General features: G+C 67.9%; 182 protein-coding genes, 1 tRNA gene and 1 riboswitch (2 of these 184 only partly in view). Of the genes, 115 read left to right on the forward strand and 68 right to left on the reverse strand.

Annotated elements, in window-relative coordinates; all coding sequences use genetic code 11:
• The 15 genes from ACQPYS_RS03640 to ACQPYS_RS03710 all read left to right on the forward strand — a co-directional run.
• Positions 1–559, forward strand: the end of a protein-coding gene (locus ACQPYS_RS03640; protein WP_433491691.1) for a hypothetical protein. Its footprint begins 1,046 nt before the window's first position; only the last 559 of its 1,605 coding nucleotides appear in the window; its start codon lies beyond the left edge, outside the window; the stop codon is at positions 557–559.
• A gap of 152 nt (positions 560–711) precedes the next feature.
• Positions 712–1,065 carry a hypothetical protein gene (locus ACQPYS_RS03645; RefSeq protein WP_433491692.1) on the forward strand — a complete coding sequence of 118 codons (354 nt, stop codon included), beginning with the start codon at positions 712–714 and terminating at the stop codon, positions 1,063–1,065.
• A 56-nt stretch (positions 1,066–1,121) separates the two neighbouring features.
• Positions 1,122–1,631: a YbaB/EbfC family nucleoid-associated protein gene (locus ACQPYS_RS03650; protein ID WP_433491693.1), complete on the forward strand. Its 510-nt coding sequence runs from the start codon at positions 1,122–1,124 to the stop codon at positions 1,629–1,631.
• Between the two features lie 24 nt (positions 1,632–1,655).
• The gene (locus tag ACQPYS_RS03655; protein WP_433491694.1) at positions 1,656–43,043 is read left to right on the forward strand and encodes an MFS transporter; all 41,388 of its coding nucleotides are present in this window, start codon (positions 1,656–1,658) and stop codon (positions 43,041–43,043) included.
• Between the two features lie 360 nt (positions 43,044–43,403).
• Complete coding sequence (locus tag ACQPYS_RS03660; protein ID WP_433491695.1) at positions 43,404–45,254, forward strand: hypothetical protein; 1,851 nt, start codon at positions 43,404–43,406, stop codon at positions 45,252–45,254.
• A complete protein-coding gene (locus ACQPYS_RS03665; protein ID WP_431940694.1) occupies positions 45,251–46,057 on the forward strand; it encodes an ESX secretion-associated protein EspG in 807 nt (268 codons plus the stop codon). The genes ACQPYS_RS03660 and ACQPYS_RS03665 overlap by 4 nt, the downstream gene beginning before the upstream one ends.
• 137 nt (positions 46,058–46,194) lie before the next feature.
• A complete protein-coding gene (locus ACQPYS_RS03670) occupies positions 46,195–46,509 on the forward strand; it encodes a hypothetical protein (RefSeq protein WP_063035625.1) in 315 nt (104 codons plus the stop codon).
• A complete protein-coding gene (locus ACQPYS_RS03675) occupies positions 46,506–46,805 on the forward strand; it encodes a YbaB/EbfC family nucleoid-associated protein (protein ID WP_063035626.1) in 300 nt (99 codons plus the stop codon). The genes ACQPYS_RS03670 and ACQPYS_RS03675 overlap by 4 nt, the downstream gene beginning before the upstream one ends.
• 125 nt (positions 46,806–46,930) lie before the next feature.
• Positions 46,931–47,248 carry a hypothetical protein gene (locus ACQPYS_RS03680; protein WP_063035627.1) on the forward strand — a complete coding sequence of 106 codons (318 nt, stop codon included), beginning with the start codon at positions 46,931–46,933 and terminating at the stop codon, positions 47,246–47,248.
• Complete coding sequence (locus ACQPYS_RS03685; RefSeq protein WP_431940693.1) at positions 47,245–48,522, forward strand: hypothetical protein; 1,278 nt, start codon at positions 47,245–47,247, stop codon at positions 48,520–48,522. The genes ACQPYS_RS03680 and ACQPYS_RS03685 overlap by 4 nt, the downstream gene beginning before the upstream one ends.
• 12 nt (positions 48,523–48,534) lie before the next feature.
• The gene (locus ACQPYS_RS03690; RefSeq protein ID WP_063035629.1) at positions 48,535–48,831 is read left to right on the forward strand and encodes a PE family protein; all 297 of its coding nucleotides are present in this window, start codon (positions 48,535–48,537) and stop codon (positions 48,829–48,831) included.
• A gap of 15 nt (positions 48,832–48,846) precedes the next feature.
• On the forward strand, positions 48,847–49,821 hold the full coding sequence (locus tag ACQPYS_RS03695) for a PPE domain-containing protein (protein WP_433491696.1): 975 nt from the start codon (positions 48,847–48,849) through the stop codon (positions 49,819–49,821).
• A gap of 25 nt (positions 49,822–49,846) precedes the next feature.
• Positions 49,847–50,638 (forward strand): ESX secretion-associated protein EspG, encoded by a 792-nt coding sequence (locus ACQPYS_RS03700; protein ID WP_433491697.1) that lies wholly within the window; start codon positions 49,847–49,849, stop codon positions 50,636–50,638.
• An 89-nt stretch (positions 50,639–50,727) separates the two neighbouring features.
• Positions 50,728–51,033 (forward strand): WXG100 family type VII secretion target, encoded by a 306-nt coding sequence (locus ACQPYS_RS03705; RefSeq protein WP_063035632.1) that lies wholly within the window; start codon positions 50,728–50,730, stop codon positions 51,031–51,033.
• Between the two features lie 32 nt (positions 51,034–51,065).
• On the forward strand, positions 51,066–51,356 hold the full coding sequence (locus tag ACQPYS_RS03710; protein WP_063035633.1) for a hypothetical protein: 291 nt from the start codon (positions 51,066–51,068) through the stop codon (positions 51,354–51,356).
• A gap of 66 nt (positions 51,357–51,422) precedes the next feature.
• Here ACQPYS_RS03710 and eccE (ACQPYS_RS03715) read toward each other — a convergent pair whose 3' ends face one another.
• Positions 51,423–53,150 carry a type VII secretion protein EccE gene (gene eccE, locus ACQPYS_RS03715; RefSeq protein WP_433491698.1) on the reverse strand — a complete coding sequence of 576 codons (1,728 nt, stop codon included), beginning with the start codon at positions 53,148–53,150 and terminating at the stop codon, positions 51,423–51,425.
• A 60-nt stretch (positions 53,151–53,210) separates the two neighbouring features.
• On the opposite strand from eccE (ACQPYS_RS03715), the gene eccB (ACQPYS_RS03720) reads away from it, so the two are divergent.
• Positions 53,211–54,722 (forward strand): type VII secretion protein EccB, encoded by a 1,512-nt coding sequence (gene eccB / locus ACQPYS_RS03720; RefSeq protein ID WP_433492963.1) that lies wholly within the window; start codon positions 53,211–53,213, stop codon positions 54,720–54,722.
• A gap of 42 nt (positions 54,723–54,764) precedes the next feature.
• Here the strand turns inward: eccB (ACQPYS_RS03720) and eccA are convergent, their stop codons facing one another.
• Positions 54,765–56,582: a type VII secretion AAA-ATPase EccA gene (gene eccA, locus ACQPYS_RS03725; RefSeq protein ID WP_063035635.1), complete on the reverse strand. Its 1,818-nt coding sequence runs from the start codon at positions 56,580–56,582 to the stop codon at positions 54,765–54,767.
• Between the two features lie 123 nt (positions 56,583–56,705).
• On the opposite strand from eccA, the gene eccD (ACQPYS_RS03730) reads away from it, so the two are divergent.
• From eccD (ACQPYS_RS03730) to eccCa (ACQPYS_RS03740), 3 genes are read left to right on the forward strand one after another with little or no spacing between them, the layout of a single operon-like run.
• On the forward strand, positions 56,706–58,181 hold the full coding sequence (eccD, locus tag ACQPYS_RS03730) for a type VII secretion integral membrane protein EccD (protein ID WP_433491699.1): 1,476 nt from the start codon (positions 56,706–56,708) through the stop codon (positions 58,179–58,181).
• Between the two features lie 13 nt (positions 58,182–58,194).
• Positions 58,195–59,604 carry a type VII secretion-associated serine protease mycosin gene (mycP, locus tag ACQPYS_RS03735; protein ID WP_433491700.1) on the forward strand — a complete coding sequence of 470 codons (1,410 nt, stop codon included), beginning with the start codon at positions 58,195–58,197 and terminating at the stop codon, positions 59,602–59,604.
• A 3-nt stretch (positions 59,605–59,607) separates the two neighbouring features.
• Positions 59,608–63,693 carry a type VII secretion protein EccCa gene (eccCa, locus tag ACQPYS_RS03740; RefSeq protein ID WP_433491701.1) on the forward strand — a complete coding sequence of 1,362 codons (4,086 nt, stop codon included), beginning with the start codon at positions 59,608–59,610 and terminating at the stop codon, positions 63,691–63,693.
• A 40-nt stretch (positions 63,694–63,733) separates the two neighbouring features.
• Here the strand turns inward: eccCa (ACQPYS_RS03740) and ACQPYS_RS03745 are convergent, their stop codons facing one another.
• Together ACQPYS_RS03745 and ACQPYS_RS03750 are read right to left on the reverse strand one after the other, a co-directional pair.
• Positions 63,734–64,348 (reverse strand): GNAT family N-acetyltransferase, encoded by a 615-nt coding sequence (locus ACQPYS_RS03745; RefSeq protein ID WP_433491702.1) that lies wholly within the window; start codon positions 64,346–64,348, stop codon positions 63,734–63,736.
• 3 nt (positions 64,349–64,351) lie between these two features.
• Positions 64,352–65,158: a GntR family transcriptional regulator gene (locus ACQPYS_RS03750; RefSeq protein ID WP_063035638.1), complete on the reverse strand. Its 807-nt coding sequence runs from the start codon at positions 65,156–65,158 to the stop codon at positions 64,352–64,354.
• 171 nt (positions 65,159–65,329) lie between these two features.
• Between ACQPYS_RS03750 and ACQPYS_RS03755 the strand changes: the two genes are divergently transcribed.
• Positions 65,330–65,827 carry a DUF4254 domain-containing protein gene (locus tag ACQPYS_RS03755; protein ID WP_063035639.1) on the forward strand — a complete coding sequence of 166 codons (498 nt, stop codon included), beginning with the start codon at positions 65,330–65,332 and terminating at the stop codon, positions 65,825–65,827.
• Between the two features lie 69 nt (positions 65,828–65,896).
• On the opposite strand, the gene ACQPYS_RS03760 is transcribed toward ACQPYS_RS03755, so the two are convergent.
• A complete protein-coding gene (locus ACQPYS_RS03760) occupies positions 65,897–67,552 on the reverse strand; it encodes an AAA family ATPase (RefSeq protein WP_433492964.1) in 1,656 nt (551 codons plus the stop codon).
• A gap of 1,199 nt (positions 67,553–68,751) precedes the next feature.
• Between ACQPYS_RS03760 and infA the strand changes: the two genes are divergently transcribed.
• From infA to ACQPYS_RS03805, 9 genes are all read left to right on the forward strand, one after another.
• Entirely contained in the window at positions 68,752–68,973 is a 222-nt protein-coding gene (gene infA / locus ACQPYS_RS03765) for a translation initiation factor IF-1 (protein WP_003418601.1), read from the forward strand.
• 106 nt (positions 68,974–69,079) lie between these two features.
• Positions 69,080–69,193: a 50S ribosomal protein L36 gene (gene rpmJ, locus ACQPYS_RS03770; RefSeq protein WP_025347279.1), complete on the forward strand. Its 114-nt coding sequence runs from the start codon at positions 69,080–69,082 to the stop codon at positions 69,191–69,193.
• Between the two features lie 191 nt (positions 69,194–69,384).
• Positions 69,385–69,756 (forward strand): 30S ribosomal protein S13, encoded by a 372-nt coding sequence (rpsM, locus tag ACQPYS_RS03775; protein ID WP_030522614.1) that lies wholly within the window; start codon positions 69,385–69,387, stop codon positions 69,754–69,756.
• Between the two features lie 10 nt (positions 69,757–69,766).
• On the forward strand, positions 69,767–70,180 hold the full coding sequence (rpsK, locus tag ACQPYS_RS03780) for a 30S ribosomal protein S11 (RefSeq protein WP_030522613.1): 414 nt from the start codon (positions 69,767–69,769) through the stop codon (positions 70,178–70,180).
• Between the two features lie 22 nt (positions 70,181–70,202).
• Complete coding sequence (rpsD, locus tag ACQPYS_RS03785) at positions 70,203–70,808, forward strand: 30S ribosomal protein S4 (protein WP_039822512.1); 606 nt, start codon at positions 70,203–70,205, stop codon at positions 70,806–70,808.
• A 179-nt stretch (positions 70,809–70,987) separates the two neighbouring features.
• A complete protein-coding gene (locus ACQPYS_RS03790) occupies positions 70,988–72,046 on the forward strand; it encodes a DNA-directed RNA polymerase subunit alpha (RefSeq protein WP_030522611.1) in 1,059 nt (352 codons plus the stop codon).
• A gap of 122 nt (positions 72,047–72,168) precedes the next feature.
• Positions 72,169–72,675: a 50S ribosomal protein L17 gene (rplQ, locus tag ACQPYS_RS03795; RefSeq protein WP_433491703.1), complete on the forward strand. Its 507-nt coding sequence runs from the start codon at positions 72,169–72,171 to the stop codon at positions 72,673–72,675.
• A gap of 267 nt (positions 72,676–72,942) precedes the next feature.
• Complete coding sequence (gene truA / locus ACQPYS_RS03800) at positions 72,943–73,737, forward strand: tRNA pseudouridine(38-40) synthase TruA (protein WP_433492965.1); 795 nt, start codon at positions 72,943–72,945, stop codon at positions 73,735–73,737.
• A 144-nt stretch (positions 73,738–73,881) separates the two neighbouring features.
• Positions 73,882–74,709, forward strand: a complete 828-nt coding sequence (locus ACQPYS_RS03805) for an LLM class F420-dependent oxidoreductase (RefSeq protein ID WP_433491704.1) — start codon at positions 73,882–73,884, stop codon at positions 74,707–74,709.
• A 50-nt stretch (positions 74,710–74,759) separates the two neighbouring features.
• On the opposite strand, the gene ACQPYS_RS03810 is transcribed toward ACQPYS_RS03805, so the two are convergent.
• The gene (locus ACQPYS_RS03810; protein ID WP_063035713.1) at positions 74,760–75,059 is read right to left on the reverse strand and encodes a metal-sensitive transcriptional regulator; all 300 of its coding nucleotides are present in this window, start codon (positions 75,057–75,059) and stop codon (positions 74,760–74,762) included.
• A gap of 181 nt (positions 75,060–75,240) precedes the next feature.
• Between ACQPYS_RS03810 and ACQPYS_RS03815 the strand changes: the two genes are divergently transcribed.
• Both ACQPYS_RS03815 and ACQPYS_RS03820 read left to right on the forward strand, forming a co-directional pair.
• On the forward strand, positions 75,241–76,050 hold the full coding sequence (locus tag ACQPYS_RS03815; RefSeq protein ID WP_431940682.1) for an S-methyl-5'-thioadenosine phosphorylase: 810 nt from the start codon (positions 75,241–75,243) through the stop codon (positions 76,048–76,050).
• A gap of 42 nt (positions 76,051–76,092) precedes the next feature.
• Positions 76,093–76,653 carry an NADPH-dependent FMN reductase gene (locus tag ACQPYS_RS03820; RefSeq protein WP_433491705.1) on the forward strand — a complete coding sequence of 187 codons (561 nt, stop codon included), beginning with the start codon at positions 76,093–76,095 and terminating at the stop codon, positions 76,651–76,653.
• A gap of 121 nt (positions 76,654–76,774) precedes the next feature.
• Here ACQPYS_RS03820 and eccE (ACQPYS_RS03825) read toward each other — a convergent pair whose 3' ends face one another.
• Positions 76,775–78,442 (reverse strand): type VII secretion protein EccE, encoded by a 1,668-nt coding sequence (gene eccE, locus ACQPYS_RS03825; protein ID WP_433491706.1) that lies wholly within the window; start codon positions 78,440–78,442, stop codon positions 76,775–76,777.
• A 110-nt stretch (positions 78,443–78,552) separates the two neighbouring features.
• Here eccE (ACQPYS_RS03825) and eccB (ACQPYS_RS03830) point away from each other — a divergent pair, with 110 nt between their 5' ends.
• Entirely contained in the window at positions 78,553–80,022 is a 1,470-nt protein-coding gene (gene eccB / locus ACQPYS_RS03830) for a type VII secretion protein EccB (RefSeq protein WP_431940679.1), read from the forward strand.
• A gap of 269 nt (positions 80,023–80,291) precedes the next feature.
• On the opposite strand, the gene mycP (ACQPYS_RS03835) is transcribed toward eccB (ACQPYS_RS03830), so the two are convergent.
• Together mycP (ACQPYS_RS03835) and eccD (ACQPYS_RS03840) are read right to left on the reverse strand one after the other, a co-directional pair.
• Positions 80,292–81,656 (reverse strand): type VII secretion-associated serine protease mycosin, encoded by a 1,365-nt coding sequence (mycP, locus tag ACQPYS_RS03835; RefSeq protein WP_433491707.1) that lies wholly within the window; start codon positions 81,654–81,656, stop codon positions 80,292–80,294.
• 41 nt (positions 81,657–81,697) lie between these two features.
• Complete coding sequence (eccD, locus tag ACQPYS_RS03840; protein WP_431940677.1) at positions 81,698–83,164, reverse strand: type VII secretion integral membrane protein EccD; 1,467 nt, start codon at positions 83,162–83,164, stop codon at positions 81,698–81,700.
• 172 nt (positions 83,165–83,336) lie between these two features.
• Here eccD (ACQPYS_RS03840) and eccCa (ACQPYS_RS03845) point away from each other — a divergent pair, with 172 nt between their 5' ends.
• From eccCa (ACQPYS_RS03845) to ACQPYS_RS03860, 4 genes are all read left to right on the forward strand, one after another.
• Complete coding sequence (gene eccCa / locus ACQPYS_RS03845) at positions 83,337–87,368, forward strand: type VII secretion protein EccCa (RefSeq protein WP_063035647.1); 4,032 nt, start codon at positions 83,337–83,339, stop codon at positions 87,366–87,368.
• Positions 87,350–88,801: a type VII secretion-associated protein gene (locus tag ACQPYS_RS03850; protein WP_433491708.1), complete on the forward strand. Its 1,452-nt coding sequence runs from the start codon at positions 87,350–87,352 to the stop codon at positions 88,799–88,801. The genes eccCa (ACQPYS_RS03845) and ACQPYS_RS03850 overlap by 19 nt, the downstream gene beginning before the upstream one ends.
• Positions 88,802–88,933: 132 nt before the next feature.
• Positions 88,934–89,269 carry a WXG100 family type VII secretion target gene (locus tag ACQPYS_RS03855; RefSeq protein WP_157120326.1) on the forward strand — a complete coding sequence of 112 codons (336 nt, stop codon included), beginning with the start codon at positions 88,934–88,936 and terminating at the stop codon, positions 89,267–89,269.
• Between the two features lie 37 nt (positions 89,270–89,306).
• Positions 89,307–89,594, forward strand: a complete 288-nt coding sequence (locus tag ACQPYS_RS03860; protein WP_433491709.1) for a WXG100 family type VII secretion target — start codon at positions 89,307–89,309, stop codon at positions 89,592–89,594.
• 82 nt (positions 89,595–89,676) lie between these two features.
• Here ACQPYS_RS03860 and ACQPYS_RS03865 read toward each other — a convergent pair whose 3' ends face one another.
• From ACQPYS_RS03865 to ACQPYS_RS03880, 4 genes are all read right to left on the reverse strand, one after another.
• Entirely contained in the window at positions 89,677–90,828 is a 1,152-nt protein-coding gene (locus tag ACQPYS_RS03865; RefSeq protein WP_433491710.1) for a DUF7373 family lipoprotein, read from the reverse strand.
• Positions 90,829–90,846: 18 nt separating this feature from the next.
• A complete protein-coding gene (locus ACQPYS_RS03870; RefSeq protein WP_433491711.1) occupies positions 90,847–92,418 on the reverse strand; it encodes a serine/threonine-protein kinase in 1,572 nt (523 codons plus the stop codon).
• Between the two features lie 123 nt (positions 92,419–92,541).
• Positions 92,542–93,717 (reverse strand): DUF7373 family lipoprotein, encoded by a 1,176-nt coding sequence (locus ACQPYS_RS03875; protein WP_433491712.1) that lies wholly within the window; start codon positions 93,715–93,717, stop codon positions 92,542–92,544.
• 57 nt (positions 93,718–93,774) lie between these two features.
• On the reverse strand, positions 93,775–94,977 hold the full coding sequence (locus tag ACQPYS_RS03880) for a DUF7373 family lipoprotein (RefSeq protein ID WP_433491713.1): 1,203 nt from the start codon (positions 94,975–94,977) through the stop codon (positions 93,775–93,777).
• Positions 94,978–95,204: 227 nt separating this feature from the next.
• On the opposite strand from ACQPYS_RS03880, the gene ACQPYS_RS03885 reads away from it, so the two are divergent.
• The 10 genes from ACQPYS_RS03885 (at position 95,205) to ACQPYS_RS03930 (ending at position 104,414) form a co-directional block, all read left to right on the forward strand.
• Complete coding sequence (locus ACQPYS_RS03885) at positions 95,205–95,939, forward strand: lytic transglycosylase domain-containing protein (RefSeq protein WP_433491714.1); 735 nt, start codon at positions 95,205–95,207, stop codon at positions 95,937–95,939.
• A gap of 130 nt (positions 95,940–96,069) precedes the next feature.
• A complete protein-coding gene (gene eno / locus ACQPYS_RS03890) occupies positions 96,070–97,353 on the forward strand; it encodes a phosphopyruvate hydratase (protein WP_039822538.1) in 1,284 nt (427 codons plus the stop codon).
• 5 nt (positions 97,354–97,358) lie between these two features.
• Positions 97,359–97,946, forward strand: a complete 588-nt coding sequence (locus tag ACQPYS_RS03895; protein ID WP_433491715.1) for an FtsB family cell division protein — start codon at positions 97,359–97,361, stop codon at positions 97,944–97,946.
• Positions 97,943–98,461 (forward strand): DUF501 domain-containing protein, encoded by a 519-nt coding sequence (locus ACQPYS_RS03900; RefSeq protein ID WP_063035656.1) that lies wholly within the window; start codon positions 97,943–97,945, stop codon positions 98,459–98,461. Before ACQPYS_RS03895 ends, ACQPYS_RS03900 begins: the two co-directional genes overlap by 4 nt.
• Positions 98,462–98,525: 64 nt before the next feature.
• On the forward strand, positions 98,526–99,473 hold the full coding sequence (locus tag ACQPYS_RS03905) for a Ppx/GppA phosphatase family protein (RefSeq protein WP_063035657.1): 948 nt from the start codon (positions 98,526–98,528) through the stop codon (positions 99,471–99,473).
• A 103-nt stretch (positions 99,474–99,576) separates the two neighbouring features.
• Positions 99,577–101,031 (forward strand): peptide MFS transporter, encoded by a 1,455-nt coding sequence (locus tag ACQPYS_RS03910; protein WP_433491716.1) that lies wholly within the window; start codon positions 99,577–99,579, stop codon positions 101,029–101,031.
• Positions 101,032–101,070: 39 nt separating this feature from the next.
• Positions 101,071–102,549, forward strand: coding sequence for an amino acid permease (locus ACQPYS_RS03915; protein ID WP_433491717.1), 1,479 nt, complete (start codon positions 101,071–101,073; stop codon positions 102,547–102,549).
• A gap of 5 nt (positions 102,550–102,554) precedes the next feature.
• A complete protein-coding gene (locus tag ACQPYS_RS03920; RefSeq protein ID WP_063035660.1) occupies positions 102,555–103,109 on the forward strand; it encodes a hypothetical protein in 555 nt (184 codons plus the stop codon).
• Between the two features lie 57 nt (positions 103,110–103,166).
• A tRNA-Leu gene (locus ACQPYS_RS03925) sits at positions 103,167–103,240 on the forward strand.
• Positions 103,241–103,793: 553 nt separating this feature from the next.
• Complete coding sequence (locus ACQPYS_RS03930) at positions 103,794–104,414, forward strand: DUF6069 family protein (RefSeq protein ID WP_063035662.1); 621 nt, start codon at positions 103,794–103,796, stop codon at positions 104,412–104,414.
• A 99-nt stretch (positions 104,415–104,513) separates the two neighbouring features.
• Here the strand turns inward: ACQPYS_RS03930 and ACQPYS_RS03935 are convergent, their stop codons facing one another.
• The gene (locus tag ACQPYS_RS03935; RefSeq protein ID WP_433491718.1) at positions 104,514–105,533 is read right to left on the reverse strand and encodes an NADP-dependent oxidoreductase; all 1,020 of its coding nucleotides are present in this window, start codon (positions 105,531–105,533) and stop codon (positions 104,514–104,516) included.
• A gap of 182 nt (positions 105,534–105,715) precedes the next feature.
• On the opposite strand from ACQPYS_RS03935, the gene ACQPYS_RS03940 reads away from it, so the two are divergent.
• From ACQPYS_RS03940 to ACQPYS_RS03950, 3 genes are all read left to right on the forward strand, one after another.
• Complete coding sequence (locus ACQPYS_RS03940; protein WP_431940669.1) at positions 105,716–106,705, forward strand: sulfite exporter TauE/SafE family protein; 990 nt, start codon at positions 105,716–105,718, stop codon at positions 106,703–106,705.
• Positions 106,706–107,120: 415 nt separating this feature from the next.
• Positions 107,121–107,840, forward strand: coding sequence for a hydrogenase assembly protein HupF (locus ACQPYS_RS03945; protein WP_433491719.1), 720 nt, complete (start codon positions 107,121–107,123; stop codon positions 107,838–107,840).
• Positions 107,837–108,448 carry a D-sedoheptulose-7-phosphate isomerase gene (locus tag ACQPYS_RS03950; protein ID WP_431940667.1) on the forward strand — a complete coding sequence of 204 codons (612 nt, stop codon included), beginning with the start codon at positions 107,837–107,839 and terminating at the stop codon, positions 108,446–108,448. Before ACQPYS_RS03945 ends, ACQPYS_RS03950 begins: the two co-directional genes overlap by 4 nt.
• Positions 108,449–108,478: 30 nt before the next feature.
• On the opposite strand, the gene ACQPYS_RS03955 is transcribed toward ACQPYS_RS03950, so the two are convergent.
• Together ACQPYS_RS03955 and ACQPYS_RS03960 are read right to left on the reverse strand one after the other, a co-directional pair.
• Positions 108,479–108,784, reverse strand: a complete 306-nt coding sequence (locus tag ACQPYS_RS03955) for a hypothetical protein (RefSeq protein WP_433491720.1) — start codon at positions 108,782–108,784, stop codon at positions 108,479–108,481.
• 139 nt (positions 108,785–108,923) lie between these two features.
• Positions 108,924–109,274 carry a hypothetical protein gene (locus ACQPYS_RS03960; RefSeq protein ID WP_433491721.1) on the reverse strand — a complete coding sequence of 117 codons (351 nt, stop codon included), beginning with the start codon at positions 109,272–109,274 and terminating at the stop codon, positions 108,924–108,926.
• 138 nt (positions 109,275–109,412) lie between these two features.
• On the opposite strand from ACQPYS_RS03960, the gene ACQPYS_RS03965 reads away from it, so the two are divergent.
• On the forward strand, positions 109,413–110,669 hold the full coding sequence (locus ACQPYS_RS03965) for a serine hydrolase domain-containing protein (protein ID WP_433491722.1): 1,257 nt from the start codon (positions 109,413–109,415) through the stop codon (positions 110,667–110,669).
• Between the two features lie 10 nt (positions 110,670–110,679).
• On the opposite strand, the gene ACQPYS_RS03970 is transcribed toward ACQPYS_RS03965, so the two are convergent.
• Both ACQPYS_RS03970 and ACQPYS_RS03975 read right to left on the reverse strand, forming a co-directional pair.
• Positions 110,680–111,243, reverse strand: coding sequence for a TetR family transcriptional regulator C-terminal domain-containing protein (locus ACQPYS_RS03970; protein ID WP_433491723.1), 564 nt, complete (start codon positions 111,241–111,243; stop codon positions 110,680–110,682).
• A gap of 39 nt (positions 111,244–111,282) precedes the next feature.
• Positions 111,283–112,302: an SDR family NAD(P)-dependent oxidoreductase gene (locus tag ACQPYS_RS03975; RefSeq protein ID WP_433491724.1), complete on the reverse strand. Its 1,020-nt coding sequence runs from the start codon at positions 112,300–112,302 to the stop codon at positions 111,283–111,285.
• 134 nt (positions 112,303–112,436) lie between these two features.
• On the opposite strand from ACQPYS_RS03975, the gene ACQPYS_RS03980 reads away from it, so the two are divergent.
• Both ACQPYS_RS03980 and ACQPYS_RS03985 read left to right on the forward strand, forming a co-directional pair.
• Complete coding sequence (locus tag ACQPYS_RS03980; RefSeq protein WP_431940662.1) at positions 112,437–112,889, forward strand: hypothetical protein; 453 nt, start codon at positions 112,437–112,439, stop codon at positions 112,887–112,889.
• 6 nt (positions 112,890–112,895) lie between these two features.
• Positions 112,896–116,210 carry an error-prone DNA polymerase gene (locus ACQPYS_RS03985; protein WP_433491725.1) on the forward strand — a complete coding sequence of 1,105 codons (3,315 nt, stop codon included), beginning with the start codon at positions 112,896–112,898 and terminating at the stop codon, positions 116,208–116,210.
• Between the two features lie 751 nt (positions 116,211–116,961).
• On the opposite strand, the gene ACQPYS_RS03990 is transcribed toward ACQPYS_RS03985, so the two are convergent.
• Positions 116,962–117,399, reverse strand: coding sequence for an Hsp20/alpha crystallin family protein (locus ACQPYS_RS03990; protein ID WP_433492966.1), 438 nt, complete (start codon positions 117,397–117,399; stop codon positions 116,962–116,964).
• A 104-nt stretch (positions 117,400–117,503) separates the two neighbouring features.
• On the opposite strand from ACQPYS_RS03990, the gene ACQPYS_RS03995 reads away from it, so the two are divergent.
• From ACQPYS_RS03995 to ACQPYS_RS04005, 3 genes are all read left to right on the forward strand, one after another.
• Entirely contained in the window at positions 117,504–117,869 is a 366-nt protein-coding gene (locus tag ACQPYS_RS03995; RefSeq protein ID WP_063035723.1) for a MerR family transcriptional regulator, read from the forward strand.
• A 131-nt stretch (positions 117,870–118,000) separates the two neighbouring features.
• Positions 118,001–119,161 carry a DUF4349 domain-containing protein gene (locus ACQPYS_RS04000; RefSeq protein WP_433491726.1) on the forward strand — a complete coding sequence of 387 codons (1,161 nt, stop codon included), beginning with the start codon at positions 118,001–118,003 and terminating at the stop codon, positions 119,159–119,161.
• Positions 119,162–119,164: 3 nt separating this feature from the next.
• Positions 119,165–119,395, forward strand: coding sequence for a DUF167 domain-containing protein (locus tag ACQPYS_RS04005; protein ID WP_433491727.1), 231 nt, complete (start codon positions 119,165–119,167; stop codon positions 119,393–119,395).
• A gap of 16 nt (positions 119,396–119,411) precedes the next feature.
• On the opposite strand, the gene ACQPYS_RS04010 is transcribed toward ACQPYS_RS04005, so the two are convergent.
• Positions 119,412–119,876 carry a tRNA (cytidine(34)-2'-O)-methyltransferase gene (locus ACQPYS_RS04010; protein ID WP_431940658.1) on the reverse strand — a complete coding sequence of 155 codons (465 nt, stop codon included), beginning with the start codon at positions 119,874–119,876 and terminating at the stop codon, positions 119,412–119,414.
• A gap of 262 nt (positions 119,877–120,138) precedes the next feature.
• Between ACQPYS_RS04010 and cycA the strand changes: the two genes are divergently transcribed.
• On the forward strand, positions 120,139–121,620 hold the full coding sequence (gene cycA / locus ACQPYS_RS04015) for a D-serine/D-alanine/glycine transporter (RefSeq protein WP_431940657.1): 1,482 nt from the start codon (positions 120,139–120,141) through the stop codon (positions 121,618–121,620).
• Positions 121,621–121,818: 198 nt separating this feature from the next.
• Complete coding sequence (locus tag ACQPYS_RS04020) at positions 121,819–122,064, forward strand: DUF3017 domain-containing protein (RefSeq protein WP_084480570.1); 246 nt, start codon at positions 121,819–121,821, stop codon at positions 122,062–122,064.
• Positions 122,065–122,083: 19 nt separating this feature from the next.
• On the opposite strand, the gene metX is transcribed toward ACQPYS_RS04020, so the two are convergent.
• Positions 122,084–123,229, reverse strand: coding sequence for a homoserine O-acetyltransferase MetX (metX, locus tag ACQPYS_RS04025; RefSeq protein WP_431940655.1), 1,146 nt, complete (start codon positions 123,227–123,229; stop codon positions 122,084–122,086).
• 251 nt (positions 123,230–123,480) lie between these two features.
• Positions 123,481–123,591: riboswitch (SAM riboswitch) on the reverse strand.
• A 275-nt stretch (positions 123,592–123,866) separates the two neighbouring features.
• Between metX and ACQPYS_RS04030 the strand changes: the two genes are divergently transcribed.
• Both ACQPYS_RS04030 and ACQPYS_RS04035 read left to right on the forward strand, forming a co-directional pair.
• Positions 123,867–125,084 (forward strand): NADP-dependent isocitrate dehydrogenase, encoded by a 1,218-nt coding sequence (locus ACQPYS_RS04030; RefSeq protein WP_063035728.1) that lies wholly within the window; start codon positions 123,867–123,869, stop codon positions 125,082–125,084.
• A gap of 180 nt (positions 125,085–125,264) precedes the next feature.
• Positions 125,265–126,512, forward strand: coding sequence for an acyl-CoA dehydrogenase family protein (locus ACQPYS_RS04035; RefSeq protein ID WP_063035729.1), 1,248 nt, complete (start codon positions 125,265–125,267; stop codon positions 126,510–126,512).
• 126 nt (positions 126,513–126,638) lie between these two features.
• Here ACQPYS_RS04035 and ACQPYS_RS04040 read toward each other — a convergent pair whose 3' ends face one another.
• Positions 126,639–127,487, reverse strand: coding sequence for an alpha/beta fold hydrolase (locus ACQPYS_RS04040; RefSeq protein WP_433491728.1), 849 nt, complete (start codon positions 127,485–127,487; stop codon positions 126,639–126,641).
• A 57-nt stretch (positions 127,488–127,544) separates the two neighbouring features.
• Between ACQPYS_RS04040 and ACQPYS_RS04045 the strand changes: the two genes are divergently transcribed.
• The 3 genes from ACQPYS_RS04045 to ACQPYS_RS04055 are packed head-to-tail and all read left to right on the forward strand — an operon-like array spanning position 127,545 to position 129,308.
• Entirely contained in the window at positions 127,545–128,327 is a 783-nt protein-coding gene (locus ACQPYS_RS04045) for an exodeoxyribonuclease III (protein WP_063035731.1), read from the forward strand.
• Positions 128,328–128,337: 10 nt separating this feature from the next.
• Positions 128,338–128,829, forward strand: coding sequence for a ribonuclease domain-containing protein (locus ACQPYS_RS04050; protein ID WP_433491729.1), 492 nt, complete (start codon positions 128,338–128,340; stop codon positions 128,827–128,829).
• Entirely contained in the window at positions 128,829–129,308 is a 480-nt protein-coding gene (locus tag ACQPYS_RS04055; RefSeq protein WP_431940652.1) for a barstar family protein, read from the forward strand. The genes ACQPYS_RS04050 and ACQPYS_RS04055 overlap by 1 nt, the downstream gene beginning before the upstream one ends.
• Positions 129,309–129,327: 19 nt before the next feature.
• Here ACQPYS_RS04055 and ACQPYS_RS04060 read toward each other — a convergent pair whose 3' ends face one another.
• Positions 129,328–129,963, reverse strand: coding sequence for a TetR/AcrR family transcriptional regulator (locus tag ACQPYS_RS04060; RefSeq protein WP_431940651.1), 636 nt, complete (start codon positions 129,961–129,963; stop codon positions 129,328–129,330).
• Between the two features lie 141 nt (positions 129,964–130,104).
• Here ACQPYS_RS04060 and ACQPYS_RS04065 point away from each other — a divergent pair, with 141 nt between their 5' ends.
• The 4 genes from ACQPYS_RS04065 to ACQPYS_RS04080 all read left to right on the forward strand — a co-directional run bounded on the left by ACQPYS_RS04065 (position 130,105) and on the right by ACQPYS_RS04080 (position 134,829).
• Positions 130,105–131,058 (forward strand): oxygenase MpaB family protein, encoded by a 954-nt coding sequence (locus ACQPYS_RS04065; RefSeq protein WP_433491730.1) that lies wholly within the window; start codon positions 130,105–130,107, stop codon positions 131,056–131,058.
• 156 nt (positions 131,059–131,214) lie between these two features.
• The gene (gene trpS / locus ACQPYS_RS04070) at positions 131,215–132,249 is read left to right on the forward strand and encodes a tryptophan--tRNA ligase (RefSeq protein ID WP_063035739.1); all 1,035 of its coding nucleotides are present in this window, start codon (positions 131,215–131,217) and stop codon (positions 132,247–132,249) included.
• Positions 132,250–132,292: 43 nt separating this feature from the next.
• The gene (gene yhjD / locus ACQPYS_RS04075; RefSeq protein WP_245664502.1) at positions 132,293–133,321 is read left to right on the forward strand and encodes an inner membrane protein YhjD; all 1,029 of its coding nucleotides are present in this window, start codon (positions 132,293–132,295) and stop codon (positions 133,319–133,321) included.
• Between the two features lie 731 nt (positions 133,322–134,052).
• Positions 134,053–134,829 carry a hypothetical protein gene (locus ACQPYS_RS04080; RefSeq protein WP_433491731.1) on the forward strand — a complete coding sequence of 259 codons (777 nt, stop codon included), beginning with the start codon at positions 134,053–134,055 and terminating at the stop codon, positions 134,827–134,829.
• Positions 134,830–134,895: 66 nt separating this feature from the next.
• Here ACQPYS_RS04080 and ACQPYS_RS04085 read toward each other — a convergent pair whose 3' ends face one another.
• The 5 genes from ACQPYS_RS04085 to ACQPYS_RS04105 form a co-directional block, all read right to left on the reverse strand.
• Positions 134,896–136,197 carry a D-alanyl-D-alanine carboxypeptidase family protein gene (locus ACQPYS_RS04085; RefSeq protein WP_431940646.1) on the reverse strand — a complete coding sequence of 434 codons (1,302 nt, stop codon included), beginning with the start codon at positions 136,195–136,197 and terminating at the stop codon, positions 134,896–134,898.
• Between the two features lie 87 nt (positions 136,198–136,284).
• Complete coding sequence (locus ACQPYS_RS04090; protein ID WP_063035742.1) at positions 136,285–137,382, reverse strand: adenosine deaminase; 1,098 nt, start codon at positions 137,380–137,382, stop codon at positions 136,285–136,287.
• A 95-nt stretch (positions 137,383–137,477) separates the two neighbouring features.
• Positions 137,478–138,830 (reverse strand): thymidine phosphorylase, encoded by a 1,353-nt coding sequence (locus ACQPYS_RS04095; protein WP_431940645.1) that lies wholly within the window; start codon positions 138,828–138,830, stop codon positions 137,478–137,480.
• A 129-nt stretch (positions 138,831–138,959) separates the two neighbouring features.
• Positions 138,960–139,961: an LLM class flavin-dependent oxidoreductase gene (locus ACQPYS_RS04100; RefSeq protein ID WP_433491732.1), complete on the reverse strand. Its 1,002-nt coding sequence runs from the start codon at positions 139,959–139,961 to the stop codon at positions 138,960–138,962.
• A gap of 215 nt (positions 139,962–140,176) precedes the next feature.
• Positions 140,177–140,587, reverse strand: a complete 411-nt coding sequence (locus tag ACQPYS_RS04105; RefSeq protein ID WP_433491733.1) for a cytidine deaminase — start codon at positions 140,585–140,587, stop codon at positions 140,177–140,179.
• A 180-nt stretch (positions 140,588–140,767) separates the two neighbouring features.
• On the opposite strand from ACQPYS_RS04105, the gene ACQPYS_RS04110 reads away from it, so the two are divergent.
• From ACQPYS_RS04110 to ACQPYS_RS04145, 8 genes are all read left to right on the forward strand, one after another.
• Positions 140,768–141,028 carry a hypothetical protein gene (locus tag ACQPYS_RS04110; RefSeq protein WP_433491734.1) on the forward strand — a complete coding sequence of 87 codons (261 nt, stop codon included), beginning with the start codon at positions 140,768–140,770 and terminating at the stop codon, positions 141,026–141,028.
• A gap of 680 nt (positions 141,029–141,708) precedes the next feature.
• Entirely contained in the window at positions 141,709–142,107 is a 399-nt protein-coding gene (sdhC, locus tag ACQPYS_RS04115; protein WP_084480572.1) for a succinate dehydrogenase, cytochrome b556 subunit, read from the forward strand.
• Positions 142,108–142,110: 3 nt separating this feature from the next.
• Entirely contained in the window at positions 142,111–142,542 is a 432-nt protein-coding gene (locus ACQPYS_RS04120) for a succinate dehydrogenase hydrophobic membrane anchor subunit (protein WP_433491735.1), read from the forward strand.
• Between the two features lie 16 nt (positions 142,543–142,558).
• Positions 142,559–144,388 carry a succinate dehydrogenase flavoprotein subunit gene (gene sdhA / locus ACQPYS_RS04125; RefSeq protein ID WP_433491736.1) on the forward strand — a complete coding sequence of 610 codons (1,830 nt, stop codon included), beginning with the start codon at positions 142,559–142,561 and terminating at the stop codon, positions 144,386–144,388.
• Complete coding sequence (locus ACQPYS_RS04130) at positions 144,388–145,161, forward strand: succinate dehydrogenase iron-sulfur subunit (protein ID WP_433491737.1); 774 nt, start codon at positions 144,388–144,390, stop codon at positions 145,159–145,161. The genes sdhA and ACQPYS_RS04130 overlap by 1 nt, the downstream gene beginning before the upstream one ends.
• A gap of 138 nt (positions 145,162–145,299) precedes the next feature.
• On the forward strand, positions 145,300–146,217 hold the full coding sequence (locus ACQPYS_RS04135; RefSeq protein WP_433491738.1) for a metal ABC transporter substrate-binding protein: 918 nt from the start codon (positions 145,300–145,302) through the stop codon (positions 146,215–146,217).
• Positions 146,214–146,948, forward strand: a complete 735-nt coding sequence (locus ACQPYS_RS04140; protein WP_433491739.1) for a metal ABC transporter ATP-binding protein — start codon at positions 146,214–146,216, stop codon at positions 146,946–146,948. Before ACQPYS_RS04135 ends, ACQPYS_RS04140 begins: the two co-directional genes overlap by 4 nt.
• Positions 146,949–146,953: 5 nt before the next feature.
• Positions 146,954–147,862, forward strand: a complete 909-nt coding sequence (locus ACQPYS_RS04145; protein ID WP_433491740.1) for a metal ABC transporter permease — start codon at positions 146,954–146,956, stop codon at positions 147,860–147,862.
• A 291-nt stretch (positions 147,863–148,153) separates the two neighbouring features.
• Here ACQPYS_RS04145 and ACQPYS_RS04150 read toward each other — a convergent pair whose 3' ends face one another.
• The 7 genes from ACQPYS_RS04150 to ACQPYS_RS04180 all read right to left on the reverse strand — a co-directional run bounded on the left by ACQPYS_RS04150 (position 148,154) and on the right by ACQPYS_RS04180 (position 152,904).
• Entirely contained in the window at positions 148,154–148,837 is a 684-nt protein-coding gene (locus ACQPYS_RS04150) for a JAB domain-containing protein (RefSeq protein WP_431940636.1), read from the reverse strand.
• 91 nt (positions 148,838–148,928) lie between these two features.
• Entirely contained in the window at positions 148,929–149,126 is a 198-nt protein-coding gene (locus ACQPYS_RS04155; RefSeq protein WP_063035759.1) for a type II toxin-antitoxin system VapB family antitoxin, read from the reverse strand.
• 175 nt (positions 149,127–149,301) lie between these two features.
• On the reverse strand, positions 149,302–150,549 hold the full coding sequence (locus tag ACQPYS_RS04160) for a primosomal protein (RefSeq protein ID WP_433491741.1): 1,248 nt from the start codon (positions 150,547–150,549) through the stop codon (positions 149,302–149,304).
• 129 nt (positions 150,550–150,678) lie between these two features.
• Complete coding sequence (locus ACQPYS_RS04165) at positions 150,679–151,026, reverse strand: hypothetical protein (RefSeq protein ID WP_063035761.1); 348 nt, start codon at positions 151,024–151,026, stop codon at positions 150,679–150,681.
• 58 nt (positions 151,027–151,084) lie between these two features.
• On the reverse strand, positions 151,085–151,435 hold the full coding sequence (locus ACQPYS_RS04170; RefSeq protein WP_431940634.1) for a hypothetical protein: 351 nt from the start codon (positions 151,433–151,435) through the stop codon (positions 151,085–151,087).
• 61 nt (positions 151,436–151,496) lie between these two features.
• Positions 151,497–152,585, reverse strand: a complete 1,089-nt coding sequence (locus ACQPYS_RS04175; RefSeq protein ID WP_431940633.1) for a C40 family peptidase — start codon at positions 152,583–152,585, stop codon at positions 151,497–151,499.
• Positions 152,586–152,589: 4 nt separating this feature from the next.
• A complete protein-coding gene (locus ACQPYS_RS04180) occupies positions 152,590–152,904 on the reverse strand; it encodes a type VII secretion target (RefSeq protein ID WP_431940632.1) in 315 nt (104 codons plus the stop codon).
• A gap of 152 nt (positions 152,905–153,056) precedes the next feature.
• Here ACQPYS_RS04180 and upp point away from each other — a divergent pair, with 152 nt between their 5' ends.
• The gene (upp, locus tag ACQPYS_RS04185) at positions 153,057–153,680 is read left to right on the forward strand and encodes a uracil phosphoribosyltransferase (RefSeq protein WP_063035763.1); all 624 of its coding nucleotides are present in this window, start codon (positions 153,057–153,059) and stop codon (positions 153,678–153,680) included.
• A 7-nt stretch (positions 153,681–153,687) separates the two neighbouring features.
• Here upp and ACQPYS_RS04190 read toward each other — a convergent pair whose 3' ends face one another.
• A complete protein-coding gene (locus ACQPYS_RS04190; RefSeq protein ID WP_433491742.1) occupies positions 153,688–155,187 on the reverse strand; it encodes a phospho-sugar mutase in 1,500 nt (499 codons plus the stop codon).
• Complete coding sequence (locus tag ACQPYS_RS04195) at positions 155,188–155,967, reverse strand: purine-nucleoside phosphorylase (RefSeq protein ID WP_063035765.1); 780 nt, start codon at positions 155,965–155,967, stop codon at positions 155,188–155,190.
• Between the two features lie 92 nt (positions 155,968–156,059).
• Here ACQPYS_RS04195 and ACQPYS_RS04200 point away from each other — a divergent pair, with 92 nt between their 5' ends.
• A complete protein-coding gene (locus tag ACQPYS_RS04200) occupies positions 156,060–156,764 on the forward strand; it encodes an enoyl-CoA hydratase-related protein (RefSeq protein ID WP_063035766.1) in 705 nt (234 codons plus the stop codon).
• Between the two features lie 247 nt (positions 156,765–157,011).
• A complete protein-coding gene (locus ACQPYS_RS04205) occupies positions 157,012–158,208 on the forward strand; it encodes a M20 family metallopeptidase (RefSeq protein ID WP_431940629.1) in 1,197 nt (398 codons plus the stop codon).
• Positions 158,209–158,394: 186 nt separating this feature from the next.
• Here the strand turns inward: ACQPYS_RS04205 and ACQPYS_RS04210 are convergent, their stop codons facing one another.
• Entirely contained in the window at positions 158,395–158,874 is a 480-nt protein-coding gene (locus ACQPYS_RS04210) for a gamma-glutamylcyclotransferase (RefSeq protein WP_030522513.1), read from the reverse strand.
• A gap of 265 nt (positions 158,875–159,139) precedes the next feature.
• On the opposite strand from ACQPYS_RS04210, the gene ACQPYS_RS04215 reads away from it, so the two are divergent.
• From ACQPYS_RS04215 to ACQPYS_RS04230, 4 genes are all read left to right on the forward strand, one after another.
• Positions 159,140–160,543 (forward strand): NAD(P)H-quinone dehydrogenase, encoded by a 1,404-nt coding sequence (locus ACQPYS_RS04215; RefSeq protein WP_433491743.1) that lies wholly within the window; start codon positions 159,140–159,142, stop codon positions 160,541–160,543.
• 456 nt (positions 160,544–160,999) lie between these two features.
• Positions 161,000–161,971, forward strand: a complete 972-nt coding sequence (locus ACQPYS_RS04220) for a hypothetical protein (RefSeq protein WP_433491744.1) — start codon at positions 161,000–161,002, stop codon at positions 161,969–161,971.
• A gap of 73 nt (positions 161,972–162,044) precedes the next feature.
• Positions 162,045–163,145, forward strand: coding sequence for a hypothetical protein (locus ACQPYS_RS04225; protein WP_433491745.1), 1,101 nt, complete (start codon positions 162,045–162,047; stop codon positions 163,143–163,145).
• Between the two features lie 84 nt (positions 163,146–163,229).
• On the forward strand, positions 163,230–164,435 hold the full coding sequence (locus ACQPYS_RS04230) for a PLP-dependent aminotransferase family protein (protein WP_433491746.1): 1,206 nt from the start codon (positions 163,230–163,232) through the stop codon (positions 164,433–164,435).
• On the opposite strand, the gene glpK is transcribed toward ACQPYS_RS04230, so the two are convergent.
• Positions 164,417–165,913: a glycerol kinase GlpK gene (glpK, locus tag ACQPYS_RS04235; RefSeq protein WP_433491747.1), complete on the reverse strand. Its 1,497-nt coding sequence runs from the start codon at positions 165,911–165,913 to the stop codon at positions 164,417–164,419. The genes ACQPYS_RS04230 and glpK overlap by 19 nt on opposite strands.
• A gap of 211 nt (positions 165,914–166,124) precedes the next feature.
• Here glpK and glpD point away from each other — a divergent pair, with 211 nt between their 5' ends.
• Positions 166,125–167,855, forward strand: coding sequence for a glycerol-3-phosphate dehydrogenase (glpD, locus tag ACQPYS_RS04240; RefSeq protein ID WP_433492967.1), 1,731 nt, complete (start codon positions 166,125–166,127; stop codon positions 167,853–167,855).
• Between the two features lie 28 nt (positions 167,856–167,883).
• Here glpD and ACQPYS_RS04245 read toward each other — a convergent pair whose 3' ends face one another.
• From ACQPYS_RS04245 to vapB, 4 genes are all read right to left on the reverse strand, one after another.
• On the reverse strand, positions 167,884–168,072 hold the full coding sequence (locus ACQPYS_RS04245) for a hypothetical protein (protein ID WP_433491748.1): 189 nt from the start codon (positions 168,070–168,072) through the stop codon (positions 167,884–167,886).
• A 113-nt stretch (positions 168,073–168,185) separates the two neighbouring features.
• Complete coding sequence (locus tag ACQPYS_RS04250; RefSeq protein WP_433491749.1) at positions 168,186–168,965, reverse strand: DNA-formamidopyrimidine glycosylase family protein; 780 nt, start codon at positions 168,963–168,965, stop codon at positions 168,186–168,188.
• Between the two features lie 149 nt (positions 168,966–169,114).
• The gene (locus ACQPYS_RS04255) at positions 169,115–173,653 is read right to left on the reverse strand and encodes an ATP-dependent helicase (protein WP_433491750.1); all 4,539 of its coding nucleotides are present in this window, start codon (positions 173,651–173,653) and stop codon (positions 169,115–169,117) included.
• Positions 173,654–173,732: 79 nt separating this feature from the next.
• Entirely contained in the window at positions 173,733–174,011 is a 279-nt protein-coding gene (vapB, locus tag ACQPYS_RS04260; RefSeq protein ID WP_063035776.1) for a type II toxin-antitoxin system VapB family antitoxin, read from the reverse strand.
• A gap of 107 nt (positions 174,012–174,118) precedes the next feature.
• Between vapB and ACQPYS_RS04265 the strand changes: the two genes are divergently transcribed.
• Entirely contained in the window at positions 174,119–174,670 is a 552-nt protein-coding gene (locus ACQPYS_RS04265) for a histidine phosphatase family protein (protein WP_433491751.1), read from the forward strand.
• A gap of 10 nt (positions 174,671–174,680) precedes the next feature.
• Here ACQPYS_RS04265 and ACQPYS_RS04270 read toward each other — a convergent pair whose 3' ends face one another.
• A complete protein-coding gene (locus tag ACQPYS_RS04270; RefSeq protein ID WP_433491752.1) occupies positions 174,681–176,519 on the reverse strand; it encodes a protein kinase domain-containing protein in 1,839 nt (612 codons plus the stop codon).
• Positions 176,520–176,716: 197 nt separating this feature from the next.
• Between ACQPYS_RS04270 and ACQPYS_RS04275 the strand changes: the two genes are divergently transcribed.
• Entirely contained in the window at positions 176,717–177,061 is a 345-nt protein-coding gene (locus ACQPYS_RS04275) for a hypothetical protein (protein ID WP_063035779.1), read from the forward strand.
• 18 nt (positions 177,062–177,079) lie between these two features.
• Here ACQPYS_RS04275 and lat read toward each other — a convergent pair whose 3' ends face one another.
• Entirely contained in the window at positions 177,080–178,438 is a 1,359-nt protein-coding gene (gene lat, locus ACQPYS_RS04280) for an L-lysine 6-transaminase (RefSeq protein ID WP_433491753.1), read from the reverse strand.
• Between the two features lie 85 nt (positions 178,439–178,523).
• Positions 178,524–178,976, reverse strand: a complete 453-nt coding sequence (locus ACQPYS_RS04285) for an Lrp/AsnC family transcriptional regulator (protein ID WP_030522498.1) — start codon at positions 178,974–178,976, stop codon at positions 178,524–178,526.
• Between the two features lie 112 nt (positions 178,977–179,088).
• Here ACQPYS_RS04285 and amaB point away from each other — a divergent pair, with 112 nt between their 5' ends.
• Positions 179,089–180,624 (forward strand): L-piperidine-6-carboxylate dehydrogenase, encoded by a 1,536-nt coding sequence (amaB, locus tag ACQPYS_RS04290; protein ID WP_433491754.1) that lies wholly within the window; start codon positions 179,089–179,091, stop codon positions 180,622–180,624.
• On the opposite strand, the gene ACQPYS_RS04295 is transcribed toward amaB, so the two are convergent.
• From ACQPYS_RS04295 to ACQPYS_RS04305, 3 genes are all read right to left on the reverse strand, one after another.
• Positions 180,592–181,581 carry a patatin-like phospholipase family protein gene (locus tag ACQPYS_RS04295; RefSeq protein WP_245664504.1) on the reverse strand — a complete coding sequence of 330 codons (990 nt, stop codon included), beginning with the start codon at positions 181,579–181,581 and terminating at the stop codon, positions 180,592–180,594. The two genes, amaB and ACQPYS_RS04295, sit on opposite strands and share 33 nt — an antisense overlap.
• A 127-nt stretch (positions 181,582–181,708) precedes the next feature.
• A complete protein-coding gene (locus ACQPYS_RS04300) occupies positions 181,709–183,496 on the reverse strand; it encodes an acetyl/propionyl/methylcrotonyl-CoA carboxylase subunit alpha (protein ID WP_433491755.1) in 1,788 nt (595 codons plus the stop codon).
• A 624-nt stretch (positions 183,497–184,120) separates the two neighbouring features.
• A complete protein-coding gene (locus tag ACQPYS_RS04305; protein ID WP_433491756.1) occupies positions 184,121–184,978 on the reverse strand; it encodes a sulfurtransferase in 858 nt (285 codons plus the stop codon).
• A gap of 166 nt (positions 184,979–185,144) precedes the next feature.
• Between ACQPYS_RS04305 and ACQPYS_RS04310 the strand changes: the two genes are divergently transcribed.
• Positions 185,145–186,125 carry a helix-turn-helix transcriptional regulator gene (locus ACQPYS_RS04310; protein WP_433491757.1) on the forward strand — a complete coding sequence of 327 codons (981 nt, stop codon included), beginning with the start codon at positions 185,145–185,147 and terminating at the stop codon, positions 186,123–186,125.
• Here the strand turns inward: ACQPYS_RS04310 and ACQPYS_RS04315 are convergent.
• From ACQPYS_RS04315 to ACQPYS_RS04325, 3 genes are all read right to left on the reverse strand, one after another.
• Entirely contained in the window at positions 186,054–186,692 is a 639-nt protein-coding gene (locus ACQPYS_RS04315; protein ID WP_433491758.1) for a Maf family protein, read from the reverse strand. The genes ACQPYS_RS04310 and ACQPYS_RS04315 overlap by 72 nt on opposite strands.
• Positions 186,693–186,717: 25 nt before the next feature.
• Entirely contained in the window at positions 186,718–187,047 is a 330-nt protein-coding gene (locus ACQPYS_RS04320) for an acyl-CoA carboxylase subunit epsilon (RefSeq protein WP_431941080.1), read from the reverse strand.
• Positions 187,048–187,167: 120 nt separating this feature from the next.
• Positions 187,168–188,808: an acyl-CoA carboxylase subunit beta gene (locus ACQPYS_RS04325; protein ID WP_063035786.1), complete on the reverse strand. Its 1,641-nt coding sequence runs from the start codon at positions 188,806–188,808 to the stop codon at positions 187,168–187,170.
• Positions 188,809–189,335: 527 nt separating this feature from the next.
• Here ACQPYS_RS04325 and ACQPYS_RS04330 point away from each other — a divergent pair.
• The 4 genes from ACQPYS_RS04330 to ACQPYS_RS04345 all read left to right on the forward strand — a co-directional run bounded on the left by ACQPYS_RS04330 (position 189,336) and on the right by ACQPYS_RS04345 (position 192,962).
• Positions 189,336–190,136, forward strand: coding sequence for a biotin--[acetyl-CoA-carboxylase] ligase (locus tag ACQPYS_RS04330; RefSeq protein ID WP_431941079.1), 801 nt, complete (start codon positions 189,336–189,338; stop codon positions 190,134–190,136).
• 252 nt (positions 190,137–190,388) lie between these two features.
• Positions 190,389–190,901 carry a PH domain-containing protein gene (locus tag ACQPYS_RS04335; RefSeq protein WP_063035787.1) on the forward strand — a complete coding sequence of 171 codons (513 nt, stop codon included), beginning with the start codon at positions 190,389–190,391 and terminating at the stop codon, positions 190,899–190,901.
• 71 nt (positions 190,902–190,972) lie between these two features.
• A complete protein-coding gene (locus ACQPYS_RS04340) occupies positions 190,973–191,650 on the forward strand; it encodes a response regulator transcription factor (protein WP_030522487.1) in 678 nt (225 codons plus the stop codon).
• Between the two features lies 1 nt (position 191,651).
• A complete protein-coding gene (locus ACQPYS_RS04345; protein WP_063035788.1) occupies positions 191,652–192,962 on the forward strand; it encodes a sensor histidine kinase in 1,311 nt (436 codons plus the stop codon).
• A 14-nt stretch (positions 192,963–192,976) separates the two neighbouring features.
• On the opposite strand, the gene ACQPYS_RS04350 is transcribed toward ACQPYS_RS04345, so the two are convergent.
• Positions 192,977–193,528, reverse strand: coding sequence for a GtrA family protein (locus tag ACQPYS_RS04350; protein ID WP_063035789.1), 552 nt, complete (start codon positions 193,526–193,528; stop codon positions 192,977–192,979).
• Positions 193,529–193,615: 87 nt separating this feature from the next.
• Here ACQPYS_RS04350 and ACQPYS_RS04355 point away from each other — a divergent pair, with 87 nt between their 5' ends.
• The 5 genes from ACQPYS_RS04355 (at position 193,616) to ACQPYS_RS04375 (ending at position 197,894) form a co-directional block, all read left to right on the forward strand.
• Positions 193,616–194,788 carry a 5-(carboxyamino)imidazole ribonucleotide synthase gene (locus tag ACQPYS_RS04355; protein ID WP_431941101.1) on the forward strand — a complete coding sequence of 391 codons (1,173 nt, stop codon included), beginning with the start codon at positions 193,616–193,618 and terminating at the stop codon, positions 194,786–194,788.
• Positions 194,781–195,308 (forward strand): 5-(carboxyamino)imidazole ribonucleotide mutase, encoded by a 528-nt coding sequence (gene purE, locus ACQPYS_RS04360; RefSeq protein WP_433491759.1) that lies wholly within the window; start codon positions 194,781–194,783, stop codon positions 195,306–195,308. The genes ACQPYS_RS04355 and purE overlap by 8 nt, the downstream gene beginning before the upstream one ends.
• Before the next feature lie 162 nt (positions 195,309–195,470).
• Entirely contained in the window at positions 195,471–196,175 is a 705-nt protein-coding gene (locus ACQPYS_RS04365) for a TetR family transcriptional regulator (protein WP_433491760.1), read from the forward strand.
• A gap of 118 nt (positions 196,176–196,293) precedes the next feature.
• A complete protein-coding gene (locus ACQPYS_RS04370) occupies positions 196,294–197,454 on the forward strand; it encodes an acyl-CoA dehydrogenase (protein WP_063035792.1) in 1,161 nt (386 codons plus the stop codon).
• Positions 197,455–197,636: 182 nt separating this feature from the next.
• The gene (locus ACQPYS_RS04375; protein ID WP_433492968.1) at positions 197,637–197,894 is read left to right on the forward strand and encodes a hypothetical protein; all 258 of its coding nucleotides are present in this window, start codon (positions 197,637–197,639) and stop codon (positions 197,892–197,894) included.
• Between the two features lie 89 nt (positions 197,895–197,983).
• On the opposite strand, the gene ACQPYS_RS04380 is transcribed toward ACQPYS_RS04375, so the two are convergent.
• The gene (locus ACQPYS_RS04380; RefSeq protein WP_433491761.1) at positions 197,984–198,811 is read right to left on the reverse strand and encodes an SDR family NAD(P)-dependent oxidoreductase; all 828 of its coding nucleotides are present in this window, start codon (positions 198,809–198,811) and stop codon (positions 197,984–197,986) included.
• 71 nt (positions 198,812–198,882) lie between these two features.
• Here ACQPYS_RS04380 and ACQPYS_RS04385 point away from each other — a divergent pair, with 71 nt between their 5' ends.
• The gene (locus tag ACQPYS_RS04385; protein WP_063035793.1) at positions 198,883–199,317 is read left to right on the forward strand and encodes a winged helix-turn-helix transcriptional regulator; all 435 of its coding nucleotides are present in this window, start codon (positions 198,883–198,885) and stop codon (positions 199,315–199,317) included.
• Positions 199,318–199,368: 51 nt separating this feature from the next.
• Here ACQPYS_RS04385 and ACQPYS_RS04390 read toward each other — a convergent pair whose 3' ends face one another.
• Complete coding sequence (locus ACQPYS_RS04390) at positions 199,369–200,598, reverse strand: MFS transporter (RefSeq protein WP_433491762.1); 1,230 nt, start codon at positions 200,596–200,598, stop codon at positions 199,369–199,371.
• Positions 200,599–200,658: 60 nt separating this feature from the next.
• Between ACQPYS_RS04390 and ACQPYS_RS04395 the strand changes: the two genes are divergently transcribed.
• Positions 200,659–201,135 (forward strand): winged helix-turn-helix transcriptional regulator, encoded by a 477-nt coding sequence (locus tag ACQPYS_RS04395; RefSeq protein ID WP_433491763.1) that lies wholly within the window; start codon positions 200,659–200,661, stop codon positions 201,133–201,135.
• 693 nt (positions 201,136–201,828) lie between these two features.
• On the opposite strand, the gene ACQPYS_RS04400 is transcribed toward ACQPYS_RS04395, so the two are convergent.
• Complete coding sequence (locus ACQPYS_RS04400; protein WP_063035796.1) at positions 201,829–202,428, reverse strand: TetR/AcrR family transcriptional regulator; 600 nt, start codon at positions 202,426–202,428, stop codon at positions 201,829–201,831.
• 90 nt (positions 202,429–202,518) lie between these two features.
• On the opposite strand from ACQPYS_RS04400, the gene ACQPYS_RS04405 reads away from it, so the two are divergent.
• Positions 202,519–202,950: a VOC family protein gene (locus ACQPYS_RS04405; RefSeq protein WP_063035797.1), complete on the forward strand. Its 432-nt coding sequence runs from the start codon at positions 202,519–202,521 to the stop codon at positions 202,948–202,950.
• Between the two features lie 2 nt (positions 202,951–202,952).
• Here ACQPYS_RS04405 and ACQPYS_RS04410 read toward each other — a convergent pair whose 3' ends face one another.
• On the reverse strand, positions 202,953–203,387 hold the full coding sequence (locus tag ACQPYS_RS04410) for a hypothetical protein (protein WP_431941072.1): 435 nt from the start codon (positions 203,385–203,387) through the stop codon (positions 202,953–202,955).
• A gap of 111 nt (positions 203,388–203,498) precedes the next feature.
• On the opposite strand from ACQPYS_RS04410, the gene ACQPYS_RS04415 reads away from it, so the two are divergent.
• Both ACQPYS_RS04415 and cutA read left to right on the forward strand, forming a co-directional pair.
• Positions 203,499–204,152 carry a hypothetical protein gene (locus tag ACQPYS_RS04415; RefSeq protein WP_433491764.1) on the forward strand — a complete coding sequence of 218 codons (654 nt, stop codon included), beginning with the start codon at positions 203,499–203,501 and terminating at the stop codon, positions 204,150–204,152.
• A 279-nt stretch (positions 204,153–204,431) separates the two neighbouring features.
• Positions 204,432–204,758: a divalent-cation tolerance protein CutA gene (cutA, locus tag ACQPYS_RS04420; protein WP_433491765.1), complete on the forward strand. Its 327-nt coding sequence runs from the start codon at positions 204,432–204,434 to the stop codon at positions 204,756–204,758.
• A 52-nt stretch (positions 204,759–204,810) separates the two neighbouring features.
• Here the strand turns inward: cutA and ACQPYS_RS04425 are convergent, their stop codons facing one another.
• From ACQPYS_RS04425 to ACQPYS_RS04435, 3 genes are all read right to left on the reverse strand, one after another.
• Positions 204,811–205,098 (reverse strand): GNAT family N-acetyltransferase, encoded by a 288-nt coding sequence (locus ACQPYS_RS04425; RefSeq protein WP_063035813.1) that lies wholly within the window; start codon positions 205,096–205,098, stop codon positions 204,811–204,813.
• Positions 205,099–205,139: 41 nt separating this feature from the next.
• On the reverse strand, positions 205,140–206,498 hold the full coding sequence (locus ACQPYS_RS04430; RefSeq protein WP_431941069.1) for an FAD-binding oxidoreductase: 1,359 nt from the start codon (positions 206,496–206,498) through the stop codon (positions 205,140–205,142).
• A 63-nt stretch (positions 206,499–206,561) separates the two neighbouring features.
• Positions 206,562–207,581, reverse strand: coding sequence for an NAD(P)/FAD-dependent oxidoreductase (locus tag ACQPYS_RS04435; protein WP_433491766.1), 1,020 nt, complete (start codon positions 207,579–207,581; stop codon positions 206,562–206,564).
• A gap of 205 nt (positions 207,582–207,786) precedes the next feature.
• On the opposite strand from ACQPYS_RS04435, the gene ACQPYS_RS04440 reads away from it, so the two are divergent.
• Positions 207,787–208,299, forward strand: a complete 513-nt coding sequence (locus ACQPYS_RS04440) for a GtrA family protein (protein WP_433492969.1) — start codon at positions 207,787–207,789, stop codon at positions 208,297–208,299.
• Here ACQPYS_RS04440 and ACQPYS_RS04445 read toward each other — a convergent pair.
• From ACQPYS_RS04445 to ACQPYS_RS04455, 3 genes are all read right to left on the reverse strand, one after another.
• Entirely contained in the window at positions 208,241–208,882 is a 642-nt protein-coding gene (locus ACQPYS_RS04445; RefSeq protein WP_433491767.1) for a Type 1 glutamine amidotransferase-like domain-containing protein, read from the reverse strand. The two genes, ACQPYS_RS04440 and ACQPYS_RS04445, sit on opposite strands and share 59 nt — an antisense overlap.
• Position 208,883: 1 nt before the next feature.
• Positions 208,884–209,720, reverse strand: coding sequence for a maleylpyruvate isomerase family mycothiol-dependent enzyme (locus tag ACQPYS_RS04450; RefSeq protein ID WP_433491768.1), 837 nt, complete (start codon positions 209,718–209,720; stop codon positions 208,884–208,886).
• 145 nt (positions 209,721–209,865) lie between these two features.
• Positions 209,866–210,321 (reverse strand): HIT family protein, encoded by a 456-nt coding sequence (locus ACQPYS_RS04455; RefSeq protein ID WP_433491769.1) that lies wholly within the window; start codon positions 210,319–210,321, stop codon positions 209,866–209,868.
• A 279-nt stretch (positions 210,322–210,600) separates the two neighbouring features.
• Here ACQPYS_RS04455 and ACQPYS_RS04460 point away from each other — a divergent pair, with 279 nt between their 5' ends.
• The 8 genes from ACQPYS_RS04460 (at position 210,601) to ACQPYS_RS04495 (ending at position 217,982) form a co-directional block, all read left to right on the forward strand.
• Positions 210,601–211,734 (forward strand): Re/Si-specific NAD(P)(+) transhydrogenase subunit alpha, encoded by a 1,134-nt coding sequence (locus ACQPYS_RS04460; RefSeq protein WP_063035818.1) that lies wholly within the window; start codon positions 210,601–210,603, stop codon positions 211,732–211,734.
• Positions 211,734–212,054, forward strand: coding sequence for an NAD(P) transhydrogenase subunit alpha (locus ACQPYS_RS04465; protein WP_030522455.1), 321 nt, complete (start codon positions 211,734–211,736; stop codon positions 212,052–212,054). The genes ACQPYS_RS04460 and ACQPYS_RS04465 overlap by 1 nt, the downstream gene beginning before the upstream one ends.
• Before the next feature lie 3 nt (positions 212,055–212,057).
• Complete coding sequence (locus ACQPYS_RS04470; RefSeq protein ID WP_063035819.1) at positions 212,058–213,476, forward strand: NAD(P)(+) transhydrogenase (Re/Si-specific) subunit beta; 1,419 nt, start codon at positions 212,058–212,060, stop codon at positions 213,474–213,476.
• A 74-nt stretch (positions 213,477–213,550) separates the two neighbouring features.
• Positions 213,551–214,027 (forward strand): nitroreductase family deazaflavin-dependent oxidoreductase, encoded by a 477-nt coding sequence (locus ACQPYS_RS04475; RefSeq protein ID WP_433491770.1) that lies wholly within the window; start codon positions 213,551–213,553, stop codon positions 214,025–214,027.
• Between the two features lie 60 nt (positions 214,028–214,087).
• Positions 214,088–215,227, forward strand: coding sequence for a DUF5925 domain-containing protein (locus tag ACQPYS_RS04480; protein ID WP_431941064.1), 1,140 nt, complete (start codon positions 214,088–214,090; stop codon positions 215,225–215,227).
• Between the two features lie 186 nt (positions 215,228–215,413).
• Entirely contained in the window at positions 215,414–216,367 is a 954-nt protein-coding gene (locus tag ACQPYS_RS04485) for an AraC family transcriptional regulator (protein ID WP_063035821.1), read from the forward strand.
• Positions 216,368–216,525: 158 nt separating this feature from the next.
• Positions 216,526–217,482, forward strand: coding sequence for an RNA-guided endonuclease InsQ/TnpB family protein (locus ACQPYS_RS04490; protein WP_433491771.1), 957 nt, complete (start codon positions 216,526–216,528; stop codon positions 217,480–217,482).
• A gap of 38 nt (positions 217,483–217,520) precedes the next feature.
• Complete coding sequence (locus ACQPYS_RS04495; RefSeq protein ID WP_433492970.1) at positions 217,521–217,982, forward strand: acyl-CoA thioesterase; 462 nt, start codon at positions 217,521–217,523, stop codon at positions 217,980–217,982.
• 414 nt (positions 217,983–218,396) lie between these two features.
• Here the strand turns inward: ACQPYS_RS04495 and ACQPYS_RS04500 are convergent, their stop codons facing one another.
• Together ACQPYS_RS04500 and ACQPYS_RS04505 are read right to left on the reverse strand one after the other, a co-directional pair.
• Positions 218,397–219,242, reverse strand: coding sequence for an SDR family oxidoreductase (locus ACQPYS_RS04500; protein WP_431941062.1), 846 nt, complete (start codon positions 219,240–219,242; stop codon positions 218,397–218,399).
• 46 nt (positions 219,243–219,288) lie between these two features.
• Positions 219,289–219,810, reverse strand: a complete 522-nt coding sequence (locus ACQPYS_RS04505) for an Lrp/AsnC family transcriptional regulator (protein WP_063035876.1) — start codon at positions 219,808–219,810, stop codon at positions 219,289–219,291.
• A 144-nt stretch (positions 219,811–219,954) separates the two neighbouring features.
• On the opposite strand from ACQPYS_RS04505, the gene pdhA reads away from it, so the two are divergent.
• The 4 genes from pdhA (at position 219,955) to ACQPYS_RS04525 (ending at position 224,453) form a co-directional block, all read left to right on the forward strand.
• Positions 219,955–221,085, forward strand: a complete 1,131-nt coding sequence (gene pdhA, locus ACQPYS_RS04510; protein WP_431941060.1) for a pyruvate dehydrogenase (acetyl-transferring) E1 component subunit alpha — start codon at positions 219,955–219,957, stop codon at positions 221,083–221,085.
• A complete protein-coding gene (locus tag ACQPYS_RS04515) occupies positions 221,082–222,056 on the forward strand; it encodes an alpha-ketoacid dehydrogenase subunit beta (protein WP_433491772.1) in 975 nt (324 codons plus the stop codon). The genes pdhA and ACQPYS_RS04515 overlap by 4 nt, the downstream gene beginning before the upstream one ends.
• A gap of 94 nt (positions 222,057–222,150) precedes the next feature.
• A complete protein-coding gene (locus ACQPYS_RS04520; protein WP_431941098.1) occupies positions 222,151–223,542 on the forward strand; it encodes a dihydrolipoamide acetyltransferase family protein in 1,392 nt (463 codons plus the stop codon).
• 95 nt (positions 223,543–223,637) lie between these two features.
• Positions 223,638–224,453 (forward strand): sulfurtransferase, encoded by an 816-nt coding sequence (locus ACQPYS_RS04525; protein ID WP_063035826.1) that lies wholly within the window; start codon positions 223,638–223,640, stop codon positions 224,451–224,453.
• 9 nt (positions 224,454–224,462) lie between these two features.
• On the opposite strand, the gene ACQPYS_RS04530 is transcribed toward ACQPYS_RS04525, so the two are convergent.
• Positions 224,463–225,173 (reverse strand): HNH endonuclease family protein, encoded by a 711-nt coding sequence (locus tag ACQPYS_RS04530; protein WP_084480596.1) that lies wholly within the window; start codon positions 225,171–225,173, stop codon positions 224,463–224,465.
• Positions 225,174–225,223: 50 nt separating this feature from the next.
• Positions 225,224–225,586: a hypothetical protein gene (locus ACQPYS_RS04535; protein ID WP_063035827.1), complete on the reverse strand. Its 363-nt coding sequence runs from the start codon at positions 225,584–225,586 to the stop codon at positions 225,224–225,226.
• A gap of 318 nt (positions 225,587–225,904) precedes the next feature.
• Between ACQPYS_RS04535 and ACQPYS_RS04540 the strand changes: the two genes are divergently transcribed.
• Positions 225,905–228,712: a DEAD/DEAH box helicase gene (locus ACQPYS_RS04540; RefSeq protein WP_433491773.1), complete on the forward strand. Its 2,808-nt coding sequence runs from the start codon at positions 225,905–225,907 to the stop codon at positions 228,710–228,712.
• Positions 228,712–229,476: an SWIM zinc finger family protein gene (locus ACQPYS_RS04545; RefSeq protein WP_433491774.1), complete on the forward strand. Its 765-nt coding sequence runs from the start codon at positions 228,712–228,714 to the stop codon at positions 229,474–229,476. Before ACQPYS_RS04540 ends, ACQPYS_RS04545 begins: the two co-directional genes overlap by 1 nt.
• A 160-nt stretch (positions 229,477–229,636) precedes the next feature.
• Here the strand turns inward: ACQPYS_RS04545 and ACQPYS_RS04550 are convergent, their stop codons facing one another.
• Positions 229,637–230,686, reverse strand: the 3' portion of a protein-coding gene (locus ACQPYS_RS04550; RefSeq protein ID WP_431941056.1) for an amidohydrolase family protein. 9 nt of this gene lie beyond the right edge of the window; only the last 1,050 of its 1,059 coding nucleotides appear in the window; its start codon lies off the right edge, out of view; the stop codon is at positions 229,637–229,639.

The following is a 230,686-nucleotide window of genomic DNA, read 5'->3' on the forward strand; positions in this document are numbered from 1 at the left end:
CTGGTACCGGGGTGAGTCGCCCGCGGCGGAGCATTGCGCCACCGCGGTGCCCGGTGTGTGGACCGGGGAAACGGTCGCCGGCATTGTCGCCGGTATGGCGGCCGAACAGCCGAGTGCGGCGCTGCAGGCCGCGGCGGCCGCACTCGTGTCGGCGGCCGAAATCGGTTTGGTCACGCGGGAAACCGTGATCGATGTCTTCGGCGACGACGGTCGTTATGATGTCGACGGCGCCATGTACCAGCTCGGCCTGGCGGGTGTGGTGATGCGGCTTCCGGAGCAGATGCCCGAAGGGGAAGCCATCTTCCGGGTGCGGAACTACATCATCGGCCGCGAGCTCGACACCACGGGCTATCCGCTCGATGATCTGGTGGCGGACCGGTTCAGTGTCGGCTGGATGGTGTACGTTCCCGTACCACGCGGCGAGATCGCGATCGGGCGGGCCATCTTCTATATAGCCGATGACGGCGTACTGGAACATTCTTCCTCGTCGATCGCGCCGACGACCTTTGTGGAGGGATTCGAGCAGCGCTATCAGGAACGGCAGGGTTCCCGAATTTGACGGTCGCTGTGCCCCGACGCTCGGGTACGGTCGCTGATTCCCCGGGCTGGGAAATCGGCGATCTCAGGGCACTGTCAAGATAGATTGCGGCTATGGCAGGTCAGGGTGCTGACCGATAGCCGGTTCCACGGTGCGAGAGGCGAGGGGACGAGATGTCCGATGAGAAGCTGGATTTCACGGCCGATCAGGCTGAGCGTGTCGCGAACAAGGTGGACGCCGTCGCCGATCGGATCAAGGCGGTCCTGGAGACCATGAAGACCGAGCACTCGGCTCGCTACGGTTGCTGGGGCGCCGACAAAACCGGGAATAAGTTCGCTCACGGCGACAACAAGAACGGATACGTCGAGGGGATGGCGAACCAGCAAAAGGTCATCGACTCCTACCCGGAGTTTCTCAGTGGAAGCAAAGGGTACTCGCCCGAATTCCGGAAGGCCGCGAGACTTCTCACCGCGGTGGAGAACGGCAACCGGCTCGGCATCGAGCGCACGGTCAGGTTCAAGGCGTGACCACTGGGCGGCCGAACTCGCGGATTTGAATCCGGAGTGCGTGGAGAAGAATCGGGATGACGGACGACGAGATGTCGATGGGCCGCCTGACGGATCTGTTCGATTCTGTGCAGGCCGGCATGAAATCGATCGAACATATGCAGCAGAAGTGGGCGCTACTGACGGCGACGGGAAGCGCTGCCCATAAGCGCGTCTCGGTATCGGTCAATGCGGAAGGCGAGGTCATCGAGACCCGGTTCTCCGGAGAGATCGGTGATCTGAGCTACGAGGAGATCGCCAAGGCTGTCACCGAAGCAGCGCAGGCCGCTATGCGGGAATTGCGCCGGCAGACATCCGCCCTGATGGCCCCCGTGCAGGATCAAGAATCTCGTATGCCCAAGCTGTCCGAGCTGGCCTCCGGCGTCCCGGATATCCTGAGCCTTGTGCCCGAACCGCCGCGCGTGTCCACGGCGGCGCCGGGCTCGCCGGAACGGCTTCTGGCGGAATCCGAGGCCATGGAATTCGCCGACACCGAACAGCTCGACGGCGATTCGTCGCAGTCCGGGGTGACCGGTCCCTCTTGGTGATGCGGTCCGGGGCAAGGCCGCGTCGTGGCCTATAACGTAGAGATTCCAGGGTGGCTACAGGGCATCGCCGAGATCCTGAATTTCGGGATGGAGTACCCGGAAGCCCGTGCGGGGGATATGTCGGAACTCGCGCAGCATGCCCTACTCGATCCTGCGGCCGAGATGCGCGCGATCACTCCGTTCGTCGAGGAGACGATGGCGGATATCGCGGATATCTATACGGGTGTCGCTACCGATGCCTTGATAAAACAATTGGGTCAGCTGACGCAGGGTAAATATTCGCTGGACACGCTGGCGGACGCGATGGAGGAATTCGGGCGGGCCGTCGACGCCAGCGCAGACGGTATTACCAAGACGCAGTTGATGCTCTTGGGATTCGCGGCATACACACTGTACTTGTTGTGGTCGGCGCGGGCCCTTCTGTCGACGACACCGTGGGGGCGGCTCGCGTTGCCGGCCGCCGAGGCGATGATTATCGCGACAGGGAAAGAGCTCGTTGCTGTCACGGCCGGCAACGGGATGCGGCGGGTGGGTGCCGAATTGGCGTTGGCGACGATGAAAGATTCACTGGCGCCGTTGCTGACGAGGTTCGGGGCCTTGGTCCCGCTGGGGAAAGTGTTCGGCAACGAGATAGTGAAGGGGGCGCTCAAGGCGGGGGCCGTGGGTGTGGCGGTGGACGCCGGCGCCAGCCTGGCCGCGGGGGCGGAGATCAAGCCGGAATCGTTGTTGATATCGGGCACGTCGTGGGCCTTCGCACCATTGGCCGGTGGTCCGGCGGCATGGGCGATGTCGAAAGTGCTGGCGTCCTGGACAGCGCCGATGCTGGCGAAACGGGTGCTGATCGGGGCCGTCGCGGGGCAGGCCGGTATGGGCGGCATGTGGGCCGGCGGAGTTCTAGCGCAGCTGGCGATCGGGGGCAAGGTAGATTACTCGTTCGATCCGCATATGTTGGTGGCGGGAGCCGGACTGGGAGCGCTGAGTGCCGCCCGTCCGGTACCCGGCGGTGTGGGTGAGGGAGTTTCGGGGGCGGGGATGTCTCGCGCGCCGGACCTCGGGCAGCTGACGCCGCAGTCCCGTAGTGAGGGCCGCGCGCTCTATCTCGAGCTGTCGAAGCAGTTGCATCCGGACAAGCTTCCGGAAGGGGCCGCTCCGGCACGAACGAGTGGTCTCTATGACCGGGTCAACGAGATCGGCAACCAAGCCAACGGGCCCGGGCGGAACAACGCCTATTACGAAGGGCATGTCAAAGAGCTCAAAAACATTCAGCACGAATGGAATACGTATCGTGAAGGGCTGCGGGGCAACGCGGCGCCCGAAGGTTCGGTCCGTGCCCCGGCCGACGGCTCCGCGCCGCACCCGAACAGTGGCGGAAGGTCCGGCGCGGGCGATGGTGGCCTTCGTGCTGGATCGGCCCCCGAAACCGGCGGGCGACCGGCCGAAGGCGGAGTCCGCTCGGCGCCCGGTTCCGAAGCGGGTGCGCGGCCGGGCGCTGCGGACAGCGGTCACGGGAAATCGCCTGCAGTGCGCGGTGAGACGGGTAAGACGGTCGAAGGCCGATCGAGTGTCCCTCCGGTAGCCAGACCGGCGGCGGGTGGTGCCGGGGTGGGTGGCACCGTGGTCGCGGGCCAGCAGGCCGGCGCCGCCGCGCAGACAGGTCAGGGTACCTCGACCGGGGGGAATGCGGGCTCGACCGTCGACGGGTTGATGCAGGCGGTGGAACAACGGGGCAGTACGGCGGCGGGATTGCCGGTAGGCGTCGACCCGATGCCTGCCCGCAATCCCGCCGCGGTCCGGGACGGTATCGACCCCACGGCTGTGCTGAACCGATGGTCGGACGGTGCCGGCGCGGTGCCGCAGTGGCGCGGCACCGAGCGTGGCCTGGTGTATTTCCCCGGTGCCGCACGAGATCCGATATTCGAACAGGGCGCGGTGCCCGGCGAATCGGGTGTGGTCATCGGCTTCACTTCGATGGAGCAGGCGCGGGAATTCGGCTCCGAGGTGGTGTACGTGTTCGACGCGCCGGGCGGCTTCGCGCAGAACCTGCCGTCCGGTGGCCAAGCCGTTGTCCTGCTTGGTGGGGTGGGGTCGCAGTTCGTGGTCGGGAGACACGAATCCACTGCCGCGGGAACGATCTATGTGGCGAACCCGGGCTTCGATCCGAGTCGTCCGCCCGGAGAACGCCCCGACACCGGAGTCGCCGATCGGTCGAGTACATCGACACCTGCGCGCGAGCCCATGCCTGCGAAGAACGAGCCGGGGAGCAGGCTCGATTCGGCGGGATCTCCGAGGCCGGAGCCGGAGCCGCCGGCCAGGGGACGGCCGGGGCCCGGATCGGGCGCGCGGGAAGCGACGATGACGCCGACGCGGCCGAGGGAGGGCACGTCCGCCGCCGATCAGTTGCTCGCGGCGGCCCTGCGCGGACAGACGACGCAGCAGGCTGTCGAGGCGGGTATGGCGGCGACGAAATTCCCTGCCACAGCCGAGCCCATGCCGGCGGCCCCACCAGGTGCGAAAGAGCACGTCGATATGCCCGGGCTCTTCATCGGGTGGGGCAAGGCCGGGGGACAGGCCGCTGTCTGGCAGGGTACGAGCGGCGCGGGTGCGGTGTACGTCCCGGTACCGGAGGCAGGTGGCGCCGGACCCCCGTTCACCCAGGGGATCAGGCCTGAGCCCGGTATGAGCGTGGTCATCGGATACGACTCGCTGGATGCCGCGCGGCAGTTCGCCGGTGTGGGGCGGGTCTATGTGATCGACGCACCGGGTGGCTTCGCGCAGCGGACGCCGGACGGCGGCCGCGTAGTGATGTTCCCGGGTGGGGTGCGGTCGGAGTTCGTGGTCGGCCGTCACCAAACCGAACTGGATTCGCCCGGCGAGTGGGGCTATGTCGAGAATCCCAGTTTCGGTATCCCGTACACCGAACCCGCTGTGGGAACCGATTCCGTCCGCACCCGGCCCACATCGAAACCCGAGCCCGCGACGCGGCCCGGAGAACCGGCCGCGCACACCGGTCGAACCGCGGAACCGACCCGCGGTGGTCCGCCCGCGGCACCCACCCATCCGGAAGTGGTCCCACCGGCCGCGAATGCCCCTGTCGCGGGCGCTGCCGCGCCACCCGGGCCGCTGACCGTGCCGGGGCACGAACCACCCGCGGCGGTCCCGGAAGCGACGGCCACACCGAAGTCTGCCTCCGTGCCGGAGTCGGCGTCGGCACCGGAAACAACCTCGGCACCGGACACGACACCACGGTCGGATCCTGGAACGAAGGACAACACCCCCGGCTCGGCTCCGCGGAAGGACTCGGCAGCGACCTCCGCGGCGGCCACCACCCCGGAAGCGGGAACCGGCCCGCTACCCGCGGCGACAGCGGCCCGGTCGGCCGAGTACGACGGCACCGCGCAAAAAAGGCCGACCACCGCCGGCCACCGGGAAGAACCGCTGCTGGCGGGGCAATGCGCGACCCTGGCGTCCTACAAGTTCGAGCACGCGAACTGGATCGCGCGCGGCAGGGTGGGGTCCGAACCGGTCAAACCCCCGCCGGGAAACCCGCTGCGCGGCGACAACGCGGTCGATATCGCGAAGCACGTGCGCGGGGACTGGCACCGGGACCGCGAACACCACCGGACACTGTCCGAGCTGATCCACAAGGTGATGACCACGCCCGGGTTGGCGGCCCTGCTGGTGATCGAATACTCCGACGGCTTCGGGCACAGTGCTTTCGCGCGCCACGACCCCGTTCACGGCATCGTGGTCGAACACAGCTACAACGGTGGAGTCGAATACACCCATACGGGTCTCGACGAGGTCCGCGAGTTCGTCCGGGTCTTCGCGAACGAGACGCACCGGGTGACGTCCATCCAATCTCGGGACGGCGTACTCGAAACCCCACTCGCCGTCGGCGAAGAGCCCACCGCGTTGCCCGGCCTGCATATGCCTTCCGCCGATACCCGGATATTCGGGTCCCCTCAGGAGCCACAACGATTCAGCGGTAACGAGTCCTACCTACTCGATGTGGGTCCGGTCGCCGGGATCAGCCATATCGGCAGGCCGGAAATTCACCACCACAGCAACCAGGACGCGATGCGGCTCGGTGTATTCGATCACGGCGGTGAACCGATCGAGGTCGTGGTGGTGTGCGACGGCGTATCGACCTCGGCGGGTGGCGCCGTTCTCGCGGATGCGGCGGCGGAGGCCGCGATCGGGTATGTCGGGCGAGCTGTCGAGGCCGCCGTCGGCGGCGCATTCGACGCGAGTGCGGTGTCGGAAGCGGCGGTCGACGTTGTTCAGGACATAGCAAAAGGATTGGCCGAAGGGCAGTATCGGGACCTCGCAGAGCCTCCGGCCACTACGATCGTCATCGCGATCGTCCAGCAGGGAAAGGCGACGGTCACCTGGGTCGGTGACAGTCGAGCACGGGTCGGTTCACAACTGGTGACCCGGGACCACTCGGTATTCAACTGGTTCATGGATATGACGGCGATGTCCGATACCGACGTGGTCGCGCGCCTCGCCGAGTACGGGATGCGACCCGCCATGCTCGAGTTGATCAGGGAACTGGACGGCCTGACCGAAGCTCAGGCGCTGGCGCACCTCAAAAGATGGGGCGTGAAGACCGGGGCGCTGCAGCACGCCATCACGACGAAGGTGGGCCCGCCGAAGGGAAAGGCGACGTACACCGAGGTCATCGAGCTCTCCGGCGATGTCACCGTCACGGTCTACAGCGACGGTTTGAACAGCGTGGATCCGGTCGTTGTCGATCGCCTGCTGCAGGAGCACTCGCAGGATCCGGGGCAACTCGTCACCGCGTTGATCGATCAGGCCCTGATCACCAGCAAGGACAACATTACGGTCGCGGCCCTGCAACACCCGCCACGCCCGGCAGCCCACTACCATAAAGACGTCCTCTCGGCGGGGACAACGCAGGCCGAGACCGGGCCGGCCATAGCCGCGCAGCCACGTCCGACGCCGCCGCTGACTGCTTCGCAGACAGTGCAGATCCGGCAGATCCTGACGCAGGTCGGCTCGGCGCGTAAGCGTCTCAGCGTTATGGCCCGTTACGGTCGAATCGATTTGGACGGCTTAGGTGTGCCCACCGAGTGGGCCCCTGCCTTACAGCACAGGGCGCGCGACCCGCGCCTTACTGTCGATATGCGACGACATCTCGAAGCGATGTCTGCTGCCGCAGCTGAATACAGCGAGCGACGCGACCGTCTCGATGAACTGGCGCGGGACACACTGCCCTATATTCGGCCGCGCACTTCGTGGTCGGATCTACCCAACCAGTGTCTGCCCCATATGGTTTACGATCTGCGGCGCGATTCCGCGCAGGCGAATGATCCGGTGCGCGGCGCCGACCCGCTATGCGGTATCTCGGGCGACGAGGTCGCGGTTGAGCTTGCCGAAGGACATGACGTCGAGCCGGTGCCCGCACAGTGGCGGACGAACTTCGGTGTCGCGGTCGACGAATTACGAGCCGGCACCGGCGGTGCGGCACAGATGCTGGTGGCCTACCCGAAGGTCGCGGCATCCAGTGCGCATGGACCGATGTACCACGTCGTCCGGCTGATCCGGCATTCCGATCGGATCGAATACCGCGACCCGGTCAACTTCGATTTCGATCCCGACTTCACTCCGCCCCGGGGCGGAGCGCCGGTGCTGGTGTGGCACCTGGACGAGCAGAACAAGCCGATCGTGGTCGGCAACCCGAACCCGGTCGATCCGCGCACTGTGCCGTATGAGGTGCGTATCGGAGCCTCGACCGCCGGCGAAGGTGAGTCGAGCCTGCCTCGTGGTGAGCTTCCGGACCCGGACCCGGTGGACGAGCTCACGCAGGAGGTGTTGCGGCGCAACGGTGTCGAAACATTGGCTGCGCTGCTGAATCCGGTACGGGGCAGTGACAGCCTTGTCGCCGCGTCGCGGCTGCGTGCGCGGGTGGCTGCCGAGCTGGTCGACACGGCGGCGCGGGGCGGGCTGAGTGCGGAATTGCCGGCCCGGCATCCGGGTCTGACAGCGGTGATCGGGGCGTTGCCGGCCCACGACGCGGAGAAAGCCAATTGGGCTGCTCTCGAGTCCGGCCGGGCCGGACTCGGTCACCGAGCGGCGGCAATCCTGAAGGATATCCGCGGTACTGCCGAGAGCGTGGCGGGCGATACGCCGGTGCGGTTGTTGTCGGCGGTCGAGGTGCCCGATCCCGGACCACAGGACGCGCGGGGCGGCGTGCTCCGAGTCCATCTCGGGCTCGGTCCGGTCGACGATTCGGACACCCTGATCTGGCATATGGCCGACAGTGCTCCCGACGGGCCCGCGCTGATGGAGGGTATAGGTGGTGCCCTCGCCGACTTCGCGGGCCGCCGGAATTCACCGGGGACCGTGGCAATGATCGCGGTTGTCACCTTCGACCTTCGCCCGCCCCCGGAGGACTGGGCGGGCACGCTCGACCGTCGGATCGCCGCAGCCGCCGAGTCCCTGGTCGAATGGGTCTCCGGGGTCAACGCGATCCGCGAATTCCGCGAGGGCGGGCTCAAACCGACGGTCCAGCTCGTCGGCCGCGGTGCCCAGAGTGAGGCCGTGCGGATAGCGAGCCGGGCCGCGGGTATGGCCGCCGAATACGACGGGGAGATCGACGTCGATCCGCCGCTGGACGTGCTGACCGACGTGCCCGGTGCTGCGGAGATCACTCCGGAGCGGCAGCAGAGGGCCGCACGAGCGCTTCGAGAGTTGGAGGCGCTCGGGCCCGAGCCCACCGCCGCGCAGATCGCGGAATTCCTGACCGGCCTGGGTGCCGGGTTGAATGACCTTATCGACGCCGCACCGGAGAAGATCTCCGAACTTCCCGGTGCACCCGGGCTTTCCCGTCACATCACGTCGTTGACGTCACTGGCTGCTGCCAGGCGGAGCGCCGAGGCCCGCGTGCGCGACGAAGAGCAGCGGGACGGCGGCCCCTCGCTCGCCGCGACCGAGAAACTGCAGGATATCGAGGCTCGGTTGGCGATGCTGAATCGAACCCTGCGCTCGGTTCGCCATCTGCCCGGCCGCCCCGCGATGACGATCCTTTCGCTCGAGGAACCGTTCGTGGAAATCGGTCGTGGGGACCGGGCCGGCATGATCGACTTCCATATCGCCGTCGGCGAGGCGAACCCGGTCACACTGGATACGATCCTGCAGCACGCTGTCGACGCGCATCAGGCTCGGACCGCTCAGAATGCCGGGCTGGCTACATACGTGTGGCGGGGCGGCGACCCGCGGCGAATGGTCCGCGAGCTCGACGCGCTGTTGCAGCTGCGTATCCGTGCCGGCGAACAACTCGAATTGCCACCGATGCGGACCTTCACCCGCACCTACGGTGCCGATGTCAGCGACGGCGATCAGCTGGACTCCTGGCTGCTGGCGTTACTGGTAGACAGGGTCGCGCGCCGGGCACATACGACCGTGACTCTGGCGAGCCGCCTCTCCCGCCCCGCGGCCGAAGTGGAGCCCCTGCTGGATCCGGGCTCGCCGGAACGGGCGGATTGGGTCGAACAGTACGACTACGTTCGCGGCCAGGTCATGTTGCCGGTGCTGTCCGAAGACGCTCAGGCGATCGAACAGGAAGTCGCGAACCTGCGCGCGAGACCCGGAAAAACCGCGGTGGAGAAGAATTTCGTCGCCCTGCACGACACCTTGGCACAGCTCGATGACCTCGAACAGTTCCGCCGGCACACCGAGCAGATCCTGTTGTTGCATGAGACACTGCGCGACGCCCGGAAACGGTACGAACAGCAGTTGGATACCCGCGATTCGTTCGACTGGTTCGCTCAGCAGGCGCGTAACCTCGCCGATGCGGCGACAGCAGTTCTCCGGGAAGCCCCGGCCGCGGTTCTCGGGACAGTGCGCGCGGGGGGCCGGGTCGTGGAGAACATGCACGGTCTGCAGCCCGGCGCGCGGTTTCAGCCCCAGGCCGCCGTACAGCAGTTGCGGGCGAGCGAGGCGGAGATCCGGCTCTGGGCGGATGCCCTCGTCGAGTCGGGTGCCGAGCCGGAGAATCTGACCGCCGCGCAATGGGCCGCGCTCTCGCCCGATATCGCGGTGCTCGTGCGGGAGCTGCTGGAGATCCGGGCACTACTGATCGAGACCGAGCGTGTCGAGGCGCACGCTACGGCGCTCGACGAACAGCGGGAGCTGCTGGACCTCGGGCTGACGGAGGCGACCGAAGCCGCGCAGGGTCGCGCGCCCGCGCCGCGTGTCGGACTGGGGCACAATCTGACGCAGCTCCGGTCCGACTACCGGGCGGTCGGGCGGAAGCTGGACTCGACGACGGAGGAGCGCGATACCGCGCGCAAGCTCGGCGACCTCATCGACTCCGCCGAACTCTCCTTGTCGAACGCGCATAAATACAGGTACAGCGCTCTCATCCGGTTCGCCGATTTGAAACGCGAGCTGGGCGTGCGGGTGCGGGGGCCGGAAGCGATACAGGAGCTGCGGGAGCAGCGTGCGGATGTGGCGGGTACCGATCCCGGCCGGGCCGCCGGATTGGCGGAGCTCATCGCGATCGCCGAGACCCATGAACGGCGACAGCGAGCTTTCGGGTGGCTGGATCTGCACGTCCTCGGTCTCGAAGAGCCGGCAGCCGAGCTTCGTGCCGCGCGGAACGAGCTCGCGCATTACCGCGGCCGTCTCGAAGAACTGTCCGCCGACGCCGGAGTCCGGCGCCCGGCGCAGGATCTCGATCCTCAGCTGCCGTCCGCGGCCCGGCAACTGCCGGACCGGACACCGGGCCCGGGGAAAGGCGAGTCGGCCGCGCGAGCCGAGCGAATAGCTGTCGCCGCCGCGGCGGTCGGCGCTTTATCCGGCCGAGTCCGCGAGCTCGAACAACGACTGAGCGACGGATTGGCGCAGACGTCCGGGATCGAGCGGACCGGCGCCGAGCGGTTCAGCGCAGCCGCAGGTCGCACCGACGGTGTCCAGGCGGCACCCGTCGTTCCGCGTCGGCGGGAGATCGCGATCGCGGATGCCGAGGGTATGGGCGGGTACGAGCGTCCGCACAAGCTGCGGGACCTCGACGACCAGTGTGGGCGCGCGATGATGGCCGCCAATGCCGCCCGCACCGGACGAGACCCTGCGGCCGTCGAGCCCGCTGTTCCGGGCCAAGGCACGCTGACCAGCTATGTCGAGGCGAACAAAGCTCGCCCCGGACAACGGGTCAGAGCGCATCGGCTGCGCAATATGCGTGCGGCCTACGAGGGGCTGCTCACCTGGGCGTCCGAAACGGAGAGCCGGCAAGCCGGGAGCGGTAACGGCCTGTCGATGTTCGTGTTCATGGCGGCGACCGAGGGGCTCGGGCACGCTGTCGAATTGGTGGCGGTCGTGGCGAACGGCTCGATCCGAGTCGATCTCTGGGACGCGGGTCGCGACCGTATCATCCGGGATTTCGTACCCACCGACGAACCGGCCGCGCAGAAGATGACCGGTCTGTGGATGGACGCGCAGGGCTTCGCGGTCGCGGAGCCGGCGGGTGTGCGGCCGCGCCCGGAGCGCGACACCGATATCGCCGTCGCCACCTCCGATCCCGCGGCAGCGGCGCGCCGGGAGCTGGTGGCGCTGGCGCTGGACCGCGCGGGAATCGACGACGTCGAACACATGGTGCACCGCGACGGCGAGGTGCTGTCCCTGGAAGCCGCACGAGACCTGGGCGCCCGGAACGCACGGCTGTGGTACGGGGCCAACACCGACGAGCGTGCCGCGCTGGAGCAGGAGCATCCCGCGATCCTCGGCGAAGCCCCGGGCATCCCGCGCGCCACCCGGCACCAGCTGAACGAACTCGAATGGCAGCGCGAAGTCGATGAGCTGGAAAGCCGGGAAGGCACCCTCTCCGAGACCGACCACCAGCGGCTGCTGGAGCTGGAGAAGGTCGGTGACCTGCGAGACGAGGGCAGGAAACGCGCAGAGCAGATGGGCGTCCCGTTCCATCTGCTCTCGTTCCCCCGCGGCACGGGACTCGGCGGGGCCGCGGGCCGCCTGCTGTTCGAATACGGCGACGAGACCGCGCCCGAGAGCGAGATCTGGTACCCGGTGGTGCGCAGCAGCGTTCCCGCCGAGTTCGCCGAGGTGGTACGCGACGGTGCGAACTTCGCCGCGCTCGAACACCGCCCCAGCCGGCCGGTGACCGTACTCGTCATGCACTCCTACGGGGATGCCGAGACACGCAATGCCCGTGAGGCACTCGCCGGTGAAGATCTTGCGGCGCGTATCGCCGCGAATGCCGGGGCGCGTGAAGTGTGGTCTCCCCACGGCGGACAGCCACGTATCGAACTGGTCAGTCGTAGCAATACCAACCGTGGAACACAGATCTGGCAGGACGTGGCCGAACGCCTGCGCGGCAACGGACTGGACCTGATCCGGGTAACACGCGACGAGTCCACCGAAGACGTCATCGGCCGGGCCCGGGATTGGGTGGCGGATCTGCCCGGCGCGCCCAGGCTGCACACCCGCTCGCTCACGCCCACGAAGTACTTCGGGATCGGCGCCGACCCGCACACGGCGCAACGGGTGGTCATGCTCGTGCGAGCGGAAGGGACAACTGATTCCCTACGCATCGGTCTGCGCGACGCGGTGGAGAAATACGCCGCCGAACACAGCGACACTCGATCGACCGCGGTGCTCTTGTGGCAGGGCGGCGACGCCCGGCAGTTGGCCGCGGCTCTTACGGAACTGGCCGCGAATCGCGAGGACGCCACCGCCGCGGCACGTAAGATCCCGGTCCTCGGCGATCGACCCGGCGACCGGATCCTGCGAGCCGCTGTGCAAGAAGGCCGACTCGAGCAAATTCGCGGCGCTTTCACGAACCTACCGCGCCGACCGTCCGAACCACCCGGCCAGTTGTCCACATTCGTAGGGCGCTTGAAGGATCCGCTGATCGCGAAGGCCGGCGCCCCCGCGCTGATCAGAAAGGCCGGAGCATGGTTGTACGGAAACCCGATGCAGACTCCGGCCGCTGTCTCCGAGACCGCTGTCGATCTTCGGGTAGTCGAACCCCGGTTGGGCGAGTTGGATACGTTGCGGCGGTTGTCTCGTGAGCAGCTGGCCGACACCCTCGCCGAACTGGAGTGGCGCTTCGCCGACCAGGACACGACCGCCGCCGAGCTCGTGGCCGAAGATTCGGACAGCAGACGCGCGGTCGTCGAAGAGTTGATTCGGGCGAGGGAGCGCCTGGTCGAGGCGATCCGAGCCGACGACGAGCGATTTCGCCCCGATGACAATAGTTCGCTGCGGAGACACGCCCAGGAATTGGCGAGGGAGGCCGATGTTCCGGCGAACCGCCGCGATGCGGCGGAGCTGTTCGTCTGGCTCTTCGACACCGTCATGTTCATCGACAGTGCAGTCCTGCTCGAATCCCGGATCCAGCAGATCGATGTGGTGGAAGCCGCCGCTTTCTACGCCCGAGCGCTGGCCGCGCACGGGGAATTGTCGGCCGGGGCATACCAGCGATTGCGCGACCGGCTATCGGAACTCGAGACCAGCGCTGAGGCGATATACCTCAACGACGCCGAAAGGAGGCAGCGTCAGAACGGAAAAGACTCTGTTGCCGAGATACTGGCCGATCCCGGGAAACAATCGGTCGAGGAGGTTTTCGACGAACAGCTGAAGCGCGCGCGGGAGATCATCGCCGAGTTCGGTATCCTCGCCGGAGCGAATGTACCGGTGTTCGGTGGCGGGGCGCTGTATGAGCTGGGCGACGCCGACGCGGTGCGACGCAGGGAATTGCACGGAATGCCGGCCCTACGAGGTAGCGCGGCCGAACCGGACGAGCGCACCGCCCAGGCTCTGCGACTGCTTCGCGACCGGCGTGCCCTGCTGACGAAGAAGATGTCGTCCCTCTTCGGAGTTGCCCCGGCCCTACTCGACCAGGCTCGGGTGCGCGGGATCGACGAGGTGTTGACGCGTCGAGGTGTCCGTGACGATGAGCAGAGCCGGGCCGCATCGAGATGCCGCATGCTGGACATCGATATCGCCAGGGCGGAAGAGACGATTCGGGTCTCCACGCGCATGCGCGGTATCGACCGTCTGCGCGCGGCGCTGTATGAAGCGCAAACACACCTCCCCGTGGTGGAACGCCGCCTGGTCGGCCTACAGGCGGAGCACCGGGAACTACTCGAGGACAACGGGTTCGGGTACGGAACGGGTATCGCCGAGCCCGAGGAAGTTCGGCGACAACTCCAGCGCGCGGAGCAGCGTAACGTGCATCGATACGAACAGCTGGCGTCGCGGCGTATCGAGAACGCGTTGCGTGAGCTGCTCGATCTCGCCGGTCAGCGGAAGCTGTGGCAATGGCGGATACAACGCTTGCGGGAGCTCGAGCATCGGCTCGACACGCTCGCTGCGGAGCGGGTGCGGGTGCTGGATGAACGTGAAGCCGTCGATGTGCGCGTCGACGAATTGGCCGCCCCGGACATCGACTGGTTGGGCACCGGTGCGCAGCGCTCCCCGCGGCTCCGACGCTTCCACGCCGCCGAGCGGGCCGCACTGGCATCGAGGATCGGCGCGGAAGCGCTTGCCGACTACGGCGCCACCGCGACGGATCTGACCGCTGCGCAGATCACATTGCTCACCGGGGCGCGACCGGATCTCGTCGCCGATGTGTGGTTCCACGAAAGGGTCGCCCGCTTCCGGCGTCTGGAACAATTGATCGGCTTTGCCGCCGAGTCCAGCCGTCTCACAACACAACTCACGCGTATCGATGACGCCCTGGCGAAGGGCCTCGCCACCGGCGTCGAAGCCGTCATCACCGAAAAAGCCGCTCTGCCGAGTCGCGCCGATCTCAGCGAGATCACCACCGGCACCGACGAGCATCTCTGGGGCGCACAGCAGAACAACTGCCTGGTGCAGGCGGGGACCGCAGTCTACGAGGCGGTGGGTGGCGCCGCATCGGAGAAGCTGCGCGGCCACGCGACAGGGGCCCAAGGGGTCCGCGCCCCGGAGGCGCCCGAACTGCTCGACGCGGACTTCCGCGAAGGCGGATACCGCGATATCCACGAGGCCGCCCGCCATGTGGAGGAGACCGGCGACGCAGTGGTGCTGGTGGTGTCCTACCGGGGCTTCACCGACGCCGCCCGGCCGGGATCACACGCAGTAGGCCTGGTTTGGGAAGGCCGAACCGAGCCCCGGGCGGATGGTGGGACGGTTCCCGTGAAGGGTGCTGGTGAGGTGGTCGCGCTGGATGGGGGCAAACGAATCCCGTTCCCGACGTGGGCACTCGGGCAGAGAGGAATTCGCAGCGCGTCCGGGTTCGAGATCGAGCAGGGCGGCACGGCCCGACGCGCACTCGTCGACGGCAGGTCCCAGGCCATCGCCGGACTCGATTACGACAATGTCGCCATCGCAGGCCGACCGGCAGAGCCGGCCGCGGCGGTGGGGACGCCCCGGAGCGTCCCAGCGGCGCATACCGGCGTACCGGCGAAGGCTGCCGACCCGGCGGACGGTACTGCCTCGGCGTCGACCGTAGCGACACCGCGCACGCCGCAGCGTCGGAGCCGTGTTCGACGGGACGACCCGTCGAAGTTCTATCTGGTCGATCCGCGGCTGGGTCCGGAGGCGTGGGCGGTGCGGGGTACCGCCGCGCGGCCGGGGGATCCGGCGGGAGTCGCGGATGTACTGGACACTCTCGGCGGCAGCCGCAACGGATTCGCCGGCTATGCCCGGCCGGTGCAGGGAGCCCTGCCCTTCGTCGATTTCACACGTCCACTCAAGGACGGACGGCGGCCATTGCCCGACGACGGGGTGTTGTTCGCCTCCGGCGGCGGCCCGCCTCGGAAGAAGAAGCCCGCATCCGGGGAGCCCGACGAGCCCTCGAAATCTTTCCTGCGGTGGATCCGCCGGAAGAACCGGCCCAAGAAATCGCCGCTCTTCAAGCGGTGGGCCGGTAGCACCACGGCGACGATCAGCGGTGAATCCTTGGCCGCTGTCATCCCGGTGTCGATGCTGCAGATGGGCGCATCGATCGATCTGGTCGGCGCGACATCGGCGGGAGTCTTCACGGCTGCGGCGGCAGGTTATTTCGTGGGTGGACCGGTCGCGGACAGGTTCGAGCCCCGCCGGATTCTGATGTCCACGTCGACAGGCACGGTCGCCGTTGGACTCAGCACCGGCATCTGGGTCGCGTCCGGTCAGCCCGGGACCGTGGAAGCCATGATGGCAGCGGCTGTGATCATCCCGTTCTTCAATTCCATAAGCAAGACGGTCAATGTCAAGTATTACAAGGCGTTGGATCCCCGGCCAGATTTCAAGGATGCGAATAGGTACATTCTGCTCGAGCGCTCGATGGCCGCCTCGACAGGTAAATCTGCCGGACCCATGCTCGGACGGGCATCAATCGCTCTCCCGTTCGTGAATCTCGTTGCATCCCATCTCGTGAATCTGGGAATACTGCACAAACTTCCCTCTGTGCCGATCGAGAAGAAGAATACGCCCAAGTGGTATGAGGGGGCGATTGAACTATACCGAGACAAGTTCATGCGCACCTTTACTTTCGCGAGTTTCTTCGCAGTTGCCGTCGATGCGGCAGGCCGCCTGCAACTCAATAAGATCGCGAGCGAGGTGCCCTCGCCGATCGCGGCAGGATTGATGCTATCCGGGATGAGCCTCGGGATCGTGGCTTCGACATGGCCACCGGAATGGGCCAACAGAATTCCGCTGAAAGTCACCTACCCTGCTTCGTTTATGTCGATGGCGGGCCTCATGTCGGTGTACGCGAATACTTCGGACCCGGTGCTGGTCGGGTCGGCTGCTTTTGGAGCCGGCATCGTTCAGAATATGAACAACAAGAGGTTCGGTGAATATTGGAACAAGGTCATTTCCCGCAGGGTGGAGGGCGGCGCGACATCGGTCTTCGAGCTCACCGGCGCGGCAGGTGGTGCGGTCGGCGCCCTGGGCGGTGCCGCTCTGCTGGGAGGCCTTGGTGACGCGGCAGGGCTGGTGAACGCCGCCGGATTCGGAGCACTCGCGGTCACCGGTTCGATACTCGGGTATCTATATCTGCATCGCAAGAATCGACAACCGACCGTAGGTGACGGTTCGACCGAAACTGCCGAAACCGGAATCCCCGATCTCGAACCCGCGATTGTGAAGAATTGCGCCATCCAACTCGCCCGCACGTTCCGTTCTCTCGGCCACCACAGTTCTCCGGAACCAGATGAAACCGATCCGCGCTGGGATGCCGAGGACAACTGGAAAATTCTCGAATCCTATCTCGGCGCCCGGCTTCGGCCGTACCCGGCGAAGGGTGATGATGCCCTCGCCGCCATCGTCGAAACCGTCCGGAATCCGAAGAGCGGGGTCGATACCGCCGCTATCGTCGTGCAGAAGGGCGACCGGGCCCACGGGTTCCTGATCAGAAATGTGACCAAACAGCCCGGCAAGCGACCCGAAGGCCAACCCGAAGAACAAGTAGTCCTGATATACGACACTCTCATCGAAGTCGATCCCGATAACCCCCTCCCCAGGGTGCGCAACTACGACGGCGACGAAAACGGTGAGAACAAATGGGAACCGGTCTATAAGGACCCCGACCGAGTTTTCTACGCCTACTACACCAGCAACAAGGGCGACCCCGTCTCGACCGAGCGTGGACGGCGTGCCCGCGCGCACACCCAGCACCCGCCGAAGATCCAGGGCCCACCCGCCGAGCAGGTCCCGGCGCACGACTACCGGAAACCCACTACTGGGGTATCCGGCGAATCCACGGCAGCGCCCGCCGCGCCGGCTCCGGCCGTGCGGGTGCCCGCCGGCCCGGTGGAGCCGGCCGCACCGAAGAGCGATCCGGGAAAACTGGACGAGGTGCTGGACACACCCGGCGGGAAGCTGGGCCGCTCAGAAGGTATCGCGCCCCAGTCGAATACGTCTCGCCTCAGTCCCGAGTTGGCCTTCCATACCCCGCCCGGTGGCAATCCGAGCCCGAGACGGCTCCATGCCGTACCGAACGTAGTAGCCGAGACGAACGGCGACCGGCCGAGTTTCGGTTCCGACCTGAGCAGGATACGGGACGCGGCCGTGCAGCGGCGGGGCGAGCTCGCGGCGAGGCTGAAAGCGTCGGATATTCTGCACGCCGGTGGCCGCGCCCGGTGGGAGCAGCGGCGCCTCGAATTCGCGGAAACCGCCGCCGAAGAACTGGGCCTGCCGGTGGAGTACCTGACCCCGGAGTGGGTCGTCCGGCAGGACCGGAGATCGGATCTCGTAGTCGCTTCGGTGGCGATGATCGACCGGATGCTCTCCGGCGAGAACAGCTTCCGCCGGCTGGATTCCCAGGTCGAAGGCATCGAGGCGCTGGAGCGTGAACAGCGCGACGCGTACCGGCGGCGTGCGGAGGCCACCCGGCGTTACGCGGAACTGCGCGAGGCGCATCTGGAGCGATTCGAGGGGGACCGCGAACCGCTGCCGGCCGAACCGAGGGCGTTGAACGCGGTAGCTGCCCTGCGCGAGAAGGCATACCGGCCGGGAGCAGGTATCCAGACGCCCCGTTACCTCGGATTGCATGATCTGGTCACCGCTGCCCAGGACTTCCGGCGGGCCGGCGACCAGGCGCGGATGCTCGACGCTATCGCGGCCCGGCTCGATGTCCGCGCGCGAGAGCATCACGCTATCCGTGCCGATATCGAGCAGACCAGGCAGGAGCTCGATCGGCTGGCCGCTCAGTGCGAAGTGGACCTGTCGGACGTGGGAATCACAGGTCGTTTCCGGGAAGGGCCCGGCAGTCTGCGCAACAGACTCGATCGCCTGAAGGACAGCGGTCCGGTCTCGACGGATCGATTGGGGCGATTCGAGAAGATGATCGACGCCGCCATAAAGTTCAAGAACCTGATGCTGGCGGACGAACACGCTGATTTCGCCTGGGATCGCGTACGCGCGGAAGTCTCGGTCGCGGTCCGTGAATCGCTACCCTTCGCGCCGCCGCCCGGCGCCAGGGAACGGGCGGCCGGGCTCTGGGAAGGCCGGCACGAATTTGCGCACACCGCAGCATTTTTCGCTTCCAAGACCTCCGCCGAGCGGTGGGAGCTGGCAGAGGGGGGCCGTCCGGCCGCGGAGATCGATCTCGCCGGCATCCCTGCCCGGTGGCTCAACCGCATGAACCGCTACGAGATCGTGCACCGGTTGGCCGCGCTGGAGCGGGGCGGCGATGCCGGGCGCACCGTCGCGCAGAAACGGCAGTGGCGGGAGCTGTGGGAGCTCCGGGACGTATTGGTGCAGGCAGAGCGGGCGGCGGCCACAGTTCCCGGCGACCCGGTGCCCGTGCACCTACTGGACATCGACGGGCCCGTGGTCGCCTTCGAGGACTTGGATACCTCCGCCGTGTGGAAGGTACACGTCCTGGACCGGGACGAATCGGCCTCGGCGCTTGGGATCACCGCCGTCACGCAGGGCCTCATCGCCGGGCCGGGAGACCAGAGCACGCGCGAAGCGCAAATGATGTGGGTCAGTACCGCACACAGCCACCAGCAGGCCGCGAATCACCTGGTCGACGCCGTCAACGCCCGGGTCTCGACCCGGGACCACCTGCCGCGGGGCGGCTCGTTGCCGGCGGTGCAGTTCATCCAGCACGGCGACACCACCGATATCGTGAATGCCGCGACCGCACCCGGTACAGCACTGCGGCGCGAACGAGTCGCCGCCGATGATCCGGACCGAGTACCAGCCCGCGACGGGACCGGATACCGGCCCCCGAGCTTGTCCCGGGCACCTTCGCCGTTGGCCGAGCACGACCTCGAGGGACTTCTGCCGCCGGACTGCACGAAGTACGTCATCGCCGAGTGGACCGACCAGGACCCGCGCTTGCTGGCCGGTATCAGCCGCACACCCGATCAACTCAGCGAGGCGCTGCAGGCGAGCTGGGGTGGCCCGGTCGCCGATGGCACGCCCAGGAGTTACCGTCCGGACGACGAACTCTCTTCGTTCCTGGAGGTAAGGCCGAAGACAGCGACCGACAGAATCGCTCACGACCTGATGGAAATGGGCCGGGGCGCGCACGCGGCGGTGGTGGTGGAGTACGAGTCGGGCGGGCACGTCGACGAGTTGATCTACGTCGGCGGACTGAACTCGCGCGGTCGGCCGCGGCTCATCGAGCGCCGTTGGGTCCCGGGTGAGAGCACCGCGGCGACGCTCGAACGTCCCACCACACGGATGGTCGAGACCGAATACGAATGGGGGCAGCAGAAGCCGGGTGTGCTGCGCACTTACGCGATCCTCCGCAACCGCTTCCGGGCTCCGCTGGTGGAATACACGCCAGGCAACGGCACACCGGGCGATACGAAACCTCCGGTAGACCTCGAGATCGGCCGCGAGCAGCCCGGGAACGAATCGGTCGAGGGCGCCGCCGGACCACGTGGGGAGCTGGATCCGGTTCGGGGTGGTGGGGAGGTGGAGATCGGTGGGTCCGAGGTTGTTCCCCGCCCGGATCCGGTCGCCAGTGCCGTGCAGCGCGCGCTGGACGAGGAGCTTGCCCGCGACCCGGAAGGCGAGCAGCTCACCGGTGAGGTCGCCTGGTTCCCGGAGCGGAACCTGCTGTTCGTGGTGGCGCGTCGTGACCAGCATGTGGCAGCACTGAATGAATTGCTCACCGAGCACGAGGAGTTCGCCGATGCACTCTGGCGGCCCGGGTTGGCGATTCGGTATGTGCGGGTCACTCCATGGCCGAACGGCGGCGTGGAGCTGAACCCCATCACCCGAGACGAGGCTGAGGGGCCGTACCGCCGCGCGACGCCCGAGGAGGCCTTCGCGGCGTTGATCGGCGGGTATGTGGAGGCCCGGAAGAAGGGGACCACCGCGGATCCCCTGGACGAATGGTTGCTGCTGTTCGGTAACGATGCCTTCTACCAGAAGAAGGACATTGCGACCCGTTTCCGTAAAGGGGCGTACGACGCGCGTAAGCCGGAATTCGAAGCACTCCGCCACGATCCGAACGCGATCAATCATCGCAATGACGAGTCGGAGACCGACCTTCCGGATCAGGACGACCTCGTCGTCGGCCGGCTTCGCAACAACATCATGGAAATCGGTTACCGGATGGCGGAGGCGAACCCGATGGTGGGGCCGGGGCATCCCGCGGAGATCATGCAGCGTCTCTATCTGCGGCAGATACCACTGCCCGAGGTGACATCGCCGAGGTTCCGGCACGACAAGGAGTACTCGCTCGACGTACCTGCCCTCGGTAGACCTACGGTCGCGATCAGTCGCGCCTTCGGCGGCTACAACCTGCGTATTTCCAGAAGACATAATGCTTTGTCTGCGTTCCTGTCCCGTGAACTCGATATCGCCGACGACTGGCCCTTCGAGGTGATAGACAGGATCAGGGCGGCGCTTCGGGGCGGTACCAAGGACCTACCTGCGCGCCTCCGGGCGACCGAACCGCCACCGCGCGAGGTGCCCGCGCTGCCCGCCGCAGCGAGGCCGTCGCCGCTCGCCCCGACCGAATCGATCGGGAAAAACGCCTGTAGTCAGGTGATCGACCAGGAGATGAGGCGTTACCGCGACGGGTGGAATCAAGGCCGCAAGCTCAGTCACCATGTCGCTTCCTACTCCGGTATGGGGCATCTGCTGATCGTCGCCGCCGAGAAGGGCAAGCATCTGGCGGCACTCACCGAGCTGGCCCTGGACAGCGATTATTACCGTGACATGTTGTGGCGCAACGGGACCCACATCCGGTATCTGGAAGTGACCGTGCACCCGGACGGCACGACGGCTATCCGGTCGATCACCCGGGACGAGGCGGAGGGCCCGTATCGCCGGCCGACCTCGGACGAGGCCGTCGCCATGCTCAGAACGCAGTACCTGACGCTGAGCTGGACAGCACTGCAGAACGATGAGCCGCTGCCGCTCGAGTGGAAGAAGTGGCTGGGTCTGCTCGGTCCGGACGCGTTCTACACCCGAGCGGACGAGGTGAAGCGCAAGCAGAGCAGTGAGACGGAGTTCAACGAGAAGAAAGAGCGGCAGGAGGCGCTTCGCCAGGATCGGTGGGCGCTCAACCATCAGAACGCATCCTACGAGTCCGACCTGCCCTATTGGGACCAGGTCGTCGCGGGCGGGCTACGCGCCGATGTCCTCGAAATCGGGTACCGGATGGCACACGACAACCCCGAGCTGCGGCGGCCCGACCATCCCGCGGGCGTGCTCTACAGCATGGCGATTCGAGAACAGCCGTTGCCGTCGTGGTGGAACCGCTCGATCCCGCCGGAGGGGGTGGACGAGGGCGCAGGCCACGGAGCTCTGGGATATCTGGTCCCCGGCCTGGGTGCGGTGATCAAGATGGAGTTCGACACCGACCAGGAGTTGTTCCGGGTGGCGCGTCATCAGCCGTGGTCGCCACGGGGTGCCGCGGTGTCCAGCGCGGTGGCGCCGTGGTTCTCGGGCATGTACGACCCGAGCCCGGAGCATTTGGCGTACAGGATCGGGAAGGCACTGAAGAAGCCGCGAAAACGTGATCTGTCCTATGAGGGGTTCGGCGACATCGGTGCCGCGGAGGCGGCCGCGCGTCTGGTCGGCGTACCCATCACGTTCGACTATGCCGCGCTGGAGGAACGTCGCGACGTCACCGACCAGGAGTACGGGGAGCTGGTCGAGTGGTCGAACAGCGAATTCTCCGGTGTCGAGCGAGGCATCGAAAGTCTGCGGACATTACTGGGACGAGCCGCGATCGAGCTGGACGCGCACCGTTCCGGCGTGGCCTTCCCGGTCGCGGAAATGGTTCACACCGGACGGCAGCTCAACGCCATTGTGTGGCGGACGACCCATGAACTGTGGCATCAGTACGCGACCGGTTCGGATCCCCAGGACCCGCGGAAGCGGCCGCTGTTGGAGCTCGTGCCGGAGCTGCCCGCGGCGGCGAACTCCGTCCTGGAGCTCCTCGAAGCGCTGTCGGCGTATGTACCGGGAGCGAACCCGCCTGAGTGGCCGGAAAGCGAGCGACAGAGTTTCGTCACCGATCTCCAGCAGGTCGCCGAGCCGGTGGCCGAGATCTTTGCCCTGCCTGATCCCGTCGAGGTGGACCTCGCGTGGCGGGACCGCGCGCGTCCATGGGGGGAGGCGTTGTTCACGACGTTCGGCGGGCAGGGCGTCACGGGTCGGACCTGGGCGCGGGATGCGGATGCACAGTTTGTCGCCTACTGGAAACGCTCCACCGGGACCGATGAGATCGGCACGCTGCGTATGGAAGCGCGAGACTGCTTGGCGCGGGCGAGCAGCACAATCGGCCACCTGTCCCGAAACGGGACTCCGTCGCCGACGGATCCCAGATGGGCAATGCTGGCCGATGCCGTCACCGAACAGCCACCCTCCACGTGGAAAAAGGTGGTCGAAGACCTGCGCTTCTCCGATACCGCCGACGCCGCACTGGTTTTGATCCAAGGGGCGAGTCGCCGCCATGCGATCCAACTCACCCGCGTCGACCGTGCTTCCGCGGGCGCCGTGATCGTCGTGTCCGACAGTCGAGTGCACGGCGTCTACGAGTTGGGTGCCTGGGAAGACTTGAAACTGGAGGACGGCGCACATCGGCGCGCACCCGCGCGCGCCGTGCTGTTCGATCTGAACGCCGAAGATCCGATGGCTCCACACTTCGACGGGCTCACTCCATCGGATTCGCCGGGTGAGGCCAATCCTGTCGAAGGCCCGCTGACCGACGATCCGGGCGACCCACCGGACGATGCGCAGGCCGGCGATCCGCCGAGTGCGGCACCGGACGCCCCCGGCCACGGACCGGCCCAGGGCTCCACCGGGCCACGCGAGGAGCTCGATCCGGCACGCCCCGGGGTGAATGTTCACGAGTCTCCGGAAATTGCATCGATCGGGCAGGCCGGTGCGTTCCGCCGGCCCGGACGGATGCTGCCCGCGTTCGGATTCGACGACGGCGCCCCCCACAAGCCGGCGCGGACGGTGCCGTTGGCCGGTGCGAGGTTTGTCGCCGATATCGCCCGTCGGCGGATGCATGACGAGCGTGCGGAGCTGTTCGCCACGAACCAGACGGTGGAGGCGCAAGGCCGACCTCGGGAGATCGACTCTGTCGAACAATTCTTCGAAGAGTTGGCCGCCGCGAGCCGGGAACATACCGCCGCGTTGCTGTGGTTCGGGTACTGGGACACACAGACCATGGACCTGAGCGGGTGGCGGGACCGCGATACCGCGGACAACGACCCATTCGCTCTTTCCCACCGGCGGCCCGATCCCGCGACCCAGGCGCAGCAGCGGGAATCGGCCCGGCGGTACCGGGAGGCGCGGGACCGATTGGCCGATGCCGACCGCGAGCTGACGCGTCTGCTGGAGGCAGGAGGAATCGACCCGCGGCAGAGCGATCTCGGCTGGCACGCGGACCTGGTCGGGGCACTGGAAACCTTGGCGGACCTGGTCGGTCCGGAATGGGTGCACAGACCCGACCGCCCGGACCTGGGCGCCGCCCCCGACGACCTGGCCGGCAGTGTGGGTGCACCGGTGCTGCGTTACCCGGGGCAAGCGTATCTGGCGTGGGAGTTGCGTCACCTCGGCCCGGGCGCGAGCGCACTGGTGTCGGAATCGTGGCGCGGGGGTGCGCAACGGTTTGTGTTGTCCAATATCGACGGCACGATCATGGAGATCGAAGGCAGCACGGGCAGGCTGCGACAATTCGATCCGGAAGACGATTCCCGGTCGAAGGTGGAGGCTGTCTTCTTCGGGCCGGACAAACGTCCGGCGCATCCGATCGACGGGCAGGCGGAACGGGTCCCGCAATTCGATGCGGACGCAGCGCGGCAGCGCGGCGAGGAGTTCGCTCGGCTCTTCACCACTGCCGCCGCGCTGCGGCAGGAGGGACTGCCCGGCCTGGCCGCGCGTCGGTCGGCGGTGGTACTGGAGCAGTTCGCCGTCACCGCCGAATACCGGAAAGTGGCAGCAAAACTCGGTTTGGAGCCGGAAACGCTGAGCCGGCAGCAGCTGGACCGGATGGCACAGACCCCGCTGCCGCCCCCGGAAGAGCCGGATAGGTTCTACCTGCCGCGGCCGCCGGCTCGCGCCGAGGGGCTACCGGAGTTGTGCCGACTCGCCGTTGACCTCGACCGGCTCGGCGGTCAGGTGCGGGAACTGGATGAGCAGATCGCGACCGGGTTCGCGGGATCGCCACAGTCCGACCGCGGCCACACCGACCCGGCCCGGTACCGCGGCCCGGCCGTGGTGGCGCTCGCCACCGCACTGACCGGCAATGCGGATATCCGTCCGCTCGAGATGGACAGTGGCGAACAGCCCAGCCCAGATTTCGCGGTCGCGGCCGCGCTCGGTTCCTTCCCGCGCACATTCACCGGCGGTACCGAGCAGATAACCCGGGTACTGAAGGCGTCTGGTGACGGTGCGGTGGTCGTGCTGTCCGGCGCCGAGCGCGAGCTGGGTGCCCTGGTCAATTTCCGTGGCCGGATAGTGGCAGTTGATTGCAACGGCGTCGTGCTGAAAGAGATATTGCCTGCTATACCAGGCGATACCTCGGACGTAGCAGGTTTCGTCTTCACCGGGGCCGAAACCCCGCTGCACCCGATGGACGTGGACGTTCGTGCGCAGCTGGCGGACCTGACCACCGACTATGCCGCGGCACTGCGGGCGAACGATTCAACCTCGGTGGAGCGGGTCCGCCGCATCGCGAGCGCGTTGTGTTACGGCCCTGACCGCGTCGAGCCCGTGCAGTATTCCACCGGCTATCACCGGACCGACCACTCGCCGTTCGGGAACCTCGATATCACTGTGCTGCCGGAAGCGCTGGGGCGGCTGTCGGAACTGCTGCGAATCGTCGAGGTCGATGGGTTCCGCAAAGTCTCCTTGGACGTCGACGGTATGCCCTGGGGGCGGATCGACGAGGTGCGTGAGCAGTTGCGGGCACTCGATCCGGCCCTGGCGCGGGTCGGCTGGAGTGGCTGGCGCCGATCCGAGCTCGACGAGCTCGACCGGGCTGCGGGCGAGGCCGTACTGGTCCACGCCGATCTCGAAGTCGTGCGACGGACTGTGCGATGGACCGCCCAGGGCTGGGCGGAAGTCGACGACAGGGCGGGCGCCGTGACCGGTGATGTCGAGGCGGGCGATGACCCGGACCCGATCGGCAGGCTGGAGCGCGAACGCGATGAACTGATGAAACGACACGAGCTGACGCGCGCGGGATCACGGACGGGCCCGGAGAGCGGCACCGATTCGCGGCAGCTGCTCGAACAGCTCACGCGTCGAGCAGAATTGATCGACGGACGCCTGGACAGGCTGATCGTCGCCGTGGGGACCGACGCGGCACACCTGGACCAAGTGACATTGCCAGAGGGCGCCGCACAGAAACGTTTCGAACTCCGGCGTCATCAGGCCGAGCTGGCGCGGCTGGCGGAGGTGCTGCGGCAACTGCGGACGCTACGGCACGAACCGGAGCCGGAACCGGTCGAACCGCCGCGGCCGCTGGGCGCTGACGGGCCGTCCGTCCTGGACTTCGGGCTCATGGAGAAGCGGATCTCGCTGTTGCGCACGCAGGCCCGCGAGCTGGCCGAAGAAGGGATGGACTACTACCGGCTGCGCCCGGATTCGGTGGAGCTGCGGGATGCGCGCCGGGAAGTGAATGAGCATTGGCGTGCCCTGGCCACGGGGTCAGAGCTGGATCCGGCGCAGTTGGCGGACGTGCCACTGTCCGTCCTCGACGACCCCGCGGGGCTCTCGGCCGACGACCCGAGGAAGCCGCTGGTCGACCGGTTGGGTCCCGCGGACCGGGAGCGCGCGGTGTCGATCCGGAAGCGGGCGGCCGCGATCGTCCGGCTCACCGCGGCGGTTACCGAAATCGATGACGCGTTACGGGTTCTCGATGACGAGGCGACCCGCCGTCACCAGCAGCACCGGTATCGCAGGCATGAACAGGGAACCTGGCTCACTGAACACGCCAAGCTCGTGCCCGGCCGGTCCGGCGAAAAGTCCACGCTGCTGATCGTGGCCACCGCCGGCCGGCACGAGCGGGCGCGACGTGAACTGATCGCCGAGCATCCGGAATTCCGCGGCGCCTTGGCGCGTTCGTCGCCCTACAAGGTCGGATACATCACTCTCCGTCCGCGCTCGAACGGAGAGGTCGACTTCGAGTTCGAAAGCCGGGAGTATCGGCCGCGCAACGCCGAGATAGGCGCTCGGTTGTTGATGGCGTATCCACAGGCTCTATCCGCGAGCCGGTCGAGTGGGCCGGTCGGTTTCGACACCTGGATGGAGTCGCTCGGCGGGTTCGACTCATCGACCGAGATCGAGCATCTGGAAGCGCGGATCGATATCACCGAGGACGTGGACGAGACCAGCGCGCGCGCCGTCGTGATCCGGATGCTCACCGAAGAGCACCATCCCCGGCCTCGATGGTGGGACAAGCCGCCGAATATCGGGGGCGCTACCACCTCGCACGAGATCGAAGTCGCGGGCGTCGTGATAGCGGTCCAGATGCGGGAGAATTACGAGGCCAACTGGCTGAACCGGTTCGAACTGGCCCATACCCACGGCGACGCGGATACCGGTAACGCGGTGTCGTGGCTGTTCCCCGGAGGTCTGCGGGCCCGTTCGAAGGAGGCGCTGGCCAAGAAGGTCGCCCGAGCACTGACGGGCGGTCGGATCGACCCGGCCGATGCTCCTACGGGGCCGGGCACGCAGTCACGCGGGGCTGTGGGCGGAGGATCGGTGAATCCGCTACCACCCGGGATCGAACTGTTCTACCGGATCGACCCGAATCCGCTCGATCCTCACTTCCCTTACCGCCGGGGTGCGAGAGGGCGTGTCGGGCCGTCGCACCTGCAGTTCCACCACCATGATTCGGGTCGGCTGTGGGATGACCCCGCAGCGCAGTCGGCAGGGTCTACCGGGGTGCCGGCGGTGGAAACGGCCTCGTCGCCCACGCGGCCGTCGAGTAACGCGAACCGGGATTCGGCAGCGGACCCGGTGGTGGTGGTCGCGCTCGATCCGAGCCGCCCGCTCACCGAGCGCATCGCCGAAGCCCGAGACGGGGTTCGCGGTGTGCTCGAGGGCTGGCCCGTCGCCGGCCACCCGGGCGCCGCGGAAAACATGGTCGAGGCGATGCTGCGTACGGCCCAGGGGCCCGCGGTCGTCGAGTCGACGCAGGGCGGCGTCGGTGACCAGCGCTGGATCTCGATCGCGGTGGTGGACGAGAGCCGGGTCCTGCCTGCTCGGTACGAGCCCGGCGAAACCGGCCGGGTCACCGCCACCGATGCGGGCCGGATTGTCGAACTGTGGGACGATACCCCGCTGTCGAAGGGCGATTTCGAGCTGCTGAAGAGTGGCCGGCGCACCAGGCGGACCACTTTCTTCGCCGCCGAACAGCCCGGCGATCCTCCGCCGTCGGCGGACCGGCCCGAGTTCGAGTTCCCCTTCGCTCCGGGTGATATCGAGGCCACCGACGGCGTCGATACGGTCCGTAATGCCACGCGCGTACTGTTGACCGGCGCCGGATGGGATCCGGATCAGATCGCCGATCTCTTGTGGCCGGTGTCGGAGGTGGTCACCAACGCAGGTCTGCACACTGACGGAGAGGTCGTCGTCCGCGGCTACCTCGCGGAGGACCAGTTCGTACTGTCGGTGGAAGATCGATCACGCGGGCTGCCCACGTGGCGGCTGGAAAGCAACGTGGACCCCGAAGAGGACGCGCCGCGTACAGCGGTCGACCCGGCCGGGGTAGATCGCTGGCTGGCGACTTTCCAGGGGCAGGGTTCGGTTGAGAACGACGATTCGATGCGCCACCGCGAGACCGGGGAGCATGGCCGCGGTGCGGTCATAATCGCCGAATATGTGACCGCTCTGCGCATCGCGTTCGCCCGCGACGCAGCGCCGGGCAAAACCGTCTCCATCATGGTCCAGCGTGAGACTTCCGAGGCTGTGCCGGTGCCCGTCCAGCGCTCCGGAGGGGAGCCGCACGACCCGGATCCGACGAGTAATAGCAGTGCGGTACCGGCGGCGGAGCGGCGAGCGCGGCTCGAGCGTGACCGTGAACAGGCGCGGCAATTCCGTGATGAATTCGCCGAGGCCCGAGGAGTGCGCCCCGCCGAGCTGGAGACCGATCCCGCTCGGCCTGAGCTCCGTGTGCTGCGGCTGGAGGAATTGCGGCAAGAGCGAAACGCGGCGCGCGAACTTCTGGCGGGCCCGGCGAGGGATCCGGAGAGTCTTGACGCGGATCAGCTGGATGCTCTGGCCTTCGGGGCGGATTCCGATACGGCCGATCTCGCCGCCGATGTCCTGGAGCTCGACACGCTGGTGCGCTACGCCGACGAGGTCAACCGGTTGAATGCCGAGCTCGGGAAGATCGACGTGCCGGCTCCGGTCCTGGAGGGCCGGATCGTGACCGATCAGGCGGCGGATGTCGTCCCGGTGGTGGCGCAGGATACGAACCAGGGTGGCACGCTCGCCGACCGGATGCCCGACAGCGAGTTCGATGCCCTCCCGGTCGAACGCAAGCACGAAGTCGCTCTCGCCGAATTGGCCGGTTCGGCAGTGATGTTCGAAACCCGTGAGGAGGCTGTCGACTTCGCTCGGCAGTATTGGAGCGAGCCTTTCCCGGAACCGGTACGTAGATCCCTGGCCTGGATCAAGGGCGAAGTCTCGGCGAGCCCGCTGGGGTATGTGGCGGCCGATGCCTACCTGACGGGCGCCGAAGAGCCGGGAGACGCGCCGACCGAAGTGGCAGAGCATGTTCGCCGGGCCGATGAGACGATGCACCACCACCGCTCCGATCGTGCTTTCTTCGTGACGATCCCGTACTTGGCGGACGGCAGCGACAGAACGGGAACGATCTTCAACCCGGGCTACTCGACCGCCGATATCGGCCATATACCTTCGCATCGGTTCGATTTCGTCGACCTGGGTGTCTTCCTGTCGCCCCCCCGAACCCGGATGTTGTGGGTCGAATCGGTCACCGGAATCCCCGAGCTCGCGCTCGGCCGGGCATTCGGCCGCGTGGTCACTCGTACCTTCACCGACGAAGACGGAGACCAGACCTTCGAGTACGGCTACCTACTCCCACAGACAGCGGAGATCGAACGGCCGGAGGGACTGCCGGCCCCGGGCTCGCGGCCCCGATTGGACGGCGGCCATGAGGCAGGACGCGGACAGGACGTAGCTACGCGCTCCGATGGTGTAATTCTCGGATCGGTGGATCACGGAACGGCGACAGCGCAGCAGCAGAGCGCGCACGACGGCGGAACATTCGATGACGAGGTGATGGCCGCGTTGTCCTCGCTTTCCCGTGACGGTGATCCCGTGCAGGTAATCGACGTCGCCAGCGGAAACAACAATATAAATATCACGATCCGCCGTTCGACCGGATTGCAAGTCGCGCGTTTCCCGATTCCGGGTGCCGATGTGATGGATCTGCGAATCATGCCCGAGCCGGGGCTGGTTCGCTGGGTGGCACCGTTTGTGTCCGTACCGCGGCTGCTGTCGGAACATCGGGAGCCCGACTTCGCTGTGTACGAACATATTCCCGGCGATGTTCTCGACAATATCGCTCCTCGAGGGCACCCGGTGCCGACTCACGTTCCCGGCGATATCGCCGAATTCTTCGCCGGTCTGCGTCGTGTGCCCCAACCGCCCTGGCTTCCATTCGAATGGTCCGACGATCCAGCGGAACTGGCCCGGCGGCTGAGCGATATCACGTGGCGGGCGTACACCAGGAACGCGGAACAGTTCAAATACATGTACCGGCAACTGGGAGTTTCCGCCGAGTGGTTGCGGGCGGTCGTCGAGAATCTGACCGCTATGGAGTACCGCCCCCCTCGAATACTTCACGCCGATGTCCATCGGAAAAACTTGATCATCCCCGACCGGAATGCGAACGGAGAACTAATTCTCCCCGAGAACCGGTCGACCGTGGTGATCGATTGGGAACTAGCGCTTTACGGTGATCCGGTCTACGACGTCGCGCTGCATTTGCACAAGATGGGCTATCTAGCCGGCGAGCAAGCAGATTTCTTGGCTCGCTGGACCGCTGCCGAACCGGAGGCCAAGGCCGGAAACTGGCGTACGGATCTGAGAATCTACCGCAACCACGAGCGGGCAAAATCCTTGGTCGTCGAATCCGTCCGATACGCGAAGCAAATTGCTTCCGGCGATCTCTCTCCCGAACAGGAAAGAGTGCTTATAGACAAGCTCGTCGACAAGGTGCGTGATGCTGAACAGTATATTTCGCGCAACGAAACGGAGGTCGACCCGAATCTGATCGAACACGCGCTTCGAGCCGGACCGGGTCTTACCCGCGGCGGTGTACCGCACCGGGCGGCGTCGGCGTCGGCGTCGCGAGGTGAGAACCACACACCCGCGACCGAATCCGGGGTGACTCCGCCTGCGTCTGCTGCTCGCCCGGAAGAGGATCAGGCCCCGCCCGTCACCGGCGACGGCACTACCCCGCGCCGAGATTCCGGTCCCGCGCCGGACGGGAACCACCCGGAGATGTTTTACGCCTTCGGTCCGGGCATGCCCAGAACTGTCCAGGCATTCACCGCAGGCGGGGTCGTCGCAGGACTACCGGGCACCGAGGGTTGGAACGCGCGAGACGCGTTTGCCCGGGCTATGTTCGATCTTCCGGCGCGGACTCCGAGAAGATCTCGGCAGCCGGACGCTTTCCGCGCCCGACCCATCGATGTAATGGCCTCGGCGGCCGACAACCACCCCGCTCCGATCGTGCCGACGGCGGGTGACGGGGCTGCCCCGTACCGGAATGAACTACGGACCCGGGGCGGTCGCGCGTCGTGGAACCCGATGCGCCCGGATTCGTTCGACGGTGGTGCCGCTCGAGCAGCGCAGGCTTTCGGGACGCAGGGACCGGCGCAAGACGCCATCGACGCCCCGGCCCCGCAGGGGGAACGTGCCGTTCGCGATCGGAATGCCCCCGCCCCGGGGCCGACCCGGCCGGCGGCAGATGAGAACGGAACGGCGCAACCGGTCGCCGCACGTGACCCTGGGACCGAGCCGGCGCGTGTGCGCGACGACGGATATCCCTCGGCCGATACCGCAGTGCGCCGGGCTCCGGAATGGTCCCGGTCGGCTCCGGGCCGCATGGTCGATCTCGAGGAGGCCCTTGATCAGCCTCGGCGTAACCTCCACGATCCGCTGGCCCGGGTCCTCTACACGGGCCGGAACGTTCCGGATCAGGCACAGGCACTCCACCACGGCGACGATCCTCGACACGATGAGCAGGGCGGTTCTCGTGGCCACGACGGACGCAAAAAAGCGGGCAGGAACCGGATACCGGGGGCCCTTCCGAGGCCGGGCTTCCTATCCCGTGCTGCTGGGAAGTCCGAGCGCCCGCCGCGAGGAGGCGAGGCAGTGGCGTCGCCCCGCGGTGACGAGGCAGCGCCGGTATCCGAAGCCGGAGCGGCCGGGCAGCCGCGGCCGTCCGAGCCGCAAATCGTGTCCACCCGGGAGTTGTTCAGCTCCAACAAGCCTTACCGGCGTTTGTTCATTTCGAACGGCGTCACCGGGCTCGGTGACAGCATCCAGCAGTCCGCGCTGCCATTGCTGATTCTCCAGGAGACCGGTTCGCCGATGGCCGCCGGTGCCACCACCTTCGCGACCTTCCTCCCGAGAATTCTCTTCGAAGTCCCCGCGGGCTACCTCGCCGATTTCACCGACCGGCTGAAGATGATGCAGTGGGCGCAGGCCGTCGGTGCGGGCGGCGCGTTCCTCGCTATGGGCGGTGTCATCTCCGGCGCAGTGGATCTGGCCCCGCTGCTCACGGCGACGACTTTGGTCGAGGGCACCGCCACGGTCTTCTATCTGCGCGCGCTCGGCGGTTCCGTGCTGGATCTCGTCACGCCCGAGCAGCGCCCCCGGGCGAACCGGATGTCCTCGGTGGAGGGGTACTTGGCCGGGACCGGTGGACGGGCGTTGGGTCCGGGGCTGTTGAGCATCGACAAATCGGTGCCCGTGGGCGCGAACCTGTTGTCCTACCTGTTGAATATCGGGGCCCTCACCGGAATGCGGGAGCACTTCCCCGTGCACACGCCGAAGAAGCACAAGCCGAGTGAGGTCGCCCGCGAACTCAAAGCCGGCGGGCAGGCGGTGTGGCGGGATTCCTTCCTCCGCCCGTATACAGGCACGATCGTGTTCACCAACGCGGCCGTCGCGGCACTCAATCTGCGGGCCGCCACGGTCGTCGACGCGGCGGAGCTGCCCGGCTGGGCTGCCGGGCCGGTGCTCGCCGCGGGCGCAGTGGGCGCGGTGGCCGGCGGGCTCCTACCGTCCCGGCTGATCGACAAGACCAAGGTGGACAACCTGTTCCTGGCCGGCCTCGCCGGATTCACCACAGCCGCCGGGATACAGGCAGCCACCACCAACCCGTTCGTGGTGGCCGTCGGTACCTTTGGTTTCGGCATGGTCGGTGTGGCGATGAACGCCAGGGTGGTCGGTCATCAGCAGGAGTTCCTCCCGCGGGAATTGTATGGCCGCGCGGTCAGCGTGGGTAACGCGCTCACCGGCGCCGGTTCCGCCGGTGGTGCGCTGATCGGCGGTGCGGTGCTGGACGCGCACGGCATCGATATCGCCGGCTGGATGCCCGCCGCCGTGGTGGGCGCGGCCGCCGGCGGTATGGCGGTGCGTGCCCTGGTCAAACGCTGGCGCACCATGTTCGGATTCGGCTGGCTACGAGCGCTTGCCCGCGACGCCCTGGTGATCGAGCCGCCGTCGACCACGACCGACCAGGTCGTGCCCACCACCCGTCCCGCCGTCGCCTGGCCCGCGCCCGACCGCGTCGGTGAGGTACTCTTCCGCACGGTCCGTCTCGGCCGGGTGACCGGTAGCGATGATCTGGTCCTGCGCGCCGGCCGCGCCGAAAGCGAGCTGCTCGGACGAATCGGCACAGAGACCGCGGTCCCGTTGCCGCTGCGCAGCGTCCAGCACACGATGTGGGCGTCCACCGATGGTCTCGCGTACCGGCTCTACTGGGGTGGCGGCCGGTACTCTCCGCTCGCCGGCAGTTCTCCCACGGAAAAGAACAGCGCGCGGCGATCCGAGGATGCCGACGCTGCCATCGAGGCGGGCCCGCGGGCGGGTACCGCATCCGGCCCGGTGGCAGATCCTGTTCGTGAGTGGAGAGAGCGGACCGATGCCGACGGCCCGAACGACGGCGACCGGGTGCTGGCCGTGGGCCGGATCGTGCCCGAACTCGGCGAGGAAGTCTGCGACCTGGTAGCGAAATCGGCTACCCTCACCACCCGTATCACCGGCCTGCGTGCGGCCGGGTGGACGTTCGAATACGCCACGGCCGGAGCGGGCAGCTACGCGGACCGCGATGAGCGGAAGATCACCGTGGACGGAAAGTACCGGAACGCGTACTTCGCCGAGAAGACGACCGCCACGATCGCCGAAGAGGTAGCCCTGGCGACCGCCGCCAGTCCGTTCCGGGACGCGGGATACCAGGGTGGTCCCGTGGAGGACTGGGTCGGGGGGCTCGTCGTCGAGCGTTTGCGGGCCGAGTGCGAGGCGAAACTGTTCGCTGTGGAATGCATGTGGGAAGTCGAGCGCAGCGGCGGTCCCTACATTCCGGCCGGCGGTAATTACTTCTCTAGGTACGAGGCGATCTACGAGGAGTACGCGGCGGGCAGCATCACCCGAGACGAGGCGCGCAACAAAGTCGCCCTCATGCGTGACTGGACTGATATCGGGCAGGGGACGACACAGTCCTACGAGGACTACTGGCGGACCCATTACACACAGAGCCACCCCGAGACAGCTCCGTCGCCGGCGCAGTTGATCGAGATCGCCCGGCAGATTCTCGTCGAGAACAACAAGGCGTTCGAGCACGGCGCACGGCGAGCCGATACTCCTACGGGCGAGCTATCGGAAAACGAGGGCTCTTCCGTGGGAGGTCTGTTCGCTCCCGACGGTGGGTCCCGGCATGCGTCTACAGCCCCTACCGGATCTGGTGTGGGAAATGGGCCGGTCGAACCGCTGCCTCCTGGCATAGAACTGTTCCACCACGTCGACTCGAACCCGCTCGACCCGCACTTCCGCTACCGGCGTGGAGGCCGCCGTATCCAACCGCCGCACCGACAGTTCCACCATCACGGTGAGCGGGCGGACGAAAGCCAATTGTGGGACGCCCCCCGGCAGCAGGCCACCGGCACGGCGCAGAGTCGACCTCCGGCGAGCGGAAGCGCTGATTCGAGGGGCGACGGCCCGAAGGACGACAAGCACCCGCCGGAAGCGGCGAACGGGCCGCAGTCCGGAGTCGAGGCCGGGGTCGGCGCGAGCGATGCTGCGGGCAGCGGAGGAATCGCCGACCGCCGTCGGCCCCCGCCGGAGCCGCATTCTGCCGGCCCGGCTCCCGCGCCGCCCCTGGGTACCGAAACCGATCGGGGCGCCCCGACGCCGGAGCGCCGTCCGAAATTGACCGGCAACGAAAACGGGGGCGATCCGTATATATGGCTGGAGGAAGTCGAAGGCGCGCGCCAATCGGCCTGGGTCCGCGAGCACAGCGACCGAACGGTCGCCGAGTTTGCGTCCGGTCGTGACTTCGCCGAATTGGAGCAAAGAATCCTCGATGTGGTGAGCGAGGGCAATGTCAATTCCAGGCCGGACCGTGGTGGTCAGGATTTCTGGCCGGAACGCCGCGGTGATCGGATCTACAAGTTCCATGCCGATGCCGATTTTCCGAAGGGGCAGTGGCGACGTACCCGTTTCGCGGACTACATAGGCGGTGCCGCGACTTGGGAGGTGCTGCTCGATGTGGCCACGCTCGGCCAGGACGAGAACGGAGCACCGGCTACTCCGGGTTCTCCGGGCTACCGTCCCAGTGAAGTGAATTGGGTCTGGGGTCGCTCCAAGGTGCAGGACCTCGATCTTTCCGAGGAGCAGCGCGAGGGGCAGGAGCAGGGGCCGAGTCGAGCATTGATCGCGCTGTCGATCGGCGGTGGCGACAGCCATGAGTTGCACGAGTTCGATCTCGTCACGAAACAATTCGTTCGCCCGGAGGAAGGCGGCTTCCGCCTCCCGAACGCGAAGACCCGGTTCGAATGGTTCGGCCCCGACTGCATCGATGTAGCGACGGATTTCGGCCCGGGGACCATGAGCGGGACCGGGAATCCAATCGTCGTGAAACGCTGGCGGCGAGGCACCGCGCTACACGAAGCGAATACTCTGGTCGAAGGTGCCCCGAGCGATGTGATCCTGAATGCGGCGGACAATATCCCCCGGGGTACGAATCCGCGTCAGGTGCAGCGGTTCGTCGGGTTCTTCGATCGTGAAACCTATGTGGTGCACTCGGATGGAGCGACACAACGGCTCGATGTTCCTGTCGATGCGGTTGTCAAATGGTTCGATAATCAGATGCTGGTGGAACTCACCAGTGACTGGTCTGTCGGTGGCCGCGAGTATCCGGCGGGGTCACTGCTGGCGACTGCTCTGGACGACTTCTTGGCCGGCGGGCGAGAGTTCGAGCCGTTGTTCACCCCCGAGGACACCGCACTGCTCGAATACGGCTGGACAGCCGGACACCTGCTGGTGACCTCGCTGTCCAATGTCCAGACCAAAATCGAGATACTCACCCTCGGCTCGGACGGCCGCTGGACTCGCCGACCGGTGGAGAACCTTCCCGAGAATGCCACTTCCAAGGTGATCGGATTGGACCCGCAGTCCGGTGACGATAATTTTTTGGTGTGGTCCACCGGTTTCACCACACCTCCTGTTGTGCACAGCGGATCGGCCGACGGAGTGCTGCGACCGGTCGAACAGGAGCCGCCGGCTTTCCATGCCTCCGGTATCGTCACCGAACAGTTCTTCGCCGTGTCGGACGACGGGACTCGTGTTCCGTACTTCGTGGTCCGAAAAGAGGGGGCGACCGGTCCTGCGATCATGCGCGTCTACGGCGGGTTCCAGATCTCACAGCTTCCCGCATACGACCCCGTTATGGGCAGGGCGTGGCTCGAGGAAGGGAAGGTCCTCGTGCTGGCCAATATTCGCGGTGGCAACGAGCTCGGCCCGAAATACCACAGCAGTTCCATCAAGGAAAATCGAGTAAAGGTCTATCAAGATGTTGCGGCGGTAGCAGACGACCTTGTGCGGAACGGCATCACCACATACAAACAATTGGGCGCTATCGGAAACAGTAACGGTGGCTTGGTCGTCTCTATGATGCTCGCGCGATATCCAGAGAAGTTCGGCGCTTTGGTGGCCCAGATGCCGCTGGCGGATATGCTGCGATACATTGTGCTGGGCTCAGGCCTGAGTTGGATCTCCGAGTACGGTGACCCCAGAGACCCCGTTGAACTGGCGAGCATCATATCCGCCTATCACGAGATCGTGTTCGGCCCATGGCGTCCACCGATCTTGATCCGGTCCTCTGCCAAGGATCTTCGCACTCACCCCGGCCATGGCCGCAAACTGGCTGCCCGCCTCGAGGAACTGGGTTATGCGGTGTGGTTCTACGAGAGCGAGGAAGGCGGGCACGAATTCGCGGGTGACACCAGGCAGACCGCATTCGAGATGGCGCTTACGATCCGATTCCTCAAAATGATGTTGGACCCCGGGAACTCCGGCGATACATCGCCTTTCCGGCGGTTCGAACCCGGCCGTGACGACGACACCGAGGAGGATGACAACCCGGGCGGCGGTACCGCGCCCCGACCTGATGTCGGACCCCGCACAGACGGCCCCACCGGCGCAGCGAAGGCCGACAGGCCCGATGCCGACCCTCCCCCGCCCGCGAACGAACCCCCGGCCCCGACGGAGTCCTCCACATCCGTCGAGGAGCGACCAGCGCGGGAAGTGCTCGACGCCGGGGTGCAGAAGCAGCGTGGACTGTCCGGTCGGCTCGGGGCGCTGGAACGCGGTGCCCGCACTCGACCGTGGGGGCAACGTACGGGGAACCCGCAGCAGCTCGACCAGGCAGTTGCGCAGCTGTCGTCGCTTCTGGGGATCACGCCGGAGACCCTGGACAGGGAGCACCTGGAACAGGCCCTGTCGTTGGTGCGGCAGGAAACCGATCGCCTCGACGACGCCGGCTGGAGCCGTGTGGCGGCCGGACGGGCACCAGGGCTGTTGCCGGGTGTGCTCGGCCGATTCCTGACCGCTCTCCACGTCATGAAGACAACTGTTTCCGATGAGGCGCGCCGGCAGTTCGAAACGCGTTTGCTGATCGAAGATTTCGAAGATCAGGTAGCCGGTATCCTCGGCCGACCCGACGGCTCCCCGATGTCGTGGCCCGCACCGGAGCAGCAGGCAGGCTTGATGCGGCTGGCGCAGCAGTCGGCGGATCCGACTCTCGGTGGACTGGTCGAGGCGACCGCTTTGTATCGGGATCTCGCGGACGGTCGGCCGGTATCCACGGGAGATCAGCTGCTGCGGCGGCACGGAACCGTCGTCGAAGGCTCCGGCAAGCTGACCGAATCGGCCGGCCGGGCGATGGTGGAGACGGTTCACGACCTGCTGATGCGATTCCCGATCCCGGTGGACGAACTCGTCGTCGCACATCACGACGACGAGAATTCACCGGACCCGGAATCCGTGTCGGCTGTCGCGAACGCGAATGTTTTCGGTTCCGCGATCACCGGGACGCGGCTGATGCTGACAGTACCCGCCCAGCGGGGTGTGTCCGATGACGAGATTCGCCGAGCCGCCGTCGCCGGAATCGGCAAGGCACTGGTCATCGCCGGTCGCTGGCGCGCCGAGCGGCAGGCCCTGCCCGCATTGCGAGAGCACTACCGGAACGAGCACGGTAACCCGGATAGTGCGGAGTTCACGACCTGGTTGCACCGGCAGTTTCCCGAGCCGTGCTTCTACAAGGGTGTGTTCCTGCCGAATCCGGCCCTCGTCCGGTCGTTCGTCGGTGCGCACAACGAAACGGCCGAACAGGGGATCGAATCCGGCGATCAGGCGACCGAGGGGAAGTCGGTTCTCTACGAGCTTCTGGTGAGACTGGCCGAGGAAACGAGCTCGGCCGACGGCAACACCGATCGGGCCCCGGCGAGCGAGCAGGAGCGGGCAGACCGTCGGTCGAAGCTCGAGGCGCTGCACCGGCTGGAAGCGCGAATCGGGCATCCGCTCCGTTTCGAGAGCCTCTTGATGGTCGAGGTCGATCTCGAGACCGTGCTGGAACTCGTCGACGAGGTCGTAGACCATTACGAAGAGATCGGCGGTACCGACCTCGTCGAACTGCGAGTGGCGCCGTACCGAGATCCGGCCTACGCGCTCGTATCCCCCGCGCGGGACGGGTTGGTAATGACACTCGGCGAGCAGTGGGCGATCAACAGGGAGTATCTCGAAATATCGTATCGAATCGCGGTCGACGACGGCTTCCATCCCCCGCTGCGCGGTTCGGCCTGGCGCGCCATCTTCGCCCATGAACTGGCCCATGCGGCACAGCGGTACTCGGCGAGAGCGCAGACACCGGACACCACCGCGCCGGTCGGCATCGAGGGCCTGGGGCGGTACCAGGAGAAAGAGTGGCAGGAGGTAGCCCCTCTGCTGGCCGAACTCTTCACCGGTACCGGCCCTCCCTGCGACGTTTCCCAGGTTCTGAAGCGGTTGCGGACGGTGCTGTGCGGGTACTGCTTCAACGCGGACGGCACGCTGAACTTCGGTGAAACGTTCGCCGAAGCCCGCGCGGCGGTACGGCACAGTCCGCACCCCCATCAAGCCGAGCGGATCATCCATGCACAACAGGTGAAATCGGCGCTCGCGGAGACAGACCGCCGATATCGGCTCGCCGAGCGGAAGCCGACGATCACCCCGAGCCGGCGAGCCGTGGAACCACGGGAGGCCTTGTCCTCGCCGCAGCATGTCGAACGCCGGCGTATCGCCGAATCCCGCGAGAAACTGCGATCGGCACCCTCCGATGCGGTTCGCGCGGCAATCGACGGCGAAGTCGACGAGGGACCGAGCCGGGCTACGCCACGAGACGAGTCCCTAGGCGGACCGGCGAACGGCGGCGCACCGGGGCCTGAAGTGCGGTTCGCCGGTGCCGTCGATTCAGCCGAACTTCTCGACGCGGGCCGACCACGCCGAGTTCGATCACTGACACACATCCCCTCGGACGCTCCGTTCGAGGTTCTGGCGTTCAACACGAATCCCTGGAACGGCCGGGGCTGGGGTTACCCGGAAGATTCGAATCGGCCACGCGATACGAGCGATTCGAGCGGACTCGACCCGACTTCCCGGCCACCGGCTGAGCAGCGGGCACGGTTGTCGTCCGGTTCGGCGGACGCCGACGATGCCGGCGCCACGCGTGAGGATGACCTCGCGGAGCAGTACGAATACCAGGGACCGCCCGCTGGGGATGGGGCGGCGGCATACGTGGAACCGGATACCGGACACTCCGACTCCGTGGCGCCGGGGGCAGGATCACGGCCGGTCGACGCGCGCGTGACACCGCGAGCCGAGGGCCATCCGCTGCCGGGCGGGTCCGAGTACTGGGCGCCGGTGGATGCCGCGATCGATGAACTCATCGCGATCGATCCCGTGGCATTCGCCTATATGAAGAAGGTGAAGAAGCTTCGCAGACCCGAGCCAGGGGAACGCTTCGGCGCCGATTGGGTCAGCGCCCGGGGCGTATGGTTCGAAAGCCTGCGTAAGGCGGCGGCCGAGAGAATCGAAGCGTTGGAGATCCCGGACAGGGACTTCCGCAAGATGAGCCGGCGCCAGTTCGCCACGATCGTCTCCGAGCTTTACTCCGTAATTGTCGACAAGGTACGCGAATCGGATTTCCGGGAGGAATTCACCGAGAAGGACTTTCTCGAGTTGGGTCGGGTTGTCAAACGGGCGCCGATCTACTCGGCATTCGCACTGTTCGCCGTGACCGGATTGGCGGTCGACCAGCTGGTACACAACGGGAAGGTCAGCTGGCGCTCGCTGTTCTTCCGACAGCAGAAGTTGGCGGCCGACGGGACGACCGTCACCGTCTGGAAATTGCGAACGCTGCCGGAGAACGAGCCGCAGCGATCCACCGATCGCGAGGACATCAAGCGGCGGGCTTCGCGCTGGGCGAACATGCTGCGTGCGACATCGATGGACGAGATGCCACAGCTGCTGCTGATCCTGCTCGGTAGAATGCAGTACTTCTCGGGTCGTCCGCTGCTCGACGACGACTACGCCGAAATGCGCAACGTGCTGTCCGGCGAGGAGTACGCATTCTGGGCCGAGCACGTGAAGGACGATCTGTGGTCGGCGCTCCATTTCCCCGGATGCCGGGCCCTGTCGGGTTACGAGTATCTGCGGGCGCGGTACCTGGCCGCCTTCATCTGGTCGCGGATGGGCAGCCGGACGGTCGAGAAGTACATGATGAGGGTGGTCGACCGCTACATGTTCGCCACGTTCCTGCGGGCGGGCACGGAACTGGTATTGGGTACCGGCGTCGATACCGCAGACTGGGTCGCCCGCCTCCTTCCCGCCGGCATCGAAGCGCGGGTGCGCGATATCGCCTCCCCGATTCTCGGGCCGGCGGCGGGCCGCCTGGGGAGGCTGGTGCGCGGCTCTGCCGATCGGGTAGCGGAGTTCGTGTATCCGTCGGCCGGACAGAAACCCCAGGCCGGGGGGAGCGGGCGGCAGCATGCTGCGGAGATCGGCCGGGAACAGCCGGCTCAGGAGGGGGATGCCGCGTATATGCCGCCGGCGGCGGGGTGGTCCGAGCATCCGGATAGCCAGTCCTGGCCACGAGCAGTCCGGTGGGTGGCCAGGTATCACCGTCGCAGTGATATCCAGCTGCGGGTCACCGCCGGTTCGGGCGACGTATCGGTCGGTGCGGTCGCGGAGGGGCTGGGGGGCCGGGCGCAGCAGATCGAGGGGCTGGCGGATGCGGTGGCGCGGTTGCGGGCGCACGGGCAAGCAGCCGACGCCGAGAGCTGGAGGCGGGGTGACCGCATTGCGGCGGTGGTGTTCGGGCCGGTGGATCCAGGGGCGCCCGCGGGTCCGGTTCGTGCCCGGCTGCTGGTTCGCTGGGTGCATCACGGGGAAAGGGTCGAGCTGCGAGATCTGGACGAAGGTCGCTACCTTCCGGATTTCGTCCCGTCGGAGGATGCCGAATGTGCCGGCATGTATGCGGTGTTCCTGGACAATCGCGGGTACCCGGTCGAAGGAGGGGTGCCGGATTCCGTCGGCCGGATAGCGTGGCAGCAAGAAGAGGCCCACGATCCGCCGGTCGGCTGCCTCCCCGGCGCGACCCCCCTGCGCGCCTGGCCCCGAATCGGCGCCGATTCCGGACAGCCACGAGGTGATCTCGCGTCGGAACCCGGTGGGGCGGTCCGTCCCGAGGAACCCGATGACTCGGATGAGGAGTCCGAGTTCTATATCGCCGGCGACGCACCACTGCGCGCACATCCGCTGCTCGCGAATCTGCTGCCCGCGGGCGAGTATCGGATCCGCGGGGGTGATAGCGGTGTCGAGTTGCCGCGTGCGCAGGCGCTGGCGCTGCGGGAGGTCGTGACCCGGTTCGGTGAGGTCTTCGAGGGTGCCGGTAACAGGGTGCATGTACTCGGTGAATTCGCGTTGCGTGAGCCGAAACGCAACTCGACCTCCGCGGCGACCTCCGGCCTGAACTACCGGCTGTGGCCCCAGGAGCACCGAACTGTCCAGGCGATCACCGAAACGGCTATCCGGCTCGGCCGAAATGATCTGTTGCCCATGTTGCCGCAGATCTTGTATGTCGAATCAGCCGAGGACGATACTGTGCTGTTCGAGATCCACCAGAGCATACCGGGTGGTACGGTATCCGCCTTGTCCGGCGACCCCGCTGCCATGGTCGATGAATTGCGTGCCGTTCTGGCCGAGGTCCCGATCACTCGAACTCTGTTCCCCCTGCCGGAACAGTATCCCGAGTCGGGCGACTCGGCGGGCTTCTTCCGTATGCTCGTCGAGCATACGGAAGAGAAGTACCAGGAGCTCCGGCGGAATCCGTTGTACCGGAGGGTGTTCGATCACCTGGAGTTCCCGGCTTCGTTGACGGCCGCTCTCGCGGGCTCGGAATCAATGCTGATAGCTCAGCGATTCCAGCTTCTGCACGGTGACATCACCACCGGAAACGTCATCCGTCGCGACGGCGGCACGGTTGTCCTCATCGATTACGGTCTCGCTCTCTACGGCCCGCCGGACTACGAAGTGGCCGTCGCGCTGCAGCGCAACGCGGGAACCGACCCCGACACGCAACTGATCCCCACGCGACTGCGACCGTATGTGGACTTGCTCCAATTGCAACGAGTCATGGGCGATACGGTCCGCCTGGTGGATCTCCTCGCCTCGGATGCACCCGACTCGGGCCAGGCACGGACACTTGCGGCCTTCGTTCAGCGCGCGCTTCCCACGGCTGCTGTTTCCTGGTACCCGGATGATCCGGCCCGATGGGTAGCGCGCTTCCTCAGCAAACTCTCAGCGCTGATAGACGACAGGTTTGCCCCACCTCTCGGTGGCCCGCTCCCCGGTCGCACTATCGGCTCGGACGATTCCGCCGCCGGACCGGCATGATCGCCGGCGCGATACCTCGGGCGTCGTGGGTGGCGACCCAGGGCAGGACGCCCCGCCGCGATGAGTTGGTACGCGTACACGAGCATGACAAATGGGGAAGGGGTCGAACCTGATCGCATGCCTGCCCTCGCCGTCGAGACCCCGTCGGTGCAATCGGATCCCGTTCGCCCCGGGCGCCCGAACGGGATGCTCCGGCCGATCCTGATCACGCCCTGGTCGGCGGCTGCGAAGACAGGTCGAGTTCCTCCGTCGTCGGCTTCCTACCACTGGTTTGCCCGGGGCCGAACGCATGAGTGACGATGAACAGGGCAACCTGTCCGGTTTTCCGATGTTGCCGAGATAGTCGAGGAGTCAGGACGTATGGAAGACAACACCCCTTCCGGGCCGCCGACACCGGACCCACTGCCCATGCCCGGTAACCCTTGGCCGGAGCTCAAACGGCGGGCCACCCGGTCGAAGGACCCGTTGATGTTCGAGCAGCAGGCTGCCTACGAACTGGCGAAAGCAGCGGCGGAGACCATCACACAGCTGCGAACGCTGCAGTGGGGAACCCGTAGTCTCATGAATCTGTCCCCGTTCTCCGATCTTCCCTCGGGTGAGGCTCTCGCCGCCAAGCTGTCCGACCGTGGTACGGAGATGTATCGAATAATTGATGCGCATCTGAGCATCCTGCAGGACATGATGGACACCTTCATCGCCGCCGGGAAGCATTACGACGCGGGCGAGCAGGAGAACGAGGCGCTATTCGACAAGGTCGAGGCACGTTTCATCAAAACCGATTATCCGACCCTCGATACCAAAGTGCCCGAGATAAAGGTAGAAAAAGACAAGCTATTCGGGGACGTGGGGGACGTGTCGAAGCGGCTGCGGGAGAGTAACGATTTTCTACCATCGACTGTCTGGGGGGAGAGCAAGAGGCAGGAATGGAATCGGCTGTATCGGCTCGGGGATTATCTGAAGAGAAATTATTCCGCCAAGCTGGCTGCCGAAGCTTCCGGCATATGGAAGTGGATGGGGGATCGTATTCAGCCGACGTTCACCGAACTGCTCAACCGGGTGGATTCGGTGACCGCGGACCAGTGGTCGGGGCCCGGAGCGGAAACTGCTGTCGCAGCGATCAAGCAGTACGCGGACGGAATCAAACCACTTCGTAAAAGTATGTATCTGGTCCAGGACAATTTGATCTATACAGCTGGCTGGCTGGGTAAAACCGCGGAGAACACGCCGCCGCAAGCGAAAAATCCGGCCGATAGCGACCCGAAACAGACGGATTGGCTTCCGCTCTACCAGGACCTTTTCGGAAACTACTACACCAAAGGTGTCGAGCGGTCGGCCGCTCGGGTACCACCTCTTGTCTATCCGGATGCGTCGTTCAAAGCTCTACCGCCGCTGGGGAAAGTCACGAAGAAGGGAAAAAAGGTCGACCATACGTCCACCACGGATCGGAATACGCCCCAATTGGCGACCGGCGCTCCCGATTCCGGGGGTGCCGGTCCGGATCTCGCTTCCAGCTCGGCCCCCTATTCCGGTGGGGGTGCGCCGGGACAGCCGGGCCCCATGCCGGGCTATCCGGGACCGGATCAAGCCGCGTCGCAGCGTGCCATAGATGCCGCCGCCGGCCGGCGGGATGCGGACTTGGCGGCCTACCAGCGAGACCAGCAGGCGGCAATGCGGCAACAGGCGGCACTGCAGCGGCAAGCCGCCGACCGAGCCGAACAACAGGCCCTGCAGCAGGCCGCGCAACAGCAGGCCGCACAGGCCGCACAGGCCGCTCAGCAGGCATTGCAGGCCGGGCAGCAGGCTGCGCAACAGCAGGCGGCCGCCGAGCGCCTCGCGGGTTTGCCCGGTGTGCCGTCGGTGCCCGGCGCCGGCCTGGATCCGAAAAGTGGCGCGCCGAAACTCGGTGGCGGAATCTCCGGTTCGGGAGCTCCTGGTACTCCGCTGAACAGGGATCTGTCTCAAGCGGCGAAGCTGTTTCCACGCGCGAGTAGCCCCGTCACCGCGGCCGGGGCGCCGATGGCGATGGGCAGGGCGGGGATGGCGCCGATGGCCGGAGCCCCTGGATCACCGGGCGCGGCGGGTGCGGCCGGTAGAGGCGCCGGCGACGGCAACAATCAGCAGAAACGGCCGGCCTATCTCGAATCGGCCGATCACCTCGAGGAAGCGCTCGGTGAAGCGCCGCGTGTTGTCCGGCCGGTGGTCGAGAAATGAACCGTACGTGGAGTTTCACCGCCCTCGAGTTCGAGGCCCTGTGGTCTCGGTCGGGGCTGGACATTCCGCGTCCGTTCGTATTGGTCACCGACATCCCATACGAGGAGGACTACCAGCGCGAACTGCGGAGTATCCGGCAACGGTGGCGGTCGAACGACGATCCGGCGTTCGACCGGATCTGCCGGGATGTGAACGAGCCGGACCTCAGCCTCGTGGTACGGGGAATCGACGGCCGGGATCCGCGGAACGCACGCGGCACCATTCGCATGCTGGGGGTCCGCCGGGAGGACCGCGGGTATTTGGTGGCCCAGTTGCCGGGTGAAACCGTCCACCACCCCGCCGGCTTCACCGTGACCGAATGCGATCCGCCTGCCCTGGCCGGTGCCGTAGTCGAACGTCTACCGAAAGTCGAGGCAGGGCGGCAGTCGCGGATCACCCTGCCGATGCCGCAGAGCGTCGATGAAATGGACCACAGCTACAGCGACTCGGGCGTGTGGGACTCTTTCGACGATGCAGGCCATGCCGCCGACCGGTTTCAGCGCGCGGTCCCTTCGATGCTCGGGGCTATAGAGGTCTGCCAGGGGTTTTCACTCTACGGGCCGCGTGGCCGGGTGAGCTTCTGGCTGGAATGGCGTGACCTTCCCGACGATGGGAGATACGTGATCGGGTCGGGTCTCCCGCCTGTCGCCGAACCCGCGGATGCCAAACGTTTTACTGCCATGATCAATGTCGAGATCGCCGCCGTCATCCGGACCATCCGAGATGAGCGGTCGGGCATCGTGCCCCCGGCATCGCCACAGTGACAGGGCTGCAACAGTGGCTGATCGTATTCGGCGAGCAGCGACAGTGATAGAACACCTGGACCGTCCCCAGAATTGGCGGGTCCTGCCTTCTGGTCCCGATTAAGCTATCTGAGCAGCATGAACAGATAAGGGATGCCATGTGGTCCGTCACGTCGCGGAGCGGCTCGATCGAGATCGAGACAACCGAACAGGGATTGCCGATCGCTCTCACGATCGAGCGGGAGGAGCTGTCCCGGCCGCCCGGCGAGTTGGCTGCCGAGATCGTCAGACTGTGTAAGCGCTCGGCGAACCGGGCCGGCCTCGAACGCCGGGCGGAACTCGCGGCGGCGGGTCTGAGCAGTGAGATGCTCGCGTTGACCGGGCTGCCCAAACCGGAGGACGTCGCGCACCAGGAGTTGGTCGAGGAAGCCGAATACGATGTCGAACCGGAGAGTTGGATGAGGCCGGTATGAGCCGGGCGATGGACGAACTGGAGGCGCGGGCCGGCAACGCGCTGAACCGGTTACGTGACCTCACCGATCAGATGAAAGCGGTTCGGGTGCGGAAGGTCTCTCCGGACGGTGTGGTGACCGTGGAGGTCGACGGTAACGGGGCGATGTTGGATCTGGAATTGTCCGCGAGAACAGCGCAATTGTCGCCGAAGGAGTTCGAGCGGATTCTGGTGAGTACGGCAGCGGAGGCCGCGCGGTGCGCATTCGCGGAGCGGGCCGAACTGGTCACCGCCTTCAATCGAGGAAATTCGGAGTGAACGGAGCGCATATGGGCGATCGGGGGCGGTTCCGGTTGTGCCTTGTGAAACACCGTTGTACGACGAACCGCATGCTGCGGTAGGTTCGCGTCAGTTCAATTAACTTCTGGCAGAGCAGGTTTGCGATGAATCATCTTTCAGTCACCTCTGATGCGATCCGCGGCTACGCGGATGCGTCGGCGACGATGGCCGCTGATGTGGTTGTTGCCGGCGCGACCAACCAGGCCGCCACGCTCGCTGCCGCGATACCGGTGTTCGGTGTGATCGGCCAGGATTTCCTGGCGGCTTTCGTGGTCGCTCAAGCCAACAATCTGTCCTCGGTCGCCGAACTGGCGTACGTGCACGGAATGACGGCGGTCGCCGCGCACGAGAGCGCGGCTCTCTACGACGCCACCGAGGCGGCCGCAGTGACCGATTTCGTTACGGTCAGCAAAGAGATATGACCCCACCGATCGACCAGTCGGTACTGGATCTGCTGCGCCAGAGCGCGGCCGGCCCCGCGCTCGATCGGCCGGTGAACGATGTCCTGAGAGATATGGGATTGCCTGCGCTGCCCGAGCTCTCGGGTTTGCCGCCGCTACCGGAGATGCCGCCACTACCGGTCATCGATCTGTCCCTGCTCGCCAAACCGCTCACCGATCTCGCCGCCGGTTTCGGCACCGGGCAGCTGCCCTTCGCGAGCGGTGTCGGAGCCCCGGATACCGATCCCGCGCAGGTTCTTTCACAGGTGTCCACCGTGGTGCAGACGGCGATGACTGTCGGTTCCTCCGCGCTTCAGGTCGCGATGATGCTGTGGCAGGGGATGGGTGCCTCGGCCGCGGCGGACAAGGCAGGTCAGGCGGCCGCGGACGGAGCGGCCGTATCCGCGCAGAGCGCGCAGACCTCGCTCGGAGTCACGGCGGCGGCGGGCAGCGTATTCCAGGGCGCGACGCTGATGGCGGCGATCATCGCGAAATTCATGGCCTCGGTCACCGCGGCGGCACCGTTTCTCACCACCGGTGCCGGACAGGTTTTCTTGATGGCGATGACCACCGAGACGATGGCCGAGGCGCTGGCGGTTGTCGCCAAGACGCGGGGTGAACTCACCGTACACAGCGGGGCCATGACCGCGACCGGAACCAAGATACCGGTCACCGGAGCGCCCAAGAATGTGGACCCGAGCCAGACCATCTCGCAATTGATGCAGCTCGTCCAACCGTTGACCCAACTGGCGACAACGGGCGGTCAGGCGCTGCAAGCCGCGCAGACCGCGTTGAATCCACCGAAGTCCACTGTCGACCGAGACAGGGAACCGGGCGGAGCGCGTCTCGAAGGTGGGGGCGCTGTGCCCGCGGGCGCGGTCGGCGGGATGGCCGCGGGGGCCGGTGGCCCCGCTCGTCAGCTGGCTTCGTGGTCCGGTGCCCGGCCGGGCGGATCCCTCGGACCGGCGGGTATGAGTGTGCCCGGCGCCGAGCCGGCGGCGTCCACCCCGGCCTCGGCCGTACGCGGCGCGAGCTCCGGCCCGAGCGTCATGCCGATGGGCGGTAACGCGGCCGCGGCCGCGGCGCGCTCGGGCGAACAATCGGCCGACGGACTGCGCGGGCTGCTGGTCACCGAGCAGCACGGCAACGAAGTAGTGGGCGATCTGGAAGGCGCGTCGCTGCCGGTGGTCGGCGCCGCCGAACAGGTATCGCAACGGCTGGATTCCGATTCGCCGGACAAGTCGCTCATCCTCTGACAGGAGCAGGTCATGGAAATCGAACCGACCCGGGCACACAGAGCGGCGGCCGCGTTGGACACTCTCGCGGCCCGGTTGGAGACCGACCTGGATCGGTTGATCCCCGCTCTCGCGGTCGATCCCGCGGGAACGGACGAAGTGTCGGTACGTGCGGCCGAAACCCTGCGCGGCGTCGCGTCCTCCTATGACGACGCCGCGACCGCCGGGGTGCTGGAGATCCGGAAGTTGGCCGCCGCCCTGCGTTCCCATACCGATGCGCTGGTTCGGATGGACGAAGAGAACGCCACCGACATCATGGCAGCGAGATAGCGGCGAGGCATACCAATGGTCGAACCACCGGTAATCGGATTCACCGGTGTCGTCTGGCCCGCCAGACCCACCGAACAGTTGTCCCGTGACCTGACCACGGGCCCCGGAGCCGCGCCGATGGCCGAGGCGAGTAGGGCATGGACGCAGCTGGCCGCGACATTCGGAGCCGCCGTCATCGAGTACGAGCAGATAATGATCGGACTTCGGGAGTCGTGGCGGTCACCGGAGAGCGAAGCGGTACTCGAGCGGATCACCGGGTTGCGTGATTGGCTCGTCGACGCGGCGGCGGCCGCGGGCCGCAACGCCGGACACGCCGGTGGTCATGCCGTCGCCTATGAGGTCGCCAGGCTCGCGATGCCGCATATCGTCGAGGTGGCCGCATTGGAGGACCTGAAACAAAGCGTCGAGCAGGCGGGCGCCGCGCTCGGCGCGCCTCTGGTCGCGGTGGCGGCGCAGGTGGACGGCGAACAGAGCCTCGCACGGGCGAACGCGGCACGGGTGATGCAGAGCTACGAGTCGGCCACGACCTCCCTGGCCGATCCCTGGACACAGCAGCGTCCGCCGGTCATCGCGACGAGTGCCGCGCTGGAAGCCGAACAGAGCACGGCGCGGGCGACTGCATCGGTCGTCGGGCCCGCCACCGCGGGCGGTCGATTCGCGGTCCTCCCGGGTCGTGCGGTCTCGCGCGCGAAAGTCGCGTACCGGGCTCGAACCGTCGCCCAGTCGGTATCCGCGCCGGAAGTCGTGCCGGCGAAATCGCTCGCGGCGTCAAGCGACAGCGCCGCGAGCCGGATGTCCCCGGGCGGTATGGGACCTGCGGCGGGTGCGCTCGGTGCCCTCGGTGACGGCGACCGTGTGGGCCGCGCCGGCGCCGTCGGCACCCCGCGGCCGGGTGCGGCACTGAACCTGGAGGCGGGGTTCGACGCGGCACCACCGGTTCTCGGCGCCGCCGAGCGTATGTCGGCGCCGCAAGCCGAGGCACGGCCGTGATACCGCCGGAATACTGGAGCCCGGTATGCCGACTGTGACCAATGACGGTCTGCTCGCTGTATCCGAACTGCTCGGTATCCAAGCCCTACCGTTTGTCCTCGGGGTGGGTCCGCGACAGGATACGGTCGAGGCGTGGCACGCGGCTCGGCAGGAGGCCTACGGCGAATTGCGTGCCGCCGGATTGATCGACACCTACGACGAGGTGGAAACAGAGCTGGCCACCGCGGTACGGGTGCTGGCGCAGCCGGACCGGGAGCTGGTAGCGCGGATCCACACCGAAACCGGCACGATCCGGGTATGCCTGGCACGTCGCGGATTCGAGCACGCGTGGGCCACTCGAAGCGGCTCCGTCTTCGATATCCGTACGGTCTGGGCGGATGAGAACGGGGCGGTGCTGGCCCGCCCGTTGCTGAAAGTTCTCGGGCCATGTAGTCCAGCGCCTGTCGCCGGATTCAGTGCCCTCGCCGATGAACTGTGCGTGCGGTTCGACGAAGCGAAGACCTCGAGCGACTTCGCCCAGGCGCTGTACACCTTGGGTGTCGCCGACCAAGGGGACGCGATCGAATTCGGACTCGCCATGTCGACGTGTCACGCGCACGCCGAGATCGTCGCCTACGCCCATTGCGACGGGGTGACCACACAATCGTCCGGAGCGGTCGCGGTATACGACACCTCGCGAGGTCGAATCGTGGCCGGCCCCGGCACCGACACGGACCTGCGGGTCTGGTCCACCTTCACATCGGGTTCCGACCACCGGATCGGGCAGGCCGTCTCCGGGCTGATCGAATCGCTGCCCGGAGGAAGGTGGATGCCCTAGCTCGCACGTCGACGAGGGCCGGCCGTGCGCGAGCTTCTCGATATCAACTGATACACCGTGAACAGAACTGACGAGGAAAGGTCTACAGAATGAGCGAATCAAGCAAGGTCAGTCTCGACGATGCCGCCGCCGCGGATGTGGTGAACGACTTCATGACAGCCGTCGGGGAAATCAAGAAGACTATTTCGAATATCGGCACCGATATCGAGGCCGCAAAGCCCGGTTGGCAGGGTGATGCCAGTACCGCGTGCGCCAAGAAGGCCGTCGAATGGCAGGACGAAGGTGATCGCCTGAACGCCAAACTCGATCATATGACGTCGCTGCTCTTCGAGGGCGGTAAGACCAAGAACGAGGTCGACGCCGGTAACGTCGACTCCTTCACCAATCTGGTCTAGTCGACCCCACCTCATCCCTGAAAGGACCGGATATGCTCTACGACCCCAAATACCTCATCCCGCTCATGGACCAGTTGGATCACCACCACAAGGCGCTGCAAACCCAGATTCGCCAGCTGGAGACCGCGGCTGACAAAATGATCAAGGTCGCGTGGGAAGACAATGATTCCGCCATAGGCTTCGCGAACGCGCACAAGAGCTGGGAAGGCGAATTCAGCGACACTGCCGAGATTCTCGAGGCGCTCCGTGACGCCTGCGACCGCGCGCTCGGCAACGCCCAGCATGCCGACAAGAAGGTCTACGACAGCTTCGCCGGGATGTAGCACCGGCCGGTGTGTTCTCCGCCACGGCCCGTTCACGATGTCGGTGAACGGGCCGTGGCGGCATGTTCAGTAGGTCGACCCCGGCTCGGCGCCCATGAAGCTCATCTCCGCCGGGGTGGCGACCATATGGACGGTGGTCGTCTCCGTCGCGGTCCGGACGGTGACGAGGTTCGCGGTGTGGAGGTCCTCGACCAGCGTGATGTCACCGGTGAAGTTCCCGATGGCTTCGCTGCCGTGGGGACGTAGCAAGATCACGGTCGCGTCGGAGTGATGAGTGGACGGCGGGATGCCGTCGTAGACGAATACCGTCGCCGACCGATACGAGCTGGCCTGTTGGGAGGCGGCGGACCAGGATGCCAGCGACAGCGCCTGCGGTGACCGGACCCGGTCCACCATGGACCGCCAGGCGTCGTGGCGATTGGTGTGCACCACCACGGTCTCACCCAGCGCGATCGCGCGCAGAATCACCTGTTTCGCGATGAGCAACTCGCCGACCACCTCCACTCGCCGGACGTATTGGCCGACCAGTGGCAGCGCGACGCCCTGTCCGGACGAATCGGCACCGATCACCTGCCCGCAGCCGATGATCGGGGTGAAGAGTTCGACCAGCGAATCCGGTGTACCCAGGTAGCTTTCGATCGGTAGGCCCGGGCCGGTCGCGCTGATCGGGAGGCGGTCCAACAGCGCACGGCGATGCTTGCCGGCCATCGGTATCAGGCCGGGGACCGCGATGCGTGGCGGTTCCAGCCGGGCGTCGAATCGGACCACCGCGGAAACCGAGATACTCGCCGGGCCGGCCGTGCTCCGGTCGGTCGGGGCATCATCGGCGCGGCGCAGGCGCAGGGTGACCGTCGTCGTGAGGCTCGGCGTGGCCCAGACTTCGGCGAGCCCCCGCGGGCCGAGCGCTTCCGGGGTCATGCGATAGCTCGCGAAATGTATTCCGTTGTATTCGACGCTCGATGCTGTCTCGTTCAGCTGTGTGAGATCGGCGCCGTGGGTGAGTTGGTCCACAGTGGCGGTGATCTCGGCGGCGGACAGCACGGATACCGTGAGGTCTCTGGCCGCCAGACGGTTGGCTACGCGCCGGGTGGCGACGATGGCGGATCGCAGTGCTCCGGTGGAGCCGCCGCCGCGTCTGTTCACCGCGGGCGCGTTGGACAACGGATCCAGGCGTAACACGACCCAGGCTGTTCTATGCGCCACCGCGGGCAGTGGTCCGAGGATCTGTTCGTACACGACCGCCACCGGGCCCGCGTCCGACGTACGCGATCCGGTATTGATCACATCTATCGAATCCAGGTCGATATCGAACTGGTCGAGGCAGCGCGCGATTTCCGGCAGCGGCACCATATCGCCGGTATTCAGGCCGTTCGGGCTCAGCAGCGTCACTGTCTGTGGTTGCGCGTCGACGCGCAGCATGGTGAGCAGTCGTCCGCCGTCCCAGCGCATGCCGTAACTACCGCCGTCGGGCACCGGTACATCGAACGGCGCGTGGTTCGCCTCGTCCGACGGGCGAAACAACGCATACCGGCGGAATGCGAATGCTTCACCGAGGAGAGCGGCCAGGCATATGCCCCGCAGGGGCACGAGCATAACCGCCACGACGAGTACGCCGGAGGCGACAGCGGCATAGACCGGCGCGCCGAAAGCGATAATGATCAGCGCGATCGCGCAGGCGAACAGCAGCACGGGAATCACACGGCGTAACGGAAGCGCCCGGAACAACCAATACTGAGGTGAACTCAGCGGTGGGGCCGAAACCCGTGCGGCCGGCTCGGCTGTCGTTGTCGCCATATCCTCATCATGGACTGATCTTCTATCGCTTCGCTACTGTGGTCGCGTGCGGCGGTGACCATGTTCGTGAATACGAGCGCCGAACGCCGACGCCACTTCTATATCCATGTCTTGTTCGGAGGTTTCGTGCCGGCCCAGTTGACAACGCGTGCCCAGGTCAACGGGTACCGGTTTCTGCTGCGTCGCTATGAGCACGCGATGGTGCGGCGGGACGTGCGGATGCTCCACGATCCGATGCGATCGCAATCCCGCTCGTTCATCGTGGGTGCGGTACTCGGAATCCTGGTCATCGCGGGAGCGGCGATCATGTCGTTTCTGCGACCACAGGGCGCGATCGGCGACTCGAAGATCGTGATGGCCAAAGAGACCGGTGCGCTGTACGCCATCGTCGACAACACGATGTATCCCGCGCTGAACCTGGCCTCGGCCCGGCTGATCACCCAGAGCAGCGAAGCGCCGGTCTCGGTGAAGGAATCCAAACTCGGTGATATGGCGCGCGGTCCGCTGGTCGGTATCCCCGGCGCGCCCGCGACGCTGCCCGGCTCGTCGGCCGGGGACCGGTCGACATGGACGCTGTGTGACACCGTCGCGCTGTCCGCCGCGGGCAGCGCGGTCGAATCGACGGGGGCGGCGTCCGCAGTGCTCGCGGGCCCCCTGGCCACCGACACCGACGCCGCGGCGCGGCCGCTAGCTTCGGCGAAAGCGCTGCTGGTGGTCCGCGACGGCAAAACGTTCCTGTTGTTCGACGGTAAGCGGGCGGAAGTGGATCCCGCCAATTCGGTGATGGCTCAATCACTCGCACTACACGACCATCGGCCGCGGCCGATCAGCACGGGGCTGCTGAATTCGGCGGTCCAGGTGCCGGCCTTGAATCCGCCGCAGATCGAGCGCATCGGCGAAGCCGGGCCCGGCCGGTTGTCCGATGTGCCGGTCGGCGGTGTAGTCCGGGTGCGCGGGGTGGATGCCGACGAGCTGTACGTGGTACTGGCCGACGGTGTGCAGCGTGTATCCCCGTTCGCCGCCCAGGTGATCCGTAACGCGAATTCACAGGGCATGACCGAGATCACCACTGTCCCGCCGGACCGGATGATCGGGATCCCGGTGCTGACCACACTCGCGGTCGAGCACTTCCCCCGGGAAACCCCCCAGATCGAAACGGCCGAGAAATCGCCGGTGGGTTGCATATCGTGGACCGGGGACGCCGAGACGTCGACGGTGACGATGCTCGCGGGCCGTGAACTGCCGTTGTCGGAATCATCCACACCGGTCGAACTCGCCACCGCGGACGGCACGGGTGATCGTTTGGACGCCTCCTATATCGCGCCGGGTACCGGCGAATTCGTACAGGCAGCGGCCATGGACTCGGGCAGCGCGCGCCGGGGCAGCCTCTTCTACATAGCCGACAACGGTATTCGCTACGGCATCCCCGATGCCCGGACGGCCGCCATCCTGGGCTTGGAGGAAAAGCCACGACCTGCGCCGTGGCCGATCATCGGTCAGCTCGTACCCGGCCCGACGCTCTCGGCCGGGGAGGCTCTGGTGAGCCATGACACGCTACCGATGGGGCACTGATCGGCCCCTGTCGTAGCGTGAATGATCTATCCCTTCACGCATTCAGCGCAATGTGGACAGGACGCTGGACAGCGCATTGCGCATATCATCGGCTTCGATGCGCATGAGTACCGATTCGTTGATATCGGTGAGGTCGAGGTTCTCGTCGTTGGCAAGCCGGAACTCACGTTCTTCTTCGGCCGTCTCGATCATATTCCGGATGAAGCGCCCGTTACCGGCCAAGTCGATACCGCGGCGCGGTTGGCCGTTCTGGTCGGTGCTCTCCTTGTCGTAGAGCTCCGCGCAGGCCTCGACGAGGAGGGCCAATGCCTCGTCGGTGATTTCCGAATCCCGTTTCCGCGCGATGAACTGCCCGATCTCACCGAGTTCGACCGGCGTGTACGAATCGAACTTGACCCGTTTCGCGAACCGGGAGGCAAGACCGTCGTTGGCGGCGAGCAGCCGATCGATCTCGCCGTCGTAACCGGCGATGATGACCACCAGCCGGTCACGATCATCTTCCATCCGGGCGAGCAGGGTGTCCACCGCCTCGCGCCCGAACGCGTCCCCGCCCTGTAGCCCGGACTGGATCAAGGTGTAGGCCTCGTCGATGAACAGCACGCCGTCCATGGCGCTGTCGATCAGATTGGAGGTCTTGATCGCGGTACTGCCCAGATGCTGACCGACGAAATCGGCGCGTTTCGCCTCGACAAGCGAGTCCGTCTTCAGTAGACCGAGCCCGCAATAGATCTTGGCCACCACCCGGGCGACGGTGGTCTTACCGGTGCCGGGTGGGCCCGTGAAGGCCAGATGCTGCCCGCGCGGCGCGCTGGCCATGCCCTTCTCCGCGCGTATCTTCGCCAATTGCGCGGTGGCCTGTAGTTTGGCGACCTGTGTCTTGACCGCGGCGAGTCCGATCTGCGCGTCGAGTTCGGCCCGTGCGTCCGCGAGGATCAGCTTGGCTTTGTCGTCGCGCTCCTCACGACCCATCTGCTCGACAGAGGGCGCCGAGGAAGGGTCCCAGCGATCGGTGCGTGCGTCGATCTGCTCCTGGGTGGTGACCGTGAGACGGTACTTACGGTCGCGCATGGCGTTGGTGTTGGCCTCGAAATCCGGTGCCTCCGAGTACACCTTCTCGAAAATGGCCTGCGCCTCGGATTCTTTGCCGGTCTCACGCAGACACAGGCCGCGGCAGAAACGGGCCGTGAGCGCGGCCGCCGGGATCGGGCCGTGCTCGGCCTGCTCCATCCGGCGGATGGCCTCGCCGAACAACCCCAACTGCGCACATGCCGTACCGACCATCACGTGCGCCGCCGCGGCCATAAAGGGATCGTCCCATTCGGCGGAGCCCGCGAGTACCGTCATCACATCGGACCAGCGCTGGGTCTGGTAGTGCAGCGTCGCACGGACATAGGCGCAGATACGGTCGTCGATTTCGCGCTCGGGGTGCGAGAGTTGAGTTCTGCGATGCTCGGCGAGTTCGTCGAGTACCCGCTCGGCCTCGTCGTAGTCACCTTCGCCGATCAGTGCGGACGCCTGGGCCAACCAGATCTCGGTATAACTCGCCAGCGGATAGTCGATGTACTGGCCGATGACGAAGCGACCCGCCATTTCACGGGGCTGCAATCCGAGGCGGCGTTGTTCCCGGAACAGGGAAGTCGAACTCGTTTTGTACAAGTTGAACAAGACCTCGCTGGTTACCTCACCCGCCGCGGCACGGCCCAGCCAGGCGTCGCACATATCGGGATCCCACTCGGTCGCCCGAGTGAATGCCAATTTGGCATAGTCCAGGTCTCGGGCGGATTCCTGGCCCTCGACGGAGAGGCCCAACGACAATACGCCGGCATCGAAGGCGCGTTGTGCTTGGCGGTTGCCGGTCATGTAGGTAAGCCCCCATAGGCCACGAAAACTGCGGGTTCTCATCGAGCATACCGGCTGGGGTGGGTATAGATTGAGCGCGTCATCAAGTTCGACAGCGTGAACGTGTAGGGAGTCAGTCAGCTCGTGAGCGAGTCGTCGACCAGCGGCGTGCAGGCGGCTGATCCTGATCTGTGTCGAGTCTCGGTGATCGGTGGGAATACCCAGCTGGACCTGGGATTGCCTGCCACGATCCCGATCGCGTCCTTTATCGCGGACATCGTCGATCTCATCGAATCGCGAACCCCGGATCTCACCGAACACGAAGGCGGTGGGGCGCCCCCGCGGACCACACACTGGACACTGGCCAGAATCGGCCGGGACCCCATCTCACCGAACCAGACCTTGACCGACGCCGAGGTCTTCGATGGTGAACTGCTCGTACTACGTTCGGTGACCGCCAAGGAATCACCCGCGCTGTTCGACGATGTCATCGATGCGGTGTCGCGGTTGACCGCCGCGTCGTTCCGTAGTTGGACACCGGGCGCGGCACGCTGGATGGGTGTGGTCACCGCCTTGGGCGGACTGCTCGCGGCGCTCGGATTGCTGATGACCGCGAAGCAGAACGGTGCAAGCATCTACCTCGGCTTCATCACCGTGGGTACCGGACTCGCGGCCATGGCCGCGGCGGTGATCGCGGTCCGCAAGTACGGCGCCCTACTCGTCGCGGTGATGCTCTCGCTGTACACGCTGCTGTCGGGCGCCGCCGCGGCGGCGCTGTTCGTCCCGGGTGATCCCGGGAGTCCGCACCTCCTGCTGGGCTGCGTAACCGCCCTGGTGATCACCCTGGTGGCATACAGCGTCACCGGGGTCGGCGCCATGATGTGCGCGGTGGTCGTCACCGTCGCGGTGTGCGGCGGGTTCGCGGCCTTCGTCCGAATGGTGTGGGATATCGAGACACCGAAGATCGCCGCGGGTGCCCTGGTCGTAGCGTTGATCGTGATCACCATGGCGCCACGGATATCGGTGGCGGCCGCGCGTCTTCCGGTGCCCCCGGTGCCGACCGCGGGCGGTGCGATCGACCCGGCCGATCACGAGCCGCGACCGACAATCGAGGATATCGGCGCCATCGGCGCCACCGCGCTGCCGTCGGCAGCCGGACTGGAGCGCCGGGCGACCGCCGCGAACCACTATCAGTCCGGTCTGCTGCTGGGCAGTGTCGTCACGTCGGTCCTCGGCGCGGTACTCGCGGCCGATCCGCTGGGCGCGGCGCGCTGGCAGGGCATCGCGCTCGCGGTCGTGATCGGGCTGATCCTGTGCCTGCGTGGACGATCGTTCGCGGATCTGCTCCAGGCGAGCATCTTGATCGGGGGCGGTGCGGCAACATTGGTCGCCGTCTCGGTCGCTGTCGGGCTCGGACCGGCCGCCACCCCGGTGTCGGCGGCCTGCCTGCTGCTCGGCCTGTCTGTCGCGATGCTGTACTTCGGTGTGATCGCACCGCATATCGAGATGTCGCCGGTGGTACGCAGACTGGGTGAGATCCTCGAATATCTCCTGATCGTCACCATCATCCCGCTGGTGTTGTGGATCATGGACCTTTATTCCGCCGCAAGAAATCTATGACCGAGGCGAATTGATGAGCACTTCGTCGCGGCTGGCCGGGGTGGCGCTGATGGTCGGTCTCAGCACGATCGGGTTGCCCGCGCCCGCCTCCGCCGTCGCACCGCCCGGTATCGACGAGGGGGCCCTGGGCGCCGCGATGGCCATCGCGGCAGCGGCAGGGCCGCTCGAACCGACCGAACAGCGATCGGTCTGCGCCGAACCGACTCTCGCCGGTGCCCCACCCCGGGACCCGCCACCGTCGCAACGCCTCCTCGACCTGCCCGCGGCCTGGCAGTTCAGCCGAGGCGGGGGACAGAAGGTCGCGGTGATAGACACGGGGGTCAACAGGCATCCACGTCTGCCCGCCCTGGAGCCGGGCGGCGATTTCGTGTCGAATAGCGACGGTACTGCCGACTGCGATGGTCACGGCACCCTGGTCGCCGGTGTCATCGCCGCCGCGCCGAGTCCCGATGACGGATTCGCCGGAGTGGCCCCCGATGCGCAGATCCTGGCGATCCGCCAGCTCAGCCTGGCCTACGAAGCGAAGGACCGGCCCGGCGGCGACGTCGCGGGCCAGATCACTACGGCCGGGTACGGCACTGTGGCGACTCTGGCCGCGGCGGTTGTCCGTGCCGTCGACACGGGTGCCACCGTGATCAATATCTCCGAGGTCGCCTGCGCGCCGTCCGGGGCCGCTCCCGCCGACGCGGCGCTCGGCGCCGCCGTGAAATACGCCTACGACCGAAATGTGGTCGTGGTGGCTGCCGCCGGCAACGTGCAGCAGGGCGGGGCCTGCGAGCAGAACGAGGGTACGGACTGGGGTGCGGTGCGGACCGTGGTAAGTCCCGCCTGGTTCAGCCCGTATGTGCTCTCGGTCGCGTCGGTGGACGCCGATGGAAGGCCCTCGCCTTTCTCTATGCACGGCCCCTGGGTCGGCGTCGCCGCACCAGGCCATGGCATCGTCTCGCTGGACAGCAGGCCGGGCGGCACCGGTGTCGTCGATTCCGTGCAAACCGGCGAGGGCGTCGGGTCCATCGATGGGACAAGCTTCTCCTGTGCCTATGTCTCCGGGCTCGCCGCATTGGTGCGTGCCAGATTCCCCGAGCTCTCGGCTCAGCAGGTGATGGACCGGATCACCCGCACGGCGATGCAACCCGGGTCCGGTCGAGACGACCGGATCGGTGCGGGACTGATCGACCCGCTCGCCGCGCTCACGGCGCAGTTGCCCGCGCAGCCGATCGGTACGGGAGCCGATGTGCCGCGAGCGCTGCCCGCGCCGGCGCCCGCGCCGTATGTCGATCCGCTACCGCGCACAGTGGCGACCGTCGGCACGCTTACCTTGCTCTCCCTGCTGGGAGTCGGATACGCGTTGTCCGTCCCGTTCCGCAGACAACGCGGCAGCGCCGATCCAGCGGAGGACACCGGAGCCGGAGAAGGGCTGTAGGACATGGCTACCGAAGGATTTGTGCGACGGCCTCGGATCGCACCGCCCCGGCCCCCGGGCGGGGAAGTGGCACTCAGCGCCCCACCGGAGATACCCCGGCCGGTGCCGGCCGGGTTGTTGATGAAACTCATGCCGTTGGTCATGGTCGTCGCCGTCGTCGGCATGATCGCGATGATGGTCATGATGGGCCGGAACCTGCTGGCCAATCCCTTCATGATGATGTTCCCGTTGATGATGCTCATGTCCATGGTCGGCATGATGGCGGGTTACCGGGGCGGCGGTGGTACCAAGCAGGCCGCGGAACTCAATGAAGAACGTAAAGACTATTTCCGGTACCTCGACCAGGTACGCAAAGATGTGCGCAAGACCGGCGTTGCCCAGTTGGAAGCGTTGAGCTGGAGCCATCCCGAGCCGGCGGATCTGCAATCGATAGTCGGCAGCCGGCGGATGTGGGAACGACGGCCGAACGATCCCGATTTCGGTCATGTGCGAGTGGGGGTCGGCAGTCATCGGCTGGCGACCAAGCTGGCCCGGCCCGAAACCGGTCCGCTGGAGGACCTGGAGCCGGTGTCCACGGTCGCGCTGCGCCGGTTCGTCCGAACCCATTCGGTGGTGCACAATCTGCCCACCGCGATCTCGTTGCGGGCATTCCCCGCCGTCAATATCGAAGGCGATCCCGTGGCGGCCCGGATGCTGGTCCGGGCGATGCTGATGGAGTTCACCGCCCTGCACGGACCGGACCACACCGCGGTGGCGATCATCTGCGCCGACCCGGACGGCGATACGTGGGCATGGGCGAAATGGCTGCCCCACCTGCAGCATCCCGTCGAACGAGACGAACTCGGTTCCCGGCGCATGATGTATCAGTCGCTGGCCGAACTCGAGACCGCCATGTCGGCCGAACTTCTCGAGCGCGGCCGCTTCATGCGTAACGCGCAGCCGACGGCGGGGCGTATCCACCTGTTGATCATCATCGACGACGGTTACGTCAGCGGCACCGAGCGGATCGTCAGCGACGCCGGACTGGACTCGGTCACCGTCCTCGACCTGTCCGCCCCGCAGACCGGGCTGGCTGTGCGCCGCGGACTGCAACTGGTCGTCGAGGGCGGGATGGTCGCGGCGAAATCCGCGGCGGGGACGGAGAAATTCGCGACCGCCGACTCGGTCGGCGTGGCGGAGGCAGTCGCACTGGCCCGCGCGATGGCGCGGTATCGGGTGGCGACAGCGGCGCAGATCGTCAGTCTCGGCGACGAGACTCGCTCTGTCGCCGACCTGATGTCGTTGCTGAAGGTGCCCGATGCCGCGCAGATAGATCCGGCGGTGGTCTGGCGTCCGCGCAGCGACCGTGAACGGCTCCGGGTACCGATCGGAGTGACCCCGGACGGTACCCCGGTCGAGTTGGATATCAAGGAGTCCGCCGAGAACGGTATGGGGCCGCACGGATTGTGTATCGGCGCCACCGGCTCCGGTAAGTCGGAGTTCTTACGGACGCTGGTTCTTTCGCTGGTGACCTCGCATTCGCCGGATCTGTTGAATCTGGTGCTCGTCGACTTCAAAGGTGGGGCGACCTTCCTCGGTCTCGACTCGCTGCCCCACGTCGCCGCGGTGATCACCAACCTCGAGGAAGAACTCTCGATGGTCGACCGTATGAAGGACGCGCTGTCCGGCGAAATGAACCGACGACAGGAACTGCTGCGTTCGGCGGGCAACTTCGCCAATGTCACCGAGTACGAGAAAGCGCGCGCCGCGGGCGCACGGCTCGACCCGTTACCGGCACTCTTCATCGTGGTCGACGAGTTCTCCGAACTGCTCTCCCAGAAACCGGATTTCGCCGACCTGTTCGTGATGATCGGCCGGCTCGGCCGCTCGCTGCGTGTGCACCTGTTACTCGCTTCGCAGCGATTGGAGGAGAACAAGCTGCGCGGACTGGACAGCCATCTGTCGTATCGGATCGGCCTGCGTACCTTCTCGGCCAACGAATCGCGCGCGGTGCTCGGTATCACCGATGCGTATCATCTGCCGAGTGTGCCCGGTTCGGCGTATCTGAAAAGCGACGCCGACGATCCGCTGCGGTTCAACGCGGCGTACGTGTCCGGCCCTTATGTTTCACCGCGGGGGAACCAGGACGCCGGCTGGCGTTCGCTCGGCGGCCGGTCTCCGGTGGTGTTCACCGCTCGGGAAGCCGAAGCCGGCTTCCTCGCCGCGCCGCGCGCCCGGGCCGACGCGACGCGCCCCGGACTGCCCGAGCTGCCGCCGCCGCCGGGCGCGGCCGACATGGCTGCTCCGGAAGCCGAACCGATCGGCACCCCGAGCGCCGGTGTACCTCCGGCACTGCTTCAAGTGGTCGTGGGACGTCTCGTCGGGCACGGACGGCCGGCTCACGAAGTATGGCTGCCACCGCTCGATGAATCTCCGTCCGTCGATATGCTGCTTCCCGATCCGGACTGGAAGTCGCCGGTGAACCGCAGCGGACAGCTGTGGATGCCGATCGGCGTCATCGACAAGCCGTACGAACAACGGCGCGATGTCCTGGTCGTCGACCTTTCCGGAGCGCAGGGCAATCTCGCTGTGGTCGGCGGACCGCAATCCGGCAAGTCGACCACTCTGCGCACGGTAATCCTGGCGGCGGCAGCCACTCATACACCTGAGCAAATCCAGTTCTACTGTTTGGACTTCGGCGGGGGCACCCTGGCCAGTCTCGGGGATCTGCCGCATGTCGGATCGGTGGCGAGCCGACTGGAAGTGGACCGAGTCCGCCGGACGGTCGCCGAAGTCGTCACGCTACTGCATCAGCGCGAAGACCGTTTCCGTGAGCTCGGTATCGAGTCGATCGTCGAGTTCCGCAGACGTAAAGCCCGGCTCGCCCAGCTTCCTGAGGCGGAACGGCGCGCCGACCCGCTGTCTGAGGATGCCTTCGGCGACGTATTCCTGGTAGTGGACGGTTGGCCGACCATCCGTGCCGAGTTCGACGCTCTCGAGCAGGCCTTCAACGCGCTGGCCGCCCAGGGTTTGTCCTACGGTATCCACCTCATGCTGTCGGCCGGCCGTTGGCCCGAGATCCGGCCCAACATCAAGGATCTCATCGGCACCAGACTGGAGTTGCGGCTGGGCGATCCGACCGATTCGGAGATGGATCGACGAACCGCGATGCTCGTCCCGATGAACCGTCCGGGCCGGGGTTTGACACCGGAAAGCCTGCACATGCTCGTGGCATTGCCGCGGCTGGATTCCAACTCCGATGCAGATACCCTGGCCGAGGGCGTCGCGGCGGCCAAACAAGAGCTCAATGTGCTCTACGCCGGCAGCCGAGCTCCCGAGGTGCGTATGCTCCCGCTGGAGATACCGCGTGAACAGGTGCTCGAGGCCGCCCGTCGGCACGGAATCGAGCTCGGTCCGACGCGCGTCGCGATCGGTATCGGCGAATCCGAATTGCGTCCTCTGGTTCTCGATTTCGCGGCCCAACCGCATTTGATGGCCTTCGCCGACACCGAATGTGGCAAGACGACGCTGTTGCGCAATATCGTGATGGGTGTGGCCGAGAATTCGAACGCCGATCAAGCGCGGGTGATTCTCATCGACTACCGGCGCACGATGCTCGGGGTCCTCGAAGGCGATCAGCTGGCCGGGTACTCGACCTCTTCCCAGACTTCGGTCGGCATGATCAAAGAGGTCGCGAGCTATCTGAATCGACGCATCCCCGGCTCCGATATCACTCCGAAGCAGTTGCGGGAACGCAGTTGGTGGAGTGGACCGGAGATCTATATCGTCGTCGACGACTACGACATGGTGGTCGCGGGTCAGAATCCGCTGGAACCACTATTGGAGTTCCTACCGCAGGCACGCGATATCGGGATGCATCTCATCGTCGCCCGGCGGTCCGGTGGGGCGGCTCGCGCGTTGTACGACAAGGTCCTCGGCAGGATGAAGGATATCTCGGTGGACGCTCTGCTGATGAGCGCGCCCAAGGACGAAGGAAGAATCCTGGGTGATATCCGCGCGGCGAAACTACCCCCCGGTCGGGGCACGCTGATCTCCCGTTCCCGCAGCGAACCCGAGTTGGTCCAGGTGGCCTACCTTCCGCCGGTGTAGTCGGCGCACCCGGCCGAGGACCGGTCGACCGGCGATGGATTCATCCCGATACGGGCAGAGTTATCGGAAAACCGGTCAGCGGTGTCGTCGAGAACAGTGCCTCCCGGCCGCCGCGATCGCCCTCGTCCCGCATCCAGCTGTTGACGTGGCGTTCGAACAGCGCACATGAGGGGCTTTGGCTGCCCGGTTCGGCGATCCGTGCCAACCGGAATCCGGCCCGCAGGTAATAGGCGTGCAGGTCGCTGTTGGTGGTCCAGGCGTCCAGCCGCACCCAATGGCGTCCGTGGGCACGGACGAGCGCGGCCGCATGGGCCAGCAGCTGCTGGCCGACCCCCTGCCCGGCATAGCGGAGATCCACGATCAGGTGGTGAACGATCAGCGAATCGCCGAGTTCCGCGGCCGTCCACAACTCCTGGTCCGCGCGCTCATTGATGGTGATCGTACCGGCGGGCCGGCCGTCCACCTCCGCGATCCAGGTTTCCCAGGCGGATACGGCCCTGCGTACCACGTGTGCGAAGTAGCCGATCGATAAGCCGCACGCCGCGGTAGACCATTGATCCGAGCCACGCGCGGCCAGCCAAGAGGAACGCTGTAGCCGCAGCCGGCAGATCAGTTCCAGGTCATCGGATGCGGCGGGCCGAATCTGCACCGTCATGAGCTAGAACCATATCTCGGACCGATCGGTCTCATCCAGCACGCCACGGATCACCGCTGTTCCGGCGGAATCGCCCAGTTCGTAGGCAAGTCGATTGCTGGTCGCGATGGAGCGATGGCGGGTCACCCGGGTGACACGCCGGTGATTGGCGCCGACTCGCAGATGATCCAACAGGATGGTGCCGACGGCGACGCCGAGCACCGCGGCCTCCTCCGCGCTCGCCGGACGCGCGACAAGGGTGTCGCGGTGAGCGGTCTCGCCGTGGCCGCGATCGGCGAGGCGGCGTGTAGTCCCTTCAGCGATATCGTGAGGTGAATCGATACCGGTCGCCTCGGCCAGATCTCGCGGATAGAAGCTCACCTCCCATGACCACGGCTCATTGTCGAGAAACTGCACGACGGTCCGAGCCAGCACCCAGGAGTCCACCGGGATGCCCAGCCACTGGGCGACACGCTGGTCGGCCGGCTCCATCCGCGCACTGAACTCTTTGGTCGGACGCCGGCCCGCGGCGCGCGCTATCTCCTCGAAGATATCGTGGCCGGCTCGTGGCCGATCCGGCCGGATATGGTCGGTGACCACCGATTCCAGCACTTCCCGGCTCCGTACGATGGTCCCCCGGGAGGTTGCTGTGTAGACGAGATTCTCGGCGACGAGTACCTGAATGGCATTACGCGCCGTGGTGAGCGAAACCTGCGTCTGCTCGGCCAGTTCGGAGTGACTGGGTAGCCGATCCCCGGGCTGCCATCTGCCTGCGCGTATCTCCTCGCGGAGGTGGTCCGCGATCCGCCGATACGTCGGACCGTCCGCCATCGTGCTCCTCGGGTGGTCTCCAGGTAACGAAGTGTACGCTTTTCGTGTCCGGGGGGGCCTGTATCGCTTGACAGTGGCCTTTCGCGGTTTATTGTAATCAACGTACTGACCCGGTGTTGTGCGGCGATGAACGGCGAGGCAACCGTGATAGGTTCGGATACAACAGTCGTAATGGCTCTTCCCGGCGCCCAGCGCGGCGCTGATCCCTTGGCGCAGAGCGGGTCTCCCGGTCTGCCGAATTCGGACCTACTGGTACGCGCCGCGCGCGGACACCGGGTCGTCGGGGGTCAGCTGCTCTGGTACGCCCGTGATCTAGCGGTACTCCACGAGCGCAGATTGGTGGGCCGCGGCGGTTCCATCGTCACCGATCCCGACCGGCTGGTCGAGATCGACCGGCGCCGGATGGAATTGGTTCTGGCGATCGATGATTGGGTGGGGCGCAATGTTCCGCAGCATCGGCTCGGTGTCACTCTGCACACCGAAACCGTCGGCGCGATCATCGATCGGCTCGCCGAATCCGCGGTTCGCGCGCATCACGCGCTGATGACCCTGGACGCGAATGACGAACTCCTGCACGGCGCCTGGCATCATCTGGCCGAACTGGCCGATGCCTATGACGCGCTGGTCGGCGATGTGCTGGCCGGAAGGCGCAGGTTGCCGGAGTGGTGACGCCCGGGCCGGTCGCCGCCACGGCCGGTTCCGGGGTCCACTACGCGGTACCGGTTCCGCGCGCCGGGTTCACCCGCCCTGATGCGGCCGGTAGCTCTGCGTGAAATCGTCGGCTACGGTCGCCGCCAGCTCCACGTAGGCCCGCTTGGTCTCCTTCTTCAACCGCGGCAGGTCGATTTCGGCGCCCTCGGACATATGCGGGTCGAACGGGATCATGTGCACCGCCCGGCAGCGCGAGAGGAAATACTGCCGCAGCTGCTGCACATCGATATTCGGCGTACCGTCGCGCGGCGAGTTGATCACCACCACGGCGTTCTGCACCAGATGGTGGTAGCCGTGCAGCGACAACCAGTCGAGGGTGGCCGACGCGCTCTGCGCGCCGTCGATCGCGGTGGGAGAGATGAGCACCAGGGAATGCGCCAGTTGCAGTACACCCGCCATCGCCGAATGCATCAGACCGGTACCGCAGTCGGTGAGGATGATGTTGTAGAACCGCTGCAGGATTCGGGCCACCGCGCGGTACTCGTCCTCGTTGAAGGCCTCCGAGGCGGCCGGATCACGTTCGCTGGCAAGCACTTCCAGGCGGCTGGTCGCCTGCGAGGTATGCCGCCGGACATCGGAATAGCGTTCGATGGCCGGATCGAGCAGCAGATCCCGGACGGTTGACCGCGTCTGCAACGGGACGCGCTGCGACAGCGTGCCGAAGTCGGGGTTGGCGTCCACCGCGATCACCCGGTCTCCGCGGATCGAGGCGAAGGTCGAGCCCAGACCGATGGTGGTGGTCGTCTTACCGACACCGCCCTTGAGTGAGAGCACCGCGATCCGATAGTCCCCGCGCACCGGTTGGCGGATCCGCGCGACCAGCTCCTGCAGCCGCCGCTCCTCCGCGGACATACCGGGGTTGATCCGGCCGCCGGAGGCGTGGTGCACCACTTTGCGCCAGCCGTGGCCGGAGGCCTTCTTCGCCCGGCGCACCGAGACATCGTCGAGGGATGGCGCGCCCGGGCCCGGTGCGCCGAATTGCGCCGGGTTCTGCTGCCACTGCTGCGGCGGCGGCCCACCCTGCTGCTGCTGGGCCGGCGGGTGCTGCCACTGCTGCGGGGGTGCGGGGTTGTACTGGGCCGGCCCGAGGCCCTGCGGGGGCGGTCCCGGGTTCTGCTGCCATTGCTGCCGCGGACCCTGAGCGGGGGGTGCCGGAGCCTGGGGCGCCGGTGGCTGAGGGAGGGGTTGCCGGGCAGGGCCCGGTTCCGGGGCCTGACATCGGGGCGCCGCGGCAGGTGGGGTGGCCTCTGGGGCCTGCCACTGGGCACGGTTCGGTGCGCCGGGGCTCGGCCGCATCCGGTCGCCGGGGGCGCCGGCGTGCGGCGGGGGGGCGCTTTCGGGCGCGCGCGGCCCGCCGGCGGGCGCGGTCCCGGGTGCCGGCGGGGGGCTGCTCTCCGGAGCTCGGAAGGGGTCCGGAGCCGAGGTGGGTTCGGCTGCCGGGGCATGTTCCGGGGGCGTCGAAGCAGTGAAGGAATCGGGTGCCGTGAACGGGTCCGGTGATCTGGTGGGCTCCGGAACGGGGGTGGGGTCCGGAGCCGGGGAGGGTGCCGGGGGACTGAAGGAATCGGGTTCCGTGAACGGCTGCGGGGCGGGTGCGAGCGCCGGCGAATCGGCCGGTTCGCCGGCGGCGGGTGCGTCCGACTCGACAGACGCCGAGAGCTCGCCCGGGCCGACGGTGCCCATATCGGCCGCGACCTCGGCGGGAGACGGCGGCAGATCGGGCAGTCGCCGCAACGGCTGCTGCGGCGCCGGGCTCTCTTCCGCGCGTGGTGAGTCGCCGGGCGGATCGGGCAGCGGCGGTGGTGGTGGGAGGAACTGCGGGGGCGCGGGCGTCGCGGCGGACGGTCCGGCTGCGCCACCCACCCGGTCCTCCGTCGTGCCGGGCCGGGGGTCGGGCTCGGGCGCCTGCTGCGGCGGGATCGGGTGATGCGGGCGCAACCTGTCGAATTCCGGCGCCGGCTCGCCCGGCTGCCGTACCGGCAGCTCCGGCGGATCGGTCGCCGGCGCCCGGAAGGCATTCGGCGCGGCCGCCGTGGGCGCCGGCGCGCTGTCCGGACCCCACTGCTGCCCCGGACCGGGCGTCGGTGGAGCCGGCAGGTCGGGCCGGTCGGCGGGCGGATACGGCGCGGCCGTGCCCTGCCCGGGCGGCGGGAACGGATCGGCGCCCGAGTGGCGCGACGATTCGGTGTGCTCGGGCGGGGGGGTGGCCCACTCGTGCCGGCCGGTCGCCTCGGCCCAGTTGTTGCGTTGGGCGGGGCGGGGGCCGGTGCTGTTGGGGAGGAGCTCCCCGACGCGGTCCTCGAGCGACGGCTGATCCTTGTTCTTGTTCCGGAACCAGCCCTTTCCCTTTTTCTTGTCGCTCTCGGCGGAGCGGTCCTCGCCGCGGCCGCGGCGGGCGAAGAAGCCCTCCGCCGGTTCGGGGGTCTCGGGAATGACCTCGTCCTGGGGCAGATTCTGGACCGGCGGCGGCTCGTAGTTGCGGAAATTCCCCTCGCCGACCCCGGTGACCTCGGTATCGGCCAGCCATGGCGGCAGCATGGGGAGGCCGTCGTTGCTGCGGCTCACCGGTCCCCTCCTGGAATGGTCGACCTCGGACAGCGGCCAGTTTACGCGACAACCACCCTTGCGCTCAGTGCCGGGGAGCCGGGTCCGGGCCGCGCGACGCGCCTCGCGGAGGGTACCCCTTTTTGCCCCATCACATACCTACCGGTAAGCTGACCAGGCGGTGTATCAAAGCGCCGCCTGTTCGTGTGCGATCGGTTGTCGTGTTCGCCGTTGTACACGGTGTGCCGTTCCGCGGTCGCACCGGTGTGCGCCGGCCGGTCCCGCGGGCAGTACCAGGCAATCAGACCAGGTTGAGTGTAACCGGGATCGCGGAGGATATGGCGAAGAAAGACGGGGCCATCGAGGTCGAGGGGCGGGTTGTCGAGCCGTTGCCGAATGCGATGTTCCGGATCGAGCTCGAGAACGGGCACAAGGTCCTCGCGCATATCAGCGGCAAGATGCGTCAGCACTACATCCGCATCCTGCCGGAGGATCGGGTCGTCGTCGAGCTGTCGCCGTACGACCTGTCCCGCGGTCGGATCGTCTACCGCTACAAGTGAACGAGTGGGCCCCGGCTCGCTCCCCGAGATTTCCCCGGTCGTACCCGACCGGGGTCAACTGTGTCCACACCCGTAGGTGTGGACCGCAACGAAAGATTGGACGGACGTGAAGGTTCAGCCGAGCGTCAAGAAGATCTGCGAGAAGTGCAAGGTGATCCGGCGCAACGGCCGGGTCATGGTGATCTGCGACAACCTGCGGCACAAGCAGCGGCAGGGCTGACACCGCGCCTGAGCACCGAACGCGGTTCGGACTGGCACACAGAAGAACTCCCAGCTCCAGCCGCACACTGAGGATTTTTCCGGGGTGACCCGGAAGGTGTGCGTGCCTACCCCCGGAACGGAGGCCGGGGCCCCACCAGACGAGGGGACGGACAGGGAGCAGACCTCCGCAACAGTTAAGGAAACTCACCAGTGGCACGTCTCATGGGCGTCGACCTCCCGCGCGAGAAGCGCATGGAGATCGCACTGACCTACATCTACGGCGTCGGCCGTACCCGCTCGAAGGAGATCCTGGCCGCGACGGGCGTCAGCCCGGACCTGCGCTCGAAGGATCTCACCGACGAGCAGGTCACGCAGCTGCGTGACTACATCGAGGGCTCGTCTCTCAAGGTCGAAGGTGACCTGCGTCGTGAGGTCCAGGCCGATATCCGTCGCAAGATCGAGATCGGCTGCTACCAGGGCCTGCGTCACCGTCGTGGCCTCCCGGTCCACGGCCAGCGCACCAAGACCAACGCGCGCACCCGCAAGGGCCCGAAGCGCACCGTCGCCGGCAAGAAGAAGTAGGGGATAAGCGATGCCTCCGAAGTCCCGGGCCTCCGGCCCGAAGAAGAGCCAGAAGTCGCGCCGCAGGGAAAAGAAGAACGTCCCGCACGGTCACGCGCATATCAAGAGCACGTTCAACAACACGATCGTGTCCATCACCGACCCTTCCGGCAACGTCATCTCCTGGGCGTCGTCGGGCCATGTCGGGTTCAAGGGTTCGCGCAAGTCGACCCCGTTCGCCGCGCAGCTGGCCGCCGAGAACGCGGCCCGCAAGGCGCAGGAGAACGGTGTCAAGAAGGTCGACGTGTTCGTCAAGGGCCCGGGTTCGGGCCGCGAGACCGCGATCCGTTCGCTGCAGGCCGCGGGCCTGGAGGTCGGCACGATCTCCGATGTCACTCCGCAGCCGCACAACGGTTGCCGTCCGCCCAAGCGGCGTCGCGTCTAAGCGGGAAGGAAGGTAGAGCACAATGGCCCGTTACACCGGACCCATCACCCGCAAATCGCGTCGCCTGCGCGTCGACCTGATCGGCGGTGACCAGGCTTTCGAGCGTCGCCCCTATCCGCCCGGCCAGCACGGCCGCGCGCGGATCAAGGAGAGCGAATACCTGCTCCAGCTGCAGGAGAAGCAGAAGGCCCGCTTCTCCTACGGCGTCATGGAGAAGCAGTTCCGCCGGTACTACGAGGAGGCCAACCGCCTCAAGGGCAAAACCGGTGACAACCTGCTGCGTCTGCTGGAGACCCGGCTGGACAACGTCGTGTACCGCGCCGGTCTGGCCCGGACCCGTCGCCAGGCCCGCCAGCTGGTCAGCCACGGCCACTTCCTGGTGAACAACAAGAAGGTCAACGTTCCTTCTTTCCAGGTCACCCAGTACGACATCATCGATGTCAAGGAGAAGTCGCTGGCGACCCTGCCGTTCCAGGTGGCGCGGGAGACCGTCGGTGACCGTCCGGTCCCCGGCTGGCTCCAGGTCATCCCGGGCCGGCTGCGCATCCTGGTGCACTCCCTGCCGGAGCGCGCCCAGATCGATGTACCGCTGCAGGAACAGCTGATCGTCGAGTACTACTCGAAGTAAACGGTCGGCTGTGTGCATCGGGCATGAGCGAGGGCCCTGCGTGGTGACGCTACGCTACCGCCTTCGGGCTTGACTCGCTCATACCGTGCCGCTGGTGTGGGCCGTCGAACCGCGACGGCCCACACAACCCCTAGACGAGGCGTCAAATAGCGGGCGCCCAAAACAGGAGGATTGATCCCATGCTGATTTCCCAGCGTCCGACCCTCACCGAAGAGGTCATCGCCGACAACCGGTCGAAGTTCACCATCGAACCGCTCGAGCCGGGCTTCGGGTACACCCTCGGTAATTCGCTGCGGCGCACCCTGCTGTCCTCGATCCCGGGGGCCGCGGTGACCAGCATCCGCATCGACGGCGTTCTGCACGAGTTCACCACCGTGCCCGGCGTGAAGGAGGATGTCACCGACATCATCCTGAACCTCAAGGGCCTGGTCGTGTCCTCGGAAGAGGACGAGCCGGTCACCATGTACCTGCGCAAGCAGGGCCCGGGGACCGTCACCGCCGATGACATCGTGCCGCCGTCGGGTGTGGTCGTGCACAACCCGGATATGCATATCGCCACCCTGAACGACAAGGGCAAGCTCGAGATCGAGCTGGTCGTCGAACGTGGTCGCGGTTATGTCCCGGCGGTGCAGAACAAGGCGACCGGTGCGGAAATCGGCCGGATCCCGGTGGATTCGATCTACTCGCCGGTGCTCAAGGTGACCTACAAGGTCGAGGCCACCCGTGTCGAGCAGCGCACCGACTTCGACCGGCTCATCCTGGACGTGGAGACCAAGAACTCCATCAGCGCGCGGGACGCGCTCGCCTCGGCGGGCAAGACCCTGGTCGAACTGTTCGGCCTGGCCCGTGAGCTGAACGTCGAAGCCGAAGGTATCGAGATCGGCCCCTCCCCGGCCGAGGCGGATCACATCGCCTCCTTCGGGCTGCCGATCGAGGATCTGGACCTCACCGTCCGTTCCTACAACTGCCTGAAGCGCGAGGGTGTGCACACCGTCGGCGAGCTGGTGGCGCGGACCGAATCGGATCTGCTGGATATCCGCAACTTCGGCCAGAAGTCCATCGACGAGGTCAAGGTCAAGCTGCACGCGCTGGGCCTCTCGCTCAAGGACAGCCCCGCGTCCTTCGACCCGTCCAGCGTGGTCGGCTACGACGCGAGCACCGGAACCTGGTCCGACAGCGGCACTTTCAGCGATAACGACGGCGGCGAGCAGGACTACGCCGAAACCGAACAGCTCTAGGCCGCGCAGGGGTAGGCACCCGCGTCGGCCTTGCGCCCGCGATGTGAGCGTGCAGTCGAGGGCATGGAAGTTCATGCCCAACGTCGGACGCCCACACCGCACATACACAAGGAGAACCCACAATGCCCAAGCCCAAGAAGGGCGCTCGCTTCGGCGGGTCGGCGTCGCACCAGAAGGCGATCTTCGCCAATCTGGCCACGGCGCTCTTCGAGCACGGTCGGATCACGACCACCGAGGCCAAGGCCAAGGCGCTGCGCCCCTACGCCGAGAAGCTGGTCACCAAGGCCAAGGCCGGTACCCTGGCCGACCGCCGCGAGGTGCTCCGGGTGATCCGGAACAAGGACGTCGTGCACGATCTCTTCGCCGAGATCGGTCCGTCGTTCGAGGGCCGCAACGGCGGCTACACCCGGATCATCAAGACCCTGCCGCGTAAGGGCGACAATGCCCCGATGGCGATCATCGAGCTGGTCCGGGAGCAGACCGTGACCAACGAGGCCGATCGCGCCCGCCGGGTCGCCGCGTCGCAGAAGGCGGAGGAGAAGGCCCCCGAGACCGAAGCCACCGAGGCTCCGGCCGAGGAAGTCGCGGCCGAGGAGAAGGCTGACGACAAGGCTGACGACAAGGCGTAATTCGTCTGCCGGGGACGCGCGCGATGTGGGTCCCCGGTTCGTCGACGAGCCCGCCGCCCATTACGGGCGTGCGGGCTCGTCCCGTATCCGGAGGATGGTCTGGTGAGCGAACACGATCCGGGATCCGCGACAACCGGTTCGGTCCCGTGCGGGCCCGCCGGCACGCGGGCGATCGGCGGACCGGCCACGGCGGCCGGGACCGCGAGTGGGCCGTGCCAGGAGACCGCGACGACGTCGGTACCGGCGCCGGAAGGCGGGCGCTTCCGCTTGGATATCTCCTATGACGGCACCGACTTCGTGGGCTGGGCCCGCCAGCCCGGTCTGCGGACCGTACAGGGTGTGCTCGAGGAATCGCTGGGGAAAGTGCTGCGCGAGCCGGTGCAGTTGACGGTCGCAGGACGCACCGACGCCGGGGTACACGCCGAGGGGCAGGTCGCTCATTTCGATACCGGGGTGGAGGTGGACGCCGACAAGCTCGTGCACCGGATGGCCAAATTCCTGCCAAAGGACGTCCGGATAACCGATGTCCGTCCGGTACCCGCCGAATTCGACGCCCGCTTCTCGGCGATTCGCCGCCACTACATCTACCGTCTCACCACCGCGCCCTATGGTGCCGACCCCTTGGCCGCGCGCAGCGTGGTGAGTTGTCGGCCGGTTGATCTCGATGCCATGCGGGCGGCCTCGCGCAACCTGCTCGGCCTGCACGATTTCGCCGCTTTCTGCCGTCGCCGGGAGGGCGCGACGACCGTCCGCGAACTGCAGCGTTATGACTGGGTGCGGGAGGGCGAGCACCTGAACGCCCATGTGAGCGCCGATGCCTTCTGCTGGTCGATGGTCCGCAGCCTGGTCGGCGCGGTGCTCGCGGTGGGGGAGGGCCGCCGGACACCGGAGTGGGTCGCAGGGCTGCTGGCGGAGCGGAGCCGGTCGAGTTCGGTGACCGTCGCGCCCGCGCACGGGCTGAGCCTTGTCGCGGTCGACTACCCGGCGGAACAGGACCTGGCCGCCCGCAACGTCCAGACCCGGGAGATGCGGTCGGTTCCCGCGAGGGACTGCTGTATCTGATGGCCTCGTCTCCGGCGGGCGGGCCGGGGCTCCGTGACCCCGGCTCGTCAACTCCGGCGCTCAGTCGCTGCGCTCAGTCGCTGCAGAACCGCGGATAGGGTCGGGGCTGGAATAGGTCCCCTCGACGAGAAGGTTGCGGTAGGTATGACCATCGATCTCGGACGGTACGGCGTCTGGCGCTACTACAAGCTGTTCACCCCGGAAGCGGCGGCGGAACTCGAGCGACTCGGCTACGGAGCCCTCTGGCTCGGCGGCTCGCCGAGCGCCGACCTCCCGGTGGTGGAGGACCTGCTGGCGGCCACCGAGACCCTGAAGGTCGGCACCAGCATCGTCAATATCTGGACCGCCCCGGCCGCCGAAACCGCCGAATCCTTCCACCGAATCGAGCAGCGGTTCCCGGGACGGTTCGTGCTCGGCATCGGCTGTGGTCACCCGGAGGCGAACAAGCCCTACCGCTCCCCGTACGAGGCGCTGGTCGAATACCTCGACGAATTGGACGTGGCGCAGGTCCCGGTCGCCGGCCGGATGCTCGCCGCGCTCGGACCGAAGGTGCTGAAGCTGGCGGCGGACCGTACCGCGGGCGCGCTGCCCTATCTCACGACTCCGGAGCACACGGCGCAGGCCCGTGAGATCGTCGGTGACGCGCTGCTGGTGCCCGAACAGAAGCTCGTCGTGGACACCGATCCCGACAGCGCCCGCGCCACCGGCCGCACCGTGGTGGACATGTACCTCGGCCTGCGCAACTACACCACCAACCTGCGGCGTCTCGGCTACACCGACGAGGACATCGCCAAGCCGGGCAGCGATCGCCTGCTCGACGCGCTCGCCGTGCACGGGCCGGCCGATCAGGTCGCGGCGCAGGTTCGCCGTCATATCGAGGCGGACGCCGATCACCTCGCGCTGCAGGTCCTCGACGAGGACTACCTGGCTACGCTGCGCACCCTGGCGCCGCTGCTCACTCAGCAGTCCTGACTCGGCGGGTGGGGTGTAGCCCGCGTGGGTGACCCCACCCGGGACAGGGCTCAGGAACGAACCAGCCGGGCGATCGCGTCGGTGGCTTCCTTGATCTTGGCCTCGGCATCCGGGCCACCGGCGACCGCCGCGTCCACCACGCAGTGGCTGATATGGTCCTCCAGTAGTCCCATCGCGACCGCTTGCAGGGCCTTGGTCATGGCGGAGACCTGGGTGAGGATATCGATGCAGTACTTCTCCTCCTCCACCATCCGCTGCAGGCCGCGAGCCTGCCCCTCGATCCGGCGCAGCCGCTTGAGGTAGTCGTCCTTGGCGGTGATGTAGCCGTGGTTCGCGTGGTCGTGGGACATGTGGCCGGTCCCCGTCTCGTCGGCGGATCCCGCCGTGGTGGATGTGGAAGTCACCGATTGTCTCCTCTGCGCCGGTCGAGAGGACCGTTGATACCCCCCTAGGGTACAGTTCCGGTCCGGGCTTGTCAGGTGCGTGCCCTCGCCTGTACGCCCATGCCACCTACGCGGAACAATCGAGACCATGACTTCCCAGGATCGGCCCGCGCTGGCCGTCATCGGCGGTAGTGGATTCTACGATTTCTTCGACGGCGCCACAGACGCGGTCACCCTGCGAACCCCCTACGGTGATCCGAGCGCGCCGATCACGGTGGGGGAGGTCGAGGGCCGCCCGGTGGCCTTCCTCCCACGCCACGGCGCACGGCACGAGTACTCCCCGCACACCCTGCCCTACCAGGCCAATATGTGGGCACTGCGATCGATCGGCGTGCGCCGTATCTATGCCCCCTGCGCGGTCGGCAGTCTGCGGCCCGACTGGGGCCCGGGCGCCGTGGTCATCCCGGACCAACTCGTCGACCGCACCTCCGGGCGCCCACAGACCTATTTCGACGGTAACGGTATACACGTCTCCTTCGCCGACCCCTACTGCGCCGACCTGCGCGCCACCGCGGTGAGATCCGCCGACAGCGCGGTGCACGTCCACCCGCACGGGACCATGGCGGTCATCCAGGGACCGCGCTTCTCCACCCGGGCCGAGAGCCGCTGGTTCGCCGCCCAGGGCTGGGAGCTGGTCAATATGACCGGCTATCCGGAAGCGGTACTCGCCCGCGAACTGGAGATGTGTTACGCGGTAATCGCGCTGGTCACCGATCTGGACGCGGGTATCACCGAGGGAGAAGGCGTGCGAGCGGCCGATGTGTTCGCCGAATTCGAACGCAATATCAAGCCCTTCAAGGACCTCGTCCGCGCCGCGGTCGCCGCGGTCGCCGACACCGAGACCTGCGAGCACTGCCGGGTCCACGCCGGGGTCGCGTTGCCCTTCGAACTGCCCTGAACCATCCCGCGGCTCCGCGCGGCCGCGGGATAGTCTCGTCCGGTGGATACGCCCCTGCGACTAGAGGTGATCGTCGCCAGCGTCCGGCCCGAACGTTTCGCGCCTGTGGTCGCCGACTGGTTCCTGCGCACGGCGCGGGCCCGGACCGAATTCGATATCGGCGTGCTCGACCTGCTGGACATCCCGCTGCCGCTCGATCTCACCGAAACCCCGGAGACTCTCCGCTTCCGCGAGAGGCTGGCGGCCGCGGACGCGTTCGCCGTGGTGACCTCGGAGTACAACCACGGCTATCCGGCCTCGCTGAAAACCGCCTTCGACAGCGCGAAACACGAATGGCGCGCCAAGCCGGTGGGTTTCGTGTCCTACGGCGGGCTGTCGGGTGGTTTGCGCGCGGTGGAACAACTTCGCCAGGTGGTGGCCGAGGTCCATATGGTCTCGGTACGCGAATCGGTGAGCTTCCATCGGGCGCGTAAACAGTTCGACGCCGCGGGGAACACGGGCGACGGTGCGGCTATCGACGCCGCGGACCAGATGCTGACCCAACTCGCCTGGTGGGCTCCGACGTTGCGCAATGCGCGGTCCGCCGACCCCTACCCGGGCTGAGGCTCGGACGGAGCCTGTGCCTCCGGAAGGCCAGCGGTGACCGGTCGAATCCGGACAGGGGTTTCGGATCCCATGGCACGAGCGGGGATGGACCGCAAGCCCGGAGTGGTGCCGAAGGTGTTCAGTGGTGCTGGGGTTGCTGGGCCGCCGGCGCGGGACGGCGGGTCCGGGGTTCACCGATGTAGGTGTGTTCCCGGGGAATCGAGACCAGGTTCAGCGGAATCTGAGTGGTCGCGGTACGGACGACGACCCGGTTACCGATCGCTCCGGGTTGCTGGATCGACAGGTCGGGTTTGGTGGCCGGCCAGCCCATCGGGTCGCCGGTGACATAGATCGTGGTGATACCGGCGTGCGGTGCGGGGGCGAGCACGCCGTCGACGACGGTCGTGGTGAACATGGCGTCGGACTGGTGCATTTCGACGGCAAGCATCAGGCGCTCCGGATTGCCGATCGTCTCGATCAGCTGGTACCACGCTTGTGGGCGGTCGGTGCGCACCAGGATCCGTTCACCGACGGCCAGCGCGCGGAACACCAGCTGCTGTGCGAGATACAGTTCGCCCGCGACGTACACCGACGAGATACCGGCACCGACGAGCCGCAGTGCCACACCGTTGCCCTCGTCGTCGGATCCGATCAGCTGTCCACAGCCCGACGACGGCAGGGCCAGCGCGTCCAGCACATCGATCGGGTACTCGGCGGTGGGGACGATGTCCTCGACATCGGGGATACCGACCGGCAGATGCGCGAGCAGCCCGTCACGATGCCGGCCGTTCATCGAAACCATACCCTTGGAGGTGGTCTTCTCCGGGAGTTCCCGCAGGGTGGACCGCCAGGCCGCGCCGACGTGCACGGTATCTGCCGTACTGCCGGGCCGCAGCCGGACCGCGACGGTGGTGCCCCGGGATTCGGCCACCCACAGCTGCGAAAGGATCTCCGAGCCCAGCTGTTTCGGATCGATCGCGGACCCGATGTTGACGCTGTTGCCGAGTTCGGCATACCGCCACCGGTGGGTCAGCTCGCGCGCGTCGGCTCCGTGCAGCACCTGACGGACGGCCGCCCGGATCTCCGAGGCGGTCAGCACCCGCGACCCGCACCCCGCGTCCTCGAGCGTCCGCACGATGCGCTGGGTCGCGATGGTGACCGCGCGCGCCGCGCCCTCGTCGCCGCCGCCGCGGCGTTTCGCGGCCCCGGGGCAGTCGACCATATCGAACCCGATCGCCAGCCAGACCGTGCGATACGCGGTGGCGGGCAGTGGCCCCAGCAGGGATTCGTAGATGGCGCCCGCCGGTGTGCCGGAGCGGCTGCGGTGGCCGTGACTGATGATGTCGATACCGCTGAGCAGGATGTCGTGCTGGGCGAGGCAGGTCGCCAGCTCCGCCATCGGCAGCAGGTGGGAGGCGTGCACCGCGGTACGGTCGATGCGGGTGAGTCCGCCGCGCGGCGGCAGCACCTCGACGACCGCGACCACCCGGCTCTCGTCCCAGTACAGGCCCAGCGAACGGTCGTCCGGTCCGCGGAAATCGCTGCTGTCCCCGATCCGGTATTCGCGGTGGGCCCGATAGTTCCACCAGGTGCCCACCCAATCCAGCAGCACCCGGCGCCCGACCGGAACGAGCGGAACACATCCGACGACGACCGCGATCCCCAGCGCGATCCAGGGGTTCACTCCGGTGACCAAGGCGATCATGCCCGTGACGAGCGCGAATACCTGTGCGATAAGCAGATTGCGCATCGAGATACGCCCGAAAAGCAGGCTGCGCCTGCGCCCCACTGCGGCTGGAACGGCCATCAGAGTCCCCCAGGTACCCGGTGTCGGCCGATTATCGGCGGCCGAGCTGAACTACGTCCTCGCGAACTGTACTGTGTTCGGCGAGCACCAGCACAGTTCGGGGGAAGACGATGCCTTCAAAGCCCACCACCAGGTGGCAGATCAGCGGTTACAACTTCCTGGTTCGCCGGATGGAGCACGCGTTGGTGCGGCGGGACGTGCGGATGCTCCACGACCCCATGCGTTCTCAGGTGCGTGCCTATGTCGTGGGCCTGGTCCTGGCCGTGGTGGTACTCGCCGGCTGCGGTGTGCTGGCCCTGCTCCGGCCGCAGGACAAGATCGACCAGAACAAGATCCTGATCGGCAAGGAATCCGGCGCCGTCTACGTGGTGATCAACGACGTGGTGCATCCCGCGTTGAACCTGGCGTCGGCCCGGTTGGCCGCGGGCGAGGCGCCGGACGCGTCGATCGTGAAGGAAGCCGAGATCGGGAAGAAGGCCCGGGGTCCACTGATCGGTATTCCCGGTGCGCCCGGCTCGATCCACTTCGATTCCTCCGGTACCGGACGGCAATGGACCATCTGTGACGAGATGAAGATCGATGGCAGCCAGGACCGTACGACGTCGGTACTGGCCGGCGACCTCGAGCTCGGCGCGAAAGCCGAATCGATGGGTACGGACAAGGCGCTGCTGGTGCAGGGGGAGAACCACACCTATCTGGTCTACGACAGGAAACGCGCGCGCATCGATATGACCGACCGCGCGGTGACCGACGCCCTGAACATCACCGGCGCCACCCCGCGGCCGGTGAGCGAAGGCCTGATCAACGCGATACCGGAAGTGCAGCCCATCGTCCGGCCCGATATCGCCGATGTCGGTACCGCCCCGATCGGTTTCGAGGTCAGCGGTCACCGCATCGGTGACGTAGTGCAGGTCGGTACCTCCGGAACCGAATATCACGTGGTGCTCGCCGACGGGCTGCAGCCCATCTCGGCCCTGACCGGGGAGATCATTCGTAACTCCAACCCGCAGACTCCGGGTGACGACACCATCGACCAGCGCGAACGCACCGATGCCCCCGTTTCGACGGCCCTGCGGGTGGGCGACTACCCCAAGACGGCCCCGGCCGTGCTCGAGCCCAAGGACCATCCGGTGAGCTGCCTGTCCTGGAAACCTATCCCGGAAGCCGGCGAGAACACCGGCACCCGGGCCGAATTGCACGTCATCACGGGAGTCGGCCTGCCGATATCGGACAGCGCGAAACTGGTACCGCTCGCCCAGGCCGACGGGTCGGGCCAGAACGTCGACTCCGCCTACCTGGCTCCGGGGACCGGCGCCTATGTCCAGACCACCGGGATCGAACCGGACAGCAGCCGTAAGGACAGCGTCTTCTATATCGCCGATACCGGTGTGCGGTACGGCATCAAGAACGCCGACGCCGCGAAGGCGCTGGGTATGCCCGGGAAAGCCGAGTCCGCGCCCTGGCCCATCGTCGGGCTGCTGGCCTCCGGGCCGAGCCTGGGCCGAGAAGAAGCACTGGTCGCACACGACGGGGTCGCACCGGATCCCTCGCCGGCCGCGCAACCGGTGGCCACGAAGTAGTACTGGTCCACATCGGTGGATGCACCGCTCAGTTGCCGCCATCTCCACCGGGTTCGATCGAGCGTGGAGGCGCTGGCCTGGTAGAGCCAGCGCTGTTCGGTGTCGTCGAAATGCGGATTGCAGAGGTGCTCACCGGCCGGAGCCGGAACAGACGCTGCCGGGCCCCGCCGGATTCCGAACGCCCAACCGGAACACGACACGTCGACAGATCCGCCGCGGTCGGCGCGGATCTTCTCCGGCGCCGAGCGACTCGATCGGGAGGCGTCGCCTCAGGCGTCGTCGTCGCCGACGCCGAAGCGGCGACGGGCCGGGAACGAGGCGAGATAGCCGAGCACCAATCCGCCCCCGATGATCCCACTGCCGATGAGGGCCACATTCCGGGCGGTATGGTCCGGCGGTGGGGGCGGAGCGGGGATCGCGAGCTGCTTGCTGACCGCGGGATTCGGCTGCTTGGGCCGTAATTCGTCGGGAACCTCGTTGGTCAAGGCCGCGATCGGGTCGATCGCGCCGTAGCCCACATAGGGGTTCCAGCCCTCGGCCGGTGCGTGGGCGGTCGCCTGGATGCGTTTCATGACCTCGACGGCGGACAATTCAGGAAAACGGGAGCGCACCAGCGCGACCACGCCGGAGACATAGGGTGCCGCGAAACTGGTGCCGTTGATGGTCTGCCGACCGCCCTGGGCATCGACCGTTCCGTTGATGACCCCGCCGCTGTGCACGTCGAGGGAGACGATGTTCTCGCCCGGCGCGGCGACACTGAGCCAGGGGCCCGGGACGGTGAACTCCGAGGGGGCACCGTTCGCATCGATAGAGCCGACCGAGAGCACCAGATCGTCGTAGCGAGCCGGTGTCACGTTGACGGTCGCATTGCTCCACGGGTCCGCCGCGGGATCCAGCGGGTCCTGGATGCCGGTATTGCCCTTGCAGCTGTCGTTGTCGGTATTACCGGCCGAGGCCACCACGACCACGTTCTTCTGGTGGACGGCGTAGTCGAGCGCGGCACCGAGCGAAGCATCGGAGATAGGGCCGGCACTGCACGCGACCTCGGAGATATTGATGACAGTGGCGCCCATATCGGCGGCCCGCCGGACGGCCTGCGCCATGGTGGCGACATTGCCGTATCCCTCTTTGGAGAGATCTTCCGGCGTTTTGGTGGCATTGCTGCCCGCTTTGACGTACTTATCACTCGTCTGGCGGATCGTGAGGATCGCCGCGGCCGGTGCCACTCCGGAGAAGCCCTCGTTCGGGACCCGGCTCGCGCCGATGATGCCGGCCACGATGGTCCCGTGCGCGTCGCAATCCTCGGTGCCGTCACCGCTGTTGGCGACGAAGTCGCCGCCGGCGCGTAGCCCGGGCAGCCGGGCATGGCGGGCCACCCCCGTATCGATCACCGCGACGACCTGCCCGGCTCCTTCGGAGAACTGCCACGCCCGCGTCAGGTCGAGGGCGGCCTGCGCGGGTGGCACGGTCGGACCGCCGCCGCCGGAAACGGTGCTGTTGCAGGCGGTATTCGCCTTGCGCTCGGTGGCCTGGGTGGGTTTCGCCGGATCACCGGCCGGCAACTGCCCGGGATCGACGGGTGCGGGCCGGTCGGCATACGCCACCGGAGAGCCGAGCCCGAGCGTCGCACTCATCCCGAGTACCGCGGCCACCGCCGCGGCGCGGACCCCCCGGTTCACAGCCCGCGGACGAGGGAGTAGAGGTCGGTCACCCAGAACACGAGCGGCAGCACCGCGGCCACGAAGCCGTATTCGATCAGTTCCGCGGCCCGCCGCATCGGCGGAGTGGCCGTCTGGTTGGGGACGATCATGCCGAGGACGAGCGCGGCGATCAGCATGACCAGGGCGGCTCCGAACGCGGCCAGCGGCAGATCGGTCACGAACGCCATCCCCACCAGCATGGCGAGCAGGATGGCGGCGCCACCCGCGATCAGGATCACGGCCTGTTCGGCGCCGGCGTAGGTGCGGCTGCGGAACATCAGGACCGCCGCGCACACCAGTGCGAGCGCGATGCCCTGCCAGAAGAACCCGCCCCCGGTGGGATCGGTGGCCACCAGCGCGCCGACCACCGTGACCAGCGTGGTCGCCGAGACCAGTCCGCTCAGATAGGTCCGCGCGCGAGCCGATTTCGCGTGCAGGGCATCGAGCGTGGGCAGGGCCCGGTGATCGTCGGGATCGTCTTCGGTCGGATCGATGGGGGTGCCGGGGGAGGGCACGGGGGGCAGCGGCAGTTTCGCCAGCATCATGGAGATCCGCGGGGCCAGCGACAGCGCGGCGAGACCCAGGGCCGCCACCACCGCGCCGACGGCCTTCATCGGCAGCTCGGTGAGCAGGCCGACCAGCGCGGAGGGCACCGCGAAGAGCGCCACCGTGCCCGCGCCGATGAACAGCCCGAGGCCCACGCCGGTGACCCGCCAGGCCAGAATCGCCGTGGCCCCCAATAGCGTGGAACCGAGCAGCATATGGGCCCAGTCGTAGTGATCCGGCACGATCAGCATGCCGCCGGTGAACGCCGGCGGCAGCGCGCAGCCGCCGAGGACCAGCGAGGTCTTCGGATCGCCGTACACCCGGCTGAGGATCATCGCCGCGACCACCAGCAGCACCGCCACCCCCAGCGCGATCGCCCCGGTGATCCAGCCGGGCATCGCGTCCGGCGACGCCAGCAGTGCGGTGCAACCCGCCAGCATGGTGAGCACCGCCAGCGCCGAGCCGGTGATCCGCGCGGTATTCGGATTCCACCCGCGGAAATGCTCGGCGTCGGCGACGGCGACGTTGTACATGATGTCGTCGAAGAGCGGGGTCGGCGCGGTGTGGGCCGAGTTCTCCAACATCAGCAGCTCGCCGTCGCGCACCCCCTGTTCACCGAGGCTGAGCGAATTCGACAGCGGCGGCTGGCCGATCCGGGCCAGCACCCAGTCCGCGGGTTCGTAGCGTTCGCCCTGGTGGTCGAAGTCGTTGGTTCTGCTGTGCGCGGCGATCATATCGACCACACTCGGGATCACCAGCGCGACCGGAACATCGACTGGAATGGCCATATCGACCTGGGTGTGTTTGGCCAGAATGGTGACCCTGGTGAGATCCGGTGCGCGGACTATCCCCCGCGAGGAATCTTCCTCCATATGGTCCAGTCGCGCATGCGTCACGCTTCCCCCAAGTTGGTTCGCTACCCTGCTCGTTTTCCGCATTCTCCCAGGAGATCGCGGGTTGCGTGCCCCCGTTCCGGCCAGCAGAATGCAGGTCGAACTGTACGACATGTTCGTGCTTGCCTCTACACTGAGCCCGAACATCGCATGGCCACAAGGGGGATCTCGTTCGATGACCACTGTCCGTTTTCAGCGGCGTGCGCGCCGGGAGGTTCCACGGACACCGGGCGGCGAGGTCACCCTGCAGCCACCCCCCGAAATCCCCCGGGTGACGCCGGGAAATCTGCTGGGCAAGCTCATGCCGGTCGTGATGATCATCGGCATGGTCGGGATGATGGCGCTGATGTTCACCCAGGGCGGTGGTATCGCGTCGAATCCGATGTCGCTGATGTTCCCGATGATGATGATGGTCTCGATGGTCGGGATGTTCGCCGGCCAGGGCAACGGTAAGGGGGCCAAGGCGGCGGAGGCCAACGAGGACCGCAAGGACTATCTGCGCTATCTCGACCAGGTCCGCAAGGATGTCGGGGTCACGGCGGCCGAGCAGCGGGCCGCGGTGGAGTGGAGTCATCCGGAGCCGGGCCTGGTCTGGATGCTCGCCGGTACCTCCCGGATGTGGGAGCGCCGGCCCAGCGACAAGGACTTCTGCCATGTCCGTATCGGCATCGGAGGGCAGCGGCTGGCCACCCGCCTGGTCGCCCCGGAAACCGGGCCGGTGGAGGAGCTCGAACCGATCGCCGCGGTCTCGTTGCGCCGTTTCGTCCGCGCGCATTCCACGGTCCCCGATCTGCCCACCGCCATCGCGGTGAAGGGTTTCGCCACCATCGCCCTCGACGGCGACCGGGCCCAGGCCCGGGACATGGTGCGCGCGATGCTGGTTCAGCTGGCCATGTTCCACGGCCCGGACCAGGTGCTCACCGCGATCGTCTGCGGGCCCGACACCAGCGCGGAATGGGAATGGACCAAATGGCTGCCGCACACCCAGCACCCGGACGCCCAGGACGGTGTCGGTACCCAGCGTATGTTCTTCGGTTCGATCCGCGAGATGATGGCCGGCCTCGCCCCCATCCTCGGCAACCGGGTCCGCTACTCCCGTAACCAGCCCACCAATGCCGCCATGGTGCACGTGGTGATCGTGGTGGACGGCGGCCTGCTCGAAGCCGAAGAGGATCAGCTGCGCGAATCCGGGTACGAGGGCGTCACCGTCATCGACCTGTGCGGATACGCGCCGCGCCTGGCGGTATCGCGGGGCATCGGCCTGACCATCCGTAATGGTGAATGCCTGGGCCGCGGCGCCACCGGAAACCAGGAGCGTTTCGCGGTCATCGACCGGATCGGCCGGGAACAGGCCCAGCAGGTGGCCCGCCGCCTCGCCCCCTACCGCGCGGCCACCCAGCGCAGTAGCGATGTCGAGGTCAGCGAAGGGGAGACCATCAACACCTGGGCGCAGTTGATGGGCCTGGGCGATATCGGTTCCTTCAATCCCGAGAGCGCGTGGCGGCCCCGCTACGGCCGGGAGCGGTTGCGGGTTCCGTTCGGTGTCGGCGCCGACGGGCTGCCCGTCGTGCTGGATATCAAGGAAGCCGCCGAATCCGGTATGGGCCCGCACGGTCTGTGCATCGGCGCCACCGGTTCCGGTAAGTCCGAATTCCTGCGCACCCTGGTGCTCAGTCTGCTGGCCACTCATTCACCGGACCAGCTGAATCTGGTCCTCGTCGACTTCAAGGGCGGCGCGACCTTCCTCGGCCTCGACGGGGTCCCGCATGTCGCGGCCGTCATCACCAACCTGGAAGAGGAAGCCGACCTCGTCGACCGTATGCGCGATGCGCTGGCGGGCGAGATGAACCGCCGTCAGGAAGTGCTGCGCCAGGCCGGTAACTTCGCGAATGTCTCCGAATACGAGAAGGCCCGGGCCGCCGGTGCCGATCTCGATCCGCTGCCCGCGCTGTTCGTGGTCCTCGACGAGTTCTCCGAACTGCTCACCCAGCACCCCGATTTCGCGGAACTGTTCGTGATGATCGGCCGCCTGGGCCGCTCGCTGCACGTCCATCTGCTGCTCGCCTCGCAGCGGTTGGAAGAGGGCAAGCTCAAAGGCCTGGAGTCGCACCTGTCCTACCGTATCGGCCTGAAAACCTTCTCCGCGAACGAATCCCGCCAGGTGCTCGGTGTCCCGGATGCCTATAACCTCCCCAACAATCCCGGCGGTGGCTACCTGAAATCGGATTCGGGCGAGATCCAGCGATTCCAGGCCTCCTACGTCTCCGGGGCGTATGTGGGTGGCGGCCCGCAGCGCGATATCGCAGTGGCGACCCGGGCCGGCGAGATCGATATCACCGCCCGCCCGTTCCTGGCCAAACACGTCGAATTCCGGGCAGTGGACCGGATACCGTTGGCTCCCGAACCGCTCGACGATCCGGAACCGCTGATCGAGGACGGCGAACAGATCTCCAATATCGGCATGCTGGTGGCCCGGATACGCGGCCACGGCCGGCCCGCCCACGAGATCTGGTTGCCGCCGCTGGACGCCGCCCCGTCGCTGGACGAACTCGTCCCACGTTCTATCCTCACCGGCGAATACAGCGCGCAGGCCGGTCTGCGCGCACCGATCGGTATCGTCGACCGCCCCTATGACCAGCGGCGCGACCCCCTGGTCGTGGATCTGTCCGGTGCGCGCGGCAATGTGGCCGTCGTCGGTGGCCCGCAGTCGGGTAAATCGACCATGCTGCGCACGCTGATCATGGCGATGTCGCTGACCCATACCGCCGAACAGGTGCAGTTCTACTGCCTGGATTTCGGTGGTGGCACCCTCGCCAGTCTCGAGGGCCTGCCGCACGTCGGTTCGGTGGCCGGCCGGTTGGACCACGACAAGGTCCGCCGCACCATCGCCGAGATGACCACCATCGTGCGCACCCGCGAACTGCGCTTCCGCCAGCTCGGCATCGAGTCGATGTCGGAGTTCCGCCGCCTGCGTGCCGGCGACCCGGCGAGCAGTCAGGCCGCCACCGGGGCCCACGAGGACCCGTTCGGTGACGTCTTCCTGGTGATCGACGGTTTCGGTTCGATCCGCCAGGATTTCGAACCGCTGGAACAGGCGATCATGAACCTCGCGGTCCAGGGCCTGTCCTACGGCGTGCACGTGGTGATCGCGCTCTCGCGTTGGATGGAGGCCCGGCCGCAGCTCAAGGATCAAATCGGCACCCGGCTGGAACTGCGCCTCGGTGATCCGGCCGATTCCGAGTTCGGCCGCAAGGTCGCGGCGCTGGTTCCGCAGGGCCGCCCGGGTCGCGGTATGACTCCGGAAAGCCTGCATATGCTCACCGCGCTGCCCCGGGTGGACGGGTCCTCCGAGGCCGAGGATCTCGGTCGCGGCGTCGCCGACGCCGTCGCGCGACTGCAGCAGGCGACTCCCGGACGTCCCGCACCGCAGGTCCGGATGCTGCCCGAACAACTCGACCGGGAACAGTTCGTGCGGGGCATCGGACCCTGGGAGGGCCCGGCGGACCGGCGCAATGTCGCGATCCCGATCGGTATCAACGAATCCGAGCTCGCGCCGGTTTTCCTCAATTTCGACGACAATCCGCACTTCCTGATCTTCGGCGATACCGAATGCGGGAAGTCGACGTTGCTGCGCAATATCGTCAGCGGCATCGTCGAATCCAACGCGCGCGACAAGGCGGCGCTCATCCTGGTCGATTTCCGGCGCACCATGCTCGGCTACTTCGACCAGGAACGCCTCGCCGCCTACGCGACCGGCGCGGAGGGCCTGACCACGAATATGCGTGACCTCGCCGCCCTGCTGCGAACCCGCATGCCCGGCCCCAACGTCACCCCGCAGGAATTGCGCGACCGTTCCTGGTGGACCGGCCCGGATCTGTTCGTGATCGTCGACGACTACGACCTGGTCTCCAGCGGATCCAGCGGCAACCCGCTCGCGCAGATCGTCGATTACCTCGCGCATGCCAAGGACATCGGCCTGCACCTGATCATCGCGCGCCGCTCCGGCGGCGCGGGCCGGGCCATGTACGAGCCGGTGATCTCCCGCATGCGCGACCTGGCCACGCCCGGACTGATCATGAGCGGCAGCCGGGAAGAGGGCGGCCTGCTCGGAAATGTCCGGCCCAGTGCCATGCCGCCGGGCCGCGGCACCCTGGTCGGGCGTTCGGGTAACGATCTCATCCAGACCTCGTGGATGCCGGCGCAGTAATGCCGGTGGCCGAGATCGCGCTGACCGAGACACGGCTGTGGGCGTGGAGCGCGAACACCCATACCGATCTCACTCCGTCGGTCGTACCCACCGGTGACGGCCGCAGTCTGGTGGTGGGCGAGCCGCTGGCTCCTCCCTCCATCGCGGTGTCGCCGGTGCAGCTGGTCACCGCCGACCGCATCGCCTACGACCCGGGTATGCCGACACCCGAGGAAGCATTGAGCGCGGTGCTCGGTCATACGCTCACCCAGCTGCGTATACCGACACCGTGTGAGCGGCTCACCGTCGTACACCCGACCGAATGGGACCCGCATCGGCTGACCGTCCTGGAGTCCGCGGCACGTCGCCACAGCGGTCACGTGACGCTGGAGACGATCGCCGTCCGGGCGGTCGCCGCCGGGCGGCGGCTACGCGATGCGCGCACCGTGGTCCTCGAATTCGGACCGCTGTCGACCACCGCCTCCACTGTGGTTCCGGCGGAGGGCGGTCCGCGGCTCGAGTACTGCGAGCACGAGCCGGTACTGGCCGCCGCCGAGATCGCAGCGGACGACGACGGCCGCGCCGGTTTCGACGCACTGCTCGACCGACTGTTGCACGGCTGCCGGGTGAGTTCGGTACTCGTGGTGGGCCGTACCGACGTCGGCTTCCTCGAGCGGATCGGTTCGGTGGTCGCCGAACGCTGCGGTAACGCCGAGTTGGTGGTGGTGGCCGGTACCGATCTGGTGCGGGTGCCCCGCACCGACCCCGGCGATCACCGCCCCACCCTGCCCCCGGCCGCCGCCGAGACCGAATGGCTACAGCCCCTGCGAGAGCGGGCCGCCGCCACCCGGCCACCGCCCTCCCGGACCCCGCTCTATCTCGCGGCGGCGGCCGTACTCGTCGTCGCCGTCCTGGTAGCGGCCGGCATCGGTATCGTCCGGATTTCCGGCGGCGACTCGGCTGCCGTGGCCACCGCGCCGTCCACTATCCCGGCGCCCGACGGCGGTGACACCGACACGGCTGCCGATCCGGGCCCGGTGTCCTTCGGCGCTCTCCGTCTCACGGTCCCGGCCGGGTGGCGGATCAAGGATCCGTCCGCCGGTTCCGGGCGCCTGGAACTGGTGCCCGAGACCGGGTTGCGCGCACGTATCACCGTGACCCAGCAGCCCGTGACACCCGATGTCGGCTATGAACGGATCGCCGCCGACCTGGAGGCGCAGATCGCCCGTCGCCCAGCGGGTTCGGTATCCGCGGTCCGTCGCGACGTGGTGTTCGCGGGCCGTCCTGGCCTGGCATATTCCGAGCATCCGGAGGACGGATCCACCGTTGACTGGCATGTTATCGTCGAGCACAGCATCCAGATCAGTATCGGGTGCCAATATCAGACAGGGGGGCAGGACTCGATCACACCTATCTGTGAAGACCTCGCGAACTCGCTGGATGTCAGCCGATGACCTCCGGCCGGGATATTTTCCGGAATCCTACGGAACCGATTGGGCGGGGATCGCGTCCAATCATCATGAAGGCAAGTTCGGACCGTTTGCGGACGCAGGGGGTCCGGATCCGAACTCGAGTAAGGAGATATCGTGGCGAACCCCAACGTCACTACCGACGTAGCGGCAATGGAGACAGCTGCCAAGCACGTCGAGAACGTGAATTCGCAGCTGCAGACCGAACTCGGCAACGTCCGTAACATTGTTGCCGGTTCGGCGGGGAACTGGGAAGGTTCTGCCGCCGCCACCTTCCGCAAGGTCATGGACGATTACGATTCGCAGTCCCGCAAGCTGCACGACGTCCTCGCGGAGATCGGGACCCTCATCCGTGAAAACGGCAAGGGGTACACGGCCACCGAACAGGCGAACCAGGATCGCTTGAATTCGCTCGGTGCCTCGGCCGAACTCGGCTCCAGCCTGAAGATCTGAACGCCGTCGGTTCACGAGAGTCTTAGGAGTTATTGCTATGTCGCAGATGAAGTATTCGGAAGCCCAGTTGATGGCGATGACCGGCGACCTCCGTACATCGAAGGGCCGGTTGACCGAAACCCACGACGAGCTCCAGGGTTACGTCAACGCGCTGGCCGCCGAATGGGAATCCGGTGCGCAGGAGGCATACCGCCTCAAGCAGGCGCGGTGGGACGAGGCACACAACGGCCTGCTCGACATCATGGAGCGTCTCGCCAAGATCGTCGAAGACGGTGCCATCGATATGACGACCACCGATAAACTGAATGCGTCGCGCTGGGTCTGATTCGATAGGCCGACCGGATGCAGCTCGAAACAGCGATTGTGCCCCGAGATCGATTCTCGAGGCGCAATCGCTTTCTTTCGCCTCAGGTCAGATCATTCAGCAGTAGGTACTGCGCCGCGGTCTTCTGATGTAACTCCTGGATTTGATCGGCTCCGTCGACGAGAACGGTGTACCGGCCATTCGTGAAGACACATCGGAGGGAACCCGTTTCCTCCGGGTTTTCGGAGCAGTGTGCGCCGGGCATGCCCGGTGGCGTATCAATTGTTTCGTACGCCGGGTCGAGCCGGGAGTCCAGATAGGCCGCGAATCGCTCGGCGGCCGCCGCGTCGCCCGCGCGATATATTTCGGTTTCTCCCCGCGTCACCAGGTCGATTTGCGCGTCTTCGATCGCTCGTTTCGTCAGGTCGGGGCGCTCCGTGAAATGTAAAGCGACCGAGGGTTTCATCACCGCTTCGCTTTCCCCTGTTTCGGCGGGTAATGCGTGACGGAGGATGTCATCGGTGTCGACGGGCAGCTCCGGCAGCTTTTCGGGAGAGGTCGGCCGGAATTCCCGTAGCCGCTCGAACTGCTTGTCCAGCACCGCCTGGGTCAGCTCGGCCAGGGCGTTGTGATCGGGTGGTATATCCACGCCTGGTCCGATATAGGTTTTCACGAGGTATTCGTCGCTTGCGGCCCAGGTGGATACCGAGTCGTACTGGCCGACCTGACCGAATGCGTCGGCATAACCAGGTATCGCGATCGTGGCCACCGGTGGATAGCGGCCGGTCCACGCCCGGTCGGACAGATATTTCGCGGCGTGGGCCGCCTGTCCGGGCTCGGTGAACCGGAGCACCGTCAGTTCGACGGTGCGGCCCAGTGTCTGCTCCGCGCGCCGCTGCCCGGCGGTTTCCCATCCGACCCGGAAACCGGGCACCTCCGTGGCGAAGTTGTCGGTCAGCTCAGGGGGTTCGAGCTGGGTGTACATCTTGCGCTGGTATCGGACCCGGCCGAAGACGAGACGGGGATCGGTGTCCATGATCAAGGGAACGAACTCGGCCAGGCGCAGCGCCTCTTGGATGCCCACGTTTTCGGGTGTCCGCACTTCCGCTGCCGCGCGCGGTACCGTCCGATAGTTACCGGGCCGGAGCGCGGAAGTGTCCACGGCGGTGTGGCTTTCGGTGTCGTGTCCGCAGCCGGCGGCGACAATGATCGCCAATGTGCACACCGCACTCGAAACGCGCCTGGAAGTCGGCACGGCAGGGCCCCCTTTTCCTCAATCCACTACGGCCGAGATGGACGGGACCAATCTATCGACCAGGGTGGCCGCGGACTGGCCGGTCCACACCTGGAAGGCCTGCACCGTGTTTATATCGTCGACTACAACGATTTTCGCCGAAGAGTTCAGGAACTGATTCGGTAGGCCCCCGAGGCCGCCGTTACCGGCGGCACTGTCGGACCGGGTCACGACGATGACATCCAGGGTCTTCGGCAGCGAGAAGCTCGTCGGCGCCAGGTCCCGGGGCGAGGTCTCGTTCCGCAGGGGGAGGTACTCGTCGCTGTACCGGAAGCCGATATCGCGGAGGAAGTCGGCCTGCGGCGAACCGTCCAGTACCGCGGAGAACATCGAATTCCCGTAATTGAAGGCGACCACGGTCTTGCCGGTGAATTCCGGGTGATCCGATCGGACTTCGGCCAGGTCGGGCCCCGCCGAAGACCCCGATCCACCGCTGGAGAAGGCATAGATGCCGGCGGCGATCGCGAGTATCGCGACGACGGCTACCGCGGCGGAGACGATGATCCGGCTTCGCCCCCGCTTACCGGTGTCCGGCCGGGCTGCGGTGGTGGCATAACCGGTGCGCGGCCGCGTGGTCACTTCCTCCTGCCCGGGCAGGGGTGGTGTATTCGTGGCAGAGACGTATCCGCCGGCGTACGACGGTCCCGAACCCGGCCCGCCCGGTGACGCGAACACATGGCCCGGACCCGGGGCACGGTACGAGTTCGGCCCGCGCATCGCCGCTTCCGCGTCGGCGACGAACTCGCGGCAGGTCGGATAGCGATCCTGTGGATTCTTGGCCAGCACCCGGGCGAATACCTGATCGAGTGCGGGGGGGAGATCACCGCGGACCGCGGTAATCCGCGGCGGCGGTTCGTTGACGTGGCCCATCATCACCACGGCCGGCACGGTGGACGGGTACGGGTTCTGTCCGGTCAGGAGCCGGAAGAAGGAGCATCCCAGGCTGTAGATATCGGAGCGGTGGTCGAGTTGCCGGCCGAGCAACTGTTCGGGCGAAGCATATGCCACGGTGGCCATGAACTTCCCGGTCGCCGTGAGGTCCTGGCCGTCCTCGGCGGACTTCGCGACACCGAAATCGGTGAGCAGGACCCGCTCGTGATCGTCGTCGGGGGAGGCGGACAGCAGGAAATTGGCCGGTTTGATGTCCCGGTGCAGCAGCCGGCGCCGGTGGGCGTAATCCAATCCCTTCCCGACCTCGGAGATGATGTGCAGGGCGCGTGGCGGTGTCATGACCCCCGGGCCCTTGCTTGCTTCTTCGGAGGCGTCGGTACCCGGCACGTACTTCATCGCGATCCACAGCCGGCCGTCCTCCTCGCCGCGGTTGTACACCGTGACGATATTCGGGTGGTCGAGGCCGGCGGCGAGGCTGCCTTCGCGCTCGAAGCGTGCGCGGAATTCCGGGTCACCGGACAAGTCCTCGCTGAGGATCTTGATCGCGTCCCGGCGCGGCAGGGTGGGGTGCCGGCCCAGGTACACCGACCCCATCCCGCCGCTACCCAGAACTCCTACTATGAGGTAGCCCCCGACAACGGCACCGGGCGGCAACGCCATTCGTGTCCTCCTCTTGCCCCGACCGACCCGCGGTGAGCCATCATTGCTCCGGTGCGGTCGAATTGATCCTGCCCTACATCACGATCCCCGGCACCGCGGCCACAGCGGCCCCGCCCACGGTGGTCAGCGGCTGTTCGCGAGAATGGCGTACTGGGCGGCGAGTCCCTGGTGGAGTTCCGGAGAGGGCAGCTTGCCGAGGCCGGTGTCATCGACCAGTGCCACGTAGCGGTCGTAGACGACCACGCAGAAGAACGTCTGGAACAGCGCGGTGTGGTAATCGCGCTGCACACAGCGGGCATCGCCGAGACCGGGTGGCTCGTCGATCCGCTCGTCGTATCTGCCGGGGCGGGTGAGCGCCGTCTGCAAGGCGAAGGCCTGGGACGGCCCCGCGGCCCGGTAGACGGTCGCGTTGTTGCGAGCGACGAGGTCCACGCCGTATGCCTCGTAGTCGTGGATCGCCTCGGCATCGGGTTCCATGTGCAGGTACGCCGAGGGGCTGTAGGCGCCGAGCAGATCACTGAAGGCGGCACTTCCCTGGAAGTCGCCGGGCAGCGTCATGCTCATGATGCCGTCCGGGTCTGTGGGCAGGTCGAGCATATCGTCGGGTGGTGTGGGTACCAGGCTCTGCAATGCACCGAATTGCAGGTCGAGAAGTTTCCTCAACCGCTCACCCGCCAGTGCGACTTCGCCCGGCGGCGCCGACATGGCGGCTACCACGACGAAGGGCCCCGTGGCCGCGAAGAGCTGTGCCCGGTCACGGCCGGGCGCGAGCGCGGCGTGAGCCTCGCCGTAGCCGGCGATATCGATTCGCTGACGTCCGGGAGCCAGCACGTCCATCGCCGTGTTGTACTCGGTCGCGGCGGTTCGGGCGTAGTCATCGTTTCCGAACCTCAGAACGGCGACCGCGAGGCGCTTTTCGGTGCGGGGGTTGTTGTTCGCGCGCGCGGTCACTACTCCGGACACGAAGAAGTTCTTCTCGGCGATCGGCTCGAACTCGGTGGGCAGCAGGTTCGGCGTCGGAGATGTGCCCGCGGCGATCAGTTCGGTGTCCTGGAGATACCGGAAATCCGGATCCACTTGGTAAGGCGAAATCAGGGATCCGAGCATTCGGCGCGATTCGAGGGAGTAGATATCGGCGGAGGTATTGATCTCCATCTCGAATTTCGTCGGCTCGGTGGGGAACAGGCCGTGATCCAGCTCGGTGATGGTGACCGGCGCCATCCCGGGCCCGGCGTGACCCGTCACTGTCTGCGCGCACGCCGTGGTCACCACGGACACGGCGGATACGAATGCCGTCATCACATATCTCAGAACCCTTGAACGGCTACGACCGGCGCCGGTGACCATCCGTCCCCCTCAACCTGCGAGCAATGCGTACTGGGCCGCGGTCTTCTGATGCAGATCCTGGATCTGCGCGCCCTCCACCAGCGCGAAGAACCTACCGGTCCGCAACAGGCAGAAAGTCGACGGACGCTGCTCGGCTTTCCTGCTGAAACACTCGACGTTTCCGTCTGTGACGCCGGCGGGCGCATCGATCGACTCGGTGTTTGCCGCGTCCCCGGTGACGGGCCGGAACCGTTGCCACAGCGCTTGGGCCCCGACCACTGTCCGGCTTCGCATCACCACCGATTCCGCGAGGGCGATGGCCGAGACCTGCCCTTCGGCGAGGAAGTCCAGGCTGTTTATTCCGCCGAGTGCGTACAGGGCGCCCCGCCCGCGGAAGGCGCCCGGGGGACCGAGCGCCGCCACCGTCTGCAGGTTCTTCGGGAGGGCAAGGGCCAGTACCCCATCGGGGTCCAGCGGGATCCCGGTCAATTGGTCCGCCGGTGTGGGCTCGAATTGATCGAGCAGGGGCGACTGCACACGGAGTAGGGCCTCGGTGCGCTGGACCATGCCGGCCAGATCGGTGCGCCCGGACAAGTCGTCGAACTTGATGTAAACGACATAGCGATCGTGGGCGGTCCAGCTGCCGAGCGAGGCGGTGCCGGGCCGCCAATGCGCCCTGGAGCGGGGGTATCCGGGGAGCGTGGCGGGCCGGTTGTCGGTGTTGAAAGTGAAATCGTCGTGTTCGAGACCGTCGGCGACGGTCTCGGCGGTGGCCGCATCCGGGAACATCAACACCGCGATACTCATTTGCGCGGCGGTGGCGGGATCACCGTCCGTTGACCAGGTATGCACCCAGCCGGTGATCAGGTCTGTCGCGACATCGTCGAAAGTATCGTTGATGACCAGGGACTGCATATCTCGCCGGTCCAGCACCACCGGCCCGCCCATACCCCGCATCGGGGTGACATAGGCCGGGTCCGCTTCGAAGGGCAGTGCCACGAAATCGCCGAGTCGCTGGCCCTCCCGATAGCGTGCGGCCTTCTCGTCGCCCGCTGTGCTGTAGTGGGTCGGCTCGGACGGATAGTTCCCGATATCGAGGCCTGTCAGGTCCGGCGCGGGTCTGACGGGCTGCCCCTCCACCACCGATCCGCAGGCGGCAGTGCCCGCCGACAGGAACAGGGCGGCGAGTCCGGTACAGATTCGGCGCAGCACAGAGTGGTCCGTTCTGCGCACTGCGGCCCCCTTACGAATCGCGATCCTGCGGCATCGTACTGCACATCGTGGCGGCTCAACGGGTTACGTGGGAGCGCGATCGGGCCCGACCGGCCGAGAGAACGGACGGCCGAGGGCAGCGGGCGGGGTGGCCCGGTGCCCTCGGCCGGACGACCACTGCTACCGCGCCTGTGATCTGTGCCGTTCGATCCTTTGCGCAGAACCCCCGGGGCTGTCCGGTCTGGATGATGGATGGTGTGCGTTTCCGCAGGTTCGGCCTCGTCGCCGCTTCGTTGGTTGCTCTGGTGCTGACCGGGTGTGGGGCCGGCGAGGATTTGGTGCCCATCCCGGAGGGGATTCCGCCAGGCCCCGGCCTCCCGGTACCCGTGATCGATATCGATGCCCCCGGCCGGACCGCCGCGCAATTGAACGCGTGGGCGGCCGAGCACGCCGGGGCGCTGGATATGCCGGTGGCCGCGCTCGAGGCGTACGGGTACGCGGCGGCGGTGATGGCGCGGGCGCGGCCGGATTGTGGGATCGGCTGGACGACATTGGCGGGGATCGGGAGTGTGGAGAGCGATCACGGCCGGCATCGCGGGGCCGAGGTGCGGGACGACGGTCTGGTGGAGCCGTCGATCATCGGGATACCCCTGGACGGGGCGCCGGGGGTCGCGGAGATCAGGGATACCGACGACGGTGTGCTCGACGGGGACCGGGTCTTCGATCGGGCGGTCGGGCCCATGCAGTTCATCCCGGAGACCTGGCGCAGGTGGGGAGTGGACGCCAATGGGGACGGGGTCGCCGATCCGCACAGTATCGATGACGCGGCGCTCACCGCGGCACGGTATCTGTGCGTGAGCGGCGGGACGCTGGGCACCGCCGAGGGGTGGAGCCGGGCGCTGTTCACCTACAACAGGTCGGAGAGCTATATGAAGGTGGTTCGCGATCGGGCCGCGACCTACAGCGTCGGCCGGCGCGTCTGAGGTGGCGCCGGAACTGCGGCGGGCGCTGCGGGGCGGCGGATGGACTGGCCGTAACCGGGCCTATTAGGCTCACAATCGCACGGCTCGTCCCGATAACTACCGTGCCACCAGCCGAAGGAGTGTTGTTTTCGTGGCCATCATCGAACAGGTCGGAGCTCGCGAGATCCTGGATTCGCGCGGTAACCCCACCGTCGAGGTCGAGATCGCCCTCGACGACGGCACCCTGACCCGCGCCGCGGTGCCCTCCGGTGCCTCCACCGGCGAGCACGAGGCCGTGGAACTCCGCGACGGCGGGGATCGCTACAACGGCAAGGGCGTGCAGAAAGCCGTCGAGGGGGTGCTCGACGAGATCGCTCCGGCCGTGATCGGCCTGGACGCCGTCGAACAGCGCACCGTCGACCAGGCGCTGCTCGACCTCGACGGGACCCCGGACAAATCGCGCCTCGGCGCCAATGCGCTGCTGGGTGTCTCCCTGGCGGTGGCACGGGCGGCGGCGGAGTCCTCGGGTCTGGAACTGTTCCGCTATCTCGGCGGACCGAACGCCCATGTGCTGCCGGTGCCCATGATGAACATCCTCAACGGCGGTGCGCACGCCGATACCGGTGTGGATGTGCAGGAGTTCATGGTGGCGCCCATCGGCGCGCCGACGTTCAAGGAATCGCTGCGCTGGGGCGCGGAGGTCTACCACGCGCTCAAGGCGGTGCTGAAGGAGAAGGGCCTGGCCACCGGGCTGGGTGACGAGGGCGGGTTCGCGCCCGACGTCGCCGGCACCAAGGAGGCGCTGGACCTGATCAGCGTCGCGATCGGTAAGACCGGGCTGAAACTGGGCCGGGATGTGGCGCTGGCGCTGGATGTCGCGGCGACCGAGTTCTACAAAGACGGTGCCTATCAGTTCGAGGGCTCCGCGCGTTCGGCCGCCGAGATGGCGAAGTTCTACACCGAACTCCGGGCCGCCTACCCGCTGGTGTCGATCGAGGATCCGCTGTCGGAGGACGACTGGGACGGCTGGGTCGCGCTCACCGACGAGATCGGCGACAAGGTGCAGCTGGTCGGCGACGACCTGTTCGTCACCAACCCCGAGCGTCTCGAGGACGGTATCGCCAAGGGCGCGGCGAATGCGCTGCTGGTGAAGGTGAATCAGATCGGCACCCTCACCGAGACCCTGGACGCTGTCGAACTGGCGCACCGCAACGGGTACAAGACCATGATGTCGCATCGGTCGGGTGAAACCGAGGACACCACCATCGCCGACCTCGCGGTCGCGGTGGGCAGCGGCCAGATCAAGACCGGCGCCCCGGCGCGTAGCGAGCGGGTGGCGAAGTACAACCAGCTGCTGCGGATCGAGGACGCGCTGGGCGATTCGGCTCGTTACGCCGGTGACGTAGCATTCCCGCGCTTCACCTTCGAGGACTGAGGTAGATGTCGGAGCGGCGTGCGCGCGGTACCAGCCCCGCGGGGCGGGGCGATCGCCGCACGTCGCGCGCGCCGTCGCGCCGCCCCGCCGCCGAAGTACACGGCGGGGCGGAGCGGGTGCGGCGTACCACCCGCCGGACCAGGGCCGGTACGGACGGCGCGCGGGATTGGTCGGAACGGACCATGCTGGGGTTGTCCGCTGGTAAGGCGATCATTCTGGCGATGGTGGTGTGCGCGCTGGCGATGACGCTGGCCGTCCCCATGCGCACCTATTTCACCCAGCGCGCCGAGGCCGATCAGCTCGCGGCCGAACGCCGGACGCTGGAGGACGATATCGACCGGCTGAAGGACCGCCGCGCTCAGCAGGAGGACCCGGCCTATATCCGCTCCGAGGCGCGCGACCGGTTACGTCTGGTGATGCCGGGCGAAACCCCGTATATCGTGCAGGTTCCGGGCATCGAAGTGCCGGCGATCCCGGATCCGCAGGCACCCCGGCACGAACCCGATCCGTGGTATACGGATCTGTGGCGGAGCATTTCCGAACCGCCCCCCGAAACCGAAACCCCCGCGCCGCAGCCGGAAGGACCCAGGTGAGTACACCCGACGACCGAGATCTGCAGATCGTCGCCGAACAGCTGGGCCGCGAACCACGCGGGGTACTCGCCATCGCCTACCGGACGCCCGATGGGCTGCCCGCGGTGGTCAAGACGGCGCCCAAACTTCCGGATGGCACCCCGTTCCCCACCCTCTACTACCTCACCGACCCTCGGCTGACCGCGGAGGCCAGCCGGTTGGAGTCCGCGGGTGTGATGAAGGGAATGACCGACCGGCTCGGCCGCGATACCGAACTCGCCGCCGCCTATCGCGCCGCGCACGACAGCTATCTGGCCGAACGCGACGAGATCGAATCGCTGGGGACCGATTTCAGCGGCGGCGGTATGCCGGACCGGGTGAAATGCCTGCATGTGCTGATCGCCCACGCGCTGGCCAAGGGGCCCGGAGTCAATCCGCTCGGTGACGAGGCGGTGGCGCTGGCGGCCGCGAACGGACTGCGCGGCAGTGCGATCCCGGCGAACTGGCCGGAATACGTGGTGACGGAAGACGAATGATGCGGCACCGCTGCCCTCGTTCCGGTCTCTGCGGACCGCGTGTACAAGCTCCGAAGGAGGCGCTATGACCGACCGGGTCGCTGCCGTGGATTGCGGCACCAATTCGATCCGACTGCTGATCGCCGATATCGGCGCGGATTCCACCCTGACCGATGTGCACCGGGAGATGCGGATCGTGCGGCTCGGCAAAGGGGTCGACGCGACGGGGCGGCTGAATCCGGAGGCGATCGAACGTACCCGCGTGGCGTTGGCCGACTATGTGTCCCTCATGCTCGAGCACGGTGTGAGCCGGGTGCGGATGGTCGCCACCTCCGCCACTCGCGACGCGTCGAACCGGGAGGATTTCTTCGCGATGACCCGGGCCGAACTCGGCCGGGTGGTTCCGGGCGCGAGCGCCGAGGTGATCACTGGTGACGAGGAGGCGCGATTGTCGTTCACCGGCGCGGTCGGTGAGCTGGCGGCGTCGGACGGGCCGTTCGTCGTGGTCGATCTGGGCGGCGGTTCCACCGAACTCGTGGTCGGGGACGGCGACGGAGTGCGGGCGGCGTTCTCCGCCGATATCGGCTGCGTACGGGTCACCGAGCGGTGTCTGCGCGGGAATCCGCCGGAGGCCGGTGAAGTCGCGGCGGCCCGGGAGTTCGCGACCGAACGTCTTACCGAGGCGTTCACCCACGTCCCGGTGGACGGCGCGCATACCTGGGTCGGGGTGGCCGGCACCATGACCACACTCGCGGCCGTCGCACTGGACCTGCCCCAATACGATTCGACGAGAACACACTTGGCGCGGATCTCGCTGCCGGATCTGTTCGCGGTCTGCGATCGGCTGATCGGGATGAATCACGACGAACGTGCCGCGCTCGGACCCATGCATCCGGGCCGGGTCGATGTCATCGGCGGCGGCGCGGTGATCACCGAGGTGCTGGCGGCGGAGCTGAAGCGGCGGGCCGGGATCACCGAACTGGTAGTCAGCGAACACGATATCCTGGACGGGATCGCGCTCTCGATCGCCTGACGGCTCACCGGGGCCTCGCGGTGGCCTGGGTGTTCGTGGAGCTGCGGTATCGGTTCGGTTCGGTATGCCACGCGCCGGACCGGGGGCATGGGACAGTCTGAGCATGTCCGAAGTACCAGACGTCGCCGAGCGCACCTTTTTCGGTCACCCGGTCGGACTCGTCAACCTTTTCGGTGTCGAACTGTGGGAACGTTTCTCCTTCTACGGGATGCTCACCATCCTCGGCTACTACCTGTATTACTCGGCTACCGACGGTGGTCTCGGTATGGATCAGGATGTGGCCGTCGGTCTGGTCGGTGCCTACGGCGGTCTGGTCTATCTCTCCACGATCATCGGCGGCTGGGTGTCGGACCGGCTGATCGGGATGGAGCGGACCGTCTTCTATGGCGGCGTAGTGGTGGTGGCCGGGCATATCGCACTGGCACTGATTCCGGGCCTCACCGGTGTGGGCGTGGGCCTGGTATTGGTGGCGCTGGGCAGTGGCGCGCTGAAATCGAACGCCTCCGCGCTGCTGGGCACCCTGTATCCGAAGGGTGATCCGCGGGTCGACGGCGGATTCACGCTCTTCTATCTGGGGATCAATCTCGGTGCCTTCGTCGGCCCGCTGCTCACCGGGCTGCTCCAGGAGGAGTGGGGCTTCCATGCCGGTTTCGGGGCGGCTGCGGTCGGGATGGCGCTGGGGCTGATCCAGTACGTGGTGTTCCGCCGCAATCTCGGCGCCGCCGGACGCGAGCCCACCGATCCGCTGCCACGTCGCGCCTACGGGCCGCTCGCCGCGGTGGTGCTCGCGGCGATCCTGGTGATCGTGCTGGTACTGGTGACCGGGCTGGTCACCGTGGACAACCTGCCCGATGTCACCACCGCGCTCATCGTCATCGCCGCCGGGGCGTACTTCGCCGTCCTGCTCACCCATCGCCGGGTGAGCCCGCTGGAACGCACCCGGGTGTGGGCCTTCGTTCCGCTGTTCGTCGCCAATGTGGTGTTCTGGGCCCTGTTCCAGCAGATCTTCACCGTGCTCGCCGTGTACTCCGACGAACGGATGAACTGGAACATCTTCGGCTGGACCGCGCCGTCGAACTGGATCGGTTCGGTGGAGCCGGTGTGGATCATCGTGCTCTCCCCGCTGTTCGCGGCGCTGTGGACCAAGCTGGGGGATCGGGCGCCCAGCACCCCTCGCAAGTTCGCGCTCGGCGTGGTCGGGATGGGGACGGCGTTTCTGCTGTTCGTCCCACTGGCCGGGACTTCGGGCCGTTCGGTGCCGGCGCTGGCCGTGCTGTGCATCATGGCGGTGTTCGCCGTCTCCGAACTGCTGATCTCCCCGATCGGCCTCGCGGTCAGCACCCAGCTCGCCCCCGAACATTTCCGGGCGCAGACGATGGCGCTCTATTTTCTGTCGGTCGCGCTGGGCACCACCTTGTCGGGGGTGTTGGCGCGTTTCTACTCGCCGGACAACGAGTTCGCCTACTTCGGGATCACCGGTTCGGTGGCGATCGCGGCGGGCGCGGTGATTGCCGGACTGTCGTCGTGGATAACCCGTCATATGGCGGGAGTGCACTAGCGTTCCCGGTACTCGCGCCGGAAAGATCAGGAGGCCGCAGTGACGACGCCGACCAGCCGAAATTCGCTGTTCCGCACCAAGAGCGTGGAACAGTCGATCCGCGATACCGAAGCACCCGGTACGAAACTGCGCAAAGACCTCACCGCCTGGGACCTGGCGATCTTCGGCGTCGCCGTCGTCATCGGTGCCGGTATCTTCACCCTCACCGCCCGCACCGCGGGCAATACCGCCGGACCCGCCGTCTCGCTGGCGTTCGTCTTCGCCGCCATCGCCTGCGGTCTCACCGCCCTGTGCTATGCGGAGTTCGCTTCCACCGTGCCGGTGGCCGGCAGCGCCTACACCTTCTCCTACGCCACCTTCGGGGAGCTGGCGGCCTGGATCATCGGCTGGGACCTGCTGCTCGAGTTCGCGCTCGCGGCGGCCGTGGTGTCCAAGGGCTGGTCGCAGTATCTGGGCCAGGTGTTCGACCGGGGTGCCGCGGTGGTGGATATAGGTGGTGTGACCTTCGACTGGGGTGCGGTACTGCTGATCGCGGTGCTCACCACCCTCCTCGCGCTCGGCACCAAACTGTCCTCGCGGGTGTCCGCGGTCGCCGTGGCGATCAAGGTCGGGGTGATCCTGCTGGTCATCATTGTCGGGCTCACCTTCTTCGACGCCGACAACCTGAGCCCGTTCATCCCGGAGGCGCAGCCCACCGAGCAGGGCCAGGGGCTCACGCAGTCGCTGTTCTCCTGGGTGACCGGCGGCGGTAACAGCAGCTTCGGCTGGTACGGTCTGCTGGCCGCGGCGAGCCTCGTGTTCTTCGCGTTCATCGGCTTCGACGTGGTCGCCACTGCCGCCGAGGAGACCAAGAACCCGCAGCGGGATCTGCCGCGCGGCATTCTCGGCTCGCTGGTCGTGGTCACCATCCTCTACGTCGCCGTCTCGATCGTGCTCACCGGCATGGTCCCCTACACCGACCTCGCCGGCGACGACGCGACTCTGGCGACCGCGTTCGCGGTGCACGGTGCCACCTGGGCCAAGAACATCATCTCCATCGGCGCCCTGGCCGGCCTGACCACCGTGGTCATGGTGATGCTGCTCGGCCAGACCCGCGTGTTGTTCGCGATGTCGCGCGACGGTCTCACCCCGCGCTGGCTCGCGCGGACCGGTCAGCGCGGCACGCCGGTGCGGATCACCCTCGTCGTCGGCGTGGTGTGCGCGATCCTGGCCGGTTTCGTGGAGTTCGGCACTCTCGAGGAAATGGTGAACATCGGCACCCTGTTCGCCTTCCTGCTGGTCTCCGTCGGCGTCGTCGTCCTGCGCCGCACCCGGCCCGACCTGCCGCGCGGCTTCAAGGTGCCGCTGGTGCCCTTCGTGCCCATCCTGGCGGTTCTGTCCTGCCTGTGGTTGATGGTGAATCTCTCGGTCGAAACCTGGCTGCGTTTCGTAGTCTGGATGCTGCTCGGTTTGGTGATGTACTTCGCATACGGCCGACGGCATTCGCTGGTCGGTAGGTCCGCTTCCGAACAGGAGTGAGCGCGATGGGTCTATCGTGGCGGTGGTTCCGGCGCCGGGAGATACAGCCCGTACACCGGCCGGTGCGGGACGACGCGTCCGGCACGGATCTGGTGGTCGAATGGATCGACGCGGTGACCACCGGTCTGGCCACCGCGCCACCGGGCCCACCCGTCGCCGCGCCCGCCCGGGTGTGCGACGGCATGTTCACCGCCGCGACCATCGTCGCGGTCCTCATCGAGAAAATCGCCGACCGCACCGAGTACCGGGTCGCCAACAACCGCTGTATGGCCTCGGCGGTGGATTTCATGAAGGTCCTCGGGGAGGACACCCTGCGTCGCTACCGCATCGACGGGGTGCAGCCGGTGGGCTGGGAGAACATGGGTACCGAAATGGACGAACTGGTGATCGCCCGCCGGCTCGGACAGCTGGGCGAAGCCCTCCAATTGGCGTTGCTGGCGGTGACTACGGACTACGAATTATCCGACGAAGTGCGCGAGGCGGCGGAGGAGTCCGGTTTGCTGGCCGCCGATGTGCTGGTGGAGGCATGCCAGGCGATTCAGACAGATCCCACAGTGTGACTCCCACTCACGGGTATTCCGGTACGGGTGTACGAGTCGGTAGTGTGTGGTCCGCACGCCCCCATAGCCCAATTGGCAGAGGCAGCGGACTTAAAATCCGCCAAGTGTGGGTTCGAGTCCCACTGGGGGCACTACTGCGCCGCAGGTCGGACAGGGTGTCCGACGATGGCGTGGCCGTATTGCAGGCACAAGCCCCTGCCCGGAGCGGTGGTCAGCGGTCCCTCGTGTCCGGCCGGACCGAGGTCGGAACCGATGACCCCACCAGGGTGTATCGGGTTCGAGTGATCCCAGATGCGGAATCACAACCACCTCGGCGGCATGATTCATTGGGTCGGACCGCGATCAGCGCAGCCGGCACGGCCCGAGTGTCCGTCCGCACCGTGCAGGCGAGTCACGCTGCACCAGCGCATCCAATTCGGATGCGTCATGGTCGGTGTGCAGCCGGGCAACTGCCCGCCGCGTGCCGGTGAAATCCGTAGCCGGATCGGTCGTGTGGGGCATGACGGCGTGTCCTGTCACCGGGTTCCGGGAACGCGGCCGGCCCTACCGCGGCCGTCGATTCAGCGAACCCGCCGGCCCGGCGGGCGTCCGCACCCGGCGCGGACGAATCCGGCCGGTGCGGTGCCCGACATGCGCCTACCGATTCGGGTGGGTCGCGGAGCTCATGCGGGGTACTTTCCCCCTATGACGGAACCGCCGCACAATTACGGGCGCCAGGACCCTCACCGCCAGGGTTACCCTCGGACGCAGGCCTACCCGCAGCAGGGTTACCCCCAGCAGCAGGGTCACTCGACGGAGCCGGAGTACGGGCATCAGGTCGAATACGGGTACCAGCCGGACCGGCCCGAGCGGACGAACGAGCGATCGAACGAACCGAAGGTCAATGTCGGACGGCTGTGGGCGGGCGGTGTCGGTACGGCCATCGTCGTCGCGCTGGTGATCGTGGTGCTGATCATGCTGGTGCGCGGCATCCTGAACATCGCGGTCCTCTCACCGGAGGGTGAGGGCGCCTACGGCACGGTCTCGACCACTTCGTACGCCGTGGCCGGTGGGGCCGCCGCGATCGCCGCGACCGGTCTGCTGAACCTGCTGCTCGCCCTGATGCCCAGCCCGATGCAGTTCTTCTACTGGATCACCGGACTGGTCACCGCGCTGGCGACACTGGTGCCGTTCACCCTGGTCGCCGGGGTGGATGCCAAGATCGCCACGGCCGTGATCAACCTGATCGCGGGGTTGTGCATCATCTCGCTGCTCGGCGGGATCGGGTCCGGGGCGATCATCCGGCGCCCGCAGGCGCAGTACTGAGTCCTTACGTCCGGTGCCGTCGCGCCGGGTCCCGGGCGCTGTCGGCGGCCGGGACCCGGATGCGCGCCGCGTGCGCTGGCCTCAGCAGGGTCAGGGGACTCACGACCGGACCCGGACGAGTTGCTTACCGAGGTTGGACCCGTCGAAGATGCGCTGCAGGGCTGCCGGGGAGTTCTCGAGACCGTCGACGATATCCTCGGCCCAGACCAGCTCGCCCGCCGCGACCCAGCCCGCGAGCCGGGACAGTGCCGCCGGGAAATCGGCGTGATGGTCGTAGAAGATGAAGCCCTCCATGCGGGCCCGGCGGAAGGCCAGCTGCATGTAGTTCGCGGGTCCGGCCCCGTAGCCGGCGGCTGTGTAGCCGGAAGAGATCGATCCGCAGAGCGCGATCCGGGCGTGCAGGGACAGATTGTCCAGTGCGTTCTCCAGCAGAGTTCCACCGATATTGTCGAAGACCGCGGTCAACCCGTCGGGGGCGAATGCGCGCAGCGCGGCGGGGACGTCGTCGGTGCGATAATTCAGGCAGGCGTCGAAACGGGCGGTTTCGCGCACCCAGTCCACTTTCTCCGGCGTACCCGCGGTGCCGAGCACCCGCGCACCGAGTAGCCGCGCGACCTGCCCGGCCAGCGATCCGACACTGCCGGCGGCGCCGGTGACCAGCACCGCATCGGTTTCCGCGACCTCCAGCACTCGGGTGATCCCGATATAGGCGGTCAACCCGCTCACGCCGAAAACGGTGAGCATATGGCGGGGGTCGATCCCCGGGGGCACCGGATTCACGCCGAACAAGCCGCCGGCGCGCGCCACGGTGTATTCCTGCCAGCCGAGCTCACCGTAGACCCACTGTCCCTCCGGCAGCGCGGGGTCGCGGGAGGCGACCACTCGCCCGACTCCGCTGCCGCGCATCACCTCGCCCACACCGACCGGCGTCGTATACGTCGTCGCAGGATTGAGCCAGGTGCGCTGGGTGGCGTCGATACCGAGCCACTCCACCCGCACGAGAGCCTCACCGTTCTCCAATACCGGGAAGGGGCTAGCCTTTTCGGCAAAAGTATCGGCGGTGATCCCGGCGGCCGGCCGTTCGCTCAGGATCATCTGACGGAAGGTGTGGTCGGTCACGGCGGCCAGTGTGCCCCAGGAATGCCGCCGGTGTCGCCTTCATTTCCGCGCCCTCGGGCGCCGTTCCGGCTGCCGCTCGGGCAGGCCGGCAGTATTGCGTTCACGGTGATCGCAACCCGTGTCAACCGCGTGACCACGTCATACCCTCGGATGTCCGGTCCAGGTTCGGGGAGCACACCGTCATGATCAAGTTACTGGTTTTCACCCTTGTGGGTGTCGGCGCGCAGATCGTCGACGGCACGCTCGGGATGGCCTTCGGCGTCACCGCGACGACGCTGCTCGTCCTCAGCGGCACGGGTGCCGCGCATGCGAGCGCGGCGGTCCACTTCGCCGAGGTCGCCACCACCCTGGCCTCCGGGGCATCGCACTGGCGGTTCGGCAATATCGACTGGAAGGTCGTATTACGGCTGGGTGTGCCCGGCGGTATCGGCGCCTTCCTGGGCGCGACCGTGCTGTCGCGGATCTCCACCGAAGCCGCCGCGCCGATCACCGCCGGCATCCTTCTCGCGATCGGTGTCTTCCTGGTCGTCCGGTTCTCCTCACGACCGCCGGTGGAGTTCGCCGCCTCGGAGAAGACCGCGCACTCCGCGAAATTCCTCACCCCGCTCGGCCTGTTCGGCGGCTTCATCGACGCCAGCGGTGGCGGCGGCTGGGGGCCGGTCACCACCAGTACCCTGCTCACCACCGGACGGTCCGCGCCGCGCACGGTGATCGGTTCGGTGAGTGCCTCGGAGTTCATCGTCTCGGCCTCCGCCAGCGTCGGCTTCCTGCTGGGGCTCGGTTCGGATTTCTTCGACAACCTGCTGATCATCGCGGGTCTGGCGCTCGGCGGCGTGATCGCCGCACCGCTCGCGGCCTGGCTGGTCAGCCGGATCACCCCGGGTGTGCTGGGCACCGGTGTCGGTGGGCTGCTGGTCCTCACCAACGCTCGCACGCTGTTCAAGCACTTCGATATCGACGGCGCGCCGCGCACGATCGGTTATGTGCTGATCGTCGTCGTGGCGGTCGCGCTCACCGTCTTCGCGTGGCGGAAGTCCAGGACCGTCCCGGCCACCGAAGACTCCGCCGGGACCGCGGTCGCGGACGCTGCCGACCCGGTGGCGGCGGGGGCCGCCGGCACCGAAGCCGCCGGTGAAGGCTCCGCGGACGCGACGCAGGTGCCGGTCGGGTAGTCGCCGATCGGCCGGTACGCCTTCGCGCGGTGAGACCGGAGGGTGAGGGGACAGCGCCCGGCTGCCCGGACAACATGTCCGGGCAGCCGGGCGCCTTCGTCTGTGTGCGCGCTCGAGCGGGTTCGCAAGTGCCCGCCGGATGCGGCTTCTTCCGTCGGCGCGCCCGGCACCGGTCGGTGGGTAAGGCGGGTTCGTGACCGGAATTCGTATTTTCGTAACAGCCGGGTAGTACCGCACCGATAGGGCTGGACAACGGTCGGTGGCCGGAAACATCGGCACGCCATCGTGTTTCGGTCATCGCGTCCGATCGCCAGAGGAGGACTGAGATGTGTTGGGGCATTCCGGGCCGGATCAGCGAGAGCTCCGACTACGGCGGTGAAGCCCCGGTCGTGGCTGTCGGCGGGGTGGTGCCGAGGTGAACGATCTCTTGGCGGCCACGCCTTTTCGTGCCGACCTGGCCGAGGACCTGGCGGCGGCGGCGCTGGCGCTGGCCCGGCGATTCGCGGCCGGCGCGACGTTGTGGTGTGTCGCGCCCTCCTGGGAACCGCATGCCCAGCACATCGCCGTCGAATTCGTACATCCGGCGGCCACCGGCGGGCGTACCCTGCCTGCTGTCGCGTTGACCGGGCCGAACCTCGTGGACACCGCCCGGGTTTCGGCTCGCCCCGGCGATATGGTGCTCGCGATCGCCGCCGCGCATGAGCCGCAGGTGCGGTCGCTGCTGGTGCGCAGCCCGGCCTGGGGTGTGCACACCATCTGGATCGGGTCGGGACCGCGGCCGGCCACCGGACTCACCGACCATCTGCTGTGGCTGGACGGCCCGGAGTCCCGGCTTTCGGCCAGGGGTGATCTGGTACTGCTCTACCACCTGCTGTGGGAGCTCACCCAGCGATGTTTCCTGCATCCCGGCTTGGTCGCGCCGGAGCATCGGCCGGACCGCCGGGAGGCCGGCCGCGAAGAAGGCAGGCTGGGTGAGGTGGTGATTCCGCTCGGTGACGGGACGGCGCGTGTCCGTACGCCGCTGGGCACCGAAACCGTCACGACAACCTTCGTCGAACCGGTACGGCCCGGGGATCTGGTGCTGGTGCACGCCGGTATGGCGGTGAGTACGGCCGGAGTGGAGGACGAGCGATGACGTCGAACGAGGCGGGTGCGCTGCTCGATGAATTGGCCGCCTGCGCGCAGGTACGGGCCGCGGAGAGCGTCGATGTACGGACGCGGGCTCTCGCGGCGAACGCGGAACCGGTCGCCGCGGCCGCCCGGGAGATGGCGCGCCGCTTCACCGACGGCGGCCGGCTTTTCGTCTTCGGAAACGGTGGCAGCGCGACGGATGCCGCGACGGTTGCGACGCTGTTCGCCCGGCCGCCGGACGGTATCGCGCTGCCGGCGTGGTCGCTGTCCGCCGACGAGGCGGTACTCACCGCGGTCGGCGACGACTGCGGCTTCGAATCGGTGTTCGCGCGCCAGCTGGCCGCGCGCGGACAGTCCGGCGATATCGCGGTGGCCATATCGGGTGGCGGCGACTCGCCCGATCTGCTGGCGGGACTGGCCGAGGCCCGGAGGCGCGGGATGTACACGATCGGTTTCGCCGGTCGCGACGGCGGCGGGTTCGTCCACGGTGACACGGTGGACCGCCTGCTGGTGGTCGATTCGCGCTGCCCGCACCGGATCCACGAGACGCAGGCACTGCTCGGGTACGCGCTGTGGCTGTCGGTTCATCAGCACGGCGCCGTCGGCGGCTGAATCGGTGCGGGTGGTCCGGCGGCCGGGTGCCTACGCACCCAGCGCGAACGCCATCACCACGGTGAGGACGCCCAGGGCCGGCGCCGCCTGTGCGGCATCGTGGACGAAGGCTTCCTCGGCGAACGCCGCGAGCGGCGCGGCCGCCGGACCACCCCGCTCGGCGACCTCCAGCGCGGTGGCCAGCGAATCGCCGACCGGGCCGCGGGCCGCGTCGGGCAGCCGGGGCAGTGCCGGAGCGATCCGGTCGGCGTAGCCGGCGGCGAGGATGCTGTCGGAGATCGCGATATCGATCGCCGCCCCGACCTCCCGGGAGGCGTCGTTCACCGCTGAGGCCACCCCGTGTTTCTCCGCGGGCGTGCCGTTGATGATCGCGGCGGTCGGGGCGGTGCACAGACCCAGGCCGGTGCTCAGGATCAGTGGCGGCCAGAGCGCATCGAGGTAGGAGCTGTCGACCGCGATACGGCGATCGCGAACATCACCGGGCCGGGCACCTCATGATGCGGCGGCCGAACCGGTCGCCCAGGGCGCCGGAGAACAGGATCGGGCAGGCCGGCGCGAGGGTGTAACCGTCGATCACCCAGGTGAGCCGCTGCTGGGTGGCGCCGGTATCGGCGGCGATCTCGGGGAGCGCGGTGTAGAGGGCGGCCATGGCCGCGATGGCCAAGGCGCCGGCCATCGACGACAGGGTGAGCAACCAGATGTGCGCCCGGGACAGGCGCGTGTGCACCGATGCCATGGCCACCTCCCGGCAGATGGAGAACAAGCGGTTGTTCTCTTGATCAGGGCACAATGCGCCGGGGTGACCGCCGGTGATCTCCGTCACCATCCCTCGTGGATGGCGGACCGCCTGGTCACCGGTGGTAGGTGGTGGGCCCACGGCTTACACCGACCGAGACCCCGGCCGGTCGCGTCCGGGTCGTTCGACGGCCGTCGCCACCCCGGCGGCATGGCTACCCTGGGGCGTGTGAAGGCAGATACCGCGCTCCTGGTCCCGGTCGCCGCCGAACTGGACGACATCACCGCTGTCGGTCCGGAGGAGGACGTCGGGCCCGGCGGGCCGAGCCCGGCGGAGATCGAATCGATCTGGGACGCGGTACAGGAGTGGTACCGACTGGGCGCGACCCCGGCTATCCAGATCTGTCTGCGCCGCAACGGGCGGGTCGTGCTGAACCGGGCGATCGGCCACAGCCGGGGCAACGCACCCGGCGACGACCCGGCGGCCGAACGCGTCCCGGTGACCACGGAGTCGCCGTTCTGCGGATTCTCCACCGCGAAAGGCGTTTCCGCGGCGGTGATGTTCATGCTCATCGAGCAGGGCGCCTTCGCGTTCGACGATCGGGTCAGCGATTACATTCCCGAATTCGCCGCCAACGGCAAGGCGGCGATCACCATCGGGCATGTACTCACCCACACCGCCGGTGTCCCGTTCGTGACCCGTCCCTACCGCGGGCACGAAATGGTTTTCGACGAGGAACTGTGCCTGCGCGGTCTGGTCGATCTGAAGCCGAGTTACCCGGCTGGACGTTTCCGCGTGTACCACGCCCTGACCAGTGGGCTCATCCAGCGGCTGCTGGTACAGCGGGCCACCGGTAAGCGGCTCAAGGATCATCTCGCCGAACAGGTGCTGGAACCGCTGGGCTTCCGGTGGACGAATCTGGGTGTCCGGCCCGAGGATGTGGACGCGGTGGTGCCGAGCGTGAAAACCGGCCCCCCGCCGTCGAAGCTGGCGTCCTTCATCGCCGGGCGGGCGTTGGGCGGTGGCTTCGCCTCCGACGCGGTGAACCGAGAATCGAATCGGTCCTTCCTCACCGCCGAACTGCCGTCGGGGAATCTGGTCACCACCGCCGCCGAACTGTCCAGATTCTACGAGATCCTCGCGCGCGGCGGCGAACTCGACGGCGTCCGGATCATGCGGACCGAGACGGTGCGTGACGCGGTACTGCCCGCACCTCGGGTTCCCGGGGTGGCGGGGCGGGTGAGCCGGGCCGGTTACGAACTGGGCGGGCACCGTTCGAAATTCGGGCACGATACGACCGCGCATTTCGGCCGCAGCGGGTTCACCACGCAATACGGCTGGGCCGATCCGGCGCGCGGGCTGAGCGGGGCCATCCTGACCAACGGCAAATCCTCGGTGGACGGTGAACGCCCCTGGCAGTTGGTGGCGCAGATCTCGGGAGCATTCCGGCCGCTGCCGCCCGCCGAGCGGATCTTCGAGCTCTGAGACCGCGCGGTCAGTGCACGATGGTGGCGATGTGGTGGCGTATCACCGGGTCGGCCGTGCCCTCGCCCGCGCCGTGCGGATAGGCGAGTTCGAAGGCCAGGCCGCTGATCAGGGCGAGTAGCCGTTCCGTTTCGAGTTCGACATCGGCCACCCCGGTCCGGGTGAGCGCGGTGGCGACGATGGCGCGGTCGGAGCGGCGCATCCTTGCGGTTTCGACCTCTATCCCGTGTACCAGCCGGGCACCGGCGACGATCTCGGTGCACAGCAGCAGGCGCCGTCGGTCGGTGGGGTCGGGCAGCAGTGCGCGGGTGACCGCCTCGAGGTAGGCGCGGCGGTCGGCCACCGAGTCGCTGCGTGGTTCGCCACCGACCGCTGCGAGGCGGCGGTCGCGATCGAATTCGAGTGTCTTGGCGGCGGTCATGAAAAGGCCGAACTGGCTACCGTATTGCCGGCGAAGCGTCTTGCCGTCGACGCCGGAGCGGTCGGCCACCCGGCGCAGCGTTGTCTCGGTGATCCCGCGCGAGGCCACCAGGTCGAGGACGGCATCGAACACGGCGTTACCCTCGTCGGTCACGATCGGCGTTCCTTTCCACACACGGCGGGACGGGCCTGCTCACCAGTGGGTGCCCGGCACCCAACGGGCCGCGCGCCGCAGCGCGATCCCGGCGCCGCGTGCCGCCCGAGCTCCCGCCCGGGGCAGCGGGGTGCGGCTCCAGCGTGAGCGTGGCGCTGGGTGCTGGTCGCCGATGCGGTGTACGACGGGTGCGTCCGCCTGCGAGTCCGGTGCGGTGACCGGGGCGGATTCGGTTTGTTCGCCCCGGGCGGCGGGGGAGTCCGGGATCATCCGGTAGTAGCGGTGCAGGACGAAGTCACGCAGCCGCGGGGCGAACATCGCGCCGTACTCACCGAGGGTGCCGATCGGCACGTCGATCCGCCGGGGACGCTGGGTGAGCGCGCGCACGATGGTCGCGGCCGCCCATTCCGGCGATTCGGCCCGGCCGCCCTGATCACCGGACGGGGCGATCATGGGGGTCCGGACCAGGGGCAGGTGGATGGTGGTGAAGGTGACCCCGTCGGCCATGGTCTCCACCGCCGCGACCTCGGTGAACTTGTCCAATGCTGCCTTGCTCGCCAGGTAGGCGGAGTACCGCGGGGTGGCGACCTGCACGCCCGCGCTGCTGATGTTGACGATATGGCCGAATTTGCGCTCGCGCATCTGCGGTAGCAATGCCAGGGTGAGCCGCAGCGCGCCGAAGTAGTTGACCGCCATGGTGCGTTCGTAGTCGTGCAACCGGTCGGTGGAGCGGTGGATTGCCCGGCGGATGGAACGACCGGCATTGTTCACCAGCATGTCTACCCGGCCGTGCTCGCCGAGTAGCTTGTCCAGGGTCACCTCCACCGAGGCGGAGTCGGTGATATCGCAGGGGTAGCCGTAGGCCCGGCCACCCGCCGCCCGGATCTCCGCCACCACGGTGGCGAGTTCGTCTTCGCGGCGAGCGAGCAGGAGCGCCACGGCGCCCTTCCGCGCGACGGCCAGCGCCGCGGCCCGTCCGATGCCGGACGAGGCGCCGGTGATGAGGACATGCCGTCCGGCGAGTTCGCGTTCGGCCTGGCCGGTCCTGGAATCGCTCATGAACAACCCCTTCGCGCAGGTTTCCCCGGCCGAACTTACTCCAAAGTAAGAAAGTGTGCCAGAGTCGGCCCGGTGTTCGAAAACAGGTTCGATTTCCACTCTCGGTATTCGAACGTATGTGCGATACTCAACTCATGACGGACGATCGGATGGCGGATATCTATGCCGCGGTGCGGCTCGGCGGTGTGAATCGGGAGGCGGCGCGCCAGGCGCTGCAACTGCTGTGGGATCAGCTCGGGCCGGCCGGGGAGCCGCTGTACCGGAGCGTGGTGGCCCACCATCTGGCGGATGTGCAGGAGACCGCCGAAGGCGCGTTGTTCTGGGATACCCGGGCGCTCGACTCGGCCTTCGTGCCCGGCGTCCCGCTGGGCGAAGGACTCCTGGGATTCCTCCCGTCCCTGTATCTGAGCCTGGCCGACAGTCACCGGCTGGTCGGCGATTTCGACGCGGCGCGAATGCAACTGGCGCTGGCACGCGGGCACGCGAACGTGCTCGCCGACGATGCCTACGGCCGGGTGATCCGGGCCGGGGTGGACCATGTGGCGACACTGCTGGAGGCACAGTCCACCGAACGGGTGGCCTGCTGACGCGATATGGGATGGAGTAACGGCCCGCCGAGCTGGGCCGAGATGGAGCGGGTACTGTCCGGGCGGCCGAAGCCCGGGCAGTTTCCCGGCGACGGCGGTGACGCCCCGGCCTGGAGCAATAGTCGCGGTGCGTACCTGCCCGAACCGGCGGACCCGCCCGGCCCGGTTGTGCCGTACGCGGAACTGCACGCGCATTCGGCGTTCAGTTTCCTGGACGGGGCCTCGCAGCCGGAGGAGATGGTCGCCGAAGCCGCGCGGCTGGGGCTCTCGGCGATCGCGCTCACCGATCACAACGGCTATTACGGGGTGGTCCGATTCGCCGAGGCCGCCGCCGAGCACGGGATCGCCGCAGTGTACGGAGCCGAACTCACCCTCGTGGAATCCGGTGCCCGGCAGACCGATTCGGCACCTCGCACGGGTGACCCCGATCCGGACGGTGAACATCTGCTGGTCCTGGCCCGCGGACAGGAGGGCTATCGCCGGTTGTCTCGGCAGCTCGCCGCCGCGCATATGGCGGCCGGGGAGAAGGGGATCCTGCGCTACGATCTCGACGCTCTCACCGAGGCGGCCGGTGGTCACTGGCAGATCCTCACCGGCTGCCGCAAGGGTAAGGTCCGGCGGGCGCTGACCCAGGATCTTTACGCGGGTGGCCGGCCGCTGCGCGCCGAGACGGCGCTACGGGAACTGTGTGAACGCTTCGGCCCCGACCGGGTGACCGTGGAACTCACCCGGCACGGTCTGCCTACCGACGACGAGGGCAATACCGTGCTGGCCGCGATCGCCGACCGGGTCGGAGTGCCGGTGATCGCCACCACCGCCGCGCATTTCGCGACCCCGGACCGCAGCCGTCGCGCCGCGGCCCTGGCCGCCATCCGGGCTCGGCGTAGCCTCGACGATCTCGCCGGCTGGCTCGCCCCCACCGGGGGCGGTTATCTGCGGTCGGGGACGGAGATGGCCCGGTTGTTCGCCGAATTTCCCGCGGCCGTGCCGAACTCGGTGGAACTGGCCCGCGAATGCGCGTTCGATCTGCGGCTGATCGCGCCCCGGCTACCGCCCTTCGATGTGCCCGCCGGCCACGACGAGAACTCCTGGTTGCGTGAACTCACCCGGCGCGGCGCCGCCGCCCGCTACGGTCCGCCCGCCGCGAACCCGGCCGCCTACCGGCAGCTCGAACACGAACTCGCGGTCGTCGCGCGGCTTGGTTTCCCGGGATATTTCCTGGTGGTGCACGATATCGTGCGGTTCTGCCAGGAGCACGACATTCTGTGCCAGGGTCGAGGCTCGGCCGCCAATTCCGCGGTCTGCTACGCCATCGGGATCACCAACGTAGACCCCGTCGCGAATAAATTGCTGTTCGAGCGGTTCCTCTCCCAGGAACGCGACGGGCCTCCCGATATCGATGTGGATATCGAATCGGACCGTCGTGAGGAAGCGATCCAATACGTCTATCGCCGGTACGGCCGGGAGAATGCGGCGCAGGTGGCGAATGTGATCACCTACCGTGGCAAATCCGCGGTCCGCGACGCGGCTCGCGCACTCGGCTTCGCTCCCGGGCAGCAGGATGCCTGGAGTAAACAGGTGAGCCGGTGGACGGGTGTCGGTTCGGAAACCGGGACCGGTATTCCCGAACCGGTACTGGCGCTGGCCGCCGATATCGAAGGACTGCCGCGGCACCTGGGCATCCACTCCGGCGGCATGGTGATCTGCGACCGGCCCATCGCCGACGTATGCCCGGTGGAATGGGCGCGGATGGCCGACCGCAGTGTGCTGCAGTGGGATAAGGACGATTGCGCCGCGGCGGGTCTGGTGAAATTCGATCTACTGGGCCTGGGCATGCTCTCCGCCCTGCACTACATGATCGACCTGGTACGTGAGCACATCGGCGTCACGGTCGAACTGCACACCCTGGACCTCGCCGAACCCGGGGTGTACGAGATGCTCTCCCGAGCCGATTCGGTGGGTGTGTTCCAGGTGGAATCGCGGGCCCAGATGGCGACCCTGCCGCGATTGAAACCGCGGAAATTCTTCGACCTGGTGGTCGAGGTGGCGTTGATCCGGCCCGGCCCGATCCAGGGCGGTTCGGTGCATCCGTACATCCGCCGGAAGAACGGGCTGGAGGAGGTCACCTTCGATCACGAAGCCCTGCGCAATTCGCTCGAGCGCACCCTCGGGGTGCCGCTGTTCCAGGAACAACTCATGCAGATGGCCGTGGACGTCGCGGGATTCACCGCCGCCGAGGCCGATCAGTTGCGGCGGGCCATGGGATCGAAACGGTCCCCTGAGAAGATGGACAGGTTGCGGGGCCGGCTGTACCAGGGCATGCGGGATCTACACGGCATCACCGGTGAACTCGCCGACCGCATCTACGAGAAACTCCGTGCCTTCGCGAATTTCGGTTTCCCGGAGAGCCATTCACAGAGTTTCGCCGCGCTGGTGTTCTATTCCGCCTGGTTCAAACTGCACTATCCGGCGGCGTTCTGCGCGGGGCTGCTGCGCGCCCAGCCGATGGGTTTCTATTCGCCGCAATCACTGGTCGCCGATGCCCGCCGGCACGGGGTCGTCGTGCACGGTCCGGATATCAATGCCGGCGCGGCCGAGGCCACCCTGGAACGGCATGGGACCGAGGTGCGGCTGGGTCTGGCGGCCGTGCGCTCCATCGGTTCGGACCTCGCGGAAAGGATTGTGGCCGCCCGGGCCGAGGGTGGGCCCTACACGTCGTTCCTCGATCTCACCGGGCGCGTGGAGATGACCGTCCCGCAGGCGGAAGCCCTGGCCACCGCCGGTGCGCTCGGCAGCCTGGGTTACTCCCGCCGCGAAGCATTATGGGCAGCCGGTGCGGCGGCCGGAGAACGGCCCGACCGTCTGCCCGGGACCGGCGCCTCCACCACCACACCCACCCTGCCCGGGATGAGCGAGCTCGAATACGCCGCCGCCGACGTCTGGGCGACCGGCGTCTCACCCGGCAGCTACCCCACCGAATTCCTGCGCTCCCGCCTCGACGCGCTCGGGGTGATCCCGGCCGCCGATCTGCTCTCGGTCCCCGACGGCACCCGGGTACTGGTCGGCGGTGCGGTGACCCACCGGCAGCGTCCCGCCACCGCCGGCGGGGTCACCTTCCTGAACCTGGAAGACGAAACCGGCATGGTGAATGTGGTGTGCTCGGCCGGGTTGTGGACCCGGTACCGTCGCACCGCGCAGAGTTCCCCGGCACTGCTGATCCGCGGCCGGATACAGAACGCGGAAGGCGCGGTGAGCATCTACGCCGAGCATCTGAGCCGCTTGGACATGCGCATAGCCTCCCGCTCCCGGGACTTCAGGTAATTCGGCGTCGCCTCCGGCCGGCGCGCTCGCTGTTCTCGTCCATGGTGGCCGCCGTCCTATGTCCGACGCCGGCCCGTACGGACGCGTCGAACGTGCTCTATTCGGGCGATCGAGGTCGCCGCCGCCGAGAACGGTGCGGCACTCCCGCGGACCTCGCCCGCGGGCAATCGCTGTGGAAGTCCGGGTGGGCCCGGAAGACGGCCGACCGGGCCCACCCGTCGCTGGATGAAATCGGAGAATCAATGACCAAGGCTGCGGCCGGGAACAGAAACGGGGTCGGCCTGCGGCGCCACATCCAGTGGCGGGCACCGGTCCGCTGCGTGCGGACTCGTCGCTGTGTGCCATTGCAGGCCTATGGGTTCGGCGCGCCCTGTCGCCCGGCGCATACCCTGTGCTGGAATTATCGGAACGGGCATCACCTCGCTTCCGTGACTGTTCGGGCGTCGGGGTATCTCGGCCACCCCGGGCGGGCCGCGCTCGTAGGCGCGGCCCGGACTCGGCCGACGTCCGTGGCCCCGGGGTGCCGGTCGTCGAGAGATCGCTTTCCGTGGCCGTGGGGCGCGGACCGTGCCCAGCCGCGGCGCCCATCGGAGCCGGGCCACGCGCAATGTCTCCTCGACCTCGGCGAACAACTCCGCGAGATCATGGTCCAGTTCGAGTAGCCGGGACTCCACGCCCGACCACCTGCTCTCGCCGGTAACGATCGGTGTGTGCATGGTCGGCCTCCTGGTCTCGGCGCCGACCCGGACGGTCAGGCGGTGAGGGCCTGATGCTCGTGGTCGTGGCGCGCGATCTCGATCTTGCGGGGCTTGGCCTGCTCCGAAACCGGGATCACCAACCGCAGTACACCGTCGCGGTAGTCGGCGCGGATCGCGTTCGTATCGAGGTTCTCGCCCAGGAACAGCTGACGGCTGAACACACCGCGGGTCCGCTCCGCGGCGAGCATCGACCGGCCCGAATCCAGCTCCGGCCGTGATGCCCGCACGGTCACCACATTGCGTTCCACGTCCAGATCCAGTGAGTCCGGGTCGATACCGGGCAGGTCGAGTTCGACGAAGAATTCGTCACCCTCGCGCCAGGCATCCATCGGCATCACCGCTGGGCGAGCGTGCGTGCCGAAGACCTGCTGGGTCAGACGGTCCAGATCACGGAAGGGATCGGTGCGCATCAACATGGTCGCCACCTCCAGTTCACTCCTTCACTCTTGAAGAGAAACCAGATAATCTATGTCAACTGACACAAGTAATATGTAGCACTGAGCCAAATGAAGTGCAAGTACCTTCCATAGAAAATATGACCGAAGGGGATGGTGAAGAAGTGACGGGTGCCGACCGCCACATCCGGTACCTGCCCGGATCGGGGCAGGGTGTGTACGCGATATCGGTGGCCGCGGAACTGGCCGGTGTCGGAGTGCAGACACTGCGGCTCTACGAGCAGTACGGGCTGATCACTCCGGTGCGCAGCCCCGGCGGCACCCGCCGCTACAGCAGCGACGATCTGCGACGGCTGCAGCGCATCACCGAATTAACCGCGCAGGGCATACAACTGACCGCCATCGGACGCATCCTCGAACTCGAAGACGCCAACATCACCCTTCGTGAAACCAATGCCGCTCTCACCGCCGAACGTGATCGGCTCCGCGATCGCGAAGCCTGGTAACAGAAGTCGCGCAGCTCGGCAGGGCAGAGCCGGTGCGCAGCCGGGTGCGTTCCGCGGACCCGTGGGTAGCGCCGATACGCAGCCTTCCTATTCGGGTACCCGATGCCGATACCGCCCATTACGCTGCCAGCATGCGAACGCTCGGGGTGTTGTTTCTGGTTGTGTGCGGGTCGGTTCTGCTCACCGGATGCGGGGACGATCCCCATTCCGGCACCGCGGACCAGACGATGTCCTTCGAAGGTGGTGCGCCCGTGCCCGCCGGGGCGCCGGGAATCCGGGTGCAGAAGGCGCCGAGCCGGGAGCAGGCCCCTATCTCCCCGCCCGATACCGGGGCTCAGGCCACCGATCGGAAAGAGCTCGTCACCGGCACTGTGGATCTCACCGCCGACGACCCCGTCGCGGCCGCGCAGACTCTCGCCGACCGGGTGACCGAACTGGACGGGCGGGTCGACCAGCGCACCGAGAATCCCGGGACCGCCGACGACGATCCGCACGCGAACCTGGTCGTCCGGATCCCGGCCACCGATACCGACGCGTTCATCGAGGGTCTGAGCGATCTCGGCGAGATCACCCAGATCAGCACCAGCCGCGACGATGTCACCCTGCAGTGGCAGGATCTCGACGCCCGGATCACCGCGCTACGGGCTTCGGTGGACCGGTTGCGCGATCTCATGGCGCGCGCCGCCAACACTGCCGACCTGATCGCCGCGGAGGAGGCGCTCGCCGACCGGCAGGCCGAACTGGACAGTCTCACCGGGCAGCGGCGCTATCTCGACGATCAGATCTCGCTGTCCACGCTCACCGTCGATATCCGGAGCACAGCGGAGAAGACCGGTGAAGACGGGCCCGCCAATTTCTGGGACGGGGTCGTAGACGGCTGGAACTCCCTGCTCGACTGGCTGAAGGGCGCGGTGGTCTTCGTGGGTCAGGTACTGCCGTGGCTGGTCTTCCTCGCCCTGCTCGGTGCGATCGTCGGCGCCCTCGTCGGTCTGGCCCGCCGGCTGGGCGGCGCACGCGCTGCCGCCCCGGCAGCCGGAAACTCGACTGCGCGGGTCGAGACCCCGGCACCCGGGACCTCGCGGCCCGCTGCCGAACCCGGGGCAGCGCCGGGCAAGACCGCGAAGGATGTGGACGAGCCCGTGAAGAGCACGGACCGGACGGCGACGGATACGGAGAAGGATGCGGGCCGCGCGGCGACCGGCGCGGACGAGACGGGGAAGGGCACGGGTCGGACGGCGACGGGAGCGGACGAGGCCGTCGATCCGGACGACCCGGAGACGGACCGGGCCTGAGGCTTGCCCACCACGGTTCGCGCGGTGCTCACCCCGAACAGCCGGAAGGGCCCGCTGGTCGAAATTCTGCCCGACGGCACGCTGCACCTGTGGGTGCGGGCGCCGGCCACCGAGAGGAAGGCGAACCGGGCCGCGGCCGAACTCGTGGCCGCGCATCTCGGCGTCCCGAAAAGCGCGGTCCGGCTCACCGGCGGGGCGACCTCCCGGCGCAAACGCTTCGAGATCGCCGATTGATCGGCGAGGGGCCGGGTCAAACCGCTCCGGGGAACCCGTGCTGCCGCCACGCCTCGTACACCGCGACCGCGGCCGCGTTGGCCAGGTTCATCGATCGCCGGCCGGGCAGCATGGGGATGCGCACCTCGGCTTCGATGTGCTCATCGGCGAGCACCTTCGCCGGTAGGCCGGTCGGTTCCGCGCCGAACAGCAATACGTCGCCGGGCCGGTAGGCGATCTCGGTGTGCGCGGTGGTGGCCCGGGTGGTGAACGCGTACACCCGCTCGGGTCGCAGCTGCTTCCACGCGGTCGCCAGATCCGGGTGCACTGTCACCGAGGCGAGGTCGTGATAGTCCAGTCCGGCCCGGCGCAGCTTCGCCTCCGACATATCGAAGCCGAGCGGTTCGATCAGATGCAACTCACTGCCCGTGCCGGCGGCGAGCCGGATGGCATTGCCCGTATTACCCGGTATGCGAGGTTCATGGAACATCAATCGGAACACAGCCGACCAGTCAATCAGGTGGGGCGGCGCCGCGGTGATCGAACCGGATGATCGAGCGGTGGCCACAAGGGTGCCGGAGAGGTCGCCGGTGCGGGCGATACCGCCCGTCGCGACGCCCTGACCACAGCCAATGCGATCACCGACGTGATGCGGGGGCCGCGCACGGCACGGATTTCGGCGGCGTACCGTAGGGCCGCCCACTCTGCGGGAATCCGCTTCCGGTGCTCGAATGGGCTGTCCGATTCATTCCGGAGGGAGAAATATGGCCGTGCTGCAGGGCCACGGTAATCCAGCCGACGACGCGAGCGGTGCGCGTGATCCGGGTGCCGGCCCGGAGAAGCTCAGCCGCCAGCTGGCGAACCGACATATCCAGCTGATCGCGATCGGCGGCGCGATCGGCACCGGCCTGTTCATGGGCTCGGGTAAGACGATCTCGCTCGCCGGCCCCTCGGTGATCCTCGTCTACATGGTCATCGGCTTCTTCCTCTTCTTCGTCATGCGGGCGATGGGGGAGCTGCTGCTGTCGAACTCCGGGTACAAGTCGTTCAGCGATTTCGCCGGTGATCTGCTCGGCCCCTGGGCGGGTTTCTTCACCGGCTGGACCTATTGGTTCTGCTGGGTGGTGACCGGAATCGCCGATGTGGTGGCCATCGCCGGCTACGTGTCCTACTGGTGGGCGGATCTGCCGCTGTGGATACCCGCGCTGGTCTGCATCGTCGTCCTGCTGGTCCTCAATCTGCCCACGGTGCGCGCATTCGGTGAGACCGAGTTCTGGTTCGCGCTGATCAAGGTGATCGCCATCGGTGCGCTGATCGTCACCGGCCTGGTAATGGTGATCACCGGATTCACCGGTGACAACGGCAGCACCGCCTCGCTGGCCAACCTGTGGAACGACGGCGGTTTCTTCCCGACCGGACCCATGGGTTTCGTGGCCGGATTCCAGATCGCGGTCTTCGCCTTCGTCGGCATCGAGCTGGTGGGCACCACCGCGGCCGAGGCCAAGGAACCCGAACGCACCCTGCCCCGCGCGATCAACTCGATCCCGGTGCGTGTCCTGCTGTTCTATGTCGGCGCGCTGATCGTGATCTGCGCGGTGACCCCGTGGCGGCAGGTCTCGGCCGATGAGAGCCCGTTCGTGGCGATGTTCGCCCTGGCCGGGCTCGGTATCGCCGCGAGCGTGGTCAACTTCGTGGTGCTGACCAGCGCCACCTCCAGCGCGAACTCGGGGATCTACTCGACCTCGCGGATGGTGTACGGCCTGGCCGGTGACGGCGACGCCCCGGCCCTGTTCGGGAAACTGACCCGGCGCAAGGTCCCGGCCAACGCGCTGCGTTTCTCGTGCGCGTTCCTGCTGATCGGGGTGGTGCTGCTCTACGCGGGACAGTCGATCGTCGAAGCGTTCACCGTGGTCACCACCATCTCATCGCTGTGCTTCATGTTCGTCTGGACGATGATCCTGGTCAGCTACCTGGTCTACCGGAAGCGGCGGCCGCATCTGCACGCCGCGTCGACGTTCAAACTGCCCGGCGGTGTGCCGGCGGTCTGGGCGGTGCTGGCCTTCTTCGTATTCCTGATCTGGGCGCTCACCCAGAAGAGCGACACCCTGCAGGCCCTGCTGGTGACGCCCATCTGGTTCATAGTGCTGGGTGCGGCCTACCTGGTGGTGCGGCGCAGCCCGCACCACGCCGCGCTGCGCGAGCGGCATCGGGAGAAGGTACTCGCCGAAAACGCCGCGCTGCGCTGAGCCGATTTCATGGCGTCGGCTCCGGCGCCGCGGGCCAGGGGCCTCGTGACCCCGGCTCTGCGGCATTCGGAACCGCTCGTGCAGACCTGATCGGCCGGATCTGGAACAATCGCCCCCGTGACCGACGCCGCGAGCCCGACCCACGACGATCCCGGCACCGGCAGCCGATGGGCCGGTTTCCTACGCTGCCATCTCCCGATGGTCGTGGTGGCGGTGGTGGTGCTGATCGCCGTGGTGCTCGTCGCACAGGATCGCTGGCGCCGTGGTGCCTTCTTCTTCGGTGGCGCGACCCTCATCGCGGCCGCGTTCCGGTTGTGCCTGCCGACCGCCCGGGTCGGCCTGCTCGCGGTCCGCGGCAAACCGTTCGACGTGGGCGCGCTGACCCTGCTCGGCGGCGCCGTGGTCTTCCTCGCCGCGACCATCAACACCCTCGGCGTGGGCTGAGCGCACCGGGCGCCGGTGCTCAGCGCCCGGCGCGGGCCAGGTTCATCGTCTGGACCAGCAGTTTGCCGATGGCCGCGGCCTCGGTGAGGAACGCATCGTGGCCGTCCCGCGAGGAGATCACCTCGAAATGCCGGCAGTCGGCCAGTCCGTCGGCCAGTTCCTGCTGGGTGTGCAGCGGGTACAGCCGGTCGGAATCGATACCGCCCACGATGCACGGCACCTCGGCAGCGGCCATCGCCGCCGCGATGCCGCCGCGGCCCCGGCCGATATCGTGCCGGTTCATCGCCTCGCTGAGCAGCACGTAGGTCGCCGGGTCGAAACGCCGGCCCAACTTCTCGGCCTGGTATTCCAGATAGCTCTGCACCGCGTACCGGCCGCCGTCCCAGGGGTCCTCGCCAGCCTGTGGACTGTTGGCGAACCGGCTGTCGAGTTCGACTTCGGTGCGGTAGGTGAGATGCGCGATCCGGCGCGCGACACCCATCCCGGCCATGGGCGCGCGGCCGGTGCCGTGATAGTCGCCGCCCTGCCAGTCCGGGTCGCTGGTGATCGCCGCGATCTGGGTGCTCTGGGTGCCGATCTGGTCGGCGGTGGCGCGCGGCCCCACCGCGAGGACCAATGCGGCGGCCAAGCGCTGCGGCGCGAGCAGCATCCATTCCAGGACGCGCATACCGCCCATCGAACCGCCGATCGCCGCGGCCAGCCGGGGCACACCGAGCAGATCGAACAATTTCAGTTCGGCCGTGACCTGGTCGCGAATGGAGATCCCCGGGAACCGCGACCCCCACGGCGCCCCGTCCGGGGCGAGCGAGGCCGGGCCGGTGCTGCCCTGGCAGCCGCCGAGAACATTCGTCGCGACGACACACCACTCGTCGGTGTCGATCGGGGCCCCCGGGCCGACCATCCCGTTCCACCATCCGGCCTGTGGGTGGTCGTCGTCGGGATCGCCGGAGACGTGCGAGTCACCGGTCAGCGCGTGCTCGATCAGGACGATGTTGTCCAGGTCCGGGGACAGTTCTCCCCAGCGTTGTACGGCCAGCCGGACCTGCGGCAGCCGGGCGCCGTTCTCGAGGGTGAGTTCGCCGATATCGATATATCCGAGGGTGCCGTCGGGCGGCGGTAACTGGGCCACCGGCCGGGCGGTGGTCGATTCGGTGCCCACCTTCACGCGAGGGCTTCCGCTGAACCGGCGAACGGTACCGATGTCCGGAGCGTATGAATCATCGCTGTGGATCCGGCCGAGAGGGTGCGGAGGCCGCCGGACGCGACCGCCGGTCGCCGGCAGGTGGCTCCGGCAGCGGTCCCACCACGAATACTGTGATCGCTCATATCGTGCTCCAGAAAATGGGGGGTTTCTCGTCGAGTCGTGAGAACGCCGCGGTCAACGCGACCAGCACCGGCACAAATCGACGACCTCCTGACGTGCGCTTGCTCCCGGCTCTCGGGAGCCAGGTCATCACCCGGAGCACCCCACCGCAGCAGGAGGGTTGCCGGCCAGCGAGCCGGGGCTTGGCGCTGGCGCTCATGACCTGCCGAATATGGTAGCCGGGTGCCGATACGGATCGAAATCGGCATATGGGTCTACCAGGTAATCTTGTGGCGTGTCTCACCCCTGTGAGATCTCACGACCGGGGCTGGCTGCACCGTGACACCGCCACAAGCAGTACGCTCGTCTTGGTTACACCAGACGTCTCGTGGACAACGCGGGATGTATACGTTGTCTGTTGAACAGCTGGGGTCCGCTCACAAGCGTGTTCGCCTGGCCGTGCAATGAGGGCACCAGTCTTAGGAGGACACGAAGATCCATGTCCAAGATCAAGGTTGAAGGCACCGTCGTTGAACTCGACGGCGACGAGATGACGCGGATCATCTGGCAGTTCATCAAGGACAAGCTGATCCATCCGTACCTCGATGTGAACCTCGAGTATTACGACCTCGGCATCGAATACCGCGACAAAACCGACGACCAGGTCACCATCGACGCCGCCAATGCCATCAAACAGCACGGTGTCGGCGTCAAATGCGCGACGATCACCCCCGACGAGGCCAGGGTCGAGGAATTCGGCCTCAAGAAGATGTGGCGGTCGCCCAACGGCACCATCCGCAACATTCTCGGCGGCACCATCTTCCGCGCGCCGATCATCATCTCCAACGTCCCGCGCCTGGTACCGGGCTGGACCAAGCCGATCATCATCGGCCGTCACGCCTTCGGCGACCAGTACCGCGCCACCGACTTCAAGGTCTTCCAGTCCGGCACCGTCACCCTCACCTTCACCCCCGAGGACGGCAGCGAGCCCATCGTGCACGAGGTCGTGCAGATGCCGGAGGACGGCGGCGTCGTGATGGGTATGTACAACTTCAAGAAGTCCATCGAGGACTTCGCGCGTGCCTCGTTCAACTACGGGCTGCAGCAGAACTACCCCGTCTACATGTCGACGAAGAACACCATCCTCAAGGCCTACGACGGCATGTTCAAGGACACCTTCGAGGCGGTCTTCGAAGCCGAGTTCAAGAGCCAGTTCGAGGCGGCCGGCCTCACCTACGAGCACCGGTTGATCGACGATATGGTCGCCTCCTCCATGAAGTGGGAGGGCGGCTACGTCTGGGCTTGCAAGAACTACGACGGCGACGTCCAGTCCGATACGGTCGCGCAGGGCTTCGGCTCGCTCGGCCTGATGACCTCGGTGCTGCTGACCCCGGACGGCCGGACCTGTGAGGCCGAGGCCGCGCACGGCACGGTCACCCGGCACTACCGCCAGCATCAGCAGGGCAAACCGACCTCGACCAATCCCATCGCGTCGATCTTCGCCTGGACCCGCGGCCTCGAGCACCGGGGCAAGCTGGACAACACCCCCGAGGTCATCGGTTTCGCCCAGACCCTCGAGGATGTGGTCATCAAGACCGTCGAGGGCGGGCAGATGACCAAGGACCTCGCGCTGCTGGTCGGCGGGGACCAGGGCTATCTCACCACCGAGGAGTTCCTGGCCGCGCTGGACGCCAACCTGGCCCGCGCGCTGAAGTAGGACACCCGGCCTGTGTCGATGCCCCTGCCCGATATGGGTGGGGGCATCGGCATAGCGAAGCAAGATTTCTCAGAACCCGACGCCGCTGCCGAGGAACTGGCAAGCTGTCAACAAGGTGGGCCATGAGCGTCCGCCCGGTGATCTACACCGTAATGCTGCTGGTGATTCCGGAGGACGACGATGTTCGAATGGTCCGATACCGACCTGATGGTCCGCGACGCGGTGCGGACGTTCATCGATAAGGAAGTGCGCCCCCATCTGGACGCATTGGACAGCGGGGAGATGCTGCCCTATCCGATCCTGCGCAAGCTGTACGCGGATTTCGGTATCGGTGCCATGGCGGAGGAGGCGCTGAACAAGCAGCTGGCGGCGAAACAGGCGGCTGCCGACGGGACGGAGAAGCCGGCCGCGGCGGACCAGGACGGATCCGGCGGCGGTTTCGATCAGCAGACCATGATGGCGGTGCTGACCAGTGAACTCTCCGGCGTCTGTATGGGTCTGTGCAGTTCGCTGGGGGTGAGTACCGGTCTCGGCGGCGCCACCATCCTCTCCCGGGGCACACTCGCCCAGCAGCAACGGTGGGTGCCCGATATCGTCGGCCTTCGCAAAATCGCGTGCTGGGCCATCACCGAACCCGATTCCGGATCGGACGCCTTCGGCGGGATGAAAACCTACGTGCGACGTGACGGGGAGGACTACATCCTCAACGGCCAGAAGACGTTCATCACCAACGGTCCGTTCGCCGACACCCTGGTCGTCTACGCGAAACTGGACGAGGGCGACGGGACCCCGGCCCGCGACCGCAAAGTGCTCACCTTTGTCCTCGACGCGGGTATGGAGGGGCTCACCCAGGGCAAACCCTTCAAGAAGATGGGCCTGCACGCCTCGCCCACCGGGGAGCTGTTCTTCGACAACGTCCGGCTCGGCCGGGACCGGCTGCTCGGCGAAACCGAGGAGCACCGCGGCGGCGACGGCCGGGAGAGCGCCAAATCCAGTTTCGTGGCCGAGCGGGTCGGTATCGGATTCATGGCGCTGGGGGTGATCAACGAATGCCTGCGCCTGTGCACCGATTACGCCCGCAACCGGAAGCTGTGGGGCCAGGAGATCGGCCGCTTCCAGCTCATCCAGCTCAAACTGGCGAAAATGGAGGTCGCCCGGATCAATGTGCAGAACATGGTGTTCAACATCATCGAGCGCGGGCGGGCCGGTAAACCGCTGAGCCTCTCGGAGGCATCGGCCGTGAAGCTGTACGCGTCGGAGGCCGCCACCGAGGTGGCGATGGAGGCGGTGCAGCTGTTCGGCGGTAACGGCTACATGTCGGAATACCGGGTGGAGCAGCTGGCCCGTGACGCCAAATCGCTCATGATCTACGCGGGCAGCAACGAGATCCAGGTGACCCACGTAGCGAAGGGTCTCCTCGGGAACTGAGCACGCTGCGGAGCTGAGCCCGGCGGTGTGATCGCTGCGTGGACCACCCCCGTCGCGTGGAGCGGCCACCCCTCCGGCGCCGCGTCTTGCGAGGGCCTCGACCCCGCGCGCCGAAGGCGCACGGAATCACACAGCGCGCAGATGGTCGCGGCTGGCGTAGATGTGTTCCGCGAGGAGATTCGCGATCCGCTCGGGAGCCTCCAGCATGGGCACATGCCCCGCCCGGCTGAGCATGATCCGGTCCGCGGACGGCGGCAGCTCACGGAGGAACCGGCCACCGTGCACCCGGGGCGGAAGGACACGGTCGGAATCGGCGAGGATCAGCCGGACGGGGGTGGAGATATCCGACATATCCGCCAGCGACGGCCCGCGCAGCGTGCCGAGCGTGAGTTCGGGCAGCGCCGGGCAGTGCAGTGCGGCCAGGATCACCGCCGTGATATCCGCGTGGGAGACCGCGCGGGTGTTCCTGGTCAGCAGGTATGCCATGGCCCACCGCAGGATCCGGCTCCGCGTCGGGTAATCGCCCAGCTGCCGGAGCGTTTCGGCGACCGGGATCATCGGTGCGATCTTGGCGGCGGCGCGGATCTGGAGTGGTGACGGGGTCTTCCAGCCGCCGGCCGGGGCGATCGCGGTGAGTGTGCGGGCCCGGCCGCGGCGGGCAAGTTCGAACCCCACCCAGCCGCCCAGGGAATTGCCCGCGATATGGCAGGTCCGCCAGCCGAGATCGTCCAGTTGCGCTTCGACCCGGTCGGCGAGGGTAGCGGCGGAGTACCGGCCCTCGGAGAACTCCGGCCCGCCCCAGTGCCCGGCCAGGGCGGGGGCGAAGACCTCACAGCGGGCGGCCAGGAGGGCGGCGGTCCGCTCCCAGCAGTGCGGGGAGAGCAGAACACCGTGGAGGAGCAGCAGTGGTGCGCCCGAACCCAGGTGCAGGGCCCTGACCGGCTCGGGTATTGCGGTTGCGGAGGTGCCTGACATCGATGCCGTCACCCCTTCCTGGCAAGTAGCGGTGACCTGTCATTGTACGGTCGATCGGTGCCGTACATCCTTTCCACTGTCAATGTCAACGGGGTCCGGGCGGCCGCCGGCAAGGGGCTACTCGCCTGGCTGGCCCGCACCGAGGCCGATATCGTCTGCCTGCAGGAAACGCGTGCCGACGATGCCCAGGTGGCCGCCGCGCTCGCGCCCGCGCTGGCGGACGGGTGGTCGCTCGCCCACGCCGAACCCGGGGTCAAGGGGCGGGCCGGGGTGGGGGTGCTGGCGCGGCGGCCCATGCGGTCGGTGCGGGTCGGGATCGAACCGGACAGTGAGTTCGCCGCCACGGGCCGCTACCTCGAGGTGGACTTCGACGAGGTGACCGTCGCGAGCGTGTACGTCCATACCGGAGAGGCGGATACGCCCCGGCAGGACGAGAAGTACCGGTTCCTCGACGAACTCGCCGCCCGGATGTCCACCCGCACCGGTGCTTTCGTCATCGCGGGCGACTGGAATATCGCGCATACCGAACGAGACCTGAAGAACTGGAAGGGAAACCTGAAGAAATCCGGGTTCCTGCCCGCCGAACGCGCCTGGCTGGACCGGCAATTGGCGGCCGGATACGTCGACGTCGTCCGGGAACTTCACCCGGAGGGTGACGGCCCGTTCAGCTGGTGGTCGTATCGTGGGCGCGCGTTCGACAACGACACCGGCTGGCGGATCGATTACCAGCTGGTGACACCGCAGGCCGCCGAACGGGCGAAGCAGGCGGTGGTCGAACGTGCCGCGACCTACGCGGAACGCTGGTCGGACCATGCTCCGGTCACGGTCCAGTATCGATGAAGGGGTAGTCGTGCGTGCGAAAGTTGTGAAGGTCCTGTCGGCGGTGGGCGCGGTACTGGTGGCCGTCGTGGTCGCCCTGCTCAGCAGTCAGGGCGGGGACGACAGCAATTCCACCGCCGTGGCGGCGCGGTCGGAGACCGCGGCGGCCACGTCGGTCGCGCCGAAGCCCGCGCCGGGCCGACCCACGGCGTCCGACGCCCCGGTGGTGTCGAAGGTGGCCGGGGTGCCCGACCGTGCCTACGCGACACTCGTGGAGATCGATGCCGGGCGCTGGCCCGATTCGGCGAACGCGCCGGGAACCAAGGGCGGTGTTCCGTTCGGTAACCGGGAGGGCCGGTTGCCCGCCGCGGACTCCGCCGGCAAGGCCGTCAGGTACCAGGAGTGGGATGTGAACCCGAAGAAACCAGGGCAGTCCCGCGACGCCGAACGCATCGTCACCGGCAGCGACGGCTCGGCCTGGTACACCGGTGACCACTACGACAGCTTCACCAGGATGCGCTGATGGCCGAACCTCTCCTGCTGGCCGATTTCCTCACCCTGCCACGCCACGGAACCACGGCTGCCGCCGCGCCGCCGGCCGTCGGTTCGGCGGCCGTGGACGCCGCCGAGTTCAGCCGGGTGCGTTACGGCGCACCCGCCGGCTACCGGGTGCGGGAAGTCCGCGGCAGCCGGATGCGCACGGTGGCGGCGTTGTTCGACGAATTCGCCGCGGCCCTGCAGTTCCCGTACTACTTCCGGCCGAACAAGGACGCGTTCGACGAATGCCTGTTCAACCTCGAGGACCTGCTCGGGGACGCCACCGGCTATGTGGTGGCCGTCCGTGATGCCGAACAACTGCTCGCGGACGTGCCGGAGGAGCGGGAGTGGTTCGATTCGGTGCTCGCCGAATGCGCGGAATTCTGGATCTCGCGGGAGGTGGCGTTCCGGGTCGTGCTACAGGGGGCGCCGGAGGGGTTGACCGCGGTCCCCGTCCGCGTCTGATCGGCCCGCGGGGAAAGGTTCAGTTGCCGCGGTGCGCGAAATCCTCGCCGAGCAGGACGAAGACGTCGGTGGTGTAATCGATCAGCTCGTCACGGCTGATCGGGAGATCGCCGCGCACCCAGCCGGTCAGTGTCTGGACCAGCCCGCCCACCAGGTAGGTGGCCCGGAAATCGATCACCGGGTCCGGCGCCGGGTCGGTGACTCCGTAAAACTCGATCCCCTCACTGGCCACCAGCCGGGCGAAGACCCGGATCGTCTCGGTGGTTCGTGCCCGTAACTGCGGGGTCGCCATCGCGGCGACCATGGTGACCTCGGTTTTCCGGGGATCGTCGGTGAGCAGATGGATACCGGCGGTGATGGCCGCGTGCGCCTTGGCCCGCGAATCGTCACCGGCGGCCTGCAGGGCCGCCGCGATCGCGATCACCAGTTCCTCGGCGATACCGTCGACCAGCGCGGTGAGTACGTCGTCCCGGCTGCCGAAACTCTCGTAGTAGTAGCGCTCGTTGAGCCCCGCCTCCGAACACATCCCCGACACGGTGAGCTTGTCCAGCCCCTGGGTTCCGATGATCTCCAGCGCCGCGTCCAGGAGCGCGGACCGTCGCTGGGCCTGCCGTTCCTCCGCGGACAAACCGCCATAGGTGCGCTGCGCTGCCATAGCTGGAGTTTATGCGCGCCGACACACACCGATGAAGACTGCAATTTGGCGGCAGCTCTTGCCAGAAGCGGCCCAACTGGTGGATGCTATTGCCAGATGCGGGTGCGCAGTGCTCGGCGTGGAGCGGACCAGGAGGCTGAGATGGCCGTGGACACCGGATACTTTTCCGACGACTCGATGATCAGAAGGGTGATGCGCAAGCGCGCCGTGGGCCTCACCTATGGATTGCGGGCGCTGGTGATCGGCGCGGTGAACCCCCTGCTCTACGTGGGGACCGCCGAATCGACCGAGCATCGCGACACCCCCTACACCCGGCTGGCGCTCACCGGCAAACTCTTCGAAGCTGTTTTCTTCGGCACCCGGGAGGAGGCCGACCGGGCGCTGGAGTTCACCGGGAAGAAGCACGCGAAAGTGCAGGGTCGGCTACCCGAGAACGCGGGGGCGCACCACCCGGCAGGATCGGCCTACTCCGCCTACGATCCGCATCTGAGTTTCATGACTATGGCGTTCACCTTCGAATCGGCCGAGGTCATGTACGACCTACTGGTCCGGCGGCTCGGCGATACCGAACGCGAGGACCTGTACCAGGATTATGTGCGCTGGGGTGAGCTGTTCGGCATGCCGCGTGAGGCGGCGCCGGCGGACTACCGGGCGTTCCGGGCGTACTTCGACAGCTACCTGGCCTCCGACGAGCTATTCCTCACCGACGAGGCGCGCAAGGTGGGGAACTATCTATCCGGGCACGTGGTGCCCTACCCGCAGCGCGCGCCGGGCCGGCAGATGAGTTCGGCGTACTACCTGCTGGTCCAGGGCAGTCTGCCGGGGCGTATCCGGGAAATGTACGGGATCCACTGGAAACGTACCGACGAGATCGCCTACCGCGGGTTGGCGCGGTCGGTGCGCAATGCGCACAGCGTGCCCTCTGCGCTGGTACCCCGGCCGGTGAAAACCGCGCTCAACGGGCCGAGCGCACCGGTGTACCGGCTGATCACGAAGCAGGAGCAGCGGTTGGCCCGGGAGGGGAAGCGCAGTATGCCCGGGATCGATCCGCGTCCGCGCGGGCGAGTCGGGCCCGGAGGCGGTAGCGCAGCGTAACCATGGAGGGCTCTCGCTCGTGCTCGATGGATACAGCGCGGGCGAGTCGGGCCCGGAGGCGGTAGCGCAGCGTAACCATGGAGGGCCCTCGCTCGTGCTCGATGGATACTGCGGGCGGAGCGAAATTCGGCACGAGCCGCATGCGAAGATCGGGGCATGTCCAGTCCTGCGCAGACCCCGGCCACCGGGGAACGTAAACAGCGGGTGCTTTCCGGTATCCAGCCGACCAGTGCCTCGTTCCACCTCGGGAACTATCTCGGTGCTCTGCAGTACTGGGTGAACATGCAGGACGAATACGACACGCTGTACTTCATCCCGAATATGCACGCGATCACGGTGGCGCAGGATCCCAAGGAACTGCGCCGCCGCACCCGGGTCGCCGCGGCGCAGTTGCTGGCGCTGGGTATCGACCCCGAGCGCTCGACCCTGTTCGTGCAGTCCCAGGTGCCCGAGCATGCCGAACTGACCTGGGTGCTGAACTGCATCACCGGGTTCGGCGAGGCGAGCCGGATGACCCAGTTCAAGGACAAATCGGTGAAACAGGGGGCGGAGAACACCACTGTCGGCCTGTTCACCTATCCGGTGCTCATGGCGGCCGATATCCTGCTCTACCGGGCCAATCAGGTGCCGGTGGGGGAGGATCAGCGCCAGCATCTCGAGCTCACCCGTAACCTCGCCCAGCGGTTCAACACCCGGTTCAAGAAGACCTTCGTGGTCCCGGAAGCTCATATCGTCAAGGGCACCGCGAAGATCTACGACCTGCAGGATCCCACCGCGAAGATGAGCAAATCCGCGAGTTCGGACGCGGGCCTGATCAACCTTCTCGACGACCCCGGGGTGACGGCGAAGAAGGTGCGCTCGGCGGTTACCGATACCGAGCGTGAGATCCGCTACGACGTCGAGCACAAGCCGGGGGTCAGCAATCTGCTGGTGATCCTGTCGGCGCTGACCGAGACACCGATCGTGACGCTGGAGAAGGGGTATGCCGGTCGCGGGTACGGCGACCTGAAAGTCGACGTTGCCGACGCACTGGTCGAATTTGTCACGCCGCTGCGTGCGAAAGTGGAAGAGTACATGGCGGATCAGGGTGAACTCGATCGCATACTCGCCACGGGAGCCGAGCGTGCGCGCGAGATCGCCGGCAACACTCTCGCACAGGTTTACGACCGGGTCGGCTTCCTGACCCACTGATACCGGTCCGCGGCCGTGCGTGTGGCGATGAGGGGCGCGAACAGTGCAGGTGATCGACAACGGCAAGGCCGCAGTCCAGCGCATGATCGGACAGCGGCCGTGGCTCGACCACCTGGTTCGCGCGGCCGGTAGATATCAGAGCCAGCGCGGCGACTACTACGCGGCCGGGATCACCTATTTCACTGTGCTCTCGCTGTTCCCGCTGCTGATGATCGCCTTCGCCATCGCGGGTTTCGTGCTCGCGGGCAATGCCGACCTGCTGAGCCAACTGCAGGAGAAGGTTGTCGAGAACATCCCGGGTGAGATGGGCGATCAGCTCAACGACTTGATCGACCAGGCGGTGAATTCGCGCGGGACGGTCGGTGTGCTCGGCCTGCTCACCGGGCTGTACTCGGGTCTCGGCTGGATGGCGAACCTGCGCAAAGCGCTCACCGAACAGTGGGAGCAGCCCTCGGACGGGGACAACTGGCTGCGCACCAAATTCTCGGACCTGGGTGCGCTGCTGGGGCTTTTCCTGGCGCTGGTGGTGTCGCTCGGGTTGTCGGCGGTGGCGTCGAGCCGGCTCGGCGTGCAGCTGCTCGAACTGGTGGGGCTCGACGAGATGCCCGGGGTGCGCTTGCTGCTGTGGTTGCTGTCCACGGTGCTCGCCATGGTGGCCTCATGGGCGCTGTTCGCCTGGATCATCGCCCGGCTGCCCCGCGAACCGGTCACCCTGCGCAGCGCCCTGAAGGCCGCGGCGCTGGCGGCAGTGGGCTTCGAGATCTTCAAGAACATCGCCGGGATCTATATGAGGTCGGTGCTGAACAGCCCGGCCGGTGCCGCCTTCGGTTCGATCATCGGCATCATGGTGTTCAGTTATGTGGTCTATCGGATCATTCTGTTCGCCACGGCCTGGGCGGCGACCGCGCGGGAGAACGAGCAATCGGCCTCGGTTCCGGTCCCCGCCCCGGCGCTGATCCGGCCGCGAATGGACAGCGGCCGGCCGGGGATGGTCGGTGGTGCCGCGCTGTTCGGCGCGGGTGCGCTCGCCACACTGGGAATCACCCGGCTGCGCCGCCGCCGGCGCGGCTGAGCGGCGCGCCCGGACACGCGCGACGCGCACCGGTTCGCGGATCACCGGCTGTTCGGCCGTATTTCACCTCGGCGGCCGGGGCCCGAACTGTGAGCGGCCGGTGGGCGACGTATGCGAATGCTCCGACGGCGAATCGACCCCTTTTGCGGGGATTCCGCGGTCATGATCGCCCGGGAAAGGTACTTACGTATATCCAGGGATAAGTGCCGACGCACCGGAATACGGATATTTCGGCGCGCGTGACGGATGCTCCGGGGCCGCGCTCATCTTATGGTCCCATCCGAGGCAGCTCGATACCCGGAAATTCACCGGGGCGCAGAGCATTTGGCATACTGCCGTGTAGAGGAGGGCCCGGTGGATTCCGAGGCGGCGACCCGGCATCCCGCACCAGGGGTGGTGCGACCCGCGAATTCGAGGCGGAGTACCCGTTGGCCGTCGCGTTAGCAGGCGAGCGGAAGCCACCGACGTTTCCCGCCGAAGTATGGATCGTTTCGATCACCACCTTTCCGAGCAGGTCGGTCGGCTTTCTGGCGCTGTTCTCCACCGTGTTCTACACCTCGATGGGGCTGAGTCCCCTGGCATTGACCCTCGCATTGTTCGCGGGCGGTTTCGCCGGAGTGCTCGGATCGGTCGCGGCGGCTGGTCCGCCGCCCATTTCGGCTCCACCGATGTGCTCATCGCCGGTTCCCTGCTCAATGTTCCGCTGCTGTACCTGCTCGGTATGTCGACGGATGATCCGGTACCCGGCCATTGTGCTCGCCTCACTGAGCGTGGCGGTGACGCAATCGTTCTCGGGGCCCGCGGCGGCGTTGGTGACGGGATCGGCCTACGAGGGAAATACCGTCACGGTGGTCGCCTTCCACCGTATTTTCCTCAGTAGCGGCGTCACGGTGGCTCCGATCATGGTTTCGGCGGTGGGCGAGCACAACTTCTCGATGCTGTTCTTCCTGTCCGCGCTCGGGTCGGCGGGCACCGGCACGTTCCTGTTCTCCGAACGGGCCGGACTCCGCGGTGCCGAGGCGCTGGCGGTGGCGCGGGAATGGAACGCGCCCGACCTCATCTCCGATTCCGCCGCGGCGGTGTCGTACGACCCGTCCCGCGTTTCGGGCCTGTGGGCGGTGATCGTGGTATTCGGCACGGCCATGGCGGTCTACGCGCAGAGTATGAGTGGGCTTCCCCTGTCGGTCGAGAAGGTATCCGACGGCGGCCGACTCTACAGTGTCCTGCTCGTCATCAATTCGCTTTTCATCATCTTCTTCGAGCTGCCGATCAGTACGCTGACGGCCCGGCTGAAGTGGAATTACGCGCTGGGGTCGGGGATCTTCGTCACCGGGCCCGGGCCCGGGCCCGGGCTCGCGGTCTGCGGCGCCGGCTCGAGCTGGACCGTGCGCATTATCGGATTCGTCCTCTTCTCGCTCGGCGAGGCCATATTCATCCCGCAGGCCGAACTGGATTTCCGGTGCACCGAAGTGCGCAAGCGGGCCGGCGATTTCTTCACCGCGGACTGAGTTCGGGCCGGCCGGGGGACGGTGAGGGACCCCCGGCCGGCCGGTGTTATTCGTAGAAGACTCGGGTCAACGCTGACGGGTGCGTACATGCCAGGTGCCGAGGAGCAGGATCGGCACCAGGATCAGCCCTCCGACCATGAGCAGCATCCACAGTTCGTCGAAGTCACCGCCGCCCGGGCCCTGCGCCGAATAAGCCACCGAGTCCTCCGCCGGCGGTACCGCGAGCCCCGGTGCGGCGACCACCGATTCGTCATCGTCACCGGGGATATCGCCGACCTGCGCGCCCGGGCCGAGCGCGAAGCCGTAGTCGAGCAACCGGGCCGCCTGCTCCCACGGGCGGATCGGCAGCACATCGGCCTGGAGCAGGGTGACCGCCAGCCTGCGGCCGTCGCGTTCGGCGGCGGCGACGAAGGTCTGGCGGGCGTCGTCGGTGTAACCGGTCTTTCCGCCCAGTGCCCCCGGATAGTTGTAGAGAAGTCCGTTGTCGTTCGCGATCGGGAAGCCGGGATGGTCCTGGTCGTCGGGGATGCGTGGGTCCGGCGGGTAGCCGGGAAAGTCGAACTGTTCGGTGCCGATCATCTCCGCGAACAGCGGGATCTGCATGGCTTCCCGGAACAGCAGCGACAGATCGTAGGCGGAGGTGCTCATGCCGGGCCCGTCCAGACCGGAGGGTGTGGCCGCGCGGGTGTCGTAGGCGTGCAGTGATTCGGCGAGGTCGTTCATCTTCACCACCGCCACCTCGTCGCCGCCCAGTTGAGCGGCCAGCGCGTGCGCGGCGTCGTTACCCGACGCCATCACCAGGGCGTGCAGCAACTGCCGGTTGCTGTAGCGGCCGCCGGGACCGATCCCGACCCTGGTGCCCTCGACATCGGCGTCGGCCTGGGTGCCCACGACGACCTTGTCGAGGTCCAGGGTGCGCAGCGCGACGATGGACAGCAGTACCTTGATGGTGCTGGCCGGGCGGTACCGGCCGTGTGGGTCCTTGGTGGCCAGGACGGCGCCGGTGTCCAGGTCGGAGACCATCCAGGCGGTCGCGGAGATATCGGCGGGCAGCGCCGGCGCGCCGGTGGGCAGGACCACGCCGCATTCGCCGAGTCGTTTCCCGCCGATCGGGGAGTCCGGGACCGACAGTGGTGTCGGCGCCGGTTTGCCGGGTTCCGGGACCTCCGAGGAGTCGATCGCCGGTGGTGGTTGTGTCTTCTGCGGGCACGTATCGGTGACCGGGGTGGTGAAGGGAGTAGTGGTGGGTGGCGCGGGCTGCGCTGCCGCGCTCCCGCAGACGGTGAGCGGTCCGGCCGCGAGAACCGCGGCGGTGAGCACCGAACCCAGGAGGCGGGTGGTGCGCTGGTGTAGCAACCTGTTGTACATATCGACGCCGAGCCTAGAATCCCGGCGCGCGAGACGTGCGGCACGGGCTCCCACCGCTGGTTTCCGGACCGACCGGTATTCGCCGGTTCAGCCCAGCAGTACCGCGTATCCCGGTTTGATGATGTCGTCGATGATCCGCAGCCGCTCCGGAAACGGGATGAACGCAGATTTCATCGCGTTGATGGTGAACCGTTCCAGATCGCTCCAGCCGTAGCCGAAGGTCTGGTGCAGTTTGAGCATCTCCCGGCTCATGCTGGTGTCGCTCATCAGTCGGTTGTCGGTGTTCACCGTGACCCGGAAGCGCAGCCGAGCGAGCAGGTCGAACGGGTGTTTGTCCAGTGAGGGCACCGCGCCGGTCTGCACGTTCGACGAGGGGCACAGTTCGAGCGGTACACGGGTGTCACGCACATAGGCCGCCAGCCGGCCGAGCCGGGCGTCCCCGACCGCACCCGGCACCTCGATATCGTCGACGATCCGGACACCGTGCCCGAGCCGGTCGCAGCCACAGAACGCCAGCGCCTCGTGAATGGACGGCAGACCGAAGGCCTCACCGGCGTGGATGGTGAAATGCGCGTTGTTGACCCGCATGTACTCGAAGGCGTCCAGATGTCGGGTGGGCGGGTATCCGGCCTCCGCGCCCGCGATATCGAAACCGCACACACCCCGGTCACGGAAGCGGATCGCCAGTTCCGCGATCTCCCGGGACCGCGCCGCGTGCCGCATGGCGGTCAGCAGACAGCGCACCACGATGGGCTGTCCGGCCGCGGCGGCGGCCGCCTCGCCCGCGGCGAACCCGGCCAATACGTGTTCGACCACCTCGTCGAGGGTGAGATCCTTTTCGAGGTGTTGTTCGGGCGCGAACCGCACCTCGGCATAGACGACCCCGTCCGCGGCCAGATCCTCGGCGCATTCGCGGGCCACCCGGTGCAATCCCCGCGGGGTCTGCATGACCGCGACCGTATGGGTGAAGGTCTCCAGATAGCGTTCCAGCGAGCCGCTGTCGGCCGCGTCCCGGAACCAGCGCGCCAGGGCTTCGGCATCGGTCGCGGGAAGCCGGTCGTATCCGCAGTCCGCGGCCAGTTCGAGCACGGTGGCGGGTCGTAGACCGCCGTCGAGATGATCGTGCAGCAGCGCCTTCGGTGCCCGGCGCAGTGTGGCGAGATCCAGCGGCAGAGGTCCGGTCATATGCCGACGGTATCGCCGAATGTCGCGGCGGTCAGCCGGACGGCCCGAAACGTTCCACCTCTTCGGCGGGCGCTCACCTCGAATTCCCTTCGTGGTCAGCGGCCGGATGCGGATGGTTGTGCGCGGCACCCGGGCCGGACCGGGCGGGGCGCGTCGCCGGCGACCCGGTCGAGGACAAGCGGGCCGAGGGCGGGCCGGTCGGTGGGTCCGGTCTCGACGGTGATCGCCTCGGCCAAGGCCTCGAATGCGCGCGGGAACGCTTCCGGGGTGTCGGTGTGCAGGGTGAGTAGCGGTTGTCCGGCGGTGACCCGATCGCCGGGGCCCGCATGCCACCGCACACCCGCGGCGGCCTGGACCGGGTCGCCCTGCCGGGCGCGGCCGGCGCCCAGTCGCCAGGTGGCGATACCGACCCCACGCGCATCGAGGTGGGTCAGGGTTCCCGAGGCCGGGGCGGACAGCGTTTCGGTGTGCGCGGCCTTCGGTAGTGGGGCGGCCGGGTCCCCACCCTGGGCACGGATCATCGCGGTCCAGTGGTCCATGGCGCGTCCGTCGACGAGGGCGTCGGCGGGATCGGTGTCCAGACCCGCCAGCGCGACCATCTCGCGCGCCAGCGCCACCGTCAATTCGACGATATCGGCCGGTCCGCCACCCGCGAGGACTTCGACGGCCTCGGTGACCTCGAGCGCGTTGCCCGCGGTGCGGCCCAGCGGGGTGTCCATGGCGGTGAGCAGGGCCACGGTCCGCACGCCCGCGTCGGCGCCGAGTTCGACCATCGCGGTGGCCAGCGCATGGGCCTCGTCTCGGGTGCGCATGAACGCCCCGGACCCGACCTTCACATCCAGCACCAGGGCGGCGGTGCCCTCGGCGATCTTCTTGCTCATGATCGAACTGGCGATCAGCGGAATGGATTCGACCGTGCCGGTGGTGTCGCGCAGGGCGTAGAGGCGTTTGTCGGCGGGCGCGAGATCGGCGCCGGCCGCACAGACCACGCAGCCCGCGGCCGGGTCGGTGAGGATCTCGCGCATCCGGGCCGGGTCGATATCGGCCCGCCAGCCCGGGATCGATTCCAGTTTGTCCAGCGTGCCGCCGGTGTATCCCAGTCCACGGCCGGACAGCTGCGGTACCGCCGCGCCACAGGCGGCGACCAGCGGAGCCAGCGGCAGGGTGATCTTGTCACCCACGCCGCCGGTGGAATGCTTGTCGACCGTCGGCCGCGGGAGATCGGTGAAATCCAGTCGCCGGCCCGATCGCAGCATCGCCTCGGTCCAGCGCGCGGTCTCGCGCCGGTTCATCCCGCGCAGCACGATCGCCATGGCCAGCGCCGCCATCTGCTCGTCGGCCATCTCGCCGCGGGTGAAGGCGGCTATGGCCCAGTCGATCTGCGCGTCGGACAGTTCGCCGCCGTCGCGTTTGGCCCCGATGATCGATACCGCGTCGTGTGCCGTCACGCCACCAGTCTGGCAGCGCCGCGGCGCTGGTGCCGGGTGCGCCGAGCCGGGCCCGCTGTGGTCCGCGGGCCTCGCCTACCCGACCGAGGGGCACCTCGCGGCGGACCGGCCGCCCGGTGGGGCCGGGCATTACTCCTGGAGCGCCCGCAGGGTCTCGAGGCGGTGCTGCACCGTGGGCCCCGTGGGGGTCACGATGATCTCGTCCGCTCCGGTGTCCTTCACCAGCGTGTCGAGCCGGTCGAGGACCTGCTCGCGGGTGCCGATCGCCTGGTCGGCGTTGCGGTCGTCGACGAAGGCGTTCTCCGCATCCGACCAGGGATACTCCTCCGCCTCGGCCAGGGTCGGTATCCGCTGCGGCAGCTGACCGGTGCGCATCCGCAGCTGGACCAGGCTCTGCGGCAGGGTACGGCGGCGGGCCTCCGCGGCGGAGTCGGCGACCACGGTCGCCACGGCGAGCATCGAATGCGGTTCGCTGAGCACCTCGGAGGGTCGGAACTCGCTGCGGTACAGCTCGAACACCAGCGGGGTGTTGCGGCCCCCCGCGAAGTGATGGGCGAACGCGAACGGCAGGCCCATCATCGCCGCCAGACGGGCACTGAAATCACTGGAACCCAGCAGCCACATCTCGGGGACGTCGCCCTTACCGGGCACCGCCTGGATACGATCGCCCTGCCCGCCGCGCAACGGCGGAATCGTTCCGAAGTAGGCGAGCAGTTCCACCACCTGTTTCGGGAAGTCCTCCACCGCCTCGGCCGCCGCGCCGCGCCGGATGGTGGCCGAGATGAGCGGATCGGTACCGGCGGCCCGGCCCAGCCCCAGGTCGATGCGGTCACCGTAGAGCGCCACCAGGGTGCCGAACTGTTCGGCGACCACCAGCGAGGAATGGTTGGGCAGCATCACCCCGCCGGAACCCACCCGGATCCGCTCGGTCGCCGCGGCCACCCCGGCGATCAGCACCGGCGGCGCCGAGCTCGCGATACCCGGCATGCCGTGGTGCTCGGCCACCCAGAACCGGCGGTACCCCAATCGCTCGGCCTCGCGGGCGACGGTCAGGGTGTCGGCGAGCGCCTGCCGATGTGATCCATCGGCGGCGACGGCGGCCAGGTCGAGCACGGAGAGGGGAACTGTCATACCCGGACCAACCCGTTCGGGCCCGCCGGGATTCCACGGCCGTCCGGTACCGGCAGGGCGGCCGCGCGCTTCGTCGGCTACCGATCACCTCGCACGGCGACGGCCGCACCGGTGGCGCACGTCTGCCTGCCGACGGACACGCCCGGCCACCACCGGATCGGTCGTACGCCGGCCGAAGTGTGGGCCGGTATCGGCGCGCTCCCGGCCCGGCGGCGTCAACTCGATGCGGGGGGTGTCCGGCCGGCGGCGAGGTCGTCGGGGCCGAAGGCGTCCGCCAGCAGCCGGCCGAGGGGCACCGGCCCGTCGAGGTGGTCGACGAGCAGTTCCTTCCCGCCGAATTCGTGGAGCACCTGGCGGCAGCGGCCACAGGGCAGCAGGATCGCGCCCCGCGAATCGCAGACCGAGACAGCGAGCAATCGGCTGCCGCCCGCGGTTATGTTGTTGCCGGCCAGCACGCATTCCGCGCAGAGCCCCAGCCCGTAGGACACGTTCTCGACATTGCACCCGACCGAGATCGTGTTGCCGTCCCAACCGGCCGCGCCGACCGGAAAACGGGAGTAGGGGGCATAGGCGCGTCGCATGGCGGTGTGCGCGCTGGTGCGAAGAAGATTCCAGTCGATATCCATAGCTGCTCCCGCGTCCGTGGGCGACCCATCCGGGTCCCGGCCCAGCCTGCCGCATCACCGTGTCCGGCGCGCGCCTGCGCGCACGAGCTGTTCCGGGGGAATGTGAAACACGTCGTTGCGCTCGGAGATATGTAGAGTGCCCGGCCGCTCGGTCCGGCACCCCTCACCAGGAAGGTGCGAATGACGCTTCCGAAGTTCCTCATCGTCATGGTGTATTCGAAGTTGCTGCTGTCCAGGCTCGACGCCTTCGACAAGGTCGAGGTGCGGATGGAGTACCAGATCGTGCCCGATCACGAGGCCGATCCGGCCGTCGGCAAGTACCCGCAGAGCGCACTGTCGAGTCAGGCACTACTGGGCCGGGTGCCCGGCGATATCGTCGAGACCGTTTTCAACTACGAGGCCGTGCGGCTACGGGTCGATTCGATCGACGAGGGCGACTGACCCCGGCGTGGTTCCACCGGCGGTCCGCACCGGGGGCGGCCGGTGGGCGGGCCCGGCTCCTCCGTGCGTGCGTGCGTGCGTGCGTGCGTGCGTGCGTGCGCGCGCGCGGGCGGGCCGGCCGGCGCGCGGTCTGCGCAATTCCGGGGAATCCTGGGAAGTCTTTCCCGTCGCGGCGATCCGTCCGCTACTCTTGAGTAACTTCGTCTCTGGTAATGAGACATTTTGCACATTGCCGCTGCGCGCAATGGCAAGGTCGGCATTGTGCGCCGGGGTGCGTGCCGAAAAACGCGCGGTGCGCGCGTGCGCTGCGGACCGGATGTGAAATCCGCTGCACACCAAGGATTTGCGGAACAATTCGACGTCGCGGGAAGGTTCTGGAAGTAGGCGATCGAGGGCGCGACGAAGCCGTCGCGGAACCCCTCCACTGCCCTACAAAGGTAAACCTAACCTGTGTGATCTGGGCGCAACGCGCGGCACGCCGAATTAGTTCCCCGATTGTCAGAGGATTAGAGTCCAGAACAGATCGGTTCAGGTTCGGCGGCGGCGAGCCCTATCGACAGCGGCCCCGGAGTCGGTCCCTGTCGGCCGCGGGTTGGTACGCCACCGAATATCCGGCCCGCCACACCGGTGCCGGGATCTGCGACCGGGTCCATCAACGATGTTGGAGGCACCGAAACTCTATGGCCACGATAGAAGCTCCGGCTCAGCCGAAGCGCAAAACGCTGTACCGAGGCGACCCCGGAATGTGGTCCTGGGCCCTGCACCGGATCACCGGTGTCACCGTTTTCTTCTTCCTTTTCGTGCACGTCCTGGACACCGCGCTCGTACGGGTCAGCCCGCAGATGTATGACGAAGCGATCGAGATCTACAAGACGCCGATCGTCGCGCTCATGGAGATGGGACTCGTTTTCTGTGTGCTGTTCCACGCGCTCAACGGTGTGCGGGTGATCCTGGTGGACTTCTGGTCCCAGGGACCGCGCTACCAGAAGCAGATGCTCTGGGGCATCATCGGGCTCCTGGTGGTGCTCTTGGTGCCCGCGATCGGTCGCATGTTCTTCCTACTGTTGACGGAGCACTGAGCCATGTCTGCACCTGTTCTCGGTAAGTCCTACGACCGTCCGGCGAGCCTGGACCTGCCCCGTTCGTCGCGTTCGCACGCCAGCGGGAACTTCGAGAAGTACGCGTGGCTGTTCATGCGCTTCTCCGGCGTCGCGCTGATTCTGCTGGTCCTCGGCCATATGGCCATCATGCTGCTGCTCGACGGCGGCGTGAAACGACTGAACTTCGCCTTCGTCGCCGGCCGGTGGGCCAGCCCGTTCTGGCAGATCTGGGATCTGGCCATGCTGTGGCTGGCGCAACTGCACGGCGGTAACGGTCTGCGCACCGTGATCGCCGACTACTCGCGCAAGGATTCGACCCGGTTCTGGCTGAACACGCTGCTGGTGCTGTCGATGATCCTGATCATGGGCGTGGGCACCTACGTCATCTTCACCTTCGACCCCAATATCAGTTAGGAACGGGCCACCTCGCATGAGTGAGCGCAGCGAACGAACCGACGCCGCAGGTGAGAGCAGCGAACGAACCAGCGGACCCGTTGAAGCCCGACCTGTTCAGGAGCATCGCTACGACGTCGTGATCGTCGGTGCCGGTGGCGCGGGCATGCGGGCGGCCATCGAGGCCGGCCCGCGGGCGCGGACCGCGGTGCTGACCAAGTTGTACCCCACCCGCAGCCACACCGGCGCGGCCCAGGGCGGTATGTGCGCGGCCCTGGCCAACGTCGAAGAGGACAACTGGGAGTGGCATACCTTCGACACCGTCAAGGGTGGCGACTACCTGGTCGACCAGGACGCGGCGGAGATCATGGCCAAGGAGGCCATCGACGCGGTGCTGGACCTGGAGAAGATGGGTCTGCCGTTCAACCGCACCCCCGAGGGCAAGATCGACCAGCGCCGCTTCGGCGGGCACACCCGTGACCACGGCAAGGCCCCGGTCCGGCGCGCCTGCTACGCCGCCGACCGGACCGGTCACATGATCCTGCAGACGCTGTACCAGAACTGCGTCAAGCACGACGTCGAGTTCTACAACGAGTTCTACGTGCTGGACCTGGTGCTGACCGATACCGATCGCGGTCAGGTCGCGACCGGGGTGGTCGCCTACGAGCTGGCCACCGGTGAACTGCACGTCTTCCACGCGAAGTCGATCGTCTTCGCCACCGGCGGTTCGGGCCGGATGTACAAGACCACCTCCAACGCGCACACGCTGACCGGTGACGGTATGGCGATCGTGTTCCGCAAGGGCCTGCCGCTCGAGGATATGGAATTCCACCAGTTCCATCCCACGGGTCTGGCCGGGCTGGGCATCCTCATCTCCGAGGCGGTCCGCGGTGAGGGCGGCATCCTGCGCAACGCCGACGGTGAGCGGTTCATGGAGCGTTACGCGCCCACCATCAAGGACCTCGCGCCGCGCGATATCGTCGCCCGCTCGATGGTGCTCGAGGTGCTCGAGGGCCGCGGCGCCGGACCGAACAAGGACTACGTCTACATCGACGTGACCCACCTCGGTGAGGACGTGCTCGAGGAGAAGCTGCCCGATATCACCGAGTTCGCCCGCACCTACCTCGGTGTGGACCCGGTGAAGGAACTGGTGCCGGTCTTCCCCACCTGCCACTACGTGATGGGCGGTATCCCCACCCGCATCCAGGGCGAGGTGCTGAAGAACAACACCGATATCGTCCCCGGCCTGTACGCCGCCGGCGAATGCGCCTGCGTCTCGGTGCACGGCGCGAACCGGCTCGGCACCAACTCGCTGCTCGATATCAATGTGTTCGGCCGCCGCGCCGGTATCGCCGCCGCGGAGTACGCCCACCGTGCCGAGTTCGTCGATATGCCGGAGAACCCGGCGCACATGGTGCAGGACTGGCTGGCGCTGATCCTGTCCGACCACGGCAACGAGCGGGTCGCCGATATCCGCACCGAACTGCAGCGGTCGATGGACAACAACGCCTCGGTGTTCCGCACCGAGGACACGCTCAAGCAGGCCCTCACCGATATCCACGCGCTCAAGGAGCGCTACGCCCGGATCACGGTCCAGGACAAGGGCAAACGCTACAACAGCGATCTGCTCGAGGCAGTCGAACTCGGCTTCCTGCTGGAGCTGGCCGAAGTCACGGTGGTCGGGGCGCTCAACCGCAAGGAGTCGCGTGGCGGGCACGCGCGCGAGGACTACCCGGACCGCGACGACGTGAACTTCATGCGGCACACGATGGCCTACAAGGAGGGTGCGGATCTCCTCTCCGATATCCGCCTCGACTTCAAACCGGTGGTGCAGACCCGTTACGAGCCGATGGAGCGTAAGTACTGATGACCGCTGTAGCCGAGAATCCGACGGTCGCGAACCCGGCGCCGGTCCCCGAGGGTTCGACCATGATCACCGTCAAGGTGGCGCGGTTCAACCCGGAGGACGGTCAGGGCCAGCGCTGGGAGTCGTTCCAGGTGCCCGCGCTGCCGACGGACCGCTTCCTCAATGTCCTGATCTACATCAAGTCCTATCTGGACGGCACCCTCACCTTCCGGCGCTCCTGCGCGCACGGCGTGTGCGGGTCCGACGCCATGCGGATCAACGGGGTGAACCGGCTGGCCTGCAAGGTCCTGATGAAGGACATGCTGCCGAAGAGTGGTAAGCCGGTCACCATCAGCGTGGAACCCATCCGCGGACTGCCGGTCGAGAAGGACCTGGTCGTGGACATGGAACCGTTCTTCGACGCGTTCCGGGCGGTGAAGCCCTACCTGATCACCTCCGGTAACGAGCCGACCTTCGAGCGGATCCAGAGCCAGGCCGACCGCGCCCGGTTCGACGACACCACCAAGTGCATCCTGTGTGCCTGCTGCACCACGTCCTGCCCGGTGTACTGGCACGACGGCAGCTACTTCGGCCCGGCCGCGATCGTGAACGCGCACCGCTTCATCTTCGACAGCCGTGACGAGGCCGCCCGGGAGCGCCTGGACATCCTCAACGAGGTCGACGGTGTGTGGCGCTGCCGCACCACCTTCAACTGCACGGATGCCTGCCCGCGTGGTATCGAGGTCACCAAGGCCATCCAGGAGGTCAAGCGGGCCTTGCTGTTCGCCCGCTGATCCCGGCTACCGACAGAACCGCCCCCGTGTCCCCGCGCGGGGGCGGTTTTGCATCACCGGTCATTTGTATTTCGACACGCGAACTTGATAATTCGGGTACCCGAACTTACCATCTGACTGGAAGGCGGGTGGTTCGGTATGCAGGTGTTTCCCCGGATCGCCGCCGTGCTCGCGGCCTGCGGCCTCACCGTCGTGCTCGCCGCCTGCGATACCTTCCATCTGCCGCGTACCGGTGAACCGGTCGTCGCCACCACCTTCAGCGTGCTGGCCGATATCGCGTCGAATATCGCGGGCGAGCACCTCGAGGTGCAGTCGCTCACCAAGCCCGGTGCCGAGATCCACAGCTACGAGCCCACTCCGGGCGATATCAAACGCGCCGCCAAAGCGGATCTGATCCTCGACAACGGCATGAACCTGGAAGCCTGGTTCGGTCGGTTCGTCGCCGACCTGGACGCCGAGCACATCACCGTGAGCGAAGGGGTCGCGTCGGTCCCGATAACCTCCGACGCCTACGCCGGGAAACCCAATCCGCACGCCTGGATGTCACCGCTCAACGTGCGCGTCTATGTGGACAATATGGTCGCGGCCTTTTCTCGCCTCGTGCCCGAACACGCGGCGGACTTCCACGCCAACGGCGAGGCCTACAAGCAGCAGTTGCAGCAGGTCCACGACGAACTCGTCGCCGACCTCGCGAACCTGCCCCGCCGCCGGCGCGCGCTGGTGACCTGCGAGGGTGCCTTCTCCTACCTGGCCCGTGACGCGGGCCTCTCGGAGTACTACCTCTGGCCGGTCAATGCCGAGCAGCAGGCCACCCCGCAGCAGATCACCCGGGTCATCGAATATGTCCGGGACCACGAGGTGCCTGCGGTGTTCTGCGAATCCACCGTTTCCGACGCCCCGATGCGCCGGGTCGTCGAGGCCACCGGGACGAGATTCGGCGGGGTGCTCTACGTGGATTCGCTGTCGGCGGCCGACGGTCCGGTGCCGACCTATCTCGACCTGATCCGGCACGACGCCGAAACCATAGCCGCAGCACTCACCGGGAGCAGGCCATGACAGTCCCCGCCATCGACGTCGACGGCGTCACCGTCTACTACCGAGAGGTCCAGGCACTCGACCAGGTCCGGTTGACGGTGGACGCCGGCCGGGTCTGCGCGCTCATCGGGATGAACGGGTCCGGGAAATCGACCCTGTTCAAAACCCTCATGGGAATGATCACTCCCGACCGCGGCACCGTCCGGATCGGCGGGGCCGCACCGGTCGCGGCCAGGCGGGCCGGGCTCCTCGGTTATGTCCCACAGAACGAGGCCGTGGACTGGTCGTTCCCGCTGTCGGTGCGCGATGTGGTGACCACCGGCCGCTACGGCCGGATGGGGTTCACCCGCCGGGCGAGCCGGGCCGACCGGGCGGGCGTGGACGAGGCGCTGGAACGGGTCGAACTGACCGAGCTGGCCGACCGCCAGATCGGTCGGCTCTCGGGTGGCCAGCGCAAACGCGCTTTCGTGGCCCGCGGTATCGCGCAGGGCGCCCGGATCCTATTGCTCGACGAACCGTTCGCCGGGGTGGACAAACGCTCCGAGGCGACGATCACCGGGCTACTCCGCGAACTCGCGGCCGACGGGGCCACCGTCCTGATCTCCACCCACGACCTGCACGCCCTACCCGGCCTGGCCGACGAGGCCGTACTGCTGATGCGACGGGTGCTCGTCCACGGCGCCCCGGAGGAGGCGCTGCGGCCGGAGAACCTCGCCCTCGCCTTCGGTCTCGACGTCATCGGACAGCGGTGAACGGGATGGACCTGATCGAATTCCTGCTCGAGCCGATGCGCTACGCGTTCATGGTGCGCGCGCTCACCGCCGGCCTCGTCGCGGCCGTCGTCTGTGGACTGCTGTCCTGCTGGCTGGTCCTGGTCGGCTGGTCACTGATGGGAGACGCGGTTTCGCACGCGGTGCTGCCGGGCGTGGTACTGGCCTATATCGCGGGGGCGCCGTTCGCCGTCGGGGCGGTGATCTTCGGATTCCTGGCGGTCGGGTTGATCGGCGTGGTCCGCGACACCAGCCGCGTGAAGGAGGACGCCGCCATCGGCATCGTGTTCACCACGCTGTTCTCCTTCGGCCTGGTACTCGTCTCGGTGACGCCCAGCAATACCGACCTCAACCACATCATCTTCGGCAATCTGCTGGGCGTGAGCCAGGGGGAACTGGCCCAGATCGCGGGGCTGGCCGCGCTGGTCTTCGTCGTGCTCGTGCTCAAACGCCGCGATTTCACGCTGTACGCGTTCGACCCCACCCACGCCTACGCCCTCGGCCTGAACCCGCGCGTCCTGGGCGCGGCCCTGCTCGGCCTGCTCGCGCTGACCTCGGTGGTGGCTCTGCAGGCGGTCGGGGTGATCCTGGTGGTGGCCATGCTGATCATTCCCGGTGCCACCGCCTACCTGCTCACCGATCGGTTCGGGCGGATGCTGGTGATCGCCCCGGCACTCGCCGCGGTCTGCGCGGTCACCGGCCTGTACGTGAGCTACTACGCCGATACCGCACCCGGAGCCACCATTGTGCTGGCCCAGGGCATCGTCTTCACCGCGGTGTATCTGTTCGCGCCCCGGCAGGGCTTGATCGGCTCGCGGCTGGCGGCCGGTCGCCGCCGGGACCGCGAGGAGGCCGGAACGCCGGCGGCTGCCGTGGCCGTCGAACCGCCCACCTGACCGGCCGAGGTTCACACACGGGTGTCCGTAGCCGTGTCCCGGTGACCAGGGCCGCGGATCCCCGGTAGGCGCGTCCCGGCCCGGGTGGAGACAATGGAGGCCGGGTGTGCCCACGCTGTGGGCGTAGTCGGCGGAATCGGCCGTCGCGGTGTACGGGCGGTCGTAGCGGCTCGTGTCACCCGACGACGCTCTACGGCAGGGAGAGCGCGGAGAAGCCGGCGCCGGGCGAGAGCCGATCGGTTCGACACGGTCGGGATCCTCGTGCGTTACCGATCGGGCCGTGGGGCGGCTTCACGGGAAGGCATCCTCGAACGGGGCCGCCCGCCGCCAGCTGTCACCCGCGATCACCACATGGTCCAGGAACCGCAGACCGACCGTTCGTGCCGCCGCGGCGAGCAGCGTGCTGGCCCGGCGATCGTCCGGGCTGGGGGTCGGGTCGCCGGAGGGATGGTTGTGCGCCAGCGCGAAGGCGCGACCGTCGTGGCGCAGGACCGTGTTCAGGATCTCGCGCACCGGTACCGCGACCTCGTCGATGGCGCCCTCGGCGACGAAGATCCGCTGCCGTGGCCGGTTGCGCGCATCGCAGATCAGCACCAGCAGGCGCTCCACCCGGGCCCCGGCGAACAGCGGGGCGGCCTCCCGGGCCACATCGTCGGGGTGCAGCAGCGGTGCCGGGGCCTGCGTGCTGCTGCGGGCCCGGGCGGCGAGCTGGAACGCGGCGGCGATAGCCGTGGCCTTGGCCACTCCCACGCCGGGCCGGCGCAGCAGTTCCTCGGGCCGGGCCGAGGCCAGCCCACCGACTCCGCCGAACTCGGTGAGCAGGGCGAGGGCGAGCTCGACCGCGCTCTCGCCCCGGCGGCCCTGGCCGAGCAGCAGGGCGAGCAGTTCACCGTCGTTCAACGCCTGGGGACCGAGTGCGCACAGGCGTTCCCGCGGCCGCTGTGTCCTGGGCAGATCGGTGATCGGTACCGGCATGATTCCCCCTCCAGATTCCGGGGTCATCATGCCAGCGGGTACCGACAGTTCCGGAGGGCCCGGCCGGGCCCGGGGCGGAGGCCCGGCCGGATCAGCCGTCGACCACCGCAGGCTGCGGGGAACGGTTCAGCGCCGACGCCGCCAGCCGCTCGAAATGCCGTAGCTGCCGCTCGTGCACCACGATCCGGCGCAGTGCCTCGTGAATGGTCGCCTTGTTCGACGCCGTGCCCATGATGGCCCCGGCGGCCGCCAGCAGATCCTGGTCCAGCTCGATCCGCACTGTCGGCATGCGTCCTCCTTAGTACATCCGCCCTGATGCGGCGGCGTGGCGTCGGCATCCGGGCAATGACCACGCAAACAAACGCCGCTGGCCAGTCAGTTTGCCCAGTCGCCGCCGGTTTATCGACCGAATGTCACGCCGTGTGTCCACATCGAGACCTAGGGGCCCGGCCGCCGCGGGCAGGTCAGCGTGGCGACAGGCGTGACTCGAAATTGCGTTCGAGTTCGCGCCAGGCACGCGCTTCCGCGTCGAACGGCGGGTTGGGCGCCATCCGGGTCGGATCCGGGTGCAGCAGGTAGGACACATACCAGCCGAGCGGGGTCGATTTGGCCAGCGCCTGTTCCACCGCGTCGTCGTCGGCGTAGTCGGCGGCATCGGAGAACAACTCCAGGACCAGGTCGAGCTGCTCGGTATCGACCGCTTCCGGCCCCTCGGCCAGGTCATCGGCCAGGCCGGGAAGCACGTAGACGTTCTCCTCGGTGACCTCCACCTCGAGCGATCCGTCGATGGCTGCGGTCTGCACCTCGGCGAAGGTACTGATGCGTGCCAGATCGTGTTCGTGGTCGTCGGCGAGATACCGTGCGAGTGCACGCTCACTGGCGAACACCGAGATGGCGTTCTTGGCGCCGAGGAAAATCGGTTCGTCGTCGAGATAGCAACGCAGGGTGAAGTATTCGGTATCGGCCGTCACGATCTTGACCGGGTCGATCCCGACTTCTTCCCAGAAGGTGAGCTCCGCGTCGTCGTCGTCTTCGTCGTCCAGGTCGACCGGCTCGAAATCGCTGTCGTCGTCGGTGTCGGCCGCGTCGTCGGCATCGACCACGTTCTCCTCGGCGGCCAGCAGCTCGGCCTCGGCCAGGGCGACCGCCTCGGCGTCGACCTCGGGTACCCGCACCACCGAGTCGATGGCGTCGAGCACGTCGTCCCAGCTCTTGGCCACCGCGGCGCCGATCTGGTCCCACAGTTCCTCGCCGTCGCGACCCATGAACATATTGGTGCCGCCGGCCAGGGCACCCAGCGACGGGTGCGAACCGAAGAATTTGGTGACCGTTTCGAGCTCGCAGACCTCGCCGATATTGCGCACCATGGCCAAGGTGTCCTCCAACTCGGCGACGGTGTCCACATCCGGGTCACCGGCGGCCAGTTCCGGTACACCGACCAGATCGAAGGAGTAGTTGTCGCCGGGCTCGAGTTCGGCGGCCGATAGGCCCGCGACCACCTTCCACGCCGGGTGATCGATCAGGTCGTTGTCGGAGTCGGTCCGGATGAAGGCCGCTAGTTCGGCCACGGACTCGAAGCCGTAGAGGGCGTCCTCATGTCCTAGGAACGCCTCCCACTCGTCGTCACCGTCACGCCAGCGCGGTGCCCACAGGGTGACAAGATCGCCGTCGGTCAGACCGAGCTCGATCGGGACGATGTCTCCAGAAGCCATACGCGGAAGCCTAATAGGTCCGGCGGAGCGGAGCCCACCCCTGGCCTATGCACAGTTGCGGCGGACGGGGGAGTCTCCGGAGCCAGACGGTCCGCACGGTATCGGCAGGCGGGCGGGCGGGCTGCCCGATCAGATGCCGTCCGGCCCGGTTCCGGTCGGGTCGACCACTCCCGGGGGCGCCGGTGCGAACGACTCGTTCAGCGCGGTAACGACCTCCGAACGCTGCCCACCGGCATCCTCGGCGGCCTGCCGGCAGGCCCAGATGATGAGCTGGGCGGCTTCGGCGGGCGGTAGCGCGGTCACTGCCTCGGTGAGCTGCAAACTCACCAGGGCGCCGTCGCTGTCGACCTCGGCGGTCACCATCCCGTCCTCGGTGCCGAACCGGCCGCGGACCTGTTTGAGTCCGTACAGCGCCGCTTCCAGTGCTTCCAGCTTCCGCGTGGCACCGGCGACCAGGGCGTCCATCTCCGCGCTCATACATCTCTCCTGGGTCCGAGCGGGCATCCGCTGTGGTGGTGGTGCACGTGCGGGCCGCTCATACCGGCCTCATCCAGCTGGTCGGGCCGGTATCGGCATCGTCCATCCGGTCCAATTCGTCGACCGCCTGCTGGCGGGTGGGCAGACCGAGCTGATCCAGGATGTCGGCCGGCATTCCGTTCTCCGCCAGCAGTTCCCGGCGCTTGGCCTTGGCTGCGATGGTGGAGCGGCGGGTCAGCCGCAGGATTTCGTCGGCGAGAGCCTGGGCGCCGTAACGGTATTCGCTGCGCTCGAATTTGATCTCCACCGGCATCCCCTGGTCGGTGGCGCGTACCGACAGCGTGCCGGCCCGATTGCGGCTGACCGCCATCGTGACATTCGGTACCTCGGGAAGCTGTTGCTCAGTCATAATTCTGTCCAGTCGTCATGATCGGATGTCCGTCCCCAGCGGGTGCCGGTGCTGCCGCGGTTCATTCCGTGGGCCGGTAGAACCCGAGGAATTCCATCCCGCTGTTCTCCGTCCGGACCGAGCTGATCTGCACCGGATCACCGGCCTCGATCAACTGGCCGTTGCCGACCACCATCGCCACATGGCCGTCCCATACCGCGAGATCGCCGGGCATGAGATCGCCCGGCGATACCGGGGTGGCGCCGTTGGCCTGCTCATGGGCCAGCCGGGGCAGTTCCACGCCGGCCTCGCCGTAGGCGTATTTGGTCATCCCACTGCAGTCCAGCCCGGCACCGGGAGTGTTGCCGCCCCAGACGTAGGGGGTGCCGAGCGTGCCCAGGGCCGATTTCACCGCGGTGGCCGCTTTCTCGTTCGGCGCCTCCACCACACTGCCGTCCGGCAGGGTGATCTTCACGCCCTCACCTGTGGCGGTACCGGTCGAGGTAGCGGTTTTCTGCGGGGTCCCGGAAGTGGTGGTGCCGCCCGGGCTCGACGACATGGCGGTGCTCATCATCGAACCGGCCATCCCGGCCGCGGAGCTCAGCCCCGACGTCGCCGTCGACACGGCCTGGGCGCTCACCGGCGCGGTACCCGCCGCCGACGGGGTGGGCGGTGGCGGGGTGAGCTCGTTCATCGAGGAGGTCTGGGTCTGCAGTTCGTTCTGCACCCGGCCCACCACGCCCAGCGCCTGGCCCAGATGGTCGATCGCGGAACCCACCAGCAACGACATACCCGCCGGGGTGCCCAGGGCGGGTGCGGCCGCGGCGGCGGTGTTCACGAACGACTGCGCGATGGCGGTGAGGTCCTTGTTGCCGGTCTCCACATGGGCCGCGGCCTGGCCCATCACGGTCGCCATCTCGTTGCCGCGGTCGGAGATGCTCGCGGCCGAGGTCTGCACGCGCAGCGCCTTCGCGGTCGCGGCATCCGCGCCGGTGCCGTCCCAGGCGGTATTCATCTGATTGATGCCGCCGCGGCCCAGCGCATGGACCTGGTCGATGGCCGTGGACGCGGTACGCAGCGCGTCGCCGGGGCCGCCGGTGGCCAGCACACCGGTGCCGAAGCCGGCGAGCAGGTCGAGAATCGGCCTGGCCAGTGTATTGATATCGATCACCGGGTCACTCCCCGGCAGCACCGCGCAGGGCGGCCGCAGTGCTGATGTCGGCCTCGGTGTAACTCACCGCGGCCACGTCGGCCGCCCCGCTCATCGTGCCCAGCACCGCGGACAGCTGGCCGATCGTCGCCACATGGCCGGCGTGCGCGGCCGCGTACGCCGCGAGGAAATCGCCACCGATCAGACCGAAGATCGGCCCCAGCACCGTGGGCGCCGCGCCCGCGGCCCCGGTCCCCGCCGCCGCCAGTTCGGAGGCCATCACCCCGGCGGTGGTGCCGTAGGCCGCGATGCCCTCGGCATCGGCTGAGATGTTCACCATCAGAGGTTCCCCCATCGACTTCGTTAACGGGCAGAGTATGTCATCTACCGGTTTCGACGCGTCGGCTTCCCGCACGGTTCCGCGGAATTCGATTCCCGCGGAAAGTCACGGCGCGACGGCCGCCGCTATCAGGTCGACTTTATCGTTCCCTCATGCGCACGCACACGCTGGATCATCCGCTCGTGGCCATACTGCTCACCACGCTCCGCGACGAACGCACCCCAGATCCCGCCTTCCGGGCCGCCCTGCGGGATCTGTCCAGACTCCTGGTCTACGAGGCGCTGCGGGACGCGCCCGTGGCACATTTCGATATCACCACGCCGGTCGCGGCCACCCGCGGCGTACGACTGGCCCGGCCGCCGCTGCTGGTCCCGGTCCTGCGGGCCGGGCTCGGTATGGTCGACGCCGCCACCGATCTCATTCCGGACTCCCAGGTGGGTTTCGTCGGTGTCGCCCGGAACGAGGAGACCCACCGGCCGGTGCCGTATCTGGAATCGCTGCCCGACGACCTGTCCACCACACCGGTGATGGTGCTGGACCCGATGCTGGCCACCGGCGGCTCCATGCTGCACACGCTCGGGTTGCTCGCCGACCGGGGCGCGCTCGACATCACCGCCGTCTGTGTGGTGGCGGCGCCGGAAGGTATCGCGGCGCTGGCGGGCTCGGGATATCCGGTCCGGCTGGTGACCGGCGTGATCGACGACCGGCTCAACGACGACGCCTATATCGTGCCCGGACTCGGCGACGCCGGGGATCGTCAGTTCGGTCCGCGCTGAACCCGGCTCAGCCGGCCAGGGTGCGGCAGTAGTCGCGCAACTCCGAAAGCCGTTCCTGCGCAGCATCTCTGGCGGACCGCAAGCCGGCCGGGCCGGCAACCGGGTGCACCACCTCCAGATAGCATTTGAGCTTCGGTTCGGTGCCCGAGGGTCGGACGACCAACCGCACACCGTCACCGGTGAAGACCAGTGCGTCGGTGCGCATCCGGCCTCGCAGTGTGGCCATATCGGTGTAGTCGACCATGGTCCCGGCCAGTGTTCCCGGCGGTGCGGCCCGTAGTGCCGCCACCACCGTGGCGGCGGCCCGCTGATCGGGCAGGCGCAGCGAGACCTGATCGCCGGCGTGCACACCGAATTCGACGGCCAGATCGTCGAGCTCGTCGTTCAAGGTGCGACCGCGGGTACCCAGCCGGGACACCAGGTCGGCGGCCAGCACGGCCGCGGAGACACCGTCCTTGTCGCGGACGGTGGCCGGGTCCACACAGTGCCCGATCGCCTCCTCGTACGCGTAGACCAGGCCGTCGCCCGCGCGGGCCAGCCATTTGAACCCGGTGAGGGTTTCGGCGTAGCGGGCGCCCCGCGCCGGCGCCAGCCGGGAGAGCAGACGCGACGAGACGATCGTGGTGGCGACCAGTGGGTCCGCGGTCGCCGTACGCAGCACATCGTCGGCCAGCAGCACGCCGGTCTCGTCCCCGCGCAGCATGCGCCAGCCGTCCGGCGTGGGGACACCCAGCGCGCAGCGGTCGGCGTCGGGATCCAGCGCCACGGCCAGATCGGCATCCACCCGCTCGGCCAGTCGCAGCAGCAGATCCGCCGCACCCGGCTCCTCCGGGTTCGGGAAGGCCACCGTAGGAAAATCGGGGTCGGGCGCGAACTGCTCGGTGACCGCGTGGATATCGGTGAAACCGGCGGCGGTGAGCGCGTGTACGGCGGTGGCGCCGCCGACACCGTGCATCGGCGTGAACGCGATCCGGATCGCGGCGCGTTCCCCGTCGCCGCCGATCAGCCGAGGTAGCTGCGCCACCCGCGCCAGGTAATGCGACAGGACGGCACCCCCCGACGCGGCGACGGGTTCGCGTCCGATCGGTTCGGTGACCGCCGTGATCCGCTGCTCGATCTCGGTATCGGCGGGCGGCGCCAGCTGGGTGCCGCCGTCGACGAAGACCTTGTAGCCGTTGTCGCCGGGCGGATTGTGTGACGCGGTGATCTGCACACCTGCCACCGCACCCGATTCACGTACGGCGAAGGCGGTGACCGGGGTCGGCAGCGGTTCGGGTAGCCGGGTCACCGCGAAACCGGCCGCGGCCAGTACCTCGGCGGTGACCGCCGCGAACTCCGCGGACCCGTGCCGGGCGTCCCGGCCGACGACCACCGTGCCGCCGCCGAGGCAGCGGTCCCGCAACCAGGCCGCGAGCCCGGCGCTCGCCCGCGCCACCGTGGTCTCGTTCATCCCGTCCGGGCCGGGGGCCAGCGGCCCGCGCAGACCCGCCGTGCCGAAGGTCAGCATCTACAGCTGCTCCAGCACACCGCGCAGCAATTTGCCCAGACGCGGTGCCGCCGCGCGACCCTCCGCGAGCACCTCCGCGTGGGCCAGCGGCGCACCCGTCACCCCGGCCGCCAGGTTCGTGACCAGGGAGATGCCGAGCAGTCGGACACCGAGGGCGCGCGCCGCGATGGCTTCCAGCACCGTCGACATCCCCACCAGATCGGCCCCGATCGTGGCCAGCATGCGGATCTCGGCGGGCGTCTCGTACTGCGGCCCGGTGAGTCCGGCGTACACGCCCTCGGTCAGGTCCGGATCGACGCGGCGCGCGAGATCACGCAGCCCCGGGTCCCAGGCGTCGACCAGATCGACGAAGGCGGGTCCGGTCAGCGGCGTCGTACCGGTGAGGTTCAGGTGATCTCGTACCAGCACGGCCTCCCCGACCCGCATACCCGGGCGGATTCCGCCGGCGGCGTTGGTGAGGATCACCGTCTCCGCGCCGGCCGCCACCGCGGTCCGCACCGGATGCACGACCTCCTCGGCGGAATGACCCTCGTACAGGTGCTGGCGCCCCATGAGCACGAGGGCATGGGTAGCACCGACCGATACCGACACCACCCGCCCCACATGACCCTGCGCGGTGGGCGCGGCGAATCCGGGCAGCTCCGGCATCGGTATCTCGGCGTTGGGGGTTCCGAGTTCGGCGGCGGCGTCCTGCCAGCCCGAACCCAGCACCACCGCGACCCGGTGTCGATCCACGGACGACCGGACCGCGATCTCCTCGGCGGCCTCTTCGGCAAGCATGGCGGCCAGTGTATGGCCTCCCGCGCGGTCGGCCCGCCCGAACCGCCTGCGTCGGTGAGGTCTCCGGCGCCCATCGCCGATACGCTGCACAGATGCCGTACCTGGAACGTGATGGGAACGTTTTCGTGCTGTCGCTGGGCAACGAGGGCCAGACCGACAGCGAGAACCGCTTCAGCCACGAATGGATAGACGAGACGCACGCGCTGCTGGACACCGTGGTGGCCGTCGAGGGGCCCGCCGCGCTGGTGACAACCGCCACCGGCAAGTTCTTCAGCAACGGACTCGACACCGACTGGCTGTTCGCGAATCTCGACCGGATGCACGGCTACCTCGACCGCGTGCACAGCGTGTTCAGCCGGCTCCTCGCGTTTCCACTGCCTACCGTCGCGGCCGTCAACGGTCACGCCTTCGGGGCCGGTGCCATGCTCGCCACCTCCCACGATTTCCGGGTGATGCGCGCCGATCGCGGTTTCTGGTGCCTGCCCGAGGTGCATCTGGGGATGCCGTTCACCGTCGGGATGAACGCCCTGCTCGGCAGCCGGTTGACCAATCAGGTGGCGGTCGCCGCGATGACCACCGGCCACCGGTTCGGCGCGGCGGAAGCCCGGGCGGCGGGTATCGTGGACGACGTCGCCGAGGCGGGGGCGCTACGCGCCGCCGCGGTGGAGCGGGCCGCCGGACTGGCCGCCAATCGGACGCCCAGCCTGCCCGTCATCAAACGCGCCCTACACGCCACGGCGCTGGCCGGCCTCGCGGTGCCGACCACTCCCGATAACCTGGCATTCGCCTCGAACTAGCCGCGAGCGAGCCGGCCGGGCGGCGACCGGGACGCTCATACCTCCGCCGGATGCGCGGGTACGGCCGGGATGCCGCCGCGCACGGATCGGGCAGCGGTGCGAAACTGGTGGATACGGCCGTTCCCCGGGGGATAGCGGAACCGCCGGTATGTACCGCGGTCCCGGCCGCGGACGATACGTGTACGGGCGATCCGCGCACGTGGAGAAGCGGTTCACAGCTGCTCGTTCTACGACAGGAGGACATTCGGTGAGCACAACCGGCCGTACGGTGCGAGACGGACAGGACGCGGTGACGGCGTGGCTGGCCGAGCACACGGTCGATCTCGTCCAGTGGCGCCGGCACATCCACGCCAACCCGGAATTATCCCGCACCGAGTTCGCGACCACCGAATTCGTCGGCACCTGGCTGACGAAGGCCGGACTCTCGTTCCGGGTGCTGCCGACCGGTACCGGTCTGATCTGCGATATCGGTCCCGAGGACGCGCCGCGGATCGCTTTGCGCGCCGATATGGACGCACTGGCGCTCCAGGAGTTCACCGGCCGGCCCTTCGCCTCGGCGGTGCCCGGCGTCTCGCATGCCTGCGGCCACGACGCGCACACCAGCATCCTGCTCGGGACCGCGCTGGCCCTGGCCGACCTCGATCTACCGGTCGGAGTCCGGCTGATCTTCCAGCACGCCGAGGAGGTCATGCCCGGCGGCGCCATCGATATGGTCGCGGCGGGCGCGATGACCGGCGTGGACCGGGTCTTCGCCCTGCACTGCGATCCGCGGCTGGAAGCCGGCAAGGTCGGCATCCGGGTCGGTGCCATCACCTCCGCCGCCGATACCGTCGAACTGGTGTTGGATTCGCCCGGCGGGCACACCTCCCGCCCGCACCTCACCAGCGACCTCGTGTACGCGATCGGCACTGTCATCACCGGTCTGCCCGGCCTGCTCACCCGCCGGATCGACCCCCGTACCAGCACGGTCATGGTGTGGGGCGCGGTCAGCGCCGGCAAGGCCCCGAACGCGATCCCGCAGACCGGCATGCTCACCGGCACCGTCCGCACCGGCGACCACGCCACCTGGTCACTGCTCGAACCGATGGTGCGCGAGATCGTCGAGGGCCTGCTCGCGCCGACCGGCGTGCGCTACCAGCTCGACTACCGGCGCGGTGTGCCCCCGGTGGTCAACGACGAACACTCGGTCCGCATGCTCAGCGACGCGGTCCGCGCCATCGGCCCCGACGCTCTCGCCGACACCCCGCAATCCGGCGGCGGCGAGGATTTCTCCTGGTACCTGGAAGAAGTCCCCGGCGCCATGGCCCGGCTCGGTGTCTGGCCCGGCGAAGGCCCCCAGCTCGACCTGCACCAGCCGACATTCGACCTCGACGAACGGGCGCTGCCGGTGGGAGTGCGGACGTTCACCAATATCGTCCTGCAAGCGGGGCAGGAACTGGTCTGACCCGTGCACCGGTGGGTCGCGAGGTGCGGCTCACCGGTTCGACGCTCGGTCCCGCGGCCCGCTGCGGTTCAGAGAGGGGCGAGGCCCGTCCCGCCGTTCAGCGCCCGAACCGCATGCGCGAGTCTCGGGCGCTGAACAGCGGGACCTTCGGAGGCCCCGACCCCGCGCGCCGCAGGCGCGCCAAAACTAGCTGAAGTTGTTGCCCGGGCCCACGTTCCGGCTGTTGCGGGTGCGCAGGGCGTGTACATACTCCTCCGGGGCGCCCGCCTTCTCGGCGGCGTCGGCCATCACGCCGATATAGCGCGCCGACGGGAGCCCGCCTTCGTAGGCGTCGAGAACGTACAACCAGGCGAGGATCGGGTCGCTGCCGCTGCCGGGGCTGGGGGTCACGCGGAGCCGGATCTTGCGGTGGATTCCGAAATCGGAGCCCTCCCAACGGTCGAGCCGCTGTTCGTCCTCGGGGGAGACGTCGTAGAGCACGACGAAGACCCGGGAACCGGGTTCTTCCACCACGGTGGCGAGCGGACCTTCCCAGCCGATATCGTCCCCGCTGAAGGTGAGGCGCCAGCCCTCCAGCCAGCCCGTCCCGGACATGGGGGAGTGCGGACAGCGCTCGAGCATCTGGGTCGAGTCCATATTGGACCCGTAGGCAGCGTAGATCGGCACACCGGCAGCTTAGTTGTGTGTTCGCTCTCACCGGTACGGGGCGTCGTAAATCGCGTTCCGGGACGTGCTTCGGGCCGCCGGCGAGCCGGTGCGACCAGGCCGGGAGCGTGCGTGGGGCGCGCGCCGGGGCTGCCTCCGGCTGCGCCGCGGCCCGCACGGAACGCCGCTGGGGTGCGGTATGCAGCACCTACTAGGCTGGTCTCGGCGAGAGAAGGCCGCGAAGCCGCCGCGCGCCGCGCGCGGGTGATTAGGACAAGGGGAATGTATGACCCGCATTGCGATCATCGGTGGCGGACCGGCAGGCTACGAAGCGGCGCTGGTCGCGGCCCAGCACGGAGCGCAGGTGGTGCTGATCGATTCCGACGGTATCGGCGGGGCGTGTGTGCTCTGGGATTGCGTACCGTCGAAGACCTTCATCGCCTCCACCGGTGTTCGGACGGATCTGCGGCGCTCCCGGGACCTGGGGATCACGCTCGACCCGAGCCAGGCCGAGGTGCGATTGCCGGAGGTCAACGAGCGGGTGAAGGCGCTGGCGCTGGCGCAGTCCTCGGATATCCGGTCCAAGCTGCAGGCGGCGGGCGTGCGGGTACTGCCGGGGCGGGGGCGGCTGGCGGGTCCGGGATCGGGCCGGGCGACGCATCGGGTAATCGTATCGTTCCCGGACGCGACCGAGGAGACCGTCGAGGCGGAAGTGGTGCTGATCGCCACCGGCGCCTCTCCGCGGGTGCTGCCCGGGGCCGAGCCGGACGGGGAGCGGATCCTGAACTGGCGGCAGCTCTACGATCTGGCGGAACTGCCGGAGACGCTGGTGGTGGTCGGTTCCGGTGTGACGGGCGCCGAATTCGTCTCCGCGTACACGGAAATGGGCGTGCGGGTGATCCTGGTGTCCAGCCGGGACCGGGTGTTGCCCGGGGAGGATGCCGATGCCGCGCTGGTGCTCGAGGACGCCTTCGCCGAACGCGGCGTGGAACTGGTGAAGCACGCGCGGGCCGACAAAGTGGAGCGCACGGGTGATTCGGTACTGGTCACCCTGGCCGATGGCCGTACGGTGTCGGGAACGCATGCGCTGATGACCGTCGGGTCCACGCCGAACACCGGGGGGCTGGGCCTGGAACAGGTCGGCATCGAACTGGACCGGGGCGGATACCTGCGGGTGGACCGGGTCTCGCGGACCGGGGTGCCCGGTATCTACGCCGCGGGTGACTGCACCGGTCTGTTACCACTGGCCTCGGTGGCCGCCATGCAGGGCCGGATCGCCATGTACCACGCGCTGGGCGAAGGAGTCAGCCCGATCCGGCTGAAAACTGTGGCCTCGGCGGTGTTCACCCGCCCCGAGATCGCGACCGTGGGGGTGAGCCAGACCGCTATCGACAACGGGGAGACCCCGGCGCGCACGGTGATGCTGCCGCTGAACACCAATCCGCGGGCGAAGATGTCGGGTCTGCGCCGCGGTTTCGTCAAGATCTTCTGCCGTCCGGCTACCGGTGTGGTCATCGGGGGTGTGGTGGTCGCCCCGATCGCCTCGGAGTTGATCCTGCCGATCGCGCTGGCGGTCCAGAACAACCTGACGGTCAATGATCTGGCACAGACCTTTTCGGTGTACCCGTCGCTCACCGGCTCGGTCATGGAGGCCGCCCGCCAGCTCATGCGCCACGACGACCTGGGCTGATTTTGCCGGCCGCGTCCCGGGCCCGGCGGATTATGAATGCCGACCCGTTCCGGAAATACGACCGTGCACGAATTCGGGTACCGGAATGTGCCCGAGTTCCTGGTCGCGTCACTGCTTTTCCACCCGCGTTTCACCCGTGAGTGTTCCTGCCCGTGGTGAGTTTTCGTCATATTGCCGGAATTGCTCGAGTGTGGTTCACTTCCGAGGCAGAGATGCGATCGACGGGCGGTCGTGGAGTTTGGTGCCGGGGGGTTCGTCCTTTCGGACTCGGACAGCGAACGGCCCACTTCGGGTAAACCGCTGGAGTTCGCGTCTCGAATGAGACGGAACTGGACGCGGACCGCAGGTGGCGCCGCATCCGGGAAAGGGATTGGGCGAATAGTGAAACATCGTAAGCCGAACCGGGCGGGCCGGGCGGTGGCGAGCACTTCGCTGCCTCTTGCGACTGCCGCGGCCATGGCCATTTTCGCGTCGCCGGCGGGGGCCGTTCCGAGCGACCAGCCGGCTACGCCGACCACACCGGCGCCCGCGCCTTCGCAGCCGGGCACCAATAATCAGCAGCAGCCCGGCACCGATGGCCAGCAGAACGCCCCGGAGACCACGCCGAGCCAGCCCGGTGTGCAGAACAATGAGGAAAAGCCGGAGAGCAGCCCGACTCCGAGCCCGAGTCAGCCCGGTGTCACCACCCCGGAGCAGGGCCGGGAAGAGCAGGGTCTCACCGGCCCGACCCAGCCCGGTGTCACCACACCGCGTGTGGCGCCGCTGCCCGTCCCGGGGCAGCCCGCCCCGGCACAGCCGGCCATCTCACCAAATACGCCGCAGGGACAGCAGCCGCCCGCACAGCCGGGTGACGCGCCGGCGGTGGCGCCGGAGGCCGAGGGGGAGAACGCGCAGCCCAGTGCTCCGCAGACCGATACGCTGGTCGAGCCGCAGGCTCCGCAGTGGCAGGCGCCGAGTCTGGATGAGGCGCCGGTCGCGCCGGTCGTCGAGATGCAGGGTCCGCATATGGAGATCGGTGCCGCTCTCGACGGTGGTTCCCTGGCTCCCGGGCATTTCGCCAACACCCACCACTTCTCCAACCAGTCCGGATATGTCGGTACCGCCGGCTTCCGTACCCCGACGGGTACGGGCGAGGCCGGTATCTCGGTGGAATTCGTCGACGAGAACACCATCAACGTTTCGACGTTCACCGGTGGGAACGGATTGCCGGACAACCGGGTCGACCACGTGATCGACACCACCCCGGTGAATACGGCGAAGGCCGCCGTGGAGCACTGGATCGCGCAGCAGCCGGGTGGCGCCGCCGCGCTGGACGCCGCGGCCAAGATTCCCCCGCCGCCGCCGCTGTTGCCGCCGGGCAACTACCCGGAGCAGGCGCTGAACCTCGGTGGCGTCAACACCCAGTGGGGTGGTTCACTCCAGTACTGACGCGAGTGAAATCTTGCCGGGTGGGGCGGCCGTGCACGGCCGCCCCACCCGCGTGTCTCGGAAGGGATGGGCTGTGACCGGCGAGGGCGAAGGTAGAGAGCGCGAACCCGAACGGGCGGATTTCGGACCCCCTACCGGCGATTTCGGTCCGCCGGTATCGGAGTTCGGGCCGCCGACGGGCGAGCTATCGATGCCGGGCTGGCAGCCGAATACGCGTCCGGAGGATTCCGGTCTGGCCTGGCGTCCGGCGCCCGGCGTCGGCCCGGCCGAGCCGTCGGCTGTTCCTCCGCCGCCGCCTCAGTATCGCGCGCCGGACAGTTCCACCCCGGTCCAGCGACCGTCTTCGCCCGAGTCCCGGCCGGTGCCGCGGCCCGCGCCCGACGCGAACTCCACCACCATCCGCCACCAGATTCCACCGGACCCGGCCCCGCGCGCCTCGTCGACGGGCGAACGCGCCCCGGAATCCGATCAGGGCGCTGTTCGCCACACCGGTCCGGACCTGCGCTGGCCGGTGCCGGGTCAGCCGAACCAGTCCGGCGGGCCGGAGCCGGCCGCGGGTTCGGCCAGGCCTCGGGCGGGTGGTCTGTCCTGGGACAGCGACCCGATCGCGCAGAAGCTCACGCCGCAGTCGGTGGCCGGGGCGCTGGCCGCGAAACCGCGGCGCGGGATTCCGGCAGGCCGGACCGTGACGGTGGTCGCGGTGCTGGTGGCGTTGATCGCGGTGGGGGTGACGATCGTCATGGTGAGCGGCGGTGACGACGCGCCGGCGGGGCCGCCGGTCGCCGATTCCGGGTCTGCGCTGAGCTGCCCGGCGAGTGCGGAGGACGGGGTGATCGTCGGCGACGGGGTCGGGGATACGACCAGCGGCGCGGGCGCCATTCTCGGTTTTCAGCACCAGTTCTATGTGGAGCGCAGTGGGGTGGGGGCCCGTCGGTTCGTCGCGGCGGATTCGCCTGCCATTTCCACTGCGGAGACGATCCAGGCGGCGATCGATACGCACATACCGGCGGGTACCGAGCATTGTGTGCGGATCACCGAGCGGGCGCCGGCCTCCTTCGATGTCGACCTGACCGAACTGCAACCGGACGGTAAGAGGACGGTGTACAAGCAGACGGTGACCACGGTGGATCGGGACGGGAAAACTGTGCTCTGGGTGATCGCGGACCGGCGCTGATCCCAGTATGTGAAATCACAATGTCATATGGTGGTAAGTCATGGGATGATCGGGTGTATCGGCAGGTAATTTCCGGAGGCCCCCATGTCGCATTACGAACCGCCATTGGCCGGCAAGCTGGTCGGCCTCACCAGCTCCGCCATTCGTGACCTGCTCACACTCACCGCCGACCCGAATATCCTCAGCCTGGCCGGCGGTTTGCCCGATGCCGAACTCATGCCCGGTACCCGCATCGCCGCCGCCGCCGAATCGGCGTTGCGGGGCAGCGCCGCGCTGCAGTACACGGAGTCTCCGGGATGGGGTCCGCTGCGCGAAGTCCTCGCCGACCGGGAAACGGACCGGCTCGGTCGCCGGGTGGATATCGCCGAGATCATCGTGACCCATGGTTCACAGCAGGCGCTGTCGCTGCTCGCGGAGGTGTTGCTCGACCCGGGCGCACTGGTGGTGGTCGAGGATCCGGCCTACGTCGGCGCGCTACAGGTGTTCCGGGCGGCGGGTGCGCGGATCGTGGCCGTGCCACTGGACAGCGAGGGTCTGCGGGTGGACCGGCTCAGGGAGTTGCTCGCCGCAGGGGAGCGTCCCGCGCTGGTGCACACCGTGAGCAATTTCCACAATCCCGGTGGCGTGACCATGAGCCCCCGCCGCAGGCAGGCGCTTGCCGCGCTGGCCGAGGAACACGGTTTCTGGGTGATCGAGGACGATCCGTACGGCGAACTGTGGTTCGACCGGCCCGCGCCCGCGCCGGTGGCCTCCTATTCGCCGTCGGTCATCCGGCTCTCCTCGGCGTCGAAGATCATCGCGCCCACACTGCGGGTGGGCTGGATGGTGGCTCCGCCGCGGGTGTGCCGGGCGGTCGAACTGTTGAAACAGGGGGCCGATCTCTGCGGTTCGGCGCTCACCCAGCAGATCGCCGCCGAACTGCTCGCCGACAACGCCTGGTTCACCGGCCATATCGACACGGTCCGCGGGGTGTACGCCACCCGCGCCACCGCCCTGGTCGACGCGGCCCGCGACCACTTCGGTGACCGCCTGCGCTGTACGGAGGCGTCCGGGGGAATGTTCGTCTGGGCGGAGTTCACCGACGGCACCGACACCGGTGAACTGTTGCCCCGGGCACTCGAGACGGGGGTCGCCTTCGTCCCGGGCGGGGCGTTCGCGGTGAGCAACCCGTACTCGAACGCCATGCGGATGTGCTTCACCACCGCCGCGCCGGAGGCGCTCACCGAGGCGATGTCACGGTTGGCCCGGGCCGCCGGCGACCGGGCACCGGTTCATTCCGCCCAGTTGTAGGTGCGTTCGACCGCCTTGTTCCAGTCGGCGAGGCGGGAGTCGCGGTCGGCGGCGGACATACTCGGATTCCAGGTCTTGTCGGCGGTCCAGTTGGCCCGGATATCCTCGGTACCCGACCAGTACTCGACCGCCAGCCCGGCCGCGTAGGCGGCCCCGAGCGCTGTGGTCTCGTTGACCAGTGGCCGGACGACCGGTAGGTCGAGGATATCGGCCTGGAACTGCATCAGCAGATCGTTGGCGACCATACCGCCGTCCACCTTGAGGGCTGTCGCCTCGAGATCCAGCGAACGGGATTCGGCGTCCGCGCGCATGGCATCCATCACCTCTCGGGTCTGGAAGGCGGTCGATTCCAGGATCGCGCGGGCCAGGTGGGCCTTGGTGACGAAGCGGGTGAGTCCGGCGATCACGCCCCGGGCGTCGGGCCGCCAGCGCGGGGCGAACAGCCCGGAGAAGGCCGGGACGATATAGGCCCCGCCGTTGTCGTCCACGGTGCGCGCCAGATCCTCGATCTCCGGCGCCGCGGAAATGATGCCGAGGTTGTCGCGGAACCACTGCACCAGGGCGCCGGTGACGGCGATCGACCCCTCCAGCGCGTACACCGGCGGCTGGTCGCCGAGCCGATAACACACCGTGGTCAGCAGCCCGTGCTCACTGAAGACAGGGGTGGTGCCGGTGTTGAGCAGCATGAAGTTGCCGGTGCCGTAGGTGTTCTTGGCCTCGCCCGGAGCCAGACAGGCCTGTCCGAACATCGCGGCCTGCTGGTCGCCGAGGATGCCCGCGACCGGCACTCCCGCCAGCGGACCCGCGCCGATCTCCGCGTAGACCTCCGAGGAGCTCCGGATCTCCGGCAGCATCGACGTCGGCACCCCGATCTCCGCGCAGATCTGTTGGTCCCAGGTCAGCGTGCGCAGATCCATGAGCAGGGTGCGCGAGGCATTGGTGGCATCGGTGATGTGCCGGCCGGTCAGCTTCCACAGCAGCCAGCTGTCCACGGTGCCGAAGCACAGTTCCCCCGCCTCCGCCCGCTCCCGCGCGCCCGGCACGTTGTCCAGGATCCAGCGCACCTTGGTCCCGGAGAAATAGGTCGACAACGGCAGCCCGGTACGTTCGGCGTAGCGCGCCGCGCCCGAAGAACCGGCGAGTTCGGTACACAACCGATCGGTACGCGTGTCCTGCCAGACGATCGCATTGTGCACCGGCCGCCCGGTGTCGCGCTCCCAGACGACGGTGGTCTCGCGCTGGTTGGTGACGCCCACCGCCGCGATATCGCCCGCGGTGATCCCGGCCTCGTCCAGGACCGCGCCGAGTACGAATTCGGTATTTCGCCACAGGGTTTCCGGATCATGCTCGACCCAGCCCGGCTTCGGGAAGATCTGGTCGTGCTCGCGCTGGGCGACCCCGGCGAGCTTTCCCTGCCGGTCGAACAGTATGCATCTGCTCGAGGTCGTGCCCTGGTCTATGGCGGCCACATAGCGCATGGCAGGAGGCTAGCGCAATCCGGCCGATCGGTGACGGGCGTCTCCCTGCCGACGTTTGCCAGGGGTTCCCCCGTAGGCTTGGAGGCCGAACGCGCAAACCCACAGCCGACCCCGATCGCGTATCCGAGGAGTCGATACCGATGATGCGATACCTACGCCAACGCTTCGGCCGCCGCGGACCGCATGCCCCCGCGCCGGAGGGGGGACGGTGATGTTACAGCCGGGATCGCAGTTTCTCGGACCCGAGCAGCGCCGTTCCGCATGGGAACGCTTGAACAAGGATCACTTCGACGTGATCGTGGTGGGCGGCGGTGTGGTGGGGGCCGGGATCGCACTCGACGCCGCCACCCGCGGCCTGACGGTGGCGCTGGTGGAGGCGCGTGATCTGGCCTCGGGGACCTCCAGCCGGTCCTCCAAGATGTTCCACGGTGGCCTGCGGTATCTGGAACAGCTCGAATTCGGCTTGGTTCGTGAGGCGTTGAAGGAACGCGAACTGTCCATGTCGCGTCTGGCGCCGCACCTGGTGAAACCGCTGCGGTTCCTCTATCCACTCACCCGGCGGGCGTGGGAGCGGCCCTATGTCGCGGCGGGGCTGTTCCTCTACGACACCATGGGCGGGGCGAGATCCGTTCCGGGACAGCGGCATCTGTCGCGGCACGGCGCGCTGCGCCTGGCGCCGGGGATGCGGCGCAACTCGATGATCGGCGGGATCAGCTACTACGACACGGTGGTGGACGATGCCCGGCACACCATGACCGTCGCCCGTACCGCCGCCCACTACGGCGCGGTGCTCCGGACCTCCACCCAGGTCGTGGGGTTCCTGCGCGAAGCCGACCGGGTGGTCGGCGTGCAGGTACGCGACAGCGAGGACGGAACCACCGGCGAGGTGCGTGGTCACGTGGTGATCAACGCGGCCGGTGTGTGGACCGACGAGGTGCAGGCGCTGTCGCTGCAGCGCGGCCGGTTCCATGTCCGGGCCTCCAAGGGCGTGCACATCGTGGTCCCGCGCGATCGTATCGTCAGCGACGCCGCGATCATCCTACGCACCGCCACCTCGGTGCTGTTCGTGATCCCGTGGGGCGCGCACTGGATCATCGGCACCACCGACACCGAGTGGAATCTGGACCTGGCCCATCCGGCCGCCACCAAGGCCGATATCGACTATCTGCTGGAACGGGTGAACGAGGTGCTGGTCACCCCGCTCACCCACGCGGATATCGACGGGGTGTACGCGGGTCTGCGGCCGCTGCTGGCGGGGGAGAGCGACGAGACCTCGAAACTGTCGCGAGAGCATGCCGTCGCGCGTATCGCGCCGGGACTCGTCGCCATCGCGGGCGGCAAGTACACGACCTACCGGGTGATGGCCTACGACGCGGTGGACGAGGCCGCCCAGGACATCCCCGCCCGGGTCTCGCCCTCGATCACCGAGAAGGTGCCGCTGCTCGGCGCCGACGGCTATTTCGCGCTGGTCAACCAGACCGTGCAGCTGGCCGAGGACTACGGGATACACCCGTACCGGGTGAAACATCTATTGGACCGGTACGGTTCTCTGGTCGACGAGGTCATGGCGCTGGCCGCCGACCGGCCCGATCTGAAACAACCGATCGCCGCGGCGCCCTCCTATCTGCGGGTGGAAGCGGTGTACGCCGTGGCCGCGGAGGGTGCGCTGCACCTCGACGATGTGCTCGCCCGGCGCACCCGGATCTCCATCGAGTACCCGCATCGCGGCGCCGAATGCGCCGAAGAGGTCGCCGGGCTCATCGCCCCGGTGCTCGGCTGGAGCGACGCGGAGGCCGATCGCGAGGTCCGGACCTATCTGGCCCGGGTGGACGCCGAGGTGCGCTCGCAGACCCGGCCCGACGACGCCTCCGCCGATGCGTTGCGGATCGCCGCGCCCGAACCCCGGCCGGAAATCCTGGAGCCCGTGCCCACCGAGGGCTGAGCCGTACCGGGTTGCGGGAACCTGCCGCTCAGTGGGCGGCCGGGTGGTGGCTCGGCGTCGTGGTGGTCGCCGGTCCGAGCGGTACCGGGGCCGGTCCCTGCGGGGTCGCGGCGGGATGCAGCAGGAAGTAGCAGAACGCCGCGGTCGCCACGATGGCCAGCACCGCGGAGAGCAGTTTGCCGGTGAGGGCGGCCAGTCGGACGGTTCGGGTGTTCATTGGACCTGCTTCCGGTGCGGTACCCGTGTGTCGTCGGAAAGCGGCCGATCATTACTGCGCTCATGGCGGCCGTCACAGCAGAGGCGACGGCCGGTATGCGACAGCGTACGTGCTCAGACGGGCGGAACCTGGCATTTGGGGCAGTAGTAGATACCGCGTTCCCGATAGCTCACCCTGTCGTTGCGCGGCATCTTCTCGCCCAGCATGTCGACCCGCAACGAGGTCCCGCATCGCCGGCAGGGCCGGTGGGCCAGGCCGTAGACCAGCGGACGCCAGGGTGGTCCGTGCGCGGCCCGATACATCACTCGCTGCGCTTCGTTCACCAGCGCCGGCAGGTCTTCCACCTCACCCACCGGACGTGCCGGATGGACCCGGCGCAGAAAACAGATCTCGCTGCGGTAGATATTGCCGATCCCGGCCAGATTGCGCTGATCGAGCAGGGCGACCCCGATCGGGACTTCCGGGGCGCGGGCGATCCGGTCCAACGCCTCGGCGGGATCCCAACCGGGCCCGAGCAGGTCCGGCCCCAGATGATCGATGGCGGTGTGCTCGTCCCGGCGGCGCAGCACCTCCACCAGGCCGAGATCGAATCCGACAGCCTCGGCCTCCGCGGTGCCGAGCACGACCCGGGCGGCGACCCGCGGTTTGGTCCAGCGCTGCCCGCAGTGGAAGACCCGCCAGCTGCCCTCCATCTTCAGATGGGTGTGCACACTGACGGTGTCGGTGCGGATGAACAGGTGCTTCCCGTAACTGCCCACGCTCTCCACGACCTGACCACGCAGGTCTACGGTCGCGTAGCGGGGCACCCGGAAATCGCTGCGGGTCAGCGCCGCGCCCTCGAGTGCGGCGCGCAGCCGCCGCGCGGCGCGGAAAACGGCGTCACCCTCGGGCATGTGTGCCAGTATCCCTCGCCGTCACCTCCGGTGCCGCCGGGCCGGGGCGGTCTTCATGGACCCACCCGGAGCATCATTATGAGTGCTCGACGGTCGCCGGTCTGTGGACGGTCGACCGCACACCACTGTCGGTGTTCAACGGTCGCCGATCACGGCCGGCCGACCGCACGCCGAAGACGGAGGCCCTGCGGGGTGCTGGCGAAACCGGCCTCGGTGAGGAAGTCGGCGAAGGTGTTGCCGTGTACCGATTCGCCGTCGACCCGGTCTATGACCAGTGAATCCGCCCGGCCCGTCCGGACGAGATCTGCCAGAGCGCCCGCTGCCGCCTGCCGGGCGGCGGGATCCTCGGTACAGGTGAGCAGGGTTTTCCCGCCGCGTTCCAGATAGAGGACCAGCTCGCCGTCGACCAGTACGACCAGCGCGCCCGCCTTGCGGCCCGGCCGGTGACCGGCCCCGCCCTCGGTTTTGGGCCAGGGTAGGGCGGCGCCGTAGGGGTTGGCCGGATCGCAGGCCGCCAGGGCCAGCGCGGCCCCGGCGGGCCGCCGGTCGCCGTCGAACGAGCGCAGGCGGTCCACCACGTCGGTCGTGGAGAACTGCGCACCGCCCAGCGAGTCGACGAAGTAGCCGCGGCGGCAGCGGCCGCGGTCCTCGAATTCGCTGAGCACGCGGTACACCAGCGCGAAACCGCCGGGCACACCCTCGCTCTGTACCGACCCCTTGGTGAGCACGCCGTAGCGCTCGAGTAGTAGGTCGGCGGTGGCGTGCGCGCGGACCGTGTTGTCGGTTGTGCGCTCGGGTAGCAGCGACCAGCGCCCCGCCACGGTGGGCGGGCCCGACCGGCTCGGCATCGCCGGCCGGGGGAGGTAGGTGCGCCCGCGGGGTGCGCGCCGCGGGGTGCGATGCGCGGTCGGGGTCCGGGTGGAGCCGGAGAGCCGGGCACGCACCGGGGCGAATGTATCGCCGGAGACGAGGCCCGCCCACACCAGGTCCCACAGGGCGGCCGTGACCGCGGTGTCGTCCAGCAGGCCTGTTGTATCCGATAGTTGGCGGAAGAAATACGCGCCCGCACTGTGCGGCATCGATGCCGCGGCATCGACTCCGGCTCGCTGTTCCGCGGGCGCCGGGCCGGCGCCGAGCGCGGTGAGCAGCGCCAGGTGGGTTTCGGTGAACTCCGGTTCGTCGGCCGGCGGCAGGGTGAGCGGAGCCTGATCGGCCGGATGCAGCGCGATCCAGCCATCCTTGGCGTTGATGGCGCCGTGGCCGGACCAGCGCACCTCGCCGGTGGCCATGAGCTCGTCGAGGAAGGCGGGGGAGTAATCGCGGACCCGTGCCGGGAACACCAGCGATTCCCACGCCGAAGCGGGCACCGGGACGCCGGCGAGTTGCTCCACCACCATCGCCACGCCGTCGATTCCGCGCAGCTCGCCGGTCCCGATGTGCTGCCAATCGGGCAGGAACCGGCCGAAGGCGGCGGTGGACACCGGTTCGACCTCGTGCCGGGCGGCGGCGAGGCTACGCCGCCGCAGCCGCCGCAGCACCTGGGCGTCACACCACTCCGAACCGCCGGTCTCCGGGGTGAACTCACCTTCCACCACGCGCTTCTCGAGGCCGAGCCGGTGCAGCGCGGCCGCCGCGACCGCCGGGCCCAGACCGAACCGGTGCGCGACCGACTCGGTGGTGAAGGGCCCGTGCGTGCGGGCGTAGCGGGCCACCAGATCGCCGAGCGGATCGGGTACCGGTTCGATGAAGGCGGCCGGGGTGCCGATCGGCAGGGGCACCCCGAGCGCATCGCGCAGGCGGGCCGCGTCCTCGATGGCGGCCCACCATGTCTGCCCCGCGTAGGAGACCTCGAGCGCGCGCCGGGCGCCGGCGAGTTCGGCGAACCAGTCCGCGGGGTCCGCGCGGCAGCGCTCCCGGGCCTCGGCGGGGGTCAGCGGGCCGAGCAACCGCAGGAGATCGGCCAGGCCCTCCATATCCCGCGCGTGGCGTTCCGGTGTGCGGCGCTGGAGCTCCAGTTCGACCTGCGCGATGACCTCGCTGTCCAGCAGTTCCCGCAACTCCACCCGGCCGAGCAGTTCCGCGAGCAGGGCGGAGTCCAAGGACAGGGCCGCGGCACGCCGTTCGGCCAGCGGACTGTCGCCGTCGTACATGAACTGGCCGATGTAATCGAAGAGCAGCGCGTTGGCGAACGGGGACGGGGTGGCCGTCTCCACCTCGACCAGCCGCACCTGGCGGCGCGCCACCGCGGTGAGCAGATCCCGGAGCGCGGGCAGATCGTACACATCGCGCAGGCATTCGCGCACCGTCTCCAGCAGGATCGGGAAGGCCGGGAATTTCCTTGCCACATCTAGTAATTGGGCCGAGCGCTGCCGCTGCTGCCACAGTGGTGCGCGCCGTCCGGGATCGCGGCGCGGCAGCAGCAGCGCCCGGGCCGCGCACTCCCGGAAACGGGACGCGAACAGTGCCGACCCGCCGACCTGCTCGGTGACCAGGTCATCGATCTCGTCGGGTTCGAACACGAACAGCTCCGCGCCCGGCGGCTCGTCGGTGGTGTCGGGCAGCCGCACCACGATGCCGTCGTCGGAGGCATTCGGGGCGGCGTCGACGCCGAAGCGTTCGCGCAGACGGGCGCCCACCGCCAGTGCCCAGGCCGCGTGGACCGGCATTCCGTACGGCGAGTGCAGGACCAGCCGCCAGTCACCGAGTTCGTCGCGGAAACGTTCGACCACCAGGGTGCGATCGGTGGGCAACCGGCCGGTCGCACTGCGCTGGTCTTCCAGCAGCGCGCGTAGATTCGCGGTCGCGTTCTCGTCGAGACCGGCCGCGGTGGTCTGTTCGGTGAGGGTTTCCGGGGAGGTCTGCGCACCCGCCCGGCGAACGAATTCGCCCAGCGCGGCGCCGAGTTCGGCCGGGCGGCCGAGTGAATCACCGTGCCAGAACGGCAAGCGACCGGGGTGGCCGAAGGCGGGGGTCACCAGGACCCGGTCGTAGGTGATCTCCTCGATGCGCCAGCTGGTGGCGCCGAGGGCGAAGACATCGCCGACCCGTGACTCGTAGACCATCTCCTCGTCGAGTTCGCCCACCCGCGAAGCCTTCTCGCCGACCATGTACACCGCGAACATGCCGCGATCGGGGATCGCGCCGCCCGAGGTCACCGCCAGTCGCTGGGCGCCGGGCCGGCCGGTGAGGGTGCCGGCGTCGCGGTCCCAGACCAGGCGCGGCCGGAGTTCGGCGAACTCGTCGGAGGGGTAGCGACCGGCCAGCAGATCCAGGACCGCCTCGTAGGAGGAACGGGGAAGCGCGGCATAGCTGCCGGTGCCGCGCACGGTCTCGAACCAGGTATCGACGTCCAGCGGTTCCAGGGCGCAGGCCGCGACCGTCTGCTGGGCGAGGATGTCCAGCGGATGCGCGGGGATCTTCAGCGCCTCGATCTGCCCGGCCAGCATTCGCTGCGCGGCCACCGCGCAGTGCACCACGTCGGTGCGGTGCTTGGGGAAGAGCACGCCGCGCGATATCTCGCCCACCTGATGCCCGGCCCGGCCGATGCGCTGCAGCCCGCTCGCCACCGAGGGCGGCGCCTCGACCTGCACCACCAGGTCCACCGCGCCCATATCGATACCGAGTTCGAGGCTGCTGGTGGCCACCACACAGCGCAGCCGGCCGCTCTTGAGGTCGTCCTCGATGAGGGCCCGCTGTTCCTTGCTCACCGAACCGTGATGCGCCCGGGCCAGCAGCGGTTCGGCGCCGTGGTTGACTTCGGTCGACGGGCCGAGCTGTGCGGGCGGGGCGTGGGCGATGTCCACCGATTCGCCCACCCGGCCGGCGTAGGCCTCGTTCAGCCGGGCGGTCAACCGTTCGGCGAGCCGCCGCGAATTGGCGAACACGATCGACGAACGGTGTTCGAGTACGAGTTCGACGATCGCCTCGTCCACATGCGGCCACAGTGATCCGGGCTGATCCGACTCGCCCGGCTCGGTCATATCCGGGACCGGGACCCGTACCGAGAGGTCGAAGGTTTTGGGTGCGGGTGGGTTGACCACGGTGATCGGCGCCGAACCCACCAGGAACCGGCCCACCTCCTCGGGCGGCCGGACGGTCGCGGACAGGCCGATCCGCTGCGCGGGCCGCTCGGTGAGGGTGTCCAGCCGGGCCAGCGACAGCGCCAGATGCGACCCCCGCTTCGAACCGGCGATGGCGTGCACCTCGTCCACGATCACCGTGCGCACGCCGCGGAGGGTTTCCCGGGCCGCGGAGGTGAGCATGAGGAACAGCGATTCCGGGGTGGTGATGAGGATATCGGGTGGGGTGCGTTGCAACCGGCGGCGCTCCTGGGCGGTGGTGTCCCCGGAACGGACGCCGACGCTGATCTCCGGCGCCGGCAGACCGAGGCGGCGGGCCGTCTGGCGCACGCCGACCAGCGGCGCGCGCAGATTGCGCTCCACGTCCACGGCCAGGGCCTTGAGCGGGGAGACGTAGAGCACCGAGGTACCCGATTCCGGCGGATCGCCCGCGGCCAGCCGGTCGATGGCCCACAGGAACGCCGACAGGGTCTTGCCGGACCCTGTCGGCGCGATCACCAGGGTGTGCTCACCGGCCGCGATCGCCTGCCACGCGCCCAGTTGGGCGGCCGTCGGCGCGGGAAACGCACCATCGAACCACTGCTGGGTGGCGGCGGAGAACTCGGTCACGGAAACCAGTGTGCACCGGAGCACCGACACCGGTGCGGGCGTGACCCGGCCGACGCGGGCCGGCCGGGCGGCCGACCGGTCAGGCGGGGGCTCCACCGACCATCTCGGGACCGGTGATTCCCGGGTCGGTGAATTCTGTTTCGGCGAGGTCGGCAGAGAGCAGGTCGGGGGTCCGGGCCTCGCCGCCGAGTCCGGCCAGCCGGATCAGATCCTCGGTGGTCACGCCGCCGACCCGCCGGAACTCCCGGCTGAGTCGGCGGCGGAGGAATTCGGTACGGGATATACCCAGGCCATTGGCTTGCCGGTCGATCTCGTCGATGACCGCACCGGGCACGGCGCGGATGAGTATGTCTGTCATTCCTCGATCACCTCCTGGCTGGCAGCGGGGCACGATGGACCGGGAGCCGGAATGGTGTTTCTTCCAGCCGGCTACCGGTGACAGTCCGGCGTTTCTATGCTTCGACGGTGCCTGGTGTTCGGAAACTCGATCTGATCTCCCACGGTGTCACCGAGGCGTTACGGGCGGCGCGTTTCCCGGCCGATGAACCGCTCACCCCGGCGGGGCGGGCGGCGCTGGCGGACCGGGCGATCGAACCACCGGCAGGCGCACGGATAGTCGCGGGCCCGGAGCGGCGGACCAGAGAGACTGCCCGGCTACTGGGCTTGGATGCCGCACCACTGTCGAGATTACGCGATCTCGACGCGGGCGCCTGGCGTGGTGCGGAACCGGGCCTGTTGCCGCCGGAAGAAGTGGGTCGTTGGCTCACCGATCCCGCATACCGCGGCCACGGCGGCGAGTCCGTCCTGGATCTGCTGGACCGGGTCCGCGGGTGGCTCGGCGAGCCGGCCGGTGGCGAGGCGCCGCATACCATCGCGGTGACCCACCCGGCGGTGATCCGGGCGGCGCTGGTCGTGGCGCTGGCGGCCGCCCCGGAATCGTTCTGGCGTTTCGATGTGGCGCCGGGCGCTCGGGTCCGGCTGCACCACCGGACCGCGTGGACACTCCGGTTGAACTGACCCGCCGGGGTTACCGGGCGTCCAAGGCGACCGTGGTGCCGAACGAGAGCGGGAAATCGCGGAAGGTCATGCGCGCGGGCACCGATCCGATGGGTATCTCGTAGACCAGGTGGGTGCCCAGCGACTCATCCGGTTGCAGGGTGCGCGGCGCGGCGGCGGCGGCCGCGCGCTGCGCGGTGGCGGTCACATCGGGGGCGTATTTCGCGCCCGCCGTATCGTGGAGTTCCTGCCCGAGCGGCAGGTAGGTCTTCGGTTGGGCGGCGATATTGCGCACGGTGAAGCTGACCACCACGAATGCGCCCTCGGCACGTTCGATACCGACCGCGCTCACCCCCGACACCACATCGCGGACCGCGAATTCGAAGTTGCCGTCCCGGACCGGGACGCCGGGATCGGCGACGCTCCCGGCTGTCGGCGTGCCGTCGCCACCGAAGAACCGGATCGACCCGGCACCTCCGGCGAGCGCGGCCACACAGCCGCTGATCAGTAGGAGCGGAACAACCACGAGCACGATCGGCCACAGCAGCAACCGGCGCATGAGGCTTTTGCGGCGCCGCGGCGGTTTGGTCCGGGGGCGCGCCGGGCGGCGGCGGGGCGGGGGGCCGGGCGCGTGCGGTGCGGGCCGGTTCGGTGCGACCGCCGGGCCCGCATTGCCGCGGCCGTGCGGCGCGGGCCCGGGGATCTGCGCGGGACCGGGTCGCGGCCTGGTCTCCAGACGGGTGTATGCCCAGGTCGAGGGATGGGCGGCGGGAGGCACCGGCCCCGGGTCGCCGGGAGTGTATTCGGTGTAGGCCCGGGTGGCCGGATGCGACGGGGACTGCCGGACTGCCGAATCACCGGGCGCGTACTCGGTGTAGGCCCGGGTGCCCGGGTACGCCGGGGACTGCTCGGCCGCCGGGCTGCCGGGTTCGTATGCCGTGTAGGCCCGGGTGCCCGGATGGGCAGCGACCGCCGCGGCGGGCCGGTCGTTGAGTTCGTAGTGACGGGTCCCGGGATGTTCCACCGCGCCGGGGTCCGGCGCCGTCGCCGCACCGAGAGCGCCCCGCGCGGCCCGCGCGAACTCGCCGGCGGTGCGGTAACGGTCATCCGGGTTCTTGGCCAGCGCCCGGGCGATCACCCGATCCAGTTCCACGGGGACCCCCGGAACCAGCGTGCGCACGCTGGGCGGCGGGGTCGTGAGATGGTCGTGCATCTGCCGCGCCGGATCGGTATCGCCGAACGGGCGGGTACCGGCCAGGCATTCGTAGAGCACACAACCCAGGGAGTAGATATCGGCGCGGGCGTCGGTGCTCCCGGTGAACCGTTCCGGGGCCATGTACGCCCAGGTCCCGACCGCCAGTCCGGAGGCGGTGAGGGCGGTACTGCCGACGCCGTGGGCGATACCGAAGTCGATAAGGTACACGAAACCATCGCGCCGGACGACGATATTGGACGGTTTCACATCCCGGTGCACCAGTCCGGCCCGGTGCGCGGCATCCAGCGCCGCCGCGGTCTGGGCGACGATATCGACCGCGCGCCGCGGCGGCAGTGGGCCGTTCGAACGCAGGACACGACCCAGATCGTCGCCCTCGACGTATTCCATTTCGATGAACAGGCGGCCGTCCAGCGCACCATGGGCGTGGATCGGCACGATATGGCTGTCGTGCAGGCGGGCGGCGAGTTCGGCTTCGCGCTCGAACCGGCTGCGGTAGGTCTGGTCGGCGGCGAGTTCGACGGGGAGCAGCTTGAGCGCGACCCGCCCGCCCGGGCGGCCGCCCGAGGGCTCGGCGCGGGCGAGCCACACCTGGCCCATCCCACCCTGGCCGAGCAATCGCTCGAGCCGGTAGCGGCCCAATCGCTGCCCGCTCATGACGCATCCTTCCCTGTCCCGGCCCACGGTCCTTGCGGTCGCGGGGATCCGGGACCTGCCCGGGGCCGGACTGTACCCCGACCCTATCCACGGTCGGCGGCACGGCGTGAGGTCACCGACCGATATGTCCGCGACCGTGACCCCGCGAAGCCGCACCGGCGTCGGCCGGGCCCGCCGGTCTGTGCGAGGGTGACCGGATGGAGGCGATCGAGATCAACGCGGGCGCATGGTATCTGCGGGCGCTACGGGCCGATGACCGGATCGATGACCGGCCCGCGCTGGCCTCGGGCGGGATCACCGACCCGGATTACGTGGCCCGCCGCGGCGCCGAGTGGGCGGCGGAAACCCATTACTCCTGGGCGGTGTGCCAGCCGGCCACCGCGGAACTGGTCGCGGAGATCGGGGTGACCCCGCGACCGGATGGGACCGCCGCGGTCGAGGGCTGGGCCCGGCCCGGTCAGCAGGCGGCGCTGATCGCCGCTGCGGAGGCGGTGCGCCGGTTCGCCGCAGGGGCGTTGGGGCTGCGCCCCGACGCGGTGTGATCGCCGGCCGGGCCGGTGTCAGCCGAGGTCGCTGAGCACGCGGTCCAGCGCGGTTACCGCCGCGATGAGCTCGCCGGGTTCCACCGTCAGCGGTGGCCGGAAACGGATGCCGCGTTCGCCGGAGCCGATCATGAGCACCCGTTCGCGTTCCCACAGTGTGGTGAGGACGGCATCACGGAAGGTGTTGTCCGACAGCGTGACAGCACACATGAGACCGCGCCCGCGTGGTTCGGTGACCGCGGGCTGCCGCTCGGCGAGGTCACGCAGCAGGTCGAGCAGCAGCACACCCAGATCGGCGGCCCTGGCGATCAGATCTTCGCGTTCGATGACTTCGAGGATCCGGGTGGCCCGCACCATATCGGTGAGATTGCCACCCCAGGTGGAGTTCAGCCGCGAGGGCACGGTGAAGACATTGTCGTCGAGCTCGTCCACCCGGCCGCCGGCCATGATCCCGCACACCTGCGTCTTCTTCCCGAATGCCACCACGTCCGGTTCCAGGCCGAGTTGCCGGTAGGCCCAGGTGCTTCCGGTGATGCCGACGCCGGTCTGCACCTCGTCGAGGACGAACAGCGCGTCGTTGGCGTGGCACAGTTCCTGGACCGCGCGCAGGAATTCCGGGCGCATATGCCGGTCGCCGCCTTCGCCCTGGATCGGTTCGGCGATGAAGCAGGCGATTCCGTGGGGCCGCTCGGCGAAGGCGCGGGCGGCCTGCTCGAGGGCGCGTCGTTCCGCCGCCTCGATATCGGTATCCGGACCGAGCCAGGGTGTTTCGATCCGCGGCCAGTCGAAGGCCGGGAAGCGCTCGGTTTTGACCGGGTCGGTGTTGGTCAGCGACAGGGTGTATCCGCTGCGGCCGTGGAACGCGCCCGTCAGGTGCAGCACCCCGCCCTCGTATCCGGGTCGGGGTGTGCGCCCGTGGAGTTCGTTGTGCCGGCTCTTCCAGTCGAAGGCGGTTTTTAGCGCGTTCTCCACCGCGAGCGCGCCGCCGTCGATGAGGAACAGGTGCGGTAGGCGCGGATCGCCGAGCACCCGGACGAAGGTGTCCACGAAACGCGCCATCTCGACCGTGTAGATATCGGAGTTGCTCGGCTTGTTCAGTGCGGCCGTGGTCAATTCGGCGCGGAACCCGGCGTCCTCGGTCAGCGCGGGATGGTTCATCCCGAGCGCGCTGGAGGCGAAGAAACCGAACATATCGAGGTAGTCGCTGCCGTCGCGGGCGTCCACCAGATGGCGGCCGCGGGATGCGCGCAGGTCGAGTACCAGGTCGAAACCGTCGGCGAGCATACTGGCCGACAGGGTGTCGAACACGCGAGAGGCGGGGATGCGGCCATCTGTCCTGCCATCACCCGTGCCGGAGTGCTCCAGTTCGATGGTCACACTCCGACGGTACGGGACTGGATACCGGCTTGTCAGGAAGATTTACTGACAAGTCCGTAACTAATGAGAGTTGTTACGGTCTCGACTACTTTTCGTAGAATGTCTGAAGGATTATGGTGCTCCGGGTTCGGACATTGGCCGTCGCCCGGATCTGCTGCAGCAACTGTTCCAGATGCCGTGGCGAGGCCACCCGGACCAGCAGGATGTAGCTCTCGTCGCCCGCCACCGAATGGCAGGCCTCGATGCCCGGCATGTTCTGCAGCGCCGCCGGGGCATCGTCGGGCTGGGAAGGGTCGAGAGGAGTGATCGCCACAAATGCCGACAGCAGCTGTCCCAGCGCTTCGGGATCGACATTCGCGGTATAGCCACGGATCACGCCGCGCGCCTCGAGCCTGCGCACCCGTGACTGCACGGCGGATACCGAAAGACTCGCCTTCTCGGCCAGATTGGACAGGGTCGCCCGTCCATCGGCCATCAGTTCCCGGATCAGCAGGCGATCGATCTCGTCCAGGGTTGGTTTTGCCGGTGTTTCCGCCATCAGCGAAGGCTAACGTAGCGGGCACACCGCCGGAACACTGTTGTGAACGTTCATTCTCCGGCTGTGCCATTCGCACAGCGTATTTCGTCCGGCCGAACCCGAGGAGTTCGCGATGACCGAGACCGAACAGCAGACCGTCCCCGCCGGATACGCCGACCGGATCGGCGCGCTGCTACGCGCACTGGAGATCCCGCACCCGGCACCCGGCGATATGCTCGTGCGCTGCCCGATCGACGGCGGAGTGCTGGTCGCCCTGCGGCCCGACGGCCCCGCCGACATCGATACCGCGATAACCGAAGCGGCCGCCGCCTTCGCTTCCTGGCGGCTGGTCCCGGCGCCGCAGCGGGCGGGCGTAGTGCGCGAACTCGCCGTACTGCTGCGCCGCCATCAGGACGAACTCGCCGAACTCGTCACTCTCGAAGTGGGCAAGATCCCCGCCGAGGCACGCGGCGAGGTACAGGAGATGATCGATATCTGCGAGTTCGCGGTGGGGCTGTCGCGCCAGCTCTACGGGTACACGATGGCCTCGGAGCGATCGGGCCACCGGCTCATGGAGACCTGGCATCCGCTCGGTGTCGTCGGGGTGATCTCGGCCTTCAACTTCCCGGTCGCTGTCTGGGCCTGGAATACCGCCGTCGCGCTGGTCTGCGGCGACACCGTGGTGTGGAAGCCCTCGGACCGCACCCCGCTCACCGCCCTCGCCTGCCATACGCTGCTGCGCCGCGCCGCCGCCACCGCCGGGGCGGACGGCCGGATCCACCAGCTGATCCTGGGTTCCGCGGATGCCGGTGTGCGGCTGACCGACGACGAGCGGATCGCGTTGGTCAGCGCGACGGGGTCGGTGGCGATGGGTCGCGCGGTCGGTCCGCGCGTGGCCGCCCGATTCGGGCGTTGCCTGCTGGAACTGGGCGGGAACAACGCGGCCGTGGTCGGCCCGTCCGCCGATCTGGATCTGGCGGTCCGGGCCATCGTCTTCGCGGCCGTCGGTACCGCCGGACAGCGCTGTACCAGTCTGCGCCGGCTCATCGTGCACTCCTCGGTCGCCGACGAACTGCTGGACCGGCTGGTGCGGGCGTACCGGCAGCTGCGGGTGGGCAACCCGTTGGACCCGGGTGTCCAGGTGGGGCCGCTGCACGGGTCCGGCGCGTGGGCCGGCATGCGGGACGCGCTGGCGCGCGCCCGCCGCGACGGTGGCACGGTGCTGTGCGGGGGCGAGCGGGTCGAACCAGAGGGGGTGGGACCCGCCGCGTACTACGCCGACCCGGCGATCGTCCGGATGCCCGACCAGACCGCGGTGGTGCGCGAGGAAACCTTCGCGCCGATCCTCTACGTCCTCACCTACGACGATTTCGACACCGCCCTGACCCTGCACAACGCTGTACCGCAGGGACTGTCCTCGGCGATCTTCACCACCGACCAGCGGGAGGCCGAACGCTTCCTCGCCGCCGACGGTTCGGACTGCGGTATCGCCAATGTCAACATCGGCACCTCCGGCGCGGAGATCGGCGGCGCGTTCGGCGGCGAGAAGCACACCGGCGGCGGCCGCGAATCGGGCTCGGACGCGTGGAAGGCCTATATGCGGCGCGCCACCAACACTATCAACTACTCGACCGATCTACCCCTGGCCCAGGGCATCCGCTTCGACTGACGGCGGCGTCGGTCGGCAGGGTTCGGCGGATAAGGGACGGAACTCGGAGAAGAACTCGGCCGCCACGCGGCGGCCGATCTCCATACCGCGCGCCAAGACGCCGGGATCGGTTTCGACGCTGCTGATATCCGGTGACCCGGCCGGCGGATGGATCTGGCAGGCCGCCGCACCCATCCCGGCGATCACCCCGTCCTCCAGCGCCTGCTGGCCGGGCCGCAGTTTCCAGGCCCGGTAGGCGCCGGGGGCGGTGAACCGCATATAGGTGCCGCCGACCACGTCGTGCAACCAGGGCGGCGGTGGGCGGCGTTCGTCGGCGCGCCGGGTCCGCAGGATGAGCGCGTGGGTGGCCCCCGCCTGCAGCGCACTGCGAACGGGGACCGTTTCCGAGAGACCGCCGTCGAAGTAGCGGCGTCCACCCAGCGCCACCGGCGGGCCGGCCAGCAGCGGCAGTCCGGACGATGCCCGGAGCGCGGTCTGCAGCGTCGCCTTATCGACGATGAACGGATGCAGGTCCACCGGTTCGCCGGTGTGGATATCGGTGGCGATGGGGTGGAAGGTGGTCTCGTTGGCCAGGATGGCCGGAAAATCCATCGGATGCAGGCCGTCGTACACCTTGTGCACCAGATAGTTCAGATCGAACGCGGGCCGGCCGCGCAGCATCCGGGCCGGGGCGATGGCCCGGCGCATGATCGCGGCGTCGGTCCAGGCCTGCATACCCCGCCCCGCCCGGCCGCACAGCAGCCACGCCGCGTTGATCGCGCCCGCCGAGGTGCCGTACACCGCATCGAAGACCCCGGCCATACCGAGCTGCTCCAGCGCGTGCACCATTCCGCTGGAGTACACCCCGCGGCTGCCGCCACCCTCGACCACGAGTACGAGCCGATGGCCGTCGGTCCGGCTCGCGGATGCGAAACGGTCGCGGATCACCTCCGCGACCGTCGGTTGTACTGCGCTCACCCGGTCACCATACGTCGGAGCGGGTGGCGGCCATCGGCCGCTCACCCGCTCCGGAACAGTGTGCATCTACTGTTGGCTCACCGGTCGGCACGCTGTCGCATACCGGGCGCGGCCCGCAGCACAGCGGCTACTTGATCTCGGCGAGAACGGTGCCCTGGGTGATCGCGGCGCCGGCTGCCACGTTCAGTCCGGTGACCACACCGGCCTTGTGCGCATTCACCGGGTTCTCCATCTTCATGGCCTCGAGCACCACGATCAGATCGCCCGCCTCGACGGTCTGGCCTTCCTCCACCGCGACCTTGACCACGGTGCCCTGCATCGGGGCGGTGACCGCGTCACCGGAGGCGGCGCCGCCGCCCGCGCCGCCCCGCGTCCGCGGCTTCGGCTTCTTGCGGACGGCACCGGCCGCCGCCGGAGCGCCGGAACCGATCGAGAACTGGCCCGGCAGCGACACCTCGACGCGGCGGCCACCGACCTCGACCACGACCTTCTGCCGCGGCTCGTCGTCCGCTTCGGCCGGGGCGCCGCCGGTGAACGGCTCGACGGTGTTCTTCCACTCGGTTTCGATCCACTTGGTGTAGACGTCGAACGATTCGCCGTCGCCGATGAAGGCCGGATCCTCGACGATGGCCCGGTGGAACGGGATGACCGTGGCCAGACCCTCCACGTGGAACTCGGCGAGTGCCCGCCGCGCCCGCTCCAGGGCCTGGGTCCGGTTCTCGCCGGTGACGATCAGTTTGGCCAGCATCGAGTCGAACTGGCCGCCGATCACACTGCCCTGCACCACGCCGGAGTCGACGCGCACACCCGGGCCGGTCGGCTCGGAGTACACGGTGACCGGGCCCGGAGCGGGCAGGAAGTTGCGGCCCGCGTCCTCGCCGTTGATCCGGAACTCGAAGGAGTGGCCGCGCGGGGTCGGATCCTCGGTGATCTCCAGCTTCTCGCCGTTGGCGATGCGGAACTGCTGGCGGACCAGGTCGATACCGGAGGTCTCCTCGGTGACCGGGTGCTCGACCTGCAGGCGGGTGTTGACCTCGAGGAACGAGACGGTATCGCCCTGCACCAGGTACTCGACGGTGCCGGCGCCGTAGTATCCGGCCTCCTTGCAGATGGCTTTGGCCGAAGCGTGGATGCGAGCGCGCTGATCATCGGTCAGGAACGGGGCCGGAGCCTCCTCGACCAGCTTCTGGAAGCGCCGCTGCAACGAGCAGTCGCGGGTGCCGGCGACGATCACGTTGCCGTGCTGGTCGGCGATCACCTGGGCCTCGACGTGACGGGCCTTGTCCAGGTACTGCTCGACGAAGCATTCGCCGCGACCGAAGGCGGCGACCGCTTCACGGGTCGCCGATTCGAACAGTTCGGGGATCTCCTCGATCGTGTGCGCGACCTTCATCCCGCGGCCGCCGCCACCGAAGGCGGCCTTGATCGCGACCGGCACGCCGTACTTCTTCGCGAACTCGACGACCTCGTCGGCGTTCTTCACCGGGTCCTTGGTGCCCGCGGCCATCGGCGCCTTCGCCCGCTCGGCGATATGCCGCGCGGTGACCTTGTCACCGAGGTCGCGGATGGACTGCGGCGACGGGCCGATCCAGATCAGCCCGGCGTCGAGGACGGCCTGGGCGAAGTCGGCATTCTCGGAGAGGAAGCCGTAGCCGGGGTGGATGGCGTCGGCGCCGGATTTGGCGGCGGCATCCAGGATCTTGTCGAAGACCAGGTAGGACTCGGCAGAGGTCTGCCCGCCGAGGGCGAAGGCTTCGTCGGCGAGCTCGACGAAGGGTGCGTCGGCATCGGGCTCCGCGTAAACCGCGACACTGCCGAGGCCGGCGTCCTTGGCCGCCCGGATAACGCGCACGGCAATCTCGCCTCGGTTAGCTACGAGTACCTTCGTGATCCGCGCGCTGGCATGGCTGGGCACTGAGCCTCCTGTGTGCAATCTCTGTGTTCGCTGTGCGGGATGGGCCGCGCTTCGGCTCCGCTCCCGCGGATCGGGGTCCGCTGTCCGGCTTCCGAAGAGGATCGGATCGCTTGGTGGGCTCCGGGTCCGTGGGTTCGGATCCGCTACGCGGGCTCCGCGCCCGTGGTCGACACTATCTGTCTCGGGGCGAGTGTAGGCAGTCTGCCAACAAAGCCGGAACTCGGATAGGGCTACCGGGCAGTAGGTCGCAGATCACAATGGGTCGGAGCCGACTATGTGGCACACTGCTGCGCTTTTGGCGGCGCCTGCGGCGTCGCGGGGTCGAGGCCCCCTTGGTCTCGCCGTTTCGTCCTCGAGACCCGAGCCTTCGGCTCATGCGATGTGCGGGGGGTCGTCCATGGAGAGCGACCTTTGAGCGCCTTCGGCCAAGGGGCGAGACGGGCCTCGACCACGTCCGCCCCACGCCACCACATGAGTCGAGACGCCACCGCATGCGTCTAGTTGTACGACGGGTCAGGACAAGCCAACTGCGGGGCCGCCACCATCCTCACTGTTTTACGAGACACCTCGAAGGTTGCAGGTGGCCGGGCGGACCTCCTGTTTTGCGGGCACGGGGAGCTCCCGTCACACCCCGCCGGTGGCTATGGGCATGCGGACCGAGTTTCCCCATTCGGTCCAGGAGCCGTCGTAGTTGCGTACCGTCTCGCGGCCCAGCAGATACTTCAGGACGAACCAGGTGTGGCTGGAGCGTTCGCCGACACCGCTGTAGACGGTGACCGGGCCCGGCTCGATGGTGCCGTAGATCTCGTCCAGTTCGGTGCGGCCGCGGAAGCGGGAACCGGCGGTGAGGGCGCTGGTCCAGGGAATGTTGACCGCGGTGGGGATGTGGCCGCCCCGCAGGGCGGTGCCGGGGCCGCCCTCGCCGGGGTCGCCCGCGTACTCGTGCGGGGAGCGCACGTCGACCAGCGGTTCGCCCAGGTGCTCGAGGACATCGTCGCGGAAAGCGCGGATCGATGTATCGTCCCGCTCGACCTGCGGATACCGGCTGCACGCCGGTTCGGGGGTTTCGAAGACCATATCGCGGCCCTCGGCGACCCAGGCGTCGCGACCGCCGTCGAGCAGCCGGACGTCCCGGTGTCCGAACATGGTGAAAAGCCACAGCGCGTGTGCGGCGTGCGAGTTACCGTCATTGCCGTACAACACGACGGTGTCGTCGTATTCGACGCCCCGGGCGCGCATGAGTGCGGTGAACCGCTCGCCATCGATATAGTCACGGGTCACCGGGTCGTCGAGGTCGCTGCGCCAGTCGAGCTTGCTGGCCCCGGGAACATGGCCTATGCCGTAGAGGAGGACGTCGGCATTACATTCGATGATCTTCAAACCGGGCGTGCCGAGGTTTGCCGACAGCCATTCCGTGGTTACCAGACGGTGTGGGTGCGCATAGGAAGCGAAGGCGGGATATGGGTCCGGGGCGACGGGCACGTTCGGGTTCCTTCACAGGAGGCGGGCAGTGCTGACGACAGGTTCGAGCCGCACTGTGGATAGTAAGTGTGGCTTGACGTGAATCTGTTGATGAGCACAGAGTCGGTGCAATGGGCGATTTGATCGCACATGTCTCCGATAAAGTCTCCCCGAAGGAGGGGTGAGCATGTCTGATTCCTGGCCGCGGCGGCGCCTGCTCGCGATCCTCCGCGGCGCGAGCGAGCCCCTGGACGCGCAGCAGCTGGCGCAGATCACCGGCCAGCATGTCACCACGGTGCGGTTCCATCTCGACATCCTCACCCGGGAGTCACTGGTCCGGCAGTTCCAGCAGCCGCCGCGCGGCCGGGGCCGGCCGCGGATCGGTTACCGGGCGGTCCAGCGGACCATCGGCTATCAGGACCTGGCCCAGGTGCTGGCCGACCAGCTGGGACCCGATCCGGAGCGGCAGGCGGCCGCCGGCCGGGCGGCCGGGCGCGCCTGGGGAGACAAACTCGATACCGCAGGCGAACCGGTCGAGTCGGTGCGTGATGCCAAGGACCGCGTCGTCTCGCTGATGTCGGAGCTGGGTTTCGCCCCTGAACGGGACGGGCGGGAGAGCGCCGTGCGCGACCCCGACCAGGGCGCGGTGGTCCGGCTGACGGCCTGTCCGCTGCGCGATCTGGCGCGAACGCATACCGAAGTGGTGTGCGGGGTGCATCGCGGGCTGTTGGCGGCGCTGCTGGAGCGTTCCGGGGCCCAGGATGCGGTCGAGGCCGAACTCGTGCCTTTCGTGACCGAGGAGATGTGCGAGGTGCGGCTACGGCGGGTGGGTCCGCCACCGGCGCAGGCTCCGGCCACGGAAGCGGCCGACTCCGCGGTCACGGCCGCACGCCGCCTCCCGCAGCCCGGGCATATCGATGCGGCCGCCGGGCAGGCGGCGCGGTTGTCGCGGGTATCGGGTCAGGCGGTGCCGCCGGGTAGTCAGTTGCCGCCCGCGTCCGCCTCTCTGGAGTCGGACCCGTTCCCGCCCGCTACCGGGCCGCTGGCGCCGTCCGCGAGGCAGCAGGGTGGCCGGGCATTCCGCGGCGGTCCCCCCTCAGGTGCGGTCGGCCCACAGCTGGGCGACGCCAACGCCCACTTCCTGGAGCAGTCGGCGCAACAGTGGTAATCCGATCCCGACGACGCTGGAGGGGTCACCGTCGATCCGGTCGACGAACCAGCCCCCCAGCCCGTCGAGGGTGAACGCGCCCGCCACCTGCAGCGGTTCGCCGGTGGCGATATAGGCGTCCAGTTCGGCGGGATCGGGTTTACCGAAGTGCACGGTGGTGGCGCTGCAGTCGATCGCCTCGGTGGTGACGACGCCATCGCGTACGCGCAGGACGCAGTGCCCGGTGACCAGATCCGCGAAATGCCCGGCCATGGTTTGCCAGCGCGCCAGCGCCACCTCCGGTGTATGGGGTTTGCCCTGGAGTGTGCCGTCGATCAGCAGCATGGAATCGCAGCCGACGACGAGGAGATCGGTGTCCGGTGGATCGTCGGCCAGGGTGGACGCTACGGCCCGGGCTTTCGCCCGGGCCAGTTCGACGACCACTTCCCGAGGCCCGGTACCGGCCGGCAGGGCTGCCGCCACGGCATCCTCGTCCACATCCGACACTCGGACTATGGGTTCGATGCCCGCGGCGCGCAGTACCGACCGACGGGCGGGCGACGCGGACGCGAGGACCAGCCGGGTCACGTGTGAAGTTCTCCTGAGGTCGGTGTCAGAACCGCAGATGCGACAGCTGCGGATAGGAGTACGGCGAGAACGGGGAGTTCCCGCGGTGCATCATCGTCGGCTTACCCCAGAGATCCTGCGGGCCGGAATCGGCGGGCGCCGAACCCGCGGCCGCGGCAGCGGTGAATACACACACCAGCGCGGCGATCTCGGCGTCGGTCGGCGCGCCTTTCTCGATCACGAGGAACGGCTTCTCCTCGCTCGTCGCGGCAACAGTGCCCGCGGCGGCTTCGGTCGCGGTATCGGCCGGCACATCCCTGGTCGCGAGGTCCAGTTCCGCTGCGGCCAATACTTCTTCTTCTGCCACAATCGTCACAGTGCCAGATCCTCTCTCTTGCCTCGAGCGGGCTCGCGCGGCTCAACGGAACCCGCTCGATCTTCTCTCACCGATCGCGTACCCGAAATCAGTGTGCGGCCTACAGAGCGTATCGCCGGATCACAGCGGGATGTTGCCGTGTTTCTTCGGAGGCATGGTCACCATCTTCCGCTCCAGCAGGCGCAGCGCGGAGACGATCTGGCCGCGAGTATGCGACGGAGGGATCACCGCGTCCACGTAACCGCGCTCGGCGGCGACGTACGGATTGACCAACGTGTCCTCGTACTCGTTCTGCAGTTCCAGCCGCAGTTTGTCCACGTCGGAGCCGTCGCGGGCGGCATCGGCCAGCTTCTTGCGGTACACGAACCCGACCGCGCCGGAGGCACCCATCACAGCGATCTGGGCGGTGGGCCAGGCCAGGTTCACATCGGCGCCCATATGCTTGGAACCCATGACGTCGTAGGCGCCGCCGTAGGCCTTCCGGGTTATGATCGTGATTTTGCCCACAGTGGCCTCACCGTAGGCGTAGAGCAGCTTGGCGCCGCGCCGGATGATGCCGTTGTACTCCTGGTCGGTACCGGGCAGGAAGCCGGGCACATCCACCAGGGTGATGATCGGGACATTGAACGCGTCGCAGGTGCGGACGAACCGCGCGGCCTTCTCCGAGGCGTCGATATCGAGACAGCCGGCGAACTGGGTGGGCTGGTTGGCGACGATACCGACACTGCGGCCGTCGACCCGGCCGAAGCCGACGATGATGTTCATGGCCCGCTCGGCCTGGATCTCCAGGAATTCGTCGTCGTCGAGGAGCCGGCGGATGACCTCGTGCATGTCATAGGGCTGGTTCGGCGAATCCGGGATCAGCGTGTCGAGTTCGATGTCCTCTTCGGTGAGCGATTCCTCGATCGCACCCGTGATCGGGTCCGAGGCCGGGAAGCGCGGCGCCTCGGCGCGGTTATTGCTCGGCAGGTAGGACAGCAGATCCTTGACGTAGTCGAGGGCATCCTGTTCGCCGGAGGCCACATAGTGCGCGGAACCGGACTTCACCATGTGGGTATGGGCACCGCCCAGCTCCTCCATGGTGACCTCTTCGCCGGTGACGGTCTTGATGACGTCCGGTCCGGTGATGAACATCTGGCTGGTCTGATCGACCATCACCACGAAGTCGGTGAGCGCGGGGGAGTACACGTGCCCACCCGCGGCGGCGCCCATGATGAGCGAGATCTGCGGGATGACGCCGGAGGCCTGGATATTGCGGTGGAAGATCTCGCCGTAGAGGCCGAGCGAGACCACGCCCTCCTGGATACGAGCGCCGGCGCCCTCGTTGATACCGATCAGCGGCCGGCCGGTCTTGAGCGCCAAGTCCATGACCTTGACGATCTTCTCGCCGTAGACCTCGCCGAGGCTGCCGCCGAACACGGTGACATCCTGGCTGAAGATGCACACCTCGCGGCCGTCGACGGTGCCGTAGCCGGTCACTACGCCGTCGCCCAGCGGGCGCTGCTTGTCGAGGCCGAAGTTCACGCTGCGATGCCGGGCCAGGGCGTCGAGCTCGACGAAAGAGCCCTCGTCGAGCAGGGCGAGGATGCGCTCCCGCGCGGTCATCTTGCCCTTGGCGTGCACCTTGTCGATCGCGGCCTCACCCATTGGATGCTGGGCTTCTTCCAGCCGATTCCGCAGGTCAGCCAGTTTGCCGGCGGTGGTGTGGATATCGGGCGCACCTGCCGAATCCGGCGTGGGCTGCTGCTGGACACTCGTCATGGCTCGGAGTGTAACCAGAGGCGCACAGTGCTGTTAACCCAGATCCTGCTACTGGTGAGTAGAACCCGGTCCGGAAAACCCCAGGTGGACAAGTCGTCACCGGTTCATATGTGTACCGCGAATCGCGGCGAACGTCCACACGACACGCCACGGTGATCCGTCACAAGCCTAACCCGTGCGGTTCGTGAGCGCGCGCCGGCGATTAATTCGCTTTCGCTCTGCGGTGCCGGGCAATACCCTTGCAGCAGGCCACTTTTGGAATACGGAGGGGAGGTGGCCCGCTATGTGGCACTGGACATCTCGAGACGGCCGATTCCCGGAGGCCTTGGCGTTCACCCGGGTGAACGAGCCGGAACCGACCATCACCGAAACAGTCGCCGAGACCGAATCCGAAGAGCCCGACACCGTGGAGAACGAGGCGATATCCGCGGATTCCCGGCCCACCGGCTACGACCTCGCCGGCTGGACCCGGTGGTCACCGCACCCGCCGTGCGGTGACCACCGACCCCGGCCAGTACCCTGCCCTGGTGCAGAGGCCACCGTTGGACGTCGAACATCTACGGCGAGCGCTGACCGGAACTCCGGAACTGGCGTTCTACACCGGAATCGACGTGATCGAATCGACCGGATCCACCAACGCGGACCTGATCGCGCGTGCCGCAGACTCGGAGATCGATCGTGTCGTACTGGTCGCCGAAGCGCAGGAGAGCGGTCGCGGCCGGCTCGCCCGCGCCTGGGCCGGTCCGCCGCGCGCGCAGATCGCGCTGTCCCTGCTCATTCGGCCCGAAGACCTGGATCCTGAAGCGCTCGGCTGGTTGCCGCTGCTCACCGGAATCGCCGCGGTCGACGCGCTCACGACGACCGCCCGGGTGCCCGCCACCCTGAAATGGCCCAACGACGTGCTGATCGAGGGGCGCAAGGTCGCCGGCATCCTGGCCGAAGTCGCCACCGCGGGGCCCCGCCCGGCGATCGTGGTGGGTATCGGGATGAATGTCACCCTCACCGCGGAAGAACTCCCCGTACCGCACGCCACCTCGCTGCTCCTCAGCGGCGCCACCGATATCGACCGCACCCGCTTGGTGCTGTCTTTCCTGACCGAGTTCGCCCGCCGCTACGCCCGGTGGCAGGAATCCGGATGGGCCGCGGAGACACTCGCCGACGCTTACCGGGAACGCTGCGCGACACTGGGCTCCCGGGTCCGGGCGGAACTGCCGGGAGGTGGGGTGCTGACCGGGGTCGCGCACGATATCGATTCGGCGGGGCGACTGCTGATCGAGGACCGGGCGGTCGCGGCGGGAGATGTGACGCACCTGCGGCCCGGGGACTGAGAAATCGGTGGGCGCACACGCGGGAACCGTAGGGCGGTCGAGTCGGCGCCTGACCCGGACCTTGCTTGCCGACGCGACCCACATAGGTCGATTTTTGCGAGACACCTCGAAGGGGTGAGACCCGTCTCGCCGGTTCGGCCTCGAAAGCGCAGGAGCCGAAGGCTCGAGTCTCGGGGCCGAAACGGCCGGACACCAGGGGGCCTCAACTCCGCGACGCCGCAGGCGGCGCCAAAAACGCGGTAATGTGCGCTCATGGGTTATCCGGAGGATGCGCTGGCGCCCGATGAAGAGTTGATCCTGCACACCCATCCGCATTGGAAGATGCTGTTCTGGCCCATCATCACGCTGATCGTGGTGACCGCGGTGGCCGGCTTCCTGGGCGGCCTGGTGTGGCGTACCGCCGACGAGTCGTGGCGGACGATCCTGCTGCTCGTGGTGCTGGTCGTATGGCTGTTGCTGCTGGCATGGCGCAGTATCGCGCCGATCGTGACCTGGAAATCCACCCATTTCATCGTCACCGATCGCCGGGTGCTGGTCCGGGAAGGTGTGATGACCCACACCGGTATCGATATCCCGATGAGCCGGATCTCGAGTGTCCAGTTCCGGCACGGACTGGTCGACCGGATGTTCGGGACCGGAGAACTGATCATCGGATCGTCATCCGAAGAACCCCTGGAATACAGCGATATCCCGGATGTGGAACAGGTGCACGCGCTGCTCTATCACCAGGTTTTCGAGGCGGCGCCCCGATACGGCGGCTTCTGATCCCGGCGCCGCGGGCCGCTGCCCGGGCGTGAGCACGCGGGTACCGGGCCGGTGGACCGTAATCTTGTCGCATGACCGCCGTATTGCTGGGCGAAGACGACGAGGCCATCGCGGCGCCGCTCTCGCGGGCGCTGGGCCGCGAGGGGTATTCGGTGACCGTGGAGAGCTTCGGTCCCGCGGTGTTGGACCGGGCACTGGAAGGACACCATGATCTGCTGATCCTCGATCTCGGATTGCCGGGAATGGACGGTCTGGAGGTGTGCCGGCAGGTGCGGGCCCGGGGCGCCGAGATGGCTGTACTCATGCTCACCGCCCGCACCGACGAGGTCGATTTCGTGGTTGGTCTGGACGCCGGTGCCGACGACTACGTCGGGAAACCCTTCCGATTGGCCGAACTGCTGGCCCGGGTCCGCGCCCTGCTGCGCCGCAGCGGGATCGGCGACGACACTGTGGAGGTCGGCGGGATCCGCCTGGAACCGGCGGCACGGCGGGTACTGGTCAACGGGGTGGAAGTCGGGTTGGCGAACAAGGAGTACGAGCTGCTCAAGGTACTGATCGATCGGGCCGGTCAGGTGGTGCCCCGGGAGACGATCCTGCGCGAGGTCTGGGGCGACGCCGAACTGCGCGGGTCCAAAACCCTGGATATGCACATGTCCTGGTTACGGCGCAAGATCGGCGACGAGGGCCCGATGGCGGAACGGCGGATCGTCACTGTGCGCGGTGTCGGTTTCCGGTTGAACACCGACTGACGTGCGGCGGCGGATTCTGCGGTCCATGCTGACCGTGCTGATGCTCACCACTGTCGTGCTCGGGGTGCCGCTCACCTATACGGCGTGGCTGTGGGTGGAGGACATCACCCGCAACGATCTGCGCAGCCGACTGGAACTGATCTCCGCGGAGGTCATCGGTCAGGAAGAGGGCAGCGGGGTGATCAGCGGCGGCCTCGATCTGCGCACTGTGCAGCCGCTGGTGCCCGAGGGCGGGCGGCTCACCGTCGTGTATCCGGCGCCGGAGGATACGGCGGTGAAGGTCGAGGTCGGCGCCGCCACGGTGACCGACCCGCTGGTGGAGTCGTTGTCGATGGGTACCGATGTATCACTGCGACTCGAGGTGCCCGCGACCCCGATGCAGGCCCGGCAGCGACAGGCGGTGGCCGGGGTGGCGCTGGCCGTGGCGATCTCACTGGGTGCGGCGATCACGGTCGCCATCGTCACCGCGCGCCGCGTCGCCGACCCCATCCGTGATGTGGCCGCCAGAGCCGCCCGGCTCGCCATGGGCGATTTCCGCCCGGATCCGCGCCGCCACGGTATCGCCGAACTGGATCGTGTCTCCGATGTGCTCGATTCGGCCACCGTCGAGATCGCCGGCCGGCTGCAACGTGAGCACGCGCTGGTAGCCGACGTGTCCCATCAGTTGCGCAGTCGGTTGACCGCGGTCCGGTTGCGGCTGGACGAACTGTCCGCGCACACCGATCCGGCGGTGGTGCACGAGGCCGAGGAGGCCATGGCCCAGGTCGACCGGTTGACCGAGGCCATCGACGATCTCGTCCGGGCCTCGCGCGACGAGGACGCCACCGACCGCGACCCGGTCCCGGTGATGGACGAGCTGCGCGGCATCGTGACCGAGTGGACGCATCCCTTCCGGGAGGCCGGGCGCACCCTGTACCTGACCGGTGACGAATCGCTACGGGCGCCCATGTCCGGGTCCCGATTGCGGGAGGCGGTGACGGTGCTGGTCGACAACGCCCTGATGCACGGCGGCGGTACCTGCACGGTATCGGTGCGCACCGTGCGTCCCGGACAGGATCGCGAACCGCTGGTGTGTGTGCAGGTCGCCGACGAAGGCGAGGGGGTCAGCGACGAGCTGGCGCCGCATATCTTCGATCGTGGTTTCTCCGGCGCGGGATCCACGGGTGTCGGACTCGCGTTGGCACGTGCCCTGATCGAGGCCGACGGCGGCCGGCTGGAGCTGCAGCGGCGGCGGCCGGCGCTGTTCGCGGTGTTCCTCGGCAAACCGCTGGCCGCGCGGGTGGAGACGCGGGTGGTGGGGGAGCCGCGCTGAGCGGTCGCGGGGGGTCAGCGGCCGAGCGTGCGCCGGTCGTGCTCCTCTTCCACATACTCTTCGAGCTGTTCGAGCATCTCGTCGACCTCGTCGGGGAAGACCCAGCGCCGCATAGCCCAGTACCGGAACGCCATCTGCAGCAGGTTGCCGATGATGTAGGCGCTGATGAAGTCGGCGATGTTCTCCACCATGAAGCTGACCGTGGGCTGGTGCAGCTGGAAGACGTAGCGGGAGAGGTACAGCGGCGCCATGCTCAGCACCACGCCCACTCCGCTGACCGCGAAGAACAGCAGTGCCTCGTGATGGCGTTCCCGCCCGCCGCGGTTCTTGAACGACCATTCGCGGTTGAGGATGTAGGAGGCGATGACTGCGATGACACCGGAGATGATCTTCGCGGTGACCGGCTTCTCCTCCAGCACCGTCCACTTCAGGATGTAGAAGATCCCGCCGTCGATAACGAACGTGGTCGCTCCGACAATGGCGAACTTGATGAGCTCGCGCTGGCGGTAGGCGATCTCCTGGAGAGGTCGCGGCAGGACGCTGACCACGTCGTCGACGAATGACACAAGTCCGGAGCATACCGCCAGCTGCCGTTCGCGCAGGACGTGACAGTATTGACCGACGTGAACGCACGTAGTTTCGACCCTGCCGCGATGCCGACCGTCGCCATGATCGGTGGCGGGCAGCTGGCGCGGATGACGCATCAGGCGGCCATCGAGCTGGGGCAGCGGCTCCGGGTGCTCGCCGAACGGCCGGACGACCCGGCGGCCCAGGTGAGCCCCGACGTGGTGCTCGGTAGCCATTCCGACCTCGGCGCGTTGCGCCGGGCGGCGACCGGTGCGCACGCGCTCACCTTCGATCACGAGCATGTGCCCACCGAGCACCTCGAGGCATTGGTCGCGGAGGGGGTGAATGTGCTTCCGCCACCGCACGCGCTGCGCTTCGCCCAGGACAAACTGGCCATGCGCACGGAATTGTCCGCGCGCGGGTTGCCCGTCCCCGCGTTCACCGTGGTCGAGTCGGAGGCCGCGGCGGTGGGTTTCGGCGAAGAGCACGGCTGGCCGATCGTGCTCAAGGCGATCCGCGGCGGCTACGACGGGCGCGGCGTGTGGATGCCCGAGGATGCCGACGCCGCGGCGAAGATCGTCGCCGAACAGCTCGGCGTGGGCGTGCAACTGCTGGCCGAGGTGCGGGTCCCGCTGAAACGCGAGCTGTCGGCCATGGTGGCGCGCTCGCCGTACGGTCAGGCCGCGACCTGGCCGGTGGTGGAGACCGTGCAGCGCCGTGGTCAGTGCGCTGTGGTGATCGCCCCGGCGCCCGATCTCGACGAGGAGCTGGCCGCCGAGGCCGAGGGGCTCGCGCTGCGGCTCGCCGCGGATCTCGGGGTGGTCGGCGCGATGGCGGTGGAATTGTTCGAGACCACCGACGGCACTCTGCTGATCAACGAGCTGGCCATGCGTCCGCACAACTCCGGGCACTGGGGGATGGACGGCGCCCGCACCGGCCAGTTCGAACAGCATCTGCGCGCGGTGCTCGACTACCCGCTCGGCGATACCCGCCCGCTCGCGCCGGTGACGGTGATGGCGAATATCCTCGGGGCGCCCGAGGCGCCGGCCATGTCGATGGACGAACGCCTGCACCACCTGTTCGCTCGGATGCCGGACGCCAAGGTGCACCTCTACGGCAAGGGCGAACGCCCGGACCGCAAGATCGGGCATGTGAACGTGCTCGGCGACGATGTCGCGGTGGTACGGGAACGAGCCGAGCGCGCGGCGCACTGGATGTCGCACGCGGTATGGACCGATGGATGGGACCCGCATGAGTGACGTGGTGGAAAGCAGTGTTCCGGGCTCCCCGGTGGTCGGGTTGATCATGGGAAGCGATTCCGACTGGCCCACGATGGAGGCCGCCGCCGAGGCGCTGGCCGAGTTCGGGATCCGTTTCGAGGTGGGGGTGGTGTCCGCGCACCGGACGCCGCAGCGCATGCTCGACTACGCCCGCGGCGCCGCGGGCCGGGGGCTGCGGGTGCTCATCGCGGGTGCGGGTGGCGCCGCGCATCTACCGGGCATGGTCGCCTCGGCGACCCCGCTGCCCGTGATCGGTGTGCCGGTTCCGCTGAAGTACCTCGACGGTATGGATTCGCTGCTCTCGATCGTCCAGATGCCCGCCGGGGTTCCGGTGGCCACCGTGTCGATCGGCGGTGCCCGCAACGCCGGCCTGCTGGCCGCCCGGATTCTCGGCACGCACGATCCGGCGCTGCGCGAGCGGATGGAACAGTTCCAGGCCGGGCTGGAAACCATGGTGCTCGAGAAAGACGAGGCGCTGCGCGCGCGCTTGTTGGGCTGAACGCGACTGCCCGGGGCGGGGGCGCCCCGGGCAGAGCCGTTCGCGTGGTCGGCCGTCGGCCGACCGCACCACGCCGGCCCGCACGACCGGTGTGCTGTTCGCCATACGACGCTCGACGGCCGGCGCGGACGCGCCCGGCCGGCCGCTCGCTACCGTGTCGCCATGGACAACGAGGAAACCGGCCGCCGAATCGGCGGCGCCGAGCTAGTCCGCTTCCGGCTCGGTGTCGTGGACGAGGCGTTGCGTTTGTTCGCGGATCAGGGCTACGAGGCGACCTCGGTGGATGAGATAGCCGAGGCCGCCGGGATATCGCGGCGGACGTTCTTCCGGCAGTTCCGGTCCAAAGAGGATGTGATCTTCGCCGATCACGAGGCCCAGCTCGCCGCGGCGCAGGAGTATCTGCAGCAGGCGCAGCTCGACCCGTGGGACGCGGTCTGTGAGGCCGCGGTCGGGGTGTTCGAGCGGTTCACCCGCTGGCGCGATATCGCCGAGCGGCGCTATCGCGTGGTGCGCCGGGTCCCGGCGCTGCGCGACCGGGAGATCGTGACCGTCTTCCGTTACGAGCGCCTGTTCACCGATTATCTGCGCGAGCGGTTGCCCGATTCCCCCGATCTGGCCCGCGTCCAGTTCGCGGCCGCGGTGACCGCCACCCACAACTATCTGCTGCGCCGGATGATCCGCGGCGAATCGGCGGCGCGGCCCGGCGATCTGCGGGCCGCGCTCGGCGAGATCCCCCGGGGTGGCCGGCGCCCGGGCGGTGAGGACGATCTGGTGCTCGCCGTATTCCGCCGCGACCTGCCCGTCCGGCATGTCGCCGAACTGCTGCGGCAACGGCTGGGTAGTTTGGCAGAAGCGCCCACCGATTGACACTGAGTGCCAGAACGTGACGGACGAACTAGAGATAGCGAGCGGTATACTGGGCCGAGGTCTTGACACTGAGTGCCGATTATCGGCGCCGCCCCCGTACGCAACAGGAGTGAACCCAATGGCGGGAAACCCGGATTTCGATCTGTTCAAGCTGGCGGACTTCCACGATGAGCTGCGTTCGGCCATCCGCGCCCTGTGCGAGAAGGAAATCGCCCCGTACGCCAAGGACGTCGACGAGCACGCCCGGTTCCCCGAGGAAGCCCTCTCCGCGCTCAACGCCGCCGGCTTCAATGCCGTGCACGTCCCGGAGGCATACGGCGGCCAGGGTGCCGATTCCGTGGCCACCTGCATCGTCATCGAAGAGGTCGCCCGCGTCTGCGGTTCCTCCTCGCTGATCCCGGCCGTGAACAAGCTCGGCACCATGGGCATGATCCTCAACGGCTCCGAGGAACTCAAACAGAAGGTCCTCGCCGATATCGTCGACGGCGAAATGGCCTCGTACGCGCTGTCCGAGCGGGAAGCCGGCTCGGACGCGGGCAGTATGCGCACCCGCGCCCGTCAGGAGGGCGACGACTGGATCATCAACGGATCCAAGTGCTGGATCACCAACGGCGGCAAATCCTCCTGGTACACCGTCATGGCCGTCACCGACCCCGACAAGGGCGCCAACGGTATCTCCGCGTTCCTGGTGCACAAGGACGACGAAGGCTTCGTGGTGGGCCCGCTCGAACACAAGCTCGGCATCAAGGGCTCACCGACCGCCGAACTGTACTTCGAGAACTGCAGAATCCCCGGCGACCGCATCGTCGGTGAACCGGGCACCGGCTTCAAAACCGCCCTGCAGACCCTCGACCACACCCGCCCCACCATCGGCGCGCAGGCCGTCGGCCTGGCCCAGGGCGCCCTGGACGCCGCCCTGGCCTACACCAAGGACCGCAAACAGTTCGGCAAGTCCATCGCCGACTTCCAGAACACCCAGTTCATGCTGGCCGATATGGCAATGAAGATCGAAGCCGCCCGGCTGATGGTCTACACCTCCGCTGCCCGCGCCGAGCGTGGCGAACCGAACCTCGGCTTCATCTCCGCCGCCGCCAAATGCTTCGCCTCCGACGTAGCGATGGAGGTCACCACGAACGCGGTCCAGTTGTTCGGTGGGGCCGGCTACACCACCGATTTCCCGGTGGAACGAATGATGCGCGACGCCAAGATCACTCAGATCTACGAGGGCACCAATCAGATCCAGCGGGTGGTCATGTCCCGCGCGCTGCTCAAGGGGTAATTCTCCGGATCGCGGCGTTCGGGTGGTGGCCTGAGATCCACGCTCAGGCCGCCGCCGGGCCGTCAGACGGTGCAGACCGTCCCAACACGTTATCGAGGCCGGCGGGGAGCGAAGGCGGCCCTCGGTACGCTCGTGGGCATGGACGGGACTCGCTCCTGCTGATCGTCACCATCGGCCCGTTGGTGCTGTTCGGGTGGGCGGCTATTCGAGCCGAGCACCGTGGCCACGGGGGGTCGTTCGCCGGGCCGTTCCAGGAGATGTTCGATCCCGGCGCGGCGCGGGCGCGGATCGTCCTCGAGGAGAGGGCGGAACTGCCGGATCCAGCGGACTCCGGCGACCTGGACGACAATGCGCCGGACACGGCGGTGTACAAGGAGGGGCGGTTCCACATCAACCCTGGTAGGGCTCGGCGGCGCGAAGGTAGCGGGACCGCTGGGTGAGCTCGGTGAGCACCTGCCCGGCCACCCGGGTAACGCCGCCTCCGACGCGTCTCGGCCGCCAGTCGCCAGGCCCGGATCTCGGTGCCGGTTCAGGTTCGCGCGGCCAGGAGATCAGTGGTGAGCCGGGCGAGGCGGCGGGCATTGCCGGGATCGAGTGAGGGGAGTGAGAGGTCCAGGGTGCGGCCGCGGTCGACTGCGGTGAGTGGTTCCGCGGGCGGGTTGTCGATGAAATCGTGGAGTGGGCGCACCGATTCGCGTACGGGGCGTGCGGCGACCGCGGCCAGGGAACGGATCGCGGTTCTGGTGAGGAAACCGAGCGGGGAGAGATCGCCGCTTCTGGTGAAACCGGGATGGTAGAGAACGACTTTGATCTTGTCGCCGTGCTCTTCGGCGAACGAGACACCGAGCAGGTCGTTGGCCCGCCCGGCCTGTAGCTGGGCGCCGACCACGCTGTAGCCGCGGGTGAGGTCGGGATCGTCCCAGTGGATCGCGCCCTTCTGCACACCGACCCCGGCGATACTGACGATCACCGGACGGGCGGCGCGTTCCAGTAGTGGAACCAGCCGGTGCGACAGCAGATATCGGCTGAGGTAGTACAGCGCGAAGGTGTGCTCGAAACCCTCGGCGGTCTGGACGCGTTTCGGTGTCGTGCGGTTCGCGAAGAGCAGCAGCGCGTCCACGCGGTCATAGGCGGCGCGAATCTCGCCGACCACCCGTTCCACCTCCGTCACCGAACTCAGGTCGGCGCGGACGAAGCGAAGCTGGTCCGCGTCCGCTCCGGCCGCGGCCGTGAGCTGTTCGCCCTTGGCCGGGTTGCTGCCGATCGCCACGACCCGGTCGCCGCGGGTGAGACGTTCGAGGGCGATCGCGCGACCCATGCCGTCCGTGCCGCCGCTGATAAGAATGGTTCTGGACATCACACCTCCGTGGATCCGACTGCTGTACTCATCCTCGGCAGCGGCCACCGGAAGCGAAAGAAGGCACAATTATGTCCGGTGCGCACACGGATGTGCCCTCCATCGCCGCCGCCGCACTCCCCACGCCGGTGCCGGTGGCGGAGTACGCGGCGTGCCCGGTGTCGGGGCTGATGAGTCGGATCGGCGACAAATGGGTCCTGTTGGTGATCGCGTTGCTGGCCGAACGCCGCTATCGCTACAACGAACTGCACCGCTCGATCGAGGGCATCAGTCAGCGCATGCTGACCCGGACCCTGCGCGCGCTCGAGGACGACGGGCTCATCGATCGCGTGGTGTACCCGACGGTCCCACCGGCCGTCGAGTACGGGCTCACCCCGCTGGGGGAAACGTTGCTGGTCCCGCTTTCGGCGCTGGCCGATTGGGCAGTGGACCATGCCGGCGAGATCACCGCCGCGCGCGCGGACCGTACCGGAGGGGGTACGGCCGGGATGTCCGGCGAAGGGTGATCGAAGGCCGGTCCGGCTCGCGGCCGGCCGCCCGCGACGCACTCGACCGGCTCATGGCAGTGGACCGGGAACACCGCGCGAGTCCGCGGAGGGCGTAGCCGGATCGGCTCCGGCCGGGCGGGCGGTTGTCGCCGACCGGGTGATTCCCCAGGTGGTGAACCCCCCGAGCGCGTAGAGCGCACCGGTCAGGCAGGAAGCCTGCCATCCCCATGTCGTGTAGGCCCAGGTCGTCGTGATGGCGCCCAGGGCCGAGCCGAGAGAGTAGAACGCCATGTAGGCGCCGATGACCCTGCCGGCGCGGGCCGGATGTGCGGTGGTCAGCAGATGCTGGCTGCTGACATGTACGGCCTGCACGGCGAAGTCGAGCGTGACGATACCGAGGACGAGTGGCCACAGGGTCGATTCGGCCCGCGCGATCAGGAGCCAGGACGCGGCCAGCAGGAGCAGCGACCAGCCGCTGATCGTCTGTGCGTGACCGGAATCGGCCCAGCGGCCGGCCCGGCCGGCTCCGACGGCTCCGGCGACCCCGGCCAGGCCGAAGAGCCCGATCTCGGTGGTGCCGAAGGTCCAGGGTTGCGCACCCAGCGGTAGCGCCAGGCCGCTCCACAGGGTGCCGAACGAGGCGAAGACGAAGAACGTGATGACGCCCCGGCTCAGAAGTAACCGGCCGTTCGCACTCGGCTCTCTCCTGGCTCTCGGTGCCCGCGAGCATCGGCCGCTGGATGTACTGGGGTCCGGCCGGAGTCTCATCCGGACCGTCACCGCGAGCACGGCGCAGGCCACGGCGAGCAGGAGGTAGACGGGGCGCCAGCCGACGGTGTCGCCCAGTAGTCCGGCCAGGACCCGGATCCCGAGGATGCCGATCACCACTCCCGATGTGACCGTGCCGATATTGCGTCCCCGCTCGTCCGGTGCGGAGACCGCCGCGACATAGACGACGGTGATCTGTACGACGACCGCGAACAGACCCGCGACCGCCAGGCCTGCCGTGGCGACGACCGCATTCGGTGCGGCCGCCGCGGTCGCGGCTCCGGCACCGGTGAGCAGCAGCTGGCCGATGATGAGCCGTCGCCGGTCCAGTATGTCGCCGAGCGGTACCAGCAGAACCAGGCCCGCGAAATACCCGATCTGCCCGGCCGCGACCAGCCGGCCCAGCGATTCCGGCGCCAGTCCCAGCTCGGCACCGGCCTTTTCGAGAACCGGCTGGATGGCGTAGATCGTGGCCACCGCCACGGCGCACACCGCGGCCGGGAGCAGTCGCTGTGGCTTCGCGGAATCCATACCCGCCTCCAATTGGTAGCAATATGCAACCATTCGAAGATATGGCAAGATGGTTTCGAAATGCAACCGACGAGATGGGGTGAATCGATGGACCTCGGCGCCGACCGCGAATGGACCGATCCCACCTGCCCGGTGGCCCGGACGGTAGACCTCGTCGGCGATCGATGGATTCTGCTCATCGTTCGAGACGCCATGGATGGCACGGCGTCGTTCACCGACTTCCGGCAGCGGCTCGGGATCTCCCGCAATATTCTGGCGGACCGGCTCCGCAGGCTGGTCGACAACGGCATCCTGGCCACCAGTACAGTTCCCGGCGGGAAGCGGCACAGCTACGAGCTGACCGACGCGGGCAAAGATCTGTTCACGACCATCGTGGCATTGCGGCAGTGGGGTGAGCGCAATGCGTTCACCGCCGGTGAGGCCCGGTCGACGCTGACCGACCTCGCGGGAAACGAACTCGCCGAACTGGGACCGCGCACCCGGGCCGGCGACGAGATCGGTGTGGACACTTCGCGGGTGCGGCGCCCGGTGACCTGAGGGGCCGCTGGGACGCGCGGTGTGTGTTGACCGCTTCGGGCACGGGCCCGGAAGTCGTGGTGGCGAGCAGGATGGATCGGCGCCGGGCGCCCGCCGGCGCGATCGCGGTCGCGGGGGTCGGGGAAGGACTTCGCAGGCTGTCCGGCCGCACTTCGGGCCCGCTCGGATTGCCCCGCGCGGGAGCCGCACTGCGCATATCGTGACCGGGTGGGGGTCGGTGGATGGAGTGGGCCGAATGTCAGCGCCGCTGTGCGGGCACTGCAACAAGCGCTCGCCGGGACAAGAAAATTCAATGTCGGCAACCGATATTCGCGTAGTTCGTTCTGGTGCACGACTCGCCTGCCCGGATGGTCGGTGCTGTCAGGTGCAGCGAAGCCGGTGAGTAGGGCCGCGGTATCCGCAGGGGACGCTTTCGAACGGGCTGGTGCCCGGGGGGCCGGTGAATTCCCGCACGAAAGGTGTTCGGACACAGGATCTCGCGTAACTCGGTCGCGAAGACGGTGGCGACCGTGGCCGGGTCGAACGGGTCGGCCGCGGCGAGCAGCTGATCGACCGATGCCCGAATCGCGGACGCCTGCGACGTATCGGGCATCGCGTATCCCCTCGGAGGTGTGGAAGCGAACCGATATCGGCATCTCCAACCCGGCCTGGGCCGCTACTGCGAATTCGGTTGTGGAAAGTGCTGCTCCATGTTCAGGGGGCCGGTGCGGTGCGGAGGGCTTCGAGGATCCGGCGCAGCGAGGTCAGGGTGTCGGACAGGGCATCGGGGCCGGGAGAGGTGGCCAGCCAGAGGGCGGCTTCGTTCATGGCGCCGGACAGGAGGTGGGTGAGCGGCGGTATGGGCTGGGGTGGGAGTACGCCCGCGGCGACGAGTGCGGTGAGCGCTTCTTCGAGGTGGCGGCCGGCGGCGGATTCGTCCATGGCGCGCCATTCCTGCCAGCCCAGGACCGCGGGACCGTCGATCAGCATGATGCGCTGGATCTCGGGGGTGGTGCAGCTGGTCAGGAAGGTTTCGCAGCCGGTGACGAGCTGGGTCCACGGGTCCGATTCGGTATCCGCGGCGGCGGCGACGCGGTCGCCGACCTCGGATTGCACATCCTCCAGGACCGCGCGGAACAGTGTGAGTTTGCTGTCGAAATTGTGGTAGAGCGCACCCTTGGTGACGCCTGCCGCGGTGACGATCTCCGAAAGACCCACGGCGGCATAACCTTTGGTGGCGAATAGCTTCCTGCTCTGGTGTAGCAGGGTTGCGCGGGTCTGTGCCCGCTGCTGGGCGCGCAGCGATCCGGCCATTGCGAACCTTCCATTGACATACCGATGGTATGCGACCTAGCCTAGTTCGCATACCATCGGTATGTGAACTTCGGCGCGAAAGAGGCAGGTATGACACTCGGCAGCTTCTACCCGGTCATCGGCACCACTCGGATCGCGCAGGCGCGCGATTTCTACACCCACTGGTTCGGATTCGAGATCACCTTCGCGGCGGACTGGTACGTCAGCCTGCGGCGGACCGAGGGCGAGCGGTACTACGAGCTGGCGCTGCTGGACCATACGCACCCGACTGTCCCCGCGGGGTACCGCAAACCGGTCCAGGGCCTGCTGTTGAACTTCGAGGTCGACGATGTCGACGCCGAATGGGAACGGCTGGTCGTGCGAGGCGGGTTGCGGGCCGAACTCGATATCCGCTCCGAGGATTTCGGGCAGCGGCATTTCATCGTCGCGGATCCGAGTGGGGTGCTGATCGATGTCATCACCGAGATACCGCCCAGCGGCGAATTCGCCGCACAATTCACCGCCGGATCCACGGTGGTATGACGCTAATCCCCGTCGGCGACCGGGCGTGGCTCGGCGGACCCGGTCCTCCGGAAGAGTAGGGGTGGGGGGAAGTCCCTGGACACTATCCTCGTACCGGACCACGGGCACACGGTGCGACTGTCGCGCAGATGTTCGCTGACGACGCCGTCCACGACGGTGACATTGCGGACGGGGCACAGCCCGGGGCAGCCGATGACGGTGATCGCACCGCCGCTGTCGCGATGGACGGCGCCGCGCAGTTGACGCGAAGTGATCCACGGCCGGTGGCCGAGTGGACACTCGGCGTACTCGGTGGCCTTCATCCCCACCCAGGGGCATTCACCGGGGACATTGCGCCAGTGTTCGGCCACTCTGCCGTCCAGCACGGTCGTCCCGTGCAGGCAATGCAGCGTTTCCGGGCAGCGGTACCGGCCCGCGGTGGTCGAGGTGGCGAGCATCCCGAGGTGGATCCAGGGCTCGACCCGGCAATCGCAGGCAGAACAAGCTGACTGTGGCATGCGGTGTGGTTCGGCCCGCCGGTACTGCCGGATGGGCGCACAATGGGATGGATGACATCCGGTGCGCATAGGCGGTCCGACGACCCGGCCGAACTCCGGTCGCGACTGCGGCACGTCTATTGGATCGGCGGGGGAAGTGGCGCCGGGAAGTCGGCCGTCGCGGCCGCGCTCGCCGCACGGTACGGCCTGCGGGTGTACTCGACCGATGACGCCATGTCCGAGCACGCGGAGCGCGGCACGCCCGCCGACGCGCCGTACCTGGCGGAGTTCCTGGCCATGAGCATGGACGAGCGCTGGGTGCACCGGACTCCGGAGACGATGTTCGAGACATTTCACTGGTTCCGGGGCGAGCGTTTCGGTGCGATCGTCGACGACCTGCTGGCCATCTCCGAACGCACCGTGGCCGAAGGGTTCCGCCTGCTGCCGAACCTGGTGGTGCCGCTGCTCGCCGACCCGGCTCGGGCGATCTGGCTGCTGCCGTCACCGCTGTTCCGCCGCAAAGTCTTCGCCGGCCGCGGCTGGGAGATCCCACGCCGGACCAGCGCCCCCGCCCGCGCGCGGCAGAACGTGCTGGGGCGCGACAAGATTTTCACCGACAGGCTGCGTGCCGAAACGGCCGGGCTCGGGTTGCCCGTGCTCGAGGTCGACGGATCCATGACCGAGCACGACGCGGCGGACCGGGTAGGACGTGCATTCGGCCTGTGATCCCCCGCGGCGGCTCGGATCCGGCCGAGATCGATCTCCACGGGAAACGGGGCGGGAGCTTCGACGACCCCGGTGAACATCTCGCCGCACGTTTGAAGGTCGCGCGGGTCCACGCCCGTATCGCAGATCGGCGCCGTGACCATCTGCCTGCGGAGATGGTGTGCGACCGCCTCGCGGCCGATGCGAGGAGGCAACGGTCGGTGAAACAGGAAAACCCAACCGTGAGGTTGGAGTCCCCCGCCTTCAGGCGTGGGGAGGAAGTCGAGGATCATGTACGTCGTGAGCGATACCGATCTTGTGGACGTGACCATCAGTGGACCCGACGAAGAATGGCTGGCGGAGTTCACCCATCGGCTCGTCACGGATCGGTTGGCGGCGTGCGGGAACATCTTCCCCGATGTGCGATCGATCTACCGGTGGGAGGGCGCGGTGGAGGATGCCTCCGAGGCCGTGGTCGTACTGCACACCCGGGCCTCGCTGCTGCCCGAGATCGTCGAACGCGCCAACTCCGAGCACCCCGACGAGGTTCCCCAGGTCGTCGCGGTACCGGTGGCAGGGGTGAACCCCGCCTACGGTCAGTGGATCCTGGACGAGACCGGGAGCTGAGCACCGGCGTCACCGCGCCCGGCCCGCCGGGCGCGATATCGGGTGCGCGGGCTCAGCGATGGACCAGGTCGGCGTACTCCGGATGGGCACCGATGTAGTCGTCGACGTACCAGCAAGTGGCCGCGACCGCGAAGCCCGCGTCGCGGGTCTCGTCCAGCGCGTACTTCACCACCTGTGCGGCCACACCCCGGCCCCGGAACTCGGGGAAGGTGATGGTGTGGTGGAAGTTGCGGACCTTCGGCGACTCCGTCTCCGCGTAGTCGGCATAGCCCGCGAGCGTTCCGTCCAGGTAGATCTCGAAGCGGGTGTCGTCGGCATTGTGTCGCAGTTCGGTACTCACCTTCGGTGGAACGGCGGGCCCGGTGCAGTTTGTTCCGGTGTTCAGAGGACAGCGCCGGGGTTGAGAATGCCGTGCGGGTCGAGGGCCGTTTTGATTCGCCTGGTCAGGTCCATCACCTCGGGGCCCAGCTGATCCGGGAGCCACGCCTTCTTGAGGCGGCCCACACCGTGTTCGCCGGTGATGGTGCCGCCGAGGGTGATGGCCAGTGCCATGATCTCGCCGAAGGCGCGGTGCGCGCGTTCGGTCTCGTCCGGATCGGACGGATCGTGCACGATCAGCGGATGGGTGTTGCCGTCCCCGGCGTGCGCGATCACCGACACCGTGACGTCGTTGTGCCGGGCGATCTCGGCGATACCGGTGACCAGGTCGCCGAGCCGGGGTAGCGGCACCCCGACATCCTCGAGCAGTAGCGGGCCGAGCCGTTCGACCGCGGGGATCGCGTAGCGGCGGGCCGCGGTGAAGGCTTCGCCCTCCTCCGGGTCGGCGGTATGGAACGCCTCGGTGGCCCCGGCGGCCCGGCAGGCCTCGAGCATGATCCGGGCCTCCTGCGCGGCGTGGTCTCCGGGCGCGTCGGACCGGGCCACCAGCAGGGCGGCGGCGTCGCGGTCCAGGCCCATTCGCAGTTCGTCCTCCACCGCGTTGATGGCGACGGAATCCATGAACTCCAGCATGGCCGGGCGCAGCGCGCCGGTGACGGCGAGGATCGCCTCGGTGGCCGCGCCGAGTGTGGCGAAGGACGCGACCACGGTGCTCTGCACCGGTTGCGCGGGCAGGAGCCGCAAGGTGAGTTCGGTGATGACGCCGAGGGTGCCCTCGCTGCCGACGAACATCTTGGTCAGCGACAGCCCGGCCGAATCCTTCAGCCGCGGGCCGCCCAGCCGCACCGCGGTGCCGTCGGCCAGCACGACCTCCATACCCAGGACATAGTCAGTGGTCACGCCGTATTTGACGCAGCACAGGCCACCCGCGTTGGTGGCGGCGTTACCACCGATCGAGCACATCTCGAACGACGAGGGGTCGGGGGGATACCAGAGTCCGTGTTCGGCGGCCGCCCGTTTGACCTCGGCATTGAGCAACCCGGGGCCGACGACCGCGGTTCGGGTGACCGGGTCGATGGCGATACCGCGCATCCGCTCGGTGCTCAGCACGATTCCGCCGTCCACCGCGGTCGCCCCGCCGGACAGGCCGGAGCCGGCGCCGCGCGGGACCACCGGGATCCGGTGCTCGTCGGCCCAGCGCAGCGTCGCGCACACATCGGTGGTGCCGGTGGCGCGGACCACGGCCAGCGGTGTCCCCGCCGCCGGGTCCTTCGCCCAGTCCTGCCGGTAGCCGGCGAGCACATCGGGATCGGTGAGCACCGCGCCGGCGGGCAGGAGGTCGATCAATTCACGCAGGTCCACGCCCCAACGCTAACCGCTCGCGGCCCGGCTGGGGCCCCGTCCGCGCAGACCGGACCCCGGTTGTCACAGGCCGTGGTCGCGGGCACCGTTCACCGAGTGCGCGAGCTCGGCCGCCGCGGTCGCCGGGAACCCGTCGCGCGCGGCGGCGACCGCGGTATCGAATTCCTCCTCCACGAGATCGGCATTGATCTGCGCACCGGCCGTCGCGCCGGCCGCGGCGGCCGCACCGACCTGTGCGGACAGATCGGTCACATTCCCGGCGGCCCAGACCCCCGGCACCTCGGTGCGGCCGGTGGCGTCGCACGGGATGTACCGGCCGAATCCGGCCGGATGCTCCGTGGCCGCCAGGCCCAGGCCGTCCAGGAATCCGGAGTGGGCGACCATTCGCGTACCCACGGCGACGACATCCCGGGCGACGACGGTGCCGTCGGCGAGCCGGATGCCGGTGATCCGGTCGTCGGCGATCTCGATTCCGGCCACCTCGCCGGGCACCACGCGGACCCCGCGCGCGGCGAGCCGTTCGGCGACTTCCGGAGCGGGTTCGGGCTGGTCATGGGTGAAGTAGACGATATCGTCGCTGAGCTGGCGGAACAGCTGGACCTGGTGCGCGGAGACCGGCCCGCGGCTCAGCACGGCGATCGCCCGATCGCGTACCTCGTAGCCGTGGCAGTACGGGCAGTGCACCACATCGCGGCCCCATCGTTCGCGCAGGCCGGGGATCTCGGGCAGTTCGTCGGTCAATCCCGTGGTCACCAGCAGCCGCCGCGCCCGGACCGCGCGGCCGTCGGCGAGCGTGATCGTGAAGCGGTCACCGTCGCGGGCCGCGCCGGTGATCTCCCCGGACACCACCCGGCCGCCGTAGCGGCGGACCTCCGCGCGGCCGGTCTCGAGTAGTTCCGCCGGCGGCGTACCGTCGCGCGCCAGCAGTCCGTGTACGCCGTCGGCGGGGGCGTTGCGCGGGTGCCCCGCATCGATCACCACCACACTGCGCCGCGACCGGGCCAGCATGAGCGCTCCGTTCAGGCCGGCCGCCCCGCCACCGGCCACCACCACGTCGTAGTCGTTGTCCAAATCATCGGTCACCGTGACCACCTCCTCCGCGCCGACTATCCGTACCTTCGAATCAACTGGCAAACAATTTTGCTGTAATCGCAATTGGCCGCGCCGGCCGGATCGCGGCATTCCTCCGGAAAATAGCGCCCGAGCTGTGGGTTTGCCGCGCGCTCACCTGCCGGACACCTGGTCCTGCGAGGCTGGCGGCGTGCAGGATCTGGCGACGAACGCTGATATGTGGGAGATCCGGTTCGCCCGCTGGTGCGCCGGGGTGGTCGCGCGCCTGCCATGGGGCCTGGACCGCGTCGTCGCCCCCACCTTCCTCGGTTTCGCGCTGATCAACAGCTTCACCTTCGGGGTCGACCTGCTGATCCTCACCGGGATGCGCAGCGGACTCGGCTTACCGGGATGGTTGTCGGTCTCGGTCGGCTACGTCTGCGCGTTCGCGCTGGCGTTCTATCTCAACCGGCGGTTGAATTTCCGCTCGCACGCGCCGGCGGGGCGGCAGGCGGCGGTCTACACCGTCGTCGTGCTGATCAACTACCTGGCCTTCATTCTCGGCGTCGGTGCCGGACTGGCCGCGTTCGGCGTGCAGTACCACCTCTCGCGCATGCTGGCCGGGGTGTGCGAGGCGGTGTACATGTACTCGGCCATGCGCTGGGTGGTCTTCCGGCGCCGCCGATCGCCGATCAGCCCGTGTGGACCCGGGTTTCGTCGCCGTCGCGGACCACGACATCGGCATCGGTGAGCGCCCAGTGCGGGGTGCCCGCCGCCCGGAGGCGGTCGGCGAGGGCGTTACCCGTCCGCTCGGGGTCGGTGGGTGAGTCCAGATGCGGCACGATCGGCCGATCGACCACCCCGAGACCCGCCCAGATCGGTTCGATACCGCAGGCCGGCCGTACCTCGGCGGGGTCGTCGGCGGTCTCCAGACCGTGCAGGTCCGGGCTCAGGACACAGGCGCCCGCGCTGTAACCCGCGTAGACCACCGAATCCGACGCCAGTAATTCCGGGATCACCAGGTCCGCACCGCTCCGCGCGAACTGGGCCCGCAGGACGAAGGTATTGCCCCCGCGGACCCAGAGGACGGGGAACCGCGCCAGCCGCCGGCGCAATTCCTCGGGGCGCCCGGCGTAGTCGCGCAGATCCACCTCCTCGGGCCGGAACCCGAGTGCGCGCAACGGGGTCAGTTCGCTGGTCAACGCAGCGGCACGGCCCCGCGGCCACGAGTCGAAGGCATTGGCGATCACCGCGATCGGGCCCGGGGCGCCGACCAGTGAAGCGAATACGTCGTAATGAGCGCCGAATCGGTAGCTCGCCAGGAACAATCGCATCTCAGATGGTGAACGCCAGGTTCCGGACCACCTGCCGGCCCAGCTCCGCGTCCCTGTGGAAGGTGATTTGGTCCAGTACCGAGTCGGCAGCCACCCGGCCACCGCCCAGCCGTACCAGTAGGCCCGAGTCCAGTTCCAGCGTCACGGTGGGCTCGGTGGCGGGTGTGTCCACATAGCGTGCCCGGTCACCGACCTCGATGTGCAGGGTCCGCGTGAGCGGACCGGTGAGTGCCAGGGTGATCAGTGAACCCGCCGGCGCCTTACCGCGTTTCGCGACCACCCGGGGCAGTGACTGCGCGAACTCGGCGAAGGCGAGCTCGGCCCGTGGGCCGCCCTCGTCGACCCGCTTCCCCAGTGCGTCGGCGATATCGAGTTCGTGCATCCAGCAGTCGAACAACCGCACCCGCATGAACCGCGCGTAGGGCACCTCGCCGATAGGCGACGGTGACGGTGCCGACCACGCCGCATCGTCCATGGCGGCGAGCGCGGCCCGGCGGCGGTCGATCACGGCGCGGTACAAATCGAGCAGTTCGGTGCCCGCGCGTGGTCGTAGCCGCTGCACCCAGATCTCGTTGAGGGCGCCGATCTCGTTGCGCACGTGCGGCAGCGTCTTCACATCGATCTCCGGCGCCTGCGGATCACGGGCCGGTGGCCTGTCCCCGAGCAGCAGCGACTCGGTGCCGATCACATGGCTCAGCACATCGAACACGGTCCACCCCGGAAGCGGCGAGGGTGTCCGCCACTGCTGCTCGTCGAGGTCGGCGACCAGTTCGGCGAGGGCGTCGAACTGGTCGGACAACCGCGCGGTGAGTTCGGGACGGTCGAGGGTATCGGTCATTCGGTCCTCCTTGGAAGCCGGTATCCGCGATCCGCGGAAGTCGTAGCGAAGGCGGGTACCCGGGATCCGCGGTGGCGGCGGCCAAGGTATCGCATCATCGGCAGGGTCGTCCGTGGCTGAGCGGGATTCGTACTGGGGCCGGAGATCAGGCCGGTTCCCCGTCGGCGCCGGGCCACGTGTCCAGGGCGGCCAGGTCCGCGCGGAGCGCGGCGGCGACCCGTGCGGGCTCGTGTGAGCGGCGCAGCACCAGTCCGGTCGCGAACCGTAATTTGTCGCCGTGACTGCGGGGGATTACATGCAGGTGGACGTGCGCGACCGTCTGGAATGCGGCCTTGCCATCGTTGATCAGCAGATTCGCACCGTCGGCGGCGAATCCGGGACCCTGTACCGCCCGGGCGAGGCGATGGCCGACCCGGAACAGATCCACCCCGGCCTCGGCATCCAGTTCGGACAGATCGGTGGCATGCCGCTTCGGGATCACCAGCGTGTGCCCGCGGGTGATCGGCCGGATATCCAGGAACGCGGTCACCGTATCGTCCTCGTACACCCGATGGGCCGGTGCGGTGCCGGCCACGATCCCGCAGAAAACGCAGTCGCTCACATAGCGCACTCTACGGCGTAAGGGCTCGGCGCGTCCCGGAGCCGGCATCGACTTGGCAAACTTTTCAAACTCCTGAGCCTGCTTTGGCGGATATATCCCGTCATCAGGCTTTACCGATGCGAAGACGTCCGGCTGTCGACTCGGAATGTGACGGGCATCTCAGCTAATCTCACTTCGGCCGATGTACGGTTGCCAGGATTTCGGGCGGTGGTGTCCCAGGGCACCTCCGCCCGGCGCCGTTGATCGGCGGCCGAAACATCAGGAGAGGGAAGCAGACAAGTGGAGACAACGCAGGCCGTGAGCGATTCGTCGCCGCGCGGGGCGCGTGTCGGTGTCGTTCGCGAATCCGCCGCGGGCGAGCGGCGGGTCGCCTTGGTTCCGAAGATCATTCCCACGCTGGTGAAACAGGGTGTGGAGGTCGTGGTCGAGGCCGGAGCCGGAGCGGGCGCGCTCATTCCCGATACCGCCTACGAGGAAGCCGGCGCGAAGATCGGCGACCCCTGGTCGGCCGATGTGGTCGTCAAGGTGGCCCCGCCCAGCGATGCCGAAGTGGGCAAACTGTCCACGGGGCAGACGCTCATCGGATTCCTCGCCCCGCGCAACGCCGACAACCAGATCGACGCGTTGAAGAAGGCCGGCGTGCGGGCCTTCGCGGTGGAGGCCATCCCGCGGATCTCGCGCGCCCAGGTGATGGACGCGCTCTCCTCGCAGGCCAATGTCGCCGGGTACAAGGCGGTCCTGCTGGCGGCGTCGGAATCGACCCGCTTCTTCCCGATGCTCACCACCGCCGCCGGCACCGTGAAACCGGCGACCGTGCTGGTGCTCGGCGTCGGCGTGGCCGGGCTGCAGGCGCTGGCCACCGCGAAACGCCTGGGCGGCCGCACCACCGGCTACGACGTACGCCCCGAGGTCGCCGATCAGGTGCGGTCGGTCGGCGCCCAGTGGCTCGATCTCGGTATCGACGCCGCCGGTGAGGGCGGCTACGCCCGCGAACTCACCGATGAGGAGAAGGCCAAACAGCAGCAGGCGCTCGAGGACGCCATCAAAGGTTTCGACGTGGTGATCACCACCGCGCTGGTACCCGGGCGTCCGGCGCCGCGGCTGGTGACCGCGGGCGCGGTGGCCGGGATGAAACCGGGCAGCGTCATCGTGGACCTCGCCGGGGAGACCGGCGGCAACTGCGAACTCACCGAACCCGGCGAGACCGTGGTCAAGCACGACGTGACGATCTGCTCGCCGCTGAACCTGCCCGCCACGATGCCCGAGCACGCCAGCGAGCTGTACTCGAAGAACATTGCCGCGCTGCTGGAACTGATGCTCGCCGAAGGCGAACTGAAACCCGATTTCTCCGATCAGGTATTGGCCGATTCCTGCGTCACCCGTGACGCCGAACCGACAACGAAGGCCGAATGATGTACACCGAACTGCTGGCGAATATCGCGATTCTGGTGCTGTCCGGTTTCGTGGGTTTCGCGGTGATCTCCAAGGTCCCCAACACCCTGCACACGCCACTGATGTCGGGTACCAACGCCATCCACGGCATCGTGGTGCTGGGCGCGCTGGTCACCCTCGGGCGGATGGAGGATCCGTCCCTCGGTGTCCAGGTCATCCTGTTCGTGGCCGTGGTGTTCGGAACGCTCAATGTGATCGGCGGTTTCGTGGTCACCGACCGGATGCTGGGCATGTTCAAAGGCAAGAAGCCCGCCGCGGGTGCCGAGAAGGCAGGTAAGTGACCCATGGACAATCTGGTCGATATTCTCTACATCCTGTCCTTCGCTCTGTTCATCTACGGCCTGATGGGGCTGACCGGTCCCAAGACCGCGGTCCGGGGCAACTGGATCGCAGCGGCCGGTATGGCGATCGCGGTGATCGCCACCCTGATCGCCGTCCGGGACACCGGTAACTGGATCCTGATCGTCGCCGGCCTTATCGTCGGCGTGGTGCTGGGCGTGCCGCCCGCCCGCTACACCAAGATGACCGCGATGCCTCAGCTGGTGGCGGCGTTCAACGGTGTCGGCGGCGGCACGGTCGCCCTCATCGCATGGGCCGAATTCATCGATACCACCGGTTTCTCGGTCTTCCATCACGGTGAGGAACCGACGGTGCACATCATCGTCGGCTCGCTGTTCGCCGCGATCATCGGTTCGGTGTCGTTCTGGGGTTCGCTGATCGCGTTCGGCAAACTGCAGGAGATCCTGCCCGGACGCCCGATCGGTCTCGGCAAACTGCAGCAGGTGGTGAATCTGCTGCTGCTGGTGGCAGCTACCGCGGCGGCGGTCGTCATCGGGCTCGGCGCCTCCGACGGCGGCGTCTCGCAGTGGTGGATGGTCGGCTTGCTGCTGGCCGCCGGGGTGCTGGGCCTGATGGTGGTGCTGCCGATCGGCGGCGCCGATATGCCCGTGGTGATCTCGCTGCTCAACGCGCTCACCGGCCTGTCCGCGGCGGCCGCCGGTCTGGCACTGAACAACACCGCCATGATCGTGGCCGGCATGATCGTCGGCGCGTCCGGCACCATCCTGACCAATCTGATGGCCAAGGCGATGAACCGGTCCATCCCGGCCATCGTGGCGGGCGGTTTCGGTGGCGGCGGCGCCGTCGCCGGTTCCGGTGGCGGCGAACAGAAGCAGGCCAAGGCCACCTCGGCGGCCGACGCGGCGATCCAGATGGCCTACGCCAACCAGGTGATCGTGGTACCCGGCTACGGTATGGCCGTCGCCCAGGCCCAGCACGCGGTCAAGGAGATGGCGGGACTGCTCGAAGCCAAGGGTGTCGAGGTCAAATACGCCATCCATCCGGTCGCGGGACGGATGCCCGGGCATATGAACGTGCTGCTGGCCGAGGCCGAGGTGTCCTACGACGCCATGAAGGAAATGGACGATATCAACGGCGAATTCGGCCGCACCGATGTCGCGCTGGTCATCGGCGCCAATGATGTCACCAACCCGGCCGCCCGCGAGGATTCGGCCAGCCCGATCTACGGTATGCCGGTCCTCAATGTCGACCAGGCCAAATCGGTGATCGTGCTGAAGCGTTCGATGAACAGCGGTTTCGCCGGTATCGACAATCCGTTGTTCTACTCCGACCACACCTCGATGCTCTTCGGAGACGCGAAGAAGTCGGTCGGTGCGGTCACCGAGGAGCTGAAGGCCCTGTAGTCGCACGGTGATCGCCACGGCCCCGGGTGGGTTCACCACCGCCCGGGGCCGTGCTGCTGTTGTACGGTCGGCCGATGGCGAGTCCTGGCGCGAAACTGCTGCAATCCCGTTGGTTCGTTCGATCGCCGATCTGGTTGTTCCGGGCCCGGCTCGGGTTCCTGTTCGGTGGCCGGCTCCTGCTGCTGGAACATATCGGCCGCAAATCCGGTGCCGCGCGCTATGTGGCGCTGGAGACGGTGGATCACCCGGACCCGGGCACCGTGATCGTCGCGTCGGGCTTCGGTGAGACCGCGCAGTGGTACCGGAATCTGCTGAGCGAACCGCGGTGCCGGGTGAGTATCGGCACCCACTACCGGCTGCCCGCCGAGGCGCGCGTCCTGGACCGGGTGCGGGCAGCCGAGGTGCTGGCGGGGTATCGGGTCCGGCACCCGCGGGCATATCGGGAGTTGAGCGGCCTCATCGAGGAGGCGACCGGCCGCGGCATCGAAACGGTTCCGCTGGTCGAACTGTCATTGCGGCCCTGGTATGCGGCGTGGCGTCGACCCGAGTAGCCGGTCGGTGCCGGGAAAACCGGTGGACGCTGCGCGGGCGCGAGTCGATGATTGTCGGCGATGCTGGAAAGCCACGAACCTTTGCGACTGATCGGCCCCGACACCGCCGCCACAGACCCCGCCGAGCTGCTGGCGTGGAATGCCGTGCTCGATTCCTATTCGACCCCTCGCGATCTGCTGGACATGCTCACCCTGAGTTTCTTCGGCCGCGGGACACAGCCGTACTACCGGAAGAGCCGGCTGGAGCGGGTGCGGCCCGAGGCGGCGCTCCGGCCGCCGGGGTCGCGGATCTCGCGGTCGGTGGTCGACAGCGATTCCCGGTCGATCCTGGTGCTCGGCGAGGGCTGGACCCTGCGGGCCGATCGCTGGTCGGATAAATCGGCGCAGGTCGAGGTCACGGCGATCAGCGACGAGCTCGCCGAACGCATTGTGGCGGAATCGGTCCGGGACGCCGAAGAACCGGCCGGCAACGACCGGGCCGCGGTCAAGATGGGCTTCTGGCACCAGGGTGAACACGGGGCGCAGCGGCGCGCGCTGGCCGTCACCACGCCGGAGTGGCCGGAGATCCGCGGCAACTACAGCACCGCCGTCGCCACCGCGCTGGACCGGTTGATGGCCCTGCGCGCGGACGATATCCGCGGCCGGCTACTGCTGCTGCACGGACCGCCCGGGACCGGCAAGACGACCGCGCTGCGGGCGCTGGCCCGGGCCTGGTCGGAATGGTGCCAGGCCGATTGCGTGCTCGATCCGGAGATGCTGTTCGCCAAACCCGGCTACCTGATGCGGGCAGCCATGGGCGCCGAAGGAGAGGACGAGGAAGCCGACCGCTGGCGTCTGCTGATCCTGGAGGACTGCGACGAACTGATCCACAGCGAGGCGAAGTCGTCCTCGGGGCAGGGACTGTCGCGGTTGCTGAACCTCACCGACGGCATGCTGGGCCAGGGCCGCGATGTGCTGGTCGCGATCAGCACGAACGAGGACCTCTCCCGGCTGCATCCCGCCGTGACCCGGCCCGGCCGGTGCCTCGCGCAGCTGGAGATCGGCCGGTTGTCCGCCGGCGAGGCGCGGCGCTGGCTCGGGGACCGGGGCGCCGAAGCTCCCGCGACCGGAGCGACGCTCGCCGAACTGGTCGCGCTGCGCGACGGGACGGGCAGGATCGCGGTCCACGACGTGGCGCCGGATGCGGGTATGTACCTTTGACGCCCTCTCCGGCCTGAAAGGCCGAAGATTCCTACCAGCGCCCTCGCCCGTCGTGCACGTCCGCCCGCGCAGTGGCGCCGCACGGGCACGGCGCCCGCTCGGCCGCCTGCCGCGGGAGCCCTCGTCGTGGATCCGCCGTGGTCGCGGGGTATTCCCAGGATATGAGGCGCCGCTATCGTTGGCGGCGTGGATGCATTGGCTGCCCTGCTGGAGGGTCCGCGGGCGCGGGGCGCGTTCCTGTTGCGTTCACTGCTGAGCCCACCGTGGTCGCTGCGTATCCAGGACGAATCGCCTTTGACGCTGGCCGCGGTGATCCGCGGGCACGCATGGGTTCTCACCGAGGACGGCGGTCGGCACCGGATGAGCGCCGGGGATGTGGCGGTGTTCCGGGGACCCCGCCCCTATACCGTCGCCGACGACCCCGCCACCGATCCGCAGATCCTGATCAACCCGGGCCAGATCACCACCACGGTGGACGGTGAGGTGCTCTGCGAGACGATGAACCTGGGGGTGCGGCAGTGGGGTAACGACCCGGCCGGGGAAACCGTTCTGGTCACGGGCTCCTACGAACAGGCGGGCGCGGTGAGCCGGCGCCTGCTGCGCGCCCTGCCACAGACCCTGGTGGTGCCGCGCGGGCGGTCCGACGAACGGGTACTGAGCCTGCTGGTGGAGGAGACCGTGAAGGATCAGCCCGCGCAGAGCGCGGTGCTGGACCGGTTGCTGGACCTGCTGCTCATCGCGACTCTGCGCACCTGGTTCGCCGGGAACGAGGCGCCACCCTGGTATCACGCCTACGGCGACCCGCTGGTCGGTAAGGCATTGCGGCTGCTGCAGCACAATCCCGCACACGGCTGGACGGTGGCCGATCTCGCCCGGGAGGTGGGGTCCTCGCGGGCGGCGCTGGCCAGGCGGTTCACCGAACTGGTCGGCGAACCGCCGATGGCCTTCCTCACCGAGTGGCGGTTGGATCTGGCCGCCGACCTGCTGCAGGGCACCGACGATACGGTGGAGGCCGTCGCCCGCCGGGTGGGGTACGGCAGCGCCTTCGCGTTGAGTGCCGCGTTCAAACGGCAGTTCGGGGTGAGCCCGCGCGATCACCGGCTGGGGGCCGCGGCCGCCGTGGTGCCCCCGCCCGGCTGACCGTGAAACGTCCCGCGCGGGCCCGGTACTTCAGGGCCGGGTCAGTGCATCGAAGTTGTCGGATATGCGGGATAGTGTGCGTGGGTGCAGCTTCGGTACAAACTTCCGCGTCTATCCGACGCCCGGTCGACAGGTTGCGTTGGCCCGGGTGTGCGCGGGTGGTGTACAACGACGGTCTGCGTATCAGACAGCGAGCACACGTGGCCGACCGGCCGTACATCACAGACTCCGCATTACAGACCCGGGTGATCACCGAGGCGAAGAAAACCCCGGAACGGGCGTGGCTGGCCGAGGTTTCCACGGTGGCGCCGGTGCAAGCGCTCGGCGATCTGCACACCGCGTACCGGAACTTCTTCGCCTCGGTGACCGGGAGACGCAAGGGCGCGAAACTCACCCCGCCTCGCTTCCGGTCACGCAGGGACAACAGGCAGGCGATCAGGTTCACCCGCAACGGGTTCTCGCTGCGCTCGAACCGGCGACTGTATGTGGCCAAGGTCGGCGAACTCGCGCTGCGGTGGTCGCGGGAACTGCCGTCGGGTCCTTCGTCGTTCACGATCGTCAAGGACGCATCCGGCCGGTATTTCGCGTCGTTCGTCGTTCAGACCGAGGACTCCCCGTTGCCGCTTGTCGAAGCCGAGGCAGGTATCGATCTCGTGTTGTCGACGTTCGCGGTGCTGTCGAACGGGAAAACGATCGCTTCGCCGCGGTTTCTGCGGCAGGCGGAGCGGCGGTTGAGGAAATCCCAGCAGGACCTGTCCCGGAAGGAGAAGGGTTCGAAGAGCCGGGCGAAAGCTCGTACGCGGTTGGCGAGATCGGTGCACGATGCGGGGTGGGGCATGTTCACCCGCATGCTGGAGGAGAAAGCTCACCGGAATGGGCGTACCTTCGGCAAGGTGGATCGATTCTTCCCGTCCACCCGGATGTGCTCGGTGTGTGGGGCTATGGGTGGGAAGAAAGCCTCTACACGTTCGGGTATGGACGTGCGCGTGTGGGGCCGTTCACGACCGCGATGTGAACGCGGCGATCAACATCCTCGCGGCCGGACGGGCCGAGAGGTTAAACGCCTGCGGAGGGACAGTAAGTCCTGCCGCCTAGCGGAAGGCACGTCCCTGTGAAACAGGAACCCACCGGAAAACCGCGAGGTTCAGGAGGAATCCCGGTCGTTCGAGGCCGGGAGGACGTCAAACAGCGGTATCCGGTGCTCTGGCTGGTGCCCACCCGCTGGGCCGACAACGACCACTACGGGCACGTGAACAACGTGACCTACTACGCCTATTTCGATACCGCGGTCAACGCCTGGCTGATCGACGCCACGGGCACCGATATCCGGGAACTGCCCGCCATCGGGATCGTGGCGGAGACGTCCTGCCGTTTCCACGCCTCGCTGAGTTTCCCCGACCTGCTGCGCGTGGGTCTGCGGATCGCCCGTCTCGGCCGGTCCAGCATCACCTACGACCTCGCGATCTTCCGGGAGACCGACGATGATCTCGAGCTGGCCGCCACCGGAACCTTCGTCCACGTCTACGTGGACGAGGAAACCCGCAAACCGGTCGAGATCCCCGAGGTGATCCGCAAGGCCGCCGCGGTCCTGGTCACCGACACCACCGAGCAGTAGCCGGGAACGGCTCTCGGGAGCATCCGGAAATCGGTACGCCCGCGAATTGCCCTCGGGCCTATTCGGTCACCTTTCCTTGTCTGCCCGGCCTTTCGCCGGCGCCCGCCCGCCGTGGCGCGCGCACGGAAGAAGGCCGCGGCCATACGCGGACTGCGCTCCGCGGCTGGAACACCTGCCGGGCGAGGCGCATCACCCCGTCGGCCAGCGGCTCCTCCCGGGGATGCAGAGCCAGTTCGTCGTAGGAGTGCGGCCATCCACGCCGCCACCGCGGCCACGATCAGCTCGGCGCGGCCGACGCCTGATCACCAGCGCTGATAGTGGTATCGACAGGTTCCGCCGCGCCTTCGCCGGCCGGACACGGCGGAGGTCTACGGCAGCGGATCGGTCACTGCCGAGCCCGGCGCGCCGAGGGAGTCACTGCTGGGCGCCGAGGTCCTCCAGCGTGTGCTGGAAGCGGCGCATCCCGCGGATCCAGCGGTCGTAGTCCGATCCCTTGTGCTGGTACATCGTCAGCACTTCCGGATGCGGCAGAATCAGGAACTGTCGCGCCGCCACTCCGGCCAGTACGGTGTCGGCCACCGCTTCGGGGGTCAATACCGCGCCCGCGGATTTCACGGCGTTGATGGCCAGCCGTCCGGCCGCCTCGTTGTCCGGTGGGATCATTCCCTCGCGCAGCAGCGCCGTATCGACGCCCATGGGGCATACGCAGCTGACCCCGACCCCTCTGTCCCCGTAGGTGATCGACAGCCATTCCGCGAAACCCACCGCGGCGTGCTTGGACACCGAATACGGCGCGGAACCCAGCTGGGTGAGCAGCCCGGCCGCCGACGCGGTGCTCACGAAATAGCCTGTACCGCGTGCCAGCCAGCCGGGGACGAGCAGGCGGGCGGCGCGGATATGAGCCATGGTGTTGATCTCCAGGGCGGCCGCCCACTGCGCGTCGGTGCTGTCCAACCCGGCGCCCCCGCCGATCCCGGCATTGGCGAAGTACAGGTCCACCGGGCCGAAGGCGGATTCCGCGGTATCGATCAGCCGCTGGATCACCGCGGGGTCGGCGGCGTCCCCGCCGGCGGCGACGGCGTTATCGCCGATCACACCCGCCACCTGCTCCGCGGTGGCCGGATCGAGGTCCGCCACCACGACCCGCGCGCCGTGGTCGGCCAGCCGTCGTGCCAGTGCCGCACCGATACCGGATCCGCCACCGGTGACGACGGCGGTCCGGCCCGAGAAAGTGTCCGCTACTGTGCCTGAGAGCTCCATCCCGGCACTCTAACGCTTACATGCGACATGCGCCTCCATATGTCGCTTACTCGGATCGGCGCCCGTCGGCGGGACGTGCCTGCTCGGCGAGCCGACGCAGCAGCGGAGCGGTACGTGGTCCCACCGATTCCTGCATCACCAGGGCCATATTCGTGCGAACCACCCCGGGAATCTTCAGGATCTGCCCGGTGATGCGGTAGAGGTCGTCGGCGTCGCGGGCCACCACCCGGACCGTGAGGTCGGTGGGGCCGGTCATCCCGCACACCTCGGTCACCTCCGGGATCTCGGCCAATTCGCCGACCACCGCTTCCAGTCGGTGCTGGTCCACGACCACCGCGACGAAAGCCGAGAGTCGGTAGCCCAGCGCCCGCAATTCGACCCGGCGTTCGAAACTACCCAGTACGCCGGTGGCTTCCCAGCGGGTGAGGCGCGCCTGCACGGTATTGCGGGACAGCCCGAGCCGGGCGGCCAGTTCCACCCCGGTGGCCCGGGGGTTGGCGATCAATTCGAGCAGTAGGCGCGCATCGGTGGCGTCCACCACCGAATCGGTTGTCTCCGGACTGGTCATATAACGCAGTATGTCAGGGATCGCGGCAGCGAAACCGTGCATTCTGCTCAGTTGTCCGATCAAGACTTGCGCAGTTCGCTTAAGCGTGGATGCTATGTGTTGTAGGCCACATCGACGCGTGACCCGCGTGAGGAGGCGAGGCCGATGCCCGGAACAACCGAGTATCCGGTGCAGTTGATCCAGCCCGACGGCGCTCGGGTGCACCACCCCGAATATCAGGCCCTGGTCGCCGATATCGGGCCCGGTGAACTGCGGCAGCTCTACGAAGACCTGGTGGTCACCCGGCGGATAGATACCGAGGCCGTCGCGCTGGCCCGGCAGGGGCAACTCGGTCTCTGGGCTCCCTACCAGGGGCAGGAGGCGGCCCAAGTGGGGTCGGCCCACGCACTCCACGCCGACGACTACGTATTCGGCAGCTACCGGGAGAGCGCCGTCGCCTATTGCCGCGGCGTGCGGCCGAGCGCCATGACCGCGATGTGGCGGGGCGTCTCCCATTCCTCCGGGGATCCGGCGGTGGCCAATATGGCCAACCCGGCGATCGTCGTCGGCGCCCAGGCACTGCACGCCACCGGCTACGCCTACGCCGCCCACCTCGACGGCGCCGAAATCGCGACCGTTACCTATTTCGGCGACGGCGCCACCAGCCAGGGTGATATCGCCGAGGCGCTGACCTTCGCCGCGAGCTGGAGCGCGCCGGTGGTGTTCTTCTGCCAGAACAATCACTGGGCGATCAGTGCGCCGGTGCAGTTGCAGAGCGCCACCCCGATCGCCCGGCGCGCGACCGGTTACGGGATCCCCGCGATCCGGGTGGACGGCAACGATGTGCTGGCCGTGCTGGCCGTCACCAGGCAGGCGGTCGCGCGCGCCCGCAGCGGGGGCGGGCCCTCGTTCGTCGAGGCCATCACCTACCGCATGGGTCCACATACGACCGCCGACGACCCCACCCGCTACCGGGCCGCGGCCGAGACCGAGGAATGGGCGCGGCGGGATCCGATCCTGCGGATGCGGCTCCTGCTGGAACGCGAGGGCCTGCTCGACGACGAGACCCGGCGGCGAGTGGCGGAACGCGCCGACGAGGTCGCCCATCTGATGCGCACCGAGACCCTCACCATGGCCGACCCCGAGCCGCCGGAGCTCTTCGAGCACGTCTACGCCACCGCGCACCGGGGCCTCGACGAGCAGCGCCGGGACTATCTCGCGTACCTGGTCGACGACCCGGCCGGGGCGCTCGCCACCGTCGCGCCCACCCCGCGCGAGGAAGGAGTCCGCTCATGATCACCACCTTCGCCGCGGCGCTCAACGCCGGCCTGCGCAGCGCGCTCGAGGAGGACCCGAAAGTGGTGCTGATGGGTGAGGACATCGGCCGGCTCGGCGGTGTCTTCCGGGTCACCGACGCGCTGCAGAAGGATTTCGGCGACCGCCGCGTGATCGATACGCCACTGGCGGAGTCGGGGATCATCGGTACCGCGTTCGGGATGGCGCTGCGCGGCTACCGCCCGGTGTGCGAGATCCAGTTCGACGGGTTCGTGTATCCGGCGTTCGACCAGATCGTCTCCCAGGTCGCCAAGATCCACTATCGGACCCGGGGCGCGGTACGGGCGCCGCTGACCATCCGCATCCCGTTCGGAGGCGGGATCGGCTCGGTCGAACATCATTCCGAATCACCCGAGGCGTACTTCGCGCACACCGCGGGGCTGCGGGTGGTGGCGCCGAGCAATCCGGCCGATGCCTTCACCATGATCCGGCAGGCCATCGCCCTGGACGACCCGGTGATCTTCTTCGAACCCAAACGCCGGTACTGGGACAAAGCCGAATTCGATCCGGCCGCCGCACCCGACCTGCCGCTGGACCGGGCCCGGGTGTGCGTGCGCGGGACCGATGCCACCGTGGTCGCCTACGGGGGCACGGTCGCCACCTCGCTGGCCGCCGCGGAAACCGGTGCCGAGGAGGGGATCTCGCTGGAGGTCGTGGATCTCCGGAGCCTGGCGCCACTGGACGTGGACACCGTCGCAGAATCAGTGGGCCGGACGGGTCGGCTCATCGTGGTGCACGAAGCGTCGCGCACCGGGGGTATCGGTGCCGAGATCGCCGCCCGGATCACCGAGCGGTGTTTCTACCGGCTCGAAGCGCCGGTACTGCGGGTCGCCGGGTTCGATATCCCCTACCCTCCGGCTAAGCTCGAGAAGCATCATCTGCCCGACCCGGATCGGATCCTGGAGGCGGTCGATCGAACGCTTGCCGCCTGAAGTGCGATCCCGCCCCTGATGCCAGCCGGAGGTGCCCGAAACCGTGGACGACGACGCCCGCGCCGACGAAGGTCGTGCCGCAGATACCGGCGAGATCCTGGAGTTCCGTCTCCCCGATCTCGGCGAAGGACTCACCGATGCCGAATTCCAGAACTGGATGGTGGCGGTGGGCGACGAGATCACATTGAACCAGACCATCGCCGAGGTGGAGACCGCGAAAGCGGTGGTCGCGCTACCGTCGCCGTTCGCGGGGACCGTCGTGGAACTGCTCGCCGAGCCCGGCGAGACCATCGACGTCGGTGCGCCGCTGCTCCGGATACGCACGGCCGCAGCAGAATCGGGTGCTCAGGCGCGGCCGTCGGTGCTGGTCGGTTACGGGCCGTCGGAGGAGCAGGTCTCGCGACGGCGGCGCGGCGGGCAACGCCCCGGCGGTACGGCGGTACCGTCGCCGGAACCGTCCGCGGGTAACGGCATGTCGTACGACAGTGGCGTGATCGGCGGGTCACCCGGTGGGACGGCGCGGACGGCGCCGGAGCCGCGGGAGCACGGTGGTGATTCCGCCCGCACGGCCGCGGCCGAATCGCAACGGGTGGCCGCCACGCCGGGAGCCCGCAAACTGGCCCGGGAACTGGGCATAGACCTGTGGTATGTGGCCGGCTCCGGACCGGAGGGGGCGGTCACCGTCGCGGATGTCCGTGGCGCGGTGCCGGTGTCGGAACCCGATACACGCGATCGCGGTCCCGGTGACGAAGCGGCGCCGGCCGGGGGCCGGGCCGCGGGATCGGTTCGGGAGGAGCGCACGCCGATCGCCGGGGTGCGCAAGCGCACGGCCGAGGCCATGGTGACCAGCGCGCGCACGATCCCGCAGGCCGACACCTCGATCACGGTGGACGTCACGGCTTCGCTGGAACTGCTGGAACATCTACGCGCCACCCCATCCTTCCAAGGGATCACCCCGACCCTGCTCGCGCTGGTGGCGAAATCGGTACTCGCCGCCCTGGCCGAATTCCCCGTGATCAATACGTTCTGGGACGAGGCGAACGCCGAGATCGTCACCCGGCACTACGTCAACCTGGGTATCGCGGTGGCCGCCCCGCGCGGGCTGCTGGTGCCCAATATCAAGGACGCCCAGACTCTGAGCCTGCGGGAACTGTGCCGCGAGATCGGATGGCTGGCCCACACCGCCCGGGACGGCCGGGCGGGACCGGCCGATCTGCGCGGGGGCACCTTCACCATTTCCAATGTCGGTGTCTTCGGCGTGGAATCCGGTACCCCGCTGGTCAACCCGGGCGAGGCCGCGATCCTGTGCCTGGGCGCGGTGGTGAAGCGGCCGTGGGTCTTCCGGGATGAATTGGCCATCCGCTCGGTGGTGACGCTGACGGTGAGTTTCGATCACCGGATGATCGACGGTGCGGCGGCAGCCCGTTTCCTGGCGACCGTCGCCGGCCTGCTGGAGGACCCACTGACCCTGCTCGCCCGGATCTGACGCCTCGCGCGGATGTCCGTGTACGCGTGGACTTCGCGGACCGTCGGCGCGTACGGTGACGAAATCTGTTCCAGACCCTTGGACGAGGAGCTGCGTTGAACGCGGTATTGATCTCGGCTGAAGAACTCCGGGAATCGACAGAGAAGGATCTGCGCCTGCTGGATGTGCGCTGGCAACTCGGCGATCCCGACGGGCCGCAGCATTACCAGGATGGTCATATACCCGGAGCGGTGTTCGTCGACCTGGATACCGAACTCGCCGCCCTGCCCTCACCCGCCCACGGCCGGCATCCGCTCCCGGATCCGCGCCGGCTCCAGAAATGCGCCCGCAGCTGGGGTCTGTGTACGGGCGATCCGGTGGTGGTCTACGACGCGATCGGCGGAATGTCGGCGGCGCGGGCGTGGTGGCTGCTGCGCTGGGCGGGTATCGCCGATGTCCGGATCCTGGACGGTGGGCTCCCGGCATGGACCCGGTCCGGCGGCGAGCTGGCCACCGGGGTGGAACCCGATCCCGCGCCCGGCGATATCGAATTCCGACCGGGCCGGCTGCCGGTGATCGACGCCGACGCGGTCGCCCGCTGGGAGGGGGTTCTGCTGGACGCCCGCGCGGCCGAACGTTACCGCGGCGAACAGGAACCCCTCGATCCCCGCGCCGGGCACATACCCGGCGCGATCAGCGCGCCGAGCAGCGACAACCTCGATCAGGACGGCTGCTTCCTGCCCGAAGACCTGCTGCGCGAGCGGTTCGGTGAGATCGGTGAGGCCCCGGTCGCGGTGTACTGCGGTTCGGGTGTCACCGCCGCGCACGCGATCGCGGCGCTCGCAGTGGTAGGGGTACAGGCCGCGCTCTATCCGGGCTCGTGGTCGCAGTGGGCGCACGATCCGAAGCGGCCGGTCGCCACCGGTGTGTAGGCCCGGCGCTCACCCGCAGGTCGCGGCGACCCGGCGCAGCGCCGCGTGATCGGCGGCGGTGACCGGAAGCCCGTAGCGCACCGCGACCGTGAGGTAGCGGCCCGCGTAGTAACAGTGCCCGGGCCGAGACGGTGGCAGCCAGTCCGCGGGTGTGCCGTCGCTCTTGTCGGTATTGGCCGCGTCGTCGGTGGCCTGCAGGTTGTAATCGATATCGTTGGCGAACCGGATCCGCCGTGCGGCCGGCCACCCGGCCGCCCCGAGATCCCAGGCCGCCGCCAGCGGATAGATGTGATCGATCGGGATCCGCCGGGCGTTCTCCTTGCTGAACACGATGAGGGCGCCGGTGTAGGGGTCGGCCAGCGTGCCGGACTGCACGACGCACCGGTGGCTGCCGGGCCGGTAGCCGACCCCGCTGAGCTGGCGGGCCAGCACATTGTTGCGCGTATCGCAGCCGTCCCGGCCGCCGGGCCCATCGTGGTCGTCGGACCAGGCGGGGCCGAAAACGCACCCCTGCCCGGCCCCGCAGCCGCGCTCGTATCCGCCCGGATGTGGGCGTTGCGCCACCACCCCGACCGCGCCGAGTAATTGTTCGAGCTGTGCCCGCCCCGGACTGCCCGGTGCGGGCCGCTGGCCGGTGACCGCCGCACACCCTGTCCCCGAAGCCAGTAGCAGAAAGGCGGCACACAGAGCGGTGACCGCGTGAATCGTCCCCCGTGTCATCACGGATACCGGTATACCGGACCCCTCCGACAGCTATCGGGGTTTCGGTATCAGAGCCAGGCACGGGCCAGCAGTTCGTCGTTGTCGACCCGGCTGTCGCGGGGCGGGAAGCGGGTGGCGACCAGGGATTCGATATGCACGCCGTCGTGACCGATCACCCAGGATCCACCGCTGTCGGTACATTCGGCGATCTTGGCGAAAGCGGTGAGGAGGAAGGTGACCGCTTCCTCGGGCACGGTGGTATGGGCCAGACGCTGCGACTCCCCGGGCCGGGACAGGTCCAGCCAAACTCCGCACTGCCCGTCGAGCCGCATGCCGACGATCTTGTCGGCATTCACGAAGGTGAACTTGCGCCGTTCCCACGGGGTGGTCGGCGTGTAGCTCTGCTCGAGAACCTGGAGCAGAATCGTCATACTGCTGCCCTCCGCTTTTCGATGGCACCGCGGTGCCGGGATGCCGCTGTGTGATGGGACCGCTGTTCGCGGGCCGGGCTGTGCCGGGTGTCGTGCGTGGCCGCCAAAGGCAGCCGGAACCGCCCGGCGGGGCTGCGCTCGGCGGGTACGGATATCAGCGATGACCAGCGGATATTTCTCAGTATGTGCTGTCTCCGGGGATAAATCCAGGGACGACCCGGGTGCGCCGGGCCGGTATCACGTCGAACGGCCGCACCGCGGGACGCCGAGGTGGGGGACCGTGCGCGGACTGTCGCATCCGGCTGATTTGATGGGGCTATGTTGCACGGACTGTGGTCGCCCGGTTCCGGGCTGCTGCTGTGGCGTGCCCCCGGTAGCGCGGACGAATCGCCCGTACCGGGCCTGCTCGGGTCGGTACTGGCCGAATCGCGCTTCCGGCACCGGGCCGAGGTGCTCGTGGTGGACGATGCGGGCGCCCGGCGGGACACCGTACGGGCGCACGCGCTCGCCCCGGGTCCGGCCGCCGCCGCGCTCCGGCAGCGGTTACCGGCCGGCGCCGTGGCCGGTGATCTGCGCTTCCTGGGCCATATCGCCCAGGGGATCGAACGCTGGGTGCGGGCCGGCGCGGTGGTTCCCGAACTCCGGCGCGACGATGCCGAATGGTGGGCGCGCTGGCGATTGTCCGGCGGGTCCGGTCAGCGTGCCTGGCTCGCCGAACTCGCCGCCCTGCTGCCGCCGGCGTTGCGGGTGGCCGGGCCACCCGGCGATGTGCTCGACGATATGGTCACCGAACTCACCGACCCGATGGTGCGGGAACTGATCGCGGCGGATCCGCACCCGCACCCGCTGGTGCACGGTCTGCGCACGGATATCCCGGTGGATGCCGGCAGCCATCAGGTGGCCGAGGTGCTGCGGCAGTGGCGGGAGAGCCGTGCCACCGACGAGACCGGGCTGGTGCTTCGCCTGCGTGAACCCGACGGGGAGTTCGCCGATACCGCGGACGCGTCCGCGCTGTGGCGCCTCGAGGTCTGTCTGCGGGCCGACGGGTCGGCGCCGCGGCCGATCCCGGTGCCGGGCGCGGCCGACGAGGTACGACTGGGCCTGGAATGGCTGGGCCGGGCGCAGCGCGCCTATCCCCGGCTGCGCGATGTCCCGGGCGACCCGCACAGCCTCGATCTGCTGCTGCCGACCGAGGTGGTGGCCGATCTGGTCGCCCACGGCTCGCAAGCGCTGTCGGCCGCGGGTATCCCGTTGTTACTGCCCCGGGCCTGGAACATCACCGCGCCGAGTCTGCGGCTGCGGGTCGAGGGCGCCGCGGTACCCGCCGCCGAGAGCACGGTGGGGCTGGACGGGCTGGTCGGCTACCGGTGGGAACTGGCACTCGGCGACACCGTGCTGTCCCAGGACGAGATGCAGCGGCTGATCTCGGCCCAGTCCGACCTGGTGCGCCTGCGCGGCGAATGGGTGCAGGCCGATCACACCGCGCTCGCGGCCGCCGCGAAATTCGTGGCCCTGCACCAGGGCGACAACGAGATCACCCTCTCCGATCTGATCGGCGAGATCGGCGAGAACCGGGTCGGGGGTGTGCCGCTGACCGAGGTCACGGCGAGCGGCTGGCCCGCCGCGCTGTTCGACCCCGATCGCCCGGTGGATCCGGTGCCCGTGCCCGGACGGTTGAAGGCCCGATTGCGGCCCTATCAGGAACGCGGCCTGGCCTGGCTGGCGACCATGAACCGGCTCGGCTGCGGTGCGGTCCTCGCCGACGATATGGGCCTGGGTAAGACCGTCCAGGTGCTGGCTCTGCTACTGCACGAACGCGAGGGCGCCCGCGCGCCCGGGCCGACCGTACTGGTATGCCCGATGTCGGTGGTCGGCAACTGGCAGCGCGAAGCCGAACGATTCGCACCCGACCTGCGGGTCCTGGTACACCACGGCCCCGGTCGCGCCCAGGGCCGTGACCTCGACGCGGTGGTGGCCGGAGCGGATCTGGTGGTCACCACCTACGCGCTGCTCACCCGCGATATCGCCGGCCTGTCCCGGCAGCAGTGGGAACGGGTGGTGCTCGACGAGGCCCAGCACATCAAGAACGCGGCGACCCGGCAGGCCCGGGCCGCCCGGGCCCTGCCCGCCCGGCACCGGCTGGCGCTCACCGGTACACCGGTGGAGAACCGGCTCGAAGAACTCCGTTCGATCTTCGATTTCGCGGTACCGAAGCTGCTGGGTAGCCCGCAGACCTTCCGAGCCCGCTTCGCCGTACCGATCGAGCGGGAGAACGACGAGAACGCGGTGACCCGGCTGCGTGCCGTGACCTCCCCGTTCCTGTTGCGCCGGGTGAAAACCGATCCCGCCGTGATCAGTGATCTGCCGGACAAACTCGAAATGACGGTCCGAGCCAACCTCACCGTCGAGCAGGCCGCCCTGTACCAGGCGGTGGTCGAGGATATGCTCGAGAAACTGCGCGATGCCAAGGGCATGGCCCGCAAGGGGGCGGTGCTCGGCGCGCTCACCCGCTTGAAGCAGGTCTGCAATCACCCCGCGCATTTCCTCGGCGACTCCTCGGCGGTGCTGCGCCGCGGCGCGCACCGATCCGGCAAGCTGGCGCTGGTGGAGGATGTGCTCGACGCCGTCCTGGCCGAAGGGGAGAAGGCGCTGCTGTTCACCCAGTTCCGCGAGTTCGGCGAGCTCATCGCCCCGTATCTGGCCGAACGGTTCGGCGGTGAGATCCCGTTCCTGCACGGCGGGATCGCCAAGAAACGACGCGACGGAATGGTTGCGGCATTCCAGGGCGCCGGGGGGCCACCGATCATGCTGCTCTCGCTCAAGGCCGGGGGTACCGGATTGAACCTCACCGCCGCCAATCATGTCGTGCATCTGGATCGCTGGTGGAATCCGGCCGTGGAGAACCAGGCCACCGACCGCGCGTTCCGGATCGGGCAGCACCGGGCGGTGCAGGTGCGCAAACTGGTCTGCGTCGACACCATCGAAGAACGTATCGACGAGATGATCACGGGCAAGAGCGAACTCGCCGATCTGGCGGTCGGGGTCGGCGAGAACTGGATCACCGAACTCGGCAACGACGACCTGGCCCGGTTGTTCAGCCTCGGTGCCGAGGCGGTGGGTGAGTAATGCCCGATTTCAGCGAATTCGGCAGGCGCCGGGCCGTTTCCGGTGGGGTCGGTGCGCGCAGCCGGCGCGGCGCCTTCGCCCGCACCTTCTGGGGCAAGAGCTTCCTGGAGGTGGTCGAGCGGCTCGCCGAACCCGGTCGGCTGTCCCGTGGCCGGACCTATGCCCGGGCGGGCCAGGTGGTGAGTTACCGGATCGAGCCCGGCGTTGTGGCCGCCGAGGTGCAGGGCAGCCAGCCGCGCCCGTTCGCCACGACCTGCGATATCCGGCGCTTGCGCGACGAGGAGGTGGAGTTGCTGGTCGAGCTGATCCGGGGTTCGCCCGGCATGCTCGCGCGCGTGGTCTCCGGCGATCTGCCCCGCGAACTCGCACCCCATCTGCTTCCGGAGACCGCCGCCGATATCGATTTCGGCTGCACCTGCCCGGATCCCGGCTGGCCGTGTAAACACGCGGTCGCGGTCGCCTGCCTGCTCGCCGAACGCCTCGACGACCATCCGCGGGACCTGCTGATCCTGCGCGGGCTGAGCCTGGACACCCTGATCAGCGGGGTCGAGGCGGCGCCGCCGGAAGGCGAAGAATTCGCCGACCCCTACGGAGCGAGTCTGGAGCTACCCGCCCTACCGGTGCCGGAGATCCGCCCGGCTCCCGACGACCTGGATCCTGCACTGCTGCGGCGGGCCCTGCGCATGCTGTCCGCGGACGAGTCGACGGCGGCCGAGGCGGGGCGGGCTCTGGCGGCCGTGTACTCGGCGCTGACCGGCCGCTAGCGCGCCCGGGGGTGGCCCGGCGTCCACCGAGCAGGCGTGGCTCCGCTGCACCGGCGCATCGGCTGCCCGGGCCCGCAGGTTCCGTGAGCGTCTGTCCCACGGCCGATTTCCGGCTCGCCCGGGTGGTCGGCGCAGGACGCGACCTGTGCGTGGCCCGGAGTCACGCCAGCCGGTACACCCGCTGGGCATTGGCGCGGAACACCTTCTCCAGGAATTCCGTGCCACCGAGATGTTCGGCCAGCACCGTCGCCACCGCCTCGGCGCTGCCGGTGATCGAGGTGATCGGCCGGTCGACCGGGAAGTTCGATCCCCAGACGAGGCGTTCGGCGCCGAAGACATCGACCGCGTGCCGCAGCAGCGGACCGATCCGGTCGGTGAGGCGGGCCACCGGTGTCGGATGGCCGGGCCGGGGCACCGGGTGACCCAGGATCGGCATCATCAGACCGCTGACCTTGGCCAGCACATTCGGGAATTCGGCCAGCGCGGTGATATCGGCGCGCCAGCGTTCGAAGATCGCGGCGCGTTGCCGGGCGTCGTTGCCGGTGTACTTGCCGATCGGCCCGAAGATCCCCGCCGGCGTGCCGAGGTGGTTCAGCACGATCTTCGCTTCGGGGTAGCGTCGGGCCACTGCCGTCAGCTCCGGCAGCTGGTTCGAGTACACCCAGGCCTCGAAGACCAGATCACGGTCGACCAGCGCGGCGAAACCGTCCAGGAACTCGTTGCTGCGCAGGGCGCCCGGGTCGGTGGTGAAACTGCGGATGCCGGTGTCCGGGTGGTGAGCGACCATACTGCGTACTCCGCGAACCAGGGACGAGGCGGATATATGCGCGTCGAGCAGTTCGGCGAACCCGGGGCTGCCGGGGAATCCGCTCGCGCTCACGGCGGCGAGCGCGGGGGTGTCCACCCCGAACGGCAGGGCGGTGACCCAGCGGGTTTCCTCGACCTTGGGTCCGGTCCACTCGACCTCGATGTGCACCACCGATTCGACCGGCAGGTCACCGGCATCGGCCCGATAGTCGGCGGGCAGGTACGGCGCCAGATAGGCCGAGGGGTCGCCGATGAACTCCCGGTCCTTACGTGGCGCGAGACGTACCGCGAGCGGGAGCGGGAGCGGGACGGCACGGAGCAGTTTCGCCGTACGGCTGAACTCGCGGGCGGTGGTGAACGGGTCCCACTGGTGGATGTGTGCGTCGATGATCCGGATCTCGCC

Source organism: Nocardia grenadensis, assembly GCF_050942415.1.
In the GTDB taxonomy this organism is placed as follows: domain Bacteria; phylum Actinomycetota; class Actinomycetes; order Mycobacteriales; family Mycobacteriaceae; genus Nocardia; species Nocardia grenadensis.

What these genes read in the sequence shown, in the direction of transcription:
- ACQPYS_RS03650 (WP_433491693.1), top strand. Translation starts at nt 1,122, where the DNA reads ATGACGGACGACGAGATGTCGATGGGCCGCCTGACGGATCTGTTCGAT.
- sdhA (WP_433491736.1), top strand. Translation starts at nt 142,559, where the DNA reads ATGAGTGAGCGCAGCGAACGAACCGACGCCGCAGGTGAGAGCAGCGAA.
- eccE (WP_433491706.1), bottom strand. Translation starts at nt 78,442, where the DNA reads ATGGCCGTTCCAGCCGCAGTGGGGCGCAGGCGCAGCCTGCTTTTCGGG.
- ACQPYS_RS03745 (WP_433491702.1), bottom strand. Translation starts at nt 64,348, where the DNA reads ATGACGGTGCAGATTCGGCCCGCCGCATCCGATGACCTGGAACTGATC.
- ACQPYS_RS04530 (WP_084480596.1), bottom strand. Translation starts at nt 225,173, where the DNA reads ATGACACGGGGGACGATTCACGCGGTCACCGCTCTGTGTGCCGCCTTT.
- ACQPYS_RS03950 (WP_431940667.1), top strand. Translation starts at nt 107,837, where the DNA reads ATGACGTCGAACGAGGCGGGTGCGCTGCTCGATGAATTGGCCGCCTGC.
- cycA (WP_431940657.1), top strand. Translation starts at nt 120,139, where the DNA reads ATGGCCGTGCTGCAGGGCCACGGTAATCCAGCCGACGACGCGAGCGGT.
- ACQPYS_RS03920 (WP_063035660.1), top strand. Translation starts at nt 102,555, where the DNA reads ATGGGTCTATCGTGGCGGTGGTTCCGGCGCCGGGAGATACAGCCCGTA.
- ACQPYS_RS04160 (WP_433491741.1), bottom strand. Translation starts at nt 150,549, where the DNA reads ATGGCTTCTGGAGACATCGTCCCGATCGAGCTCGGTCTGACCGACGGC.
- ACQPYS_RS04180 (WP_431940632.1), bottom strand. Translation starts at nt 152,904, where the DNA reads ATGGTGAACATCTCAGCCGATGCCGAGGGCATCGCGGCCTACGGCACC.
- ACQPYS_RS03665 (WP_431940694.1), top strand. Translation starts at nt 45,251, where the DNA reads ATGAACCGTACGTGGAGTTTCACCGCCCTCGAGTTCGAGGCCCTGTGG.
- ACQPYS_RS03930 (WP_063035662.1), top strand. Translation starts at nt 103,794, where the DNA reads ATGACGGAACCGCCGCACAATTACGGGCGCCAGGACCCTCACCGCCAG.
- amaB (WP_433491754.1), top strand. Translation starts at nt 179,089, where the DNA reads ATGACCGAGACCGAACAGCAGACCGTCCCCGCCGGATACGCCGACCGG.
- rpsK (WP_030522613.1), top strand. Translation starts at nt 69,767, where the DNA reads ATGCCTCCGAAGTCCCGGGCCTCCGGCCCGAAGAAGAGCCAGAAGTCG.
- ACQPYS_RS04505 (WP_063035876.1), bottom strand. Translation starts at nt 219,810, where the DNA reads ATGACCAGTCCGGAGACAACCGATTCGGTGGTGGACGCCACCGATGCG.
- ACQPYS_RS04515 (WP_433491772.1), top strand. Translation starts at nt 221,082, where the DNA reads ATGATCACCACCTTCGCCGCGGCGCTCAACGCCGGCCTGCGCAGCGCG.
- ACQPYS_RS04130 (WP_433491737.1), top strand. Translation starts at nt 144,388, where the DNA reads ATGACCGCTGTAGCCGAGAATCCGACGGTCGCGAACCCGGCGCCGGTC.
- ACQPYS_RS04390 (WP_433491762.1), bottom strand. Translation starts at nt 200,598, where the DNA reads ATGGATTCCGCGAAGCCACAGCGACTGCTCCCGGCCGCGGTGTGCGCC.
- ACQPYS_RS04395 (WP_433491763.1), top strand. Translation starts at nt 200,659, where the DNA reads ATGCAACCGACGAGATGGGGTGAATCGATGGACCTCGGCGCCGACCGC.
- ACQPYS_RS03760 (WP_433492964.1), bottom strand. Translation starts at nt 67,552, where the DNA reads ATGGGCACCGTCGGCCCGGGCGAGCTCTCGGCGTCTGTCGAGTCGGAC.
- ACQPYS_RS04365 (WP_433491760.1), top strand. Translation starts at nt 195,471, where the DNA reads ATGGACAACGAGGAAACCGGCCGCCGAATCGGCGGCGCCGAGCTAGTC.
- ACQPYS_RS04450 (WP_433491768.1), bottom strand. Translation starts at nt 209,720, where the DNA reads ATGACCGATACCCTCGACCGTCCCGAACTCACCGCGCGGTTGTCCGAC.
- ACQPYS_RS04310 (WP_433491757.1), top strand. Translation starts at nt 185,145, where the DNA reads ATGTCTGATTCCTGGCCGCGGCGGCGCCTGCTCGCGATCCTCCGCGGC.
- ACQPYS_RS03750 (WP_063035638.1), bottom strand. Translation starts at nt 65,158, where the DNA reads ATGGCGGACGGTCCGACGTATCGGCGGATCGCGGACCACCTCCGCGAG.
- ACQPYS_RS04135 (WP_433491738.1), top strand. Translation starts at nt 145,300, where the DNA reads ATGCAGGTGTTTCCCCGGATCGCCGCCGTGCTCGCGGCCTGCGGCCTC.
- ACQPYS_RS04215 (WP_433491743.1), top strand. Translation starts at nt 159,140, where the DNA reads ATGACCCGCATTGCGATCATCGGTGGCGGACCGGCAGGCTACGAAGCG.
- ACQPYS_RS04090 (WP_063035742.1), bottom strand. Translation starts at nt 137,382, where the DNA reads ATGACCGGACCTCTGCCGCTGGATCTCGCCACACTGCGCCGGGCACCG.
- eccCa (WP_063035647.1), top strand. Translation starts at nt 83,337, where the DNA reads ATGACCACTGTCCGTTTTCAGCGGCGTGCGCGCCGGGAGGTTCCACGG.
- ACQPYS_RS04030 (WP_063035728.1), top strand. Translation starts at nt 123,867, where the DNA reads ATGTCCAAGATCAAGGTTGAAGGCACCGTCGTTGAACTCGACGGCGAC.
- mycP (WP_433491707.1), bottom strand. Translation starts at nt 81,656, where the DNA reads ATGAGTGCGACGCTCGGGCTCGGCTCTCCGGTGGCGTATGCCGACCGG.
- vapB (WP_063035776.1), bottom strand. Translation starts at nt 174,011, where the DNA reads ATGACAGACATACTCATCCGCGCCGTGCCCGGTGCGGTCATCGACGAG.
- ACQPYS_RS04000 (WP_433491726.1), top strand. Translation starts at nt 118,001, where the DNA reads ATGCGAACGCTCGGGGTGTTGTTTCTGGTTGTGTGCGGGTCGGTTCTG.
- ACQPYS_RS04415 (WP_433491764.1), top strand. Translation starts at nt 203,499, where the DNA reads ATGACATCCGGTGCGCATAGGCGGTCCGACGACCCGGCCGAACTCCGG.
- ACQPYS_RS04220 (WP_433491744.1), top strand. Translation starts at nt 161,000, where the DNA reads ATGGCCATTTTCGCGTCGCCGGCGGGGGCCGTTCCGAGCGACCAGCCG.
- ACQPYS_RS04355 (WP_431941101.1), top strand. Translation starts at nt 193,616, where the DNA reads ATGCCGACCGTCGCCATGATCGGTGGCGGGCAGCTGGCGCGGATGACG.
- ACQPYS_RS04480 (WP_431941064.1), top strand. Translation starts at nt 214,088, where the DNA reads ATGCTGGAAAGCCACGAACCTTTGCGACTGATCGGCCCCGACACCGCC.
- ACQPYS_RS04440 (WP_433492969.1), top strand. Translation starts at nt 207,787, where the DNA reads ATGTGGGAGATCCGGTTCGCCCGCTGGTGCGCCGGGGTGGTCGCGCGC.
- ACQPYS_RS04085 (WP_431940646.1), bottom strand. Translation starts at nt 136,197, where the DNA reads ATGTACAACAGGTTGCTACACCAGCGCACCACCCGCCTCCTGGGTTCG.
- ACQPYS_RS03755 (WP_063035639.1), top strand. Translation starts at nt 65,330, where the DNA reads ATGGCTCTTCCCGGCGCCCAGCGCGGCGCTGATCCCTTGGCGCAGAGC.
- ACQPYS_RS03790 (WP_030522611.1), top strand. Translation starts at nt 70,988, where the DNA reads ATGCTGATTTCCCAGCGTCCGACCCTCACCGAAGAGGTCATCGCCGAC.
- ACQPYS_RS04385 (WP_063035793.1), top strand. Translation starts at nt 198,883, where the DNA reads ATGTCCGGTGCGCACACGGATGTGCCCTCCATCGCCGCCGCCGCACTC.
- ACQPYS_RS04340 (WP_030522487.1), top strand. Translation starts at nt 190,973, where the DNA reads ATGACCGCCGTATTGCTGGGCGAAGACGACGAGGCCATCGCGGCGCCG.
- ACQPYS_RS04400 (WP_063035796.1), bottom strand. Translation starts at nt 202,428, where the DNA reads ATGGCCGGATCGCTGCGCGCCCAGCAGCGGGCACAGACCCGCGCAACC.
- ACQPYS_RS04470 (WP_063035819.1), top strand. Translation starts at nt 212,058, where the DNA reads ATGGACAATCTGGTCGATATTCTCTACATCCTGTCCTTCGCTCTGTTC.
- eccCa (WP_433491701.1), top strand. Translation starts at nt 59,608, where the DNA reads ATGGCTACCGAAGGATTTGTGCGACGGCCTCGGATCGCACCGCCCCGG.
- ACQPYS_RS04230 (WP_433491746.1), top strand. Translation starts at nt 163,230, where the DNA reads ATGTCGCATTACGAACCGCCATTGGCCGGCAAGCTGGTCGGCCTCACC.
- ACQPYS_RS03940 (WP_431940669.1), top strand. Translation starts at nt 105,716, where the DNA reads ATGATCAAGTTACTGGTTTTCACCCTTGTGGGTGTCGGCGCGCAGATC.
- ACQPYS_RS04120 (WP_433491735.1), top strand. Translation starts at nt 142,111, where the DNA reads ATGTCTGCACCTGTTCTCGGTAAGTCCTACGACCGTCCGGCGAGCCTG.
- ACQPYS_RS04445 (WP_433491767.1), bottom strand. Translation starts at nt 208,882, where the DNA reads ATGCGATTGTTCCTGGCGAGCTACCGATTCGGCGCTCATTACGACGTA.
- glpD (WP_433492967.1), top strand. Translation starts at nt 166,125, where the DNA reads ATGTTACAGCCGGGATCGCAGTTTCTCGGACCCGAGCAGCGCCGTTCC.
- sdhC (WP_084480572.1), top strand. Translation starts at nt 141,709, where the DNA reads ATGGCCACGATAGAAGCTCCGGCTCAGCCGAAGCGCAAAACGCTGTAC.
- ACQPYS_RS03975 (WP_433491724.1), bottom strand. Translation starts at nt 112,302, where the DNA reads ATGAGCGATTCCAGGACCGGCCAGGCCGAACGCGAACTCGCCGGACGG.
- mycP (WP_433491700.1), top strand. Translation starts at nt 58,195, where the DNA reads ATGAGCACTTCGTCGCGGCTGGCCGGGGTGGCGCTGATGGTCGGTCTC.
- ACQPYS_RS04540 (WP_433491773.1), top strand. Translation starts at nt 225,905, where the DNA reads ATGTTGCACGGACTGTGGTCGCCCGGTTCCGGGCTGCTGCTGTGGCGT.
- ACQPYS_RS03700 (WP_433491697.1), top strand. Translation starts at nt 49,847, where the DNA reads ATGCCGACTGTGACCAATGACGGTCTGCTCGCTGTATCCGAACTGCTC.
- ACQPYS_RS04155 (WP_063035759.1), bottom strand. Translation starts at nt 149,126, where the DNA reads ATGCCGACAGTGCGGATCGAGCTGGACCAGGATCTGCTGGCGGCCGCC.
- ACQPYS_RS04270 (WP_433491752.1), bottom strand. Translation starts at nt 176,519, where the DNA reads ATGAGCGGGCAGCGATTGGGCCGCTACCGGCTCGAGCGATTGCTCGGC.
- ACQPYS_RS04080 (WP_433491731.1), top strand. Translation starts at nt 134,053, where the DNA reads ATGATCCGGTACCCGGCCATTGTGCTCGCCTCACTGAGCGTGGCGGTG.
- ACQPYS_RS03670 (WP_063035625.1), top strand. Translation starts at nt 46,195, where the DNA reads ATGTGGTCCGTCACGTCGCGGAGCGGCTCGATCGAGATCGAGACAACC.
- ACQPYS_RS03985 (WP_433491725.1), top strand. Translation starts at nt 112,896, where the DNA reads ATGGGATGGAGTAACGGCCCGCCGAGCTGGGCCGAGATGGAGCGGGTA.
- ACQPYS_RS03960 (WP_433491721.1), bottom strand. Translation starts at nt 109,274, where the DNA reads ATGGTGACGGAGATCACCGGCGGTCACCCCGGCGCATTGTGCCCTGAT.
- eccE (WP_433491698.1), bottom strand. Translation starts at nt 53,150, where the DNA reads ATGGCGACAACGACAGCCGAGCCGGCCGCACGGGTTTCGGCCCCACCG.
- ACQPYS_RS04410 (WP_431941072.1), bottom strand. Translation starts at nt 203,387, where the DNA reads ATGCTCGCCACCTCGACCACCGCGGGCCGGTACCGCTGCCCGGAAACG.
- glpK (WP_433491747.1), bottom strand. Translation starts at nt 165,913, where the DNA reads ATGCGCTATGTGGCCGCCATAGACCAGGGCACGACCTCGAGCAGATGC.
- ACQPYS_RS03805 (WP_433491704.1), top strand. Translation starts at nt 73,882, where the DNA reads ATGACCATCGATCTCGGACGGTACGGCGTCTGGCGCTACTACAAGCTG.
- ACQPYS_RS04035 (WP_063035729.1), top strand. Translation starts at nt 125,265, where the DNA reads ATGTTCGAATGGTCCGATACCGACCTGATGGTCCGCGACGCGGTGCGG.
- ACQPYS_RS04200 (WP_063035766.1), top strand. Translation starts at nt 156,060, where the DNA reads ATGCCGTACCTGGAACGTGATGGGAACGTTTTCGTGCTGTCGCTGGGC.
- eccA (WP_063035635.1), bottom strand. Translation starts at nt 56,582, where the DNA reads ATGACCGGCAACCGCCAAGCACAACGCGCCTTCGATGCCGGCGTATTG.
- ACQPYS_RS04325 (WP_063035786.1), bottom strand. Translation starts at nt 188,808, where the DNA reads ATGACGAGTGTCCAGCAGCAGCCCACGCCGGATTCGGCAGGTGCGCCC.
- ACQPYS_RS04100 (WP_433491732.1), bottom strand. Translation starts at nt 139,961, where the DNA reads ATGACAGTTCCCCTCTCCGTGCTCGACCTGGCCGCCGTCGCCGCCGAT.
- ACQPYS_RS03860 (WP_433491709.1), top strand. Translation starts at nt 89,307, where the DNA reads ATGTCGCAGATGAAGTATTCGGAAGCCCAGTTGATGGCGATGACCGGC.
- upp (WP_063035763.1), top strand. Translation starts at nt 153,057, where the DNA reads ATGCGCACGCACACGCTGGATCATCCGCTCGTGGCCATACTGCTCACC.
- ACQPYS_RS03895 (WP_433491715.1), top strand. Translation starts at nt 97,359, where the DNA reads ATGTCGGAGCGGCGTGCGCGCGGTACCAGCCCCGCGGGGCGGGGCGAT.
- ACQPYS_RS04405 (WP_063035797.1), top strand. Translation starts at nt 202,519, where the DNA reads ATGACACTCGGCAGCTTCTACCCGGTCATCGGCACCACTCGGATCGCG.
- ACQPYS_RS03870 (WP_433491711.1), bottom strand. Translation starts at nt 92,418, where the DNA reads ATGGCGTTGCCGCCCGGTGCCGTTGTCGGGGGCTACCTCATAGTAGGA.
- ACQPYS_RS04165 (WP_063035761.1), bottom strand. Translation starts at nt 151,026, where the DNA reads ATGAGCGCGGAGATGGACGCCCTGGTCGCCGGTGCCACGCGGAAGCTG.
- ACQPYS_RS04380 (WP_433491761.1), bottom strand. Translation starts at nt 198,811, where the DNA reads ATGTCCAGAACCATTCTTATCAGCGGCGGCACGGACGGCATGGGTCGC.
- ACQPYS_RS04065 (WP_433491730.1), top strand. Translation starts at nt 130,105, where the DNA reads ATGGCCGTGGACACCGGATACTTTTCCGACGACTCGATGATCAGAAGG.
- ACQPYS_RS04105 (WP_433491733.1), bottom strand. Translation starts at nt 140,587, where the DNA reads ATGGATATCGACTGGAATCTTCTTCGCACCAGCGCGCACACCGCCATG.
- ACQPYS_RS04245 (WP_433491748.1), bottom strand. Translation starts at nt 168,072, where the DNA reads ATGAACACCCGAACCGTCCGACTGGCCGCCCTCACCGGCAAACTGCTC.
- ACQPYS_RS03645 (WP_433491692.1), top strand. Translation starts at nt 712, where the DNA reads ATGTCCGATGAGAAGCTGGATTTCACGGCCGATCAGGCTGAGCGTGTC.
- ACQPYS_RS04040 (WP_433491728.1), bottom strand. Translation starts at nt 127,487, where the DNA reads ATGTCAGGCACCTCCGCAACCGCAATACCCGAGCCGGTCAGGGCCCTG.
- ACQPYS_RS03885 (WP_433491714.1), top strand. Translation starts at nt 95,205, where the DNA reads ATGGATGGTGTGCGTTTCCGCAGGTTCGGCCTCGTCGCCGCTTCGTTG.
- ACQPYS_RS03995 (WP_063035723.1), top strand. Translation starts at nt 117,504, where the DNA reads ATGACCGAAGGGGATGGTGAAGAAGTGACGGGTGCCGACCGCCACATC.
- ACQPYS_RS04545 (WP_433491774.1), top strand. Translation starts at nt 228,712, where the DNA reads ATGCCCGATTTCAGCGAATTCGGCAGGCGCCGGGCCGTTTCCGGTGGG.
- ACQPYS_RS03875 (WP_433491712.1), bottom strand. Translation starts at nt 93,717, where the DNA reads ATGACGGCATTCGTATCCGCCGTGTCCGTGGTGACCACGGCGTGCGCG.
- ACQPYS_RS03690 (WP_063035629.1), top strand. Translation starts at nt 48,535, where the DNA reads ATGGAAATCGAACCGACCCGGGCACACAGAGCGGCGGCCGCGTTGGAC.
- ACQPYS_RS03660 (WP_433491695.1), top strand. Translation starts at nt 43,404, where the DNA reads ATGGAAGACAACACCCCTTCCGGGCCGCCGACACCGGACCCACTGCCC.
- purE (WP_433491759.1), top strand. Translation starts at nt 194,781, where the DNA reads ATGAGTGACGTGGTGGAAAGCAGTGTTCCGGGCTCCCCGGTGGTCGGG.
- ACQPYS_RS03680 (WP_063035627.1), top strand. Translation starts at nt 46,931, where the DNA reads ATGAATCATCTTTCAGTCACCTCTGATGCGATCCGCGGCTACGCGGAT.
- ACQPYS_RS03905 (WP_063035657.1), top strand. Translation starts at nt 98,526, where the DNA reads ATGACCGACCGGGTCGCTGCCGTGGATTGCGGCACCAATTCGATCCGA.
- pdhA (WP_431941060.1), top strand. Translation starts at nt 219,955, where the DNA reads ATGCCCGGAACAACCGAGTATCCGGTGCAGTTGATCCAGCCCGACGGC.
- ACQPYS_RS04275 (WP_063035779.1), top strand. Translation starts at nt 176,717, where the DNA reads ATGGAGGCGATCGAGATCAACGCGGGCGCATGGTATCTGCGGGCGCTA.
- infA (WP_003418601.1), top strand. Translation starts at nt 68,752, where the DNA reads ATGGCGAAGAAAGACGGGGCCATCGAGGTCGAGGGGCGGGTTGTCGAG.
- ACQPYS_RS04500 (WP_431941062.1), bottom strand. Translation starts at nt 219,242, where the DNA reads ATGGAGCTCTCAGGCACAGTAGCGGACACTTTCTCGGGCCGGACCGCC.
- eccB (WP_431940679.1), top strand. Translation starts at nt 78,553, where the DNA reads ATGCCTTCAAAGCCCACCACCAGGTGGCAGATCAGCGGTTACAACTTC.
- ACQPYS_RS03810 (WP_063035713.1), bottom strand. Translation starts at nt 75,059, where the DNA reads ATGTCCCACGACCACGCGAACCACGGCTACATCACCGCCAAGGACGAC.
- ACQPYS_RS04285 (WP_030522498.1), bottom strand. Translation starts at nt 178,976, where the DNA reads ATGGCGGAAACACCGGCAAAACCAACCCTGGACGAGATCGATCGCCTG.
- ACQPYS_RS03675 (WP_063035626.1), top strand. Translation starts at nt 46,506, where the DNA reads ATGAGCCGGGCGATGGACGAACTGGAGGCGCGGGCCGGCAACGCGCTG.
- ACQPYS_RS03710 (WP_063035633.1), top strand. Translation starts at nt 51,066, where the DNA reads ATGCTCTACGACCCCAAATACCTCATCCCGCTCATGGACCAGTTGGAT.
- ACQPYS_RS04335 (WP_063035787.1), top strand. Translation starts at nt 190,389, where the DNA reads ATGGGTTATCCGGAGGATGCGCTGGCGCCCGATGAAGAGTTGATCCTG.
- ACQPYS_RS03910 (WP_433491716.1), top strand. Translation starts at nt 99,577, where the DNA reads ATGTCCGAAGTACCAGACGTCGCCGAGCGCACCTTTTTCGGTCACCCG.
- ACQPYS_RS04145 (WP_433491740.1), top strand. Translation starts at nt 146,954, where the DNA reads ATGGACCTGATCGAATTCCTGCTCGAGCCGATGCGCTACGCGTTCATG.
- ACQPYS_RS04195 (WP_063035765.1), bottom strand. Translation starts at nt 155,967, where the DNA reads ATGCTTGCCGAAGAGGCCGCCGAGGAGATCGCGGTCCGGTCGTCCGTG.
- ACQPYS_RS04190 (WP_433491742.1), bottom strand. Translation starts at nt 155,187, where the DNA reads ATGCTGACCTTCGGCACGGCGGGTCTGCGCGGGCCGCTGGCCCCCGGC.
- ACQPYS_RS04020 (WP_084480570.1), top strand. Translation starts at nt 121,819, where the DNA reads ATGGTCGTGGTGGCGGTGGTGGTGCTGATCGCCGTGGTGCTCGTCGCA.
- ACQPYS_RS04465 (WP_030522455.1), top strand. Translation starts at nt 211,734, where the DNA reads ATGTACACCGAACTGCTGGCGAATATCGCGATTCTGGTGCTGTCCGGT.
- rpsD (WP_039822512.1), top strand. Translation starts at nt 70,203, where the DNA reads ATGGCCCGTTACACCGGACCCATCACCCGCAAATCGCGTCGCCTGCGC.
- ACQPYS_RS04170 (WP_431940634.1), bottom strand. Translation starts at nt 151,435, where the DNA reads ATGACTGAGCAACAGCTTCCCGAGGTACCGAATGTCACGATGGCGGTC.
- ACQPYS_RS03815 (WP_431940682.1), top strand. Translation starts at nt 75,241, where the DNA reads ATGACTTCCCAGGATCGGCCCGCGCTGGCCGTCATCGGCGGTAGTGGA.
- ACQPYS_RS04060 (WP_431940651.1), bottom strand. Translation starts at nt 129,963, where the DNA reads ATGGCAGCGCAGCGCACCTATGGCGGTTTGTCCGCGGAGGAACGGCAG.
- eccB (WP_433492963.1), top strand. Translation starts at nt 53,211, where the DNA reads ATGTTCGTGAATACGAGCGCCGAACGCCGACGCCACTTCTATATCCAT.
- ACQPYS_RS04535 (WP_063035827.1), bottom strand. Translation starts at nt 225,586, where the DNA reads ATGACGATTCTGCTCCAGGTTCTCGAGCAGAGCTACACGCCGACCACC.
- ACQPYS_RS04150 (WP_431940636.1), bottom strand. Translation starts at nt 148,837, where the DNA reads ATGCCGGTACCGATCACCGATCTGCCCAGGACACAGCGGCCGCGGGAA.
- rplQ (WP_433491703.1), top strand. Translation starts at nt 72,169, where the DNA reads ATGCCCAAGCCCAAGAAGGGCGCTCGCTTCGGCGGGTCGGCGTCGCAC.
- trpS (WP_063035739.1), top strand. Translation starts at nt 131,215, where the DNA reads ATGTCCAGTCCTGCGCAGACCCCGGCCACCGGGGAACGTAAACAGCGG.
- ACQPYS_RS04140 (WP_433491739.1), top strand. Translation starts at nt 146,214, where the DNA reads ATGACAGTCCCCGCCATCGACGTCGACGGCGTCACCGTCTACTACCGA.
- ACQPYS_RS04250 (WP_433491749.1), bottom strand. Translation starts at nt 168,965, where the DNA reads ATGCCCGAGGGTGACGCCGTTTTCCGCGCCGCGCGGCGGCTGCGCGCC.
- ACQPYS_RS04110 (WP_433491734.1), top strand. Translation starts at nt 140,768, where the DNA reads ATGACGCTTCCGAAGTTCCTCATCGTCATGGTGTATTCGAAGTTGCTG.
- ACQPYS_RS04055 (WP_431940652.1), top strand. Translation starts at nt 128,829, where the DNA reads ATGGCCGAACCTCTCCTGCTGGCCGATTTCCTCACCCTGCCACGCCAC.
- ACQPYS_RS03685 (WP_431940693.1), top strand. Translation starts at nt 47,245, where the DNA reads ATGACCCCACCGATCGACCAGTCGGTACTGGATCTGCTGCGCCAGAGC.
- ACQPYS_RS03695 (WP_433491696.1), top strand. Translation starts at nt 48,847, where the DNA reads ATGGTCGAACCACCGGTAATCGGATTCACCGGTGTCGTCTGGCCCGCC.
- ACQPYS_RS03980 (WP_431940662.1), top strand. Translation starts at nt 112,437, where the DNA reads ATGACGGACGATCGGATGGCGGATATCTATGCCGCGGTGCGGCTCGGC.
- ACQPYS_RS04475 (WP_433491770.1), top strand. Translation starts at nt 213,551, where the DNA reads ATGGCGAGTCCTGGCGCGAAACTGCTGCAATCCCGTTGGTTCGTTCGA.
- ACQPYS_RS04370 (WP_063035792.1), top strand. Translation starts at nt 196,294, where the DNA reads ATGGCGGGAAACCCGGATTTCGATCTGTTCAAGCTGGCGGACTTCCAC.
- ACQPYS_RS03705 (WP_063035632.1), top strand. Translation starts at nt 50,728, where the DNA reads ATGAGCGAATCAAGCAAGGTCAGTCTCGACGATGCCGCCGCCGCGGAT.